Source organism: Rhizobium sp. P2_G9 (assembly GCF_056403475.1).
In genome coordinates this window covers 1-226,903 of record NZ_JBFUFK010000003.1, presented here as the reverse complement: position 1 = coordinate 226,903, position 226,903 = coordinate 1, and the positions used below count along the sequence as shown (strand labels likewise).

209 protein-coding genes and 1 pseudogene (1 of these 210 cut by a window edge) are annotated in these 226,903 nt (G+C 61.6%); 97 read left to right on the top strand and 113 right to left on the bottom strand.

Translation table 11 applies throughout. The features are described from left to right. A protein-coding gene (locus AC1DYF_RS04175) for a sigma-70 family RNA polymerase sigma factor (protein WP_477875412.1) crosses the window boundary here: on the top strand, positions 1 to 922 show its 3' portion. 83 nt of this gene lie to the left of the window's left edge; only the last 922 of its 1,005 coding nucleotides appear in the window; its start codon lies off the left edge, out of view; the stop codon is at positions 920 to 922. A 49-nt stretch (positions 923 to 971) separates the two neighbouring features. Here the strand turns inward: AC1DYF_RS04175 and AC1DYF_RS04170 are convergent, their stop codons facing one another. The 3 genes from AC1DYF_RS04170 to AC1DYF_RS04160 are packed head-to-tail and all read right to left on the bottom strand — an operon-like array spanning position 972 to position 2,319. Next, a complete protein-coding gene (locus AC1DYF_RS04170; protein ID WP_477875411.1) occupies positions 972 to 1,196 on the bottom strand; it encodes a DUF2188 domain-containing protein in 225 nt (74 codons plus the stop codon). Between the two features lies 1 nt (position 1,197). Next, positions 1,198 to 1,401, bottom strand: coding sequence for a hypothetical protein (locus AC1DYF_RS04165; RefSeq protein ID WP_477875410.1), 204 nt, complete (start codon positions 1,399 to 1,401; stop codon positions 1,198 to 1,200). A gap of 48 nt (positions 1,402 to 1,449) precedes the next feature. Beyond that, on the bottom strand, positions 1,450 to 2,319 hold the full coding sequence (locus AC1DYF_RS04160; RefSeq protein WP_477875409.1) for a hypothetical protein: 870 nt from the start codon (positions 2,317 to 2,319) through the stop codon (positions 1,450 to 1,452). A gap of 416 nt (positions 2,320 to 2,735) precedes the next feature. Here AC1DYF_RS04160 and AC1DYF_RS04155 point away from each other — a divergent pair, with 416 nt between their 5' ends. The 8 genes from AC1DYF_RS04155 to AC1DYF_RS04120 all read left to right on the top strand — a co-directional run bounded on the left by AC1DYF_RS04155 (position 2,736) and on the right by AC1DYF_RS04120 (position 11,431). After that, complete coding sequence (locus tag AC1DYF_RS04155) at positions 2,736 to 2,987, top strand: hypothetical protein (protein ID WP_477875408.1); 252 nt, start codon at positions 2,736 to 2,738, stop codon at positions 2,985 to 2,987. 31 nt (positions 2,988 to 3,018) lie between these two features. Beyond that, entirely contained in the window at positions 3,019 to 3,858 is an 840-nt protein-coding gene (locus AC1DYF_RS04150; RefSeq protein ID WP_477875407.1) for a GNAT family N-acetyltransferase, read from the top strand. Between the two features lie 13 nt (positions 3,859 to 3,871). Continuing rightward, a complete protein-coding gene (locus tag AC1DYF_RS04145) occupies positions 3,872 to 5,245 on the top strand; it encodes an aminotransferase class III-fold pyridoxal phosphate-dependent enzyme (protein WP_477875406.1) in 1,374 nt (457 codons plus the stop codon). Positions 5,246 to 5,471: 226 nt separating this feature from the next. Further along, positions 5,472 to 6,212, top strand: a complete 741-nt coding sequence (locus AC1DYF_RS04140) for an HAD-IA family hydrolase (RefSeq protein WP_477875405.1) — start codon at positions 5,472 to 5,474, stop codon at positions 6,210 to 6,212. Between the two features lie 66 nt (positions 6,213 to 6,278). Then, positions 6,279 to 7,889: an ABC transporter substrate-binding protein gene (locus AC1DYF_RS04135; protein ID WP_477875404.1), complete on the top strand. Its 1,611-nt coding sequence runs from the start codon at positions 6,279 to 6,281 to the stop codon at positions 7,887 to 7,889. 85 nt (positions 7,890 to 7,974) lie between these two features. Then, positions 7,975 to 8,925, top strand: coding sequence for an ABC transporter permease (locus AC1DYF_RS04130; RefSeq protein WP_477875403.1), 951 nt, complete (start codon positions 7,975 to 7,977; stop codon positions 8,923 to 8,925). Next, on the top strand, positions 8,922 to 9,773 hold the full coding sequence (locus AC1DYF_RS04125; RefSeq protein WP_477875402.1) for an ABC transporter permease: 852 nt from the start codon (positions 8,922 to 8,924) through the stop codon (positions 9,771 to 9,773). Before AC1DYF_RS04130 ends, AC1DYF_RS04125 begins: the two co-directional genes overlap by 4 nt. A gap of 2 nt (positions 9,774 to 9,775) precedes the next feature. After that, a complete protein-coding gene (locus tag AC1DYF_RS04120; protein ID WP_477875401.1) occupies positions 9,776 to 11,431 on the top strand; it encodes an ABC transporter ATP-binding protein in 1,656 nt (551 codons plus the stop codon). A 27-nt stretch (positions 11,432 to 11,458) separates the two neighbouring features. Here the strand turns inward: AC1DYF_RS04120 and AC1DYF_RS04115 are convergent, their stop codons facing one another. Continuing rightward, entirely contained in the window at positions 11,459 to 11,935 is a 477-nt protein-coding gene (locus AC1DYF_RS04115; protein WP_477875400.1) for an Lrp/AsnC family transcriptional regulator, read from the bottom strand. Between the two features lie 231 nt (positions 11,936 to 12,166). Here AC1DYF_RS04115 and AC1DYF_RS04110 point away from each other — a divergent pair, with 231 nt between their 5' ends. The 3 genes from AC1DYF_RS04110 (at position 12,167) to AC1DYF_RS04100 (ending at position 16,262) form a co-directional block, all read left to right on the top strand. Then, positions 12,167 to 13,492: an NAD(P)/FAD-dependent oxidoreductase gene (locus tag AC1DYF_RS04110; protein ID WP_477875399.1), complete on the top strand. Its 1,326-nt coding sequence runs from the start codon at positions 12,167 to 12,169 to the stop codon at positions 13,490 to 13,492. A gap of 140 nt (positions 13,493 to 13,632) precedes the next feature. After that, positions 13,633 to 14,115 carry a hypothetical protein gene (locus AC1DYF_RS04105; RefSeq protein WP_477875398.1) on the top strand — a complete coding sequence of 161 codons (483 nt, stop codon included), beginning with the start codon at positions 13,633 to 13,635 and terminating at the stop codon, positions 14,113 to 14,115. A gap of 77 nt (positions 14,116 to 14,192) precedes the next feature. After that, positions 14,193 to 16,262: a sigma-54-dependent Fis family transcriptional regulator gene (locus AC1DYF_RS04100; RefSeq protein WP_477875397.1), complete on the top strand. Its 2,070-nt coding sequence runs from the start codon at positions 14,193 to 14,195 to the stop codon at positions 16,260 to 16,262. A gap of 127 nt (positions 16,263 to 16,389) precedes the next feature. On the opposite strand, the gene groEL is transcribed toward AC1DYF_RS04100, so the two are convergent. The 7 genes and pseudogenes from groEL to AC1DYF_RS04065 all read right to left on the bottom strand — a co-directional run bounded on the left by groEL (position 16,390) and on the right by AC1DYF_RS04065 (position 24,430). After that, positions 16,390 to 18,024 (bottom strand): chaperonin GroEL, encoded by a 1,635-nt coding sequence (gene groEL, locus AC1DYF_RS04095; RefSeq protein ID WP_477875396.1) that lies wholly within the window; start codon positions 18,022 to 18,024, stop codon positions 16,390 to 16,392. 65 nt (positions 18,025 to 18,089) lie between these two features. After that, positions 18,090 to 18,899 carry an iron-sulfur cluster assembly protein gene (locus AC1DYF_RS04090; protein ID WP_477875395.1) on the bottom strand — a complete coding sequence of 270 codons (810 nt, stop codon included), beginning with the start codon at positions 18,897 to 18,899 and terminating at the stop codon, positions 18,090 to 18,092. Positions 18,900 to 18,904: 5 nt separating this feature from the next. Continuing rightward, positions 18,905 to 19,927, bottom strand: coding sequence for an amidohydrolase family protein (locus AC1DYF_RS04085; RefSeq protein WP_477875394.1), 1,023 nt, complete (start codon positions 19,925 to 19,927; stop codon positions 18,905 to 18,907). Between the two features lie 69 nt (positions 19,928 to 19,996). Next, a pseudogene (locus AC1DYF_RS04080) lies at positions 19,997 to 20,359 on the bottom strand (MmoB/DmpM family protein). A gap of 17 nt (positions 20,360 to 20,376) precedes the next feature. Further along, complete coding sequence (locus tag AC1DYF_RS04075; protein WP_477875393.1) at positions 20,377 to 21,435, bottom strand: aromatic/alkene monooxygenase hydroxylase subunit beta; 1,059 nt, start codon at positions 21,433 to 21,435, stop codon at positions 20,377 to 20,379. Between the two features lie 139 nt (positions 21,436 to 21,574). Next, positions 21,575 to 22,660, bottom strand: a complete 1,086-nt coding sequence (locus AC1DYF_RS04070; RefSeq protein ID WP_477875392.1) for a 2Fe-2S iron-sulfur cluster-binding protein — start codon at positions 22,658 to 22,660, stop codon at positions 21,575 to 21,577. 96 nt (positions 22,661 to 22,756) lie between these two features. After that, the gene (locus AC1DYF_RS04065) at positions 22,757 to 24,430 is read right to left on the bottom strand and encodes an aromatic/alkene/methane monooxygenase hydroxylase/oxygenase subunit alpha (RefSeq protein WP_477875391.1); all 1,674 of its coding nucleotides are present in this window, start codon (positions 24,428 to 24,430) and stop codon (positions 22,757 to 22,759) included. Positions 24,431 to 24,925: 495 nt separating this feature from the next. On the opposite strand from AC1DYF_RS04065, the gene AC1DYF_RS04060 reads away from it, so the two are divergent. Genes AC1DYF_RS04060 through AC1DYF_RS04045 form a run of 4 tightly spaced genes read left to right on the top strand, consistent with a single transcriptional unit; the run spans position 24,926 to position 27,044 of the window. Continuing rightward, a complete protein-coding gene (locus AC1DYF_RS04060; RefSeq protein WP_477875390.1) occupies positions 24,926 to 25,375 on the top strand; it encodes a hypothetical protein in 450 nt (149 codons plus the stop codon). A 32-nt stretch (positions 25,376 to 25,407) separates the two neighbouring features. Beyond that, on the top strand, positions 25,408 to 25,722 hold the full coding sequence (locus AC1DYF_RS04055; protein WP_477875389.1) for a hypothetical protein: 315 nt from the start codon (positions 25,408 to 25,410) through the stop codon (positions 25,720 to 25,722). A gap of 1 nt (position 25,723) precedes the next feature. After that, on the top strand, positions 25,724 to 26,839 hold the full coding sequence (locus AC1DYF_RS04050; RefSeq protein WP_477875388.1) for a WD40 repeat domain-containing protein: 1,116 nt from the start codon (positions 25,724 to 25,726) through the stop codon (positions 26,837 to 26,839). 28 nt (positions 26,840 to 26,867) lie between these two features. After that, the gene (locus tag AC1DYF_RS04045; protein ID WP_477875387.1) at positions 26,868 to 27,044 is read left to right on the top strand and encodes a hypothetical protein; all 177 of its coding nucleotides are present in this window, start codon (positions 26,868 to 26,870) and stop codon (positions 27,042 to 27,044) included. A 64-nt stretch (positions 27,045 to 27,108) separates the two neighbouring features. Here AC1DYF_RS04045 and AC1DYF_RS04040 read toward each other — a convergent pair whose 3' ends face one another. Together AC1DYF_RS04040 and AC1DYF_RS04035 are read right to left on the bottom strand one after the other, a co-directional pair. Next, positions 27,109 to 27,402, bottom strand: a complete 294-nt coding sequence (locus AC1DYF_RS04040; RefSeq protein WP_477875386.1) for a ribbon-helix-helix domain-containing protein — start codon at positions 27,400 to 27,402, stop codon at positions 27,109 to 27,111. 108 nt (positions 27,403 to 27,510) lie between these two features. Then, complete coding sequence (locus AC1DYF_RS04035; RefSeq protein WP_477875385.1) at positions 27,511 to 28,563, bottom strand: NAD(P)-dependent alcohol dehydrogenase; 1,053 nt, start codon at positions 28,561 to 28,563, stop codon at positions 27,511 to 27,513. A 222-nt stretch (positions 28,564 to 28,785) separates the two neighbouring features. On the opposite strand from AC1DYF_RS04035, the gene AC1DYF_RS04030 reads away from it, so the two are divergent. Further along, on the top strand, positions 28,786 to 30,660 hold the full coding sequence (locus AC1DYF_RS04030; protein ID WP_477875384.1) for a sigma-54-dependent Fis family transcriptional regulator: 1,875 nt from the start codon (positions 28,786 to 28,788) through the stop codon (positions 30,658 to 30,660). A 17-nt stretch (positions 30,661 to 30,677) separates the two neighbouring features. Here the strand turns inward: AC1DYF_RS04030 and AC1DYF_RS04025 are convergent, their stop codons facing one another. From AC1DYF_RS04025 to AC1DYF_RS04000, 6 genes are all read right to left on the bottom strand, one after another. Continuing rightward, the gene (locus AC1DYF_RS04025) at positions 30,678 to 31,073 is read right to left on the bottom strand and encodes a VOC family protein (protein ID WP_477875383.1); all 396 of its coding nucleotides are present in this window, start codon (positions 31,071 to 31,073) and stop codon (positions 30,678 to 30,680) included. Between the two features lie 152 nt (positions 31,074 to 31,225). After that, positions 31,226 to 33,361: a beta-galactosidase gene (locus tag AC1DYF_RS04020; protein ID WP_477875382.1), complete on the bottom strand. Its 2,136-nt coding sequence runs from the start codon at positions 33,359 to 33,361 to the stop codon at positions 31,226 to 31,228. A 15-nt stretch (positions 33,362 to 33,376) separates the two neighbouring features. Then, positions 33,377 to 34,513: an ABC transporter ATP-binding protein gene (locus AC1DYF_RS04015; RefSeq protein ID WP_477875381.1), complete on the bottom strand. Its 1,137-nt coding sequence runs from the start codon at positions 34,511 to 34,513 to the stop codon at positions 33,377 to 33,379. 22 nt (positions 34,514 to 34,535) lie between these two features. Next, on the bottom strand, positions 34,536 to 35,387 hold the full coding sequence (locus AC1DYF_RS04010) for a carbohydrate ABC transporter permease (protein WP_477875380.1): 852 nt from the start codon (positions 35,385 to 35,387) through the stop codon (positions 34,536 to 34,538). Next, positions 35,387 to 36,271 carry a carbohydrate ABC transporter permease gene (locus tag AC1DYF_RS04005; RefSeq protein WP_477875379.1) on the bottom strand — a complete coding sequence of 295 codons (885 nt, stop codon included), beginning with the start codon at positions 36,269 to 36,271 and terminating at the stop codon, positions 35,387 to 35,389. The genes AC1DYF_RS04010 and AC1DYF_RS04005 overlap by 1 nt, the downstream gene beginning before the upstream one ends. A 405-nt stretch (positions 36,272 to 36,676) precedes the next feature. After that, positions 36,677 to 37,951 (bottom strand): ABC transporter substrate-binding protein, encoded by a 1,275-nt coding sequence (locus AC1DYF_RS04000; protein ID WP_477875378.1) that lies wholly within the window; start codon positions 37,949 to 37,951, stop codon positions 36,677 to 36,679. Between AC1DYF_RS04000 and AC1DYF_RS03995 the strand changes: the two genes are divergently transcribed. The 3 genes from AC1DYF_RS03995 (at position 37,926) to AC1DYF_RS03985 (ending at position 40,769) form a co-directional block, all read left to right on the top strand. Beyond that, on the top strand, positions 37,926 to 38,231 hold the full coding sequence (locus AC1DYF_RS03995; RefSeq protein ID WP_477875377.1) for a hypothetical protein: 306 nt from the start codon (positions 37,926 to 37,928) through the stop codon (positions 38,229 to 38,231). The two genes, AC1DYF_RS04000 and AC1DYF_RS03995, sit on opposite strands and share 26 nt — an antisense overlap. Beyond that, positions 38,164 to 39,318, top strand: a complete 1,155-nt coding sequence (locus tag AC1DYF_RS03990; protein WP_477875376.1) for an ROK family protein — start codon at positions 38,164 to 38,166, stop codon at positions 39,316 to 39,318. Before AC1DYF_RS03995 ends, AC1DYF_RS03990 begins: the two co-directional genes overlap by 68 nt. Positions 39,319 to 39,560: 242 nt before the next feature. Further along, entirely contained in the window at positions 39,561 to 40,769 is a 1,209-nt protein-coding gene (locus tag AC1DYF_RS03985; RefSeq protein WP_477875375.1) for an MFS transporter, read from the top strand. A 34-nt stretch (positions 40,770 to 40,803) separates the two neighbouring features. On the opposite strand, the gene AC1DYF_RS03980 is transcribed toward AC1DYF_RS03985, so the two are convergent. The 3 genes from AC1DYF_RS03980 to AC1DYF_RS03970 all read right to left on the bottom strand — a co-directional run bounded on the left by AC1DYF_RS03980 (position 40,804) and on the right by AC1DYF_RS03970 (position 43,377). Continuing rightward, positions 40,804 to 41,160 (bottom strand): RidA family protein, encoded by a 357-nt coding sequence (locus AC1DYF_RS03980; protein ID WP_477875374.1) that lies wholly within the window; start codon positions 41,158 to 41,160, stop codon positions 40,804 to 40,806. Positions 41,161 to 41,286: 126 nt separating this feature from the next. Beyond that, complete coding sequence (locus AC1DYF_RS03975; protein WP_477875373.1) at positions 41,287 to 42,405, bottom strand: NAD(P)/FAD-dependent oxidoreductase; 1,119 nt, start codon at positions 42,403 to 42,405, stop codon at positions 41,287 to 41,289. A 192-nt stretch (positions 42,406 to 42,597) separates the two neighbouring features. Then, positions 42,598 to 43,377, bottom strand: coding sequence for a transporter substrate-binding domain-containing protein (locus AC1DYF_RS03970; protein WP_477875372.1), 780 nt, complete (start codon positions 43,375 to 43,377; stop codon positions 42,598 to 42,600). 362 nt (positions 43,378 to 43,739) lie between these two features. On the opposite strand from AC1DYF_RS03970, the gene AC1DYF_RS03965 reads away from it, so the two are divergent. Further along, the gene (locus AC1DYF_RS03965; protein WP_477875371.1) at positions 43,740 to 44,636 is read left to right on the top strand and encodes a MurR/RpiR family transcriptional regulator; all 897 of its coding nucleotides are present in this window, start codon (positions 43,740 to 43,742) and stop codon (positions 44,634 to 44,636) included. 63 nt (positions 44,637 to 44,699) lie between these two features. Here the strand turns inward: AC1DYF_RS03965 and AC1DYF_RS03960 are convergent, their stop codons facing one another. The 10 genes from AC1DYF_RS03960 to AC1DYF_RS03915 all read right to left on the bottom strand — a co-directional run bounded on the left by AC1DYF_RS03960 (position 44,700) and on the right by AC1DYF_RS03915 (position 54,122). Beyond that, entirely contained in the window at positions 44,700 to 45,611 is a 912-nt protein-coding gene (locus AC1DYF_RS03960; protein ID WP_477875370.1) for a homocysteine S-methyltransferase family protein, read from the bottom strand. A 20-nt stretch (positions 45,612 to 45,631) separates the two neighbouring features. Continuing rightward, positions 45,632 to 46,075: an Lrp/AsnC family transcriptional regulator gene (locus tag AC1DYF_RS03955; protein WP_477875369.1), complete on the bottom strand. Its 444-nt coding sequence runs from the start codon at positions 46,073 to 46,075 to the stop codon at positions 45,632 to 45,634. Then, entirely contained in the window at positions 46,072 to 46,866 is a 795-nt protein-coding gene (locus tag AC1DYF_RS03950; RefSeq protein WP_477875368.1) for a phosphotransferase, read from the bottom strand. Before AC1DYF_RS03950 ends, AC1DYF_RS03955 begins: the two co-directional genes overlap by 4 nt. An 87-nt stretch (positions 46,867 to 46,953) precedes the next feature. Further along, positions 46,954 to 48,240, bottom strand: coding sequence for a trans-sulfuration enzyme family protein (locus tag AC1DYF_RS03945; protein ID WP_477875367.1), 1,287 nt, complete (start codon positions 48,238 to 48,240; stop codon positions 46,954 to 46,956). 158 nt (positions 48,241 to 48,398) lie between these two features. Continuing rightward, positions 48,399 to 49,088, bottom strand: coding sequence for an ABC transporter permease (locus tag AC1DYF_RS03940; protein WP_477875366.1), 690 nt, complete (start codon positions 49,086 to 49,088; stop codon positions 48,399 to 48,401). A gap of 11 nt (positions 49,089 to 49,099) precedes the next feature. Next, positions 49,100 to 49,822 (bottom strand): ABC transporter permease, encoded by a 723-nt coding sequence (locus AC1DYF_RS03935; protein ID WP_477875365.1) that lies wholly within the window; start codon positions 49,820 to 49,822, stop codon positions 49,100 to 49,102. Between the two features lie 105 nt (positions 49,823 to 49,927). Next, positions 49,928 to 50,698 carry a transporter substrate-binding domain-containing protein gene (locus AC1DYF_RS03930; protein WP_477875449.1) on the bottom strand — a complete coding sequence of 257 codons (771 nt, stop codon included), beginning with the start codon at positions 50,696 to 50,698 and terminating at the stop codon, positions 49,928 to 49,930. A 38-nt stretch (positions 50,699 to 50,736) separates the two neighbouring features. Then, positions 50,737 to 51,516, bottom strand: coding sequence for an ABC transporter ATP-binding protein (locus tag AC1DYF_RS03925; protein ID WP_477875364.1), 780 nt, complete (start codon positions 51,514 to 51,516; stop codon positions 50,737 to 50,739). A gap of 135 nt (positions 51,517 to 51,651) precedes the next feature. Then, positions 51,652 to 53,061 (bottom strand): aldehyde dehydrogenase family protein, encoded by a 1,410-nt coding sequence (locus tag AC1DYF_RS03920; RefSeq protein ID WP_477875363.1) that lies wholly within the window; start codon positions 53,059 to 53,061, stop codon positions 51,652 to 51,654. Continuing rightward, complete coding sequence (locus tag AC1DYF_RS03915; protein WP_477875362.1) at positions 53,058 to 54,122, bottom strand: homoserine dehydrogenase; 1,065 nt, start codon at positions 54,120 to 54,122, stop codon at positions 53,058 to 53,060. Before AC1DYF_RS03915 ends, AC1DYF_RS03920 begins: the two co-directional genes overlap by 4 nt. 232 nt (positions 54,123 to 54,354) lie before the next feature. Here AC1DYF_RS03915 and AC1DYF_RS03910 point away from each other — a divergent pair, with 232 nt between their 5' ends. The 7 genes from AC1DYF_RS03910 to AC1DYF_RS03880 all read left to right on the top strand — a co-directional run bounded on the left by AC1DYF_RS03910 (position 54,355) and on the right by AC1DYF_RS03880 (position 61,628). Then, complete coding sequence (locus AC1DYF_RS03910) at positions 54,355 to 54,822, top strand: Lrp/AsnC family transcriptional regulator (RefSeq protein ID WP_477875361.1); 468 nt, start codon at positions 54,355 to 54,357, stop codon at positions 54,820 to 54,822. A 230-nt stretch (positions 54,823 to 55,052) separates the two neighbouring features. Beyond that, positions 55,053 to 56,042 (top strand): LacI family DNA-binding transcriptional regulator, encoded by a 990-nt coding sequence (locus AC1DYF_RS03905; RefSeq protein WP_477875360.1) that lies wholly within the window; start codon positions 55,053 to 55,055, stop codon positions 56,040 to 56,042. Between the two features lie 115 nt (positions 56,043 to 56,157). Continuing rightward, complete coding sequence (locus AC1DYF_RS03900; protein WP_477875359.1) at positions 56,158 to 57,438, top strand: ABC transporter substrate-binding protein; 1,281 nt, start codon at positions 56,158 to 56,160, stop codon at positions 57,436 to 57,438. A gap of 109 nt (positions 57,439 to 57,547) precedes the next feature. Further along, a complete protein-coding gene (locus AC1DYF_RS03895) occupies positions 57,548 to 58,396 on the top strand; it encodes a carbohydrate ABC transporter permease (RefSeq protein ID WP_477875358.1) in 849 nt (282 codons plus the stop codon). Next, on the top strand, positions 58,396 to 59,238 hold the full coding sequence (locus tag AC1DYF_RS03890; RefSeq protein WP_477875357.1) for a carbohydrate ABC transporter permease: 843 nt from the start codon (positions 58,396 to 58,398) through the stop codon (positions 59,236 to 59,238). The genes AC1DYF_RS03895 and AC1DYF_RS03890 overlap by 1 nt, the downstream gene beginning before the upstream one ends. A gap of 3 nt (positions 59,239 to 59,241) precedes the next feature. Beyond that, positions 59,242 to 60,591 (top strand): glycoside hydrolase family 32 protein, encoded by a 1,350-nt coding sequence (locus tag AC1DYF_RS03885; RefSeq protein WP_477875356.1) that lies wholly within the window; start codon positions 59,242 to 59,244, stop codon positions 60,589 to 60,591. A 41-nt stretch (positions 60,592 to 60,632) separates the two neighbouring features. Continuing rightward, positions 60,633 to 61,628, top strand: coding sequence for an ABC transporter ATP-binding protein (locus AC1DYF_RS03880; RefSeq protein ID WP_477875355.1), 996 nt, complete (start codon positions 60,633 to 60,635; stop codon positions 61,626 to 61,628). A 77-nt stretch (positions 61,629 to 61,705) separates the two neighbouring features. Here AC1DYF_RS03880 and AC1DYF_RS03875 read toward each other — a convergent pair whose 3' ends face one another. From AC1DYF_RS03875 to AC1DYF_RS03865, 3 genes are read right to left on the bottom strand one after another with little or no spacing between them, the layout of a single operon-like run. Beyond that, positions 61,706 to 62,857 (bottom strand): NAD(P)/FAD-dependent oxidoreductase, encoded by a 1,152-nt coding sequence (locus AC1DYF_RS03875; protein WP_477875354.1) that lies wholly within the window; start codon positions 62,855 to 62,857, stop codon positions 61,706 to 61,708. A gap of 3 nt (positions 62,858 to 62,860) precedes the next feature. Then, positions 62,861 to 63,181 carry a 2Fe-2S iron-sulfur cluster-binding protein gene (locus tag AC1DYF_RS03870; protein WP_477875353.1) on the bottom strand — a complete coding sequence of 107 codons (321 nt, stop codon included), beginning with the start codon at positions 63,179 to 63,181 and terminating at the stop codon, positions 62,861 to 62,863. A 12-nt stretch (positions 63,182 to 63,193) separates the two neighbouring features. Continuing rightward, on the bottom strand, positions 63,194 to 64,402 hold the full coding sequence (locus AC1DYF_RS03865; protein ID WP_477875352.1) for a cytochrome P450: 1,209 nt from the start codon (positions 64,400 to 64,402) through the stop codon (positions 63,194 to 63,196). A 110-nt stretch (positions 64,403 to 64,512) separates the two neighbouring features. Here AC1DYF_RS03865 and AC1DYF_RS03860 point away from each other — a divergent pair, with 110 nt between their 5' ends. Continuing rightward, positions 64,513 to 65,436, top strand: a complete 924-nt coding sequence (locus AC1DYF_RS03860; RefSeq protein WP_477875351.1) for a LysR family transcriptional regulator — start codon at positions 64,513 to 64,515, stop codon at positions 65,434 to 65,436. A 7-nt stretch (positions 65,437 to 65,443) separates the two neighbouring features. Here the strand turns inward: AC1DYF_RS03860 and AC1DYF_RS03855 are convergent, their stop codons facing one another. The 9 genes from AC1DYF_RS03855 to AC1DYF_RS03815 all read right to left on the bottom strand — a co-directional run bounded on the left by AC1DYF_RS03855 (position 65,444) and on the right by AC1DYF_RS03815 (position 74,369). After that, a complete protein-coding gene (locus tag AC1DYF_RS03855) occupies positions 65,444 to 67,057 on the bottom strand; it encodes a bifunctional 3-(3-hydroxy-phenyl)propionate/3-hydroxycinnamic acid hydroxylase (protein ID WP_477875350.1) in 1,614 nt (537 codons plus the stop codon). Positions 67,058 to 67,088: 31 nt separating this feature from the next. Next, entirely contained in the window at positions 67,089 to 67,799 is a 711-nt protein-coding gene (locus AC1DYF_RS03850) for an ABC transporter ATP-binding protein (protein ID WP_477875349.1), read from the bottom strand. Next, on the bottom strand, positions 67,792 to 68,523 hold the full coding sequence (locus tag AC1DYF_RS03845) for an ABC transporter ATP-binding protein (protein ID WP_477875348.1): 732 nt from the start codon (positions 68,521 to 68,523) through the stop codon (positions 67,792 to 67,794). The genes AC1DYF_RS03850 and AC1DYF_RS03845 overlap by 8 nt, the downstream gene beginning before the upstream one ends. Next, positions 68,507 to 69,472: a branched-chain amino acid ABC transporter permease gene (locus tag AC1DYF_RS03840; protein ID WP_477875347.1), complete on the bottom strand. Its 966-nt coding sequence runs from the start codon at positions 69,470 to 69,472 to the stop codon at positions 68,507 to 68,509. The genes AC1DYF_RS03845 and AC1DYF_RS03840 overlap by 17 nt, the downstream gene beginning before the upstream one ends. 7 nt (positions 69,473 to 69,479) lie before the next feature. After that, positions 69,480 to 70,340, bottom strand: coding sequence for a branched-chain amino acid ABC transporter permease (locus AC1DYF_RS03835; protein ID WP_477875346.1), 861 nt, complete (start codon positions 70,338 to 70,340; stop codon positions 69,480 to 69,482). Between the two features lie 15 nt (positions 70,341 to 70,355). Further along, a complete protein-coding gene (locus tag AC1DYF_RS03830; RefSeq protein WP_477875345.1) occupies positions 70,356 to 71,567 on the bottom strand; it encodes an amino acid ABC transporter substrate-binding protein in 1,212 nt (403 codons plus the stop codon). Between the two features lie 112 nt (positions 71,568 to 71,679). Continuing rightward, on the bottom strand, positions 71,680 to 72,219 hold the full coding sequence (locus AC1DYF_RS03825; protein ID WP_477875344.1) for a cupin domain-containing protein: 540 nt from the start codon (positions 72,217 to 72,219) through the stop codon (positions 71,680 to 71,682). Positions 72,220 to 72,281: 62 nt separating this feature from the next. Further along, entirely contained in the window at positions 72,282 to 73,397 is a 1,116-nt protein-coding gene (locus tag AC1DYF_RS03820; RefSeq protein WP_477875343.1) for an alcohol dehydrogenase catalytic domain-containing protein, read from the bottom strand. Positions 73,398 to 73,637: 240 nt separating this feature from the next. Then, positions 73,638 to 74,369: a GntR family transcriptional regulator gene (locus tag AC1DYF_RS03815; RefSeq protein WP_477875342.1), complete on the bottom strand. Its 732-nt coding sequence runs from the start codon at positions 74,367 to 74,369 to the stop codon at positions 73,638 to 73,640. Positions 74,370 to 74,552: 183 nt separating this feature from the next. On the opposite strand from AC1DYF_RS03815, the gene AC1DYF_RS03810 reads away from it, so the two are divergent. From AC1DYF_RS03810 to AC1DYF_RS03790, 5 genes are all read left to right on the top strand, one after another. After that, on the top strand, positions 74,553 to 75,389 hold the full coding sequence (locus tag AC1DYF_RS03810) for a fumarylacetoacetate hydrolase family protein (protein WP_477875341.1): 837 nt from the start codon (positions 74,553 to 74,555) through the stop codon (positions 75,387 to 75,389). Positions 75,390 to 75,499: 110 nt separating this feature from the next. After that, positions 75,500 to 76,405: a VOC family protein gene (locus AC1DYF_RS03805; RefSeq protein ID WP_477875340.1), complete on the top strand. Its 906-nt coding sequence runs from the start codon at positions 75,500 to 75,502 to the stop codon at positions 76,403 to 76,405. 18 nt (positions 76,406 to 76,423) lie between these two features. Next, a complete protein-coding gene (locus AC1DYF_RS03800) occupies positions 76,424 to 77,311 on the top strand; it encodes an alpha/beta hydrolase (RefSeq protein ID WP_477875339.1) in 888 nt (295 codons plus the stop codon). Beyond that, positions 77,308 to 78,372 (top strand): Ldh family oxidoreductase, encoded by a 1,065-nt coding sequence (locus AC1DYF_RS03795; RefSeq protein WP_477875338.1) that lies wholly within the window; start codon positions 77,308 to 77,310, stop codon positions 78,370 to 78,372. The genes AC1DYF_RS03800 and AC1DYF_RS03795 overlap by 4 nt, the downstream gene beginning before the upstream one ends. Before the next feature lie 215 nt (positions 78,373 to 78,587). Next, positions 78,588 to 79,385, top strand: a complete 798-nt coding sequence (locus AC1DYF_RS03790) for a creatininase family protein (RefSeq protein ID WP_477875337.1) — start codon at positions 78,588 to 78,590, stop codon at positions 79,383 to 79,385. Here the strand turns inward: AC1DYF_RS03790 and AC1DYF_RS03785 are convergent. Beyond that, positions 79,373 to 80,317, bottom strand: a complete 945-nt coding sequence (locus AC1DYF_RS03785; protein WP_477875336.1) for a LysR family transcriptional regulator — start codon at positions 80,315 to 80,317, stop codon at positions 79,373 to 79,375. The genes AC1DYF_RS03790 and AC1DYF_RS03785 overlap by 13 nt on opposite strands. Before the next feature lie 183 nt (positions 80,318 to 80,500). Here AC1DYF_RS03785 and AC1DYF_RS03780 point away from each other — a divergent pair, with 183 nt between their 5' ends. From AC1DYF_RS03780 to AC1DYF_RS03755, 6 genes are all read left to right on the top strand, one after another. After that, positions 80,501 to 81,511: an ABC transporter substrate-binding protein gene (locus AC1DYF_RS03780; RefSeq protein ID WP_477875335.1), complete on the top strand. Its 1,011-nt coding sequence runs from the start codon at positions 80,501 to 80,503 to the stop codon at positions 81,509 to 81,511. A 68-nt stretch (positions 81,512 to 81,579) separates the two neighbouring features. Further along, a complete protein-coding gene (locus AC1DYF_RS03775) occupies positions 81,580 to 82,395 on the top strand; it encodes an ABC transporter ATP-binding protein (protein ID WP_477875334.1) in 816 nt (271 codons plus the stop codon). Then, positions 82,395 to 83,219, top strand: a complete 825-nt coding sequence (locus AC1DYF_RS03770) for an ABC transporter permease (protein WP_477875333.1) — start codon at positions 82,395 to 82,397, stop codon at positions 83,217 to 83,219. Before AC1DYF_RS03775 ends, AC1DYF_RS03770 begins: the two co-directional genes overlap by 1 nt. Next, positions 83,219 to 84,529, top strand: a complete 1,311-nt coding sequence (locus AC1DYF_RS03765; protein WP_477875332.1) for a cytosine deaminase — start codon at positions 83,219 to 83,221, stop codon at positions 84,527 to 84,529. Before AC1DYF_RS03770 ends, AC1DYF_RS03765 begins: the two co-directional genes overlap by 1 nt. A gap of 2 nt (positions 84,530 to 84,531) precedes the next feature. Further along, positions 84,532 to 85,938: an FAD-binding oxidoreductase gene (locus AC1DYF_RS03760; RefSeq protein ID WP_477875331.1), complete on the top strand. Its 1,407-nt coding sequence runs from the start codon at positions 84,532 to 84,534 to the stop codon at positions 85,936 to 85,938. Continuing rightward, a complete protein-coding gene (locus AC1DYF_RS03755) occupies positions 85,938 to 86,519 on the top strand; it encodes an NAD(P)H-dependent oxidoreductase (RefSeq protein ID WP_477875330.1) in 582 nt (193 codons plus the stop codon). Before AC1DYF_RS03760 ends, AC1DYF_RS03755 begins: the two co-directional genes overlap by 1 nt. 109 nt (positions 86,520 to 86,628) lie before the next feature. Here AC1DYF_RS03755 and AC1DYF_RS03750 read toward each other — a convergent pair whose 3' ends face one another. Together AC1DYF_RS03750 and AC1DYF_RS03745 are read right to left on the bottom strand one after the other, a co-directional pair. Then, entirely contained in the window at positions 86,629 to 87,015 is a 387-nt protein-coding gene (locus AC1DYF_RS03750) for a RidA family protein (protein WP_477875329.1), read from the bottom strand. A 136-nt stretch (positions 87,016 to 87,151) separates the two neighbouring features. Then, a complete protein-coding gene (locus tag AC1DYF_RS03745; protein WP_477875328.1) occupies positions 87,152 to 88,078 on the bottom strand; it encodes a LysR family transcriptional regulator in 927 nt (308 codons plus the stop codon). Positions 88,079 to 88,339: 261 nt separating this feature from the next. Here AC1DYF_RS03745 and AC1DYF_RS03740 point away from each other — a divergent pair, with 261 nt between their 5' ends. The 10 genes from AC1DYF_RS03740 (at position 88,340) to AC1DYF_RS03695 (ending at position 98,532) form a co-directional block, all read left to right on the top strand. Continuing rightward, the gene (locus AC1DYF_RS03740) at positions 88,340 to 89,146 is read left to right on the top strand and encodes a 5-oxoprolinase subunit PxpA (RefSeq protein ID WP_477875327.1); all 807 of its coding nucleotides are present in this window, start codon (positions 88,340 to 88,342) and stop codon (positions 89,144 to 89,146) included. Further along, the gene (locus AC1DYF_RS03735) at positions 89,133 to 89,375 is read left to right on the top strand and encodes an acetyl-CoA carboxylase (protein WP_477875326.1); all 243 of its coding nucleotides are present in this window, start codon (positions 89,133 to 89,135) and stop codon (positions 89,373 to 89,375) included. The genes AC1DYF_RS03740 and AC1DYF_RS03735 overlap by 14 nt, the downstream gene beginning before the upstream one ends. Beyond that, the gene (locus tag AC1DYF_RS03730; RefSeq protein ID WP_477875325.1) at positions 89,372 to 90,757 is read left to right on the top strand and encodes an acetyl-CoA carboxylase biotin carboxylase subunit; all 1,386 of its coding nucleotides are present in this window, start codon (positions 89,372 to 89,374) and stop codon (positions 90,755 to 90,757) included. The genes AC1DYF_RS03735 and AC1DYF_RS03730 overlap by 4 nt, the downstream gene beginning before the upstream one ends. After that, positions 90,757 to 91,632, top strand: a complete 876-nt coding sequence (locus AC1DYF_RS03725; RefSeq protein WP_477875324.1) for a 5-oxoprolinase subunit B family protein — start codon at positions 90,757 to 90,759, stop codon at positions 91,630 to 91,632. The genes AC1DYF_RS03730 and AC1DYF_RS03725 overlap by 1 nt, the downstream gene beginning before the upstream one ends. After that, complete coding sequence (locus AC1DYF_RS03720) at positions 91,622 to 92,593, top strand: 5-oxoprolinase subunit C family protein (RefSeq protein ID WP_477875323.1); 972 nt, start codon at positions 91,622 to 91,624, stop codon at positions 92,591 to 92,593. The genes AC1DYF_RS03725 and AC1DYF_RS03720 overlap by 11 nt, the downstream gene beginning before the upstream one ends. Before the next feature lie 29 nt (positions 92,594 to 92,622). Beyond that, positions 92,623 to 93,696, top strand: coding sequence for a TMAO reductase system periplasmic protein TorT (gene torT, locus AC1DYF_RS03715; RefSeq protein ID WP_477875322.1), 1,074 nt, complete (start codon positions 92,623 to 92,625; stop codon positions 93,694 to 93,696). A 53-nt stretch (positions 93,697 to 93,749) separates the two neighbouring features. Continuing rightward, positions 93,750 to 95,261, top strand: a complete 1,512-nt coding sequence (locus AC1DYF_RS03710; RefSeq protein ID WP_477875321.1) for a sugar ABC transporter ATP-binding protein — start codon at positions 93,750 to 93,752, stop codon at positions 95,259 to 95,261. Positions 95,262 to 95,278: 17 nt separating this feature from the next. After that, positions 95,279 to 96,292, top strand: coding sequence for an ABC transporter permease (locus AC1DYF_RS03705; protein WP_477875448.1), 1,014 nt, complete (start codon positions 95,279 to 95,281; stop codon positions 96,290 to 96,292). A 47-nt stretch (positions 96,293 to 96,339) separates the two neighbouring features. Beyond that, entirely contained in the window at positions 96,340 to 96,921 is a 582-nt protein-coding gene (locus tag AC1DYF_RS03700; RefSeq protein WP_477875320.1) for a biotin transporter BioY, read from the top strand. Positions 96,922 to 97,458: 537 nt separating this feature from the next. Further along, positions 97,459 to 98,532, top strand: a complete 1,074-nt coding sequence (locus tag AC1DYF_RS03695) for a Gfo/Idh/MocA family protein (protein WP_477875447.1) — start codon at positions 97,459 to 97,461, stop codon at positions 98,530 to 98,532. Positions 98,533 to 98,636: 104 nt separating this feature from the next. On the opposite strand, the gene AC1DYF_RS03690 is transcribed toward AC1DYF_RS03695, so the two are convergent. The 5 genes from AC1DYF_RS03690 to hglS are packed head-to-tail and all read right to left on the bottom strand — an operon-like array spanning position 98,637 to position 105,546. Continuing rightward, positions 98,637 to 99,908, bottom strand: a complete 1,272-nt coding sequence (locus AC1DYF_RS03690; protein WP_477875319.1) for an NAD(P)/FAD-dependent oxidoreductase — start codon at positions 99,906 to 99,908, stop codon at positions 98,637 to 98,639. Positions 99,909 to 99,920: 12 nt separating this feature from the next. Continuing rightward, complete coding sequence (locus tag AC1DYF_RS03685) at positions 99,921 to 101,153, bottom strand: pyridoxal phosphate-dependent aminotransferase (protein WP_477875318.1); 1,233 nt, start codon at positions 101,151 to 101,153, stop codon at positions 99,921 to 99,923. Between the two features lie 6 nt (positions 101,154 to 101,159). Further along, on the bottom strand, positions 101,160 to 102,695 hold the full coding sequence (gene amaB, locus AC1DYF_RS03680; RefSeq protein ID WP_477875317.1) for an L-piperidine-6-carboxylate dehydrogenase: 1,536 nt from the start codon (positions 102,693 to 102,695) through the stop codon (positions 101,160 to 101,162). A gap of 24 nt (positions 102,696 to 102,719) precedes the next feature. Then, complete coding sequence (locus AC1DYF_RS03675) at positions 102,720 to 104,138, bottom strand: FAD-binding oxidoreductase (RefSeq protein ID WP_477875316.1); 1,419 nt, start codon at positions 104,136 to 104,138, stop codon at positions 102,720 to 102,722. Positions 104,139 to 104,148: 10 nt separating this feature from the next. After that, positions 104,149 to 105,546, bottom strand: coding sequence for a 2-oxoadipate dioxygenase/decarboxylase HglS (hglS, locus tag AC1DYF_RS03670; protein ID WP_477875315.1), 1,398 nt, complete (start codon positions 105,544 to 105,546; stop codon positions 104,149 to 104,151). 355 nt (positions 105,547 to 105,901) lie between these two features. On the opposite strand from hglS, the gene AC1DYF_RS03665 reads away from it, so the two are divergent. The 4 genes from AC1DYF_RS03665 to AC1DYF_RS03650 are packed head-to-tail and all read left to right on the top strand — an operon-like array spanning position 105,902 to position 109,974. After that, entirely contained in the window at positions 105,902 to 106,762 is an 861-nt protein-coding gene (locus AC1DYF_RS03665) for a transporter substrate-binding domain-containing protein (protein ID WP_477875314.1), read from the top strand. 57 nt (positions 106,763 to 106,819) lie between these two features. Next, positions 106,820 to 108,100: an NAD(P)/FAD-dependent oxidoreductase gene (locus tag AC1DYF_RS03660; protein WP_477875313.1), complete on the top strand. Its 1,281-nt coding sequence runs from the start codon at positions 106,820 to 106,822 to the stop codon at positions 108,098 to 108,100. Between the two features lie 25 nt (positions 108,101 to 108,125). Next, a complete protein-coding gene (locus tag AC1DYF_RS03655) occupies positions 108,126 to 109,097 on the top strand; it encodes an amino acid ABC transporter permease (RefSeq protein WP_477875312.1) in 972 nt (323 codons plus the stop codon). Further along, positions 109,087 to 109,974: a DMT family transporter gene (locus AC1DYF_RS03650; RefSeq protein WP_477875311.1), complete on the top strand. Its 888-nt coding sequence runs from the start codon at positions 109,087 to 109,089 to the stop codon at positions 109,972 to 109,974. The genes AC1DYF_RS03655 and AC1DYF_RS03650 overlap by 11 nt, the downstream gene beginning before the upstream one ends. A gap of 30 nt (positions 109,975 to 110,004) precedes the next feature. On the opposite strand, the gene AC1DYF_RS03645 is transcribed toward AC1DYF_RS03650, so the two are convergent. Both AC1DYF_RS03645 and AC1DYF_RS03640 read right to left on the bottom strand, forming a co-directional pair. After that, positions 110,005 to 110,817 carry a PfkB family carbohydrate kinase gene (locus AC1DYF_RS03645; protein WP_477875310.1) on the bottom strand — a complete coding sequence of 271 codons (813 nt, stop codon included), beginning with the start codon at positions 110,815 to 110,817 and terminating at the stop codon, positions 110,005 to 110,007. 36 nt (positions 110,818 to 110,853) lie between these two features. Then, positions 110,854 to 111,867, bottom strand: a complete 1,014-nt coding sequence (locus AC1DYF_RS03640; RefSeq protein WP_477875309.1) for an SIS domain-containing protein — start codon at positions 111,865 to 111,867, stop codon at positions 110,854 to 110,856. A 210-nt stretch (positions 111,868 to 112,077) separates the two neighbouring features. Between AC1DYF_RS03640 and AC1DYF_RS03635 the strand changes: the two genes are divergently transcribed. From AC1DYF_RS03635 to AC1DYF_RS03615, 5 genes are all read left to right on the top strand, one after another. After that, the gene (locus tag AC1DYF_RS03635) at positions 112,078 to 112,809 is read left to right on the top strand and encodes a GntR family transcriptional regulator (protein WP_477875308.1); all 732 of its coding nucleotides are present in this window, start codon (positions 112,078 to 112,080) and stop codon (positions 112,807 to 112,809) included. A 97-nt stretch (positions 112,810 to 112,906) separates the two neighbouring features. After that, a complete protein-coding gene (locus tag AC1DYF_RS03630; protein ID WP_477875307.1) occupies positions 112,907 to 113,809 on the top strand; it encodes a LysR family transcriptional regulator in 903 nt (300 codons plus the stop codon). A 72-nt stretch (positions 113,810 to 113,881) separates the two neighbouring features. Beyond that, complete coding sequence (gene parS / locus AC1DYF_RS03625) at positions 113,882 to 114,367, top strand: type II RES/Xre toxin-antitoxin system antitoxin (RefSeq protein WP_477875306.1); 486 nt, start codon at positions 113,882 to 113,884, stop codon at positions 114,365 to 114,367. Continuing rightward, complete coding sequence (locus AC1DYF_RS03620; RefSeq protein WP_477875305.1) at positions 114,364 to 114,870, top strand: RES family NAD+ phosphorylase; 507 nt, start codon at positions 114,364 to 114,366, stop codon at positions 114,868 to 114,870. Before parS ends, AC1DYF_RS03620 begins: the two co-directional genes overlap by 4 nt. Positions 114,871 to 114,985: 115 nt before the next feature. Continuing rightward, on the top strand, positions 114,986 to 116,182 hold the full coding sequence (locus AC1DYF_RS03615; protein WP_477875304.1) for a hypothetical protein: 1,197 nt from the start codon (positions 114,986 to 114,988) through the stop codon (positions 116,180 to 116,182). Positions 116,183 to 116,217: 35 nt separating this feature from the next. Here AC1DYF_RS03615 and AC1DYF_RS03610 read toward each other — a convergent pair whose 3' ends face one another. Then, positions 116,218 to 117,078, bottom strand: a complete 861-nt coding sequence (locus AC1DYF_RS03610) for a hypothetical protein (protein ID WP_477875303.1) — start codon at positions 117,076 to 117,078, stop codon at positions 116,218 to 116,220. 212 nt (positions 117,079 to 117,290) lie between these two features. Here AC1DYF_RS03610 and AC1DYF_RS03605 point away from each other — a divergent pair, with 212 nt between their 5' ends. The 7 genes from AC1DYF_RS03605 to AC1DYF_RS03575 all read left to right on the top strand — a co-directional run bounded on the left by AC1DYF_RS03605 (position 117,291) and on the right by AC1DYF_RS03575 (position 124,394). Further along, a complete protein-coding gene (locus AC1DYF_RS03605; protein ID WP_477875302.1) occupies positions 117,291 to 118,286 on the top strand; it encodes a substrate-binding domain-containing protein in 996 nt (331 codons plus the stop codon). A 105-nt stretch (positions 118,287 to 118,391) separates the two neighbouring features. Beyond that, a complete protein-coding gene (locus AC1DYF_RS03600) occupies positions 118,392 to 119,942 on the top strand; it encodes a sugar ABC transporter ATP-binding protein (RefSeq protein WP_477875301.1) in 1,551 nt (516 codons plus the stop codon). Then, positions 119,935 to 120,873 carry an ABC transporter permease gene (locus AC1DYF_RS03595; RefSeq protein ID WP_477875300.1) on the top strand — a complete coding sequence of 313 codons (939 nt, stop codon included), beginning with the start codon at positions 119,935 to 119,937 and terminating at the stop codon, positions 120,871 to 120,873. Before AC1DYF_RS03600 ends, AC1DYF_RS03595 begins: the two co-directional genes overlap by 8 nt. Continuing rightward, on the top strand, positions 120,873 to 121,823 hold the full coding sequence (locus AC1DYF_RS03590) for an ABC transporter permease (RefSeq protein WP_477875299.1): 951 nt from the start codon (positions 120,873 to 120,875) through the stop codon (positions 121,821 to 121,823). The genes AC1DYF_RS03595 and AC1DYF_RS03590 overlap by 1 nt, the downstream gene beginning before the upstream one ends. A 2-nt stretch (positions 121,824 to 121,825) precedes the next feature. Then, positions 121,826 to 122,800 carry a phosphotriesterase family protein gene (locus AC1DYF_RS03585; protein ID WP_477875298.1) on the top strand — a complete coding sequence of 325 codons (975 nt, stop codon included), beginning with the start codon at positions 121,826 to 121,828 and terminating at the stop codon, positions 122,798 to 122,800. 9 nt (positions 122,801 to 122,809) lie between these two features. Then, positions 122,810 to 123,565, top strand: a complete 756-nt coding sequence (locus AC1DYF_RS03580; protein ID WP_477875297.1) for a creatininase family protein — start codon at positions 122,810 to 122,812, stop codon at positions 123,563 to 123,565. A gap of 22 nt (positions 123,566 to 123,587) precedes the next feature. Further along, positions 123,588 to 124,394 carry a GntR family transcriptional regulator gene (locus AC1DYF_RS03575; RefSeq protein WP_477875296.1) on the top strand — a complete coding sequence of 269 codons (807 nt, stop codon included), beginning with the start codon at positions 123,588 to 123,590 and terminating at the stop codon, positions 124,392 to 124,394. 261 nt (positions 124,395 to 124,655) lie between these two features. Here AC1DYF_RS03575 and AC1DYF_RS03570 read toward each other — a convergent pair whose 3' ends face one another. The 8 genes from AC1DYF_RS03570 to AC1DYF_RS03535 form a co-directional block, all read right to left on the bottom strand. Continuing rightward, complete coding sequence (locus tag AC1DYF_RS03570) at positions 124,656 to 126,164, bottom strand: FGGY-family carbohydrate kinase (protein ID WP_477875295.1); 1,509 nt, start codon at positions 126,162 to 126,164, stop codon at positions 124,656 to 124,658. 63 nt (positions 126,165 to 126,227) lie between these two features. Further along, complete coding sequence (locus AC1DYF_RS03565) at positions 126,228 to 127,817, bottom strand: N-acyl-D-amino-acid deacylase family protein (protein ID WP_477875294.1); 1,590 nt, start codon at positions 127,815 to 127,817, stop codon at positions 126,228 to 126,230. Between the two features lie 12 nt (positions 127,818 to 127,829). After that, positions 127,830 to 128,174: a RidA family protein gene (locus AC1DYF_RS03560; RefSeq protein ID WP_477875293.1), complete on the bottom strand. Its 345-nt coding sequence runs from the start codon at positions 128,172 to 128,174 to the stop codon at positions 127,830 to 127,832. 32 nt (positions 128,175 to 128,206) lie between these two features. Then, a complete protein-coding gene (locus AC1DYF_RS03555) occupies positions 128,207 to 129,511 on the bottom strand; it encodes an alanine racemase (protein WP_477875292.1) in 1,305 nt (434 codons plus the stop codon). Positions 129,512 to 129,523: 12 nt separating this feature from the next. Beyond that, on the bottom strand, positions 129,524 to 130,468 hold the full coding sequence (locus tag AC1DYF_RS03550; RefSeq protein ID WP_477875291.1) for an ABC transporter permease: 945 nt from the start codon (positions 130,466 to 130,468) through the stop codon (positions 129,524 to 129,526). Then, on the bottom strand, positions 130,465 to 131,421 hold the full coding sequence (locus tag AC1DYF_RS03545; RefSeq protein ID WP_477875290.1) for an ABC transporter permease: 957 nt from the start codon (positions 131,419 to 131,421) through the stop codon (positions 130,465 to 130,467). Before AC1DYF_RS03545 ends, AC1DYF_RS03550 begins: the two co-directional genes overlap by 4 nt. Next, positions 131,418 to 132,923, bottom strand: a complete 1,506-nt coding sequence (locus AC1DYF_RS03540; protein WP_477875446.1) for a sugar ABC transporter ATP-binding protein — start codon at positions 132,921 to 132,923, stop codon at positions 131,418 to 131,420. Before AC1DYF_RS03540 ends, AC1DYF_RS03545 begins: the two co-directional genes overlap by 4 nt. Positions 132,924 to 133,057: 134 nt before the next feature. Beyond that, positions 133,058 to 134,125, bottom strand: coding sequence for a substrate-binding domain-containing protein (locus tag AC1DYF_RS03535; protein WP_477875289.1), 1,068 nt, complete (start codon positions 134,123 to 134,125; stop codon positions 133,058 to 133,060). A gap of 192 nt (positions 134,126 to 134,317) precedes the next feature. On the opposite strand from AC1DYF_RS03535, the gene AC1DYF_RS03530 reads away from it, so the two are divergent. Together AC1DYF_RS03530 and AC1DYF_RS03525 are read left to right on the top strand one after the other, a co-directional pair. Further along, positions 134,318 to 135,097 (top strand): IclR family transcriptional regulator, encoded by a 780-nt coding sequence (locus AC1DYF_RS03530; RefSeq protein ID WP_477875445.1) that lies wholly within the window; start codon positions 134,318 to 134,320, stop codon positions 135,095 to 135,097. Further along, the gene (locus tag AC1DYF_RS03525; protein WP_477875288.1) at positions 135,094 to 135,831 is read left to right on the top strand and encodes an MBL fold metallo-hydrolase; all 738 of its coding nucleotides are present in this window, start codon (positions 135,094 to 135,096) and stop codon (positions 135,829 to 135,831) included. Before AC1DYF_RS03530 ends, AC1DYF_RS03525 begins: the two co-directional genes overlap by 4 nt. Here the strand turns inward: AC1DYF_RS03525 and AC1DYF_RS03520 are convergent. Together AC1DYF_RS03520 and AC1DYF_RS03515 are read right to left on the bottom strand one after the other, a co-directional pair. Further along, positions 135,826 to 136,992: a M20 family metallopeptidase gene (locus AC1DYF_RS03520; RefSeq protein ID WP_477875287.1), complete on the bottom strand. Its 1,167-nt coding sequence runs from the start codon at positions 136,990 to 136,992 to the stop codon at positions 135,826 to 135,828. The genes AC1DYF_RS03525 and AC1DYF_RS03520 overlap by 6 nt on opposite strands. Positions 136,993 to 137,091: 99 nt before the next feature. Next, positions 137,092 to 137,547 (bottom strand): Lrp/AsnC family transcriptional regulator, encoded by a 456-nt coding sequence (locus tag AC1DYF_RS03515; RefSeq protein WP_477875286.1) that lies wholly within the window; start codon positions 137,545 to 137,547, stop codon positions 137,092 to 137,094. Between the two features lie 103 nt (positions 137,548 to 137,650). On the opposite strand from AC1DYF_RS03515, the gene AC1DYF_RS03510 reads away from it, so the two are divergent. Continuing rightward, positions 137,651 to 138,970: a cystathionine gamma-synthase family protein gene (locus AC1DYF_RS03510; protein WP_477875285.1), complete on the top strand. Its 1,320-nt coding sequence runs from the start codon at positions 137,651 to 137,653 to the stop codon at positions 138,968 to 138,970. A gap of 68 nt (positions 138,971 to 139,038) precedes the next feature. Here AC1DYF_RS03510 and AC1DYF_RS03505 read toward each other — a convergent pair whose 3' ends face one another. The 4 genes from AC1DYF_RS03505 to AC1DYF_RS03490 form a co-directional block, all read right to left on the bottom strand. After that, complete coding sequence (locus AC1DYF_RS03505) at positions 139,039 to 139,791, bottom strand: esterase family protein (protein ID WP_477875284.1); 753 nt, start codon at positions 139,789 to 139,791, stop codon at positions 139,039 to 139,041. A gap of 3 nt (positions 139,792 to 139,794) precedes the next feature. Next, on the bottom strand, positions 139,795 to 140,964 hold the full coding sequence (locus AC1DYF_RS03500) for an ATP-grasp domain-containing protein (RefSeq protein ID WP_477875283.1): 1,170 nt from the start codon (positions 140,962 to 140,964) through the stop codon (positions 139,795 to 139,797). 172 nt (positions 140,965 to 141,136) lie between these two features. Then, entirely contained in the window at positions 141,137 to 142,540 is a 1,404-nt protein-coding gene (locus AC1DYF_RS03495; protein WP_477875282.1) for an ATP-binding protein, read from the bottom strand. Next, positions 142,537 to 143,265, bottom strand: coding sequence for a response regulator (locus AC1DYF_RS03490; RefSeq protein ID WP_477875444.1), 729 nt, complete (start codon positions 143,263 to 143,265; stop codon positions 142,537 to 142,539). Before AC1DYF_RS03490 ends, AC1DYF_RS03495 begins: the two co-directional genes overlap by 4 nt. Positions 143,266 to 143,504: 239 nt before the next feature. On the opposite strand from AC1DYF_RS03490, the gene AC1DYF_RS03485 reads away from it, so the two are divergent. Further along, positions 143,505 to 144,716 (top strand): efflux RND transporter periplasmic adaptor subunit, encoded by a 1,212-nt coding sequence (locus tag AC1DYF_RS03485; protein ID WP_477875281.1) that lies wholly within the window; start codon positions 143,505 to 143,507, stop codon positions 144,714 to 144,716. A 1-nt stretch (position 144,717) separates the two neighbouring features. Next, complete coding sequence (locus AC1DYF_RS03480) at positions 144,718 to 147,864, top strand: efflux RND transporter permease subunit (protein ID WP_477875279.1); 3,147 nt, start codon at positions 144,718 to 144,720, stop codon at positions 147,862 to 147,864. A 63-nt stretch (positions 147,865 to 147,927) separates the two neighbouring features. On the opposite strand, the gene kynU is transcribed toward AC1DYF_RS03480, so the two are convergent. The 4 genes from kynU to AC1DYF_RS03460 form a co-directional block, all read right to left on the bottom strand. Then, positions 147,928 to 149,130 (bottom strand): kynureninase, encoded by a 1,203-nt coding sequence (gene kynU, locus AC1DYF_RS03475; RefSeq protein WP_477875277.1) that lies wholly within the window; start codon positions 149,128 to 149,130, stop codon positions 147,928 to 147,930. Further along, complete coding sequence (locus AC1DYF_RS03470) at positions 149,127 to 149,966, bottom strand: tryptophan 2,3-dioxygenase (protein WP_477875275.1); 840 nt, start codon at positions 149,964 to 149,966, stop codon at positions 149,127 to 149,129. The genes kynU and AC1DYF_RS03470 overlap by 4 nt, the downstream gene beginning before the upstream one ends. Beyond that, positions 149,966 to 151,582, bottom strand: a complete 1,617-nt coding sequence (locus AC1DYF_RS03465; protein WP_477875273.1) for an AMP-binding protein — start codon at positions 151,580 to 151,582, stop codon at positions 149,966 to 149,968. Before AC1DYF_RS03465 ends, AC1DYF_RS03470 begins: the two co-directional genes overlap by 1 nt. An 85-nt stretch (positions 151,583 to 151,667) precedes the next feature. Further along, on the bottom strand, positions 151,668 to 152,168 hold the full coding sequence (locus AC1DYF_RS03460; RefSeq protein WP_477875271.1) for a MarR family winged helix-turn-helix transcriptional regulator: 501 nt from the start codon (positions 152,166 to 152,168) through the stop codon (positions 151,668 to 151,670). A gap of 321 nt (positions 152,169 to 152,489) precedes the next feature. Here AC1DYF_RS03460 and AC1DYF_RS03455 point away from each other — a divergent pair, with 321 nt between their 5' ends. Beyond that, positions 152,490 to 153,308: an alpha/beta hydrolase gene (locus AC1DYF_RS03455; RefSeq protein ID WP_477875269.1), complete on the top strand. Its 819-nt coding sequence runs from the start codon at positions 152,490 to 152,492 to the stop codon at positions 153,306 to 153,308. 131 nt (positions 153,309 to 153,439) lie between these two features. Here the strand turns inward: AC1DYF_RS03455 and AC1DYF_RS03450 are convergent, their stop codons facing one another. Then, positions 153,440 to 154,108, bottom strand: a complete 669-nt coding sequence (locus AC1DYF_RS03450) for a TetR/AcrR family transcriptional regulator (protein ID WP_477875267.1) — start codon at positions 154,106 to 154,108, stop codon at positions 153,440 to 153,442. Positions 154,109 to 154,314: 206 nt separating this feature from the next. Here AC1DYF_RS03450 and AC1DYF_RS03445 point away from each other — a divergent pair, with 206 nt between their 5' ends. The 6 genes from AC1DYF_RS03445 to AC1DYF_RS03420 all read left to right on the top strand — a co-directional run bounded on the left by AC1DYF_RS03445 (position 154,315) and on the right by AC1DYF_RS03420 (position 163,584). Continuing rightward, a complete protein-coding gene (locus tag AC1DYF_RS03445; protein ID WP_477875265.1) occupies positions 154,315 to 155,859 on the top strand; it encodes a trimethylamine methyltransferase family protein in 1,545 nt (514 codons plus the stop codon). Between the two features lie 152 nt (positions 155,860 to 156,011). Next, positions 156,012 to 158,426, top strand: a complete 2,415-nt coding sequence (locus AC1DYF_RS03440) for a GcvT family protein (protein WP_477875263.1) — start codon at positions 156,012 to 156,014, stop codon at positions 158,424 to 158,426. A 1-nt stretch (position 158,427) separates the two neighbouring features. After that, on the top strand, positions 158,428 to 159,681 hold the full coding sequence (locus AC1DYF_RS03435) for a sarcosine oxidase subunit beta family protein (protein ID WP_477875261.1): 1,254 nt from the start codon (positions 158,428 to 158,430) through the stop codon (positions 159,679 to 159,681). A 10-nt stretch (positions 159,682 to 159,691) separates the two neighbouring features. Next, positions 159,692 to 159,961, top strand: a complete 270-nt coding sequence (locus AC1DYF_RS03430; protein ID WP_477875259.1) for a sarcosine oxidase subunit delta — start codon at positions 159,692 to 159,694, stop codon at positions 159,959 to 159,961. A 304-nt stretch (positions 159,962 to 160,265) separates the two neighbouring features. Further along, positions 160,266 to 163,097: a 2Fe-2S iron-sulfur cluster-binding protein gene (locus AC1DYF_RS03425; RefSeq protein ID WP_477875257.1), complete on the top strand. Its 2,832-nt coding sequence runs from the start codon at positions 160,266 to 160,268 to the stop codon at positions 163,095 to 163,097. After that, entirely contained in the window at positions 163,090 to 163,584 is a 495-nt protein-coding gene (locus AC1DYF_RS03420; RefSeq protein ID WP_477875255.1) for a hypothetical protein, read from the top strand. The genes AC1DYF_RS03425 and AC1DYF_RS03420 overlap by 8 nt, the downstream gene beginning before the upstream one ends. Before the next feature lie 90 nt (positions 163,585 to 163,674). On the opposite strand, the gene AC1DYF_RS03415 is transcribed toward AC1DYF_RS03420, so the two are convergent. The 6 genes from AC1DYF_RS03415 to AC1DYF_RS03390 form a co-directional block, all read right to left on the bottom strand. After that, positions 163,675 to 164,118: an SRPBCC family protein gene (locus AC1DYF_RS03415; protein WP_477875253.1), complete on the bottom strand. Its 444-nt coding sequence runs from the start codon at positions 164,116 to 164,118 to the stop codon at positions 163,675 to 163,677. Between the two features lie 163 nt (positions 164,119 to 164,281). Next, entirely contained in the window at positions 164,282 to 165,067 is a 786-nt protein-coding gene (locus tag AC1DYF_RS03410; RefSeq protein ID WP_477875251.1) for an alpha/beta fold hydrolase, read from the bottom strand. A 207-nt stretch (positions 165,068 to 165,274) separates the two neighbouring features. Further along, a complete protein-coding gene (locus AC1DYF_RS03405) occupies positions 165,275 to 166,177 on the bottom strand; it encodes an NADP-dependent oxidoreductase (RefSeq protein ID WP_477875249.1) in 903 nt (300 codons plus the stop codon). 89 nt (positions 166,178 to 166,266) lie between these two features. Next, a complete protein-coding gene (locus AC1DYF_RS03400; protein ID WP_477875247.1) occupies positions 166,267 to 166,665 on the bottom strand; it encodes a DoxX family protein in 399 nt (132 codons plus the stop codon). Between the two features lie 28 nt (positions 166,666 to 166,693). Beyond that, positions 166,694 to 167,074 (bottom strand): glutathione S-transferase N-terminal domain-containing protein, encoded by a 381-nt coding sequence (locus tag AC1DYF_RS03395; RefSeq protein ID WP_477875245.1) that lies wholly within the window; start codon positions 167,072 to 167,074, stop codon positions 166,694 to 166,696. Next, positions 167,071 to 167,919: a DODA-type extradiol aromatic ring-opening family dioxygenase gene (locus AC1DYF_RS03390; RefSeq protein WP_477875243.1), complete on the bottom strand. Its 849-nt coding sequence runs from the start codon at positions 167,917 to 167,919 to the stop codon at positions 167,071 to 167,073. The genes AC1DYF_RS03395 and AC1DYF_RS03390 overlap by 4 nt, the downstream gene beginning before the upstream one ends. Before the next feature lie 159 nt (positions 167,920 to 168,078). On the opposite strand from AC1DYF_RS03390, the gene AC1DYF_RS03385 reads away from it, so the two are divergent. Continuing rightward, a complete protein-coding gene (locus AC1DYF_RS03385) occupies positions 168,079 to 168,975 on the top strand; it encodes a LysR family transcriptional regulator (protein ID WP_477875241.1) in 897 nt (298 codons plus the stop codon). A 123-nt stretch (positions 168,976 to 169,098) separates the two neighbouring features. Here AC1DYF_RS03385 and AC1DYF_RS03380 read toward each other — a convergent pair whose 3' ends face one another. The 3 genes from AC1DYF_RS03380 to AC1DYF_RS03370 are packed head-to-tail and all read right to left on the bottom strand — an operon-like array spanning position 169,099 to position 172,557. Next, positions 169,099 to 169,680, bottom strand: a complete 582-nt coding sequence (locus AC1DYF_RS03380) for a UbiX family flavin prenyltransferase (RefSeq protein ID WP_477875239.1) — start codon at positions 169,678 to 169,680, stop codon at positions 169,099 to 169,101. 2 nt (positions 169,681 to 169,682) lie between these two features. Then, complete coding sequence (locus AC1DYF_RS03375) at positions 169,683 to 171,050, bottom strand: UbiD family decarboxylase (RefSeq protein ID WP_477875237.1); 1,368 nt, start codon at positions 171,048 to 171,050, stop codon at positions 169,683 to 169,685. 10 nt (positions 171,051 to 171,060) lie between these two features. Then, positions 171,061 to 172,557 carry an aromatic amino acid lyase gene (locus tag AC1DYF_RS03370; RefSeq protein ID WP_477875235.1) on the bottom strand — a complete coding sequence of 499 codons (1,497 nt, stop codon included), beginning with the start codon at positions 172,555 to 172,557 and terminating at the stop codon, positions 171,061 to 171,063. 105 nt (positions 172,558 to 172,662) lie between these two features. Here AC1DYF_RS03370 and AC1DYF_RS03365 point away from each other — a divergent pair, with 105 nt between their 5' ends. The 3 genes from AC1DYF_RS03365 (at position 172,663) to AC1DYF_RS03355 (ending at position 176,613) form a co-directional block, all read left to right on the top strand. Further along, positions 172,663 to 173,853 carry a LysR family transcriptional regulator gene (locus AC1DYF_RS03365; protein ID WP_477875233.1) on the top strand — a complete coding sequence of 397 codons (1,191 nt, stop codon included), beginning with the start codon at positions 172,663 to 172,665 and terminating at the stop codon, positions 173,851 to 173,853. Positions 173,854 to 173,935: 82 nt separating this feature from the next. After that, positions 173,936 to 175,318, top strand: coding sequence for a dihydroorotase (locus tag AC1DYF_RS03360; RefSeq protein ID WP_477875231.1), 1,383 nt, complete (start codon positions 173,936 to 173,938; stop codon positions 175,316 to 175,318). Next, entirely contained in the window at positions 175,315 to 176,613 is a 1,299-nt protein-coding gene (locus tag AC1DYF_RS03355; protein ID WP_477875229.1) for a Zn-dependent hydrolase, read from the top strand. Before AC1DYF_RS03360 ends, AC1DYF_RS03355 begins: the two co-directional genes overlap by 4 nt. 342 nt (positions 176,614 to 176,955) lie before the next feature. Here AC1DYF_RS03355 and AC1DYF_RS03350 read toward each other — a convergent pair whose 3' ends face one another. Further along, complete coding sequence (locus AC1DYF_RS03350) at positions 176,956 to 178,056, bottom strand: NAD(P)-dependent alcohol dehydrogenase (RefSeq protein ID WP_477875227.1); 1,101 nt, start codon at positions 178,054 to 178,056, stop codon at positions 176,956 to 176,958. 76 nt (positions 178,057 to 178,132) lie between these two features. Next, positions 178,133 to 179,605: a benzaldehyde dehydrogenase gene (locus AC1DYF_RS03345; protein ID WP_477875225.1), complete on the bottom strand. Its 1,473-nt coding sequence runs from the start codon at positions 179,603 to 179,605 to the stop codon at positions 178,133 to 178,135. A gap of 329 nt (positions 179,606 to 179,934) precedes the next feature. Between AC1DYF_RS03345 and AC1DYF_RS03340 the strand changes: the two genes are divergently transcribed. Then, positions 179,935 to 181,716, top strand: a complete 1,782-nt coding sequence (locus AC1DYF_RS03340) for a sigma 54-interacting transcriptional regulator (protein WP_477875223.1) — start codon at positions 179,935 to 179,937, stop codon at positions 181,714 to 181,716. A 69-nt stretch (positions 181,717 to 181,785) separates the two neighbouring features. Here AC1DYF_RS03340 and AC1DYF_RS03335 read toward each other — a convergent pair whose 3' ends face one another. Further along, positions 181,786 to 182,739 (bottom strand): sulfonate ABC transporter substrate-binding protein, encoded by a 954-nt coding sequence (locus AC1DYF_RS03335; RefSeq protein ID WP_477875221.1) that lies wholly within the window; start codon positions 182,737 to 182,739, stop codon positions 181,786 to 181,788. A gap of 332 nt (positions 182,740 to 183,071) precedes the next feature. Here AC1DYF_RS03335 and ssuC point away from each other — a divergent pair, with 332 nt between their 5' ends. After that, complete coding sequence (gene ssuC / locus AC1DYF_RS03330) at positions 183,072 to 183,914, top strand: aliphatic sulfonate ABC transporter permease SsuC (protein WP_477875219.1); 843 nt, start codon at positions 183,072 to 183,074, stop codon at positions 183,912 to 183,914. Between the two features lie 8 nt (positions 183,915 to 183,922). Continuing rightward, a complete protein-coding gene (locus tag AC1DYF_RS03325; RefSeq protein WP_477875217.1) occupies positions 183,923 to 184,729 on the top strand; it encodes an ABC transporter ATP-binding protein in 807 nt (268 codons plus the stop codon). A gap of 6 nt (positions 184,730 to 184,735) precedes the next feature. On the opposite strand, the gene AC1DYF_RS03320 is transcribed toward AC1DYF_RS03325, so the two are convergent. From AC1DYF_RS03320 to AC1DYF_RS03310, 3 genes are read right to left on the bottom strand one after another with little or no spacing between them, the layout of a single operon-like run. Next, positions 184,736 to 185,566 carry an ABC transporter ATP-binding protein gene (locus AC1DYF_RS03320; protein WP_477875215.1) on the bottom strand — a complete coding sequence of 277 codons (831 nt, stop codon included), beginning with the start codon at positions 185,564 to 185,566 and terminating at the stop codon, positions 184,736 to 184,738. Further along, positions 185,563 to 186,342, bottom strand: a complete 780-nt coding sequence (locus tag AC1DYF_RS03315) for an ABC transporter permease (protein ID WP_477875213.1) — start codon at positions 186,340 to 186,342, stop codon at positions 185,563 to 185,565. Before AC1DYF_RS03315 ends, AC1DYF_RS03320 begins: the two co-directional genes overlap by 4 nt. 7 nt (positions 186,343 to 186,349) lie before the next feature. Beyond that, the gene (locus AC1DYF_RS03310; RefSeq protein ID WP_477875211.1) at positions 186,350 to 187,762 is read right to left on the bottom strand and encodes an ABC transporter substrate-binding protein; all 1,413 of its coding nucleotides are present in this window, start codon (positions 187,760 to 187,762) and stop codon (positions 186,350 to 186,352) included. Between the two features lie 346 nt (positions 187,763 to 188,108). Here AC1DYF_RS03310 and AC1DYF_RS03305 point away from each other — a divergent pair, with 346 nt between their 5' ends. Then, entirely contained in the window at positions 188,109 to 188,915 is an 807-nt protein-coding gene (locus AC1DYF_RS03305; RefSeq protein WP_477875209.1) for a Crp/Fnr family transcriptional regulator, read from the top strand. 14 nt (positions 188,916 to 188,929) lie between these two features. On the opposite strand, the gene AC1DYF_RS03300 is transcribed toward AC1DYF_RS03305, so the two are convergent. The 9 genes from AC1DYF_RS03300 to AC1DYF_RS03260 all read right to left on the bottom strand — a co-directional run bounded on the left by AC1DYF_RS03300 (position 188,930) and on the right by AC1DYF_RS03260 (position 198,955). Continuing rightward, positions 188,930 to 189,886 carry a HEAT repeat domain-containing protein gene (locus tag AC1DYF_RS03300; protein ID WP_477875207.1) on the bottom strand — a complete coding sequence of 319 codons (957 nt, stop codon included), beginning with the start codon at positions 189,884 to 189,886 and terminating at the stop codon, positions 188,930 to 188,932. 1 nt (position 189,887) lies between these two features. Further along, a complete protein-coding gene (locus tag AC1DYF_RS03295; protein WP_064253763.1) occupies positions 189,888 to 190,121 on the bottom strand; it encodes a 4Fe-4S dicluster domain-containing protein in 234 nt (77 codons plus the stop codon). An 11-nt stretch (positions 190,122 to 190,132) separates the two neighbouring features. Then, positions 190,133 to 191,869 carry a fumarate reductase/succinate dehydrogenase flavoprotein subunit gene (locus AC1DYF_RS03290; protein WP_477875205.1) on the bottom strand — a complete coding sequence of 579 codons (1,737 nt, stop codon included), beginning with the start codon at positions 191,867 to 191,869 and terminating at the stop codon, positions 190,133 to 190,135. A 70-nt stretch (positions 191,870 to 191,939) separates the two neighbouring features. After that, positions 191,940 to 192,221, bottom strand: a complete 282-nt coding sequence (locus tag AC1DYF_RS03285) for a gamma-butyrobetaine hydroxylase-like domain-containing protein (protein WP_477875203.1) — start codon at positions 192,219 to 192,221, stop codon at positions 191,940 to 191,942. 258 nt (positions 192,222 to 192,479) lie between these two features. Further along, positions 192,480 to 194,123, bottom strand: a complete 1,644-nt coding sequence (locus AC1DYF_RS03280) for an ABC transporter substrate-binding protein (RefSeq protein ID WP_477875201.1) — start codon at positions 194,121 to 194,123, stop codon at positions 192,480 to 192,482. A gap of 25 nt (positions 194,124 to 194,148) precedes the next feature. Next, a complete protein-coding gene (locus AC1DYF_RS03275; RefSeq protein ID WP_477875199.1) occupies positions 194,149 to 194,928 on the bottom strand; it encodes a DUF427 domain-containing protein in 780 nt (259 codons plus the stop codon). Positions 194,929 to 194,939: 11 nt separating this feature from the next. Further along, a complete protein-coding gene (locus tag AC1DYF_RS03270) occupies positions 194,940 to 196,295 on the bottom strand; it encodes an LLM class flavin-dependent oxidoreductase (RefSeq protein ID WP_477875197.1) in 1,356 nt (451 codons plus the stop codon). A 147-nt stretch (positions 196,296 to 196,442) separates the two neighbouring features. Beyond that, positions 196,443 to 197,480, bottom strand: coding sequence for an ABC transporter permease (locus AC1DYF_RS03265; RefSeq protein WP_477875195.1), 1,038 nt, complete (start codon positions 197,478 to 197,480; stop codon positions 196,443 to 196,445). Then, entirely contained in the window at positions 197,477 to 198,955 is a 1,479-nt protein-coding gene (locus tag AC1DYF_RS03260) for a sugar ABC transporter ATP-binding protein (RefSeq protein WP_477875193.1), read from the bottom strand. Before AC1DYF_RS03260 ends, AC1DYF_RS03265 begins: the two co-directional genes overlap by 4 nt. Before the next feature lie 212 nt (positions 198,956 to 199,167). Between AC1DYF_RS03260 and AC1DYF_RS03255 the strand changes: the two genes are divergently transcribed. Both AC1DYF_RS03255 and AC1DYF_RS03250 read left to right on the top strand, forming a co-directional pair. Continuing rightward, entirely contained in the window at positions 199,168 to 200,211 is a 1,044-nt protein-coding gene (locus AC1DYF_RS03255) for a substrate-binding domain-containing protein (protein ID WP_477875191.1), read from the top strand. Positions 200,212 to 200,280: 69 nt separating this feature from the next. Then, entirely contained in the window at positions 200,281 to 201,495 is a 1,215-nt protein-coding gene (locus tag AC1DYF_RS03250; RefSeq protein ID WP_477875189.1) for an acyl-CoA dehydrogenase family protein, read from the top strand. A gap of 50 nt (positions 201,496 to 201,545) precedes the next feature. Here the strand turns inward: AC1DYF_RS03250 and AC1DYF_RS03245 are convergent, their stop codons facing one another. The 8 genes from AC1DYF_RS03245 to AC1DYF_RS03210 form a co-directional block, all read right to left on the bottom strand. Then, complete coding sequence (locus tag AC1DYF_RS03245; protein ID WP_477875187.1) at positions 201,546 to 201,854, bottom strand: type II toxin-antitoxin system RelE/ParE family toxin; 309 nt, start codon at positions 201,852 to 201,854, stop codon at positions 201,546 to 201,548. Next, a complete protein-coding gene (locus AC1DYF_RS03240) occupies positions 201,835 to 202,113 on the bottom strand; it encodes a type II toxin-antitoxin system ParD family antitoxin (RefSeq protein ID WP_477875185.1) in 279 nt (92 codons plus the stop codon). Before AC1DYF_RS03240 ends, AC1DYF_RS03245 begins: the two co-directional genes overlap by 20 nt. Before the next feature lie 92 nt (positions 202,114 to 202,205). Beyond that, positions 202,206 to 203,600 carry an LLM class flavin-dependent oxidoreductase gene (locus tag AC1DYF_RS03235; RefSeq protein ID WP_477875183.1) on the bottom strand — a complete coding sequence of 465 codons (1,395 nt, stop codon included), beginning with the start codon at positions 203,598 to 203,600 and terminating at the stop codon, positions 202,206 to 202,208. Positions 203,601 to 203,618: 18 nt separating this feature from the next. Further along, entirely contained in the window at positions 203,619 to 204,833 is a 1,215-nt protein-coding gene (locus AC1DYF_RS03230) for an SfnB family sulfur acquisition oxidoreductase (RefSeq protein WP_477875181.1), read from the bottom strand. A gap of 20 nt (positions 204,834 to 204,853) precedes the next feature. After that, positions 204,854 to 205,843 (bottom strand): ABC transporter permease, encoded by a 990-nt coding sequence (locus tag AC1DYF_RS03225; RefSeq protein WP_477875179.1) that lies wholly within the window; start codon positions 205,841 to 205,843, stop codon positions 204,854 to 204,856. Continuing rightward, entirely contained in the window at positions 205,843 to 206,871 is a 1,029-nt protein-coding gene (locus AC1DYF_RS03220; RefSeq protein WP_477875177.1) for an ABC transporter permease, read from the bottom strand. The genes AC1DYF_RS03225 and AC1DYF_RS03220 overlap by 1 nt, the downstream gene beginning before the upstream one ends. Continuing rightward, a complete protein-coding gene (locus tag AC1DYF_RS03215) occupies positions 206,861 to 208,411 on the bottom strand; it encodes a sugar ABC transporter ATP-binding protein (RefSeq protein ID WP_477875443.1) in 1,551 nt (516 codons plus the stop codon). The genes AC1DYF_RS03220 and AC1DYF_RS03215 overlap by 11 nt, the downstream gene beginning before the upstream one ends. Positions 208,412 to 208,489: 78 nt before the next feature. Continuing rightward, positions 208,490 to 209,500, bottom strand: coding sequence for a sugar ABC transporter substrate-binding protein (locus tag AC1DYF_RS03210; RefSeq protein WP_477875175.1), 1,011 nt, complete (start codon positions 209,498 to 209,500; stop codon positions 208,490 to 208,492). Between the two features lie 545 nt (positions 209,501 to 210,045). Here AC1DYF_RS03210 and msuE point away from each other — a divergent pair. The 9 genes from msuE to ssuD all read left to right on the top strand — a co-directional run bounded on the left by msuE (position 210,046) and on the right by ssuD (position 220,221). Then, positions 210,046 to 210,624 (top strand): FMN reductase, encoded by a 579-nt coding sequence (gene msuE, locus AC1DYF_RS03205; RefSeq protein ID WP_477875442.1) that lies wholly within the window; start codon positions 210,046 to 210,048, stop codon positions 210,622 to 210,624. 33 nt (positions 210,625 to 210,657) lie between these two features. After that, entirely contained in the window at positions 210,658 to 211,767 is a 1,110-nt protein-coding gene (gene sfnG / locus AC1DYF_RS03200; RefSeq protein ID WP_477875173.1) for a dimethylsulfone monooxygenase SfnG, read from the top strand. A 270-nt stretch (positions 211,768 to 212,037) separates the two neighbouring features. After that, entirely contained in the window at positions 212,038 to 212,958 is a 921-nt protein-coding gene (locus AC1DYF_RS03195) for an ABC transporter ATP-binding protein (protein WP_477875171.1), read from the top strand. After that, the gene (locus tag AC1DYF_RS03190) at positions 212,958 to 213,857 is read left to right on the top strand and encodes a branched-chain amino acid ABC transporter permease (RefSeq protein ID WP_477875169.1); all 900 of its coding nucleotides are present in this window, start codon (positions 212,958 to 212,960) and stop codon (positions 213,855 to 213,857) included. The genes AC1DYF_RS03195 and AC1DYF_RS03190 overlap by 1 nt, the downstream gene beginning before the upstream one ends. A gap of 3 nt (positions 213,858 to 213,860) precedes the next feature. Continuing rightward, positions 213,861 to 214,916: a branched-chain amino acid ABC transporter permease gene (locus AC1DYF_RS03185; protein WP_477875167.1), complete on the top strand. Its 1,056-nt coding sequence runs from the start codon at positions 213,861 to 213,863 to the stop codon at positions 214,914 to 214,916. An 82-nt stretch (positions 214,917 to 214,998) separates the two neighbouring features. Beyond that, positions 214,999 to 216,348 carry an ABC transporter substrate-binding protein gene (locus AC1DYF_RS03180; protein ID WP_477875165.1) on the top strand — a complete coding sequence of 450 codons (1,350 nt, stop codon included), beginning with the start codon at positions 214,999 to 215,001 and terminating at the stop codon, positions 216,346 to 216,348. A gap of 355 nt (positions 216,349 to 216,703) precedes the next feature. Further along, positions 216,704 to 217,483, top strand: a complete 780-nt coding sequence (locus tag AC1DYF_RS03175) for an ABC transporter ATP-binding protein (RefSeq protein ID WP_477875163.1) — start codon at positions 216,704 to 216,706, stop codon at positions 217,481 to 217,483. A 29-nt stretch (positions 217,484 to 217,512) separates the two neighbouring features. Beyond that, entirely contained in the window at positions 217,513 to 218,760 is a 1,248-nt protein-coding gene (locus AC1DYF_RS03170) for an SfnB family sulfur acquisition oxidoreductase (RefSeq protein ID WP_477875161.1), read from the top strand. Between the two features lie 294 nt (positions 218,761 to 219,054). Continuing rightward, entirely contained in the window at positions 219,055 to 220,221 is a 1,167-nt protein-coding gene (ssuD, locus tag AC1DYF_RS03165) for an FMNH2-dependent alkanesulfonate monooxygenase (protein WP_477875159.1), read from the top strand. A 72-nt stretch (positions 220,222 to 220,293) separates the two neighbouring features. Here the strand turns inward: ssuD and scpB are convergent, their stop codons facing one another. The 7 genes from scpB to AC1DYF_RS03130 all read right to left on the bottom strand — a co-directional run. Next, the gene (scpB, locus tag AC1DYF_RS03160) at positions 220,294 to 220,995 is read right to left on the bottom strand and encodes an SMC-Scp complex subunit ScpB (protein ID WP_477875441.1); all 702 of its coding nucleotides are present in this window, start codon (positions 220,993 to 220,995) and stop codon (positions 220,294 to 220,296) included. Beyond that, entirely contained in the window at positions 220,995 to 221,945 is a 951-nt protein-coding gene (locus AC1DYF_RS03155) for a DUF1403 family protein (protein WP_477875157.1), read from the bottom strand. Before AC1DYF_RS03155 ends, scpB begins: the two co-directional genes overlap by 1 nt. A 162-nt stretch (positions 221,946 to 222,107) precedes the next feature. Then, positions 222,108 to 223,133 carry a zinc-dependent alcohol dehydrogenase family protein gene (locus tag AC1DYF_RS03150; protein WP_477875155.1) on the bottom strand — a complete coding sequence of 342 codons (1,026 nt, stop codon included), beginning with the start codon at positions 223,131 to 223,133 and terminating at the stop codon, positions 222,108 to 222,110. Between the two features lie 211 nt (positions 223,134 to 223,344). Then, on the bottom strand, positions 223,345 to 224,199 hold the full coding sequence (locus AC1DYF_RS03145; protein ID WP_477875153.1) for a CheR family methyltransferase: 855 nt from the start codon (positions 224,197 to 224,199) through the stop codon (positions 223,345 to 223,347). Between the two features lie 24 nt (positions 224,200 to 224,223). Next, positions 224,224 to 224,712, bottom strand: coding sequence for a chemotaxis protein CheW (locus AC1DYF_RS03140; RefSeq protein WP_477875151.1), 489 nt, complete (start codon positions 224,710 to 224,712; stop codon positions 224,224 to 224,226). Further along, on the bottom strand, positions 224,709 to 226,493 hold the full coding sequence (locus AC1DYF_RS03135) for a methyl-accepting chemotaxis protein (protein ID WP_477875149.1): 1,785 nt from the start codon (positions 226,491 to 226,493) through the stop codon (positions 224,709 to 224,711). Before AC1DYF_RS03135 ends, AC1DYF_RS03140 begins: the two co-directional genes overlap by 4 nt. A 71-nt stretch (positions 226,494 to 226,564) precedes the next feature. Further along, positions 226,565 to 226,903 (bottom strand): chemotaxis protein CheW (locus tag AC1DYF_RS03130; RefSeq protein ID WP_477875147.1); only part of this gene is annotated, 339 nt, incomplete at its 5' end.

The window sequence follows — 226,903 nt, the reverse complement described above, 5'->3', positions numbered from 1 at the left end:
AGTAGTTGAAATCACAGAATCTCCTTCTATTTTCAGAACTTTTGAACCGATCCGTTCTCTCAACCTTGATGGCTTCAAGGACGCAAGAATTAAAGGTTTAAACCCAAACCTGCAGCGACAGTGGGTGTCGAAACTTGCGCCTGTCGTCACTCTCTCCCTGTCGGACAAGGGCACCTACGACGCTTGTCTTCGGAACTCTACCAGCAGTTATTCGCTCAACCTATTTTGCACCAACCAAAAGCAGGTGTCTGCGGATCAAGAACTAGCCCGCAAAGTCTTCGAACGTTCTGACGCCGTTGAGCAAATAGCCCGAATAACGGCTACTTCAACTGATCGATCGGCCATCACGGAGCTTGCCAATAAGGTGCTCTACCCAGCGCCAGACCGAGCAAAAAACATAATTCAAATCAGTACACTTCGGCAGCTTTGTGATGAAAATGCAGGGGGCACTACACGGGATGATGCGAGCAAGACGCTGAGAAGCTTGTTTATACGAACCCTATCTTCAAAAAATGTTGCAAAGTTCCAGGCCGACGATGTGGCGCAGGAGACCATCCTCAAGGTCCTACTTAAATGTAAGGACATTCTTTCTAAGCCAAATCCTCCCGCATATGTCGGTGCCATGCTGAGAAACAACAGCCAAAATAGGTTTCGTGATAAGCCTACCGCCAGTTTTGAGGACGCGAAGATACAGGAAGAAGTGGCTGCCGTGGCCTCCAGTGTGGATACGGCTTCAGACTATGAGACCAACGATATGGTTCAACGTCTGGAGAAAACCCTTACCGTTAGGGAATGGCAGGTTTTCACTGCGCTTATCCAGGAGCAGGAAACATGTGACATTGCTGCTGGCTTCGACATCAGCAAAGATCGAGTTCGTGATATTCGGGCACAGATCCGCAAGAAGTTTATTAGTCTCCATTAACGAAGGTCCGGGGCAAGGCAGGAGAGATTCCTGCCTTGCGTGACGCCTGTTAACCCCGTGAAGACTCCGGATCATGCCCGTGACTGTCAGAGCGTGCGATCCTGCCATCCCTGTTGTGGATCTGCAGTTCCGTTTCCTGATGCCGGCTGATTACCCGGCCGAGCTTTTCGGCTTCGGCCTTGGTATCGGCAACGTGGCTGGCGCGCTGACCTCCGTCCCGTTTCACCTGCCAGCCATCCTTATGGGGCATGACCCTATGCGTATCTCTTGCCATGTCAGAAACCTCCTGTGCTGATGTTGGACGCCGGCGGCACGTCGGGGTATCTGGCCCCGTTGATGACCTCCGACACCCTGCCCTGGTTCAGCGCCCCGAGACGGGCAGCGATCTGGGCCTGGTTAAGATCTGTATGCTCCCAAAGGGCCTTGATCTGCGAGGCAATCTCGCGGGTCAGCCTTGGGCTTTTACTGCGTTTACGCATGGGTGGTTCCCTTTTGCGCTTGACAATGACCCCAGGCTCCGCGCTTTTCTATTTTGCACCAGAAGGCTCGGTATCGCCGTCAAAAGCGACCTTGCCAGGGGAGTTTGAACCAGTTTCAAACTCCCCTTTCATAGCAAGATTTCCCTTTAATATCAATATTTTATGCGATATTTCGCGAGATTTCGACACCTTTTTCCCGGCCGTTTTCCGGGGCACCGGAGTGATCCGGGCCGTGATGGGCTGAGATTTGGATTTCTTCGCCGGCAAGGCATGTATGCGGATCTCGTCGGCAAGCCAAAGCTGAAATGCTGCCTGCCCGGCTCGTTTCGAGCCATTGTCACAAAGCACGATATCTTTCGTAAAGTTCGAAGCTTTTCCTTCAGCAAGGCCACTTGCCTTAGCGTTGCAGGTCGTCCGCTCCTTCGGCCCAGATCGACGATTGCGGTCTCCGTTAAAGCCCAGATCGTTGTACGTCGTGCCGGCATGTCGAAGGGCATAAAAGAGCTTTCCAATCGGTCCATCGCCGTGCACGGAATTGTGGGAATAGCCCTTTTTGTAGTTCGGCGGCTTCACATGAAATTGCCGCTCCCCCATAGTCTCGGCCAGTCCGCACACCTCGCCTAGTAGGATTTCGAAGGCCTTAACCGTCATACCCTTGGGTTTTTCGAACACACCGTGGAAATGCATGCGCTCCTTACTATGGAGCGCGTTCACCGTTTTATCTGACGATGTCGTGTCGAGAACCAGGAGACGACGGGTCTTCAGCTTTTTGTCGTGGCACCTTCTATTGAGGTAGATGATGGGATCGCCGCTCGCGATGGCCTCCGCCTTGACCTTGTTGCTCAAGAAGCCATCGACCAGAACGGCCCTGTTTCCTAGTTCGGCCACCAGCGCGACGACTGCGAATACCTGTTTCACAACGTCGGTCTGTTTTCCCCATTGCCGCGTTTGCAGTTGGTGGAGATCGACGACCCCGTTGAGGATCCTTCTGATGACGGGAAGGTATTCGCCCTGCAGATGAGTAAACCTTCAATGAGCGTCCTGATACCGCGCTGCCCCTATACTTAAGCAGGAGCGTGTTTGTTCTATACACGGAAGTGCCGGCAATTGCACCGGCTTGCGCCCGTTTTTCATAGGTTTGTGCCGTTCAAAAAACCTCCTCAAAATCGGCGAAGAACAAAGGGGGGATCTAGCAGGTACATTTCAGGACTACCCCGCCCGCGCTATATGCCATTTGGGTATACCTCAGTCGAAGCGCCTGATCGGGCGCAAATACCCATCATTTTGGGATCCAAATGGAAGTACGGGAAAGGCGCCACTTAAACCGAACCGCGATGATGTTCGACAAACGGCCGTTTTCCGAACAAGCCAACGGCCCAAGCTCTCCTACCCGCTTCGAGGGAAAAATGCGCAAGGAAACCATGCCCGGTATTCTATTGTCCGGAAATCGCTTCGCGGACCAAATCGCAAACCAACAGAGAACAGCCTCTGCCCCGCCTCAGCATAAGATGCGGCAGACCGCTCATGCTACGGCGGAAGATATTGCCTGGCAGTATGCCTTCAGACGATCTGCCGCCGGCGATTGATTGAGACTTGGGGCATCGAAAAGGATGCTCCATGCAAACAGATGCGATCGGTCTGGCGGCTTTTGGCCCGCAGCATATTGAGGAAGCGGTAGCGCTTTCGCGTCAGGCGAAATGGCCGCATCGGCCTGAGGATTGGCGTTTCGTTGTCGAACTAAGCTCCGGCGCAGTCGCCTTGGATGGCGATGGCAAGGTCGCCGGCACGATCCTGATGACGCCCTATGGTGCGGATTGTGCAACGATCAACATGGTGATCGTCGATGAGCGCCTGCGCGGCCGCGGCGTGGGTCGCAAACTGATGGAGAAGGCATTCGCCCTCGCCGGCGATCGGCAGTTGCGGCTGATCGCGACCGCGGAGGGGCTGCCGCTTTATGAAAAGCTTGGATTCGTCGCCTGTGGGACGGTCGTTCAGCATCAGGGGGTGGTGCAGGCGATTGCACCTTCCCAAGGCGTAGAACCCGCGGTGAGCGGTGACCTCTCCGCGATCAAGACGCTCGACAGTGCCGCCTTCGGCGCTGATCGCGCTGCACTTATCGACCTTCTGGACCGGAACGGAGAATTCGCTGTGATCCGTCGGGGCGGAGCGGTCGCCGGCTATGCGGCTTGCCGAGCCTTCGGCCGCGGCGAGGTGATCGGCCCTGTCGTTGCGACAAACAAGGAAGATGCAAAGGCGTTGATCACCTTCTTTGCGGCGGCTCGACCCGGCGCCTTCCTGCGCGTCGACACAGACAGAGATATCGGACTGTCGGATTGGCTCGCAGCAAGCGGGCTTGTCGAGGTCGGCGGAGGCATCGCGATGCGCAGACCGCCGGCCGAGAAGTCCGAAGATGCGCCCGTCAAAATCTTTGCTCTTGCCAATCAGGCACTCGGATAATCCGGAGAACCCCATGCTCGCCAATTCGCTGATCGAACTCGACCGCGCCCACCTTATTCATCCCGTCTCATCCTATCGCGGCCACGAAAAGCTCGGCGTCCGCGTGCTGAAGTCCGCCAAGGGCGCGACGGTCACGGACCAGACCGGGCGCCAGTTGCTCGATGGCTTTGCCGGTCTCTGGTGCGTCAATGCCGGCTATGGCCATGAAAGCATCGTCGAGGCAGCCGCGCGCCAGATGCGCGAACTGCCTTACGCGACGGCCTATTTCGATCTCGGTTCGGAACCTGCGATCCGGCTCGCATCGGAACTTGCCGACCGGGCGCCCGGGGATCTGAACCATGTCTTTTTCACCCTTGGCGGGTCCGATGCCGTCGACAGCACGATCCGCTTCATCCGCTATTACTGGCACGCCAGGGGCGAGCCGCAGCGCGACCAGTTCATTTCCATTGAACAGGGCTATCACGGCTCCTCGGTGGTCGGCGCTGGGCTCACCGCGCTCCCCGCTTTCCATGCCGGTTTCGGCATCCCTTATGACTGGCAGCACAAGATCCCCTCGCCCTATCCCTACCGCAATCCGGTCGGCGAAGATCCGGAGGCCATCATCGCCGCATCGCTCGCCGCGCTGGATGCCAAGATCGAAGACATCGGTGCCGACCGGGTTGCGGCATTTTATGCCGAACCGATCCAGGGTTCAGGTGGTGTCATCGTTCCGCCGAAAGGCTGGATCAAGGCTATGCGAGAGCGCTGCAGGCGACATGGCATACTCTTCGTCGCCGATGAGGTGATTACCGGCTTCGGCCGGACCGGTCCGCTGTTTGCCTGCACCGAAGAAGACATCGTTGCGGACTTCATGACCACGGCCAAGGGCCTGACATCCGGCTATGTGCCGATGGGTGCCGTGTTCATGGCAGATCATGTTTATGATGTAATTGCCGACAGCGCTGGGAATTCAGCTGTCGGCCATGGCTACACCTATTCCGCCCATCCGGTCAGCGCCGCCGTCGGGCTCGAAGTGCTGCGCCTTTATGAGAGCGGCATTCTCGAGAACGGCGCCAAGGCAGGAAAGCGGCTGATGGCGGGTCTGGAGGGTCTGCGCGACCATCCGCTGGTGGGTGATGTCCGCGGCCGCGGCATGCTTGCCGCCGTGGAATTGGTAGTGGACAAGGCGAAAAAGACGCCGCTTCCTGCCGCCGCCATGCCGGCGCGACGCGTCTTCGACCGGGCCTGGGAGAACGGCCTGATCATCAGGGCATTTGCACATGGCGTTCTCGGCTATGCGCCACCGCTCTGCTGCACATCCGACGAAATTGACGCCATTGTCGAGCGCACGCGCAAAACCCTCGATCAAACCCTCGATGATCCGGATGTGCGCCGGGCGCTGGCGTGACGGGACGTTTCCTCGCACGGCACGGCGCTTTCGAAATATCGCCCGGGCCGGCAATTTCGCAATTTTGTGCCGCGGTCTCATGCCAATTCGGCGAATCCGGCGCTGCAGAACTGCCAAACTGCTCGCAGAAAACGGCCACGGCGATGGTTTTCAAGGCTTTCGAAGACAAGCACGCGCGGCGGGAGCCAGAATTTTCTGCCGTGAACCGCCTGCGATGCAGCAGGGCATGAAGGAGAGCATGGACTTGGCCAAGGATTTTCCGGCGTTCAAATATTTCACCTTCGATGTCGTCGGCACCCTGATCGACTTCGAAGGCGGTATCAAGGATTGCCTCGCCCGGATTGCCGCCGAGACTGGTGCATCGGTCGACGGCGAAGAGGCGCTTACGCTCTATCGCCAGGCGCGCTACAGCGGCGATGCCGGCCTTTTTCCGGATGATCTCGTGCGCGTCTATATGGTCATCGCGCCGAAACTCGGCCTGCCGGCGAAAGAGGAATACGGAACACGCCTGCGCGACTCCGCGGCGAGTTGGAAGGGTTTTGCCGACAGCGCCGCAGCGCTCGCGGAGCTTTCCAAAACCCACCGGCTGATCGCCATGACCAATGCCCGCCGCTGGGCACTCGAGCATTTCGAAAAGCAATTGGGTTCGCCGTTCTTCGCTACCTTCACTGCCGACGACACCGGCACGGAAAAGCCGGATCCTGCCTTCTTCGAACAGGTCTTCGATTTCGTCGACGCGCAAGGCGACAGCAAGGACGACATCCTGCACGTGGCCCAAAGCCAGTATCACGATATCGGCATCTCCAGAAAGCTCGGCCTGACCAATTGCTGGATAGAACGCCGCCATGCCCAGAAAGGCTATGGCGGGACGATCGAGCCCGGGAATTTCACCAAACCCGATTACCACTTTACCTCAATGGCGGATTTTGCCGCCGCCGTGAAGGAAAGCCTGACAACCAGAGCCTAAACCCAGGCCGGGAAAGCCCGCAGGCAAGATGGGCAGCCCGCCAAACCAACGGAAAAGGGGAATGACATGACTGACAAAATTACCAACTGGACCAAAGCCGACGACGCAATGGTCGAAAATGCCATCCGCCGCGGCGCGACCCGGCGCGATCTCCTCAAGATGATGCTGGCCGGTGGCGTCGCAGCCTCGACCGGCGGCATCGTCCTTGGCCGCGCCTCGCAGGCGGTCGCCGCGACCCCGGTCTCGGGCGGTGCCTTCAAGGCGGCCGGCTGGTCTTCCTCGACCGCCGATACGCTCGATCCCGCCAAGGCATCGCTGTCGACCGACTATGTGCGCTGCTGCTCGCTCTACAATCGCCTGACCTTCCTCGACAAGTCGGGCGCGCCGCAGATGGAACTCGCCGAAAGCATCGAGAGCAAAGACGCCAAGACCTGGACCGTGAAGCTGCGCAAGGGCGTCACCTTCCATGACGGCAAGGCCCTGACCGCCGATGACGTGGTCTACTCGCTCAAGCGCCATCTCGATCCAGCCGTCGGCTCCAAGGTTGCCAAGATCGCTGCGCAGATGACCGGCTTCAAGGCTGTCGACAAGTCGACCGTCGAAATCACCCTGGCCGACCCCAATGCCGACCTGCCGACCATCCTGTCGCTGCACCATTTCATGATCGTCGCCGATGGCACGAAGGACTTTTCCAAGGGCAACGGCACCGGCGCCTTCGCGCTCGAAACGTTCGAGCCAGGCGTTCGCTCCGTGGTGACGAAGAACAAGAACTACTGGAAGTCGGGCATGCCCTATCTCGACTCCTTCGAGTTCATCGCCATCAGTGACGACAATGCCCGTGTGAACGCGCTTCTTTCCGGCGATATCAACCTTGCCGCCTCTATCAATCCGCGTGCCATGAAGCTGGTGGAAAGCCAGTCCGGCTTCGAACTGTCGAAGACCACCTCCGGCAATTACACCAACCTCAACATGCGGCTCGACATGTCGCCCGGCAACAAGAAGGATTTCATCGCCGGAATGAAATACCTGGTCAACCGCGAGCAGATCGTCAAATCCGCTCTTCGCGGCCTCGGCGAGGTCGGCAACGACCAGCCGGTTTCGCCGGCGAATTTCTATCACGATGCTGATCTGAAGCCGAAGGCCTTCGACCCCGACAAGGCGAAGTTCCATTTCAACAAGGCCGGCCTTCTTGGCCAGTCGATTCCGGTCATCGCCTCCGACGCCGCCACCTCCTCGATCGATATGGCAATGATCATCCAGGCCGCCGGCACCGATATCGGCATGAAGCTGGATGTCCAGCGTGTGCCCTCCGATGGCTACTGGGACAATTACTGGCTCAAGGCGCCGATCCATTTCGGCAATATCAACCCGCGCCCGACGCCCGACATCCTGTTCTCGCTGCTCTATGCGTCGAACGCGCCGTGGAACGAAAGCCAGTACAAGTCGGAGAAATTCGACAAGTTGATGATCGAAGCCCGCGGCCTGCTCGATCAGGCCAAGCGCAAGGAGATCTACAACCAGATGCAGGTGATGATCGCCGAAGAAGCCGGCACCATCATTCCGGCCTATATTTCCAACGTCGATGCGATTTCGAGCAAGGTAAAGGGTTTGGATGCAAACCCGCTTGGTGGCATGATGGGTTACGCGCTGGCGGAATACATCTGGCTTGCAGCCTGATGGCGCAAACCGTCCGGGGGCGCAGCGGCGCTCCCGGATCCCATTCTGCCGGCCGCGGACCATTTTCGCAGCGAGGAGCCCCTCGATGAAATCCGAGGTTTCATACCTAATTCTCAATAGGCTTGTTATCGCGGTCATCACGCTTCTGATCGTCTCGTTTGCGGTGTTCTTCGCGACGAACCTGCTGCCAGGCGATACGGCCTCAATCCTGCTGGGACAGGCCGCAACCCCGGAAGCGGTTGCCGGACTGCGCAAGGCCATGCATCTCGATGACCCGGCTTTCTTTCGCTTCCTGCGCTGGCTGCTCGGCCTGGCGCGGGGCGATCTCGGCACGTCCTATGCCAACGACATGCCGGTGGCACGGCTGATTGGCGGGCGCTTCGTCGCCACAATGGAACTTGCCGGCATCACCACGCTGGTTTCGGTGCCGCTGGCGCTTGCGCTTGGCATTACTTCCGCCATGCTGCGCGGATCGCTTTACGACCGGATCGCGACGGTGGTGTCGATCGGCGTCATTTCAGTGCCCGAATTCATGATCGCGACATCGGCGGCCCTGGTCTTCGCCGTCTATCTCAAATGGCTGCCGGCACTGTCCTCCGTCAATGAAGCGCATTCACTGGCCGATCTCCTGAAAATCTATGCCATGCCGGTGATCACGCTGACCTTCGTCATTTCGGCCCAGATGATCCGCATGACCCGCGCCGCGGTGATCGAGACATTGGACACGCCCTATGTCGAAATGGCGCTGCTCAAAGGCGCCTCCCGCAGCCGGATGGTGTTCAAGCATGCGCTGCCGAACGCTCTCGGCCCGATCGTCAATGCGATTGCGCTGTCGCTCTCCTATCTCGTCGGCGGCGTCATCATCGTCGAGACGATCTTCAACTATCCGGGGATCGCCAAGCTGATGGTCGACGCCGTCGCCACCCGCGATCTGCCGTTGATCCAAAGCTGCGCGATGATTTTCTGCCTTGGCTATCTCTTGCTGATCACCGCCGCCGATATCGTCGCCATTCTCTCCAATCCGAGGCTCCGATGAACAGGGCAAGCACCATTCATCCGCGCCTGTCGCTGGCAGGCTACAATATCAATCTGGTCGGGATTGCCGCCTTTCTCGTCATCGTGGCATGGACGCTCGTTGCCTTGTTCGCACCGCTCGTCATTCCCCATCCCGTGGGCGAGATCGTCGACACGGACTATTTCGGCCCGATGAGCAAGATGCTCTGGCTGGGGTCTGACTACCTTGGGCGCGATATGTTCTCCCGGGTGCTGATGGGCGCGCGTTACACGGTCGGCATCTCGCTGGCAGCCGTATCGATCGCCTGTTTCAGCGGCGTCGTCCTCGGCATGATCGCAGCGGTCGCCGGCGGCTGGCTGGATGCGGGACTGAGCCGTTTCCTCGATGCGATGAACTCGATCCCGAACAAGCTTTTCGGGTTGGTCGTCGTGGCCGCGGTCGGCTCGTCCATACCCGTGCTGATCGTGACGCTTGCCGTCATCTACACTCCCGGGGCTTATCGCTTTGCCAGGGCGCTGGCCGTCAATGTCAACACGATGGATTTCATGACGGTCGCCCGTATCCGCGGGGAAAGCATTCCCTATCTGATCGGATCGGAAATTCTGCCGAACATCATTCGGCCGGTGCTCGCAGACCTCGGCCTGCGCTTCGTCTTCATCGTCCTTTTGCTCTCCGGCCTCTCCTTCCTCGGGCTGGGGCTGCAGCCGCCCTATGCCGATTGGGGAGCACTGGTACACGAAAATATCGGCGCCCTGCCATTCGGCGCCCCTGCCGTGATCGTGCCGTCGCTGGCGATCGCCAGCCTGACCATCAGCGTCAATCTCCTGATCGACAACCTGCCCCAGAAGATTAGGGACCGGAGCGCGTGAAGATGGCCAATCTCGTCGAAGTCAGAAATCTAAATGTCGAAGCCAGAACCGACGCCGGACGGGTTGTCGAGATCATCAAGGGCGTCAGCCTGGAGATCGCCGAGGGCGAGATCGTAGCGCTGATCGGCGAGAGTGGCTCCGGCAAGACGACGATTGCATTGTCGCTGATGGGGCACGCACGCCCGGGATGCCGCATTTCGGGCGGCGAAGTCTGGGTCGATGGCAAGGACATGGCGGCCATGTCGGAGCGGGAACGCGCCAAATACCGCGGCACCCAGGTCGCCTATGTGCCACAGAGTGCGGCGGCGGCCTTCAATCCCTCAGCGACGATCATGGAACAGGTGATCGAGGTTACCCGTATTCACAGGCTGATGGTGCCGGAGAAGGCACGCGAGCGCGCTGTCGAACTGTTCAAGGCGCTGTCGCTGCCCAATCCCGACACGATCGGCGATCGCTACCCGCATCAGGTTTCCGGCGGCCAGTTGCAGCGCCTTGCCGCCGCCATGGCGCTGATCGGCGATCCCAAGCTGGTGATCTTCGACGAGCCGACCACCGCACTCGACGTGACGACCCAGATCGACGTCCTGAAAGCATTCAAGAATGTCATGCGGGCCGGCGGCATTGCCGGGGTCTACGTCTCGCATGACCTCGCTGTCGTCGCGCAAATCGCCGATCGCATCGTCGTTCTCAAAGGCGGGCAGGCGCAGGAGACCGGCACGACCTCGCAAATCCTGACTGCGGCCACACATCCCTATACAAGGGAATTGTTGGCCGCCTTCGAGCCGAAACGGCGTTCCGACACCAAGCAGGACCCGGCACAGGCACCGCCCTTGCTGCAAATCAGCGATCTGGTCGCCGGCTACGGGCAGATTCAATCCGACGGGCTGCCAATCGTTCGCGCCGTTCAGTCTGTCAGCCTCAAGGTAGAGAAGGGCCGAAACCTCGGCATTATCGGCGAATCCGGCTGCGGGAAATCGACCCTGGCACGGGCAATTGCCGGCATTCATCCGGCGGCCGCGGGGAAGATCACCTTCAACGGCGCTGTCGCAAGCCCTGCCGCGCGCGGCAGAACACAAGATCAGCTGCGCGAGATGCAGATCGTCTTTCAATATGCGGATACCGCGCTGAACCCGGCCAAGCCGATCGAAGATATTCTCGGCCGGCCGCTTACCTTCTACCACGGCATGGACCGCAAGGCGCGTGACGCGCGCGTCAACGAACTGCTCGACATGGTCCGTCTTCCCCGCACGCTGCGCTATCGCCACCCGGCGGAGCTTTCCGGCGGACAGAAGCAGCGGGTAAATTTCGCCCGCGCGCTTGCCGCGTCGCCGCAACTGATCATCTGTGACGAGATCACCTCGGCGCTCGACACGGTCGTCGCCGCGGCCATCCTCGACCTGCTCAAGGAATTGCAACGCGAACTGCAGCTTTCCTACATCTTCATCAGCCACGACCTGTCGGTGGTGGAAGCGATCTGCGATGAAATCGTGGTCATGTATGGCGGCAAGAAGGTGGATGAGATCACGCCGGAGAACGCCGGGGCGACCCGCCATCCCTATTCCCAACTGCTGTTCGCCTCGGTGCCGAAGCTCGACCCCAAATGGCTCGACAACCTGGTGCTGGATCCCGAGCTCAAGCGGGAATATGGCCACGGTTGACCGTGCGCCGCCCCTGGCGACGTGTCTCTACATCGGAAACAGGCTGGGCAGGGGCATATGCGCCTTGACGATCGGTGACTTCAGCACGACGAAGCTGAAATATTTGTCGATGCCGATGTCCATGTCGGTCAGTCGCTCCATGATCGTCTGGTATTCCCCGATCCCGGCAGTGACGAACTTCATCAGATAGTCGTAGCCGCCGGAGACGAGATGGCATTCGATCACCTGGTCGATCTTTTCGACGACCGACAGGAAGCGTGCGAAGTCGATCTGCCGGTGGTTCTTGAGCGTGATCTCGGTAAACACCGTCAATGTCTGGCCGAGCTTGCCGAGATTGATCTGCGCCGAATAGCCCTCGATGTATCCCTCTGCTTGCAGCCGCTTGACGCGCATCAGGCAGGGACTCGGCGACAGGTTCACCAGTTCGGCGAGTTCCACATTGGTAACGCGACCGTTTCTCTGCAATTCGTAGAGGATTTTGATGTCGATCCGGTCAAGTTTCATCGGGATACGCCGCTCCGGGACTATTGTGAAGTCTTAGCACAAAATGCTGTGCGTTCCAGCGATAAAGCCTATCACAACGCCGCCCCATATCCACTCACGTAGAAATTCTGCAATGGAGCACAATAGTTCGTTGCTTTGGCATCATACAGCATAAAATGCCAGAAGGCCACAATCTCCGGCTCCGCTTCGCCCGCCAATGGGCTAAAATGGAAGCCAGTTTGGAGACCAAAAATGCCTGCACCGCTTCGCAAGATCGAAACGACACCGGAATTGCCGAAATCGGCCGATGTCGTGGTCATTGGCGGCGGCATCGTCGGCGTTTTCACAGCATATTATCTGGCGCGATCTGGGCTGAGCGTCGCCCTGATCGAGAAGGGCCTGATCGGCGCCGAGCAGTCGAGCCGGAACTGGGGCTGGTGCCGGCAGCAGAACCGCGATGCGCGGGAATTGCCGATCGCCACGAAAAGCCTCGATCTCTGGGAGAGTTTTGCCGCCGAAAGCGGCGAGGATGCCGGCTTCCGGCGCTCCGGTCTGTTCTATCTCAGCAACAGCGAGCAGGAGCTCGCCGGCTGGGCGCGCTGGCGCGACTTCGCCAAAACAGTCGGGGTGACCACCCATATGCTCGACAGTACCGCGGCGACCGAGCGCGGCAAGGCGACCGGCCGGACCTGGAAAGGCGGCGTCTTCTCGCCCACCGACGGGATTGCCGACCCGGCCAATGCTGCGCCGGCCGTTGCGCGCGCCATCCTCAAACTGGGCAGCACCGTGCACCAGAATTGCGCCGCGCGCGGTCTCGAAACAGAGGGCGGCCGCGTCAGCGGCGTGGTGACGGAGAGCGGCGTCATTCGCACCAGGATCGCCATTCTCGCCGGTGGCGCCTGGGCGTCATCGTTCTGCAGACAGTTGGGTATCCGCTTTCCGCAGGCATCCGTCCGCTCCTCGATCCTCTCCGTCTCCGCCGAAGCGCAAGGGTTGCCGGACACGCTGCATACAGCCGGCGTCTCGATCACCCGCCGCGGCGATGGCGGCTACACGCTGGCGATCAGCGGCCGGGGACGGATCGACGTCACGCCGCAGCAATTGCGCTTCTCGTCGCAATTCATCCCGATGTTCCTCAAGCGCCGCAAGAGCCTGTCGCCCGGCGGGCTGGAGGGATTCCGCTCGGGCCACGAAACGCTCACGCGCTGGCGCCTTGACCGGCCGACGCCGATGGAGCGCATGCGCATTCTCGACCCACGCCCAGACCAGGCAACCATCGAACTGACCCATGCGCGAGCACTGGAACTGCTGCCGGAATTGCGCAAAACCCATATTACCGCCGCCTGGGCCGGCTATATCGACAGCACGCCGGACGGCGTGCCCGGCATCGGTGAAATATCGACGCTCCCAGGCTTCATTCTCGCCGCCGGTTTTTCCGGCCACGGTTTTGGCATCGGTCCCGGAGCCGGTCGTCTCGTCGCAGATATCGTGACCGGCGCCTCGCCGATCGTCGATCCGGCTCCTTACCACCCTGATCGTTTCAGCTCGTCGGTGTGGGGCAAAGTCGCGGACTTTTAGAATAACCCGCCACGCAGTCGCCGGATACCACCTGCCTCGGATCGGTGTGGGTTACATTCGCTGTCTTGCGCATGTGAAATGTGCTACGCATTTCCAACGGATAGTGCATATTCCGTTCTTGACAGGATCTGGGAGGATTTATGGTCGAGATCTTTTCGAAGCAGGACGGCCCGCGTCGGGAGGACGCGCAAGTCAAGCGGCTGATCGAGCAGAATCGTGGCGTGATCACCAAGCTGGCCGACCAGTTGAGCAGCGGTCGCTATTCAGAATCGAAGAAGCCGAAGCCTGTGCCGCAAGCCGAGGGCCTGATCATCCATATCGGCGGCAGCGCAAAGCCTGCGCCCGAACCGGAACCGAAAATTCGCGTCACGGCCAACGGTCGCGTCATCGCCGTCGATATCGGCACAGGCCGGCAATTGCAGCATTTCGGCGAGATCCGCGAGGCGCGCGGCACAAAAATCTTCCGCCTGTCGACAAAGGCGAACGGTTTCATCGCGCCTCTCGACGACCAGGTGGCCGAGCTGCTCGCCGACATCGACGGTGTGCTCCTGGGTCCCGCTTATGGCGACAAGGATCTGGCGGCCGATATCGGGCTAAGGCTCGACATTCCTCCCGAGACATAACCGTCGCAGGCCCGGCTTCCGCCTGCGAGACTGCGTGCCTGAAGTCCAGTTCCCTCGAATGAGGAATGTGATAGCCGATGAGACACAATTCATCCACGCCGGGAAATTTCGGCCCTGACCGGACGCCCGAAGTCAGCGGGCTGATTGCCAGCGAAATGACCCTGCATCAGGCCTATGACGAATTGACCACGATGAAGGCCTGGGAGACCCTGCTGGAAGGCCGCACGGAGCCGTCGCGCCCTTCGCTGCCGGTCCGCTCGACCATCCACGATTCCTGGTATCGCTGCGCTAGCGGCGGCATCGACGCCCAGCGCAACGAGGCGCCGCTCGAAACCGACCGCGATGCCGTCGAGGCTCTGACACGGGGCAGTTCCGAACTGCTGGAGGCAGCACAGCGGCCATTCTCCGCGATCGGCCGCATGCTGGAAGGAACCGGCGCCATGCTGGTTCTGGCCGACAGCGAGGGCGTGCTGATCGATGCCATCGGCGACAAGCGGACGCTCTATGACGGCATGGACATCCATCTCGGTATCGGCGGCAAATGGACCGAGGACGTTGTCGGCACCAATGGCATCGGCACGGCGCTGTGGACCGGTGAGCCGGTCTTCGTGCATGCGGCCGAACATTTCTGCGCCGGCATCAAGACCTGGACTTGCGCCGGCGCCCCGATCCGCGATCCGTTCGACGGCAAGGTCATCGGCGTGGTCGACCTGTCCGGCCATCCCGACATTTTCCGGCCGCACAATATTGCGCTGGTCGCCGCAGCCGCCCGCGAGATCGAGCGGGCACTGTCAGGCTCCCAGAACGAGCAGCGCATGCGGCTGCTCGAAGCCTTCATCGCCTCGGCGAGCAATTATCGTTCCAGCGACGGCGTGATGATCGTCGACCGGCATGGCCGCGCAATCTACAGCAACAATGTGCCGCTGATGGAGCGCAAGCGCTTCGGCGACAGATTGCGCCAGGGCAGCCGGAGCTGTCGGTTGCCGGAGCTCAGCAATTCCGGCTTTCTCGACAGCGTCGCCACCGCCCTGCCGAAGGATATGCAATCCTGTCATGTCAGCCCGCTTGAGCTGGATGGCGCTGTGCGGGGCGCAGCCCTGGTCTTCCCCAAACAGGAAAGCCGCACCTTCTCCCTGAGCCGGCGCGACTCGCGCAGGCTGGAGGACGAGCGCGCGCTGATTGTCGGCGAGAGCGAAAGCCTCCGTGCGGCCGTCGACATTGCCTACCGTGTTGCCGAGACGGAGGATGTCACGTCGCTCCTGATCGAAGGCGAGACCGGTGTCGGCAAGGAACTGTTCGCCCGGCTGATTCATGCCGGAAACCAGAAGCAGCCCGGCAGCCCCTTCATCGCGCTGAACTGCGGCGCCATCACCAAGGACCTGTTCGGCAGCGAGCTCTTCGGCCATGTCGCCGGCGCTTTTACCGGCGCTTCACGCGAAGGCAAGCCCGGCGTGTTCGAGCTTGCCAATGGCGGCGTGCTCAGCCTTGATGAAATCGGCGAAATGCCGCTCGATATCCAGCCCTTCCTGCTGCGCGTGCTCGAGGATCGGACGGTGCGCCGGCTGGGCGAAAACCGTGCCCGGCCGGTCGACGTCCGGCTGGTCGCCTCCACCAATCGCGACCTGAAGCGCGAGGTCGAAGCAGGCCGCTTCCGCCGCGATCTCTACTACCGAATCAGCACGGTCTCGATCCACGTGCCACCGCTGCGCGACCGCGGCAGCGACAGCCTGCTATTGCTCGCCCATTTCAACGAGAAGATGGCCGCGCGCAAGAACGGCATGCCGCTGCATTTCTCCAGCGAAGCGCTCGACGCGCTGCTCGCCTATCGCTGGCCGGGCAATGTCCGCGAGCTTAGAAACCTGGTCGAGCGGCTGCATATTCTCTCGCGCCACGGCTTTGTCGGCCTGGAGGACCTGCCCACCGAAATCATCGAACGCCACGATCTGATCATAACTGCGGGAGCTGGAGCGAATGCACCGGACAACCCGGCGGTCCTGAGCTTCGAAGATGCGGAGCGGCAGGCGATAAGGAATGCGCTGGCGGCCGAGCACGGCAATCTCAGCAAGGTCGCCCAACGGCTCGGCATATCGCGGCCGACGCTGTATCGGAAGCTGGAGCAGTTTGGGATTCGGCGCGGGTTTGTTTGATATCTGCCACTGAGATAGCCGAGTTGACAACAACGACCGAGCTGCGAATGCCTTCTCCCGGTTTCCACAGGGAGAAGGCTGCGGCAGCCTGCTCATCGGCCGCCATCGATCGAGAATACCAACCCTCTCATGGACGCCCGAGCTTCTCCGCACCGCCCCCCAGGGCCGGGCCTTCGGTCGGATCGGTTTCGTTTTCGGCGAGATCGCCAATCAGCGTTTCAGTCGTCAGGATAAGTTTGGCGACGGATGCGGCATTGCGTAGCGCGGTATAGGTGACGCGCACCGGATCGATGATGCCGGCCTCGATCATGTTCTGGTAGACGCCGGTGGCGGCATTGTAGCCATGGCCGCTATTGACGCGGGTGACCTCCGAAATGATCGCATCCGGATCGCCGCCGGCATTGGTGGCGATCCGCCAGAGTGGCCGGGTCAGCACCGAGCGGACGAGGCGGACGCCTTCCGCCACGTCATGGTCGACACTTTCGAGCACGCTATCGAGCACCGGCGCGATCTGCGCCAGCGCCGAGCCGCCGCCCGCCACGACCCCCTCCTCTGCCGCCGCGCGTACGGCATGCAACGAATCCTCGATCAGCTGGATCGTGCGCTTCTGCTCGACCGGCGTGACGCCGCCGGCATAGAGTACTGCCGTGCCACCGGAGAGTTTGGCCAGCCGCTCGCGCAACTTGTCCTGCTCGATATTGGGCGGCGCCGTTTCATATTGCCGCTGTACCTGCGCACGGCGGGCAACTATGGCCGCCGGGTCGCCGCCGCCGCGCACGATCGTGGTATAGGTGGCGCTGGTGATGACGCGTTCCGCCGAACCCAGATCCTCGAGTGTTACATCTTCGATCTGGCCGCCAAGGTCACGGGCGATCACCCGGCCGCCGGTCAGGATCGCCAGATCCTCCATCATCGCCTTGCGCCAATGGCCGTATTCCGGGGGATGCACGATCAGATATTTGCCGGGACCCTGCTTGCCGAGCAGCATCACCACCACATCGGGCGACACTTCCTCGGCAACGATCAGCAGCGGTCGGCCGGCCTTGGCGGCAATGTTGCGCACCGCCTCGATCGCCTGGGGCTCCCGGATCTTGAGGTCGGTCATCAGGATCAGCGGCCGATCGAGCACGGCCTCCATCTTTTCCTGGTTGGTGACCATGTGATGCGAAAGGTAGCCGCGCTCGAAGGACATGCCTTCGACGACATCGAGCGTGGTCTCGGTCGTGACGCTGAAATCGGTGGTGATGATGCCGTCCTTGCCGACGCGCTCATAGGCTTCCGCCACCAGCGCGCCGAGTCTCGCATCGGTCGCGGCGATATTGGCGACAGCCGCCAGCACGCCATTGCCCTTGGCCGGCTTGGCCTTGGCCTTCAGCGCGTCGACGATCTTGTCCACGGCAAGGTCGATACCCTTGCACAGGTCGACGGATTTAGCGCCGCGTTCATTGGCCTCGATGCCCTTCTGCACCAGCGCGTTGGCGAGCACGATCGCCGTCGTCGTGCCGTCGCCGGCGATCTCGTTGGTCTGCATCGAGACCTCGCGCACCACCTGCGCCCCCATATTCTCGAAGCGGTCATGCAATTCGATCTCCGAGGCGATCGAAACGCCGTCGCGGGTCACCATCGGCGTGCCGAGCGGCCGGTCGATCATCGCATTCATGCCACGCGGGCCGAGTGTCGGCTCGACGGCGGCGGCCAACCGGGCGACGCCGCGGGCAAGCGCCCGGCGTGCATCGGAATTGTGCAACATCAATTTGGGCATGRCTCCTCCTTCCGCCTGACGGGCGGTTTGTTGATTTGGGGCCTTATGCTGGAAGGCCGCTGGTTTCAGTTACTGGCCGACAACGAGTGTGCGTCAGGCGCGGGCACCCGGTTCATGATGAAATCGACCAGCGTCGGTTCGCCGTCGACGACTTCGACTTCCTTGTAGCGCGTATGCTTGAGCCCCCGGCACAGCGCGCCGTTGAACTCCATGTTGATGCGAACGCTGCGAAGATCGGCAAGATGAGCCGGCAAGGCCTCGCGAGTGATCCGCCCACCGTCGTAGTCAACGATGACGGCATCGTTTGCGCTAAGCCCGGCGAAGCGTTGCAGGAGCGCCTGACGATAACGGGCCTGGTGCTTGCCAAACTGCTCGCTGTCGGCGGCGATGGCATCGAACATGCCGAGCGTCACCAGGACAATCTCAGTGCCAGCCATCCCCATTGCCTTGAGATCCAAGATCACTGTCTCCTGCCGCCGCTTGAACGCCTTCAGCCGGAATTTCTCCCTCAGCCCTTCGAGATCGGTGTCTTCCGCAAGTGAACCAAAGATCTCGGCGAAGCTCCTGCCCTCCGAAATGCCCTTGTTCACTTCATCGGCGAACATATGGTCGTGCAACACCACCTGATAGGCCGGCGACCATGAAAGTCCGTCGAGCGCCGCCCTTATATCGTCAAGCATCAGGAAGGCGAAGTTTGGCGAGCACCAATAGGTCGGCAGGCGAAACCCGACTTTGACGCTACCATCGGCGGCGATTTCAGCGCGCTCGACGAAACCCATTTCCGTGATCGGCTCGTCGAGCTCGGGATCGTTGACCGCTTCGAGGCGCCGCCAGAGTTCCCCCTGGCGGCTTTCTGACAGAGCGAGGGAGGTCATGTCGCTCACTCCGCAGCGATGCTGAACGGCGACGAGGCAAGCGCCGCCTTCTTCGCCGCGACGTCGATGTCGTAGAGCCGCGCAGCGTTGAGACCGAGGATCTTTTCCTTGATCTCCGGCGTCAGCTGCACGCCGCGCTCCTTGGCGATGTCCTCGGGCAGTTCGAAAGCCCAGAATTTTTCCACCAGCCAGCGCGGCGTCCAGATCGCATAGTCGGATCCAAACAGGATCTTGTCCGGCCCGCACCAGAAGAGCAGTTCGGAAATCACCTCGGCGAAATAGCGCGGCCGCGAATGGATGAAGGGCAGCGCCACGGCAAGACCGCCATAGACATTGGTCTCCTGCACCGCGATCCAACAGAAATCGTCGAGCCGCGGCAAGCCGCAATGTTCGATGATCCAGTTGAGGTTCTGGAAGTCGGTCGCGGCATAATCGACATCATGGACGTCGAAGGCATCCTTGTTCAGCGGGATGATCGTCGGGCCCTTGTGGACGTGGATGTTCTTGATGCCCAGTTTTTCGCAGAGCTCGAAGCACTTGTAGGCCTCGGGATCGTTGAGCTTCCAGCCTTTCGAAGCCCCGTTCCATTCGGCCGTGTACATCTTCACGCCCTTGATGTCGTAGGTCTCCTTCATGAAGTGGATATATTCGAGCGCCTTTTCGCCGTCGCGCGGATCGAAGGAACCGTTGACGATGAAGCGTTCCGGATAGCGCTTGGCAACCTCGGCATTGCGCTCGATCGTGTTGAAGCCGTTCTTGTAAAAATCCTTGAGATAGGTCGATTGCACGATCGCCACGTCGTCCGGGCCGTCGATGAACAGGTCCCGGTAGAGGTCGTCGGCGCTGTACTTTTYGAACTTGCTCTTTTCCCAGAGCTGTTCCTTTGGGCTAAGCGCGGTGTGATAGGCGTAGAAACACTCGACGAATTGCTTGCCGTGGATGTTGCGCTGGTTTTCCGGGCTGCCGTCCCAGAAATGGGTATGGCCGTCGACGACGAAAATTTCCTTGCCTTCCGGTGTGATATACATGGTTGCCTCCGCTGCAATGATTTGAATGTCCGGCGCGCCACGGATGCGGCGCGCCACCCTGCCGAACGGTCAGATGTATTCGAAGACTTCGTCCATATCGCCGAACAGGATCACCTCGTTGTCATCGATGCGGACCATGCGGCCGTAATGCGTGGATGTGTTGACCTCGAAGATTTCGGCGGTCATCTCGCGGCCGAGATAATCGCTGATCTCGTCCATGCGGAAGATCAGCTTGCCGTTGCCGTCGATGCGGATCATCGCCTAGGTGACGGTGACGCCGGGCTTCTTGCTCATGAACTCTGCGATGGCGCGCGCCTCGACCGAATCGTTCATGGTGACCCCGCACTGGTGCGAGATCGTCTGCTCGAAGGTGATGTCCTTCATCGACTTGAAGATGTTATCGTGCGATGCGTCGCGTGCTACTGTTGACATGTTGAAAGCTCCTTCGATTATCTGTTCAGGCCGAGTTCGCCGAGGATTTTGCTCACCCGTTCGCCGGACTGGGCATAGACGTCGGAGAAGGACACCGGCTTGGAATGGGGCATCGACCAGATCGGCTGCAGGCCGAGGGCGGCCTTGTCGGCCAGCGCGCCATGCTTGGCGATCCAGCCCTGGAAGAGCTTGCGGTTGGCCTCGCCATAGGCGTGATCGTTCGCCAGCGTGTAGATGAGGTCGATCGTGTTGGCGAGATTGCGCTCGTAATCGGCTTCGGCTGCCGAGATCACCGGCGGGGTGATGAAGTCGTGGTTTGCGGCCGCCGCCTGCATCAGGAAGCCCGAGCGGAACAGTTCGCCAACCAGAGGCTCGAACAGGATGTTGATGGCGAAATACTGTTCGAGATAATCCGACGTTCCCATGATCGTCTCGATGGCCTCGCGCGTGCCCTGCCAGACGCCATCCTCGAGCCAGTGCTTCTTGCCGAGCGTGTCGTCCCAGCCGGCGATATCCATGCCGATCTCGGCCAGATAAAGCGTGATGTCCTGGGCGAGGCGCAGCTTGTAGGACGAATTGGTGAGCGTCGCGTTGTTGATCATCTGCGTATAGCCGTAGCGCTGCGCCTGCATCAGCGAGGTGCCGAGGCCGAATTCCGCATGCTTCCACGCCCCGAGATGGGCCTGCAGGATCTTGATCCACACCTTGTCGAACGCCTTCGGTGCGCCGGCGCGGCGGGCATTGCCGATCACGCTCTGCACCATGGTCTCGATCTTGGACTGGCGCTGGTAGTGCGTGCGTTCCCACTCCTGGTCGGGCGCCCGGAAGGCATGCCAGTTGGAGCTTTTGGCGGCGGTGTTGTCCTTGACATAGGCGCCCTTGCCATTGGCGAAAGAGATGATCCAGTTCTGGATCAGATAGCGTTCCGGATCCGGCTGGACGTCGACGGTGACGTCCTCGTAGTGGGTGGCGCGCTGGCCTTTCGGATCGAAATAGCGATACCGCCGGCTTTCGGAATCGGCAAAGATTGCCGCTCCTGCCGCACCCGACCCGACTGAACTCGATATTGCAGGCATAGTTCTCACTCCCTTGTTGCAGTTGCCTTGATGCTGTCCGTTCTTCGTCCAGCTCCGGACTGTCGTGGTTCATGGAAATGCACGACACTCCGACTTCCCGTTTACCGATCGCCTTGTCCGCGCCTTGGCGCGGGGCGATCTAATGACCCGGAGTTCCTCCCCCGGACGAAGTGGTGAATTTGTCGAAGAAAATGCGCTCGGCTTCAAAGCCGTTCATGAACAGCACCGGCTGCAGCGCATCGATCATCGGCGGCGGGCCGCAGGCATAGACATCGCCCTCGCCATCCACCGCCAGCTCCTTCAGCTTGGCGTCGACCGCCTGGTGGACAAAGCCGCGCTCGCCGGTCCAGCCGCCATCCTCCGGAGCGTGCGAAAGCACGGGGATGAAGGTGACGTCCGGATAGCGGCCGACCAGGTCCTCGATCTTGTCGAGATGGAAGAGATCATCCTCTGTCCTGGCGCCATAGAAGAAATAGACGGGCCGCTGCTCGCCGCTGAGAAGGTGGTCATTGAGGATCGACCAGACGGGCGACATCCCCGATCCCGCGCCGACGAGCACTAATGGTCCATGCCGGTCTTCCCGTCGAAAACAGGTTCCGTAGGGTCCGACGACGCTGACCTCGGCTCCGACCCGGATGCCTCCGGAATCGAGTTCGCCGGAGAACTTTCCTTGTGGGTATTTCTTGATGATGAAGGAGAGTTTCTGGGTTTCGCTCGGCGTATTTGCCATGGAGAACGAGCGCGTAATCGTCTCCCCTTCTTCCGTTGTGACCGTGATGTCGACATACTGTCCCGCCCAGAACTTTATCGGGGAGCCGAGTTCGATTTCGATGCCGCGGATGTCATGGGTCAGCTTCTCGATCTGCGAGATGCGGCCCTTGTAAGTCTTGACGGCGATCGCCTTGGCCAGAAGCTCTTCATCATAGTTGAGGAGCTCCACTTCCATGTCGGAATAGGCGATCGAGCGGCACAGCAGGATGTGCCCGCTTTCCTTTTCCATGTCGTTGAGCGCGAATGTCGAATATTTCAGCATATCGACTTCGCCGTCGAGCAATACGCATTTGCAGGCCGAACACTGGCCTTCCTTGCAGCCATGCGGCAGGGCGATGCCTTGGCGAAACGCGGCATTCAGCACCGTCTCACCATGCTCGACCTCGAATTCGACGCCGACCGGCTCGAGCCGCACCTTGTGCGCCTCCTGATGCGCTTTTTGAGCTTCAGCCATCTATGGAATCTCCCAATTCCTGCACGCTCCCCGGAAGGAACGGCCCTCTTCCCTTGAAGTCGCGGAGGCCTGAGCCGGCCTCCGCGGATCGTTGTTTCAGTGGAACGGCGTGATGGTGAAGCCCGCGCGGTATTCGGCGAGGTGCTTTTCGCGATCGGCCGGCGACATGTCGCGCAGGATCTGCAGCGGCGACATCAGGGTGTGGCCGCGCACGTCGTCCAGCGTCCACATGTCCTTGCCGTCGAAGCGCAGATGCGGCTGCGGCACCAGCGTCTTGCCGTCGGAGCGGACGAAGTTCAGGTCCTTGATGGCATCGGCGAGATCCCAGCCGTGATAGACGGTTTCCCACTCGCGCTTGCCGCTGAAGCGGCCCATAGCCGGTGTCGGGCGGCCCTGATATTCGTCCGAGAAGGCCTCGACAGCGGTCCAGCGGTCGAGTTCGTGGGCGAAGGTGTGCAGCTTGCCGTCGATCTCGTCGACGACGATATCCTCGCGGATCAGGCAGGGGACGAGGCAGCTCCAGCAACGGTGCGGATAGACATAGCCGACGTCTTCGTTGAAGGTGATGATCTTCTCGCCGCGATGGCTGAGCTTGTCATACCATTTCCAGAAGTCGCCGAATTGGGCGTACCAGCCCGGATATTTCTGCTCGAACCATTCGAAGTCCGCCTCGCGCTGGGCCTCGATGCGCCAGAAGTTGACCGGCCAGCCGACCGCGAAGAACTGCGCCACCTTGTGGACATAGTGCTTCTTGGTGATGCGGTTCCAGGCTTCATGCACGTCGTCGTGATGGACCTTGATGCCGTATTTTTCCAGCGGCAGCATGTAGGTGCGGTAGTAATCCTCGAAAATCCAGCGGTGCCACATTTCCGCATAGGATTCCTTGTTCTTGTCACGGTTGGTGGTGCCGTATTCGATGAAGGTGCCGATGGCGGCATCGACGATCGCATGGTTCTGCCAGAAGGCGTAGCGCAGGTCGCGCTCGAGCAGCAGATGGTTTTCCGGCTCCTTGAGAGCGGCCATCAGCAGCGAATGGCCGTTGCCGATATGGCGGCTTTCATCCGACTGCACCGACAGGAACACAGTCGGCAGCGCATAGTCGCCATTACGCGCCGCTTCCGACGGCATAGCGACGAACAGCGTGTTGGTGAAAGCGGTTTCGGCAACCACGGTCAGGTACATGCAGGCCGCCGTCATCGTATCGCCAGTGATGAAACCCTCGCCGAACTGGCGACCGATCGTCGTGGCGTAACATTTGCCGAAGGCTTCCTCGGTAATGTCGAAGCCCGCCGGATCGATATAATTCTCCATGTACCATTTCTTCAGGTTCATCTGGATCGTCGAGTGGCGGAACTCGTCGACCATCTGCATGGTGAAACCAGTGCGCAGGTCTTCGCCGGGCGCCAGCCGGGCGACCATAGCCATCGAGCGGGCGGCCGAGATTTCCGGGAAAGGAATGATCGCCAGGAAGAGCTTCATCCACTCGACCCAGCGCGGCTCGACATTGCGGAACATGTCGCCGCGCAAAGCCGCATCCAGCGCGCCATAGACGCGGTTGTCCTTTTCTTCCTGCATGGGGAAATAGGAGCGCAGCACCTGCTTCATCGGATCGCGCGGCGCCTTGCTGATCTTGTAGTCGGTCGGAAACGTCATCGCTTCCTGGACATAGGTCGGATTCCAACCAAGGTCGGAAATCTTCTTGGTTGCCTCGCCGACGGAAATACCGCGCTGCGAGGTGATCTTGTTAAGTGTCAAAGACGACATCGTCATCAGCCTCCACTGTGTTTGAGCCGCGGGCCCCTCTGGCCCCGGCCGGAACGGCGCACCGGGCGCCGCGAGCGAAAGTTGGAACGGCTGGGCCAAAGGGATGCGCCAAGGCGCGACCCAGCGGTCCGGCCATTCAAGTGGATCACGGCAAAGGTCTCTGGGGATGTCCGGCCTCCTCGACCGGATGCGTGCGAACCGCTCCCCCACTCCTTCGTTCTTCTAGCGTCGCTGTGAACGCGATGGCTTGTTATGCGATAGACGATGCAAAGGCCGTGCCAGTTCAGAAATACAGCGCTTTCGGCGTTTAGTATTTTCGGAAATTACATTGAGTGTAACGTTATTTTACAATCGTAATTTACAAACGTAACGTTATCTATATTTTTCTACACGCTCTTATATAATCGTCATATAGAAATAAACATTTATGGACATAATTCTATTCTTTAATTATGATTTCAGCTCCGCCAAACCGGATATTCTTTTGATTTGCGAGGCACTATGAGTGGCAGCAACGGCAATTTCAGGCCTTCGGGCGCGCCCAGCAGCGATGTCACGACCCAGCTTGCCGGGTTGATGCAGCGTGACCTCGTCTTTGTCATGCGGTTCATCGGCGAGAGCCAGCATCTGATGCAGAGCCATTTCCAGCGCTTCATCCTTGATGAGCTGGCCATGACCGGCGTGACGCCGGAGACGCATCCGATGATCCATGCCTTTGCCGAAAAGCATGCGCTGATGCTGCGCGATTTCGTGTTTTCCGGCGTCTCCCTTTCCCGGCAGTTCCGCGTCGAGGAAATGGAGCAACTGACCGGCGACACCCTGATCCGGGTGGATATCTGGGACCAGCTGCGCAGCTATGTCGGCATGGCCGAAAACCAGTTCAGGAGCCAGCTGCCGGAACTGCCCGTGGTGCTGGACGCCTGGAAATCGCCGGAAGGCCGCGAACGGTGATGCCGCCGGAGAACGAAAAGGAGAGCGCCGTCATGGCCACTCGCGACGAGAAAGCCTTCGACCTCATCCGCCGGCGTGCCGGAAGCATCGCCGTCGTCTCGGCGCTGAATGCCAAGGCGCTGAAGCTGACGCAGGCGATTGCCGGCGCCGAAATGGAGGTCTTGCGGATCGAGCTGGAAACCGCCCGCAATCCTGCCGACCGGCAACTGGTGCAGGAATTGCATGAGGTGGAGGAGAGCGCCGAAGCGATGCGACACGCCCTGGTCGATTGCGCCGGGGAGATCGAAGCGGCGGAAGAGGATGTCGCCGCACTCGACCGGGAGATCGAGGCGGCAAAGGGAGGATGAGATGAACCAGCAGACAATGCCGAACCTGACCCTGTTCGATCTCCTGGCGCGCCAATGGCAGCGCCGGGCCTCGGTCAGCCAGCTGTGCTTCAATGCCGATGCGACCTTGCTGGCGATAGCGGCGGCCGACGGCACAGTGGCGCTCGCCCGCCTCGCCGACAACGAGCCGCCGGAGGCACGCATTGCCGTCGACAACGGCCAGACGACGATCCGCCCACGCGAGGGCAAGCCGTCGCCGCTGATCAACACCCGTCTGCAGGAGGCGACACGCCTTTCGGCCGACGCGCAAGGCGGCTTCGTGGCGCTGACCGCCAAAGGCGAATTGCTGCGCCTCAACCGCGGTGGTGAGATTGCCGGCAAGCTGCTTGCCGACCAGAGCCCGATTTCCGCCTTCACCCATTGCCACCGGACGGGGATGACCGCCGCCGTCGTGAGAGATCATCTGCGGCTCCAGCCCGGAGAAACCGGACCGATCACGGAACTGAATCTCGGCGGCCGGACAGTCGACATCCTGTCCATATCCGGGGATGGCGCACTCCTGGCCCTGGCCGGCGACGGCTGGCTGAGCATTCGGTCGGCCACCCAACCAAACGAACCGATCTCAGAACGCACACTCTCCACCCAGCCACTTTCGCTTGAATGGAGCCCCGATGGAACCTGGCTGGCTTGCGGGTTGGAGCAAGGTGGGCTCTGCCTGCTCAACGCCGCAACCGGCGATACCGCGACATTCTCCGATTTTCCCGGGCCGGTCGGCCAGGTCGATTGGAGCAATGCCGCCAACGCACTTCTCGCCAGCGGCGCCTATCGGATCGCCGGATGGACGATGGCGGCAGCGCCGCTTTCCGAAGGAGCACGCGGTGCGCTGGCGACCGGTAAGGCTGGGTTCGTGCTGGTGGCCGCAGTCGCCGCCCATCCGCAGCGAAAAATGGCGGCTGCGGGCTATGTCAACGGCCGGGTCGTGGTCGCGCCGATCGGCTCACCTGCGGAACTGATCATCCGCGAGGGTGGCGGGCCGGTGACCGCGCTAAAATGGTCGGCGGATGGCCGGCACCTGGCAATTGGCGACGCACTCGGCAGTGCGGCGATCGTCACCTTGCCYGATGAAATCTTCAAATAGCATCAATGTGTTGACCATGGAGGAACAGATGCAGACAGAACTCAACGCCGAAGAGAAGAGCAAGGACGCTTTCTTCGAGAAGATCGCCAAGCTCTCCGAAGAGATGGTGGCCGTGCATGGCAAGGAATTCAGCATGGGTGCGCTGGTGCTCGGCGCCCGCTGGATTGCCGAAGGCCGTGCCACCGGCAGCAGGAAGACCAACTGACGACAAAGTATCTGTCGGCGGGCCGGCAACGGCCCTCCGCGCCGCTACCGGGGCCTGTCCGCTTTCAGGCGAGGCGCGGTGCGGCAGCGTGCTGCCCGCGCTCCTCCTGATAGAGCAGACAGACCGTCCGAAGCATGGAAGCGAGATTGGACATACCGCCATGCAATTCCAACGCCTCGGAATAGAGTTTCGATATCAATTTGGAGGTCGAAAGCCCCTCCATTCGTGCGATATCTTCCAGCACCTGCCAGAACGCCGCCTCCAGGCGGACGCTGGTGGAGTGCCCCGATATCCTGACCGAGCGGCTAACCTTGTGGAACCGCTGTGGACTTTGACCCGTCAATACCCTGCACATCATTGCTTCTCCTCCCGCGAAATCTTGCTTGCGAAAAATGCTCCCCGCGAAACGCTGTCACGGGGAGCTCAGCGGCATTGTCGGCCGCGCGGCGCGTGGCCGGGCGACCACTCAGGGGATGAGCACCGCACGGCCATGGATCTTGCCGTTGGCGAGGTCCTTGAGCGCCTGGTTGGCGTCAGCGAGGCGGTATTCCACCGTCGTCAGGTCGACGAGGCCGCGGTCGGCGAGCGCCATCAGTTCGACCAGCTCAGCCCATGTGCCGACGAGGTTGCCGATGATATTTTTCTCGCTGATCACCATGTCGACGGTCGGCACACGAATCTCCTCGCCATAGCCGACGACATAGTAGCTCCCCATCGGCCGCGTCATCGCGAGACCCTTGGTCGTCGTGCCCTTTTCGCCGACGAAATCGATAACGGCCTCGGCCCCCTGGCCGCCGGTCAGTTGCAGCACGGCCTCGACCTCGTTGCCATCGGCCTTGACCAGCTTGTCGGCGCCGATCTTGCCGGCGAGTTCCAACGATGCATCCGACTTGTCGACGACGATCACGTCGGCCGCGCACATGGCCTTCAGGCACTGGATGGCGATGTGGCCCAGGCCGCCGGCGCCGATGACGACGCAGCTCTCGCCTGGCAACAGCTGCCGCGTCGCCTTCTTGACGGCGCGATAGGCGGTCAGCCCGGCATCGGCATAGGGCGCGACCTCCTTGGGCGCCAGCGTCTTTGGCAGCGCCACGATATTGCGCTCGGAGGTGCAGAGATATTCGGAGTAACCGCCATTGCAGTCGAGGCCGGGGAACTTGCCAGGACCGTGCATGTCGAAGCCGCGCCGGCAGGCAAGGCAGGTGCCGCCCGAAATCTTCGGATGGACAATGACGGGATCGCCGACCTTGATGCCCTCGACCTCCTTGCCGATCGCCTCGACCCAGCCGGCATTTTCATGGCCCATGATCAGCGGCAGCAGCGCATTGCCATCCGGGTCCATATGCGGCCGCCAGACGCCTTCGATAATGTGCAGGTCGGTGCGGCAAACCCCTGCGCCGCCGATCCGGACAATGACATCGGTGGATTTGGTGATTCTGGGATCGGCGACCTCCTGCAGCGAGACCCATTGGTCGGCCTTCAGGTTGTCGTCATATTTGGTCAACACTTGCGCTTTCATGTTTGCTCTCCTCCATTGCCGGGATCTGCGCCCGTCGAGAGGAAGGCAGCAAGCGCCATGCCATCTGAAAATACCGAGCATTATCAGAGGCATGATGGATGTTCGCGATCTTGGCGCCGTCCAGTGCCTGAACGAAGTGGACAGCGGCACTGTCCAGTTTCTGTCTATTGCGCCGTCTCCCGCGGCTGCTAGCCTGTTGCAATGGATGCCTGAGGAGGAGACATGCAGCATCTTTCCGGAATGGACCGCGCCCGCACCGCGCTGGAACGGGGCGAGCGGTTTCCCGTCGGCGCCCTGCAGCCGCTCGTCGCCGACAGCTGGCAGCGTTGCCGCGACGCCAATCTCGACCCACGCGGCCGCCCGCGCCACAGCGTCATCGCCTTTGCCGATGTCAAGCGAAGGCGCGAGGCCAATGCGGCGATGCGGCTATTGGCGCTCGCCGAGATGCAGCTGCTCTATTCGCAGATCGCCGGCTCGAATTTCATGATCGCACTTGGCGACGCCGACGGCATCGTGCTCGATACGATCAGCGACCAGCAATTTGCCGACAGCGAGGCCGGCCGGTCGATCATTCCCGGCAGCATGTGGAACGAGAGCGAGCGCGGCACCAATGCGCTGGGCCTGGCTGGCATGATCGGCGCGCCGGTGGCGATCTACGGCCGCGAGCATTATTTCGCCTGCCACGGGCATCTGAGCTGCATGGCGGCGCCGATCTTCAATTCCGCCGGCGAAATCCTCGGCCTGCTCGATGCCTCCTCAGCCCATGAGGCGCGGCAGGAGCACACGCATGCGCTGGTGCGGATGGCCGCCGCCCAGATCGAGAACGGCCTGATCTACCAGGATAGCGCCAAGAGCTTCGTCTTCGCCTTCCATCCGCGCGCCGAATATCTCGATACGCTCTCGGCCGGGCTGATCTCCGTTTCGCTCGAAGGCGAGGTACTTTCGATCAACCGGCCGGGCAAAGCGCTGCTTTCCGGACTGGCCGCGACGCCGGGCCATCCGTTCGACAGCCTGTTCGAGGCAGGCTTCGGCACGGCCATTGACGGGCTCCTGAACGGCGGCGTCATCCGCCTGCGCGACCGGGCGGGCAGCGGCGTCTTCATGGTCTGCCGGCAGATCGGCGCCCGCCAGACGGCGATGGCGAAACGCCCCTCGCCCGCAATGCCGACGCTGCTCCAGCGAGAGGATGCGCCGGACTTCGTCGCCGACGATTCCCAGATCAAGCGCTCGCTTGTCGATCTCGCCGAGGCGGCCGCGCTTTGCATGCCCGTGCATATCTGCGGCGAAACCGGCACCGGCAAGGAGCTGATGGCACGGCATGTCCACCGGCTGAGCGGTCGCAAGGGCGAATTCGTCGCCGTCAATTGCGGCGCCGTGCCGGAAGAACTGTTCATCGCGGAAATCTTCGGCCACGAACGCGGCGCCTTCACCAATGCGCGCGCCGAGGGCTCGCCGGGACTGGCGCGCGCCGCTGATCACGGCACGCTCTTCCTCGACGAGGTCGCCGATATCCCGCTCGCAGCGCAGACCTCGCTTCTCAGGTTCCTCGACAGCATGGAAATCCGTGCTGTCGGCGGACAAAAGGCACAGAAAGTGGACATACAGATCGTCTCCGCCACCAACCGCGACCTCGAAGATATGGTGGCGCAGCGACAGTTCCGCGCCGATCTCTATTATCGCCTCAACAGCTTTCTCATCCGCCTGCCGCCTCTGCGCGCACGCAGCGATTTCGGCAGCGTCGTCCGCCACCTGATGGACAGGATGGCGCCCGGCACGCCGGTGACCGACGCGGCAATCACCGCACTTTCGCGCCGGCCCTGGCCGGGCAATATCCGCGAGCTCAAGACCGTGCTGCAGCGGGCGCTGGTGCGCAGGCGTGCAGACTATATCGACGAAGGCTGTTTCGACGAGGCCGGACCGGTGGCCGATCTTGCGCGCGACTGCTGTGAGGAATGCCGAAGCCGGCCGCTCAGCCGGGCCAAATGCCAGGAGATCCGTGCCGTCTATCGCAAGACCGGCGAGAACATTTCGCGGACCGCCCGCGACCTCGGCCTTTCCCGAACGACGGTCTATAAGCATGTCGAGCCAAGCCGGTAGCGGGACCCTCGCCCGTCCTAAAGATAGCGGCCGCTACGCTTTAACACTTCGATCTTGTAACCATCCGGATCGCTGATGAAGAAGAACCGCGCCAGCTTCTTGCCATCGTGGTTGAAGTCGATGAGCTTGCCGGGATTGAGCCCGAGCGACGCGAGCCGCGCGTGCTCGGCATCGACATCGTCAACGGAGAGGGCAAGATGTCCGTAGCCGTCGCCGAGCGTATAGGGTTCGGTCCGGCCCTTGTTGACCGTCAGCTCAAGCTCGAACGGAGTATTTTGGTTGCTGAGATAGATGAGCGTGAACGTCTCGAAATCCAGCCGATCTGCAACCGCAAGATCGAAGGCCTGGCGGTAAAAATCGACCGATCGCCGCTCGTCGAGCACCCGGATCATCGAATGGATCATCTTTGCCATTGGCTTGCCTCGTCAGTTTGCAGGTTTTGAAGACCTGTAACACTTCCTTCGACAAAGGGGCAGTAAGAGGCTACCGCGCGGAGGTAGAGGCGATCGTCAATCGGCTGCCAGCAGTCTGCAGCAGCCGATCGTGTACGCATAGTGCGCTCGCCTCAGAACCGAATGACCGCGCAACCATGCGGTGCCAGGGTCAAATGAGAACGCACATTATCGCCTGTGAGCATGTCGATCCCCGCAGGCAGCGATGTCACGGTGACTGGCGCTTCATCGGTGTTGAGAACGAACATCAGCTTGCGGTCCGCGGCTTCCCGTACGGTCACTTCCACCGCCTCCGGAAGATCGGCGACCAGCGGTGCAATGCCGGCGCGTCCGAACAATTGATCGGCCAGTCCCTCGACCAGTGATGCCGTCAGATATGTTCCCATGTAGACGGCATGACCCTTGCCGGATTTGCGGCTGGTGACCATCGCCCGGCCGGCGGCGAAGCGGCTGCTCCACTTGCCCAGGGTTTCGACATCGGCATCGATATCGAGGATCTCGTAGAGATGCGCCGCATCATGCTCACGGTTGCCGAGCACGAATTTGTAGCGACGGGCGGCGGAACTGGATAGCAGCTGCGTCGCCGGATTGTGCATGCCGAATTCGGTGCCTTGCAGCCCGAAAAGGCCGCCCGCACCCGGCTCAGTCACGCGGCCGAATTCCTCGACACGCACGCCGCACAGTTTCGACAGCGCGCCAACGGGTGCCTGGACCGTCGGAATGTGGTTGTTGGCGTCCCGCGTCGCGGTCATCGCACCAAACACGACCGTGCCGCCATTGTTGACGAATTCCTCGACCTTGGCATCCCATTCTGGCTTCCACATCACCCAATGGGGCACATAGAGCAGCTTGATCCGGGAAAGATCGTCTTCGGGATGGATGAATCCACAGGCGATGCCGTTCGAATAGCAATAGCGATGCAGGTGCACCGCGTCTTCAAACGGGCTCGGCAACCCGATCGGATAGGTCTTGTAGGCCTCCTGGTTGTCGAAATCGGCGCCGGCGATGGCCACGTCCATGCGTACCGTCGTGCCCAGAAGATCGTTCTTTATCCTGGCAATGTCGGAGGCGAATTCCGCCGCTTCCTTGTACCGGCGGCGCGGCACGTCATCATGGTCGATGATGCCCATCCAATAGATTTCCGCACCGTAATGCGCCGGGCGCCAGCGGAAGAACATCAGCCCGTCGGCACCGCGGGCCACCGAGCTCATCGCCATGCGCCGCATTTCGCCCGGCTCCGGCGTCATCGTCGAGAAACCGGGCTGGCTGCCGAAGCCCGACGCCTGCTCGGGCACGATGAAATTGCCGCTATAGGCGCGGCAGACATCGAGATGCAGTGCCTGCGTCGCAGCATGCCCGCCGGTGCGGCGCATCTCGTCATAGAGCATCGGATAGATGTCGAAACCGAGAAAATCGAGGTCCTGCCCGAACTGACCGCGGAAATCGATGTCTTCGAGCCGGCCCAGATTGTGGAAGATGAACCAATCCGGATTGGCGGCGCGGAGGATTTCGACCTGATCGTGCTGGAAGGCAGCCGTCGCATGCGCCAGGAAACGGTGATAGTCCTGGACATGCCCGGGGGACGGAAAGCCCGGATTGTGTTGCCGCGGCGCGGTGATCTGGTCGAAATCGTCATAGGCGGTCGCCCAGAAATTTCCGCCCCAGGCGAAGTTCAGCGCGGCGATGTCCTTGTATCTGTCGCGCAGGTAGCGGCGGAATTCGCGTTCCGTGGCCTCCGAATAGGAGGTCGAGACGGTCGTGTTGAGTTCGTTGTCGGTCTGCCAGCCGATGACGTCGGGATTACCCCTGTAATGATCGGCCAGCGCCTGGGTGATGCGCCGGCTGTGCATCCGGAAAACCGGGCTGTTGGTGTCGGCATGCTGGCGGGAGCCATGGCTGGCGGTGCGGCCACTCTGGTCAACGCGCAGCACTTCGGGATAGGTCGATGTCAGCCAGCGCGGCGGCGTCGCGGTCGGCGTGCAGAAGATGGTCTTGATGCCATGGGCGCCCAGCACCTCGATCGCCCTGTCGAAAAGCGAGAAGTCGAACGTGCCTTCGCGGGGTTCCATGATATGCCAGGCAAACTCACCGAGGCGGATAGTGTTGAAGCCGGCAGCCGCCATCCGCTCGGCATCGCGCTGCCAATAGCTTTCGTCGACATGTTCGGGGTAATGCGGCGCGCCGATCAGGAAGGTGTCAATATTCAGGGTGCGCCAGACCGATAACGGCGCTGGTGTGGTGCGATTCATTTCACTTGTCCTTGTTCAGGTTTTCGCGGAAGGCTTGGGAGGAGTGACGGTGCGGCCGTCGGCCGCGAAGAGATAGGCGTCGCGCGGATCGAAGCCGACCGTGATTTTGGCGCTCGGCGCGAATGGCCTTATGTCGCCGATCTGCACCGTGAAAGCGCCGGTGCCGCTGTCGGATCCGGTGGTGACGAGATCACCGGCATCGGCATAGACGATCGTCTCGCGGCCGAGATATTCCGTGAGACGGACCTCTGCCGAAAACGACAAGGCCGCCGTTTGGTCATCGATGCGCAGCTTTTCCGGGCGCACGCCGACGGTCACCACATCGCCAACCTTCACGGGCTCCGCCAATGTGTTGAACTCGACCGCCAGGCCGCCGGCGCAATCGATCTTCGCCGATCGGTCGTCTGCCGCGACCACCTTGCCGGCCACGAAATTCATCCGCGGCGCACCGAGAAAGCCGGCGACGAAAAGATTGATCGGATTGCCGTAAAGGTCCAGCGGCGCACCCACTTGCTCGATCCGGCCCTTGTTGAGCACGACGATGCGGCTCGCCATGGTCATCGCCTCGACCTGATCATGAGTGACATAGATCATCGTCGAGCCAAGCTGGGCATGCAACGTCGCCAGTTCGACACGCATCTGGGTGCGGAGCGCCGCGTCGAGGTTCGACAGCGGCTCGTCGAACAGGAAAACATCGGGCGACCGGGTGATCGCGCGGCCGATGGCGACGCGCTGCCGTTGCCCACCCGACATCTGCTTCGGCTTCTTGTCGAGCTGCTCTTCCAGCCGGAGGATACGGGCCGCACGCGCCACGGCAGCATCGATTTCCGCCTTCGGACGCCGGGCCATCCTGAGGCCGAAGCCCATATTCTCGGCCACCGTCATGTGCGGATACAGCGCATAGGACTGGAACACCATGGCAATGCCGCGCTCGCCCGGCTCCAGCTTGGTGACATCCCGGCCTTTGATGAACAATTGGCCGGACGAGACGGTCTCAAGACCCGCAATCGTCTTGAGCAACGTGGACTTGCCGCAGCCCGACGGTCCGACCATGACGACGAACTCGCCTTCGCCGATGCTGAGGTCGATATCCCTCAGCGCATGGAAGCCGCCATAATGTTTCTGCACGCCCTTGATTTCTACGCTGGCCATGGAAGCGATCCTTCGATTGGTGTCAGCCCTTCACCGCACCGACCGTCAGGCCGGCGATGAAGTGGCGTTGCATGAGGAAAAACATGACGACGGGCGGGATCGCGACCATGATCGTGGCCGCGGCCACCAGGTTCCACGAGGATACCCACTCGCCACGGAGATTGCTCAATCCGGCCGTCACCGGCTTGACCGCGTCGCTCTGCGTCAGCACGATCGCCCAGAAATAGTCGTTCCAGACGAAGGTGAAGGTGAGGATGGCGAGCGCCGCCAGGGCCGGACGCACCAACGGCACCACGACGTGGATGAGCGTCTGCCATGGCGATGCTCCTTCCGCCCGCGCCGCCTGGAAGAGCTCGTCGGGAAGCGCTGCAATGAAGTTGCGCATAAACAGCGTCGCGAACCCCGTCTGGAAGGCGACGTGGAAGATGATCAAGGCGTAATAGGTGTCGTAGAGATTGAGCGACACCATGAGATCGCGCACCGGGATCATCATGATCTGGGCCGGAAGGAAATTGCCGCCGACGAAAAGGGCAAAGATCAGATTCGCACCGCGAAACCGGTAGCGGGAGAGCACATAGCCCGTCAGCGTCGAGAGCACCAGCACGCCGATCACCGACGGCGCGGTGATGATCAGGCTGTTGAGGAAATAATGCGCCATGGCAGTCTGCTTGAACACCGCGGTGTAGTTTTCGATGAAGTGAAAACTCTTCGGCCAGCCCCAGTAATTGCCCGCCATCACTTCCTCGAAGGAGCGCATGGAGGTCGCCATGACGGCGATCAGCGGCACCAGCCAGAGGATCAGAACGAGGGCGACAAGGCTGACATAGAGAGTACGCCTGAGCGGCGCGTCTTCGGCAATGGGACGGGGATACATCAGACGCCCTCCTCTTCCGGTTTGAGCAGCGTGCGCAGATACCAGGCGATGAACGCCGCCATGATCACGAAAAGTACCGTCGCGATGGCCGCGCCATAGCCAAAGCGGTATGAGAAGATGGATTGCTCATACATCTGGTAGGCAAGCACCTCGGAGGAGCCGAACGGCCCGCCCGTGGTCATCACCGCCACCATGTCGAACGAACGCAGAGCGCCGATGACGGTGACGGCAAGCGCGATGAAGCTCACCTCGCGCAATTGCGGCAGGATGATGTGCCAGAGCATATGGAAGCCGCGTGCGCCATCGACGCGGCCGGCCCCGATCAGGTCGTCGCTGAGATTGTTCAACCCGGCAAGGAAGAGGACGAGGCAGAAGGCGATCTGTGGCCACAGCGCCGCGATGACGACGGCAAAGGTGACGAGGTGCTCGTCGGACAGCAGCGCGGGCGCCGTGGCTCCGAACTGGACGAAGATCAGCGACAGCAAGCCGAAGGTCGGATCATAGAACCAGGTGAAGACGACGCCGACCGTGACCGACGCCAGGACCAGCGGCACGAAGAACAGCGATTTCAGCACCCGCATGCCGCGGATCGGCTGGTTGAGCAGCAGCGCCAGGGCCAGCCCGATCGGCGGCGCCAGCATGAACATCGCCAGCCAGATGACATTGTTCTTGAGCGACACATAGAACTGGGGATCGCCGAACAGCTCGGCATAGTTGGCGAACCCCACCCATTGCTTGACGCCGACACCGTCCCAATCGAAGAACGACACCCAGATCGTCTGGATGGAGGCGATGATGATCACGACACCGAAAAGCACGGCTCCCGGCATGATGAACAGCGTTGGGGCGATCCAATGCCTGTGGCGTCGCCATAGTCCTGACATGTCAGACACCTCTGAGTTTTTTAAACAGGGACCGGGGTCAAAGCCGGGTTTCGAGGGGTAATCGCATGCGAAAAAAAGACCCTCTCTGGCCTGCCGGCCATCTCCCCCACAAGGGGGGAGAAGACTCGTGGAACCGCCTCGACCCAATTAAGGCCTCCGCGGTAAGGCCGGGTTAGCCCCTCCCCCTTGTGGGGGGAGAGACTTAGCTTGCCGCGCCATCTTCGCGCCAATTGAGGCAGAGAGCGTGCCGCGAGTCTTCTCCCCCCTTGTGGGGGAGATGGCCGGCAGGCCAGAGAGGGTCTTTCCGCTATGCGACTATTCTGGAGCTCCAGGCGGGCACGTGATATCGGACACATGCCCGCCCGAAATGCGGTGCGTTAGGGAGAATCGCGACCGCTGCCGACCTTAGGCCTTGAAGATGCGCTTGCGCGTTCCTTCGAGGCGTTGGAGAATCTGGTCGCGGCGTTCCGGCTTGACCATGAATTCCTGGAAACCCTTCAGACCCTCTTGCGCCATGTCCGGATCGGTGTCGCGGTCGTAATATTGCGCCGAACCCGCGACGGTCTTCAGCGATTCGACCGCAGCGTTGACCAACGGGTCATTGCTCGGCGGGCAGTCGCTGCGCGGCGGCACGCCGCTTTCGGCTTCGACGAAGGCACCGAGATTTTCCGGCTTGTAGAAATAGGCCAGGAAGTCACGGGCGCCCTGCTTGTTCTTCGCATTGGCGGGGACATGGACGGAATTGAGGGCGAAGTCCTCGTAACGGGCCATGCCGGGCACGATTTCGGGGAAAGGCGCAAAGGCGATCTGGTTCACCTGGTCAGGCGGGAAGCCATACTTGATGAAGCCACCGAGATCCATCATCGCCGCCTTCTTCTGGGCGAGCGCGGCCGCGGCCTGTTCCCAGCCCGATGAGGTGTGGTTCGGGCTGAACAGCCCACCCTTGATCATCTCTTCCCATTTGTCGAAGACGGGTTTCAGGGCCGGGTCGGTATAGGCCATCTTGCCGTCCATCAGCTGGATGTGCTTGTCGAGGCCGTTGATCCTGAGATTCATATGGTCGAACCATCCGGCGGCCGGCCACATTTCCTTGGTGCCGATGCTGACCGGCACCATGCCCGCCGACTTCGCCTTCTCGCCAAGTGCGAAGAGTTCATCGACAGTCTTGGGCGCCGTCCAGCCCTTGTCGGCGAACACGTCCTTGCGATAGAACATGCCCCAGAGAAGGCCCGCGAGCGGCAGGCCGTATTGCTTGCCGTCCACCGTGACCGCGCCCGTCGCCGGGCCGAGGACCTTCTTATAGTCTTCCTTGGCGAACAGGTCGGAAATGTCGTCGAACAGGCCGCGCTTGACGAAGGCCTTCATGCGGTTGCCCGAGAACCAGAAGCAGACATCCGGCGCGCCGACGACGAGATAGCTGCGGATCGCCGTCTTGTGCGCCTCGTGATCCATATTGTTGATCGTGACCTTGATGCCGCTCTCCTTGGAGAAGCCGTCGGCGATCTTCTGCAGCACGCCGCGCTGTCCGGCGTCGCCAATATTGGAGATGATCGTTATCTCCTTGGACTGCGCGATCGCAGGCGCGCCAAGCGCGGCGCCCGCGAGCACCGTCCCCGCACCCAGGATGAATTGACGGCGCGACGGCGCCGCCCTCATGAGCAATGTCGTCAAATCATTCATGAAAGTCTCCTCCAGACAAAGCTTCGCCGCCGTCGCACAGGCCTCTCCCGTGCGATCTCCGCCGAAATCCGATGTGATTGTTCGCTACCGCGATGCAGCGATGAAATATCGAGCCGCGGCACACTCCTCAATTGCCAACGAAGCCAACCTAGCTTACTTTCGGCAATTGGACAATATTTATTTTAACAAAAAAAATAAAGGCGCAGACAGCCATGAAGATCAATGCCACCATGTCGCGGGCGCTGAACCGCCGAATGGTCCTCAACCATCTCCGTCGTGACGGACCGATGTCGCGCGCCGACATCACTGCGCTGACCGGCTTGAGTCCGGCGGCTGTCACCTTCGTCGTCGCAGAATTGATGGACGAGGCGCTGGTGCAGGAGGGGGAAGCGATCGCCAATGTCAAGGGGCGGCCATCGACACCGATCGACATCAATTACGGTTCGCGGCTGGCCTTCGGTTTCAAGCTCAACAAGGACAGCATCAACTGCGTCCTGACCGATCTGTCGACCACAGCACTCGCCTCGATCGACGTGGCGATATCGGACACGACGCCGGATGGGATCACCGGGTCGATCGCCAACACGATCCCCGCTTTGCTAGCCATCGCCGGCAGAAACGAATCTGACGTCATGGGTATCGGCGTGTCAATCCCCGGCGAGATAGATCCGGTGACGGGTACGTGCATCCAGAGCCCGAGATTCGGCTGGGAAAGTCTTCCCTTCGCCGAACTCATGGCAGAGCGCGTCAAAGTCCCCGTGTGGATCGACGACGACGTCAACGCCTTCGGCATTGCCCAGAAACTGTTCGGGGCAGGAAGGGATCATCAGAATTTTGCGGCGCTAGCGATCGGCGCAGGCATTGGCTGCTCGCTGGTGATCAAAGGTGAAATATACCATGGCGGCAGAAGTGCTGCCGGAAAACTCGGCCACATCACGTCGGTGGTGGACGGACGGCGATGTGAGTGCGGCCGGCGCGGCTGCCTGATGGCGCACGCGGCCGAGCCTTACATGCTCGACGAATGGGAACGCCTGGCGGGAGCGCCGATCTCACGTGACGGCTTCGTCGAGGCGGCGACCAGTGGATCGGAACTGGCGATCTCCATCCTGCGGGATGCGGGTTCGCGCGTCGGACGGCATCTGGCCGATGTCGTCAACATGCTGGATCCCGATGTGATCATCGTCGGCGGCGAAGCGGTGCAGTTCGGAGAACTCCTGCTTGGCCCTATCCGGGAGACGATGGAGCGGTTCTGCTTCTTCTCGAAGCCCGAATTGATCCCCGACTGGGTGTCGAACTCCTGGGCGCGCGGCGCCGCCGCCTTGGCGACGCAGAACATTTTCGACTTTCAGCGGACACCGAGTGGTTGACGCCAACCCGACACGTCTTCAAAGGCCGGTCGACGTGAGCGCTGCCTAACCCGCAATTGCCTCCGACGCAGTTCCATGCGATCAACCAAGCAGGTTTTGGAATGACACGCATCGATTCAATTGGCTTGTAACTTAAGGTGGAATGCGGATAACTGCCTGCATCCATTCCATGGTGCGGCTGGCTTTGATTCCATCCGTCCTCCAACTGTCCGGATATCCGCTTCATAGACTGCCATACTCCGATGTTTCATTCCCTGCGCCACATCCGCGCCCATCCGCAATTGCTGCTCCTCGCCCTGATGATTTTTGTCCAGGGCTCCGCCTATGGCTCGACCCTGCCCTATCTTTCGATCACGGCGATCCGGGAACTGGGCATGAGCGATCAGGCCTATTCGGTCCTGGTCTTCGTCACATCCGTGTCTGCGGTGACGATCAGCGTCTCCCTTGGCATTCTTTCCGACCTGATCGGTGACCGGCGCAGGATCATGATCGCCATGGCGCTGATGGGGGTGCTCGGCTACGGCGCCATCTGTCTTTTCCCTTCGGTGCCGGTCTTCATTGCGGCGACTGCATTCGTCATCCCGCTCTTCCAGTCCGTCAGTTCGCTGATCTTCGTGAGCGTTCGGGCGGAAACGGCCGACCTTCCTAGCCGGGATGCCGCCCAGATCAACGCCACGGTCCGCGCCTTCATGTCGGCTGCCTGGGTGGTCATGCCGGCGGCGATGGGCCTTGCATTTGCCGGCTCTGCGAGCATGACCGGTGCCTGGGGCGTCGCCGGGATCTGCGCGCTGGCGATCTTTTTCTGCTCCGTGTTCCTGCTGGCAAAGCCGGCGAGCGATGGGAGCCGGCCGAAATCGCAAGCGGGTTTCTTCTCTGCACTCGGTGAACTTGCGACGCCAGTCATGCTGGCGCGGACGGTTTCCATGGCTGCGTTGACCGGCACGATCCGGCTTGCAAGCACGCTCTGGCCATTGATCCTCACCGTCGAACTTGGCGGCAAGACCGCCGATGTCGGTATCATTGCCGGCATGATCGCCCTTCTGGAGATCCCGTTCATGCTGATGTGGGCCAATCTGCTGAAACGACTCGATATTCTCTCGATCCTGGTGATCGCCGGTCTGATCTATGCCGGTTTCATGGCGGCGCTCAGCCTGGCAACCGCACCCTGGCAGATCTACACCCTGACCACCCTCGCAGCCGCCGGCGCTGCGGCATTGCTGTCAATGCCGCTGACCTATTTCCAGGATTTATTTCCGGGCCGGCCAGGCCTTGGCACGTCGTTCAATCCGATCAATACCTTTGTGGGAAGCGGGCTGACAGCACTGACCTTTGCCATCGGCACGCATTATCTGGGCTATTCAGGCACGGCCTGGCTCGGCGTCGCCATGGCGCTTGCCGGCATTCTCGGCCTTGTCCTGCTCGAAAAACACCGGCCGGCCGTGGTCACCTGATCGCGGCAGCAACTGACCGCGATTCTGATTTGGGTCAGGCGCCGGTCGCGGCGATGATACCGATCTCGACGGTGAATTCCGGACCAGCGAGCTTGGATTCGACAGTGGCGCGGCCCGGCGCCTGACCCGCCGGCAGCCAGGCCTCCCAAACCGGGTTCATCTCGTCGAAGGTCGATATGTCGGACAACCAGATAGTGGCCGAGAGAAGCCGCGTCTTGTCGGAGCCGGCGCGGGCGAGCAGCGCATCGATATTGTCGAGGATGTTCTGGGTCTGCTCGGCGACGGAGGCGCCGGGCGCGCCAACGGCGACCTGGCCGGCGAGGAATACAAAGCCGTTGTAGACCACAGCCTGGCTCATGCGGGAACCTGGGTCGAAGCGCTGGATGTTCATGGATTCTCCCTTAAAGGAATTTTCGATCGGCATTACGAATGACTCCCTTTGCTCTCAAAGGTTCGTTCCACGTTGCATATGCTTCATTTGGTTCAAGGCCGCCAGACCGGACCTTTCATCCCGATCTCAGAATCGTGCCGGCGAGAATGCAGCCGGGTCCAGCCCATGCTGCCTAAAACTCTCCGGCGCTTGGCCTTCCGTCAGCAAAGCGGCGGCCAGTGATCCAAGCGCCGGCGAACTGAGGATACCGTAGCCGCCTTGGCCGGCGAGCCAGAAGAAGCGCTGGTGATCCGGCGCCGCGCCCAGCATCGGCAGCCGGTCGGCGGCAAAGGAGCGCATGCCGGCCCAGCTCTTGGCAACGCGCTTGACCGACAGCGTCGTCGCCTGTTCGAGATGATGCGCCGCCCAGGCGATGTCGATCTCCTCGGGTTGCACGTCGGCCGGATCGCAGGGCGTTTCATCGGATGGCGACACGAGCAGCCGGCCGGCATCGGGCTTGAAATAGAAGCTGTCGTCGAGTTCGCTGACTTCCGGCAGTTGGTTGGCATCGATATCGGCAGGCAGATCGACAAGAATTGCGGTTCTTCGATGCGGCACCACGCCTTTCGCACGAACGCCGAAGCAATGCGCCACCGGATCGGCCCAGCCGCCTGCCGCATTGACGACCGTCCTTGCCTGGACAGTGCCATCAGGCGTGTCGATCTGCCAGTGCGTGCCAATGTCCCGCGCATTGAKGATTTCGGCCCGGTTCAGGATATCGACACCTGCATGACGGGCGCCTTTGATATAGCCCTGCAACAGGCTTTCGACCTCGATATCCCAGAAATCCGGATCATGGTAGGCGGCCGCCACATAGGCTGGATTAAGAAACGGCACCATTTCGAGCGCCTCATCCGTCGACAGCATGCGCAACGGGGCATAAGCCACTTCCCGTGCGAAATGGTCACGCAATCGCTCGACCTTGTCGGGCTCGCAGATGATGATGCCGCCACGACGCTTGAGCAGCGGGATATCGGTAAAGCCATCCGGAGGCGCGTCGAAAAAGCTTCGTGAGATCGCCGCGAGCTTGCAGACCTCGTCACTATTGTAGCGCAGCACGAATTCCGCCGCCGAACGTCCGGTCGAGTGATAGCCTAGGCTATCCTCACGCTCCAGCACGACCACCGAGCGCTTGCCGCCGAGGAAGTAGGCGAGCGACAGCCCGGCAATGCCGCCGCCGATGATGGCAATGTCATAGACCTGCATGAATTCCCCCCTCGGTCAAAGCCGAGCCGCCGTTTCGTCCCGCTCAACGCAGATGCTCGTCGCAGGCATTGCGACAGACCCGACCAAAAGCGGAGATTGGCAAGCGCCGGAAGCACTGCCCGGCGGCGCTCGTTTCGACCGAAAATCCAAGAGCGCATGGCGACGTCAGTCGCCATGCGCAACGACAACCTTTCAGTCGCCGTAGATGTTGAAATCGAAATACTTCTTGGAGAAGGCGTCATAGGTGCCGTCGGCGCGGATCGCCTTGATCGCCGCGTTGAACTTGTCTTTGAGCGCCGTATCTTCCTTGCGCAGGCCGATACCCATGCCGGTCCCAAGAACGGCGGGGTCGTCGGCGACGTTGCCCTTGTAGTCGCAGCACTTGCCGGCTTCGGACTTCAGGAAGGCATTGAGTGCGATCGTATCGGCCTGGATCGCGTCGATACGGCCGGCGGCGAGGTCCTGGTTGGCCTCGTCCTGGGTCTGGTATTCCTTGATCTCGGCTGCCTTGCCGGCGAAATGCTTCTTCACATAATCCGCATTGTTGGTGGAGATCTGCACGCCGATCACCTTGCCGGCCAGATCATCCGGAGTGGCGCCGAACTTGTCTTCCTTGTTGCCGACGATGCCGGCCGGCGTATTATAGTATTTGTCGGAGAAGGAAATCGTCTTCAGGCGCTCGGCAGTGATCGACATCGAGCTCATGATCGCATCGATCTTGTGGCTGGTGAGCGCCGGAATGATGCCGTCCCAGGCGATTGGGGTGATGACGCAGTCGAGCTTGGCCTGTTTGCAGACCGCTTGCTCAAATTCGACTTCCCAGCCGACCCATTTGCCCGAAGCGTCAAGCGAGGTGAACGGCGGATAGGGTTCGGCGGAGAAGGCGACCCTGACGGTTTCCGCCTGCGCCGCGACGGCGCCAGTCAGGCCAAGCGCGAAAGCCAGAACTGCGATTTTCGATTTCTGCCTCATTTCATTCCCCTTTTTTGTTTGGTGCTGCTGAAATAGTCCGTCGAAGGCTTACCGTCCCGAGCCATTCAATTGCTCTGACAGTTCGGATCCGCAGAAGCCCTGCTGCGGGGCCTTCGCTCATGTTTTCGACATTGAATGTTTTCTTTCACAATGTCAATATATGAAAGTTTTCATTCAAAAAATATTCGACCCGCTGAACCTGAGAGAGTCGAAACGCCGCCTGCATTTCCATCTGGCCTTCAAGGAGATGCTTGCTGCATCCATAAGTGCCGACACGGCCGATCCATGACCGAAAACTTTCTTATATTGACATCATGATAGAAAACGCCCGAAACTGGAAACCCAGACGACGGAAGCGAGACATGACGGACGGGAATGTAAGGGAGCGCTTGGTCGAGCTATCGCAGGGTGCCAGCAAGGTCGAAAAGGTGCTCGCGACCTATATGCTTGCCAATCTGGAAAGCCTGCCTTTCGAGACTGCGGCGTCGCTCGGCGAAAAGGCCGGGGTCAGCGAGCCCTCCGTCGGACGGTTCTGCCGCGCCTTGGGCTTCCGGCACTTCAAGGAGCTGAAGACATCGCTGAAGGGCGACATCGGAAACAGTCCCTGGCTGATCGGCGACCGCCTGCGAGACTATCGTGAACGCAGCCTTGCCGGTGACGGCGCGCTGGCCGATGGACTACAGATGGAAATCGCCGCCATTGTGCGGAACTACGAAATCGCCCAGACTGAAGAATGGCGGCAGGTCGTCGAGCGCCTGGCGCATGTGCCGCATGTTTTCATCGCGGCATTTCAGACCGAACGCGGCCTGGGGGATTTGCTGGCGCACCAGCTCGAATATCTTCGGCCAGGCGTGCGCCTGCTCGATCTCGCCGGCGGCACCTTCACGGATCTTCTGCTTTCCGAGCCGAAGAATGCGGCCCTGGTGATCATCGAGCTCAGACACTACTCAGTGCTTGCTCAGCGGCTCGCGGCGGAGGCGAAGAAATTGGGCGTGCCGGTGACCCTGATCACTGATTCCTATTGCGATTGGGGCCGGGACGTCGCGAGCGAGATGTTCTCGGTACAAACCGATCTCAACCAATTCTGGGATTCGCCCGCGCCGATCGCCGGCCTGATCTCGCTGCTCCTCAACGGAGTGTTCAACCAGATCGGGCCGTCGGTGGAGGAACGGGTAACCAGGGTATCAGCCCTTTACGGTCGCTTCATCGGCCATACGAGATCGACGACCGGCGCGGCGCAGGACAAATCCAAGGAATGAATGAGAAAGGGCCGTCACAAGCCGGGTTTCGACACCGACAGCGGTGACAGGGCCGGAGAACACCTATTCTCCATTTGCCCTTAATCGGGCTGCGAGGCAACGGATATGCGACGCGCCGATGCCGCAGCAGCCGCCGATCATTGTCGCGCCACTCTCCACCCAGTCGCAGGCGAATCCGGAATAACGGTCGCCCGAAAGGTCGTCGCGGGTCGCGTGCAGCGTCTCATTGGCTGCGCCATCTTCCTCCGAGGTGAAGGCATTGGCATAGACGCCGATCTCGATGGGGCGCCCTTCCCCGGCAATGGCAGCGACCGCCTGCTCGACGGCGCGCTGCATGACTTCCGGGCGGCTGCAGTTGAAGAGCAGCGCCGAAGCGCCCGATCCGGCAATCCAGCGCGCAGCATCGGCAACGCTTTCGCCGGAACGCAGGGCCGCCGGCCGTGTCTCGGCGCCCGGCGCATCATCGAGCGTGAAAGAAATCCACAGGGGTTTGCCGGTGCCCGCCACCGCATGCTGCACGGCCTCGCCCTCCGCCATCAGGCTCAGCGTCTCTCCCAGCCAGATGTCGACGAAGGGCGCGAGTTCCTCGACCAGCACATCGAGATAGTCCTGCACGAGGTCCGGCCTGAAGAGCTGCGGCTCGTAGGAGCCGAAAATCGGGGGCAGCGATCCCGCGACAAGCACCTTGCGGTCTCCCGCCGCATCGGCGGCTTCGCGAGCCAGTTGTCCCGCAAGCGCAATCAGCCTGCGGCCGTCGTCGCGGAACCGTTGCTCGCCGATATGAAACGGCACCAGCGCGTAACTATTGGTGGTGACGACATCGGCGCCGGCGGCGATGAACTCCTCATGCACGCGCCGGACAAGCTCCGGGCTCTCCATCAGGGCGAGCGCGGACCATTCCGGCTGCTTGAGTTCCGCACCGAGGCGGACGAGCTCACGGCTCATGCCGCCGTCGAGGATTCTAATGGATTTCACAGCTTACCCTTCCGTTTAAGTCAGCGTTTTATCATTGAAGACAGTGCGAATGCCGTCAGCGTGTCGCGCACGCCGGGCAGATTTGAAACGTCCTGCCAGATTTCGCGAATGCGGTCCGCAGCACCTGCTTCGACCCGGACGACGAGGTCGAATTCCCCGCTCATGACGTCGCAGGACACGACTTCCGGCAGGCGCTTGAGCGCCTGGATGACGTCGCCGCCACGCATGCGGTCATGACGATAGACGAACATCATTGCGGCAATGGCCGAGGCGCGCGGCGTTCCCTCGCCCGCGACGATCGTATAGCCCTGGATCAGGCCATCGCGCTCCAGCCGCTCTATGCGCTGGCGCACTGCATTGCGCGACAGGTTGATTTTCTCGGCCAGCTCCGCATGCGCGATCCGGGCATTGCGGGTCAGCTCGGCGAGAATGCGCTCGTCGGAGCGGTCGAGAATACGCTTCATGCCCGCATCTCCGCAATGCAGGCGGTGGCCGAGACGAAGGCCCGAAGTGCAGACGCTTCGAGATCGGCAATCCGGTCATTGCGCGCAAGCGAGGTGGCGGCGGCTGCCAAAATGAAGGCTGGCAAGGCCTGCCGTTCCGCCTGATTGAGGGGGCGGATTTCTTCATATCCGGCAAGCAGTGCACCAGCGAGCACCTCGTCGAGTGTACCGTCAGCCTGGGCAGCCCAATGCAGCAGCAGATCGGCAAGCTCCGCGATCAGCAGGTCGTCATGACGGAGGCGGAAATTGATGACGCCGCTGACCGCCTCTCCGAGAAAGAAGACGTTGTCGCGATGGAGTGCACCATGCACGGCGCCCTTCGGCAGGCCTGGCAGCCTGGCCTCCGTGGAAAGCTTCAGCGTCTGGTGAATATGGGCAGCGCAGCTCCCGAGCGCCTGGCATTTTCCGGGCGTGACCTCGTTCGGCGGAGACCCCGGCACGAAGCCGACGACCGCGATCAGCTTACCCGACAGCGTTATGGTCGCCGCACCCGCATCGGTGCGGAAGGTCGCGGGACAGGGTATGCCGCCGGCGGCGAGCGTTTCCATCGTGCGGAAGGCGCGTTCGAGATCGAAGGCATCGGCGCCGCCTTCAAACACCGTGACGATGAACTCGCCTCGCTCGGAGCGGAAAAGGAAAGTGGTTTCGGCATCGCCATCGGCAATGCCGATCACCGAGGTCAGCCGCCCCAGGCGATAAGCTTCGGCGATCCACTCGCAGTCGGTCTCCGAAAGATCCGTGAAAACTGCCATCGCTTCCTTTCCGTCAGTGCTGCTCCGCCTCGCGCAGCTCAATCGCTGCCGCGTTGGCGCCTTGCAGCGTCCTCCCTGCCCAGCCATTCAACCCGAAAGCGCCTGGTCGAGATCGGCGATCAGATCACTCGGTGCCTCCAGTCCCACGGACAGCCGGAACACGCCGTCGCCGGCAAAACGCCGATAGTCTGCGAGCTGGTCGCCGGCGAGCTGGTATGTCGTGTTCATCATCTCCTCGGTATCGAGCAGCACGACGATCGAGCGCTGATGGCCGAGCGAGAAGGCGTAGTGAGCGACCTTGAGACGCTCGGCAAGTTGCTGGGCCATCTTGCCCGGTTCCTTTACCTGGAAGGTCACGATGCCGCCGAATACCTCCATCTGCCGCTTCGCCAGGTCGTGCTGCGGGTGGGAGGCAAGGCCGGGATAGGTCACGGTCGTGACCATGGGATGGCGTTGCAGGAAGGTCGCGACCCGGATCGCCGTCTCCGAGATCGTCCGCAGGCGGGGAAAGAGCGTGTCGATGCCGCGCAGGATGAGCCAGGCGTTCATCGCCGGCATCGAGGCCCCGAGATAGACGCCGGCGCGCGAGCGGATTTTCTCGACGAGCTCTTTGCGCCCACAGACCACGCCACCGAGCGCATCGCCATGGCCATTGATGAATTTCGTCAGCGAATGGATGACGAGGTCCGCGCCCAGCAGAAGCGGTTGCGTGGCAACAGGTGTGGCAAGCGTCGAATCGACCGACATCAGCGCGCCGTGCTGTCGCGCAAGCCCGGCAATGGCGGCAAGATCCGTGAGGCGCAGGATCGGATTGCACGGGCTTTCGCAGTGAACGAGCCTGGTATTGGGCTGGAAAGCGGCCGCAACGTCCTCTGGCCGCGACATGTTCACCGGCGTCACCTCGATGCCGTAATCCGGCAGGATGCGCCGCGCCAGTTCGTTGGCGCCGGCATAACAGACATCGCTGAGAATCAGGTGATCGCCCTTCTTCAGGAAGGTGAGGAATGTAGCTCCGATTGCCGCGACGCCGGTCGCCGTCGCCACCGCATCGTCGGCGCCTTCGAGTGCGGCGAGCCGTTGTTCAAGCTGGCGCACCGTCGGATTGGTCCAGCGCGCGTAGAGAAAGGGCAGTGCGGTCAGGTCATCCACGCCATCGGCCGAAAAAGCGCCGGCGCCCGGCAGCAGCACATTGTTGACGGACATGGAAATGTTCGGCGCGATCGCCTGCGTCGCGGGATCGATGACAAGTCCGGCGCTCAGCGCCAAGGTGTCGCGGCTGAGACCCGCATTCGCGCCAGGCGCCTGCTTGGGAAACTCGGCGCCATAAGCCGGGAGATGTGGGGCCGGAAGATGTGAGAGATTCGTTGCGGTCATCAGGTCCTCCTCGCGATTTCATTCCGTGGAATTTTAGAGCAATGGCATCGTTTTCAGCCGCACAATCGCTCTGTCTGCGGTCCAAACGCGGCCAAGGAGACGCGATTTGCGCGGCAAATGCGCGTGTCAGGCCAAATGCCGGGATAGCCCGATCGATTTCAGCGCCGTATCGGCACTTGCATCTCGACGAAGCGGAAGGCGCGCGTGATGACAAGGGTGAGGCAGACATAGAAGACGGTGACGACGATCAGGGGCTCGTAGACCAGCAGCGTGTCCTGCCTGACCTTGTAGGCCACGGCATAGAGATCCATCACCGTAACGGTGAAGGCAAGCGGCGTTGCTTTCAGCTGCAGCACCACTTCGCCGCCGATGGTCGGCAGCGCGATGCGGATCGCCCGCGGCAGCCAGATGCGGCGCAGCAGCGTCCAGCGGGTCATGCCGAAGGCGCGTCCTGCCTCCAGCTCGCCCTTCGGCACGGCGAGCAGCGCGCCGCGCAGCACCTCAGCCTCATAGGCGGCATAATTGAGCGTGAAGCTCACCGCCGCGAAGAAGAAGCCCTCGCGCACGATCGGCCACAGGAAGCTTGCGCGCAAGCCGGGGATCATCGGCAGGAAAGACCCGACGCCGTAGTAAAGCAGCCACAACTGGATGAGCAGCGGCGTCCCGCGAAAACATGTGCAATAGGCCTTTGCACAGGCGCGCAGCCATAATGGGCCGCCCACCTGCGCCAGCGCCAGGCCGATCGCCAGGATAAAGCCGAACCCGACCGAAATGATGAGCAGCAACAGCGTCTGTTCCGCGCCGGCGACGATCAGCGGCCAATAATTGGAGACCCATGAAAAATCCATCGCTTGTCTCCTCAGACCGGTTTCGGCTGTCCGCGCCGGAAATAGGTTTCAAGACTGGCGAACACGACGTTGGAGAAGAGGGTGATCATCAGGTAGAGGATGGCGGCGGCGAAGAAGAACAGGAAATAGTGCTTGGTATTGCCGGCAGCGAGCCGCGTGGCGAGCGCCAGTTCCTGGTAGCCGACGACGGCGATCAGTGCGCTGTCCTTGGTCACGGACATCCAGAGATTGGCCATGCCGGGCAGCGCATTCGGCATCAGCGCCGGGAGCACGATGCGCCGGAACCGCAGCCAGGGCCGCATGCCGAAAGCGCTGGCCGCCTCGATCTGGCCGACGGGAATGGCGAGGATCGCACCGCGCAGCACTTCCGTCATATAGGCGCCCTGCACGATCCCTAGCACCATGACGGCGGCAAGGAAGCCGTTGATCTCGATCGATGGGAAGCCGAAAGTCGAAAGCAGCCTGTTGATGCCGTCGGTCCCCGCATAGTAGAGGCCGATGATCAGGATCAGCTCCGGAACGGCGCGCATGGCCGTCRTATAGAAATCCAGAAGGACGCGGACGGCGCGGCCGCCCTTGAGTTTGCCTATCGCACCTGCAAGCCCGATCAGCATGCCGACAAGGTAGGCGCCGAGCGAGATCAGGATGGTGGATACCGCGCCCGAGAGCAGCACCCCGCCCCATCCCGGCGGATAGGGAGAAAGCAGTGCCAGAAGGGATGGATTTGTCGACATGGAGACTGTTCCTGGGCAACCGACGAGGTCGCTGCCGCTCAAGCGCTATCGTCTTGAGGAGGATGGACGAGGGCAGGACGCCGCAACGGCGCCCGCCCTTCGGGATCACTCGCCGTAGGGGTCGAAATCGAAATATTTCTTGGAGATTTCAGCGTATTTTCCGCTCGCCCTGACGGCGGCGATGGCGGCGTTCAGCTTGGCGAGGAGTGCGGTATCCTCCTTGCGCAGGCCGCCGCCGATGCCCTGTCCGAGAACCTCCGGATCGTCTTTGACATTGCCCATGTCGGCGCAGCAGCCCTTGCCGAAATCGGAATGGAGGAAGGTCATCAATGGAATGGAATCGCCGAAAACATAATCGACGCGGCCGACGGCGAGGTCCTGGAACGCCTCGTCCAGCGTCGCATAGGTCTTTTCGGATGCCGCGCTCGCATAGTATTTCTTGTAATATTCAGACTGGATCGTCGAAACCTGGATGCCGATCGTCTTGCCCGTCACATCGGCGACATCGGTACCGGCCTTGGCACCCTGCGCGCCGATCAGCTTGCTCGGCGTGTTGTAATATTTGTCGGTGAAGGCGATCGCTTTCTTGCGCTCGTCGGTGATGGACATCGACGACCAGATGACGTCGAACTTCTTGGATTGAAGACCGGGGATCAGACCATCCCAGGACATGTCGACGATGGAGCATTTCTCCTTCATCTCGGCGCAGACGGCATCCATCAGCTCGATTTCCCAACCGACCCATTTTCCGCTGGCGTCCTTGGTAAAGAACGGCGGGTAGGCTTCGTTCATGACGCCGAAGCGCACGTCGGCACTTGCGCCGGCGGCAGAGACAAGGAGCATCGCTCCGGCAGCAAGGTAGATCGCAGTCTTCATCTTCATTCCCCTTCTTTTCGATTGGCGAGCGCGCGGCGTCAGTGACGCGACGCGCTGGTGAATTCCCGGCACCGCGCACTGGCGGGCGCACCGAAGATCTGCTTCGGCGGGCCCTCCTCCTCCACCCGGCCCTGGTGAAGGAACATCACGTGGCTGGAAACGTCGCGGGCAAATTTCATCTCATGCGTGACCAGCAGCATCGTGCGGCCCTCCTCGGCAAGATCGCGGATGACTTTCAGCACTTCCCCGACAAGCTCGGGATCGAGCGCCGATGTCGGCTCGTCGAACAGCATGACCGATGGGTCGACGCAGAGTGCGCGCGCAATGGAAGCGCGCTGCTGCTGGCCGCCTGACAGAAAGGCCGGGTAGACATTGCGCTTCTCATAAAGGCCGACCTTCTGCAGCAGGGCGTCCGCTTTCTCGGTCGCTTCCCTGCGGCTCATGCCGAGGACATACATCGGCGCTTCGATGACATTTTCGAGCACGGTCATGTGAGCCCAGAGGTTGAAACTCTGAAAAACCATGCCGAGGCCAGTGCGAATGCGCTCCACCTGCCGCCAGTTGGCGGGATGGGCGCGGCCATCCCGATCCGCCTTCATCAGCACTTCCTCGCCATTGACGACGAAGCGGCCGCGGTCGGGAATTTCGAGAAAATTGATGCAGCGGAGAAAGGTGCTCTTGCCGGAACCGGAGGAACCGATCAGCGAGATGACAGCGCCCTTTCTTGCGACAAGAGAAATGCCTTTCAGCACTTCATGGGAGCCGTAGCTCTTGTATACGTCGTCCACGCGCAACGCGCAGGAAATGTCGCTCGTCATTCACGTGGTTCCCCAGTTCTGGGTGGATTTGTTTTCACGGAGTTTATCGTCCGCGCGCGCGGCCCGGCTGCGCAATTTGCCACTTTTGAAATTTTTTCCTGCATCATTGTGCGCTTGCTGCGGACTTTCCGCATATTAGCCGCGGTTGATGCAGATCACCTTTGGCTGGGTCATATCTTCATAGGCAAAACGCACGCCTTCGCGTCCCATGCTGCCATGCTTGAAGCCCCCGAAGGGCATGGCGTCGAAGCGGTAGTCCGATGAGTCGTTGATCATCACCCCGCCCGCTTCTATACCGGCCGCCGCTTCCAGCGCATCGGCGAGATTGTTGGTGAAGATGCCGGCATGCAGGCTGTAGTCCGGTTCGTTGGCCATGCGGATCGCGTCGGCAAGCGTCTCGAAACGTTCGAGCGTGACCACCGGCGCGAAGATCTCCTCCCGCCAGAGCCGGCTTGCATGCGAAACATCCTCCAAGACGGTCGGACTGTAGAGTGCGTGCCTGCGCCGATGTCCGCAGAGAAGCCGCGCTCCGGCGCCAATCGCTTCATCGACCGCGGCTTCCGCGCGTTCGGCCGCAGCCGGCGAGATCATCGGCCCGACATCCGTCTCCTCGCGGCAAGGATCACCGGTCCTGAGCCCGGCTGTGCCGGCCACGAACGCCTCACGGAAGTGGTCATAACAGGGGGCTTGAACGAGGATGCGCTGCGTGCCGATGCAGTTCTGACCGGCCGCCCAGAAGGCGCCCGATATGCAGCTTGCCACTGCCTTGCCGATATCGCAGTCCGCCATCACGATAACCGGGGCATTGCCACCGAGATCCATGGCCAGTTTCTTCAGCCCGGCGGACCGGGAGATTGCCTCGCCGGTCGCAAAGCCTCCGGTAAACGACACCATCCGGACGTCCCTGGCCGAAACAATGGCGCGCCCAAGATCCGCACCGCCGATCGCAATAGTGATGATCGTTTCCGGCAAGCTGGCCTCGACCAGCGCCTTGACCAGTTTGACAGCCGAAAATGGCGCAAGTTCCGACGGCTTCAACAGGACCGCATTGCCGCCGGCTATGGCGGGGCCGAGCTTGTGTGCCACGAGGTTCAGCGGGTCGTTGTAAGGCGTGATGGCAGCGACGATGCCGAGTGGCTCGCGTGTGAACCAGCCCTGGCGCGCTTCGGAACCTGCAAAGGCATCGAACGGCACGATCTCTCCGGCATTGCGCCTGGCCTCCTCCGCGGAGAGCCTCAGCGTGTTGACGCAGCGCAACGTCTCCTTGCGCGCCTGGACAATCGTCTTGCCGGCCTCGCTGACGATGGTGCGGGCGAAGTCCTCGCAGCGCTCGTCGACAAGCCTTGCTGCTTTTTCCAGGATGGACGCCCGCTGATGGCGCGGCAGTGCACGCGACAGCGCCGCCCCCTTCCTGGCGCGAGCAAGGAGTGTATCCACATCGTCGTGTCTGCTTACCTCGATGCACCCGACCAGCGAGCCGTCATAGGGGTTGAGAACAGGAAGTTCTTCCACATCCGGAATGCTCCTGGGCTTTGCGGCGGTCATTCTGCGGCTTCCTTCGTCATGCGAGCCGGCGCTGTACGGTGGATGGCGACGATGTCGGAGAGAAGTGCGTAGGCCGTTTCGATCCGCCCGGCTCCAGGGCCGGTGACCGTAACAGCGCCAAGCATGTCGGTGGCGAAGCAAACCGCATTGACGGCGCCACCCACCGCGGCGAGCGGATGGTCGAGGGCCAGGCGCCGCGGTGCGACGCAGGCCTCGATCCGGCCGCTCTCACGGCGGATGGCCGAGCCGATCAGCTTCCAGCGGCAGCCGTCCTTCGCGGCAGCCTCGATGTCCGATACGGTCAGCGACGAGATCCCTTTGCAGGAGACGTCGGCTGGTTTAAGCGCGCCACCCAGGAGTTCGTTCGCCAGGATGACCACCTTGAGCCGCACATCGTGGCCTTCGACATCAGCCGTCGGATCGGCCTCGGCGTAACCGAGTGCCTGTGCCCCGCCCACCGCTTCGGAGAAGCCGAGCCCCGCCTCCATGCGACCCAGGACGAAATTCGAGGTGCCGTTGAGAATGCCTTCGAAGCCGGTAAGCCCGGCACCGGCAAGCGTGGTCTTCGCCATGCGGATGACCGGCGTCCCGCTCATCACCGCGCCTTCATATTCGAAAGACACATGATGACGGCGGGCCAGTGTCTTGAGCTCGTCGGCCGCAAGGGCGACCGGGCCTTTGTTGGTGGTGACCACATGCCTGCCGCTTTCAAGCGCCCAGCGGCAGTGGGACACGGCCGGCTCGCCATTGTCGGGGTTGGTGAAGGTGGCTTCCGCGACGATATCGGCAGGCGCATGCCGGATGACCTTTTCATTGTCCGCCTCCGCCGAGCCGCCGGAAAGCCTGGCAAAGCCGCCTCTTTCGAATTTCGTCCCGACAAGCATGCGCGGATCGATCCCGTTTGCCGAAACGACGGAGCCGAGATTGAGGTCGGTGACCGCAACGATGTTGAGCCGAAAGCCAAGCTCCGCCTGCCAGCGATCGTTGCGCTCGGCCACGAGTTGGGCAAGGGCGCGATTGACCCCACCGAATCCGATAAGCGCGATGTTGTATTGGATCATGTCGGCTCCTCATCCTGAACGATGGCAACAAGATGAGGGTGCAGAGTGTCAGTCGAAAGCTTGCAAAATGGCCAAAGGATTGGACGTTCTGCCAAGCCTCCACAACAAATGCGCAGATTCCACGTAAAAGCGGTGGATTGGGAAGCAGTTAGGCGCCTGTCAGCTGAATTCTGCGGCCATGCCGTGCAATCTGTGCATATTGTGCGCCGAAACGACTGCCGGGAATGAGACCATGGAACCGATTGACGACTTCGACCGCAAGATTCTCGGCATCGTCCAGGTCGACTGCCAGATGAAAGCCGAGGCCATCGGCGACCTCGTCGGTCTCTCCGCTTCGGCTGTCCAGCGTCGCCTGAAGCGAATGCGCGACTCCGGCATCATCACGGCCGAGATCGCGCTTGTCGACCGCAAGGTGGCCGGCAACCCCATGACGTTCATCGCCGGCATGGAGATCGAACGCGAGAACTACGACGCGCTGTCAAAATTCCGGCTCTGGCTGGCCAAGCAGGAGCATATCCAGCAAGTCTATTATGTCACCGGCTCTGTCGACCTGGTCGCGATCATCACCGCGCGTGACGTGGAGCAGTATGACGAGATCACAGCCAACCTGATGTCGGAGAATCCCCAGATCAAGCGTATTCATACCAATGTCGTACTGAAGGACATCAAACTCGGCATGTTCGTGCCGATTGCGGACTGAGCAAAGATTTTTCGCCGTCTATCGACACGTCGCCGACCACCGGCATCGGCTGGCGCTTCTATGACAGATCGGCGCACTTTGCCTGTAAACGTCCCAAATGGAGTTCATCCAAAGACTTTGCGACATGCCCTAAAAAATATATAGACTAGCGAGTGAGTATCGCCGGCGGCCGGCGATCCACCTGCTGCCTCCAAGGCAATATTTCTGGCTGCGTGGGAATCCGCTCGGAAATGGCATCGCAAAAGGAAATCGCGGAACGGGCGAAAACGTCTTTGAAAACGGTTTCGCGCGTCATAAACGGCGATCCGCTCGTCAACGCCAGGACGCGTGCACGCATCGAGGCAATCATCGCCGAAATTGGCTATGAGCCATCGCAAGCCGCGCGCATGATGCGTTCGCAGAAGAGCAATATCATCGGCTTTCTCGCGGCCGGCGTCGCAACCACCTCGTCGTCGATCGAACTCATCCGGGGTGCACAGGATGTCGCTTGGGAACGCGGCAAGCAGATGATGCTGTTCAATATCGAGCGCGACAGTGCCACCGCGTCCCTGGCGCAGAGCCAGCTGGCAGCCTTCCGGGCCGAAGCGGTGATCTATGCCGCCATCTACCATCAGGAAGTGAGGGTTTCGCCGAGCAGCATTCCGCATGTGCTGTTGAACTGCTTCGATGCGGATGGGCGCCTGCCGTCGGTCATACCCGATGACCGCAAGCTTGGCTTCGATCTTGCCACAATAATCTTCGACAAGGGCTACCGCCGCCCGGCCTTTCTCAACCTGGCTGGCCACCTTGTCGCCAGTTCGTTGCGGGCCCAGGGCTTTATCGAGGCGGCGGCGGCCCGCGGGCTGGATGTCAAGCGCTCGATCCAGTCGGCCGCCAAGCCTGGCTACGACGACCAGCCGAGATATATCTCCGACCAGATCCTTCCGCGGCTGTTTTCCGGTCCTGAGCGGCCGGATCTCATCCTCTGCGGACAGGATACCCTCGCAATGGATGTCTATTCGGTGCTGTCCGAGATGGGGCTGAGGGTAGGCCGTGACGTCGCCGTCGCCAGTTTCGACAATCTCGAGCCGATCGCCAGCCTGCTGCGCCCGGGCCTTTCGACCATGGAACTGCCCTATTATGAGATGGGACGGCGCGCGATGATGCATGCCATCGACAGGCCGGGCGATGCCTTGACCCTCCGCCTTGCGGGCCATTTCATCGAGCGCGCATCCATGTAAAGCCGGCTACGTCGCGACAAAACGTCCTTGAAAACACCAATTGACAACGTGAGACAACTCTGACACTCAATTGTCTCACGTTGTCAATGGACGGCGGTCACTGGGGAGGTTCGTGATGAAACGCATTCTTTTTGCGGGCGTGGCTCTTGCCGCCTGCCTTTCGGCTTCGCATGCCTTTGCAGGCAAGATCACCGTCTGGGTGATCGATGGCGATACCGAAAAGCCCTATTTCCAGCAGCTCAAGGATATGTTCAACGCCAAATTCAAGGCTGAGGACGTGAGCGCCGATGTCGTGCCGGTGCCGAATATCAACAACGCGATCCAATCGGCCACGCAATCCGGCGACCTGCCCGACGTGGTCCTGATCGATGGGCCCAACATGGCGAGCATGGCCTGGGCCGGAACGCTTCAGCCAATCGGCTCGCTCATCGATCCCTCAGTGCTCGCCGATCTCCTGCCCTCCGTCAGGGAACAAGGGACCTACGCGCGGACCAACGCGCTCTACAGCATCAGCCCGTATGACTCCTCCGTCATCCTGTGGGGCAACAAGTCGATGCTCGAAAAAGCGGGCGTACGCATTCCCACCACGCCGGACAATGCCTGGAGCCGGGACGAATTCCGTGACGCGCTGGCCAAGCTCGCGACCGTGCCCGGTGTCCGCTGGCCCCTCGATCTGAAGCTCAACTACGGTGCCGGCGAATGGATGACCTATGGCTTCCTTCCGTTTGTGGAGTCCAATGGCGGCGATCTCGTCGACCGCAAGACCTGGGTCGCGGAAGGGACGATCAATTCCAAGGCCAATGTCGATGCTCTTTCCGAAGTCCAATCCTGGGTGAAGAAGGGATGGGTCGTTCCGGCCAGCGCCGGCGACAACACATTCTACGGCGACAAGACCTCGGCGCTCTCCTGGGTCGGCAACTGGATGTGGCCGGCCTATGCCAAGGGACTCGGCAAAGACCTGGTGCTGATTCCGGCGCCGAAATTCGGCCCTGACGGCGTGAAGTCGCCGAATGGCGGCTGGAGCTGGGCTGTTCCAGCCAAGGCGCAGGACCTGAAGGATATCAAGCTTTTCCTCAACTACGCCATGTCGACGGAACAGGTGGCCGCCTATGCCAACATTACCGGCTATGCGCCGTCGCGCACTTCGGCACTGCCCCTGACGGAGAATTTCAAGAAGGGTGCCCCGGGAGAGCTGTTTGCCGAGCAGGGCGCCTGCTGCGCAATGGTCCGACCCGTGCATCCGGCCTATCCGGTGATGACGTCGAGCTGGTCGCAAGCCATTGTCAACATCCTGACCGGCAATGCCGACGTCAAGGCCGAGCTCGACCGCGCCGCCAAGGCGATCGACCAGGATATCGCCGACAACAGTGGCTATCCGCCCTTCGGCAAGCAGTAATTCAGAATAGTCCGACCGGCGAGCGTGGTTCCCGCGCCCGCCGGTCCCGCCGAACGGAACCGAGGTCGTAATGTCTCTCAAATCCCGCAGCCAGCGACAGGAATGGGCAATGCTTCTGCCAGGATTCATCCTGCTGGTGGTCCTGGTGATCGTTCCCTTCCTGCTGTCCTTCTGGTTCTCCTTCACCGATCAACGCATCATGCCGCGACCGATCCCCACCAAATTCGTCGGGCTCGGCAATTATGGGCGCGTGCTGGTCGACCCTCTGTTCTGGCAGGCGATCGGCAATACCGTGCTGTTCGCGCTGCTCGTCGTGCCGCTCCAGCTGGCCATGTCGCTTGGCACCGCGCTGATCCTGAACAGCGCCATTCCGTTTCGCGCCTTTTTCCGCGCCGTGGCGATCCTGCCGCTATTGTTGCCGATGACGGTGATCGCGGCGATCTGGGCCGTGCTCTATCGCATTCCCAACGGCCCGTTCAACACGATCGTTCAATGGTTTGCCGGCGACAGTGTGTTTGTCGATTTCCTCGGCAATTCGATGACTGCCATGGGGGCAATCGTGCTTTTGTCGGCCTGGGCGACCTTTCCGTACCAGATGCTGATCTATCTCGCCGGCCTTCAGGATATACCGGAAGAACAGTATGAGGCCGCCCGCATCGATGGCGCCAATGCCTGGCATCGGTTTCGCTTCGTCACCTGGCCGGGCCTGCGCAACGTCAACATCTTCCTGCTGATCATCACCACGGTAGGCGCACTGAAACTCTTCACCCAGGTGAACATCCTGACCAAAGGCGGTCCGAACGGCGCCACGACGACGATCATCCAATATCTCTATACCCAAGGCTTCGCCCAGCAAAAGGTCGGCTATGCCTCCTCCGTAGCCGTGATGTTCTTCCTCGCCGTGTCGGCGATTGCACTCCTCCAGCGCCGCTTGATCAGGAATGAGGGAGAAGCCTGATGTCCGTCGCCCGCCGTCGTCTCACGATGCCGTTCCTTTTCGCCTGTGCCCTTGCCGTCAGCGTCTTGCTGCCACTGATGATGGCCGTGACTATCAGCCTCAATCCCGACGAGCAGGATATTCTCGTGTCGATGGGCCGGCTCAGATCCTTTATTCCCGAAGTGGTCTCGCTCACCAACTATATCCAGGTCTGGACCGATCCGGTTCATCCCTTCGCCCGCTATCTTGCCAATACGGCGCTGATCGCCTTTTCGACACTGACCCTCTCCATCCTGCTCAACTCGATGGCCGCCTTCGTACTCGCGCAGGGGACCATCCGCCTGCGCCGGCCCCTGATGGTCATCATCCTGGCGACGCTTGCCATTCCGTGGGAAAGCCTGGCTTTGCCGCAGCTGATGATGGCGGGCTGGGCGCATCTGATCGATGGCTACACGGTGCAGATCGTGCCTGGGGTCGCCAATGCCATGTCGATCTTCCTGTTCTACCAGTTCTTCACCCGCTTTCCGAAAGAATTGATCGAGGCGGCGCGGATCGACGGCTTTTCCTTCTTCCAGATCTACCGCTATGTCGCCATGCCGCTTTCCCGGCCGGTCATCTCGGCCATTGCCGTGCTGCAGTTCCTGGAGATCTGGAACTCCTATCTCTGGCCGGTCATGGTGACGCGCGGTCCCGAACATCGGCCGCTATCGGTTGCGATGTCTGCTTATTACGGCACCAACCAGGCCTATTGGGGCAACATCATGGCTTTCGCCGTCTGCATGGCCGTGCCTGTCGTCCTGTTCTTTCTGATCATGCAACGCCAGTTCATCGCCTCGGTCATGGGCTCGGGCGTCAAGGGGTAATCCATGGACATTTCCGAGAAATACCGCCCTCGCCTGCATTTTTCGCCGGCGAGCGGTTGGATGAACGATCCCAATGGGTTGATCGTCGTCGACGGCCGATATCATCTGTTCTATCAGCACGATCCGCACAGCGTCAGCCATGGCCCGATGCATTGGGGGCATGCGTCCAGCGAAAACCTGGTCGATTGGCTGGAACACGCGGTCGCCCTTCGGCCCGACGCAGATGACGCCTGCTGGTCCGGCTCTGCCATCGAGACGGCTGAAAAAGAGGTCAAGCTCTTCTATACCGCGCACCGGCAGATGGCGGACGGACGCGATGTCGAGAGCCAGCGCCTCGTACATGCCGACCGGTCGCTTCAGACCTTCGCCGTCGATCCCGGAAATCCGGTCCTGGCCAATCCCGGCCTCGAGGTTTTCCGTGATCCTAAGGTGATCTGGCATGCCGAGAGCGCGCAATGGGTCATGCTGGTGACCATGGGCGAGACGATCGGTTTCTATGGGTCGACCAACCTGGTTGACTGGGAACCGTTGAGCACTTTCGGCGACCATGACGGCTGCCACGGCGGGGGGCCATGGGAGTGTCCCGACCTGATCAGGCTTGCCGCTCCCGACGGGTCCGAGCATTGGGCGCTGATCGTCGGCATAGGTGGCGGCGCTTATGCCGGAGGTTCCGGCACGCAGTATTTCATCGGCGCCTTCGACGGCAGGACCTTCAGCAACGCCAATCTGCCTTCCACCATTCTCTGGCTCGACCATGGCCGTGACTGCTACGCCGCCCAGACCTTCTTCGATGCCGAGGCGGGGCGGCCTCTCGCGCTCGCCTGGGCGAGCAACTGGCTTTATGCACGGGCGACGCCGACCACGGCATTTCGCGGCGTCATGACGCTACCGCGCGAAATCAGGCTGGTTGGCGACGCGGCACGCCTGCGCCTGGCCATGCACGTGCCGACCACGGTTCACCGCCGCTTTGCCTGTTACCGTCCGGATATCGCGAACGGAACCTACCGCTGGGAGGCGCTTGTCCGCCTCGAACCGGGCGAGGAGCAAGCCATCGCCTTGTTCGGCGAAGCGGCGCCGCATCTCACCCTCATCCGGGATACACATGCGCACGGCCGCATCCGCTCAAGCCGCGACGCGACGCATGCAATACCGGATTTCGCCCACGACTATGAAGTGGAGATCGACTGGCCGGAAGGCGGTCTCGATCTGACGCTCTATGTCGACCAGGGGGTGGTGGAGCTCTGCGCCGATCGGGGACGGGTCTGGATCACCAATCTCTTCTACCCCGAAGAGCCGGCAGGCGCGCTTTCCGTCACCCTTCGCGAGGCGGCCAGGCTCAAGGATGTCGCCTGAACCGCAGCCGCGACGCGGGCGCAAAACAACAGGAGGACAGAATGGCTGATGTCAATTTCAGATCCGTCGCCAAGCGATTTGGCGCTCATACGGTCATCCCGGAGCTCGACCTGACGATAGGCGACGGTTCMTTTACCGTCCTGGTCGGTCCGTCCGGCTGCGGCAAGTCGACATTGCTCCGAATGATTGCCGGGCTGGAGGAGGTGTCCTCCGGCTCGATTTCCATCGGCGGCGAGAACGTCACCGACCGGGATCCCTCCGAACGCGGCATCGCCATGGTTTTCCAGTCCTACGCGCTCTACCCGCATATGAGCGTCGCCGACAATATCGGCTTCGGGCTCAAACTGGCAGGACTGGCGAAAGTCGAGCTCGACGCGCGGGTGACCGAAGCCGCTTCGATCCTGCAACTGACATCGCTTCTCGACCGCAAGCCTCGCCAGCTCTCGGGCGGCCAGCGCCAACGCGTGGCCATCGGCCGTGCCATCGTTCGCAAACCCAAGGTCTTCCTGTTTGATGAGCCGCTGTCCAATCTCGACGCGGCCTTGCGTTCCCAGATGCGGGTCGAACTGGCCGAACTGCATGAGCGCCTGGGGGCGACCATGGTCTATGTCACCCACGACCAAGTGGAAGCGATGACCATGGCGGATCAGATCGTCGTGCTGAACGGCGGCCGGATCGAGCAGGTCGGTCCGCCGATGGATCTCTATTCCTGCCCGGCCACAGCATTCGTCGCCGGCTTCATCGGCTCACCAAAGATGAATTTCATTGAGGGGCCGGAGGCAGAGGTGCTTGGCGCCAAGCTGATCGGCATCCGCCCCGAACACCTGAAGATCGGTGGCGACGGCCGCTGGCACGGCAGTATCCGCCATGTCGAGCATCTAGGGTCGGAAACGCTGCTCTATGTCGAAACGGCCTCGGTCGGGACGCTAACCATCAAAATGGATGGTAATCACGACGTTCGCATCGGAAGCGTGACCGCGATCTGGTTCGACGACGCTAACCTGCATCGCTTCAATGACGAATCTCGCCTGGCATAGGGCTGGGTTGGAAATGGGCGTTTGCAACCCTAAACGTTTCCGCCTGCACAACCGACGTCAGGAGACGAGGCTTTTCGCTAAACAAGTCCAAGTTCGCGCTTGGCGGTCATGAAGCCGCGGGCATCGTTGATGCAGTCGACGGCGATCAGGTTGCCGGCGCGGAAATAGGAGACACGCAGACTATCCTCCGCCGGACCCGTGGCAGCCTCGGTGTGATCGAAGCCGCGGTTGAGGCCGGCGATCTGCAGTTTCGTCGCATATTGATCCGACCAGAACCATGGTCGCGGACGATAAGGACAATTCTCGCCGAGAATGTTGCAGGCGACCTGTTCGGCTTGCGCGATCGCATGCGGAACGGATTCGAGACGAATCCAATCGCCATCATGCAGGAAGCATGCGCAATCCCCTGCAGCCCAGATATGAGGATCCGATGTCCGGCCACTCGCGTCGACCATGACACCATTGCCAATCGTCAGCCCAGCACGCTCGGCGAGACCGCTATTGGGGCGAACACCAATCCCCACCACGACCGCATCGACGGATAGGCGCGTGCCGTCCGTCAACGCGGCCATGATCGCCGGCCCGTCCACGATCAGCGTGTCGAGACCGACCGCCTCGCGAATCGTGACGCCCTGGGAGGCATGAAGTTCGCGCAAATGTCTGGCCGTGGGCTCCGCAGCCACGCGGCCAAGGATGCGATCTGCCATTTCGATGAGCGTCACGGTCGCACCCGCCTGACGCCCGGCCGCAGCCACTTCGAGGCCGACATAGCCGCCACCGACAACGAGAATACGCGCTCCGTCATGCAGCATTGGCCGCAACCGGTCCGCATCGGCCATCGTTCGGAGATGGAACACCTTTGCCACGTCGCCGCGTATCCGAGCCGGGAGTTCGATCGGGCTCGCGCCTGTTGCCAGAACGAGGTGATCGTAAGACAAACGACCCGCCTTGGTCACGACAAGCCGCAATTCCCGGTCGATTGCCAGGACCGGTTCGTTGACGCGGAGGTCGATCGCCACGCTCACGAAAAAATCGGACGCGCGGAAGGCCATGCGTTCCGGCTCGAGCTTGCCGAGCAGATAGGCCTTGCTCAGCGGCGGACGCTGATAGGGCACGACACCCTCATCGCCGAACAGCGTGATTGCTCCCGAAAAACCCTGCTGCCGCAGTTTCGCAGCGCAGGCAAATCCCGCCTGGCCGGCACCAACGATGACGACGCGATCAACCATGGCTCAACCGGCGGCGGGGATGGTGATCAGGCTGCCGTCGAGGCGGCCATCCACCCGGATCTGGCAGCTCAGGCGACTGCCGGCCTGTCGCGGCGCCTCGGTGAAATCGAGCATGTCGTTCTCGTGCTCGCTGATCGGGTCGAGCGCGGCGGCGAGATGATCATCGACGACGACATGGCAGGTGGCACAGGCCGCAGAACCGTTACATTCGGCGATGATGCCGGGAATGGAGTTCTGCAGCGCGACTTCCATCAGGCTCAGGCCTTCTCTGGCCGTGCAGGACTGTTCCTTCCCATTGGGAAGGGCGAATGTAATCATCATCATCGTGATCTCCTCTCAGCAGTCCCAGACGACCGGAAGCGTTGTCGGGCCGCGGAAGACCCAGCCTTGGATGCGCACCGCATCCGGGTTCCGGAGCCGCAGGTTCGGCAGCCTCTCGAACAGTTTCGGCACGACGAGCCGGCCGACCATGTGCCGCGCGACCCAGGTGCCAGCGCAGAAATGCGCACCGGCGCCGAAGGCCAGATGCGACTTCTTCTCGCGGAACACATCGAAGCGGTCGGGCGCGTCGAAACGGTTCGGATCCCGATTGGCGGCGCCGACGCAGAGGCCGACCTGGTCGCCGGCCCGCAATTGCACGCCTGAGAATGCGATGTCGCGGGTCACGCGCCGCGGATACATGCCGATCGGCGAAATCCAGCGCACGGATTCTTCGAAGGCGGTGGGCCAAAGATTGGCATCCGCCATAATGCGCCCAAGCTGGTCAGGATTCTGCAACAGTCCGAGAACCATGGTCAGAATGGAATCGCGCGGCTCGTTCAGCCCGCCGCCGACGGCGACTTTGATATTGGCGTAGATCTGCTCGATCGTATGCGGCTGATCAGCATGAACCATCGACGACAGGACGGATGTGTTGGGATTGTCGCGATAATAGGGCAAAGCGTGATCGACGGCTGCCTCGACCCCTTTCGCGGCCTCAGCCGCCTTGCGGGAAATGTCAGCGTCGCCGGAATAATTACCCGCGCCATCGATCAGGCACTGCGACCAGAGCGCCATGGTCTGCCAGTCGACATCGAGAAAGCCAAGCACTTCGGCCAATGCCCTGCCGGCCATGGGCGCTGCCAGCACATCGAAGAGATCGGCCTCGCCCTCCCTTTCGAACCCGGCCATGATCTCGTCGAAGATCGCCTCGAGCCGTGGCGCCCAGCAGGATTTGACCGCACCCGGCCGCAAAGCGGGCTCGACCGCTTTGCGTTCCACGGCATGGGCCTCGCCGTCCTTGCGCATCATCGTGTGACCCATGACCTTGTTGACAAGAGATTGCGGGTTTTCCGAAGAGAACGTCTCGGGGTCGCGCTCCATTGCCATGATGTCGTCGTAGCGCGTGGCGACCATGATGTTGGCCGCCTCGATCCGGACCACTGCCGCCATGTCCCGGGCACGCTTGAACGTCGGATATGGGTCTTTCAGCAGGTCGGCGAAAGACACGTCCGAGATTACCGGAACGGCGCGCGCGACTTCTGACTGGGTAAAAACCTCTCCCACTGCTTCCTCCAAAGCAAACTTCATGAACGGAGCGTAGTACAGGGCTTCCCTTCTGCCAATTGGATGGATACGATCGAGGTCATCGACTTTTTCGATGACAGGGACTATCGATGCTGCCTGAGGAACTGGGGCAAATTGATCTGCGCACGCTGCATATGCTGGTGACGGTGTCGGATTGCGGCTCGTTTTCCGCCGCATCGGCCATGCTCGATGTCAGCCAGTCGACCGTCAGTTATACGATCGACCGGCTGCGTCGTGCCTTCGGCGATCCGCTGTTCGTCCGCCAGGGCAACCGTGTCGCAGAAACCGAGAAATGCCGCGATCTCGTCTCGCAGGCACGCGAGATCGTCAATCGTATGCACGCAATTGCGGCACCCAGCGATTTCGATCCATCGACCGCGGAAGGCTCGGTGACGCTCTCCTGCAATCATCATGAGCGTTTTCTGCTTGTGCCGCCCTATCTCGCCGCCCTGCGTCCAGTGGCACCACGCGTGGTCCTCAACCTCTTGGAATCAGCGGTCAACGGCAAGCGGCAATTGAAGGACAATAGTGCGGATATCGTCCTTGGCCCGGTGCGAATCCTGGGCGAAGGCTATTTCCGCCGGCATATCGTTTCGGATCATTATTCCTGCGTGATGGACCGTGCCAATCCACTTGCAGAAGGCGAACTGACGCTCGACCGCTATCAAACGGCAGCGCATGTCACAGTGACCTATAACGGCCAATGGCACGCGCTTTATTTCGAGGCGCTGCGCCTCCGCGACATCACGCTCAAGCCGCAGCTGACGCTGCCGGGCCACGACAGCCTAGACCTGATGATCGCCGGCACCGACCTGGTGGCGACCATTCCCAATCGCATGGCGAGCGCCTATCGGGATCGCCTGGCGGTTCGGCCCTTCCCGATCCACATTCCGATCGAGATTGACATGTATTGGACCGAGCGCACGCACCGCTCCGGCCTGCATCGCTGGGCACGGCAGCTTTTGGCGGATATTGCGAGAACGCTGACGCCCGACGCTCAACCGACCGAATGAGCAAATGTCAGACGGCCAGGCGGGCCGATTGACCGGCCGCGTCTATGCTGCTTCGGCCGAACCATGATCCGAGCTGGTCCAACAGGGCTTCCAACCCGCTGTTGTCCTCGGCCAGCCCGAACACCACCCTGTCGGGACGCATTAAGACGGCGCTAGCGCCGTGACCGGCGAGCCAGTTGCGCAGGACGCCGTCTGCTTCCACCGGGCCCATCCCATCACATCCGAATTCAAAGACGGCAATATCGAGCCGGCTCGCCCGCTGACGATTGGTCTCGCTGATATCGAAGCCATCGATCAGAAGTGCGAAACTCTGGCCGATAACATCATCCAGCAAAACTGAACCTTGCTCAACGCCTATTCGAGGCTGAGGGCAGGCCTCACCGGCCCCGGGCATCGGCTCACCCATCGAATGAAGCGCGATCAGACCGTCTGCAATCGGCGGAAACAGGTCCTGCCGCACCTGTATGCCTTTGCCGTCGCGGACAAGCGCCTTCATATTCTCATCGCGGCGCCTCGCCATGTCTTCGTCGGTCTCGCAGATGACCTCGCCCAGTCCCTTGGTGATCGCAATCACCTTGCGCACCAGTGGCCGCCGCTCCTGCTCGTAGCTGTCCAGCAAGCGTGACAGCGCCCCTTTCAGAACGTGCGCCAGCTTCCATCCGAGATTGGCGGCATCCTTGATGCCCTGGACCATGCCCTGCGCCAGGAAGGGCGGTGTCATGTGGCAGGCGTCGCCAGCCAGAAAGACATTGCCGACCCGCCAGCGTTCCGCCACCAGTGCGTGGAAGCGGTAGGTAGCCGAGCGCCAGATCTCCGCCTGCCCCGGCCTGATGAATGGCGAAAGCAGCTCCCAGATGCGCTCCGGCTGATTGATCTCTTCCGGTGTTTCCCCGGGAAGCAACATGAACTCCCAGCGTCTCAGATTGCCCGGTAGCACGACGAATGTATGGGGTCGTGCCGGATGGCAGAACTGCACATTGGTTTCCGGCAAGTCATGTGCTTCATCGCCGAGAATGACGTCGATGACCAGCCAGGGCTGATCGAAGATGAGGTCCTCGAAGCTGATTCCGAGACTGCGCCGGACGAAGCTGGGGCCACCGTCACAGCCGACCACGAAAGGTGCCGCCAGAGCGGCCGTCTCACCCGTGGCGATATCGCGCAGAGACAGATGCGGCTTGTCCGGGTTTTCCAGCGCGACAATCTCGGTGCCGGTCAGCAGCGAGACGGTATCCCACGCCTTTGCTTTTTCATGCAGGATTCGCTCAAGTTCAGGCTGGACGAAGGTCATATAGGCCGGCCAGCCCAGTTTGTGTGGTGGCGGTGGCGAGATGAACCGGCGCAACAGCGAACCGTCTGCGGCACGGTATTCCGAATCCCGATATTCTCCGACGACATCAGCCAGATCATCGGCGACGCCGATAGTCTGGAAGATGCGCATGACTTCATGATCCATGCCGATCGCCCGCGGCAGGGGATAGACATCCTCCCTCGCATCCACGCCCAGGACTTTGACGCCCAGGCTTCCGAGGATATTGCAGAGTGTGATCCCGACCGGCCCCAGACCGACGACCACGACGTCGGGCGACACATCGGACAGATGTGTGAATTCGATCTTTCCCATCAAGCACTTTCCATTCTCATGCCCGGCACCTTTAATGATGACCCAGGAAAGCTTTCTTCACAGCCGGATCGTTGCGGAGATTGTCAGCCGTATTCTCACCCACGATCCGGCCGGCTTCGAGAAGATAGCCGCGGCTTGCGATCGACAGGCTGGCGCGGACGTTCTGCTCGACCACCAGCATTGACATTCCCGTATCCCGAATGCGCTTGAGCGCTTGAAACAGCTCCCCGACCACGATCGGCGCCAGACCGAGGCTGGGCTCGTCCAGCAACAGCAGATCGGGCTTGGACATCAGGGCGCGCGCGACGGCAACCATCTGCTGCTCGCCGCCGGACATGGTGCCGACCCGCTGCGCCCTGCGCTCGGCAAGCCTGGGAAAGAGTTTCAGCACCTCTTCACGGCGGGTTCCCACGCCTTCACGCGCGCGTTTCGGATTGGCGCCGAGCCAGAGGTTTTCGTCCACGGTCATTTCGGTAAAGACTCCCCGCCCCTCCGGAACATGCGCAATGCCGCATTCTACGACCTTGTGGGCAGCGAGACGGGTAATGTCCTTTGCCAGGAACGCCACCTTACCGCCGCCCGAAAGCGGCACCATAGCCGTCAGCCCACGCAGCAACGTCGACTTGCCGGCGCCGTTCGCGCCGAGAATGACCACGCATTCGCCCTTGTCGACCTTCATGGAAACATCGTCCAGAGCCAAATGCTTGCCATAGCGAACCGACAGATTGCGTGCCTCAAGCATAATCGAACTCTCCCAGATAGGCAGCGACGACGTTGGCGTCCGCCAGGACCGTCGCCGTGGGACCATCGGCGATGACGCTGCCGGCGCTCATCACCACGCAGCGTGGGCAGAGCTCGCGCACGGCCTCCATGATATGTTCCACCAACAGGATGGTCATTCCGGTATGACCGAGCGAGCGGATGAGCTCGATCCCGGTTCCAAGCTCGGTGGGATTCAGCCCGGCAAGCCACTCGTCGAGCAGGAGAATATCCGGCGCCGGCCCGATGGCACGGGCGAGTTCGAGCCGCTTCTGGTCGATGTAATTGAGATCATGCACCGAAGCCTGACCTCGGCCCGCCAGCCCCACCATTGCGAGCACCTCATCCGCACGCTCATGGGCCGCGTGACCCCAGAGCGGACGACGGCCGAAGGCGAGCGAAAGCACGACATTGTCCCGGACGCTGAGCGAGGCAGCGAGCCGCACCAGTTGGAACGTGCGGGCGATACCCTGCCGTGCGCGTAAATGAACCGGCATGTGGTGAACCGGCGCGCCGTTGAGCAGGACTTCGCCTCCGGTCGGACTGAGAGCCCCGGAAATCAGGTTCATCACCGTGGTCTTGCCCGATCCGTTCGGGCCGAGAAGGCCGACGACCTCGCCCTTTGTAACGGAGATGCCGACATTGTTGACGGCAACCAGGCCGCCGAACTCCTTCCTGAGGTTTTTGAGTTCAAGCAAGCTGCTCATGCGACACCTCTTGCGAACCGTTCGACTTGCCGCTTCGCGCGCTCAAATATTTCCAAAGCTGCTCCAGCCGGGCTAGCACGCCATCCGGAAACAGGAAGACGATGGCGATAAAGAGCAGGCCGAGAATGATGGAATAATGATCCGGAAAGCGGCCGGAGAGCCATTCGAACAGAAAGAACAACGGCACGGCGCCGCAGGCCGGCCCCCACAGCCGCGATGCACCGCCGAGCAGTGCCATGATCAGCGTCAGGAAGGATATCGTCGGATTGAAGACGATGCTCGGTTCGACATAGGTCCAGCGCGGCGCCTCTATGGCACCGATGAGAGTGATGAGTACGGAGCTGATGGCGAACAGCACGAGCTTGACGCGGGTGACATCGACGCCGGCATGGCGCGCGACGACCTCATCGTCGCCGATGGCCCGTACGGCCAGTCCGAGCCTGCCCCGGTCGATCCACCAGCGGATCGCCAGCGCCACTGCGGATACCGCCAGCAGCAGGTAATAAATGCCTGATGTGTCGACATCGACGAAGATGTAGCGGCCGAGCGTGCCGGTGATGTTGACCTCATACCAGGTCAGCAATTGCCGGACCATTTCGGCGAGACCGAAGCTGAAGACGACGAAATAGACACCGGCCAGCCGCAGCGTCGCCAAGCCGACGACCAGCGATGCAACAAGCCCGATCAGCGCCGCGACGACGAGGATCAGATAGAACGGCAGGTCATCGGCGAGGACGGCGACCGTGTAGGCCCCCGCCCCGAAGAACGCCACGGTGGCTAGTGAGACGTAGCGCGTCRGGCCTGAAAACAAAGCCCAGCTCGAGGTAAGCGCGACATAGCCCATCACGCCAATCGCGAGCCCCAGGCCATAATCCTCGACGAAGAACGGCACGGCGGCTAACCCGGCGAGGAGCAGACAGAGCAAAAAGGGAAAGCCGAACGTCTTCATGTGCGCCTCAACTGAAAAGCCCGTTCGGCCGCCAGAGCAGCACCGCGAGGAAAATGGCATAGGTTGTAGCGAGCGTCAGGCCGGGATCGACCGCCGCCGAGACACCGGCTTCGACCAGGCCCAGGATCAGGCCGGCAGCGATCGCGCCGGCGAGATTGCCGACGCCGCCCATGATCACCACGACCAGCGCCTTCATCGTCAGGAAGACGCCATCGGTGGGCGTGAACGGCTGATACATCGACAGGACCACGCCGCCGGCCGCGGCCAGCGCGCCGCCCAACGCGAAAGCGGCGCGTGCCTGCCGCTGGTTGTCGATACCCACGAGCGGCGCAAAGCCAGGCCGGGAAGCCACAGCGCGCATCGCCATGCCCCAGCGGGTTTTCCGCATCGCCAGATAGAGTGCACCGCCGATCGCCACCGCGAGCAGCGCGCCGACCAGACGGCCCGCCGAGATCTTGGTTCCGAGAATGTCGATGGGGATTTCGAGCCAGTTGTAACCCGTGAAGCCGCTGCCGAAGGACGATACGTAGACGCCCTGCAACAGGAACATCAGCCCGAAGCTCACCAGGATGGAGTCGACTTCCAGCCGCCCGGAGCCGCGCGACCGCTTTTCCAGCGGCCGCATGATAACAGTGTAGATGAGGTAGGATGCCAGATAACCCAGCGGCACGACGATCAGAAAGGCAAGGAACGGGTTCAAGCCGGCGGACGACACCGCAAGATAGGTCAGGAACGCGCCGCCGATCACCAGCTCGCCATAGGCCAGGTTCATGATGCGGGCGACGCCATATTGAATGGTCAGGCCAAGCGCCATGAGCGCGAAGGTTCCGCCGAGAACAAGACCGACGACGAGTGTGGTGATCAGCATCGAAAGTGCCCTCGCCTATGCCCAGGCGGGCTTCGGCACGACGGCCGGCAGCGCGCCCGGCCGGTCGGCCGGCGCTACGCCGACAAACACGCCGCCCTGCCATTGTCCGAGCAGCCAGAGATCCGTCATCCGATTCTCGGACAGCTTGATCGTGCCGATGATCGTGTCGAAGCTGCCGCTGGCGATCTCCTGCGTCACCGCATCGCGGTCGAGGCCGCGTCGCGCGATCGCCTGCTGCAAGATCTCCAGGCTGGAATAAATGACCGAACTCGCCCAATAGTCGGGTGGCGCGCCGATAAGCTTCTTATGCCGCTCGACATAGCCCTGCATTTCCTGCCGTGAAACGTCGATGCCGCCGAGGCTCATGACGCCTTCGACCTTGCCTTCGTTGATGTCGGAGAAAACCGGAAAGCTCGTGCCGACGCCGGTGTAGAAGATCTTCGGATTGTAGGAATTGAGCCGCGCCTGTTTGGTGATCGCGAACGTGTCCGGCGGATAGGACAGCGCCATGAAGATATCGGCGCCGGAACCGGCGGCCTCGTTGAGCAGCGAGGCGAAATCCTGCGTGCCGATCGGATAGGACTTGTCCATCACGATTTGCATGCCGGCTTCCGGAAGCTTGGCGCGCGCCTGCTTGACGAGTTCGATGCCGAAACCGTCGGCAACGGAGATGATGGCGACCTTTTTGTTGGTCGCATCACCGGCCGACAGGGTCACCGCTGCGAGCGCCGAGGCATAGTCGCCGGCAGACCCCAGGAACCAGAAGCTGCGCTTCCACTTGGCGTGGACATCGATCTCATCGGGAATGAGCGACGTTCCGATGAGCTGGGGATAGCCGAAGCGATCCATCAGCGGCGCAACCGCCAGATTGAACGCCGTCCCCCATGGCGACAGGATGAAGTCGACCTTGTCCTGCCGCGCGAGCCGCTCGATGCCGCGCACGACTTCTTCGGTTTGCGACCGATCGTCATAGGCGATGATCTCCAGCGGCAGGCGGCTTCCATCCGGCATCGCCAGGCCACCTGCCGCTTTGACATCCGCCGCCCACAACTCGTAATTCGGAATCGTCGTTGTGCCCGCACCCGGCGCGTTGACGCCGGTCTTGGAGACGATATAGCCGATCCGGACGGATGTCCGGCTCTCGGCGCGCGCCGGCAAACCCGCCGCCAGTGCAACGGCAGCGGAACCGGCCGCCACCAGCACATTTCGTCTTGTCAGTTCAACCATGATCTTCCTCCCTCGATCGCGATGACCATCCGTGGATTGATAGGCAAAATTCTCCTCACGCCGGCCCTGCTTGCCGCAGGGCCAGTCGAAATGCATTGCCGGCGAATGGGGTTTACTTCGCCTGCGCGCCGATCATGACGAAGGCGACCGTCGCCGACGCATTACCGGGATTGCGCCAAGCGTGGCGTGGTCCGTGCTGAACGAAGGTATCGCCGGCATTGAGGGTGACGGTGGCGCCATCATCCAGTTCCAGCACGATCTGTCCGTTTAGCACCACGCCGTAATCCAGCGTAGGCGTGGTGTGCATGCCGGGACTTTCCATCTCGAAGGTCTCGGCAATGCCGGGTGCTGCTGCCGCATGTTCCGGGCCGGCGAGATCGGGGCGAAAATCCGGCGACATCATCACGGCATCGGGCGGAAACGTCACAACCAGGAACGTAGAGCCGCCGGCCGGATGCAGCAGCGTTCCATTGACGGCCATCGGATCGTTGCCGTCATGCGGCAGCGACGGCACGTTTGCAACGGTCCAGATCGGAGCCGCGACGAAGCCCGGCGTATGCTTGAGCGCCATCTCCCGGGGCGAAACCCCATCGCTGACGACCACCGATTTGCCGGCGGCATTCTTAGCAGTCACAACACGTCTGAAAGTCATGATGTCCTCCCACATGACAGAATGTTCGGGCAGCCCGCGCTGGTCACGCGGGGGCAAGCAGATCAAGGATAGATCACGTAATTCGAGAAACCGCCATGCCGCTGGGCAATGCCTGATATCGCCGTGTTGACCTCCGCAAGCGGGTAGCCATGGGTTTCCAATATTGAGAGGTCGGCGACGCCGGATGCGACCATATCGGCCATTTCCTGGCCTTCGAGCGTGGTGAACCATGCCGAACCGTAGAGCCGCTGATTGTGGTCCATCAGCCAGTGCACATCGAGCGCCACCGGGCCGGCAACGGCGCCGACATCGACGCCGATACCGCCGCGGCGCATGCCCCGCAGTCCTTGCAGGAAGGTTTCGTGCTTGGCACCCGGACCCAGGCAATCGATGAAGGCATCCGCGCCTTCGCCGTCGGTATGCGCCAGAGCGAAATCGGTGACGGAGCCGTCATCGATGGAGAAAACCTCGAAACGGTTCGGCGCCAGCGCCTTGATTTCTTCTAGAAGGTTCTTGTCGCGGCCCGTGCCGAGGATTTTGTTGACGCCCATGGCCAGGCCGAAGATCGCAGCGCCGATCCCGAGCGTGCCGCTGATGCCGTTGACGAGGATCGTGTCTCCCGGACCGGCATTGACTTTCTTCAGCGCCGAATAGGCCGTACCGAGATAGCCGAGGCGGGCAGCCTGATCAAAGCTCATATTGTCGGGAACTTTTACGATCGCCGAGGCCGGAGCCACCATATATTCGCTCAGGCCGCCGATCGGATAATCGGCAAAAGTCTGCATCGCATCGGTGCTGAAGCCGAAATAGCCCTGAAAGGCATAGTGCTTGCAGGAAATGCTATCGCCACGGCGGCAATGGCGGCAGGTGCCGCAGCTGCGGCCCGGATTGACATAGACCCGATCGCCGGCTTTCAGGCCATGCACCTGGCGGCCGACCGCCGCGATTTCGCCGGCGGGATCGAGGCCGAAGACGGCGGGCAGAGGCGGCAATGGCATATGCGGGAACCAGGTCGTCCAATTGGCGAGAATATTGCCGAGATTGGGAACGATGCCGCAGGCCTTGACGCGAACCAGCACATCCATATCGCCCGGCTTGGGCGTGGGCAGCGTTTCAATCTTGAGCTCGCCGCCGACCCTGTGCATGCGCGCAGCCGTCATTGTCTCCGGGATAGTCATGAATTCTTCCTCCACTACGAATTTTCCGGCCCTTCGACCGGGCCGATCCTCCATCGTGAAGACTACCTACTCCAAGAATTTCGAAAATTCAAGCGATTTCGTAAAAAATGGATTTCGTCTGATATTTGACATGTTGGGCGCAGCAAGCCGCACACCGAAAAATCGGCATAATTGAAGCCGAGTACCAACAATGATTTCTCTTTGCGGAAGAGTCCGTGGCTGCGGACGATGCGGCGCGCGCTATTCGGCCGCGTCAGCGACCGCGCGCTTTCTGGCCTTGGTTGCGGCCTTGGCATCCTCGAAAAGATGGCCGGCATGCTCGATGACATTTTCGCTGGTTTCGCGAATATGCCTGTCGATCAGGCGCAACGCCTTCTCTTCATCGCGCGCCAGCGCGGCGTCGGCGATCTGCTTGTGCTCGACGTCCTTTTCACGCCATTTCGGCCGGAACTGCGACGACATGCGGCGATAGCGATGAGCCCGTTCGAAAAGCTTAGATCGGATTTCCAGCAGCACCGGGGAGCCGCAGGCCGAGACGAGCGAATAATGGAATTCACCGTGCACGCCGGTCCATTCCTCTGACAGGTAGTATTCCCGCCCGAGCCGCTGCTGCAGCTTGTCCATGCGGTGGAATGTCGAGAGGATATTGGCCTCCCAGCGGTCGTCCCCCTTGCGGATGGACTTCGACAGGGCCTCGCGCTCGATCAGGACCCGCACATCGGTCAAATCGTTGAGATCGGCGATCGAGACGGGCGCCACAATGAATCCGCGCTGGCCCTCCGATATGACCAGATTCTCGGCCGCCAAGCGCGACAATGCCTCGCGCAACGTCGAGAAGCTGACCGCATACTTGGTTTTGAGGCTCTCGAAGCGAAGCTTTTCGCCCGGCCTGAGATCGCAGTTGATGATATCCAGCCGCATCCGCTGGAGGACATCGCCAGCTCTCGTTTCGCTGCCAAGCTTCTGTTCCAAACCTGCCTCCCGGGATAGACGTGCAAACGGGCCGGAACCCACCGGCTTTCAGGTCACTACAAAAATTTTCGAAAAAAATCAACTTTCTGATCTTCTCTACAAATTTTTCCCGCTGTGCGCTTGCCACTCGAGCGGCTCATTGTTTACGATAATATCATAAATTTCGAAATTATGGGAGGTGTCATGCGCTATTTAAGCTATATCCGCCAGGGCATGGCCGGCTACGGCTGCCTTGTCGGCGATGGAATATGCGATCTCGGCAAGCAGAGCGGGTTGCCGGATCTGAAAGCCTATATCGCCCACCATTTCGAGACCCTTGGCGCCGAGCGTGACGCCACGCCTGACTACCCGCTTTCCGATATCAGCTATCTGCCGGTGATTCCCAATCCGGACAAGGTTCTTTGCGTCGCCACCAATTACCGCGAAACCGACGAGGCGACCTCCGACACGGCGGAATATCCTATCGTGTTCACGCGGTTCGGCATATCGCAGACCGGACATGACGAACCGCTTCTGAAGCCCGAACTCTCCGACCGATTCGACTACGAGGGCGAGCTTGCGGTGATCATCGGCAGGCCGGGGCACAGGATTGCCGAAGCGGATGCCTTGCGCCACGTCGCCGGCTACAGCTGCTTCAATGACGGCAGCGTGCGCGACTGGCAGAAACATTCCTCACAGTTCACGCCCGGCAAGAATTTCATCCGCACAGCCGGATTTGGCCCCTGGATGGTTTCCGCCGACACCCTCCCCCTCCCCCTCGCCATCGATCTGTTAACGAGGGTGAACGGCGAAGTACGGCAAAGCACCAATACCAGACGCATGATATTTTCCATCCCCTGGCTCATTTCCTATCTCAGCCAGTTCACCGCGCTGGAGCCGGGAGATGTCATCGTCACAGGCACGCCCAAGGGTTTTGGATCGAGCCTGCAGCCGCCGCGATTCCTCACGGTCGGCGATGTGGTCGAAGTGGAGATCGAAGGGGTCGGATTGCTGCGCAATAGCGTCGGTGCGGCCACCTGAGATAATTTCGATAAAAACAAAATTTTCGAAATATATTGCCACCGTCCGCGATCTGTCGTATCTAAGCTCACCGAATTGCCCAAGCGGCACTCAATTTATGGGAGGAACTGATGACGCACATCGTGCATGCCGTCGGCCATATGAAGGTCAATGTTGTCGATCCGGACGCGGTTATTCGCGACGCGACCGAGATCCTCGGTCTGCAAGTCACCCACCGCGGCGACGGGCAGACCTGGCTGAGCTCCAATGGGCGCGCTGCCGAGCTTGTCCTCGTCCATTCCGAGGAAAATTCTGCCCATACGATCGGGCTGGAAGCACTGACGCCGGATCTGGTGGCGGAAGCCGCCTCGCGCATCGAGGCAGCCGGCTGCAAAATCCTGTCACGCGCGCCGAGCATGGACTGCATTGCCGCCGGCGTCACCTTTGCGACGCCGGAAGGCCTGCGCTTCGAAATTCATTCGCCGATCCGCAACGTCACCTATGGCCGCCGCTATCCGACCAAGGGCGTCGGCCCCAACCGCATCGACCACATCAACCTGATCACGCCCGATCCTGCCGCCACGCGCAGCCAGATGGAAGCGATCGGCGGCATGAAGCTGTCGGAGCGGATGATCAATGACGGTTTGAGCTGGATGTATGGCGGCAATCGCCAGCACCATGTTCTCGGACTGGTCCTCGGCACGGCTCCGGGCCTGCACCATGTGTCGTTCGAATTCCTGGAATTCAATCAGTATCTGCGTCTGGGCGACATTCTCGACACGTTCGACAAGCAGCTGATGTGGGGACCCGGCCGCCATCGTCCCGGCGACAATACCTATGCTTACTATACCGATGCCAGCGGCATGATGATCGAATGCTCCGGTGTCATGGCCCACATCGCCGACGATGCCGATTTCACGCCCCGCGTCATCACCAATCTGGAACGCCCCGGCAATGTCCGCGACATGAATGTCTGGGGCACGCCGGCGCCCGTCGAGTGGCGCGAATATTTCCACCCCTTCACCAAGATCGACTGACAGCGACAGGCGAACGACATGCAGCAGAAACTGACATTCCTTTCCGATGGATTGAAACTCTCCGCCGTCCTGCACGTTCCGGATGGGCGCAAGCCGGGCCAGAAACTGCCGGCCTTCATCGTCTGCCACGGCTTCGTTGGCTCAAAGGATGAAAGCCACGCCCAGATCCAGGCCGAGATGATGGAAGCCTTCGGCTATATTGCCTTGCGCTTCGATTTCCGCTCCTGCGGCGAAAGCGAGGGCGAGCGTGCCCAGGTGCGCTGCTTCGACCAGGTGGCGGATGCCAAGAATGCGCTGACCTTTCTTGCCGGACGCGAGGAAGTCGATCCCAGGCGGATCGGCATTACCGGTCACAGTTTTGGCGCTGCGGTTTCGGTCTATGCGGCCGGTGTCGACGAGCGCTTCGCCTGCTGCCTCTCCTCTTGCGGTTGGGGCAATGGCGAGCGCAAATTCCGCGGCCAGCACCCCACACCGGATGCCTGGGGAAAATTCACCGGCATTCTGGAAAATGGCCGCAAGCACAAGCAGGAAACCGGCGAAAGCCTGTGGATGTCACGCTTCGACGCAGTGCCTATCCCCGAACATCTGCGTAAGAATCTCTCGCCCAAGGCTATCATGGAGATCCCGGTCGAAACTGCCTGGTCGATGTATAATTTCCGTGCCGACGATGTCGTCGCCAATATCGCGCCACGCCCCCTGCTCCTGTTCCACACGGCCAATGACATCATCACCCCCACCGTGGAATCGATCCGCATGTTCGAAAAGGCCGGACAGCCGACCGAACTGATGCTGATCGACACGACCGCGCATTTTCCGCTGGCGCCGGGTGACGCGCCGCGCACCAAGGCCATGCTCAAGGGCTGGCTCGATAAGTTCTTCCCCTCTCCGCTCGGCGCTGCGTCATGAGTGATGGCAGCGGAAAGACGATGATTGCCAAGGACGCGCTGGAAACCTTTGCGGCAGCGCTCCTCGAAGCCGGCGGTTTTCGGCCGGACTACGCCCGACAGACCGCCGAACTCCTGGTCTGGGCCAATCTGCGCGGTGCCGAGTCCCATGGCGTCCTGCGTATTCCCCGTTATGTCGAAATGGTCGAACAGGGGATCGTCAACGGTCGCGCGGAGCCGAAATTCGCCCGGCAATTCGGCGCGATCGCCGTGATCGAGGGCGATCGGGTGCCTGGCGCCTCCGGCATGATCATGACCAGCGACCATGCCGTGGCGCTGGCCGGGCAATTCGGCATCGGTCTTTGCTCGATCATGCATACGAGCCATGCCGGAGCGGTGGGCTATTTCGCCGAACGCGTGACCAGAAGCGGCAAGATCGGCCTGGTCATGTCGGCGTCCAAGCCGCTGATGGTCTATCACGGATCGCGCACGGAGGGCGTCTCCACCAATCCGCTTGCAATCGGCGTACCGGCAGATGATCCGGACCGCCCCATCCTTCTCGACATGTCAACGGCCGCGGTGGCGCTCGGCAAGATCTTGGCTGCCAAGGATGCCGGCAAGCCTATACCCCAAGACTGGGCCGTGGACGCCAACGGCGTGGCCACGACGGACCCGGCCAAGGTCAAGGCCGTACTGCCGATGGCCGGGCCTAAGGGATCGGGCCTGTCATTGATGATCGAGATTCTGGTGAGCGTGTTGGGCGGCAATCCGCTGATTTCCAGGGCGCTGTTGGAAAAGCAGGATGCCGGCTTCAACGGACTCGTCGTGGCGATTGATCCGATGGCCTTTGGCCTGGAAAAGGCGTTTGGCGACGAAGTCGAGCAGCTCGCCCACGCGATCCGGTCGCTGCCGCCAGCAGACGATGCAGAGCAGATTTGGCTGCCGGGGGAACGCGGATATAAGGAGTCCTTGGGACGGCTCGCGAGAGGGATACCAATCGCGCCGGGCACTGTCGACCGCCTCATCAAGGAAGCGGGCAAGCGCCAGGTTCCGGTCCCGGATGAATTCCACGGGCATCACTGATCAGCGGACAGTCCACGTCGAGAGTCCGCAAAAGCCCAACATCTGAGACCAGTTCAATCCGCAGCTGTCCAGGCGATCATGTCTCAGCAGGAGCTAAATGCCGGGGGCTATACCCCGCACGCAAAAAGGCATCGATGCGGGCGGAAATTGATGCTTTTCGCGCGCATGCTTTTTGCCTATCCGAAGCAAGGAGCATCGCAAGTGGAGCATCGGCAATGGGCAAACCTTTCTTCTGGAACGAATTGACCAGCCCCGAATTTGCCTTGCTCGATGCCGACAAGACCATCGCCGTGCTGCCGATCGCCTCGACGGAGCAGCATGGCCCGCATCTGCCGATCTCGACGGATGTCAGCATCGCCAATGGCATGCTTGCCGAGGTCCGCAAGCATCTCCCCGACCATCTCGACATCCTGGTCCTGCCGACACAGGAGATCGGCAAGGCCAACGAGCACATTTATGGGCCGGGCACGCTATCGCTCGGCGCCGACATCCTGATACCGGCCTGGACTGCGATCGGCCAGAAAGTGTCGGAAGCCGGCATCCGCAAGATGGTGATCGTCAATTCGCATGGCGGCAATCTCGACATCATGAGCATTGTCGCCCGCGAACTGCGCGTGCGCTTCAACATGGCGGTCGTGTCGACGCAATGGGCTCGTTTCGGCCATCCCGAGGGCATGATCAGCGCCCACGAATCGGCTTACGGCATCCATGGCGGCGAGGTGGAAACCTCGATGATGCTGTATTTCCGGCCCGACCTGGTCCATATGGACCGCGCCAGGAATTTCCGCTCGAAGGCCGAGTGGATGAAGGAGAACACGACGTTTCTCCAGCCGCTGCCGCCGCACTCGCTGGCATGGATCGCCCATGACCTCAATCCGGACGGCGTGGTCGGCGATGCGGCAAGCGCCACGGTGGAAAAGGGCGAACTGATTGCGGCCCATCAGGCCAGGGGCTTTATCGACCTGATCGAGGATATCAGCAACTATCCCCTCTCCAACCTCTATTCGCGCTGATCTGCCGGGACCGCCGGCCGCCCCTCCACTTCGCGAACAATCTCCACCAGCTCCCCGAGCAGGAATTCGACGAACACACTGGTTGCGGCGTCAAGCGGCGCGCGGGCGCGGGTGAAAAGTTTCATCGGCTGGTGCCGGACATAGGGGTCGGCGAGCGGCCGGTAGACGAGTTCCCCGCGCCGGCATTCACTCAGCACATCCAGCGGATTGAGCAGCGACAGTCCCGTCCCCAGCTTGACCAGTTGCTTGAGCATTTCCGACGAATTGGTCTCCAGGATCGGCTCGATCGGAACCGGCAACGGCGCCAGCGCCAGGTTGATCACCTCGCGCAGACTGGTGCCCGGCTGCGCGAGTACCAAAGGCTCCTCGATTATTTCGGTCAAACTGATGCGGTCCTGCGCCACCAGCCGATGTCCCGGTGGCAGCACGGCGCCAAGCGGCACGTCGAAATTGGCAAGCGTGCGGATGCCCGGCGTCGCCGGTATGTTGAAGCCCAGCCCAATATCCACCTCGCCTGAAACCACCGGCTGGATCGTCGTCGAGCCACCGTCGTTTCTGAGCGCAATGCGGACGCGCGGATGCGCTTCAATGAAACGGGCGAAGATTTCCGGCAGCGGCCCGGCCGCGAGACCCACCGTCGCCACCATCGACACCTTGCCGGCCTGCGGCATTTTCAGTCCGCGGATGCGGCCTTCCAGCCGCTCATAGTTCTTCAGCACGTCACGGATATGCTCGATGCAGAGTTCACCGGCGGCGGTGAGCCGCAACCCTCTTGGCAGGCGCTCGAAGATCGGTGTGCCAAGCTCCTCCTCCAGCGCGAGAATTTGCCGGTTGACGGCGGATGAGGCGACGTTGAGCCGTGCCGACGCCTTGCGGATAGAGCCGCAGCGGGCAATTTCGTTGATGTAGAGGAGCTTGCGTGAGTGCAGCATCCGACTATCCGCTGCCAAATCATTAGGCGTCATGCCCGTTTGGCGGCTTTTTCGCCGACCATTGCCAAAAAGGCATCATTGCGCACGAAATTTGATGCTTTTCAAGGCGCAATACAAGCGCTCAATTGCTCCAGCGGGACGTCGATAGCGGTGTTCCGGCGCTATAGAGGGGAACGACGCAAAATGCGCAACCTGTTGAAATGCAACGCGATGCTGGCACTCTTCGGCCTGGGGCTGGCATTCGGCTCGCATGCCATGGCTGCCGACGAGGTCAAATTCGGCACCAACTGGCTGGCCGAGGCCGAGCATGGCGGCTTCTACCAGGCCGTCGCCGACGGCACTTACGAGAAATATGGCCTGAAGGTCACGATCGTCCAGGGCGGACCGAACGCGGCCAACAGCGCATTGCTGATTGCCGGCAAGATCGACTTCTACATGGGCGGTCCCATGGAAGAAATCTCTGCCGTCGAGGGGGGCATTCCGATCGTCGACGTCGCCGCGATCTTCCAGAAGGATCCGCAGGTGCTGATCGCCCATCCCGACCAGGGAATCGAAAAGTTCGAGGATCTCGCCAAGCTGCCGACGCTGTTTCTCTCCAAGGACGGCTACATCACCTATTTCGAATGGATGAAAGCCAATTTCAAAGGTTTTCGTGACGACCAGTACAAGCCCTACAATTTCAGTCCTGCTCCCTTCCTCGCCGATGCCAAATCGGGCCAGCAGGGCTACCTGACCTCGGAGCCCTATGAAATCGAGAAACAGGCGGGCTGGAAGCCAAAAGTCTTCCTGATCGCCGATGCCGGCTACTCGCCCTATTCGACGATGATCACCACCCAGTCCTCGACCGTCGCCAAGAACCCGGACCTGGTGCAGCGCTTTGTCGATGCCTCGCTTATCGGCTGGTACAATTACCTCTACGGCGACAACAAGGCGGCCAACGATCTGATCAAGAAGGACAATCCGGACATGACCGACGGCCAGATCGCCTATTCCATCGCCAAGATCAAGGAATATGGCATCGTCGACTCCGGCGACACGCTGACGCAGGGCATCGGCTGCATGACCGAGGCGCATTACAAGAAGTTCTTCGACGAAATGGTGGCGATCAAGGTGTTCAAGGCCGACACGGATTTCAAGAAGGCCTTCGATGCCAAGTTCGTCTGCAAGGCCGTCGGCCTGACGTTGAAGAAATGACGATCGCCATCGACATGACGTCCCGCCCAGGCGGGACGGATATCCCCTTGCTCAGGGCTTCGCATAGCATGGATGAACCGCAACAGGCCGAGCCCCAGGCGCGAACCAGCAAACCGCTGGTGACCATGACAGCGGTCTCCAAGACCTTCTCCAGCGGCACGATTGCGTTGAGCGACATGTCGCTGGTGGTGCGCCCCGGCGAATTCGTCAGCCTGCTCGGACCGTCGGGATGTGGCAAGTCGACGGCGCTGAGGATCATTGCTGGCCTTGGTGGAGTCACGTCCGGCCAGATCGATTGGCCGAGCTCGCGCATTTCCAGCAAAGGCCTGCCTGAGGGCGATATCAGCTTCGTCTTCCAGGAGCCGACGCTGCTGCCCTGGCAGACGGTGTTCGGCAATGTTTACCTGCCGCTCCGCCTGCGCGGCATGCCGAAGACCGCGGCGCGACCGATGATCGCCGAGGCGCTGGCGACGGTCGGTCTCTTCGATTTTGCCAATGCCTATCCGCGCGAACTCTCCGGCGGGATGAAGATGCGCGTCTCCATCGCCCGCGCGCTGGTCACCAAGCCGAAACTGCTGCTGATGGACGAGCCCTTTGCGGCACTCGATGAGATCACTCGCCAAAAACTCAACGACGATGTGCTGGCACTGTGGAAAACCACCGGGATCGGCGTGATCTTCGTCACGCACTCAGTGTTCGAATCCGCTTACCTTTCGACCCGCGTCGTGGTGATGAAGGCCAGGCCGGGCCGTGTCCATGCGGATTTCGAGCTTGAACGCGTCGAGGAGAAAACCGCCCATTACCGAACGTCGGAGAGCTATCGCCTGACCTGCGAGCGCGTATCGCGTTCGTTGATGGAAGCGATGGGCGGAGAGGAGCATTGATGGCTGGCCGGCAGACAGCGTCGTTGGAGGATATGCGGCGCAATGAATTGATGCTCAGGATCGTCATCCCGATCCTTGTGGTCGTCGCACTGGTGGCCGTCTGGGCCTTTGCGGTCTGGTTCAGCGACACTCCGGATTATTTCGTGCCGAGCCCCTGGGCCGTCGCCAAGGCGCTGGTCAGCGATTGGGGCATCCTCTTCCCCGCATTCCTGGTCACCGCGCGGATCACTTTCATCGCTCTCCTCCTGGCACTGCTGGGCGGCGTCGCCATGGCAATATTCCTGGTTCAGTCGCGCTGGATCGAGCTTGCCTTCTATCCCATCACGGTCATTTTGCAGGTGACGCCGATCGTGGCGATTTCGCCGCTGATCCTCGTCTATGCGCCGACGACACAGGTGGCCCTGCTGATCTGTGCCTTCCTCGTAGCCTTCTTTCCGATCCTGTCGAATATGGTGACGGGATTGAAAAGCGTCGACCATAACCTCCTCAATCTCTTCGAACTTTATGGCGCAAGCCCGATGCAGACGCTCCTCTATCTGAAGATCCCGGCCGCGCAGCCCTATTTCATGACCGGGCTGAGGATCGGCGGTGGTCTAGCGCTGATTGCTGCCGTGGTCGCCGAATTCGCCGCAGGCTCTGCCGGCGCCGGTTCGGGCCTGGCCTTCCGCCTGATCGAGGCCAATTTCCGCATGAAGATACCGCGCCTGTTTGCGGCGCTGCTGATGCTCTCGGTGCTCGGCGTGCTGATCTTTGCGGCAACGAGTTTCATTTCCTGGCTGGTGCTGCACCGCTGGCATGAGAGCAGCGTCAAGAGGGAAAACTGATGGTTTCGGCATCCACGACGCCATCCGGTGACCGTTATGTCCTGACCAATGCCACCGTCCCATCGGTGCTGCTCGCCGATCCCGTCGGCTCGGGCATTGAAGGCCTGGTGAGCGTCGATATCCTGGTCAGCGACGGCAAGATCGAAACGATCACCGCCGCCGGCGCAGGCCCTTCCGATGCTACCATCTTCGACCTGCGCAACGGCATGGTCTGGCCCTGCTTCACCGATATGCACACGCATATCGACAAGGGCCATATCTGGCCGCGCAAGGCCAATCCGGACGGCACGTTCATAGGTGCGCTCGAAGCCGTCGGCACCGACCGTGAGGCCCGCTGGTCGGCCGAGGACGTGGCGAAACGCATGGATTTCTCGCTCCGTTCGGCCTATGCGCACGGCACGCATCTGCTCCGCACCCATCTCGACAGCATTGCGCCGCAGCACCGCATCTCCTTCGAAGTCTTCGACTCCCTGCGCGAAACCTGGAAAGACAGGATCGCGCTGCAGGCAGTGGCGCTCTTCCCGCTCGATCTGATGGTTGACCAGGCCTATTTCGACGACCTGGTTTCGGTCGTGGCCCGGCATGCAGGGCTGCTGGGCGGCGTACCGAAAATGAACCCCGACCTTGCCAGCCAGCTCGACAGCCTCTTCCGCGCCGCCGCCGACCACGGCCTCAACATCGATCTGCATGTCGACGAAACCGACGACAAGCAGGCCCGCACGCTGGAGGCAATCGCCGAGGCCAAGTTGCGCAACCGCTTCGAAGGCACCGTCACCGTCGGCCATTGCTGCTCGCTCGCGCGGCAGGACGAAGCCGATGCCGGGGAAATCGTCGGAAAGGTGGCTGAGGCGAACCTCTCCGTCGTGTCGCTGCCGATGTGCAACATGTATCTGCAGGACCGCTATCCCGGCCGTACCCCACGCTGGCGCGGCGTGACGCTGTTCAAGGAGCTGGCCGCGGCCGGCGTAGCGACCGCCGTATCCTCCGACAATACCCGCGATCCGTTCTATGCCTATGGCGATCTCGACGCGGTGGAGGTCTTTCGCGAGGCAGTGCGCATCCTGCATCTCGACCACCCGCTGGACGATGCCGCGCGTGTCGTAACCGCAACGCCGGCATCGATCCTCGGCCGGCCGGAGCTCGGCCGCATCGCCGCCGGCCAGCCGGCCGACCTCGTTCTGTTCAGCGCCCGTCGCTGGACCGAATTCCTGTCGCGGCCACAATCCGATAGGATTGTCTTGCGCCGAGGGGCCGCGATCGACCGCGCCCTGCCCGACTATCGCGAACTCGACGACATCATGGGAAGCTGACAATGCCCGACTACCAGAAGATCAAAAGAGAACTTGAAGGCATTGCGATCGAGGATCATCCGGGCCTGGTCAAGCAGAAGAGCCGTGACTTCTACTGGTATTCGCCGGTGCTCAAGGCGCAGCTCGACAATGTTACCGCCGATCTCGTCGTTTCGCCCATAAGCGAAGAGGAGGTGATCCGCACGCTACGGGTCGCCTTCGCCCATGACGTGCCGGTCACGCCGCGCGGCGCCGGCACCGGCAATTACGGCCAAGCCATGCCGCTTTCGGGCGGCATCGTGCTCAACCTCGCCAATATGAACAAGGTGAAGGAGATCGCGCCGGGGCGCGTGGTCTCGGAGCCGGGAGTGATCATCGCCGATCTCGACCGCCAGACTGCGGCACATTCCGGCCAGGAGCTGCGCTTCCATCCCTCGACCGCGCAGACGGCGACGATCGGCGGTTTCATTGCCGGCGGTTCCGGCGGCGTCGGTTCGATCACCTGGGGCGGGCTGCGCGACCTCGGCAATATCCTGCGGCTGCGCGTCGTCACCATGGAGGCCGAGCCGCGCGTGCTCGATCTCACCGGCCGCGACCTGCAGAAGGTCAGCCACGCCTATGGCACGAACGGCATCATCACCGAAGTCGAGATGCCCCTGGCGCCTGCCTATGACTGGGTCGACGTTCTCGTCGGCTTCGACGACTTTATGGACGCCGTGCGCTTCTCCGACGCGCTGGCGCATGAAAACGGCATTCTCACCAAGGAGATCGCGCCGATCGCGGCACCCATTCCGCACCTCTATTTCCCGCGCCACAAACCGTGGATCAGGCAAGGTCAGTCCATCGTGGCGCTGATGATCGCACCCTTTGCCATGGACCCGTTCGAGGCCTTCTGCCGCAGTCACAAGGCGGAGATCACCTTCCGCTCCGACAAGGTCGAGAGCATGAAGGGCATTCCGCACGCCTATGAGCTCGCCTGGAACCATACGACATTGCGCGCCATCAAGGTCGAGCCGAGCTTCACCTATCTCCAGGTCCAATATCCCGGCCCCGACCATGTCGAGCGCGTCCGCAGGATGACGGAGATTTTCGGCGACGAAGTGCCCGGTCATCTCGAATTCATCAAGTTCAACGGTGCGATCCAATGTGCCGGACTGCCTCTGGTGCGCTATACGACGGAGGCCCGGCTGGAGGAGATCATTCGCATCCACGAGGACAATGGCTGCCACATTTTCAATCCTCACCGCTACACGCTCGAAGAAGGCGGCATGAAGCGCACGGACGCGGTGCAGCTCGCCTTCAAACACGAGACCGATCCCAAAGGCCTGCTCAATCCCGGCAAGATGATCGCCTGGGAAAATCCGAATTTCGATTTCAAATCCGGCAAGACCTATCTTTTCCCCGGATTGGAAGAACTGGGGGCGGCCTGATGCGCGTGCTTCTCCTGCACTCCCATCCGGTCGAATCGAGCTACGGCGCCGCTCTTCACAAACTCACGCGCGAAAGCCTGGCAAAGGCCGGCCATGACGTCGACGACTGCAATCTCTATGCTGAAGGTTTTGATCCCGTCATGTCGCGCCACGACAGGATCGTCTACCACGACTATCCGGAGAACACGAAGCTGGTCGGCAGCTATTGTGACCGGCTGAACGCGGCCGAGGCGTTGGTGATCGTCACGCCGGTGTGGAATTTCGGTTTCCCGGCCATGCTCAAGGGTTATTTCGACCGGGTCTGGCTGCCAGGCGTTTCCTTCGAACTGGTCGACGGCAAGGTCCAATCGCGGCTGAGGCATATCCGCAAGCTGGGCGCAGTGCTGACCTATGGCGCGACACCCTTCCGCGCCTGGGTGGCGGGCAATCCGCCCAAGAAGATCATCAAGCGGGTGATCCGTGCCCAGATCAGCCTGACCGCATCGGTCACATTCCTCGCCCATTACAACATGAACCAGGCGACGCAGCAGACGCGCGAACAATTCCTGGAAAAGGTGAAGACTTCTATGGAGCGTTTCTGAACGCTACTAAGCAGACTTTCGTTGGCAAGCCAACGATTCACCCGCTTAGTTCTTTTGTTTTGTCGCAGGTTCCTGTCGGAAAACCGCGGGGCACTTTTCCGGAACCTGCTTAGGCCTTCACCGCCGTCACCTCGACCTCGACCAGAAATTCCGGGCGGGTGAAGCCGCTGACGATGATCAGCGTCGATACCGGCAGCGGCGCTTTCGTGTAGCGGTCCCGTACGGCCATGTAGACCGGGAAATCCTCGCGTTTCGTAACGAACCCGGCAATGCGGATCACGTCTTCGAAGCCCATCTGCGCTTCTTCGAGGATTGCACGGATCGCTTCGAAGCAGAGCACCGCCTGTTGCTCCATGGTTTCCGGCACGGCATCGTCGAGACCGATTCCGAGCTGACCCGATGTGACGAGAAGCCGGCCGCCCCGCGGCACGACAAGACCGTGATTATAGTTGCCGAAGGGGCGACGGACAGCTTTGGGGTTGATCGGCGTTTTCATTTTGATCGCGTGCTCACAGGGACATCGGCCAGCAAGCTACTTGCTGGCGGCAGCGAAATCCAGCGCGGAAGATGCGATCGGGAGGCGCATTTATCAGCAACGGGCTTCCGAAACGCGCCAGGAGCTCTCCACGGACTTACTCGATGTCGATTTTCTTCGACGATGTACTCGGCAGGCCGAAAGCCTGCTGGAAATAGCTGCGGAAGGCCAGCATGGCCGGGGTGAAGACGGAGCCCGCCCGCCAGGCAAGGCCGACATCCATCGGCGGAACCGGATCCTGGATATTGATGGTTTCGATCCGCCGTCCTTCGAGCGACCATGGACGGTGCACCATGTCCGACAGGATCGCGACACCCTGGTTGTTGGCCACCATGGATCGTACGGCTTCCACCGAGGAGGTGCGGAGAATGACATTGGGCTGATAGGTCGTCTTGCTCCAGTATTTCAGCGACGATTGCGCGGCCTCGTCGACGGTGAGCATGATATAAGGCTCCTGCGCCACCTCCCGCAGCCCGACCCCGTCGCGCCGCAGAAGAGGATGGTGGGCCGGCACCCAGAGCCTCCGGACGGAGCTCAGAAGCGTTTCCGTGGTCAGCATCGGGTTGAGGATGTTGGAGGTGAGAAGCACCGACAGGTCGTATCTGTTGGTCAGCAGGCCTTCCTCGATCGACTCGCGATTGACCTCGTAGAGCTGGACCCTGAGCTTGGGGAACAGCCGTCGCATCCGTTCGACATGCATGGGCAGGAAATAGCCGATGACGGTGTAGGTCGCGGCGACGACGAGCTCCCCTTCGACATCGCTATCGATGAAATTGATGTGCAGCGCTTCATCGATCTTCGCCAGGATCTCATAGGCATGGGCGAGAAACTGCCGCCCCGAAGACGTCAGTTCCATGCCGTGCGGCGAGCGATTGAAGAGCGGCACGCCGACGATCTGCTCGAGATCCTTGATCGCAGCGGTGATCGCCGACTGCGAAATATTCTGATTGACCGCCGCAAGCGAAACTTGCGCATATTCCGCCGTCGCAACGAAGTAGCGCAGCTGCCTCACACTGAAACTCATCCGACCTCATCCCTCCCGCCATAAGTTAATCAGAATTATCCTCAGAAAATGTGAAACTGCTTGCCTAAATAGGCGGCGGCCAGCGACTAATTTTTCCACATTCCGAAAATCTCATTGTTTTTGCTAGGTAATCACAAAGGCCGTTTTGAATTTCTGTATCAATTTTTCAGATAATATGACGCAGAATAATCTATTTTTCAAATGCAAAATTCCGCCCTAGCGTAGCCTCACGAGATGCGGACGGACAGGAAGAGGCAGGCCTTGAAGGATACGATCGATATCAATTGCGATATGGGGGAGGCTTTTGGCCGGTGGCGTATCGGCGACACCAGCGACCATCTCCTGATCCCGCATATCAGTTCGGCCAATATTGCCGCGGGCTTTCATGCCGGCGATCCGAACCTGATTGATGAAACGGTCAGGCTAGCAGCTGAACATGGCGTCGCCATCGGCGCACACCCGGGCTTCAAGGACCTGCAAGGTTTTGGCCGCCGCAGGATCTCCGGCAGCAGCAAGGAAATCATCAACGACGTGGTCTACCAGGTGGGCGCGGTGCGCGAATTCTGCCGCCGCCACGGTACCACGGTGGAGCATGTCAAACCGCATGGCGCGCTTTACATGGAACTGGCCGACAATGCCGACCTTTCCAATGTCTTCATCGAATACATGCGGCGGGCGGCGCCGAATGCGCCAGTGTTCTGCATGGGTGGCTCCGCCACGGATATCGCCGCGCGCCAGGCCGGTCATCCGGTAGTGCGCGAATTCTATGCCGACCGCGATTATGGCGACGACGGATGGATCGTCTTTACCCGTGACGCCGGCCGGCCGGACCCCAAGGCGATTGCCAAGAAGGTCCTGCGCGCCTGTGTCGAAGGCAAGGTGCGCACGGTGAGCGGCGCCGACATCCCGATCGAATTCGAGTCGATCTGTTTTCATTCCGATACTTTAGGAGCGCTCGACATCGTCGCCCGGATGCGTGAGGCACTGGTGGCGGAGGGAATTCGCATCAGCCCGGCCTCCCATCCGACCAATGGCAACGAAGCAAGGGGATCCCATGAGCAAGTCTGAAATCAAATCGCCGCTGCCAGGCACGTTCTACCGGTCCTCGTCGCCAGATCGCCCGCCGTTCAAGCAGGATGGTGACGACGTGTCGGCAGAGGAGACGATCGGCATTATCGAGGTGATGAAGACCTTTCACGAGGTCCAGGCCGGCATTGCCGGCAAGCGCATCACCTTCCTGGTCGACAATGAGGAGCCGATCATGGCGGGCCAAGTCATCGCGGAGGTCGAACAGTGACGATCAAGTCCGTCCTCGTCGCCAATCGCGGCGAGATCGCTGTTCGCATTATCCGTGCCGCAAAGGCGCTCGGAATCCGCACGGTTCAGGTCTATAGCGCCGCGGACGCCGATATGCTGGCTGTGCGGCTCGCCGACGAGGCGGTGAATATCGGCCCGCCGGCCGCGAAGAAATCCTATCTCAATATCGAAGCCGTCATCGCCGCAGCCAAGACCGCAGGCGTCGATGCCGTCCACCCCGGCTATGGTTTCCTCTCGGAGAATGGCGATTTTGCCGATGCGGTGGCCGCGACAGGAATGGTCTTCATCGGTCCGAGCGGCAATGCCATCCGATTGCTGGGCGACAAGGTCGCGGCCCGCGACGTAGCGGCACGTGCCGGCGTGCCCACTGTGCCGGGCAGCGGTGGCCGTATCTCGGACCTGTCGCAGGCACATGAGATTGCTGGGCGTACCGGCTTTCCGCTGATGATCAAGGCGGCGGCCGGCGGTGGCGGACGCGGCATCCGTATCGTCCATTCGCTGGCCGAACTGAACCAGCAGTTTCCGCTCGCCTCCGCCGAAGCCGCGGCCGCCTTCGGCGATGGTGGCCTCTATATCGAGAAGGTCATCGGCAATGCGCGCCATATCGAAGTCCAGATCTTTGGCGACGGCCGGAACTTCGTGCATTTCTACGAACGCGAATGCTCCCTGCAACGCCGCCGGCAGAAGGTCTGGGAGGAGGCGCAGGCCTTCCTGCTGCCGAACGACGTGCGTGAAAAGCTCTGCGCAAGCGCCGTAGCGCTGGCTCGCGACGTTGGTTACCGCGGCGCGGGCACCGTCGAATATCTCTACGACGAGCAGAGCCGCGAATTCTACTTCATCGAGGTCAACACCCGCATCCAAGTGGAGCACCCGGTCACCGAGATGATCACCGGCTTCGACCTGGTGAAGGAGATGTTCAACGTGGCCGGCGGCGCGGCCCTCTCCGTCGCGCAGGCCGATATCCGCCCGCGCGGCCATGCCATCGAGTGCCGCATCAATGCCGAGGATCCCTTCAAGGGTTTTGCGCCGGCGCCCGGCCAGATCACGCGGCTCGCTGTGCCGGATGAGGACGGCGTGCGCTTCGACACCATGCTTTACGAGGGATACACGATCCCGCCCTTCTATGACTCGCTTCTCGGCAAGCTGATCGTCTGGGCGGAAGACCGGCCCAAATGCCTGGCGAAGCTCGCCCACGCGCTCGACGGTCTCGTCATCGAAGGCGTGCCGACCACGATCCCGCTCCACAAGGCGCTTGCCGCGGATGCCGCAATTGCCAGGGGCGCATTCCATACCCGTTTTCTCGAGGGCTGGCTCGAAAGCGATTTCGCCGCCGCCCCCATATCCAGCACGGAGGTTGCCTGATGCCGGTGCGATACACATTTGGTGGCGACGAGCATCTCTTCGTCGAATGCAGTGACGAGATGTCGCTGGATGCCTTCTTCAAGAGCCTGTCGATGGCGACCGGCGTGCGCGAGAGCGGCATCAAGGGTGTGACGGAAATCTGCCCGGCCAATGCCTCCTTCCAGGTCAAATTCAACCCGGATGTGATTGCTCCGGACGACATCCTCAAAGAGGTCCGAGCGATCGAAGGCGCGGCCGAGAAGGCCGAGCCGGTGCTGAAGACACGCATTGTCGAAATCCCGGTCTTCTACAATGACCCCTGGACGCGTGAGACGCTGATGCGTTTCCGCGAACGACATCAGGAACCCGGCGGCACCGATCTCGACTATGCTTCGAAGATCAACGGCTACGGCAGCGTCGACGATTTCGTCTCGGCGCATGCCGGTTCGCCATGGTTCGTCTCCATGGTCGGCTTTGTCGCCGGCCTGCCCTTCATGTACCAGATGGTCGAGCGGCAGCGGCAGATCGAGGTGCCGAAATATCTCCGGCCCCGCACCGATACGCCGCGGCTGACGGTCGGCCATGGCGGCTGCTTCGGCTGCATCTATTCAGTGCGCGGCGCCGGCGGCTACCAGATGTTCGGCATCACGCCGATGCCGATCTTCGATGCCAGCCAGACGACGAGCTATCTCCACGATTTCATGGTGTTCTTCCGGCCGGGAGACATCGTCAAGTTCAAGCCTATCGGCCGTGAAGCCTATGACCAGGCTGTCGAGGATGTCGACAAGGGCCGCTTCGTGCCGCCCATCCGCGAAGTCAGCTTCGACCTCAGGGAATTCCAGAAGGACATAGACGGCTACAATTCCAAGCTGGAGGAGGTGCTCCATGGCCATTAAGGTAGTTCACCACGGCATGGCGACGACGGTCCAAGATCTCGGCCGCCCCGGCTATTTCCACCTCGGCATTCCCATGGGTGGGGCCATGGACCGCTATGCGCTGCGCGCCGCCAACCTGCTGGTCGGCAATGACGAGAGCGCGGCCGGGCTTGAAGCCGTTTTCATGGGGCCGAAACTCGAATTCACTGCGGATGCACTGGTTGCCGTTACCGGTGCCGACATGCCGGCGAAAGTCGATGGTGAGCCGGTGTCCAGCTGGACCGCCTTCAGGGTCAAGACCGGCCAGGTGCTGACCTTCGATTTTCTCAAGACCGGCGCCCGCATCTATATCGCAGTGGCCGGCGGAATCGACGTTCCCGCAGCGCTCGGCAGCCGCTCCACCTATCCGATCGGCGCGCTCGGGGGCTTCAAGGGCCGGGCGATCGCAGCGGGCGACGAATTGCCGGTCGGCCAGGGCTCGCTTGCCGGTGAGGGCCGGACGATCGACGAAAGCCTGCGCCGCAAGCCGGGCATACCTGCCGAGCTACGCGTGCTCCCAGGCCTCTACTGGGACCGGCTGACCGACGCCGCCAAGGCGAATTTCTTCGCCGACACCTGGAAAGTGGCGCCCGAGGCGGACCGTATGGGCTATCGCTTCCGCGGCGGTCGCAAGCTCGAATTCGTCGAGCGAAAGCAGCCCTTCGGCGCGGGGTCCGATCCCTCCAACATCGTCGACAGTTGCTATCCCTATGGATCGATCCAGGTGCCCGGAGGTACCGAGCCGATCATCCTGCATCGCGATGCGGTCTCGGGCGGCGGCTATTTCATGGTCGGCACGGTGATTTCAGCCGACATGGACCTGATCGGCCAATTGCAGCCACACACGCCGACACGCTTCGTCGAGGTGACGATGGACCAGGCCCTCGCCGCCCGCCGGGAACGGGCCGACCTGCTCGGGAGGCTGCGCGCATCCTTCCATTGAATTCCAAACCACAAGCAAAGGGGAATGACATGAAAAATATGAGGACTTTGTTGTTAAGCTGCTCGGTCGCGATGCTCGGCCTCGCATCCCCGGTGCTGGCCGGCGACTGGTATCCCTATCCGGCACAGAAGGTCGAACCGCCCTTCGATCCGAACGGCAAATCGGTCGATGTCGAATATTCGCCGCTCGCCAAGGCGGAGAAGCCATGGAAGATCTGCGTCTCCTTCCCGCATATGAAGGACGCCTACTGGCTGGGCGTCGATTATGGCGTGGTCGCCGAGGCCAAGGACCTCGGCATCAAGCTCAACGTGGTCGAGGCCGGCGGCTATACCGAGCTTGCCAAGCAGATTTCGCAGATCGAAGACTGCGTCGCCGGTGGTGCCCAGGCAGTAGTGATCGGGGCGATCTCCTATGATGGCCTCAACAATCTCGTCACTGAAATCACCAAGAAGGGCATTCCGGTCATCGACGTGATCAATGGCATGTCGTCGCCCAATGTCACGGCGAAGTCGCTCGTCTCCTTCTATACGATGGGCTACGAGACCGGCACCTTCCTCGCCAAGAAGCATCCGGCCGGCACCGATCCGGTCAAGGTCGGCTGGTTCCCCGGCCCGGCGGGCGCAGGCTGGGTCGAAGCCGCCAACAAGGGCTTCATGGACGCCGTCAAAGGTTCGTCGCTCAAGGTCCTCGATCCGAAGTTCGGCGACACCGGCAAGGAAGTCCAGCTCAAGCTCGTCGAGGACGTGCTGCAAGCCGAGCCCGACCTGAAATATATCGCCGGCACCGCCGTGACCGCGGAAGCGGCGCAGGGTGTCATCCGCGAGCGCGGTCTCAAGGGACAGGTCGACCTGCTCGCCTTCTACATGACTCCCGGCGTCTATGAAGGCATCAAGCGCGGCTTCATCGCAGCCGCTCCGGCCGACTCCATGGTCATCCAGGGCCGTATCGCCATCGATCAGGCGGTCCGCGCCATAGAGAAGAAGGACCTGATCAAGCATGTCGGTCCGAAGATTTTCGTGCTCGATCCGTCGAACATCAACACGACCGACAAGAGCACGATCCTGCCGCCGGACGGCTTCAAGCCCGAATTCAACGTGAACTGAACGTGGTCGCCCCGGTCTACCGCCGGGGCGTCCCGCTTCGGGAGAAGACGACCATGCAAGCAGAAACGCCGCTCGTCGAGATGATACGCGTCAGCCGCACCTTTCCCGGTGTCACGGCTCTGGACAATGTGAATTTCGAGCTCATGTCCGGTGAGGTCCATGTCCTGTTCGGCGAGAACGGTGCGGGCAAATCGACGCTGATATCCATCCTCTCGGGCGTCTATCCGCAGAGCTCGGGAAGCGTGAGAATCCAAGGCGAGGAGGTTTCGTTCGCCTCGGTCGGCGACGCCAAGAAGCGTGGCATCGCCGCCGTGTTCCAGGAATTCTCCCTGGTGCCGACGCTCAGCGTCGCCAAGAATATCTTTCTCGGCGCTGAGCCGATGATCGGCCCGTTCATCGACCGTGCCCGGATGGATCGCGAGGCACGCAAGCTGTTTGCCGATCTGGGCTTCGATATCGATGTCCGTGCGTCCGTCGGCGCGCTGTCCCGTGCCGAACAGCAGATGACCGAGATCGCCAAGGCAATCCATTTGAACGCCCGTGTGCTGATTCTCGACGAGCCGACGGCATCGCTCACCGAGCGTGAAACCAGGACCCTGTTCCGCATCGTCTCCGAGGCCAAGGCGCGCGGCGTCGGCATCATCTACATTTCGCATCGTATCCAGGAATTCTCTGTCATCGCCGACCGCGTCACGGTGCTGCGCGACGGCAAGCTGATCGGCACGGTGGGTGTCGGCGATACGACGCCGGAGAAACTCGTCGAGATGATGACCGGCCGTGCGATCGGCCAGATCTATCCGGCCATCACCCGCGCCGCCCAGACGCCTGTTGCACTGTCGCTGCGTGGCATCACGGCCCAGGGTGTCAACGGTGTCGATATCGATGTCAGGCGCGGCGAAGTGCTTGGCGTCGCCGGGCTGGTGGGCAGTGGCAAATCCCGCACCTGGCGCGCCGCGATCGGGCTCACCGGCCTGCATTCCGGCAAGGTCACGCTCGATGGCAAGGACATGACCGGCGCACCGACACGCAAGTTACTCGCCCGCGGCGTTTTCTACCTGCCACCGGACCGCAAGAACGAAGGCCTGATGCTGAGCGCCACGGCGCGGCAGAATATCAATCTCGGTCTGCTCTTTCGAGGCGATATCGCAGGAGCAACAGGCGTGTCGTCGCGCAAGATCAATGCGCTGTCGACCAGCATCGGCCAGAAGGTCGAACTCGCCAGCGCCTATATGTCCCGCCCGATCGCCAACCTCTCCGGCGGCAACCAGCAAAAGGTGCTGTTCGGCAAAGGTTTCGGCGATAATTACGATGTCTACATTTTCGATGAGCCGACAGTGGGCGTCGACATGGGGACGCGCGCCGCACTCTACAGGCTGATCAAGGAACTGGCCGAGGCCGGCAAGGCGGTCGTGGTCATCTCGTCGGACCTTCCCGAGGCGATGAACCTCGCCCACCGGCTGGTGGTCTTCGCCAATGGGCGCATCTCCGCCGAGCTCAGTGGCGCCGACATCAACGAAAACAACGTGCTCAAAGCATTCTTCACATCGGAAGGGGAAGCCGCATGAACGGCCGAGCGGAAACCATGAACGAGACCGAAGCGTCCGGCGCCTCGCCGCTGAGATTCGTCAGGCAGGTGTTTCTGCGCGCCGGCGTCCTGCCCTTCTTCCTCATCGCGGCACTCGTGATCTTCACCATCGCCTCGGCACAATTCCTGACGCTGCAGAACCTCACCAATGTGGCGCGGCAATCGGTCTACCTGATCCTCGTTTCTCTCGGCCAGATGCTGGTGCTGATCACCGGCGGTTTCGATCTTTCGGTCGGCACGGCGATCGCACTGACCTCCGTCGTTTCGTCCATGACGATGGTCGCCACGGCGGCGATGTTTCCGGATGCGGTCTGGCTGGCGATCACGCTTGGCCTCGCCGCAGGATTTTGCGCAGCCCTCGTCATCGGCGTGGTCAACGGCATCGGTATCTCGATCTTCGGGGTTTCGCCCTTCATCATGACGCTCGGCGTGCAGTCGATCGGCGCCGGTGCGGCTTTGTTCCTGACCGGCGGCGTGCCGGTGGACAATCTGCCGTTCGAATTCGGCGATTTCTTCGGCTTCGGCATGGTGGCGGGCATACCCGTTCCCGTCCTGGTGGCGATCGTCGCCATCGTGGTCATGTGGTTCGTGATGAACCGTATGCGGCTGGGCACCAAGGTCTATGCCGTGGGAGGCAACATCAAGGCGGCCCACCTTTCCGGCATCCATACGCGCATGACGCTGTTCATCGCCTATCTCATCTGTGCGCTGCTCGCCTCGCTCGCCGGCATCCTGCTGACGGCGCGGGTGGAGAGCGGCGAGACCAATCTGGGCGGCACGATCGCGCTCGAATCCATCGCCGCCTGCGTCATCGCCGGCGTGTCACTACGCGGCGGCATCGGCCGCGTCGAGAATGTGGTGCTCGGCGCCTTCTTCATCGTCCTGGTGCAGAACGGCATGAACATCATGCAGATCGGCTCATACATGCAGATGGTGCTGCTCGGCAGTCTGCTGGTTCTCGCCGTGGTCGTCGACCAGCTGCGCTACCGCATGCTGCTGCAAAAGCGCTGAATGCCTGACGCCGCCAAAATTAACAACCAGATCAAACGGAGAGATCTATGACACGGATGACATTGACAACAGGCTCCGACAGCCTTGAAACCATCGTCGGGCGCCGTACATTGCGTTTGGCGACGGCAGTGCTCCTTGGTAGCCTCTTCCTTGCCAGCATGGCGCAAATCCAGGTGCCGTTCTTTCCCGTACCGATGACGCTGCAGACGTTAGGCGTGATGTTGATCGGCCTGACCTTCGGCTTCCGTTTGGCAACTGCGACCGTCGCGCTCTATTTGGCCGAAGGTGCGCTCGGCCTGCCGGTCTTCGCAGGTTTTTCCGGCGGTCCAGTGATTTTTCTCGGCGGCACGTGCGGTTATCTCATCGGCTTCCTTGCCGCCGCCATGGCCATGGGACTGATGGTCGATCGCGGCATGGCCAAGTCATGGATCGGCCRGGTCCTCACCCTGGCCATGGGGCAGGTGCTGATCTTTGGCCTCGGAATCGCCTATCTGGCATCGCTCTACGGTTTTGCCAAGGCGCTGGACTACGGCCTCTACCCGTTCATCGCCGGTGACTTGCTGAAAACGGCGATTGCAGCAATTTCCGGCACATACCTGCTTCAGGCGATCTCCCGCTTCGGCAAATAGCGACATTGGGTCGATCCGCCGGGCCTGAAAAACAGCGCAGGCGTCACTCCGAGGGTGACGCCATCATCAGCGCTCAGGCGGTGGCAGGATGATTCATCAGAAACGGCTGATTACGAGGAAGGGTCTCCTCAGTCCTGCGAAGCGGAGAGGCCTCCATTGCTTGCAGGCGTGCCCTCAAGCCTTCCAGCAGGATTTTCAACTCCGCAATGCGCCGACGCATCTCCGGCGCCATCGGACTGCATTCGGAAAGCTCCGAGATTTCCCTGGCAACCGACCCAACAATGCATGCCTGTCTGAAACATCGTCGTGCATTGCATCCTCCTACAGAGCGTGGTCGCGTCGGGGTGTTGTCGGGCTTGCAGACGCATCCCCAAGGTCTCTAACCGGGTCAAACCGGCTTCGTTCCGCTTTGATGGCGATCGATGTGGCGACATTCGGTATTTCCGGCGGAACCCGCGGAGACCCTTCGAAGTTGGACATCGCATAAGGTCCGTAGGACCACAATTGCGGGAAGGGATTCCAATGACAGAGCAGCCTATTCGACTCGCCATACTCGGCACGGGCTCGATGGCCCGCCAGCATGCGGAACGGTTCAGCGCCATCGCGGGCGTCAGTGTGGTCGCGGGGATCGACGTCGACGCCGCGCAAGCCGAGGCGTTTTGCCATAAGCATGGCATCGACCGTCCTTTCGGCGATCTTGAAGCGGCGCTCGAGTGGGGAGAGTTCGACGCTGTCGCCAATGTTACGCCGGATAACGCGCATCATGCCACGACGCTCAAGATCGCAACTGCTGGCAAACACATATTTTGCGAGAAACCGCTGGCCGTAAACTATGGCCAGGCAGAGGAGATGACCCAGGCTGCCGAAAGCGCGCACGTGGTTGCGATGGTCAACCTCAGCTACCGCAATGTGCCGGCACTGCAAAAGGCGCGCGAACTTGTTCGGGGAGGCGCTGTCGGTGACGTGATCCATGTCGAAGCCTCCTATCTGCAGAGCTGGCTTTCAAGCCGCCATTGGGGCGACTGGAGAACCGAAAGCCGCCTGCTCTGGCGCCTGTCGAAGGCGCACGGATCCAATGGCGTCCTGGGCGACATCGGCATCCACATCCTGGACTTTGCCTCCTATGGAGTGGCATCGGCGGTCGAAAATGTCACCTGCCGGCTCAAGGCGTTTCCCAAGGCGCCCGGCGATCAGATCGATGATTTCACATTGGACGCCAATGACAGCTTCGTCATGGCGGTCGAATTCGCCAATGGCGCATTGGGAACGATCCATGCCACACGCTGGGCGACCGGCTACAGCGATGATCTGCAACTGAAGATTTTCGGCACCAAGGGCGGCCTCGATGTAAGATATGGCGGCCGTGATGCGAACGGGCTTCGTATTCCAAGCCTGCAAGTCTGCCTGGGAGAGGATATCCAGACGCAGACATGGCGGCACTTTCCCCTGACGCCGGTGGAGACCAATTACGAGCGGTTCATCCGGGCGATCCGCCAGGGTGAAACGCTCGAACCATCATTTGCGCATGCGGCAAACCTGCAACGCATCCTCGACAAGGCGCTGGAGGCGGACATGGCTGCTCCTGGCGAAACCGTAGTCGTCAACACCTGACGCTTCAGGACGCCTCGGGCGCTTCTTGATCGTTGAGCAACATCAGCGTGGCCAAGGACGGAAGGTCCCAGGCATCAACGGTGTGAGCGCCGGACAACAGCGATCTACCTCACGAGCGCATGTGCCAATGCCGCCCCGCCTTCATAATAGGCGGCTTTCGTCGCGGTGAAGCGCTCGGAATAGTGTTCGATCGGGCGGACCGGCAGTTCGTCCGGGGCATCCGTGAGCAGTGCGATCGCGGACTGGGTGCCGAAGACCGTGCCGGGGGCGATGCCGCGGCCGGAATATCCGAAACAGGCGAGCGCATTCGGGCCGAAAGCGACGATCTTGGGCACATGGTCCTTGGTCATGGCGATCCTGCCCCGCCAGGCATGTTCGAACGGCAGATCGCCGATCTCAGGAAACAGGCGACGCAGCTTGCGGCGCGCCCAGGAATAGTGGATGGCGGCCTCAGGTCCGTCCGAATTGCCGACGCCGCCGACGATCATGCGTCCGGCCCGGTCGATGCGGAAGGACGACATGACCAGTGCCGTGTCCCAGCAACCTTCGCCGCCGGCGAGAATTTTCTGCCGCGCATGCTCCGGCATCGGCACTGTGGCGAACTGGCAATAGCTCATCGGCGTGAATTCGGGTTTGAACGGGGTGTCGATCCCTGTCTGATAGGCGTTCGTGGCCATCAGCAGAGATTTGGCCCGCAGGCGGTGGCCATTGGCCTCGATCACCCACATGTCGCTCTGCCGGGAAATCGCGGTCACCGGCGAGTGCTCATGGATCACGGCACCCTTTGCCTGCGCGGCCTCTGCCAGGCCCCGGCAATAGGCGAAGGGCTGGATCGTGCCGGCGCGCGGGTCGAAGAGCGAGCCGTGGTAGACGCGCGTACCGGTGCGACGCGCCGTTTCGGCTGCATCGAGAACGGTGAGAGGTGCGCCATCGCGATTGCCCTGGCGGCGACGTTCCTCGATATCCCTGAAGCCTGCGGCGGAATGGGCAAGATGCAGGGTGCCTTTATGGACAGCCTCGCAATCGATGCCTTCCTCCGCGATCAACGAGAACACGCGTCGCGGACCATCCGCCAGGATATCGATCAGCCGTCGGCCAGTCGCTTCGCCCATCTGGGCGATCACCGTATCCGGTGGCAGCCAGAGGCCGGCATTGACCAGGCCGACATTGCGGCCGGACCCGCCATGACCGATGATCTCGGCTTCCAGCAGGCAGACGGAAGCGCCGCGCCTGGCCGCTTCGAGCGCCGCCGCCGTGCCGGTGAACCCGCCCCCGACGATGACCAGATCGACCGTCAGGTCACGATCGAGCGGCGACGCTCGAAATGGCTGGCGGGCACTGGCACGCCAAAGAATGGAGGAAGGTCTGGTTGCCATGGCTCGATATCCTCACTGCAATGCGTCGCAGGCCTGCTTTATGCGTTTCAACGCCTCTTCCAACTCGAGTTCGGAGGTGGCGTAGGAGATGCGGAAATAGGGAGAGAGACCGAAGGCCGAGCCCGGAACGACGGCAACCAGGGCCTCTTCCAGAAGATAGTTGGCAAAGTCGTCGTCCGACTCGATCAATTGCCCCTTGGGTGTCGTCTTGCCGATAAGACCGCCGCAATCTGCGAAGGTATAAAACGCGCCCTCCGGCACCCGGCAGGCAATGCCGGGAATGGCATTAAGCGCGGTCACGACGAGATCGCGGCGGCGCCTAAAACTCTCGCGACGCTCTGCCAGGAAATCCTGCGAACCGTTCAGGGCCTCGATGGCGGCCGCCTGGCTGACGGAGGACGGGCAGGACGTCGACTGGCTCTGGACGACGGCCATGGCCTTGATCAGCACCTTCGGCCCGCCGGCATAGCCGAGACGCCAGCCGGTCATGGCATAGGCTTTGGACACGCCGTTGACGGTCAGCGCGCGGCCCTTCAATGCCGGTTCGATCGCCACCGGTGTGACGAAGCGGAAACCGTCATAGACGATGTGCTCATACATGTCGTCGACCATCAGCCAGACATGCGGATGGCGCATCAGGACGTTGATGAGCGGGCGATAATCCGCTTCGCCATAGGCTGCACCCGAGGGATTTGACGGCGAATTGAGCAGCAGCCAGCGGGTCTTCGGGGTGATCGCCTTCTCAAGCTGCTCAGCGTTGAGCCGAAAACCGGCTTCGCCATCACAGGGCACGAGCACCGGCACGCCGCCGCAGAGTTCGACGATGTCGGAATAGGTCGTCCAATAGGGCGTCGGGATGATGACCTCGTCACCAGCATCCACGGTCGCCATGAAGGCGTTGAACAGGATCTGCTTGGCGCCGGCGGAGACGGAGATCTCGTCGAGCGCATAATCGACGCCATTCTCGCGGCGAAATTTCTCCGCGATCGCCTTCTTCAGCTCCGGCGTGCCGTCGAGCGCGGTATATTTGGTTTCGCCGCGATCGATCGCCGCTTTTGCCGCCTGCTTGATAGTGTCAGGCGTGTCGAAATCCGGCTCGCCGGCGCCGAGAATGATCACCGGCAAGCCGTCGCGCTTCATCTGATTGGCACGCGCACCGATCTGCAGGATTTTTGACACGCCGATAGAGGCGAGGCGCGAAGCGGGCTTGAAACCCGCCTCCTCGATTTTGGCTACGATGGTCATGGCTATTCACGCGATATCGAAAGAGACGCCCTGGGCGAGCGGCAATGCCTTGGAATAGTTCACTGTGTTGGTGGCGCGGCGCATGTAGGCCTTCCACGCATCGGAGCCCGATTCACGACCGCCGCCGGTTTCCTTTTCACCACCGAAGGCGCCGCCGATTTCCGCGCCGGATGTGCCGATATTGACATTGGCGATGCCGCAGTCCGAACCGTCAGGCGCCAGGAAGCGCTCGGCCTCGCGCATGTCGAGGGTGAAGATCGAGGACGACAGACCGGCCGCGACCGCATTGTGTTCGTCGATCGCCGTGTCGAAATCGGAATATTTCATCACGTAGAGGATCGGCGCGAAGGTCTCTTCGAGCACGGGACCGACTTGGGCAGGCATTTCGACAAGTGCCGGCTTTACATAGTAGGCTGTGTTTTTGCCCGCTTCTTCAACGCGGGCACCGCCGGTGACAACGCCACCCTCGACCGTCGCCGCTTCAAGCGCATTCTGCATGGCGTCGTATGCCTGCCTGTCGACCAGCGGACCGACCAGTGCGGTGGTTTCCAGCGGGTTGCCGACCGAAACACTCTGATAGGCTTTCTTCAGCCGCGGCACGAGCTGGTCGTAGATGCTGTCATGGACGAAGAGACGACGCAGCGTCGTGCAGCGCTGGCCAGCGGTGCCCATGGCGCCGAAGGCGATGGCGCGTAGCGCCATGTCGAGATCGGCCGAGGGGCAGACCACGCCGGCATTGTTGCCGCCCAATTCAAGGATCGAGCGGGCAAAGCGCTTGGCAAGACGCGGGCCGACTTCGCGGCCCATCCGGGTCGAGCCGGTGGCTGAAACCAAGGCGACCTTGGGATGATCGACCAGCGCTTCACCGATGCTGCGATCGCCGATCAGAACCTGCGCCAGATTGGCCGGCGCGTCGCCGAAGCGGGCGATGGCGCGCTCGAGGATGGCTTGCGAGGCAAGCGCGGTCAGCGGCGTCTTTTCCGACGGCTTCCAAACAACCGCATTGCCGCAGACCAGCGCCAGGGCTGCATTCCAGGACCAGACGGCAACCGGGAAATTGAAGGCCGAGATAATGCCGACGACGCCGAGCGGATGCCAGGTCTCCATCATCCGATGACCGGGACGCTCGGTGGCGATTGTCAGGCCGTAGAGCTGGCGGGAAAGGCCGACGGCAAAATCGCAGATGTCGATCATTTCCTGCACTTCGCCGAGACCTTCCGAGGTGATCTTGCCGGCTTCGATGGAAACGAGGCGGCCGAGATTGGTCTTGGCTGCGCGCAATTCCTCGCCCAGCAGGCGGACCAGTTCGCCGCGCTTCGGGGCCGGCACCAGCCGCCACGCACGGAAGGCCTCATCGGCCTTGACGATCGCGTCGGCAGCCTGCACCGCAGAGACGGTCTTCAGCGCGGCGATCTGCTCGCCCGTGACTGGCGAAAAGGACGCCATGTCGCCGCCGACATAGAGCGCTTTGTCAACGCCGAGCTTTTCGAGAAGTGCTGCCGCTTCGGCCGGCACATTGATCTGCTTGACTGCAATATTCATGCGAAAACTCCTGTTCTGAATGGGCTAGAAACGGATGCTGCCGAGCGGGCCGGGCGATGTGATCGCCTTCAGCCCGGCTGCCAGCGTTCTGATCGGTTGCACGGTATAGAGATCGTAATAGGCCTGGTTCTTCCGGCCGATGCCGTGTTCGGCGCTGAAGCTGCCGCCGAATCTCTCGACCGCGATTGAAAACACCCAATCGCGCAGCCGCTTTTCGAAATCCGGATCGGCGGCATCGAGTGAATCCTTGTCGATGACGAGGTTGAAATGCACGCCGCCATCGCCGATATGGCCGAAGTCGCAGACAGTCACTTGAGGAAACGTCTTCGGCACTTCCACCTTCATATGGTCGCAGAAAGCCATAATGTCGCCGCGGCGGAAAGATAGATCGAATGCGATCAATCGTCCGCTATGTTTTACGCCCTCCGACAGGGCGTGCCGCAACAACCACATTTCCGTCGGCGGGCCGATGAAGGCGTCGGCAAGCAGTCCGCTTTCATCCTCAAACATCTCGGCAAGCACGCTTTCCAGCACCGCGTCGAGCGACAGCTCGCCGTCGCGCGGCTGCCAGCTGCGCGTGATTTCGGTGAGGATCACATAATCGGGGATTCGGCCTGCTTGAAACGGATTGCGGAGCGATGGCACATGGGCAAGCGCGGCTGCGATTGCATTGCCGGACATGCCTTCGAAGGCGGAGAGGTAGGCGCCGAGTTGCTCTTCCATTCTCCGGAGCAACGGCATGACCTTCGTACCATCGGCCGGCACGAGATAAGCTGTCGCCGTCTGGGCCGGCAGGCGTTCGAGATTGAGCACGCATTCGGTAACGATACCGAATGCGCCCGACGTGCCGATGAACATCTGCTTCCAGTCGACGCCGGTATTGTTCTTGCGCAGATCCTGCGAGAGGTCGAGCACGGTGCCGGCCTCGTCTGCCAGAACGACCGTAAGGCCGAGCGTATTCTTGCGGACATCGCCATATTTCAGAAAGCGCGCGCCGCCGGTATTGGTTGCCACCATGCCGCCAATGCGCGGGTCGGCGCCCAGATCGATGGGGAAAAACAGGCCATGCGCCTCGAGGCGACGGTTCACCTCGGAAAGGCGGAAGCCGGCATCGACGTGCAGCGAACGGTTGTCGAGATCGAGGTCGAAACGGCGCGTCACCCGGTCGAGGCTCAGCACGATCTCAGTGCCCGACATATCCGGCGTCGAGCCGGAAACCAGGCCGGTATTGCCGGATTGCGGCACCAGCCGGATGCCATTGCCGACGCAATAAGCAACGGCGGCGGAAACCTCCTCGGTCGAAACCGGCCGCAGCACAAGCGCGGCACGACCCTTGTCGTAACGCGCGCCTGTTTCGTAAGCCAGCATGTCCGCAGGGGCATCGACAATGCCTCTGTCGCCAAGCAGGGCCTTCAGCGCCGCGATGTGGTTCGTGTCGATCATCGCCTGCCGCTCACTCCGCAGCCATGATGGTGCCGAGCGCGGCAAGGCAATCGTCGATCGAGCCGCGTTCAATCGCCGCGTAATGGGCGAACTCGTCCAGCACGCTGGCGCCGAGGTCACGCTCGAACATCAGCTGGTTCGGGCTGGCGACGAAAGCCTGCGTCGCTGCGTCGCCGAGATTCGACTGGAAGATGCCAGCCGCGCTGACGGGCAGGAAATCCTCGTAGACGAGCGGATCGAACTGCACGATGCCCTCTGCGATCACTGTATCCAGATCGAGCCTGCCACTGGCGGCCTTCACTGCCTTGCCGGTCAGCGAATAGCTGAAATAGCCAAGGCCGGCCTTGCGGATTTCGTTCCAATCGTCCGGGAAGGCGCGAAAGGCATCGCCAAGCGCCTCTTCATAGACGGCGGCATTGGAGCCGTCCGCTGCGGGCGTCACGCGGGCACGGGCCTCATTGAGCAGTGCGTCGTAAAGCGCCCTGCCCTTCGGCGTCAGCGCAACACCGCGCTGTTCGATCTCGCCGAAGCGGGCCGTATGCGATCCGGCATGCCAGCCGCCGTCATCGCTGCGGAACGACACGGCTTCTTCGAGCGCCTTGAACGAGGTCTGGCGGAGCAGGACCGGGCATTTGCGCGTCGGCGGCCCTTCGATCACCGCCTTGGGCACGATGCCGTGTTTCGGCATCAGCGCCTGCACCGCATCGATGTCGAGGGTGCGCGGCGTCAGGTGATTGATATGCGGCCCCTTGAAGGAGACGACATCGGCGACCAGCCGGTGAGCATCATGAAGACGTTTGTATAGATCGGCGCTGACAATGGCCTTGTCATGCCAGCGGAAGGTTTCCAGCACTTGCTCGACGAAGCGCTTTCCGTCAGCCGCATTCAGACCGCCATCGCGCTCCGCCTTTTCAACCAGATCGATGGCCGCATCGGTGAAAATCCTGCGGCTTGCCAGCACGCTCGCAGCCTCCTGGCGCAACGCCTCGTCTGCAATCAGGTCGAGCCGCAGCAGCGAGGTAAACACACGGAACGGATTACGCTTCAGGCTCGCATCGCCCACCGGGCGGAAGGCGGTGGAATGAACCGGAACGCCGGCGGTCGAAAGATCATAGTAACCGACGGGATGCATGCCCATGACAGCAAACACGCGGCGCATCATCGACAATTCCTCAGCGGTTCCCAGCCGGATCGCGCCGTGGCGCTCATCGGAAATGCGGTCGAGGGAATCCGTTGTATCCAGCCGCGTCCTGAGATGCGGATCTGCCRCAAGCGTTTGCCGGTTGACGGTGGCGACAAGCGACATCAATGTCCCGTAAGCCGGCACCTCGTCGCGATACATGGCCGACATCGCCGCAGAAAAATCCGACCGGATGGCATCGGCGGAAGCAAACTCGGCAGTCTTCATGAAATGTCTCCAACTTGCAAAGCAATCATTCTATTTTCTCATCATAGATCAATCGAACGGCATTTTTATGCGACAGATTTGACTGACTTCATTCCAATTTAGAATGATCTTAGTGAAGCAGCCGTTTGAAGAAACCTGCTCGCCGTGCGGCAACCAAAGGCCCGATCCTCAGCCGCTTTCGTTCCGCTGAGCGGCCCTGCTCGCCGTTGCGACAAGGAATTATCCGGAGCCCCAGAGGCCGTCCGAGGCTGGATATCCAAGGCGCGCAGCAACCCTGGAAATCTGCTCGCACTGGGGAATGGCCGCTTGACACGAGCACTCGTTTCCTTTCATCTGATGTTGTCAGACATCTTACATGACGGGAAAGCTGCTCGAAAAGGAGGATTCGGTGAGGACACTGCTCAAATGGCTGGCGCTGGGCGCCACGTTCGTGACCCTGGCAACCGCTGCGCAAGCAGGGGAGACGCTCAATCGCGTCATGGAGAAGAAAGCGCTGGTGGTCGCCACCAATAGCGGCTGGCCGCCCCAGAGCTTCCTGGACGACAACAACGAACTGGTCGGCTTCGACATCGACGTGTCGCATGAGATCGCCAAGCGCCTCGGTGTTTCCGTCAGCTTCGAGACGCCGGAATGGGCGACGCTGACCGGTGGCCACTGGCAGGGCCGTTACGATCTCGGCGTCGGCTCCGTGACCCCGACCAAGGCGCGTGCCAATGTCATCGATTTCGCCGGCATTTATTACTACAGCCCCTATGTCTATGTCGTGCACAAGGACAGCAAGGCGAAGACGGTCGACGACCTCAACGGCAAGGTCATCGGCGTAGAAACGGCGACGACATCCGAGGATTTCATCAATCGCCAACTCCAGATCGACGCACCCGGCATGCCGCCGATCGTCTACAAGGTAACGCCCGGCGAGGTGAAGACCTATGCCGACTCGATGCTGCCCTTCGATGATCTTCGCCTGGGTGAAGGCGTCCGTGTCGAGGTGGTGATCGCGCCGGAACAGACCGCCCAGAACGCCATCAAGAACGGCTATCCGGTGCGCATCATCGAAGGCGAATATGCTTTTCGCGAGCCGCTGGTGGTGATCGCAGAGAAGAACGATCCGGAATGGACGGCCAAGATCGGCAGACTGATTGCCGACATGAAAAAGGACGGCACGCTCAGCAAGCTGACCACGAAATGGTATGGCAAGGACTACAGTGCCGACTGATGCAATCCGGCGCGCGCGGCACCCATCGCCCGCGCCGCCTCTCGCGGATGATCTTCGATGGCCTATCCTGACACATATTACAAACGCACCATGGCAGACGAAACGGTGCGCCCCATTTTATCGGGCAGCGCCGAATGCGACACCGTCATCATCGGTGGCGGCCTTGCTGGTCTGACAACTGCGCTTCAGCTTTGCCGCGCCGGCCAGACCGTGGTTGTGCTCGAGGCCGAGAGTGTCGGCTTCGGCGCCTCGGGACGCAATGGCGGTTTCGTTGGTCCCGGCTACGCCACGGGCGGCGAGGAGATTGCCCGTATTGCCGGCAAGGACATCGCCCGCAAACTGCATTTGCTGTCGATCGAAGGTGTCGACTTCGTCGGCGACACGATCCGCGATCTCGGTATCGAAAGCGCCGATCCCCACCCCGGCATTCTCAGTGTCATGCGCTATGACGACGGCGCGTCGCTCAAGGCCTATCGCGATCAGGTCGCCAGGGAATATGGCTATGAACTAGAGTATCTGGAGCGCGACGAAGTGCGCGCAGTGCTGAAATCCGAACGCTACTTCCAGGGCCTGCGCAGCCCCTCGGCATTCCATATGCATCCGTTGAACTATCTGCGCGGCATTGCCTCAGAGATCGAGCGGCTGGGCGGAAAAATTTACGAACGGACCGCCGCGACCGGTAAGGATTTCACCGCGTCTGAAAAGCGCGTTCGCACCACAAGCGGCGAGGTAAGAGCCCGCAATGTCGTGTTCACCACCGGCGGCTATACCGGCAATCTGGAACCGCGGCTGAAACGCGCCTTCCTGCCGATCGCCACCTATGTGATGGTGAGCGAGGAAGCGCCGGACCTGATCGCCACGGCCATCGCCACCACCGATGCGATCGGCGACAATCGCCGCGCCGGTGATTACTATCGACTGGTCGATGGCGGCAAGCGCATCCTCTGGGGCGGGCGGATCACGACGCGGGCAGCATCGACCGCCGGCCTCGTGCAGGAACTCCGCGACGAGATGACCACGACCTATCCGCAACTGATCGCGCTGAAGACGGAGCTCGCCTGGTCCGGCCTCATGTCCTATGCCCGCCATCTCATGCCCCAGATCGGGCAGGTCGAACCCGGTGTCTGGCATTGCACGGCGTTCGGCGGCCATGGCCTCAACACGACCGCTGCCGGCGGCAAGGTGGTGGCGGAAGGCATTCTCGGCCAATCGGACCGCTACACGCTGTTCAAGCCCTTCGGCCTGGTCTGGGCAGGTGGCCTGGCGGGCCTCGCCGTCGCACAACTTACCTATTGGAAACTGCAGGCGCAGGACTGGTGGCGCGAGCGCGCCGCCTGAACAAGACTTTGCCGGAAGGAACATCATGATCGGCCGTTTGATTCTGACCTATCCCGATGCGTCGCGTCGTCTCGGCAGCGTCCTCGTCCTGGCCGTCATCGTGCTCGCTCTCTACCTGATGGGCATCAGCTCGAAATGGCTGGGCTATCTGCTGCCGATCAGCAATGGCTGGCTGTCAGACAATCCGGCCGGCGGGCGGCTGGTCTCCTGCGTGCTGATCGCGCTCATCGCGGCGGTGAACTGGAAGCTGCTGCGGTTCCTGCCGCGCTCCTATCAGATCGCCGGCGTCTGGATCGAGCTCTTCGTTCTCCTGATGCTGTTCTTCTATTCGTTCGACCTGTCCTTCTCCTTCATCGCCCGCAAGATCGGCTTCCTGATCACCCAGGGCGTGACGACGACACTCTACATTTCCGCGATCTCGATCGCCGTCGCCACCGCCGTCGCCCTGGTCGGCGCCATCGCCAAGCTGTCGCAAAACGGCGTCGTCTACGGGCTGGCGACGTTCTACACCTCGCTGTTCCGTGGCCTGCCGCTCCTCATGCAGATCTACATCATCTATCTCGGCCTGCCGCAGGTGGGCTATGTGATCGGCGCCGTACCCGCTGGCATCCTGGCGCTGTCGCTTTGCTACGGCGCCTACATGACCGAGATTTTCCGCGCCGGCATCGAGAGCATTTCACGCGGCCAGACGGAGGGTGCGGCCGCTCTCGGACTTAGCCCCAGTCAGACCATGGCGCTCGTCATCCTGCCGCAAGCGATGCGAGTGATCATCCCGCCGACCGGCAATCAATTTATTGCAATGTTAAAGGATTCCTCGCTTGTCTCGGTTGTGGGCGTGTGGGAGATCATGTATCTCGCCCGTACCCAAGGCCAGACGGAATTCCGTCACATTGAAATGCTGATAACCGCCTCCATGATCTACTGGCTTCTCTCCATCGGACTCGAATACGCCCAGGCGCGCATCGAAGAACGGTTCGGCCGCTTCAATGTCCGCTGAAACATCGCTGAACCTGCCCGAAGCCGCGGCTCCCGGCCGGTCCAATATGCGCGCCGCAGGCATTGCGACTATTTCCTTTGCCGTGTTCTCGGGCGCCGACGCCCTGATCAAGCTGCTCGCCATCGACCTGCCGGCGCCGCAGATCACCTTCATGACCACGGTTGTTGGCCTGGTGCTGCTGCTTGCCTATGCGCTGGCCAAAGGCACCCTGCGCAATCTCGTGCCGGTCCATCCGGGGCTTGCCGTGCTGCGCGCCTTGTTGCTGGCGGGCGAAACGCTGCTCATTCACTACGCCTTCAAGCGTCTGCCGCTGTCGGAAGCCTACACGATCGCCTTCCTGACACCGACGCTTGTTGCTGTGCTCAGCTTCTTTCTGCTCGGGGAAAGGCTGTCGCGCTTTGCCTGGCTGGGCGTGGTTCTGGGCTTCGTCGGGGTGACGGTGGCGCTGAGACCGGGCGCCGCAACGCTCAATATCGGCCATGCCGCTGCGTTCGGATCGACATTTCTGTTTTCGCTGTCTCTGCTGCTGCTGAGGCGCGCCAAGACGGCGGAGCGGGACGAAGCGCTGGTCGGCAGCCTGTTGACGGTGATGACCCCGGTGACCTTCCTCACCGTGCTGGGCAGCACCGGATTTTCGGCGATCAGCGGCAACCAGCTCGGCATTACCCTGATCGCCGGCATTCTCGGTCTTGGCGGCCATGCGCTCCTGGTGCGCGCCTTCCGTGTCGGGGAAGCCTCGGTGATCGCGCCGTTCCAATACAGCCAGATCATCTGGGGCTGCCTTTATGGCGCATTGCTGTTCGCATCGCCGGTCGATCCCTATACGATCGCAGGCGCCGTGATCATCATCCTGTCGGGCTGGCTGGTGCTGAAATAGGCCAGCTCCGCTCTATAGTGGCGCAGCCGTTCAAAGCGGCTGCGGTTCCTGTGGAAATCCGCCGACATGGGCGCAGGTGAGCGCCGCCCGCTCTCGCCCGCGTTCGATCGCCTCCTGCAGCGAACCCTCCGCGACGTAAACGGACAGAAAGCCGGCGATGAAACTGTCGCCGGCGCCGGTCGTATCGATGACGTCAACAGGCGTGATGCCGGTTTTCGCCTTGGCGGTTGCCGTGGCTGCATAAGAGCCGTCGGCGCCACAGGTCACCACCGCGACCTTGGCGCCACGTATAAGCAAGTCCACTGCTGTGCGTTCGGCCAGTTCTCCGTCGCCATCGGCGGAACCGAACGCGACGGTCAGCCCATCAATGCCCAGATTGGCGGGATCGGCATTGACGGAGATGTCCTGCGACGCGCTCACTCCGGCAGCCGCAAGCGTGCGACGCAAAGCACCGCCGTCGTCGAGCCAGCCGATATGGACATGGTCCATCGTCTTCAGCACGGCGATATCCGCATTTGACGGCGCATAGCCGGCGCAGACGCCGAAATCCTCGAAGACGAAGACCCGATCGCCGGATGGCAAGGTCTCTATATCGGTATGCGCCGTCTTGCCCGGCCGCTCCACCATATGCGCGACGCCGACGCCATTCGCCATCAACGCTTGCCGCGTGCGAAACCCGTCGGCATCCCGACCGACAGCACCGAAATAGAAGGCGTCGTGGCCCAGCCGGGCAAGTTGCACAGCGACATTGACAGCATTGCCGCCGACCAGCGACAGATTGACGGGTGGCCGGAACTTATCGACGCAATTGTCGCCGACCGCCGCAATGCGAAGCTTTTTCATAGCTCTTCCCCACCGGGTCGCCGACTGAGGTGCAGATCAGTAGGTGACCCGCTTGTAGTAACGGCGCGTGGTTAGCGGATGGTTACGCATGACCTCGAGATGGGCGCTGATGCGTTCGAGCACCGTGGCAAGCAGGACCGGCGAGATCAGGCAACGCACTTCGGTGGAGACCCCGGGGAGATCGAAGCCGGCCGTATCCAGCACCGTAAGCTTGTCGGTATAGTTTGGGGCAAAATTTTCGACCCGCTCCGCCAGCGGCCTGAGCGCATCTTCGCCCTTGAAAAGGATGACGGAGACACCCTTCTCCACCAGTTCAAGCGTACCATGAAAGAAGTCGGACGCATGCACCGGCCGCGTGCGGATCCACTGCATCTCCTCGAGGATGCACATACCGTAGTAGAACGCTTGCGGCCAAACATTCCCCGCGCCGGTGATGATATGATAGTCGGAACCGGCCAGGATGCCGGCAAACGCCGCGGCCTTCGGTTCATAGGCGCGCTTCACATCGAGCAGCAGGCCCGGCAGGGTATCGAGTTGCGTTGCGATTTCCTCGTAGTCGGCGATCTCGCCGCGATGACGCAGGATCGACAGCGCGACGAACAGCGACTGCAGGTAAAAGGACTCGCAGGACGTATCGTCCTCGGCGAAATTGACGAAGACATGATCGCCACCCTTGCCGAGCGCGGTTTCTGCATGACCGACCAGCGTGATCACCGTTGCGCCGGCCTGTTTGGCGGCGGCGAGAAGAGCCACGCTTTCCCTGGTCGTCCCCGATAGTGACGGGATCACGACGATCGACTTCGGTCCGAGATTGACGGAGCCTGCCAGAACAAGTTCGGCCGGGAAGTCGATGAAGGCGGGAAAGCGCGACCGGCGCTGTAGAAGCTGTGCTGCCGGCTGCATCAGGATGGCTGCACCGCCCGTCCCGAGAAAATGAATGTTTTCGGCGCCGGCAGCAAGACACGCGCCGATGACCTGGTCGAGCCGCTGGCGCAATCCAACCGCCCCGGACTGGATGCGGAGGAATCTTTGTTCATCGAAATTGAGCATGCTGCAGCCCCGTGGAAACTGAAATCCGGTTCAAAGTTGTAAGACAACTGACATCTACAGATATGGCTGTCAAGCGCGCTATGGTGATTTTGCACGGACTTTGGACACAGAGTGGCGCGCGTTTAACACCATGGCGACATGGAAATATCTTGACCGGTCACGCATTGTCAGACAAGAAATGGGTGGGCGGATGATAAGAGGACGGCGGCCGTGGATGAGCCTTTGCGTGATGCGCGAACCCTGGCAATCCAGCTGCGCGACCGGATCGCCGACCTGATCCGGGAAGACGGGCTCAAGCCCGGCGACAAGCTTCCGACCGAAGCCCAGTTGACCCAGCGTTTCAAGATCTCCAGGCCCGCCATTCGCGAGGCCCTGAAACTGCTTGAACAGGACGACCTGATCTTTGTCGAGCATGGCCGCGGCCGCTTCGTGTCAGCCATTTCGGCAGTGCAGGTGGATCGTCCGATCACGGTGTTCGAAAGTGTCACCGCCATGACGAAGCACTACGGCTATACAACCGTCAACAAGGTGCTGTCGATCGCCGAGGAGAGCCCCGACAAGCTGGTGATGGAGAAGCTGCAGTTGAAATCCTCGGACCGTGCGATCCGCATCGAACGGCTGAGGCTGCAGAAGGAAGAGCCGATCATGTACTGTGTGGATTACGTTCCGCGCAGCATTATCCCCACACGGCTCTACGACATCGACTGGAGCGGCTCGCTGCTGGCGCTGCTCGATCAATACAGAAACAAGCCGCGCATGTCGGCGGCGACGGTGTCCGCAGTCATGCTGCCCAACGACGTCGTCGAGCGCAACGATCTCCGGGATTTCGGACCGGCCTTGCTGATCACCGAGACCTGTTTCAATGCCGCCGGCATACCGGTGATCTATGCGATCGATTATCACCGCGGCAGCCACTTCTCATTTAGCCTGGCACGAAAGTAGTCCCGCCGCTCGGGTCTCTGCTATTCTCATTTCGCATCAACATTATGTGTAGCCGGCGTTTTGGCGGCAGAGTAAGAGTAGATCGTGCGAAACGGGAATGAACATGCGCCGCAGCCTGCTTCCTGATATTGTCGATCTGCAAGCCTTCGAATGCTCTGCGCGCCACGGCAGCTTCACCCGCGCCGCGGAAGAGCTGAACCTGACCCAAAGTGCGATCAGCCGGCAGATCCGCGACCTCGAACAGAAAACCGGCCTGCTGCTCTTCGAGCGCGTCCGCCAGCGTGTCGTGCTGTCTGCCGCCGGCCAGCGTTTCCTGCCGGAGGTGCGGCGCCTGCTGGCACAGTCCGAGCAATTGATGATCCGCGCGGTTGCCGCCGCTGAAAAAGAGGAATCGCTCAGCATCGCCACCCTGCCTACTTTCGGCTCGCGCTGGCTGATGCCACGGCTTCCGGATTTTCTGGCACACAGGCCATCGGTGGCGCTCAATGTCGAGTCGCGTTCGGAACCCTTCGACTTCGAACGGGAGGGTTTCGATCTGGCGATCCATTACGGACAGCCGACCTGGGCAAAGGCCATTCCCACTTTCCTCTGCAGCGAGATCGTCCTGCCGGTGGCCAGTGCCAGCGTCGCGGCTGGTCTCGCAACCCCGGCCGATCTTGCCGGCGCGCCGCTGATCCACCTGACGACACGGGCGCGGCTCTGGTCGCAATGGTTCGAAGCCAATGGGGTGGCAGCCGAAAACGGTTTCCGCGGCAACCGCTTCGATCAGTTCTCGATGATCATCGCCGCGGTGCTGGCAGGCATGGGCGTGGCGCTGCTGCCGTCCTATCTGATCGAAGAGGAGATCCGCACCGGCGCCCTGGTGCCGGTCTTCGACCTGCCGATGGCAACCGAATTCGGATACTATATCGTGCTGCCGGAAGATCGCCAGCACAACAAGGTCGCCACCGCCTTCCGCGACTGGCTGCTTGGCAAGGTCAGCCGGCCACAAACAGGGTAAGGTACTTGCCTGCCTTGAATTCGGCTGCGACACCTGTCATATATAGTGCGACAACTGACATAGGATGACCTCATGGCTGTGCTGGCAGAGAAAATAGCGCCGGAAACGACGGCTGGCGAACTGCAGAAGGTAGCGGCGTTGCTCGGTGGTTCCCGCGTGCTGTCGCGCAGCCTGACCAGCCCTCTCGATGCACATGAATTGCTGCTGCGCGGCCTGCCGGCTTCGGCGCTGGACCATCTTGTCGGACAGTTGATTGTCATCGGCAAAACGGAGTCGCTTGAAAAAGCAGTTGGCATGAGCCTCAGGACATGGCAACGGCGGAAGGATGCGCCCTCCAAGCCGCTCAGCCAGGAGCAAAGCGGGCGAACCTGGAAATTCGCCGAGATTTTGTCCAAGGCGACGGACGTCTTCGGATCGCAGGCGGAGGCCGAACAATGGCTGGAACGTCCCGCGACCGGGCTCGACCAGCATCGCCCCATAGATCTCCTCGGTACGCCTGCCGGCGTCGAGCTCGTCGAAGCTCACCTCGAACGCCTCGAATACGGCGTCTATGCATGACTCTGCTGCCATTGGCGCTCGGCGGCACCGAGTTGATAGCCTGGCGGCTCGATCAGGCCGGCTATGCGTCGACATGGGACAGCGGTGAAGGCGCCTATCGTGTCGGCGGCCGGTGGAACAGCAAGGGTGTCAGGGCGGTCTATTGTTCGATCGATCCCGCAACGGCCATACTCGAGGTCGCCGTCCACAAGGGTTTTCGTGTCCTCGACACGCTGCCGCACGTGATGACGGCTGCCGTCATTGCCAGTGTCGCCGATATCCACGTCGTCAATCCGGCAGACGTTCCCAATCCGAACTGGCTGCGTCCAGGCATACCAGGCGCCGGGCAGCAGGACTTCGGCAACGACCTGCTTCACCGCCATCGTTTCGTAGCGATCCCCAGTACGGTCTCCCGGCACAGTTGGAACCTCATCTTCCTGGCGGGCAGCGCAGCCGGTGCCTATACGTTGAAACTGCAGGAAGCCTTTGCCCTCGACACGAGATTGCATCCGCCGGCGGCGTGATGGAGCAAAGGCATCGCCGGATAGACAATGACGGCAATCGCGGAGAGATCGCTTCGGTCTTGACTACGTAGGTAGACAAGTTAGCGTGCGCACGAAATGCAAACGAGGACACGCCATGCATCTTTCCATGTGGACCTATCCCTGGGACATTCAGGACCAGGGGATGGAGGGCACTTTCCGTGATCTTCGCGATCGCGCCGGACTCAATACGATCAGCCTCGCCACATCCTATCACGCCGGGCGCTTCCTGCAGCCGCGCAGCCCGGCGCAGAAGGCCTATTTCCCGGAAGACGGCACGGTCTATTTCACGCCCGACGAGCAGCTATGGGCCGACAAACTGATCCGCCCTCTGAGGGCGCAGAATGTCGGCGTGCGCGGCGATATGCTCAAGGCTCTGATCGAGGAGCGTGACCGCGGCGGCATGAACGTGTCCTGCTGGACTGTGTGCCTGCACAATACGCGGCTCGGCATGCTGCATTCCAACCACGTCACCCGCAACGCTTTCGGCAATCCAAATTACTATAATCTCTGCCCGTCCAGCCCGGAGGCGCGCGACTATGTCGTCACTTTGGTGAAGGATGTGACGACAAACTACAGGCCCGATATGCTGGAGCTCGAAAGCCCGAATTTCATGGGTTTCGCCCATGAATACCATCACGAGAAGGATGGCGTCGGGCTGAACGACGAGGACGATTTCCTGCTCTCGCTCTGCTTCTGCGATCATTGCATGCGGCGCGCGTCTGCGGCCGGCGTGCCGATGGAAGAGGCGAAGCGGACCGTGGCCGGCTTCATCGCCGAAATGTGCGAGCGCGAAATTCCGGCAAGGCAATTTGCCGACTTCCCTGGTGCCGGCATCGATGCCTTCAAAGCCTGGCCGGCACTGCATGCCTTCCTGCAATGGCGGACGGAGCCGGTCACCAGCCTGATCAAGGAAATCAAGGACAATGCAGATCCGGCGACGAAGGTCGTGCTGATCGACCTCAAGGACGGGTGGCTCGGCGGCGTCGATCTCGAAGCCGTCGGCAAGATCTGCGACGGCGCCATTCTCTGCTGCTATTTCATGCCGCCGGACCAGACTGCGGCGGTGATGAAGGAAGGCCGCGCCGCACTCGGCCCGGATAAATATCTCGGCGTCGGCTTGCGTGTGTTCTATCCCGAGATGATCTCAGCCGAGGATCTGACCACGCGCGCCAAGGCGGCGATCGAAGCAGGGGCGGACGGCATCAATTTCTACAATTACGGCCTGATTCCAGCCAAGCGGCTGGACTGGGTACGACAGGCGGTGGACGGATTGCCGACAGCATCAGGCTGAGCGCCGCCGCCCGTCGAAAGAAGGCGGAATCGACCCTACTTGGCACATGCCTTGAGTTGCTCTATCCCGCCCCACTTCTTCAGCGCAGCGTCCCCTTTGGACTTGATCTCGTCACGCCATTTCTGCGCATTGACGGTGGGCGCAGTTGTCACGCCGGGAAACACCACCGCCAGCGTGCTGTCATCAAGACCGCGCTTGGCGCGTTTGACGCCACCTTTATCGACCATAGGATCATTGCCTAAATCCTGATGCAGCCGTACCGATGCCTCGCCCAGCTTGCCTCCGTCGCCATAGACCGCCAGTGCAAATTTACCGGTCTTTGGTCGATAGACGACAGCGAGGTCTCCAGGCCTAACCTTGAAATCATTCACGAATTTTGGCGACAACACAATGTACGGAATCTCGTTGGCATCGATCCAGTGGCGCTGTGTTCCGGCAGGGCCATCAGCAACCGAAACACTCGTCGTCGTGATATAGGCTTCATTCGGGAGGGGGTCACCGGCGTCCTGCTTGACCGGCACATTCTTGGCACCGGTCAAGAAGCCGAAAATGCGCAGCTTTGTATAGTCCCCGGTCTGCAGGGCAAGTTTCCAGCCGTCGCGGCACTTCTGCTGCCAATGTTTCGGGTCACTGTCCGGCGTCGAGCCAACGGCTGTGACCCCGTCGCAGGTATAGGACAGCCCATTGCCATCCACACGATAGGAATTCGGAGCCCCGTCGGCGTCGACGGCAAGCTGGCTGCTGACGAAGGAAACGCTATCCGCGGTGGTGCGGACGACCTTGCTGTTGTATTTGACCGACGCCAGCTTGCCGCATTCGGTCGCATCCGCTCCAACGGGCGTTGCAAAAGCCAACAGAGCTGTAAGGCAAGTGGATACGACTTTCTTTGCGTTCATAATGTCACCCCCCAATATTGTTGTCCATACACTATAAAATTGCTTTTGTCTACATAACCATCCCGAAGGTAGCAGATCGGGCGCGACGGGATGCCACCACAGGAAAAACGTTTGCATAAGCGAGCACAGGCATCCGCGTTCCCACTTGACTACATGACCAGTCAAGTTAACATGCTTCACTCATTAAGGCTCTGGCAACGAGGGGAACCACTATGAACCTGAAGAACGCAATGATGGCCGCGGCCATCATACTTGGGCTCGCGGCGCCGGCCGCGGCGGCCGACAAATACAAGATCGGCTACGACATCTATTTCGGCGGCAATTCCTGGTCCGTGCAGCTCTACAAGGAGTTCCAGGCCGAAGCGGAGAAGCACAAGGATACGGTTGACGTCGCCTATACTGAGTCCGAGCTCAAGGCCGACAAGCAGGTCGCCAATATCGAGGACCTGATCACCAAGGGCGTCAATGCCATCATCATCACGCCGATCTCGCCGACAGCCGTCATCCCGGCGGTCAAGAAGGCGCGCGCCAAGGGCATCAAGGTCGTGCTGCTCGCCTCCAAGATCAAGACGCAGGACTATGATGCGCTCGTCACCGTCAATGACGAGGATTTTGGCAAGGCCGGCGCCGAATGGCTGGCCAAGAAGCTGAACGGCAAGGGCAAGATCATCGCGCTCAACGGCATTGCCGGCATTTCCGCCAGCGACGACCGCTGGGCCGGTGCGCAGGACGTATTCAAGAAAAATCCCGATATCCAGATCGTCAGCGTCGTCAATGCGTCCTGGGATTATGCCCAGGCCAAGGTCGCCGTGTCGAATCTGTTGGCGGCCAATCCGGAAATCGACGGCATCTGGTCGCAGGGCGGTGCGATGACGCTCGGTGCCATCGATGCTTTCGACGCCGCCCAGCGCAAGCTGGTGCCGATGACCGGCGAAGACAACAACGGCTACCTTAAGCGCTGGGTGAAGCTTGAGGACAAGGGTTTCAGCTCCGTCGCGCCGTCCAAGCCGACCTGGCTCGGTTCGGAATCGCTGCTGGTGGCGCTGAAGCTGCTCAAGGGCGAAGCGGTTTCGAAGGACACAATCTTCCCGCCGCCGGTGATTGATGACAGCAAGGTCAAGGCGTCTGTCCGCGACGACCTATCCGACAGTTTCTGGGTCAACACTCGCCTCACCGACGATCAGATACGCGCAGCCTTCAAGGACTGATCGAACCTGGCGGGTGAAGAGACAAACGGCACCCGATTAGAGCGAGGGCGGAGCGGCTTCATGCGTCGTGTATCTGAGGCCGCTCCAATTGAATGGATTAAAGACATGGTTTCCGCGAACGCCGATGCCCGCCAAACGCCATTGATGACCGTCTCCGGCATCTGCAAGGCGTTCGGCCGCAACACGGTGCTGAAGAATGTCTCGTTCACGCTGAAGCCCGGCGAAGTACTGGCGCTGGTCGGCGAGAACGGCGCCGGCAAGTCGACGCTGATGAACATCATTTCCGGCAACCTGCCTTATGACAGCGGCGAGATCCGGCTGGCCGGCGAAACCTATCGCCCCGCTCGTCCGTCCGAAGCTATCCGCCGCGGCATCGCCATCGCGCATCAGGAAACGGCGATCATGCCGGATCTGACGGTGGCCGAGAATATCTACTTCCGCAGCGAGCCACGCAATGCATTCGGCTTGATCCGCCAACGGCGGATGCATGATGACGCCGGCCGGCTACTGACGGAACTCGGATTCGGCATCGATCCACGCCAGCTTGGCCGGACGCTCTCCGCCGCTGAGCGGCAGATGGTGGAGATCGCACGCGCCATGGTTCAGGAACCGCGCCTCCTGGTTCTCGACGAGCCGACGGCATCGCTCTCCGCCAAGGCGGCGAACATCGTCCTCAACCTAATGACGACGCTGAAACGCCAGGGCACATCGGTGATCTTCATCTCGCACCGGCTCACGGAAATCATGGATGCCGCCGACCGCGTCGTTGTGCTGAAGGACGGCGAGATGACCTTGGAGGCCCGCCGCGGTGCCTTCGACCGCGATGACCTGATCCAGGCCATGGTCGGCCGCAAACTCTCCAATATCTTCCCGCCGCGGCCGCATCTGGCGGTCGCCGATGTGGTCTTCGCGCTGGAAAATGCCGGCAACGCGGCTCTGCCGCCGATCAATCTTGAGGTTCGATGCGGTGAAATTCTCGGCATTGCCGGCCTGGAAGGCCAGGGGCAGAAGCCGCTCGCGGAGGCGCTGTGCGGCACTAGGCCGTTCACGGCAGGGATAGTCCGCCTAGAAGGCGGTGCCCTTCGGCTGAACTCGACGGCCGCGGCCATCGCCGCCGGCATTGCCAGCATTCCGGACGACCGCAAGCATGAAGGCCTGGCGCTTGGCCTGCCGATCCGCATCAATATGAGCCTGTTTGCGATTTCCGACGAGACCCGCTTCGGCTTCCTGCCGCTGGCACGCGAACGCGCTTTCGGCGAGGCGGCGCGCAAGCGCTTTTCCATCCGTTCCACCGACCTCGAACAGCCCGTCGGACAGCTTTCCGGCGGCAACCAGCAGAAAGTCGTCTTTGCCCGCTGGCTGGCGCATCGACCAAAGCTGCTCGTGCTCTACGAACCGACCAAAGGCATCGACATCCAATCGAAGAGCGAAATCTATCATCTGGTCGACGAACTGACACACCAGGGCGTCTCGGTGATCCTGATCAGCTCCGACCTAATCGAGCTGATCGGCTTGTCGGACCGTATCCTGACACTCTACGAGGGCAGGATCACCGGCGAGATCGGCAGCGCCGAGTTCTCCGAAGAAAAGATCATGCGGCTTGCCGCCGGCATCGGTGAGGACGAGCATGTGTTGAAGGTGGCCGAACATGCTTGAGGGCTCGCTACGCTTCAATCTGCTGCTTGCGCTACCGGCATTGGTGCTTACCATCCTATTGGTGGCGCTGACCGGCACGCTTTCACCAAGTTTTCTCACTGAAGCGAACCTCGCCAATCTCGCGACGCGATTGCTACCGCTCGGCCTGGTGGCGCTGGGCGAAGCCATGGTCCTGTTCGCCGGCCGTATCGACCTTTCAATCGGTTCGATCGTCAGCCTGTCAACGGCGGCGATGGCGCTGACGTCGACGACGCTTGGCTGGGTCTCCATTCCGCTGACGCTTGCCATCGGTGTCGCCTGCGGCGTCTTCACCGCGGCCGGCATCAACCTCTTCCGGATCAATCCTCTGGTCATGGGGTTGGCCACGGCCGCGATCGTAAAGGGTATCACCTTGCTCATCCTGCCCTCCCCGGGCGGTGAAGTCGAATACGACCTCTACGATTTCCTGTTCGGCTCGGAGAGGCTGCTGGCCCTGCCGCTGTTGCTGTCGATCATGGCCTATGCGATCTTCCTGCTGGTCATGGGCTGGACGCGCTTTGGTCGGTCCGTCTATGCCTTCGGCTCCGATCCGCGCGCGGCCTTCGCCAATGGCGTTTCTAGCTGGAAGCTCGACCTTTCGGTCTACGCCCTCTCCGGCTTTTTCGCCGCTGCCGCCGGCGTCGCTATCTCAATCAAGATATTGTCGGGCGATCCGCTGATTGGCGAGGCCTATACGCTGGACGCGGTCTCCGCCGCCATTCTCGGCGGCGTGGCGCTGCAGGGCGGCCGGGGCAGTCTGATCGGCGTGTTCTTCGCCGCCGTCGCACTGGTGCTCGTCAACAATACATTCAACCTGCTCGACCTCRACACCAATTACCAGGACATTGCCAAGGGGCTGATCTTCGTGCTGGCGCTCGTCTTCTTCATGCGCGGCAAGGCGGGAGAAGCATGATGGCGCTTCCGCTCCTTGCCAATGCCAAGCCCGGTGCCGCCACGCTACGTGCCATCGGCCTCCTCGCCGTGCTGCTGATCGTGCTCTTCGTCGCCTCCGGCAAGGTGTCGATGCAGCAGATCATGGACAATGCCCGCCAGGCAGCACCGCTCGGCATTATCGCGCTCGGCCAGGCGCTGATCCTGATGATGGGCAGACTCGACCTTTCGGTCGGCGCCACGGCCGGTCTCGCCAATGTCGTGCTCGCCACCGCCTTTGCCGGCAATATGGCGAACATGCCGATCGCATTGGCCCTGACCATCGGGCTCGGGCTTGTCGTCGGTCTGGTCAATGGCCTGGTGGTCGTGGCGCTGCGTATCCCCGCTTTTCTGGCCACGCTCGCCACCTCGCTGGCGCTGACCGGCGGCATCCTTGTCTATACCGGCGGCAGTCCGCGCGGCTCGATCCCCGCAGATTTTCGGGTGATCAGCGAAGGCTGGCTGATCGGCGTCCTGCCCTGGTCGGTGGTGATCTGGCTTATCGTCGGCCTCGTGCTGATGCTCTTCGTTCACTACACACTTGCCGGCCGCAAGATGCTGCTTGCCGGTGCAAACGCCACTGCGGCGCGGCTGAGCGGCATCGCTGCCGACCGCATCGTGATCCTCTCCTTCGTCATCGCCAGTTTCATGGCAACGCTCGGCGGTATCCTGCTGTCTGCTATCACCGGCATGGCTTCGATCGGCATTGCCGACAGCTACACCGTCGATACGATCGCGGCGGTGGTCATCGGTGGGGCGCTGTTCTCGGGCGGCGTCTTCCTGCCCGCGGGCGCCGCGGCCGGCAGTCTCATTCTCTTCTTCCTGCAAAGCCTGCTCTATGTGCTGTCGCTGCCGCCGGCGGCACGCTTCATCCTGCAGGGCGCGATCATCATCGCAGCTCTTGCGCTCGCCAACCTCAAGAAGGACCGCTGACAATGGAATTCATCCGGACTTTGAACGGCGACATCGCCCCTTCGGAATTGGGCGTCACCTATTCGCATGATCATCTCTTCTGCATTCCACCGCTGTGGAAGGAAAAGAAGATCGACGACTTCATGATCGACGACGTCGAAGCCTCGATCAAGGATGTCGAACTGTTCACCGCGCAGGGCGGCCAGGCCGTCTACGATGCAACCGCCATCGACTACGGCCGCGACCCGACGGCTCTGAAGACGATTTCCGACCGCACGGGCATCAAGATCATCGCCACCGCCGGCTTCAACAAGGCGATCATGTGGCCGGGACAGATGGCCGGCACAGGCGGCACATTCCAGCAATGGATCGATGGCCATAGCCGCGCCGAGATCCGCGACCATGTGGTGCGCGAACTGACCGTCGGCATGGACGGGACCGATCTCAAGGGCGGCGTCGCCAAATTCGGCACCGGCTACAACACGATTTCCGCAGCGGAAGACAAGATGGTCCGCGCCGTGCTCGACGCACACAAGGAGACGGGCTGCCCGCTGCATTCGCATACCGAACTCGGCACGTTGATCCTGGAACAGCTGAAGATCGTCAAAAACGAAGGCGTCGACCCGTCGCGGCTGACCATGGCCCATGTCGACCGCAATCCCGACCACTGGCTGCATCTCAAGGCCGCCGAGACCGGCGTCTTCATGTGCTTCGACGGTATCAGTCGTATCAAGTATCATCCCGAAAGCGTACTGATCGACTGCATCCTCAATCTCGTCCGCCACGGCCACGAGGATCAGCTGGTGGTCGGCGGCGACATTGCCCGGCGCACCATGTATCGCAATTATGGCGAAGGGGGCCTCGGCCTCGGCTATATCCTCGAAAGCTGGGTGCCGCGCTTCCGCGAACAGGCCGATGATGCCGGGTTCGACGGCAAGGCACTGATCGAGAAATTCTTCGTGAAAAATCCGCAGCACGCCTTCGTCTTCAAGCAGTGAGGAGCAATCTTGGCCATTGATAGAACCGACATAAGCCGGCTCAACGACAGCGACATGATCGCCGCCCTGGCGCAAAAGCCGGTGCTGCTCCTGCCGATCGGCGCCGTCGAAAGCCATGGCGACCACCTGCCGGCCGGCACTGACAATATTCTGGCCAGCCGCATGGCCGAGGAACTGGTGCACGTGGTCGATGGCGCCACGCCGCTCTTGCGCCTGCCGCTCCTGCCTTTCGGCCAAGTCTGGTCGCTCGGCGACGCGCCCGGTTCGTTCGGTATTTCCAACGAGACGGTGACGCGCTCGATCGTCGAGATCGCCCAATCGGCGAAGGCCAAAGGCTTATCGGTCATTGCGGTGATCAACGGCCATCTCGGCAATGCCAATGCCATCCGCGACGCGCAGCGCATCATGCGCGAACAGGGCGTCACCATCGCCAATTTCTTCTATCCCGGCTCTGGCGCCGCAATCGCAGCTCTGCGTGAAAAGCCCGAGGCGCATCCAGCGTACATGCATGCCGACGAGATCGAAACCTCCTACATGCTGCATCTTGCGCCCGGTGCCGTCGACATGGCGAAGGCGATCGCCAACTATCCGGTCTTTCCCGAGGATTTCAACACTGTCGCCTATCGCTGGACGGACTTCTCCGAAAGCCCGGTGCTCGGCGATGCCACCGCGGCAACCGCCGAAAAAGGCGAGAAAATTCTGACCGCGGTGCTCGCCAATATGGCCAAACAGGTGTCCGCGCTCTATAAAAGGCAATTCGAATAGCGCTTTTCCGGTGAGGGCCAGGTTGAATACACAGGCAGCGGCGAAGGATCATAGACCGGTCTATATCCAGATCGCCGAAACGCTCCGGGCCCGCATCGTTTCCGGTTACTACGACGACAAGATCGACGGTGAATTGCCGCTGGCCGGCGAATTCAAGGTTAGCCGGCGAACCATCCAGCAGGCGCTCGAAATTCTGGTGCAGGAGGGCCTGCTGGTTCGCCAGCATGGCATGGGCACTTTCATCAATCGAAAGGGCGTCGAGAAACGCTATCGCGCCATCACCTCGATCACCGAGGGCATTATCGGCCAGGGACTGAAGCCGGAATTCACCGTGCTCGCCAGCGCCCCGGCGTCCACTTCCGAAGAGGAACGCGCTTTCTTCCGCATCAATCCTGGTGACCAGGTCTATCGCCACAAGCGCCTCGTGGCCGCCGACGGGCGGGCATTGGCGGTGGTCGAAACCAGCCTGAACCTGAAATTCCTCGAAGGGTTGGAGCTCTCGCATCTGTCGCAATCGCTGTATCAGACGCTACGCCACCAGTTCGGCAGAACTGTCGTGCAGGCCGAGGACCAATATATTCCGGCCGTCGCGGATGCAGAGATCGCACAATTGCTCGGCATTGCCGTCGGCCACCCGATCTTCATTGCTATCCGCCGTGCCACGGACCAGACAGGGGCGCCGATCGAACTTTCCCGGGTTCTGATGCTACCGGTGCCGCTCGACATCTCGATCCGCAATGTCGGCTTTCCGCGCCAGGGGCCGGACGATCTGACGCCGGAATCGCGCGAGTGGACCTATACGGTCGGCTTCGGGGATTTTCATAAGTAACGGAAATCATGGCAAATAAGGGGAGCAGCTCAGCCTGTAGCTTTTCTACACATGCGCTGTGATCATTAGATATACTGACCCAGAAAACACTTGCGAGTTGCAGGCCAATATGGCCTATGGCGGATGGACGCGGGCTCGTTACCCAAATCAATTCCGCGTGGCGTTTGGAGCCCGGTCTGGCGATAATGATCGCCAGACCGTCGCTTCAATAGTTTGGCATTTGCCTGCCGCAGTCTGGCTGCACTGACGCCATAGGCGGCTTCACTCCATCGCGGCCACGTTGCGCAATACATCCAGCGTCGCAGCACTGGCGATCGTGAAGCGCGCAAATCCCTCGTCATAGATTGATTTTGCCTTCGCGTTCGGCGCATGCCGACGCTTCGTACGATAGGTCGCCTCGACGGCCTCACCGAGCGAGCCGAAATCGCCGATCGCCACGGCCGAGCACAGTGCCGCCCCTTTGGCACCGAATTGCGTACCCTCGGGGATTTCCACCCCGTAGCCGGTCACATCGGAAATCATCTGCGCCCAGAACGGGCTGCGCGCGCCGCCTCCCGAAAGCCGGATTCCCTCGCCGGCGCCACCGATCGCTTCGTAGCAATCGCGGATCGCATAGGCCATGCCCTCATAGATCGAGCGCACCAGTTGCGCGCGGCCGTGATGCGGCGCCAGACCATGGAAGCCGGCACGGGCGCGCGGCTCGATCCGCGGTGCGATGACGCCGCTGGCTGAGAGATAGGGTACGAAAATCACGCCTTCGCTGCCCGGTCGGCTCGTCTCGGCCAATGCACCCAGCGTCTCGTATGGTCTTTCGCCACCGGCGATCTCAGGGCAGAGAGCGCTGAGGCACCAATCGAGCACGGTGGTGCCGGCGACATTGACCATGGTCTTCATCCAACGCCGGCCGGGAATAATGAACAGCAGGCCAAGGTCGCGTGGCTCGTACATCGCGTGATCGAAAAGGACTCCATTGAGGCAGGTCGTGCCCAGCACGGTCACCGCCTGGCCGGGCTTGTAAGCTCCGGCGCCAAGGACGCAGGCGCCCGTGTCACCGGTTCCGATCGCCACCGACGTGCCGACGACCAGGCCGGTGAGCGCGGACGCCTCGGCCGTGACCTCGCCCGCCAAGGTCTCACCACGCTCAACGGAAGCCAGCAGATGAGTGAAATCCTCGATCCCGAGAAGCGAGGCCTGATCGGGATGGAAATCGCGGGTATGCGCCGAGCCCGGCGCCATCGCCGCCTCGGATTCATCCGTGGCGATGCGACCCGTCAGACGATAGCGGATATAGTCCTTGGCGCAGAGCACATGGCTGGCGCGGGCGAGTGTCTCCGGCTCATTCTGCTTCAGCCAGGCAATGACCGGCAAAGTGCAGCCGAGCTGCATCATGGAGCCGGAATGGGTGAAAACTTTTGAGAACAGTTGCGGCTCACGCGTGAGCAGCGTGTCGACCAGACCCTGCGCCCGCGCGTCGTTCCAGAGCACCGGTGGTCGCAGAAGCCTGCCTGCAGAATCCATCAGCCAGACGCCGACCATGACGCCGGTGACGCCAATGCCGCGCACATTGTCTGGCCGGCAAGCGGAATTCGCAAACAGCGCGCGGATGACCCTGACCGCGACCTGCCATACGGCATCGCCATCCAGTTCCGACCAGCCGATCGGCGCCGGCAGCAATTGCATGCGCTCTGCCGCCTCCGCGCATTCGCGGCCGGCGGCGTCGAAGAGCGCCGCCTTGATCACCGACGTGCCGATATCCAGACCGAGATACATGATGCCTCAACTTGACGAGAGATGTAGTCAAGTTATGCCGCGCGAGCGGGCATTTCTCAAGTCCTATATGAGCTTGCCGGGACGGTTGCCGGTCTGCGCGCCGTTCTTGATCACTGCACCGCCATTGACCCAGACATGCGAAATGCCTGTAGGAAGTGCGGTGGAATTGGCGAATGTGGCATTGTCGGTGATCGCATCGTCGAACAGCACGAGATCTGCGGCAAGGCCGGGGCGGATGAGGCCACGATCATGCAGTTGGAAACGTTGCGCCGCCACCGAGGTCATGCGCCGCACGGCATCCTCGATGCTGAACCATTTCTTGTCGCGCCGGAGCGGTCCGGCAATGCGCGGAAACGTGCCGAAGGCACGCGGATGCGGCTTCGAGCCCGGGCGCGGCAGGCCGTCCGAGCCCGCCATATAGAGCCTGTTGCAGCAGGCATCGTGGAGATCGGCCTCATCGAGTTGAAAAAGGATAATGCCGGTGTGGCCGGAATCTTCTTCGATGAAGCGCAACATCAGGTCGAAAGGCGTCATGCCAAGTGTAGCAGATGCTTCACGCATGTCGCTGCCTTCGAGATGCTTCAGGTCCACGACGCCAATGGCGGAGAGCCGCACATTCTCCCAACCGATGAGAAACACCTTGCTCTGGCCTGGAAAAGCGGCGCTGCCATTTTCCACCCAGTTGCGAATGTCCGACAGCTGGTTCGGATCGGCGAGCCGCGCCTTGAGCCCTTCGAGCCCCCCATCCATGGCGGCAGGCGGCAGGAGTTGCAGCAGCCAGGTGCTGCCCGCTGGATAGGGATACATGTCGAAGGAAATATCGATGCCTTCGGCGCGCATCGCCTCCAGCCGTTCGATGGCTCCGGGGATCTGGCCCCAATTCGGCTGGCCGGCCGATTGCAGATGCGACAGCAGTCCGGCCGTGCCGGATTTACGCAGCAAGCCGCCGAATTCGTCGATCGCGTCGAACAGGCCGGCCTCGTAGCTGCGCACATGGGCGGCCAGAAGCTTGCCATGCGCCTGGCATGTCCTCGCCAAGGCAACCAATTCATCTTCGTCGGCGAAGGCGCTCGGCGGATAGACGAGGCCGAGCGACAAGCCGCAGGCACCTTGCTGCAACTGTTCCGCCAGCAAGCTGCACATGTGCTCGATCTCGTGGCTGTCGGCGGGGCGGCGGTCATAGCCCATGGCGGCGAATCTGAGCGCCGCATGGCCGACGAGCGAGACGACATTGAGCGCGACGCCGTCGCCTTCGAGCGCCTGCCTGTAGCCGTCGAGATCGGCGAAGATTTCGCTGTCTCTGGTTTCACCGAGCAGGCCGGAAAAATGTTCACGCAGCATGCTGGCGGAAGACGGTATCGAGGGGTAAAGCGAGAAAGAGCAATTGCCGACGACGATGCTGGTGACGCCCTGGAACGCCTTTTCCGGGCGCTCACGCTCACGCAGGAAAATCAGGTCGTCATGGCAATGCGCATCGATGAAGCCCGGCGCCAGATAGCGCTCCGCAGCGTCGACGACTTCAGCATCTGGACCGGCCTGCAAACCATAGCCGATCCGGGAAATCGTGTTGCCGGAGACGACCAGGTCGCCGCGATACCACGGCGCACCGGTGCCGTCGATGATGCGGGCATTGCGGATCAATGTCTCCGGCATGGCGCTCTCCGATCAGACGGCTGCGACCGCGGTCATCTCGACGCGCAGATCCGGGTCGGCGAGCCGGGCTTCGACGCAAGCGCGGACCGGCGGATTATCCTTGTCGATCCAGTTGTCATAGACTGAATTCATCGCCTCGAAATCGGTGATATGGGGCAGGAAGACATTGACCGACAGTAGCTTCGACTTGTCCGTGCCGGTTTCTGTCAGCAGCGCGCCGATCTTCTCCAACACGTCCAGCGTCTGCTCTTCGATGGAACCCTTGCGGTTGTTGGCTACCAAGCCGGCAATATAGACGGTGCCGGCGTGGACGACGGCCTGGCTCATGCGCGGGCCCTTCTGGTGACGGTCGATCATGGTTCTTCCTTTGCTTCCTGGGAGTGCTGAGATCAGCCGAAACGGGTGGGATAGGCCGCCGTGACGCGATGGTCGGCGTCGAGGCCATAAAGAATGGCGTGGCGGTCCAGGCAGGTGCAGGGATGCGAAATGCCGAATTCGATGACATCGCCGATCTCCACGTCCTCGTGCCCACTGAGATCGACGAAAGCGTGCTGGTCGTTGAGCTTGGTCACGGCAATGCCGCTCAGATCGATCTTGCGCGCACCGTCGCGGTAAAGCGCCAGCGGTCGCGGCAAGCCCTGGTCCATGGCGACATCGCGAAGCCCCATGCCGCAGATCGCAAGGCCGGTTTCCGGCCGCGACAGAACCTCGGCCCAGACGCGTAGCGCCGGCTTGAACGTCGTGCCCGCGCTCGCCACGGAGCCATCGGGATCAAAGCCCTTACGGCTGTCGAGCGCGGCAAGCCCCCGTTCATACGTGCCATGGTCATGGAAGAAGATCGCGCCACTGCGCAGGACGATCCTGGCATTGCCGTCGCCGGCAAGCGCCGGCTTCAATGCCCTCACGACGCGATCGAAAAACACCGAGCCGCCGGCGGTGACGATCAGCTTGCGATCCGACCCGACCTTTTGGCGCACGGTCCGATAGAGCTCCACCGTCTTGGTCATCAGGCCATCGATACGCTCCAGCGTCTCTGCAGGGTCGGCTGTCGCCGCAGACCCTTCATAGGCAGCGATCCCTGTCAATCGGAAGTGTTCCGTCTCATGCAGGAGCACGTAATCGACGATGTCCATGGCCGCCTCCACGGTGCGACTGCCGGCGCGGGCTGCCCCGAGTTCCGGCAGAAGACCCAGCATTGGCAAATCGCGCCGACCTTGCCAGGCGGCTTGCAGGGTCTGTGCCAGTGCGATGGAGTCGACAAAAATATGGATTTCCGCATCGGGATATCCAGCGAGCAGCGCTGCCAGGCGTTTCGCCGCAGAGGCGCCACCCACCTCATTGGCGAGGATCAGCCGCTTCTGCCCGGCCTTGAGCATGACTGAGGCCTGGCGGATATCGGCCACTGTCGTGCCCCAGGCGCCGCCCTCGACCAGTTGCTTGGCCAGCGCCGGAACCATCGGCGTCTTTGAATGCGGCGCAATCTCCAGTCCGTGGCTGCGGACATAGCGCATCATCGCGGCGATATTGGCTGCAAAGGCATCACGGTCGAGCGAGATCAGCGGCAACGACATCGCACCATCATAGGGCTGCCAGCCCCGGGCGGCGACATCGTCGATCGAAACCGGCACATGACCGGCCGGAAAGCCACGGACGCGGTCGTCGAGCATGGTGGAGGAGAGGGAGAGATCAGACATATGCAGATACCATCATCTTGAACGGGCCTCGCGGCCGGAAATCAACAGCAGCGCCAGGATCAGCGTGCCGAACATGATGCTGCGCCAGCCGGCCGAGGCATTGACCACGGTGATCAGCGCCGTGGTCGTGACCAGCAGGATCGCGCCGGGTATCGTGCCGGCATAAGTGCCACGCCCGCCGAGGATCGACGTGCCGCCGAGCACGACCGCAGCGATCGAGGTCAGCACATAGGGCTCGCCAATGCCGACATAACCTTGCTGGTTCATACCGAGGATCAGGATCCCGGATATCCCGGCGAAGAAGCCGGACAGCGCATAGACGATCAGCGTGTGCCGGGTGACGCTGATGCCGGAAAGCCGGGCGGCAAGCGGGTTGGCGCCGAGCGCCAGGAAACGGGCGCCGATCGGCATGCGATGGATGAGCACGATGACCGCGACCGAGACGATCGCCCAGAGGATCACGCTCGCCGAAATGCCTGATGGACGCGCCTGCCCGAGCCAGATCACTGCTGAATTGGTGACCGACACAGCACTGCCGCCGGCAACGATCACCAATAGTCCCTGCAGGAAGGTCGCCATGGCGAGCGTCATGATGATCGGCGGCACGCCGAGGAAAGCCGCACCCGCACCGTTGAGGAAGCCGATCAGCGTGGCGACCGCGAGAATGACAGCGATGCCGACAAGGCCGGTGGCATCGAAACCCGGCGACAGCAGCGGCAGCAGGATCGCCGTCACCGTCATGATCGTGCCGGCGGACAGGTCGATGCCGCCCACCAGGATCACCAGCGTTTGCCCGGCGGCGACAATGCCGATGACAGCGGCGAGTTCCATCAGATAGCGCAGATGGCCGAACGAGCCGAAGCCGCGCAGGCTGAAACTGGCGATCACCAGGACCAGCACGACAAGGATGAGCGTCAGCAGCGGCGGATTGCGCATCAGCCTGGACAGGGCGTTCATCGTCTTCTCCACCGTGCTGCGAGATTGGGAATGGCGACAGCCCCGACGATGATCAGGCCCTGCGCGACATATTGCGCCACCGGCGGAAAACCCATGAAGAACATGACGTTGATCATCAGCGACAGGATCAGGCTGCCGCAGATCGCGCCGCGCATCGTTCCCTTGCCGCCGAGGAAGCCAACACCGCCGAGCACCGCGCCGGCAATCGAGTTGAGCGTGAAGGGGCCGCCGATCACCGGATCGCCCGAACCGGTCTGCGCGGCGACGAACACGCCGGCCAGCGCCGTCAACAGGCCAGAAATGGCAAAGGCCGTCAGCTTCACCCGGTCGACCGTCACGCCGGAGCGATAGGCGCCGACCGGATTGTCGCCCGCGGCATAGATGCCGAGACCGGTCGGCGTCAGCAGAAAAATCTTCCAGGCGATCAGCACCAGCACGAGCAGCATGAAGGCGACGGGCGTGTTGCCGGCGAGCAGATCGGAGAACCAGGTGGGGATGAAGCCGCCGGGCCGTGGGAGGATGAGCAGCGCGATGCCGGTGATGATGAACGAGCTCGCAAGAGTGACGATGATCGCCGGCAGCCGAAGATAGGCGACGACAGTCCCCATCAACGCTCCGAGGATCAGCCCGGAAAGGGCCGCGGCGACGATGCCGCCAGGCGTGCCGAGCGGTCCGCCCATGGTCGTCGCAGCGATCACGGCGCCGAGGCTGACCATCGGCCCGATCGCCAGCGAAATGCCGCCATTCAGCATCAACAGCGCCTGCGCCAGGGTCACGAGCGCCAGTGGGAACCAATTCTGGCTGAACTTTGAAAAGCCCTCGACGCTCAGAATGCCCGGCGAGAGGAAGACATAGAGCACGACCAGAGCTGTGACGACGATATAGAGTCCCGGCAGTCCGCGATTGCGGCGCCCCTGGACGGCGAGATAGAGATTGCCCGATACACTGATCATGCTGCTTCGCTCCGGGCGAGGCCCATGGCTGCGCCGACGATTGCTTCCTCGCTGGTGGCGCCGCGTTCCAGGCTACGAACAACTCGTCCCTCACTGAACACCAGCACCCGGTCGCAGAGATGCACCAGCTCCGGCGTGTCCGAACTCAAGAGGATGACCAGCTTGCCCTCGGCTGCAAAACCCTGCAGCATCAGGTAGATTTCCCGCTTCGTCTCGATATCGACGCCGCGGGTCGGATCGTTGAGCAGCAGGATCGATGGCGCTTTGGGCAGCCACTTGGCCAAAGCCACCTTCTGCTGATTGCCGCCCGACAGCGCCTGCACGGCGCGGCTCGTATCCCCCTTGATGCTGAGACGCTGTGCCAGGCTGCCGACCAGACTCTCTTCCGCCGGGCGGTCGCGCAGACCGTTCTTCATGTTCTGCCCCAGCGACGGCAGCAGCAGATTGGAAGCAATGGAATGGGTGAGCACCAGGCCTTCCTTCTTGCGATCGGCCGGCACATAGGCAAGCCCCAGCGCATTGGCCGATCCGACCGAGGTCGCGAGACCCGCACAACCGCTGATCTCGGCCCGCTGGGCGGAGGCGGGAATGGCGCCGTAGAGGCCGAGCAGGAAATCCTCCTGCCCCTGCCCGACAAGGCCGCCGATGCCGACGATCTCGCCGGCGAAGGCGGAAAAATCCACATCGCGAACAATGCCTGCGGCAAAGCCGCTGATCTCGATCCGCCGCTCGCCGCGCTGGCGCGGTTGGTGCGGCGGAAACAGATCGCCTGGGTCGCGCCCGACCATCAACCGCACCAGGCTTTGCCCATCGATGCCGGCGAGGCTTTGGTCTGCCGTCACCACACCGTCCTTCAGGATCGTCACATGCCCGCAGAGCGACCGGACCTCGTCCAGCCGATGAGAGATGTAGAGAATGGCCGTCCCCTTGGCGGCAAGGTCGCGGACAAGGCTGGAAAGCACACCGGCCTCATGCGCCGACAGCGACGAGGTGGGTTCGTCGAGGATCAGCACGCGCGGCTTGCGATAGAGCGCCTTGGCGATCTCTACCATCTGCCGCCGGCCGAGCGCCAGATCGCCGACCGGCATATCCAGCGGCTCGGTCAGACCGACCAATGCGCAGGCCTCGGCGGCGCGATCGCGCAAAACCCTGTAATCGATGAGGCCGAGGCGCCGCGGATAGGCGCCGAGGCCGATATTTTCGGCGATCGACAATTCGGCCGCCAGGCTGAGCTCCTGCTGCACGACGGCGATGCCGGCCGCGCGCGCCGCCTTGGGGTCATAGCGGCCGGCCGGCTTGCCGTCGATCAGCACCTCGCCGCCATCCGGCAGCAAGGCGCCGGAGATGAGATTGATGAGCGTCGATTTGCCCGCGCCGTTCTCGCCCAGCAGAGCATGGATCCTGCCGGGCACAAGGCTGATGCTCACACCCTTGAGCACGGGATTGCCGAAGAAGCCCTTGGACACGGCACGGGCTTCCACCACGGGCAGACGAACGCTCATCATGGTACCTTCATCATTCGGACCGAGCAGGTTCCGGAAAAGTGTTCCACGGTTTTCCGACAAGAACCTGCGACAAAACAAAGGACTAAGCGGATGAATCGTTGGCTTGCCAACGAAAGTCTGCTTGGTCGAACTTACTGCGCCAGCAGCTTGTCGAACAGCGCCTTGTCATAGTCCGAATAGATATAGCCGTCGGCCGGGAACTTGTCGGCGCGGGCGAGGTAGCTGTCGATGTTCGAATTATCGATCACCGGCAGCGGCACTTTCACGAAGGCGGGAACATTCTTGCCCTGCAGCGCCTGAACGGCGGTGTAGACCGAGAGCGCGCCGAGCCAGTTCGGCTGCATCGTCGCCCAGCTCTTGATGCCCTTCTGTTTCCAGAGTTCGAGGAACTGACGGGCATTTTCACCGGTGATCGGCACTTGAGTACGGCCCTGGCGATCGAAAGCCATGATCGAGCCGGCCGAGAGCGCGCCGCCAAGCGACAGCACGCCGTCGATCTCAGGATTGGCGAACAGCAGGTTGGTCATCGCTTCTTGGGCCGGGGCGACATTGTATTCGGTATTGGTCTCGGTGATGATCTGCAGGCCCTTGTTGGCATCAAGTACCGGCTGCGCGCCCTTGCGGCGGTCGTCGCTGACCGAAATGCCGGCCGGGCCGTTCATGATGATGATCTTGCCCTTGCCGTGCAGTTGCTCGACCAGCCACTTGGCCGCCGCAGTGCCCCATTCGTTGGAGTCAGTGTTGATCTTGGCGGTCAGTTCATTGGTGTCGACGAGACTGTCGAAATTGACGACGGCGATGCCCTTGGCGCAGGCGTCGGCGACCACGCGGTTGAGCGCCGTCGACGAACCGGCCTCGATGATGATGGCGTCGAGATTGGCATCGATCATCGATTGGATCTGCTGGATCTGCGTCTGGGCATTGCCCTGCGCATCGGTGATCTTCAAATCCTTGACGAGGCCGGCCTTCTTCAGTTCATCGACTTCGGCGGTGATCGTGCCTTCGGTCTGCTTCATCCAGGTGGGCACGGAATAGATATTGGCCCAGCCGACTGTGTACGGCGCCTTGCGGTCGCCCTTGATGCATTTCGCCGCCGCTGCGGCCTGGTCGGCGACGCCGGTGACGGCGAGCGCCAGCATGCCGACGCCGGCCATAAGGGCGCGGCGGCTCGAAAGAAATTTTCCGATCTCCATTTTCATCGTTTCGTTCCCCATTTTTGATTTCGCCGACTTGATCAGCGCGTTGATTTGCTCTATGTCCAATATATTGGACGTTTGATCACAATATTGGACAAGCGGACTATCATGCAAAATCGAGGCGCTGGCAAGCCTGTTGCCAATATTTTTAAGCTGCGCCAAAACACCGGGAATACCGGCTTGAAGGACGATGAAATGGATGCGGTGAACGATGAGGCGATTTCGAAACGGGCGCGCGGCTTGGACCGGGCTTTCGAAATCCTGGAATTCCTGCGGCTGAGGCAGGGACCGGCCAAGCCGAACGAGATCGCCGCCCAGATCGGCGCGCCGCGCTCCTCGGTCTATGAGCTTGTCAACCTGCTGCTGCGCAACGGCATCGTCGAATATGCCGGCGGCGAGGGCCGCATCTATCTTGGCCGCAAGCTTTATTTTCTAGGTGCTGCCTATGAGAACCATTTCGACTTCATGCGCGAATGCGACCGCATTCTCGAGCATCTCGCCGCCGAGACGCGGGAAACGTCGCAGTTCTGCATGCTTGACGGCAACAAATATGCGGTCATGCGGATGCGCGAGGGTGCGCGTCCCTTCCGCATCTCCGCCGATGTCGGCCGACCGGTGCCGATCCCGTGGACAGCCTCGGGGCGCCTGCTCGTCGGCCATATGAGTGACGCCGAAATCCTCGATTTCATCCCCAAGGACGACTTCCACCTGCCGAACGGCGAATGGCTCGAGCCGGAAAAATTCATCGCCGAGGTACGCGGCGCCACCGAGGCCGGTGAATTCACCTTCAACAGCATCGTCGACAGCTTCACTCACTGCTTCGCCGTGCCGGTCAGGGACATGGATGGCAAGGCAATCGCGACGCTCTGCCTCGTGGCACCCCGCGATGACGGCCTCAAGCACCGGCAATCCTATCTCGACAGTCTCAAGCGGGCTGCAAGCCAGTTGCATTACAATAGCGGTCAGGACGGATGAAGATCACCGAGACGCTGCATCTCGTGCTCAGCGGCGCCAGCGGCTTCGATCTCAGCGATGCGCTCGACTGCAACGTCTTCCTGTTCACAGATGGCCGCGCGCACCACATTTTCGACGCCGGCGCCGGCCGCGACGTCGATGCATTGGCCGAGGCGATGCATGCCGGCGGCCTCGATCCGGCCGGCCTGAAGACCCTGCTCCTCACGCATGGCCATGCCGATCATTCGGGCGGCGCCGCAGCCCTGATCGCCCGTTTCCCCGGCCTGACCGTGGTTTCGGGACAGAGGACCGCAGAGATTCTCGCCGCCGGCGACGAGCGGCTGATCAGCCTCGATCGGGTGCGCGGCAAATTCTATCCGCTCGATTATCAGTGGCGTGCGCCGAAGGTCGACCAGGTGCTGGGCGATGGCGAGACCATGACGCTCGGCCCAATCACTGTTACCCTCTACGAGACGCCCGGGCATAGCGACGACCATTGCTGCTACCTGGTCGAGCAGGGCGGCAAGAGAAGCCTGGTGGCGGGCGATGCCTTGTTTGCCGGCGGCAAGGTGATCTTGCAGGACATCGAAGATTGCAGCGTATCGAAGACGCTTGCGTCGATCCATCGGTTGAGCCAACTGGATTTCGAACAGTTCCTGCCGGGACACGGCCGCTTTTCATTGCGCGATGGCAAGCGGCATGTCGAAGCCGCCCTGCCCTATGTCGAGGCCGGCGCCCCGCCACCACAGCTATAGCCGCTCGGCAAGCGCCACCAGCATTTCGGCCCCACGAGCGACCTCGTCCATATCGACATATTCGCTGATAGCATGCGCCTCCTCGATCCGACCGGGGCCGAAGATCACCGTCGGCGTGCCGGCGCGGGTGAGCTTGCTGGCATCCGAGCCGTAGGGCACGCCGATCACCTTGTCCGAATAACCGGCCTCGCCGACGATCGCGGCGAGTTCGCGCACGATCCGCGTGTCGTGCGGCACCTCCATCGAAACCGAATCGATGAACGACGGATGCATGATGAACCGGGCGCCGTCACTGCGTGCGTCGGAAAATGCCGCGACCACCGCAGCGATCTCGTTCCAGGCATCCTCGCCCGTCTGGTCCGGCAAGGTACGAAAATCGAACGTCAGGTGCGCTTGCGAGGGGACGCTGTTGGCGCCCTCGCCGGCCTGCATCAACGTGCAGGTCAGCGTCCGCCGGCCGAGTAGCGGGTGTTCGCTCTCCGTCGAGGCCATGTATTGCTTGAGGTGGATCACGAGATCGGCGGCTGCGAGGATGGCATTGACGCCTTCTTCCGGCCGCGCCGAATGGGCGTTCTTCCCCTGCACTTCGATGACGAAGCGGATGACGCCCTTGCAGGCGCTGACCACCTGCAAGCTGGTCGGCTCGCCGGCAATGCCGAGATCGTAGCGGCCATTTGTGCGGATGTGATGCTGGACGCCCTTGAACGTCACCTCTTCGTCGATTGCGGCGACGAATGTGAGGTCGCAACGCGAGCCACGACGACGCACTTCGCGCATCGCCAGCATGAACATGGCAAGGCATCCCTTGTCGTCGACCGCGCCGCGGCCATAGAGCTTCTCGCCTTCGATGCGCGGCGTAAACGGTGCCTGCATGCCATCCACCTGCACAGTGTCGAGATGGCCTTCCCAGATCATGCTCGGCGCGCCCGCTTGGCCTCTGATACGCGCAATCACATTAGGCCGCCCGGGCAGCACCTCTTCGAGCGCCCCCTCGATGCCGGCCTTGCGCAGCCATTCGGCGACAAAGGCCGCTATGCGCGCCTCGCCGAACCACTCCGTCGGCAGATCGGGTTTCCGGAATGCCGGATTGATGCTGGGGATGGCGACCATGTCGCCGAGCAGATCTGCGACGTCGTCGCGGCTGATTGTGTCCGGCGCCATGATGCCTTTCCGGTGATGCGAAGCAATTGCCGATGCTTAACGGATCAGGGTCCTCACGCCAAGGCCGTGACAGGGACCTCAGAGAGCAATCACGTCCGGTCAGTACGGCAATGCGATTTCGTCCTTGACCGGTCCGATGACAACACTCGTCTCGATGCCGAAGACGCCGGGCAGTTCAGAGAGGACGGTGCGCAGAAAATTGTTGTAGGTATCCATGTCGGTCATCCGCATTCCCAGCACATAGTCATGGGCTCCGGTGACGAGATTGCAGCTGGTCACCTCCGGCAGCCGGCGAACGCGATCCTCGAAGTCGGCAATGGTCGGACGGTCGCGGCTTTGCAGCTTGATGAAAACATAGAGCTGGAGGCCAAAGCCACAAGCTTTCATGTCCACATCCAGCGTATAGCGGCGGATGACGCCCTCCTCTTCGAGCCGGCGAATGCGCCGCCGCACCGGGGTCGCCGATCTGTTCACCCGCTCCGCCACCCGCTCGACGCTTTGCCGTGAGTCCTGGCTCAACACTTGGAGGATTTTGACGTCTGTTTCGTCTATCATAGTCATTATCCACTAATAGCTTCATCATTTTGGCCAAAACAAGTGGGATTCTTTCAAAGCCGGCGCAGATAATCACCGACAAACCCAAAAGCAGGAGGTTACCGTGGCAAAGAACTTTCGTCGGACACATATCGACGGCCATCCGCTGCATCCGTCCACCCAGATGACCGCGTTCGGCTATGATCCCTCCCTGTCCGAAGGTGCCGTCAAACCGCCGGTCTTCCTGACCTCGACATTCGCCTTTTCCAGCGCCGAGGAAGGCGCGGAATTCTTCGATGTGGTGGCGGGCCGCAAGCCTGCCCCCGAAGGCATGGGCGCCGGAGGGCTCGTCTATTCACGCTTCAACCATCCGAACCTGGAAATCGTCGAAGATCGCCTGGCGATTTATGACCATGCCGAAAAGGCGCTGGTGACATCTTCAGGCATGGCAGCGATCAGCGCCGTCGCCCTGGCTTACCTGAGACCGGGCGACGCACTGGTACATTCAACGCCGCTGTACGGCGGCACGGAGACGCTGTTCCGCAAGGTCTTCACCCAATGGGGGATCAAGCCCATCCCGTTCGTCGACGGCACCGAGGACGAGTCGCTGGTCTACATGCTGGAAAAGGCCGCGCGTCACGGGCCGGTGAAGATGGTCTATCTCGAAACGCCCGCCAATCCGACCAATGCGACGATCGATCTCCAGACGATCCGCCACACGGTGGACGATTGGTCGCGCGCAAGCGGCCAGAAGCCGATCATCGTCTGCGACAACACGATGCTCGGACCAGTCTTCCAGACGCCGCTGGATTTCGGCGTCGATATCTGTGTCTACTCCCTGACCAAATATGTAGGCGGCCATTCCGACCTGGTTGCCGGCGGCATCACCGGTTCACGGCAATTGCTGGCGCCTGTGCGGCAGACTCGGTCAGCCTATGGCTTCCAGCTCGATCCGCATTCATGCTGGATGCTGTCGAGATCGATGGAAACCCTGGCACTCAGAATGGAGCGGGCCGCCGATTCCGCTGGCAAGGTTGCGGCCTGGCTGGCGCAAAACCCCTTTATTCCCGCCAGTGTACTGCACGTCGACCACGACATGTCGGAGGCGGAAAAGTCGGTGCATGGGCGCCAGTGCTCAGGCGCCGGGTCAACCTTCTCCTTCGTCATCCGCGACGACCGTGCACTGGCCTTCCGCATCCTCAACAACCTCACGATCTTCAAGCTGGCCGTCTCGCTCGGCGGATCGGAATCGCTTGCCTGCCACCCGGCGTCGACGACTCATTCCGGCGTTCCGATCGAGGCACGCAGCCAGACGGGCGTGACCGACGGACTGATCCGACTGTCGGTCGGGCTCGAACATCCCGACGATCTGATCCGCGATCTGGAACAGGCTTTCCGGCGCGCGGTGTCGCGGGTGGAGCCGACGGCAGTCAAGGCCGGATAAAGGGATAGGCATCGCCATTCCGGCCTCGTCCTGCTTGCAAGGCCGGCGGGATGGACGGGTTGCCGACGTTATAGGGGGTTCGCCCGGTCATCCTCGAGCCACTTGGCGAAGAAATAGACGATCTGCCGGTGCCACCAGGTCCAATCATGGCTGGCGTCGGCGCCCCAAAAATCCACCCAGGCCGGAATGCGCTTGTCCCGCAGCACGGCCTCGAGGTGACGGGTATCCTCGATCATCTGCTCCTCCCAGGCGCCCTGGCCGCAGCAGAAGAACAGGCGGCGCGATCGAATGCGATCGAGCAGGGCCTCGTCGTTCAGCCCGGCCAGATAATCCACCGGCGAGTTGAAATAGACCTGGCCGTCCAACGTTGCGCCGAAGAAATGCCGCGTGGAATAGACGCCGCTCAGTGCGATGACGCCGGCCACCCGCTCGGGAAATCGAAACTGGAAGTTGCTGGCGTGAAAAGCGCCCATAGAACAGCCCGTAAGGATGGGCCTGCGCCCGCCGAGATCGAGGATTTCCGGCAGCAGCTCTTCGCCTATATAGCGGAAATAGGCCTCATGCCGGCCGATGCGGTCCGGCAGATCGGGGCTCTGGGAGAAGAAGGTCTCGCCATCGATGCCGTCGGCGGTCCAGATCCTGATCTCTCCGGCGTCGATGCGGTCGGCGAGCACGCCGATGCAGCCGGAATCTTCATATTGGAAGAAGCGCCCGTTGGATGTGGGGAAAACCAGCACCGGCCGGCCGGCGTGACCATAGACCTTGAACTCCATCTCGCGGCCGAGGTGGCGGCTGAAGCGCTTATGATAGTCGATTTTCAAAATCTAGCGCTCCACATCCTGGATGAAGCGCACGATGGCTTTCACCTCTTCGAAATCCTCCGAGCGGAACTGGTAGGCGAAATTGCCCATCGCCCGGCTGAACACATCCTCGATCGGCGCGAAATGCACGATCTTGTCGCCATGAACAGCGAGAATGGCCTGGTGGTCGTTGGCATAGCGGATATGGTTCTTGCGGCTGGCATAGCCAGTGTAATAGCGCCCGGTAAAGGGTCCGCCGACCGTGTTGTTGACGATCATCTGCGCCCATTCGCGATAGACGTCCATGTCATAGGAATAGTTGATCGCATCGGTCATCCAGGCGCCGGGCGGGCGCATGTTGATTTCCAGCGCCACGATACGCTTGTCCGCCCGGGTCTGGAAGAATTCGATGTGGAAGAATTTCTCACGCAGGCCGAAAGCTTTCACGGTGGCGCGCCCCGCTTTCTCGACTTCGGGATCGACGAAAGGCAGGCAATAGTAATTGAGATGGGAATTGGTATTCACCACCTCCATGATGCTCTGCTCGAAACGATGGCTGGCGGCGAACACAACCTGGCCGTCGCGGTCGACCAGACCGTCATAGGTCAGGATGATGCCGTCGATGAATTGCTCGGCGACATAGCCCACCCCGGCCCGCTTGGTCTTCTCGAAGGCGTCGAGCCCGTCGCTGCCGGTGATTTTCATTGTGTTGCTGGCGCCCGAGCCCTGGTCCGGCTTGATCACGATCGGATAGTCGACCTCAGCGATGAACGCCTCGACACCGGCCCGATTGACATATTTGCGCTGCCGGATCGTCTCGACGCCGGCCTTGTCGAAGAAACCGCGCATCTTCGACTTATGCTTCAGGTTCTCGACGAAATCACGCTTGATGCCGGTGATGTTGAAATCGGTGCGCGTGCCCGCGTCCAGCTCCAGCCAGTGCTCGTTCAGCGACTCGAAACGATCGATACGGCCCCAGCGATGAATGAAATGGCCCATGGCGCGCAGAACCTGGTCGGCATTCTCCATGTCGGCAATGCGATAGTATTCAGTGAGCACGCCCTCCAGCCTCGGGCCGAGCCGGTCGTAGGGGGCATCGCCGATACCCAGGACAGTGGCGCCCGCCTGCTGGAGGCGGTCGCAGAATTCGGTGCTGTTGGCGGGAAAATGCGGAGAGAAAAACACGAAATTCACGAGGAAACGAACTCCCTGCGGCGTGAGGAGACTGGTTCTTGGTTGCCATTGAAATGGCAAAGGAGCGTATGGTCAAGCACTGCAGTGTGGGTTGCAGTGGATGCCGGAGGAAGATCGCCGGGAAAACAATCGACAGAGGCCCGGTCTCAAGGACCATCACTCGATATGCATTTCAGCTAATCGGCAGCGCAATCGTCGCTTTCAAGCCTGGACTGTTTGCCGCAAGAATGATCTCGCCGCCATGCTGGCGAACGATGGTTCGGGCGATCGACAGGCCCAGGCCTGCGCCGCCGGTTTCGGAATTGCGCGACGCTTCGAGCCGGTAAAACGGCGAGAATACCTTCTCGCGCTCGCCTTCGGGGATTCCCGGCCCGTCGTCCTCGATGACGACGGCGAGGTTGGCAGCGCCCCTCTCAATGCGGACGCTCGTCCTGCCGCCGTAGCGCAGGGCATTCTCGATGAGATTGCGGATTGCCCGCTTCAGGCCGTCGGGGCGGCATCGGTAGGTGGTCTTTGTGCCATCCTCGAAAGCAACGTCGTTGCCGAGTTCTGCCAGATCGTCACAAAGGCTGCCCACCAATGCATTGAGGTCGACGACCCTGGTTGCTTCCGAGGTCGCATCGCCCTTGGCAAAATCCAGCGTCGCCTCGGTCATCTTCTCCATTTCATCGATCGTGCTGATCAGCCGGGTGCGCGCCTCTTCGTCAGGAACGAATTCGGCCCGCAATCTCAGCGTCGTCAGCGGCGTCCTGAGGTCATGGCCGATCGCCGCGAGCATCCGGGTGCGGTCCTCGACGAACCGTGTCAGCCGCTGCTGCATGAGATCGAAGGCTTCGCTCAATTGGCGAATTTCGATCGGCCCCTTCTCGGCGAGGATCGGAATCACCTCGCCCCGGCCCATCGCCTCCGCCGACGAAGCAAGCTGCTTCAGCGGCCGCGCGATCAGGCGGGCAACGAAGAAGGCGATCAGGCACAGGAGAAGCGCGGTCACCGCCGTCGACAGGATCGCCTCCGGCCGCCAGATGCCGGCCTTCAGCGGTTTGAAATTGATGGCGTTCAGCCATGTCCCATCCTTGAGCGGCGTGGTCATGGCCATGCCGTCGGCATCCGCGAACATGAAGAATTGCGCCTTGGCGGGCTCCTCCCAGAGTTCGGAATGCAGCGGCTGCCAGCGGAAATCACTGGTATCCTGCTGGTCGAGGGCCGCCAGGAGGTCCTGATGATGCCCCTCGTCAGCACCGTTTGGGCCGCGCATGCGGGAGAGCGGCCGCCTGAGTTCCGCGAAACCATGCTTGGCCCAGGCCTCCGTGTCCATCGGGCTTTCGGTCGAGGTCCAGAAACGGGTGAACACCGTGCCGCTCGCATTGAGGATTTCCGCCCGGGCGGATGGCAGCGAATGATCCGAAAGCTGGGCGATAGCCGATGTCCGGGTGATGAACTCCGATTGCGCCGCCTCGCGCAGCGCCGCCTTGCGTTCGTTCCAGGAGATCGCAAACGGTACGGTCTGGCCGAGAATGAGCGCAAACAGCAGAAGGAAAATGAACTGCCTGGTCAGGCTGGCGGCAACCCACCTCATCGGACCACCTCGACAATCGTCGTCAGGCTATAGCCGCCGCCCCAATGGGTCTTGATGATCGATGGGCTTTTTGGATCGGGCTCGATCTTCTTGCGCAGGCGGCTCACCTGGTTGTCGATGCTGCGGTCGAAGGGATCGGCATTGCGGCCGATCGTCAGGTCGAGCAGCTTTTCGCGGCTGAGCACGATCATTGGGTTTTCGATCAGCACCTTGAGCAGCCGGAACTCAGCCGTGCTGAGGGGAACGTCGACTCCATCCGGTCCCTGCAGTTCCTGCCGACCCATGTCGAGCTGCCATTGATCGAAACGCACCACCTTGGCGGTAACGACAGGCGGCACTTGCGCCGCCGCAGCAAAGCCGCCACGGCGCAGGACGGCACGGATGCGCGCCAGGAGTTCGCGCGGATTGAAAGGCTTGACGAGATAATCATCCGCACCGAGCTCCAGTCCGATGATGCGATCCGTATCCTCGGTCATCGCGGTCAGAAAGATAACTGGAATGGCGGAAGACTTGCGCAGCTCGCGGCAGATGCTCAATCCATCTTCGCCAGGCATCATGATGTCGAGGACGATGAGGTCGGGCGGGGTTTTCTCGACCAATCGCTTCAAGGCCGGGCCGCCGTCGAGCGCCGTGACACGATAATCGTGCTGGGAGAGATATTGCGCGACCAGATCCCGGATATCCCGGTTGTCGTCGACGATCGCAATATGCTGAGCCACCTGCATGATACCCAATTGAACCTCCCGGTATACTTCTACAGATTGCTGCAGATACAATCACTTGAAAAAATGTATTAAAGTGTAAGCGCAAACGGCCGGCCGACCAGTCTTGCGACACTTTGATACAATTCGCGTCCCCGCTGGCACAATTCTGCGACAGGCCGCCGCTAATGTCCTTGTGCACTGCAACAGCGACGCGCTTCGCTGCGTCGGTGCATGTCCCTATCAGATGACGGACGAGCATTATGAGAGTGAAATTGGCACTGATCGCACTGGCCGTGCTTCTGGCTGGCTGCAACGACAACCAGAAGGCAGCCAGCAATGCCCCGAAAGGGCCGCCGTCGGTCAGCGTCATCTCGCTGGAACGCAAGTCCGTGCCGATTTCTTCCGACCTCGCCGGACGGACGGTCGCGGTCAACACGGCGGAAATCCGGCCGCAGGTCAGCGGCCTGATCAAGGACCGGGTCTATACGGAAGGCACGGATATCAAGAAGGGCGACCTGCTCTACGAAATCGATCCGGCAACCTATGACGCCGCCTATCAGAGTGCGGTTGCGACACTGGCCCGCGCCAAGGCTGCGCAGGAGAATGCCGAGGTCAAGACCGACCGCCTGAAGAAGCTCGCCGACCAGCATGCCGGCAGCATCCAGGATTACGACGACGCACTCCTGGCGCTCGACCAGGCCAATGCCGATATCGCCGCGGCCAATGCCGCCATCCTGACGGCGAAGATCAATCTCGACCGCACGAAGATCACGGCGCCGATCGACGGCCGCATCGACCGCTCCGCCGTCAATATCGGCGCGCTCGTCACCGCCGAGCAGACGACGGCGCTGACCACTATCCGCCAGCTCGACCCGATCTATGTCGAGGTAACCGAGCCGAGCGAAAAGCTCCTGGAGTTCCGCCGCGCGACGAGCAATGGCAGCCTGACGCCGGTCAAGGAACCCGTCGTGGACCTGACGCTCGAAGATGGCTCCGCCTATCCGCATACCGGCAAACTGCAATTCTCCGAGGCGTCGATCAGCGAAACCTCCGGCACTGTCATTGTCCGTGCGGTCTTCCCCAATCCTGAACATCTGCTGCTGCCGGGCATGTATGTGCGCGCCAAAATCGAAGAAGGCACGATCAGGAACAGCTACCTGGTGCCGCAGCGCGCCGTCGACCGCACGGCGGACGGCTCAGCTGTCGCCAAGGTCGTCGCCAGCGACGGCAAGGTGGCGCAGCGGACGCTGACCATCGACCGCAGCAACGGCACCAACTGGGTCGTCACCGACGGCATCAAGGATGGCGACCAGCTGATCGTCGAGGGCGGCGCCCATGCCGATGTCGGCAAGCCGGTGAAGGCCACCGAGGTCGCCATAAACGACAAGACCGGCGAGATCACGCCGATCGAGGCCAAGGCGAACACGAAGTCCTCGACCGCCGAGCAGAAAGTCCAGGTCTCGGAGCGCTGATATGTCCAAGTTCTTCGTCGATCGTCCGGTTTTCGCCTGGGTCATCGCCATCATCATCATGATGGCCGGCCTGCTCGCCATTCGCACGCTGCCGATCTCGCAATATCCACAGGTCGCGCCAACAACGATCAAGATCGTCGCCACCTATCCCGGCGCCGACGCCGCAACGGTCGAAAACTCGGTGACCAAGATCATCGAGGAAGGCCTGACCGGCATCGACTATATGGACTACATGACCTCATCGTCGACCGCCACGGGCCAGGCGACGGTCAACGTCATCTTCACCTCCGACGCCAATCCCGACGTCGCCCAGGTGCAGGTACAGAACAAGGTACAGCTGATCACCAGCCAGCTGCCGCAAGCCGTGCAATCGCAAGGCTTGACGGTGACCAAGGCCGGCACCGGCTTCTTCATGGTCGTCGCCTTCGTCTCGACCGACGACAAACTCAAGCCCGTCGACCTCGCCGATCTCATCGACAGCGACGTCAACGATCCCATCCGCCGCATCGAGGGCGTGGGCGACACGCAGATCTTCGGCTCCAGCTATGCGATGCGCATCTGGGTCGATCCGCAGAAGCTGGAAAAATACCAGCTGATGGTCAGCGACGTCACCAAGGCCGTCACGGCGCAGAACGTGCAGGTCTCCGCCGGCCAGCTCGGTGCTTTGCCGCAGTCGCCAAGCCAGCAGCTCAACGCCACGGTGACGGCACGCAGCCAGCTGCAGACGCCGGAACAGTTCGGCAATATCATCGTCAAGAGCGAGCAGGACGGCTCGATCGTGCGGTTGCGCGACGTGGCGCGGATCGAGGTCGGCGCCGCCAACTACAACACGTCGGGCGTCTATAACGGCCACTATTCCGCCGGCCTCGGCATTCAGCTGGCTGGCAATGCCAATGCGCTGACCACCGCGGCCGATGTCGTCTCGACGCTCGACGCACTGAAGACCAGCTTGCCGCCGAATGTCGAAATCCACTATCCCTTCGACACGACGCCCTTTGTCAGGCTGTCGCTTGAGGATGTGGCGAAGACGCTGATCGAAGCCATTGCGCTGGTCTTCGTCGTCATGTTCGTCTTTCTGCAGAACCTGCGCGTGACCTTGATCCCGACACTGGCCGTGCCTGTGGTGCTGCTCGGCACATTCGGCGTGCTCGCCGTATTCGGCTATACGATCAACACGCTGACCATGTTCGCCATGGTGCTGGCCATCGGCCTGTTGGTCGACGACGCCATCGTCGTGGTCGAGAATGTCGAACGCCTGATGAGCGAGGAAAAACTCAGTCCACGCCAGGCGACGATCAAGTCGATGCAGCAGATCAGCGGCGCGCTGATCGGCATTGCCACCGTGCTGTCGGCGGTGTTCGTGCCGATGGCCTTCTTCCCCGGCTCCGTCGGCATCATCTACCGCCAGTTCTCGGTGACCATCGTTTCGGCCATGCTGCTCTCGGTGCTGGTCGCCCTGACCTTCACGCCAGCGCTCTGCGCCACTCTGCTGAAGAAAGTCCCTCACGGCGAAAAGAAGGGCATCTACGGTATCTTCAACAAGATTATCGGCGGCGCGACCAACGGCTATGGCCGGACGACCGATGTCGTCGTCCATCGCGCCTTCCGCTTCTCGATCCTGTTCGTGCTGGTCGCTGTCGCCGCAGGCTTCCTGTTTGTCCGCCTGCCCACCTCCTTCCTGCCGCAGGAAGACCAGGGCCGCCTGCTCGTCGCCGTCAACCTGCCGGCCGGCGCCACTGCGACGCGCACGACCAAGGCGCTGAACCAGGTGATCAATTACTTCCTGACCAAGGAGAAGAAGAATGTCGACGGCGTCTTCGGCAGCGTCGGCTTCAACTTCACCGGTCAAGGCCAGAATGTCGCCATCGGCTTCATCGCGCTCAAGGATTTTGAACAGCGAACGGCGCCCGGATCGGATGCGCAATCGATCGCCAAGCGCGCCATGGGCAATTTCTTCCGCACCATCAAGGACGGTCAGGTCCTGATCGTCGCGCCGCCGGCGATCCCCGGCTTCGGCACCTCGTCGGGCTTTGAATTCTACCTGCAGGACACGGCCAATCTCGGCCACCTGAAACTGATGGCCGCTCGCAACCAGGTGGTCAAAGAGGCTGGGCAGGATAGCAAGCTTTCCAGCGTGCGGCCGAACGGTCTCGACGATGCGCCGGAATATTCAATTGATATCGACCAGGACAAGGCGAGCTCGATGAATCTCAGCCTCTCCGACATCGATACGACGTTGTCGAGCGCATGGGGTTCGAGCTACATCAACGACTTCAATCACAATGGCCGCATCAAGCCGGTCTATATCCAGGGCGACACGAATTCGCGCATGCAGCCCGAAGACCTGGACAAGTGGTTGGTGCGCAATTCCAATGGTGAAATGGTGCCTTTCTCCGCTTTCGCCACCGGCAAATGGCGCGTCGGCTCACCCAAGCTCGACCGCTATGACGGCTATCCCGCCGTGCAGATCCAGGGTGCTGCCAATGATGTCAGTTCCGGTGAATCGATGACGGAAATCGCCGACATCGTCGGCAAATTGCCGCCGAGCTACCACATTGCCTGGACCGGTCTGTCGAAGCAGGAAGTGGCGTCCGGCGCTTCGTCCGGCCAACTCTATGCACTCTCGGTTCTGGTCGTCTTCCTGGCGCTCGCAGCCCTCTACGAAAGCTGGTCGATCCCGTTCGCCGTGCTTTTGTCTGTTCCGATCGGCGTGCTCGGCGCGCTGACGGCCGCGACCCTGTTCGGGCAGGAAAACGACATCTATTTCAAGGTCGGCCTRCTGACCACGATCGGCCTTGCCGCCAAGAACGCCATCCTGATCATCGAGTTCGCCGTCGAAAAGATTCGTAACGACGAGCCGCTGTTGCAGGCGACCGTCGAAGCGGCCCGCCAGCGCCTGCGGCCGATCCTGATGACCTCGTTTGCCTTCATACTCGGCGTCCTGCCGCTGGCGATCGCCTCCGGCCCCGGTTCCAAAGCGCAGAACTCGATCGGCATCGGCGTCATGGGCGGCACGATCGCCTCGACCCTGCTCGGCATCTTCTTCATCCCGATGCTCTTCGTCATCACCTGGAAGATCTTCAAGCCGAAGATGAAGCATGCGGAGGAGGAAGCGACCGATCATGCCGTCGCAGCGCCGGCTGAATAGACGCTCAATTGACGAGACGCTTGTCAGAGCCAAGCGCCTCGACCGGCACGCGCCATTGCCGGCTCAGGTCACTCTGGACCTGACATTGTATTTCGGCGCACGCCATATCCCGCTGGAGATGACGTCCTCCACGATGGCCGCGGCTTTCCGGACATCGTCCTTGTCGAGATAAAGCGGGGTGAAGCCGAATCTCATGATATCGGGCGCACGGAAATCGCCGATGACGCCGCGATCGATGAGCGCCTGCATTGCCGCGTAGCCATTGTCGAACGAAAACGACACTTGGGAGCCCCGCCGCTCAGGGTCGCGCGGCGAAGCGAGCGTCAATTGCGGGCATCGCGCCTCCACCTCGGCGATGAAGAGCTCGGAGAGCTCGATCGACGCATCGCGGATGTCTCGCATGTCGACACCCTCCCAGACATCCAGCGCAACATCGAGTACGGAAAGCTGGATGATCGGCGGCGTGCCGACCCGGAGCCGTTCCGTCGACATTGCCGGACGATAGCCGAGTTCCATCGCGAACGGCGCTTCATGCCCCATCCAGCCAGCGAGGGCGGGCCGGACGTCGGAAATAACGTCGGGTCGCACATAGATGAAAGCCGGAGCACCAGGACCACCATTCAGATACTTATAGGTGCAGCCGACGGCGAACTCGGCGTTGGAGCCCTGCATGTCGACCGGCAAAGCGCCGGCGCTGTGCGCCAGGTCCCAGATCATCACGGCGCCAGCTTGATGCGCCTTGCGTGTAATTTCCGCCATGTCGTGAACCCGACCGGAACGGTAATCGACCTGGGTGAGGAGGACCACGGCGACCGTCTCGTCGATCGCGTCGGCGACATCTTCCGGCGCTGGCGTCCGGAGCTGGTAGCCTCCGCCGATTGTGTCAATCAATCCCTGGACCATGTAGAGGTCGGACGGAAAGTTTCCGTTGTCCGACAGGATGACTTTTCTATCCAGCCGCATTTTCAGCGCCGCCGCCAGTGCCTGGTAGACCTTGATGGACAGCGTGTCGCCAGTGGCGACCGTGCCTGCGGGCGCTCCGATCAACCGGCCGATCCTGTCGCCGACGCGCTGCGGCAGCGATATCCATCCGGCGGAATTCCACGCCCGGATCAGCTGGGCGCCCCATTCCTGCGTTATCGTCTTGCTGGCACGATCGACCGCGCCGTTCGGCAACGGCCCGAGGGAATTGCCGTCGAGATAAATCACGCCTTCCGGCAGTTCGAAAAGCTCTTTCTTCGGAAGTTGGTTCTTGCTCACGCTCATAGCTCTCCACGCAGTCGCCAAAGTTCGGGAAATAGTTCGACGCTCAACATTTTCTGCAGATATTGAACGCCCGCGGTGCCACCGGTTCCTCGTTTGAAGCCGATGATCCGTTCCACCGTGGTCACATGATTGAACCGCCAGCGACGGAAATAATCCTCGAGATCAACAAGTTTTTCTGCCAGTTCGTAGAGGGGCCAATAGCGCTCGACATTCTCGTAGACGATCTTCCAGCGGGCCTGCACCTCGGCGACAGGCGCATGCGGCGAGCGCAGTTGCGGCGGCGGCGCACCCTTGTCCGAACCTTCGAGTTCCCGGTAGAGATGGGCGATGACTTCGTCGTAAAAACTCGGCCGATCCAGTTCTTCGGACAGTGCCTTGTGGACCTCGGGCACATGCTGGTGCGGTCCCAGCATGTTGGGATTGCGGTTTCCGAGCACGTATTCGATCATCCGGTACTGGTAGGACTGGAAGCCGGACGATGGACCGAGTGCCTCGCGGAATTTCGTATAATCCGCCGGCGTCATGGTTCTGAGCACGTCCCACGCGCTGTTCAACTGCTCGAATATTCTCGAAACCCGCGCCAGCATCTTGAACATCGCCGGAATCTCGCCAGCCTTGAGGGCCTTGCGTGCGCCGCTGAGTTCATGGATGGCAAGCTTCATCCAGAGTTCGCTGGTTTGATGCTGGATGATGAACAGCAGTTCGTCATGCGCAGTGCTCAGCGGATGCTGCTGGCTGAGAATGCCATCGAGATGCAGATAGTCGCCATAGGACATGGCGTCGGCGAATTTCATCTTCGCCCCTTCGGCGGCGGGATTATAGGGTTGGTTGGACATCAGTTGCTCCTGAGCTTGAAGCGCTGAATTTTCCCTGTTTCCGTCTTGGGCAGCGCGTCGACGAAAACCAGCGCTCGGGGATATTTGTAGGGCGCGATCGTCGCCTTGACGTGGTCCTGAATATCCTTGGCGAGCTCCGGGCCGGGCGCGAAGCCGGGCTTCAACACGACATGCGCCTTGACGATATGACCGCGCTCCTCGTCAGGCGCACCGGTCACGGCGCATTCCGCGACGCTCCTGTGCGACAGCAACGCCGCCTCGACTTCCGGTCCTGCGATATTGTAGCCCGCCGAGATGATCATGTCGTCGTTGCGGGCGGCGAAATGGAAATAGCCCTGCTCGTCGCGGATGAATGTGTCGCCGGTGATGTTCCAACCATTCTGGACATATTCGCCCTGCCTTTCTCCCCGCAGATACCGGCAGCCTGTCGGGCCGCGCACGGCGAGGCGGCCGGGCGTGCCGGCAGGCGCTTCCTCGCCATCCGCGCCGAGGACCTTCACCTCGTATCCGCCTACGGGCTTGCCGGTGCATGCGGGCTTATGGTCGTCGAACCGGTTGGTGATGAAGATGTGCAGCAATTCGGTCGAGCCGATGCCGTCGAGCATCGGCTTTCCGGTCTTGGCCATCCATTCGTCATAAATCGGACCCGGAAGCGTTTCGCCGGCCGAGACCGCAGCTCGCAGGGAGGAGAGGTCTGCACCACCATCCATAGCGCGCATCATTGCCCGATAGGCGGTCGGGGCGGTGAAGCAGACAGTGGCGTGATATTTCTGGATGATGTCGACCATGTTCGGCGGCGAAGCAGTTTCGAGAAGAGTCGCCGCGGCGCCGAAACGCAGCGGAAACACGGCCAGACCGCCCAGGCCGAAGGTGAATGCCAGCGGTGGCGAACCGACAAACACATCATCGGAAGTGACACCAAGCACTTCTCGCGCATATCCGTCCGCAATGATGAGCAGATCCCGATGGAAGTGCATGGTGGCCTTCGGGTCGCCGGTGGACCCAGAGGTGAAGCCGATCAGCGCGACATCGTCCTGAGACGTCGGCACAGCGTGGAAGGTGACGGGTTTTTCCAGCGCCAGTCGGTCGAGTTCGGCGTCGTGGTTCCAGGTGCCGTCGAAACCGACCACCGTCTTCAGGTAGGCGCTGGTCTTGGCGCAGGTTTGCAGTTCATCGAGCAGGCGCGTATCGCAGAGCGCATGGCTGATCTCAGCCTTGTCGACATATTTGGCCAGTTCGCCCGCACGCAGCATCGGCATGGTGTTGACGACGACGGCGCCGGCCTTGGTCGCTGCGAGCCAGCAGGCGACCATGGCCGGATTGTTTGCCGAGCGGATCATCACCCTGTTGCCGGGCCTGACGCCGAAATCCTCGACCAGCGCATTCGCCAGGCGGTTGGTCCAGTCCGCCAATTCCTTGTAGGTGCGCCGGCGACCTTGCCCGATCAAGGCGGTGTGGTCGCCAAAACCGCGCGCGACCATGGCATCGGTCAGTTCGACGCCCACATTGAGCCTGTCGGGATAGTCGTAGCCGTCCAGCAGAAGATCCGGCCAGCTCTCTGGCAGCGGCAGGTTTTCCCGGGCAAAGATATCCTCGTGCGCCGATGGTTTTAACATCCCATTACCCTCCTCTTAATTGAACCGAGCCGCCCATGGCGGTGGTCGCAAACCTTGAACACCTCGCCTTATGCGCTGCCGCCGATCAGTCCTCGGTCGCGCCTAAGGCTTCCTCACGCTCCTCGAGCTTGTCGGTCAGATGGTCGAGCCGCAGGATCATGCCATCGACGTCGTCCTCGTTCAGGCGGGCAAAAATCTCGTCTATCCAGGCCTCGTGCGCCGCGGCGTTGCGGACGAACTCCTCCTGGCCCTTGGTCGTCAGGCGGACGATCAGCGCCCGCCGGTCATTGGGCGGCGTGACGCGCAGCACCAGGCCCTCTTCCGCAAGCTTGTCGACGATGCCGGTGACATTGCCGTTGGAGACGCGCAGCATTTTCGAGATTTCGTTCATCCTGAGGCCTTGCGGCGACCGCGCAAGCGCCGACATCACGTCGAATCTGGGCAGCGTCGAAGAAACATCGTTACGCAAGCGCCTCCGAAGTTCGTCCTCGACATAGCGGGTCGCCTTCAGCAGCCGTAGCCACAGCTTCAGCCTCTTCTTGGAGAGGGGTATCGAACTGTGTTCGATCTGCGGTCGGGCTTTCATGGCTTTCCTCCATCGGAACAAAGGCGCGGATCATGCGCCCGGTTTCCAAGGCTCATCGCTCGCTCATGGCGGCACGCGCGAAAACATGGGCGCACGCGGACCGAAGGCGTAGCGGTTGATCTGCGGCCGATAATATTCGAGCGTCGAAACTATTTCAAGCTTGAAATATGTAGGTTTGAAATTTATAGGTTTAAACTATCTGGCGGATGGAGGAGCCTGATGCTTTGCTTGCGGGAAATCAGCTTCGCGCCACGGCACAGCCCTCTTGCCAACGGCGTGATGCCGACGCATCACGACTTGCCCTCGGATTGGAGTGACGAGATGACGGAAATCCACGGAATCGACTGGGAAGACGCTTTTGCCAACGCCGCCTATATCGCGGGCGGCATGGCGTTTCCGGAAAGGTGGACTGCACTGGCTGACACTTTTCGAAAGCAGGCCTCGTGCGAACTGGACATTGCATATGGCGATGGCCCGCGTGAGCGTTTCGATCTCTTTCGCCCTGCCAGTGTCCCCAGAGGCCTGGCCGTGTTCGTGCACGGGGGCTACTGGCTGGATTTCGACAAATCGAGCTGGTCGCATCTGGCGGGCGGCGCGCTCGCACTGGGCTGGGCTGTCGCCATGCCGAGCTATCCGCTTGCGCCAGGCGCGAGGATACACCAGATGACGCGTGCCGTCGGCACGGCGGTGACACGCGCCGCCGAGCTCGTCGACGGGCCGGTTCGCTTGGCGGGGCATTCCGCCGGTGGACATCTGGTCAGCCGCATGATCTGCGACGACAGCCCTTTGCCAAGCTCAATCGCGAACCGGGTGGAACGCGTCGTGAGCATCAGCGGACTGCATGATCTTCGTCCGCTGCAGCTGCATTCGATGAACGAGCAGCTCGGTCTCGACGCGGAGGAAGCCGTTGCCGAAAGCGCCGCCCTCAGAACCCCAAGGCCCATTTCCGAAGTGATTGCCTGGGTCGGCGCCCGCGAGCGCCCCGAATTTCTCAGGCAATCGGCACTGCTCGTCGAAGCCTGGGGTCGGAAGGGCCAGAATGCCCGGCTTGTCGCCGATCCCGGGCGTCATCATTTCGATGTCATAGAAGGTCTTTGCGATCCCGCCCATCCGCTCGCACAGGCATTTGCCGGCGAATGACGAAAGCAGCCGTCCGTCACTCGATCGAGCTGCCGCAGCTGGCTGCATTGCGCACGGATAAATAGACAGAAGTGTATAGAAATCGGGCGATTTTTGACTGCGACGACACGGCAGCCAGTCGGCTGCCGACCTCATTTGCCGTAAAGATGCACGAACTTCTCAAGTCTTTCGATCTCTTCGGCCTCGGGCTCCACGCCTGAGAAACCGCGCAGGTAGGACCTGACATGCGTAAGGCGGATTGCCTGCGTTTCCTGCACTTCGAGCGTATAGTGACCGATCTGGGTGAAATACAGGATTCGCGCGCGGATGAAGGCATCCTCGTCTTCGTATCCATAGCGCTTGAACATCTTGGACAAGGCTTCCACGCGCTGGTCGTCTGCCTGCCCAACGATGGAACGAACCTTGGGGTCACGGCGGCCCCAGAACCTCACCGCGATGTCCAGGTTGGGATCGAAAAGCTTGGGGTCAACCCAGCATTCGAAGACGTTGCAGATCGCCTTCGTGACCGTGGCAGCGGGCCGCATGGTTCGCTCGATGATCGGACCCGTATTGCGCTCAAGCCAATGGGACAGAAGCTGGTCCTGCAGGTCCTGGATACTGTCGAAGAACCAATAGAAACTCGACCGGGAAACACCGAGCTTCTTTGCCATGACCTGCACCTTGACCTGGTCGATTCCCTCGTTCACCAGCGCCTCTATGGCGAGGCTCAGCCAATCCGCCTTGGTTGATTTACCGCCAGCCGCGTTTTCATCGACCTCCTCATTGGCCTGCTTCGTCGTCGGTACCACCGGTGTCACCATGCTGGTCTCTTGTCGCTCGTGTTTTGCCGGATTCGTCCGCCGGACCAATGTCCCGTATCGCAGATCGTTTTGCAACGCGGTTCCCACCGAACGCTGACTGCGGCCGGAATCATGGACGCCTCCCAGCCGCCAGCAGCGAAATTTTCTATAGACATCATTGTACAGAAAATGTTAAGCAGGCGTCAAGTCAATAAGAGGAGGCTCCGATGGACGACAGCGCCAGGACTGCGAGGAGAGACAGACGGAGAGGGGCTTCCAGCTCATCGTCCGCGGAGCGTCATACGAACTACAATAGGCTGAGGAACACCTTTGCTCCTCAAACAATCTTCTCGGACGACGAGATCGCCAATATCCATGAGACCGCGCTCAGGGTGATCGAGAACCTGGGCATCAAGGTGCTCCTGCCGGACGCCCGTGCTCGCTATGCGGCCGCCGGCGCACTCGTCGACGAGAGCACGCAGATGGTTCGCATCGGGCGCGACATTGTCGAAAGCGCCCTCGCCGCGGCCCCGAAGAGCTTCCAGGCCAAGGCTGGCGCGCCGGAAAGAGATCAAATTTTCGAGCTTGGCACGATGATGTTTCTTGCCGGTTGCGGAGCGCCCAATGTCACCGACATCGACAGGGGACGGCGCGCAGGCACATTGGCCGATTTCGAAAATCTGACGAAGATCGTCCAGAGTTTCGATGTGCTGCATGCCCAAGGTCCCTATGTCGAAGCCCAGGACGTCGACGTCCGTTTCAGGCATTACGCTGTCGCCCGTGTCCAGCTGACGAAATCGGACAAGTTTCCGTTCGTCTATGCGCGCGGAACGCGGCAGGTGGAGCAATCGTTCGAGATGTTGAAGCTGGCGCGCGGCGTCGACGACGCCGCGTTCATGGCCACACCCCACAGCTACACCGTCATCAATACCAATTCCCCGCGGCAGCTCGACATCCCGATGGCAAGGGGCATTATCGACTTCGCGCGATTTGGGCAGATCTCGATCATCACGCCTTTCTGCCTAGCGGGCGCGATGGCGCCGATCAGCGTCGCAGGCGCCCTGGCGCTTCAGCATGCCGAAGCGCTCGCGGGCATCACGCTGTCGCAAATCGTCAACCGGGGCGCGCCTGTCGTCTACGGAAGCTTTTCGTCCAATGTCGACATGAAGTCCGGCGCGCCCGCCTTCGGCACACCGGAGCATGTCAAGGCAACGCTCGGTGCAGGACAGCTTGCCCGGCATGTCGGCTTGCCGTGGCGCTCGGGCGGCGGCTCGGCTTCAAACACCAACGACAGCCAGGCGGCGCATGAGACACAGTTTGCACTCTGGGGCTCGGTGCTAGCGGGAGCGACCATCTGCATCCATGCTGCAGGCTGGCTCGAGGGCGGCCTGTCCGTGTCCTACGAGAAGCTGATAACCGACCTGGAGGCCCTGCAGACATTCGCCGAACTCTTCGTGCCCACCTCGGGAAGCATCGACGAGATCGGATATGACGCAATCGCGGATGTCCAGCCGGGAGGCCACTTCTTCTCCACCCAGCACACCATGGACCGCTACAGAACCGCGTTCTACCAGCCCCTGGTCGCCGACCTCTCGAATTTCGGCAACTGGGCCGAGGCCGGCGCCAAGGACGCGACGCGACGCGCCAACGAAATCTGGAAGCGAACGGTCGCCGACCACAAGCCGATAGAGCGTGCCGACGAGATCGACGCCGTCCTGGAGGAATATATCGCGCACGGGACTGCCGCAGGCGGTGCCGAGGCCGAAAGCTAGGGACGACACGGACCGCTCCGACTTTGCCGCGCCGCAGCTTGCCGACGATCCATTTTTCGCACATTTGATGTACTGAAATGTCGCGATTTGCGCTGGCGCCAAACGGATTATGTCTATACAAATAGCCCGCGAAAGGGATGCAGGGGTTTCCGATGAAAAGTCATTATAAGGTCGTGGTCATTGGTGGCGGTGTGGTCGGAGCGGCGACGCTTTATCATCTTGCCAAATTCGGCTGGAACGACACGCTGCTGATCGAGCGCAACGTGCTGACCTCCGGCTCGAGCTGGCACGCGGCCGGCGGCTTCCATGCGCTGAACTCCAACCCGAACGTCGCGACGCTGCACGCCTATACGATCGATCTGCTTTCTGAGGTCGAGAAAGAATCGGGCGTCAATATCGGCATGCACACGACCGGCGGCATTTCCTATGCCTGCAATCCCGACCGCTGGGACGCGCTGAAAGCCTCTTATCGTGTCTTCCAGTCGACCGGCATCGATGACGTGCGTCTAATCGAGCTGGACGAAATCCTCGAGCGCTGCCCGATCGTCAAGCCGGACGGTATCATCGGCGGCCTCTATGCCGAGCGCGAGGGCCATATCGATCCTTCCGCCGTCGTTCACGCCTATGCCAAGGCCGCCCGCATGCGCGGCGCACAAGTCGTCGAGAAGAACCGGGTCATCGATCTCAAGCAGCGGCCGGATCAGTCCTGGGATGTGGTCACCGAGCAGGGCACCGTCAATGCCGAGCATGTCGTCAATGCCGGCGGCCTCTGGGCCAAGCAGGTCGGCCGCATGGCTGGACTGGAACTGCCGGTTTCACCGCTCGAACACATGTATTTCGTCACTGAAGCGATCCCGGAAGTCGGCGCACTCAAGCGCGAGCTGCCGACCATGGTTGACCTCGATGGCTTCTCCTATCTGCGCCAGGAGCAGAAGGGCATCCTGCTCGGCATCTACGAGCTCGAGCATCGCCACTGGAACATGGACGGCGCGCCCTGGGATTACGGCTTCGACCTGATCCAGGAAGACCCGGAACGCATCGAGCATGAGCTGACGCTATCCTACGAGCGCTATCCGGTGCTCGAAACCGCCGGCATCCGTCGCTGGGTCAACGGCGCGTTTACCTTCACGCCGGATGGCAATCCTCTGGTCGGTCCGGTGCGTGGCGTGCCGAACTACTGGGTCGCCTGCGGCGTCATGGCCGGCTTCATGCAGGGCGGCGGCGTCGGCAAGGCCTTGGCCGAATGGATGATCCACGGCGAGCCGGAAGACGACATTTTCGGCATGGACATCGCCCGCTACGGCGCCCACACCGCCAACCGGCAATATATCAAGGAGACCACCGGCCAGTTCTATTCGCGCCGGTTCGTGATGACCTATCCGAACCAGCAGCTCCCGGCCGGGCGGCCGCTGAAGGTTTCACCTTCCTACGATCAGATGACCGAGGCCGGCGCCCGCTGGGGCGTCTCCTGGGGTCTGGAAGTGCCGCTCTATTATGCGCCGAAGGACTATGTCGAGAACCACACGCTGCGCCGCTCGACCGCCTTCGATATCGTCGGCCGCGAAGTGCTGCACACCCGCGAGAAGGCGGGGCTTATCGATATCTCGGGCTATTCCCGCTATGAAGTGAAAGGTCCGAAGGCGTTCGAATGGCTCGATCGCGTCTTTGCCTGCAAGCTGCCAAAGCCCGGCCGCTCTGTGCTCGCGCCGATGCTGGCGCCGAACGGCAAGCTCAAGGGCGACCTCACCATCTTCAACTGGGGTGACGGCACCTGGTGGATCATGGGCTCCTACTATCTGCGCGAATGGCATATGCGCTGGTTCGAGAAGTTCGCGATGGAAGGCGTATCGGTCACCGACCTCTCTGACGCCTGGGTCGGCTTCTCGCTCTGCGGTCCGCGCTCGCGCGACGTGCTGCAGCGGGCGGCGGAAGACGATATCTCCAACGCCAATTTCAAGTTTCTTGCCTGCAAGGAGGTCGATATCGGCCTGGTGCGTGCCAAGGTCGGCCGCATGTCGGTGACCGGCGAGATGGGCTATGAGATCAACATCCCGGCCGCCTATCACCGCACAGTGCGCGAGACGCTGCTCAAGGCCGGCGCCGATCTCGGCCTGAAAGATGTCGGCTTCGGCGCCTCGCTCTCCATGCGTCTCGAAAAGAGCTACGGCATCTGGAACCGAGAATTCACGCAAGGCTATACGCCGCAGATGACGCTGTTCGACCGCTTCATCGATTTCGACAAACCCGATTTCATCGGCAAGCAGGCGGCCGTGGCGGAAAAGGAAACGCAGTCGGCCAAGCAATTGCAGGTGACGATCGAGGTCGACGCTGTCGACGCCGATGCCTCCGGCTACGAACCGATCTGGAAGGACGGCAAGCTGGTCGGGTATGTGACCTCGGGCGGCTATGGCTATACGATCGGCAAGTCGATCGCCATGGCGCTGGTCGACCGCGAATTTGCTGTGCCGGGCATGGAGCTCAAGACGCATATCGTCGGTGACGAACGCGCCTGCCGCATCATCGAGCCGTCGCCCTATGATCCCCAAGGCAAGGTGTTGAGGGCATAGAATGACCCGCCACTACTCCGCCTTCTCCCTTCTCAAGGAAGGCCTCAACAAACAAAAGGGCTGGGAAAAAGCCTGGCGCTCGCCGGAGCCTAAATCCTCCTATGATGCGATCATCATCGGCGGCGGCGGGCACGGCCTGGCGACCGCCTATTATCTCGCCAAGATGCACGGCATCACCAACATCGCCATCATCGAAAAAGGCTGGCTCGRCGGCGGCAATACCGGCCGCAACACCACCACGATCCGGTCGAACTACTTTTATCCCGAGAGCGCCGAACTCTACGAATATTCGATGAAGCTCTACGAGGGCCTGTCGAAGGAACTCAACTATAACATCATGTTCTCACAGCACGGCGTGCTGACCATGGTCCATTCCAAGGGCGAGATGGAAATCGCCGCCCGCCTGGTCAACGCCATGCAGATCAACGGCACCGACGCGTCGCTGGTCGGTGTCGACGAGATCAAAAAGCTGGTGCCGCTTTACGATCTGTCGCCGAGCGCCCGCTTCCAGGTCTGGGGTGGCGTCTGGCAGGGACGCGCGGGTTCGGCCCGGCACGACGCCATTGCCTGGGGTTACGCACGTGCGGCCGATCGCCTGGGCGTCGACATCATCCAGAATTGCGAAGTCCTTGACTTCATCCTCGAGAATGGCCGTTGCAAAGGCGTGGTGACCTCGAAAGGCCAGATCCGCTCCGACCGTGTCGGCCTTGCGGTCGCCGGCCATACGTCGCAGATGGCTGCCAAGGCTGGTTTCCGCCTGCCGATCATTTCCYACACGCTGCAGGCCTGCGTCTCCGAGCCGGTCAAGCCCGCCCTCGGCTGCACGGTGCTGGCACCCGCAACGGGCACATACGTCAATCAATCGGCCAAGGGCGAATTCGTCATCGGTGGCGGCATCGACCGTACGCCGTCCTATGCCCAACGCGGCAACCTTCCGCAGTTGGAGGTCGTTCTCTCGGGTCTCTTGGAAATGTTCCCGTCGCTCGGCCAGCTGAAGCTGATGCGCCAATGGGGCGGCGTCTGCGACGTGACGCCCGATTCCTCGCCAATCTTCGGCGAAAGCCCGCTCAAGGGGCTCTATCTCAGCTGCGGCTGGGGCACGGGCGGCTTCAAGGCCATCCCCGCCGGAGGCGTGATGCTGGCGCATCTGCTGGCCACCGGTAAACACCATGACCTGTCGAAGGCGTTCGACCTCGACCGCTTCCGCACCGGCCGGCTGATCGACGAAGCCGCCGGCTCCGGCATCCCGCACTGAGGAGCAAGAGATGCAACAATTCCCCTGCCCCTTCTGCGGCTTGCGGCCCGAAACCGAATTCCATTTTGCTGGCGATCTCGGCAATCTCCGCCCCGAGGGCTTTATGGATGTGACCGCCGAGACCTGGTCCGGCTATCTCTTCGCCCACAACAATCCCAAGGGCGAGACGAAGGAAGTCTGGAAGCACCTGACCTGCATGGAAGTCTTTTCCATGACGCGCGACACCGTGACCCACAAGGTCGCTTCATCCATGGCGCTACTGCCGGAAGGAGGGGTTTGATGCAGGCTAGTAGCTTGTCAGTCGTTCACGAGCATTCACCCCTCACCAAGCGCATCCAAGCCCTCGACTTCGTCTCGCGCGGACTTGCTATCCTCTCCCGCAAGGGGAGAGGCAGGGTGCCACGATCGCCGGCCTCGCTTAGGGCAAGGCGGTGCCACAGGTTTTTCCTCGCCCCTTGCGGGAGAGGATACGAAGGCCGGGTGAACGCAGTGAACCCTTGGCCGAAGTTGGTGAGGGGTGAAAAGCCTCAACAACGGTACCTCCGCTTTTTGAGAACTAACATTGCTAAAACCGGAGGCACCCCATGACCGCCTATCGCCTCCCGACCGGCGGCAACATCGACCGCTCGAAACCTCTCACCTTCACCTTCGACGGCCAGGCGGTGCAGGGCTTTGCCGGCGACACGGTCGCCTCGGCGCTGCTTGCCAACAATATCAAGCTCGTCGGCCGCAGCTTCAAATATCACCGTCCGCGCGGCCTTTGGGGTTTTGGCTCCGAGGAGCCGAATGCGCTGATCGACATTTCCGGCCCGGTCTCCGGCTCGGCCAACGACCGTGCGACCGTGGTCGACCTCGTCGATGGCTTGAAGATCCGCAGCGCCAACAACGATCCAAGCGCGCGTAGCGATCGCTTCGCCTACTTTGACCGCTTTTCACGCTTCATCCCGGCGGCATTCTACTACAAGACCTTCATGTTCCCCGACTGGAGCCGCTACGAACACCGCATCCGCGAGATGGCAGGGCTCGGCCGGCTGGACGAGAAATGGACGTCGCCGAAACGTGCGGCGCAACGCAACGCGCATGTCGATGTGCTTGTGGTCGGCATGGGTCCGGCCGGGCTATCTGCGGCGCTGGCTGCTGCTCTCAATGGCGAAACGGTCATCGTCGTCGACGAGCATTGGCAGGCCGGCGGCGCGCTCAGGCATCGGGATCAGGATGCGAAGATAAACGGCTTGCCGGCGATCGACTGGGTCGTACAGACCGTTGCGCGCATTCGCGAAACCGGAGCGACTGTTCTCACCGGCACGACGGCATTCGGCATCTATGATCATCTGATGGTCGGCCTCAACCAGCGGCACAGCGACGGAACGCGCGATACGCTCTGGCGGGTGCGGGCAAAGCGCATCGTGCTGGCGACCGGCGCGATTGAGCGGCCGCTCTCCTTCGCCAACAACGACCTGCCGGGCATCATGTCGGCGGATGCAGGCCTCGCCTTCCTGCGTCACCATGCCGTCCTCGTCGGCAAGCAAATCGTCGTCGCCACCAACAATTCCTCCGCAATGGAAGTCGCCGCTGCCATGGCTGCGGCAGGCGCCAAGGTCACCGTGATTGACAATCGCAGGGATGCAGGCGGGGCTGCCGGGAGCGTCACCTTGCTTGCCGGCCGGCGCGTGGTCGAGGCCATTGGTAAGCTTGAAGTGACAGGCGTCGTGCTCGATGACGGCACGCAGCTCCCGGCTGACGCCGTCTTGGTGTCCGGCGGCTGGACGCCCACCGTGCATCTGCACAGCCAGGCCAAGGGCAAGCTCGATTTCAGCGACGCACTGCAGACATTCGTGCCGGGAATGCTGGCGGAGAATGTCTCGGTCGTCGGCGCGGCGAACGGAAAGCTTCCGCTGCCGGACATTCACGCCGACACGACCGGTGCGACAAGCAGCTACACCATTTCCGCCGCCTGGCCAACGCCCGGCCAGAAGGGTCGCGTCTGGATCGACTATCAGAACGACGTCACCGCCAAGGATGTCGAACTCGCCGCCCGTGAAAACTTCACTTCGGTCGAGCATCTCAAGCGCTACACCACGCTCGGCATGGCGACCGATCAGGGCAAGACCTCCAACCTTAACGGTCTGGCGCTGATGGCGACGATCACCGGCCGGTCGATCCCCGAAGTCGGCACGACCACCTATCGTCCGCCCTTCACGCCGGTTCCGATCGCGAGCTTCGCCGGCCGCCGTTCGGGCATTCTCTTCAACCCCATACGGCGCCTGCCCTTGGAAAACGTCCATCGCGACGACGGTGCGACTTTCCAGGAATATGGCGGCTGGCTGCGGCCGGCCTTTTACGGCAAGGGCGGCGTCGACGAGGAAATGGCCCGCGAGGCGCTCGAGGCACGTCAGTCCGTCGCTCTGTTCGACGGCTCGACACTCGGCAAGATCGAGGTTATCGGAGCGCAGGCGGCCGAATTCCTTGATTTCATTTTCTACAACACCGTGTCGACCTTGAAGCCGGGCAAATGCCGCTATTGCTTCATCCTCACCGAAAGCGGCGTCGTCTACGACGACGGCGTGCTGGTGCGGCTGGCGGACGATCATTTCGTCGTGTCGTGCTCGTCCTCGCATGTGGCCGGCGTCTATTCGATGCTGGAAGACTGGCGGCAGGATCGGTTCGACCGCACCAAGGTTTTTGTCCACAATGCGACGACGAATTACGCAACGCTGACCGTCGCCGGCCCAAAATCTCGGGACTTGGTATCATCAGCGGATCTCGGGATTCCGCTGGACGATGCCACGCTGCCGCATATGTCGATCGCGCATGGATCGTTCCGCGACGACCCCGTCCGCGTTGCCCGCGTCAGCTTCACCGGTGACCGCTCCTATGAAATCTCCATCCGGTCGGACAAGGCGGAAGGCCTGTGGCGGCATCTCAGGACTGTGGGCCGCGACTTCAACGCCTCATTGCTCGGATCCGAAGCGCTTCTGCTGCTCAGGGCGGAGAAGGGTTATGTGATCGTCGGCAAGGACACGGACGGATTGACCCGCCCAGCCGATCTCGGCCTCGACGGCCCGCTCAAGAACAAGAAGGTGGAATTCCTCGGCAGGCGTTCGCTGATGATGGACGAAGCGCGGCGGGAAAACCGGCAGCAGTTCGTTGGACTGGAGGTCGCCGATGGCGGACCGATGCTGGTGGCCGGCGCGCACGGCGTGGAGCTTGACGGTGGCAAACACCGCTCGATCGGCTACGTGACCTCCAGTTACGCCAGTCCCAATCTCAAGCGGCCGATTGCGCTGGGCCTGATCGAACGCGGCATCAGCCGCCATGGCGAGGTGATCGACATCCGGCACATGGGCGAAATCCGCAAGGCCAAAATTGTCCAACCCTGTGCCTTCGATCCGGAAGGAGCGCGCCTCAATGCTTGATCTCTCCCAACATTGGCCACGGACGCCGGATTGGAAGCCGTCGATCGAGTTCTCGACCGGGCTTGCTTTGACCAGCGTCCCGGGCCTGCGGCAATATCTCGTCTCCGGCAACCTCGATCCGTTCGGCGAAAGCATCGGGGCATTCGGCATGGCAACGGATGAGCGCGTGGTTCTCCGCTTGGCTCGCGATCGCATTCTCGCGGTGAATCCCGATAGTGAACTGGTTGCCGCCGGGTGGCATCCCCGCGGCTATGCCATGACGGATGTCTCGGCGATGTATCACGCCTTCGAGCTTTCGGGAGACGATCTCGATGACGTGATCAGCGAAGCCGTGCAGATCGATCCGCGCAACGGCGGTCCCAGCGCAGCGACGATGTTCGCCGGCACGCAAGCCTTCGTCTATTGGAGGGCTGCCGGGCGGCTCCGGGTGCATGTGGAACGACCCTTCGCAACCCACATCGTCAGCTGGCTGCAGAGCCGCGATTAGCGGCCGGATAATAAAGTAACCAATCTCAGATTCAGGCGTGGCGCTCTCAGTGTTGCCCGGTCTCGCCACGCTCGCCTCCAAGGTGGAGGGCTATTGATTGATCTCAGGCTCGACAAGCTTCGCCAGGTTCCGGAGCGACTCCTGCCAGCCGAGATAGCAGCTCTCCGCTGGTATGACGTCCGGCACGCCGGCCTGGACGATGTTGAGTTCGGTGCCGCAGGAAACCTTGGTGAGCGTGATCGTGACCTCCATTTCACCCGGAAGGTTGGCGTCATCGAATGTGTCGGTGTAGCGCAGGCGCTCGCCGGGAACCAACTCGAGATAGTTGCCGCCGAAAGAGTGACTGTCGCCGGTGGTGAAATTGCGGAACGACATTCTGTGCGTGCCGCCGACGACAGCTTCCAGATGATGCACGGTGCAGGTAAAGCCGTTGGGCGGCAGCCACTTGGCGAGCGCATCGGCCTCGGTGAAGGCGCGATAGACCTTTTCAGGGCTGGCAGTCAGGACACGGTGCAGGCGTATGGTGCTTGGCATGGTCATAATCCCAGTTGTTGATGGTGTGGACGAACCCAGGACGCTCGGAGCCCGAACAATCCGACATGGGATCATGCATTTTTGCAAGACCCAACACAGCGAAACCCAATTCCCGCGCAACTTCGCCTATCGCTTCCAGTTTTAGTCGCGACTGGAAGCTCTGCTAGCCCAATTGAGAGAGCCAGTTTTGTATTTCCTCAGCAAGCAGATCCGGGCATTCTCGATGAGGGGTGTGCCCGACATTCGGCAGGATTTCACAACGCCCCCGCCCTCGCTCGGCAATTCTCAGAGCATGAGCGACCGAGCCATACTCGTCTCGTTCTCCGTGAATGGCGAAGAGCGGGCATTGAAGCTTTTGCAGCGCTGAATCCAAACTCCAGTCGGCAAAACTCGGAGCCAGCCAGGTTTCGATCCAGGCCCTCAGAACCCATTCGGCCTTGTCGCCATGGTATCGGGCCAGGCGCGCCATGTTGTCGCCGGTGGCGAATTCCTGCCGGGCGATCCTGATGCCATCGCATATTCGCTCGTCGACGAAGGCCTGGGCGGCGATCGTGATGACGCCCTGACACCGCTCCGGAAACGCCGCCCCGATCTCCACGGCCATGCCACCGCCGACGCTGTGACCGCAAACGACAAAGTCCGACACCGACAGGGCTTGGCAGACAAGCGGTAGTGACTGCTCGGCCTCGGCTCGAATGAAATCCTTCTTCAGCGTGTCAGAGCGAACATCAGACCGGCCAAATCCAAGCCGATCATAGGCAATAACGCGACGACCGACAGTATCCGCAAGACGTTTTGGGAAATCCCTCCAGAGGGCGACCGAGCCGAGTGAATCATGAAGCAGGATCAAGGGGCATGTCGACGTCAGATCGCACGGCGTCCATGATTTGGCAAAGAGCCTTCCACCCGAGCTCTCGATCCAATGTTCACGTTCCTCTATGTCCGCCACGCATGGTCTCCGCCGGAAAAGTCCTCCGGATGAGCAAATGGCGCATGAAGTCCGCCGACGCAATCGGGATCGTCACTTCGAGACGGCAAATCCAGCGATCAACCACGTGACCGCGCGATGTCCACCACATCGACAAGCTGAAACGCAACAGCACAAGCCGTACAGAGTGGGCTTGTGCTGTGATATGCGCGAGCCGGAGCCCTGTTGTCAGTGCTTCAGCACGACCTTACCCTGGGCGCCCGCAGCAAGCGCGTTCTGCGCCTTGCCGATCTCCGACAAGGCGAAGGTGCTGGAAATCGGAATGACCAGCTCTCCCTGAGCGGCATCCCTCAGCACAGCGTCCAGCGTGGCGGCGTCGGTGCGATGGTAGAGTTCCTGGATCGTCACGCGGTTGCCGGCATTCGCGCCCTCGGGAACTTGAACGATGCTGGCGATCTTGCCGCCGTCCCGGACATGCCCGATGAGATTGCCCGCCACCGCATTCGCAGCGCTGATCGCGTAATCGAAGTCGGGGCTGGCTGCCGGCACCGTGATATCCAGCGCTTCACCGGCAAGCGTGCGCGCTTCGTCCAGCCGTTCGGGCCGAACGCCCGCCACCGGTTTGGCGCCGATCTGCTTGAGATACTGGATGGCTGCACGGCCCACGGAACCGAGCCCGCCGGAGATCAGCACACGATCACCGGCCTTGACACCGAGAGCGTCGACCGTTTGCCGACCTGTCAGCCCTGCCTTGACCAGGCCCGCCCCCTGCTCGAAGCTCAGAATTTCGGGCAGCTTGGCGACCGATGTGGCCGGGACCACGCCGAATTCGGCGTGAGCGCCTTTGCCGTTCGGCGGGAAATCGGCGACAACCCGGTCACCCACCTTAAAACCGGTTACGCCCTCGCCGAGGAGCGAAATGATGCCGGCGCCATCGCCGCCCAAGACGGCCGGCAGCGGCAGCGGTATGAACTGGGCCATATAGCCTTGGCGGAGAATGAGATCGAATGGATTGACGGCGGATGCCTCAAGCTTGATCAGGACTTCGCCGGGTCCGGGCACCGGCGTCGGAATATCGCCGATTTCGAACTGATCGACATCACCATAGGCTTTGAGAAGTGCGGCTTTCATTGCATGTCTCCAGACTTTTTGATGCCCATCCGCCCCGATCGGGGCGGATGATTGGCAACTGAACCAAAGGATCTGCGGATATTTGGCGCCTACGCTGCCGCGGTGCGGCGTGTGTTATCGAGCGTCCAGGCGCCACCACCGGCAAGCGAGAGATAAAGGAAGATGAAGCAGAACAGGATTGCCGGTTCACCGAAATTCAGCGCCGGCCAGAAGCCCTGCGATGCATGCGCCATGAAATAAGCGGCCGCCATTTCGCCAGACGCGATGAAGGCAGCGACACGGGTATAAAATCCGGCGAGCATCATCAGCGACGTGACGACTTCGATCGCACCGGCAACCAGCATGATGGTCGGCAGCGGATAGGGCACGCCCGGAATCGCGGCCGGGAACTGCAGGAACTTCATCGTTGCATGTTCCAGGAACAGCAGGGCGGTGATAATGCGCAGGACTGCAAGGACGCGCGGCGTCCAGATGGATGTATCGAGCATAGATTTCTCCGATATATGGGATAAGTGGTCAGGCGGCGGAGGCGGCCTGTTTGAGTTCCTGGTTTTCTTTCCAGAGCTTCATCGCCATGGCGAAAGCGCCGTCGACATAGTTTCGATAGACAGGCATGGTCTTCGAATCCCGGCCCGCTTTGCTGGCGAGAAACGCAACAATGTCGTCGGATTCGGTGACATAGCGCCCTGGCTCAAGCTGAGCGGAGGGAAAGCTCACCTTGTCGAGATGCGGCTGAAGTTCTGCGCGGATTGCATCTTCCTGCGCGCTGCCGGGAGTGAAGTCGCGGCTTTCGACCTCCGAAGCCAATCCCGATTCCAGCAGAAACAGGCGCACCTTGAAAGAGAAGGGGCAGTTTTCCTTGAGATAGACGGTAGGCTTGAAAGTTTCGCTGGTCATTTCGGGTCTCCGTTTGATGAGATCGCCGAGGGTGCCAGACCGAAACGGAAGCTCGATGCGGTGAGCCCGCCAGCGAAGTCTTTTTGATGATAGGTGGTGGTACCAGGTTCGTCCTCGGCAGCGCCGACCACGACCATCAGCGGAATGAGATGGTCTTCCTGCGGATGTGCTGCACGGGCGGCGGGCGCCTGCTCCCAGGCGACGAGCCGTTCGGTGCGCTTGTCGGACGGCGAATGAACCAGCGTTTCCTGCAGCCAGGCATCAAAGCGGCGCGAAGGTTCGTGTCCGCTGGTGCCGCGCATGGCCGGCAGATTGTGATAGCTCAGACCGCTGCCGATGATCAGCACGCCTTCGTCGCGCAGAGGCGCGAGCGCCCGGCCGACCTTGAGATGCTGCTCCGGGTCATAGCCCGCATCCAGTGATAGCTGGACGACGGGAATATCCTCTTCGGGATAGAGCGGCTTCATGATGCTGAACGTGCCGTGATCGAAGCCGCGCGTCGGATCGAGCGCTGCTTCGATGCCCTCGGCGCGAAGCAGTTGCTGCACGCGCTGCGCAAGCTCCGGCGAACCGGGCGCATTGTAGGCGATGTGATAGAGGTAGTCCGGAAAGCCGTAATAATCGTAGACCATTCCAGGCTTGGCGCCCGATGAAATGGTGAAGCCCCGCTCTTCCCAATGGCCCGACACGACGAGAATTGCCTTCGGCTTGTCGCGGAGTTCGGCACGCATGTCGACCAGCGATTTTTCCAGCACGTCGTAATTGCGGCGGAACTCGCCCGTCATATAAGGCCAGGGGCCACCGCCATGGCTGATGAAATAGGTTGGAAGCCGAAGATCTGTCATTGGCCCTGTCCTTCGAAATTTGCTCGCGAACGCCGCGACTGGCGGCACCGTCGGGAAGCGAGCATGTTTGGTGCTGACTTGCGGAACAGTTTGATTTTTTCCCAGACATTGATCAATGTGGTCTTTATTGAAGAACCATTTCTCCGATGTTGATGATCGATGGATACACTGACGAGCCTGCGGGTGTTCTGCACCGTCGCCGAACTGAAAAGCTTCACCGCCGCCGCCGAGCGCCTCGGCGTTTCGCCGGCAATGGCAAGCAAGCACGTCATGCAGCTGGAGGACCGGCTCGGCACCCGGCTGCTCAATCGAACGAGCCGCCGCGTCAGCCTGACCGAGTCCGGTGCGCTCTATTTCAATCAGACGAGACAGACGCTGGAAGGTCTTGACGAGGTCGAGGCGGCGATCAGCAATACCACTCTGGCGCCAAGGGGCGTGCTCAAGCTGAGCGCACCGGTCTGGACGGCCAGCGGCTGCTTTGTTGCGCTGCTGGCGGACTATAACCGGCGCTATCCCGACGTCTGCCTGGACATGGACCTCAGCGGCCGTATCGTAAACCTTGTGGACGAGGGTTTCGACCTCGCTCTGCGCGCGACCAGTCCCGACAGGCTCGATCCCGGACTGGTTGCCCGTCCCTTCATGAAGATAGAATTCCGCTTGATGGCTTCGCCGGATTACCTGGAGCGAACCGGCAGACCCCAGAAAATAGCCGAGCTCGATGGGCACGCAATGCTGCGCTTCAGTGGGTTTAACGTCGGCGACACCATGTCCTTGGAAGGGCCGGACGGCAAGCATAAGGTCACGTTCCGAACCGTCATGCTCAGTGAAAACGAGACAATGCTGCATCTGGCGGCTCTGGCGGGGATGGGCCTGGTCTTCCTGCCGAAATGGATGGCAGAGCAGGACATCCAGGCCGGGCGCCTGGAGATGGTGCTGCCTGATGCTGTCGGCTTCACCACCACTCTGTATGCCGTCTATCCAAGCCGGAAATATCTCTCCGCCAAGGTCCGCACCTTCGTGGACTTCCTGACGACGAGCTCACGGAAGATTTTCTAAGCATGCTCCGGAAGAGTGTCCCGCGGCTTGTCGACAAGAGCCTGCGACAAAACAAAAGCTCTTCTCCACGGACGGGAGAACGGAAGTGAAGGCTCCGGCAACGCCTGTGACCCGATCAACATATTACCGCTGCTGTCCATCATCCTTCCAGCGCCCCTCGATCTCGATCTCGATGTCGAAAAGATCGAGGGCGCGGGCGGCCGTGCAGGACACCATTTCCTCGATCGTCTTCGGCTTCGGGTAGAAGGCCGGCACGGGCGGCATGACGATGCCGCCCATTTCAGTCAGGCGCAGCATGTTGTGGCAATGGCCGAGATGCAGCGGCGTTTCGCGGAACAGCACGACCAGACGACGACGCTCCTTGAGCACGACGTCGGCTGCCCGCGCGACCAGCGTGCCGCCGGTGCCCATGGCGATCTCGGCGAGGCTCTTGGCGGAACAAGGGGCAACGATCATGCCCATGGTACGGAAGCTGCCGCTGGCGATGGGTGCCGCGATATCCCGGTTGTCATGACAATGGCCCGCCAGCGCCTTCATCTCGCCGAAGGTCATGTCGGTTTCATGCGCCATGGCGGTGATCGCCGCACGCGAGACGACAAGATGGGTCTCAACCTCGACGGCGCGCAGCATCCTGAGCAGGCAGACCGCATAGTCGAAACCGGATGCGCCGGTGACGCCGACGATAATGCGTTTTGGAGCCGCCATGGTCAATATTCCGCCAGGCGGGCGCGGACCGAGGACAGGATATCCTTCGGCGCCTGGGCGAATTCGGAAAGCGAGCTTCGTTCGCCATCGCCAGGCCGGGTGCAGGCAACAAGGCCGATCTTGGTGATGGTGAGGTTTTCATGCACCGGATCGCAGCGGTCGGCCTTCATGCCCGGCAGCACCACCATATCCTCGTGCCCGCGGAAGCGTGCGGCGAGCGACCACTCGACCTGGTTCGGATCCTCGGGATCGATATCATCCTCCACCACCGTCACCAGTTTGAAGAGATTGATCTGGCCCATGGCGAGGATGACGGCGCGCTTGCCCTCGCCGAGCCGCGGCCGGTGCATGCTGATAATGGCATGGAGGCGCCCCATGCCTCCGTCTGTGACCACCACCCGCCGCACGGCGGGGATCACGCGCTGCAACGCCTGGCAGGTCACAGCTTCGATCGCGAGCGCGCCCAGCAGGCAGTGTTCGGCGGCATAGCCTGGCAGGATCGCCTGATAGATGGCATCGCTGCGATGCGTGACGCAGGTGATTGCGCCGCCCGTGCCAGGTCCATAGCGGACGTAGAAGCCGTGGAATTCCGACACATCGCCTTCCTCGATCAGGTCGGCATTGTCGATATGGCCTTCAAGGATGATCTCGGCGCCGGCGGGAAGTTCGAGCGGCACGGTCCGGCAGCGGACCAGTTCCAGCGGCTCGCCCAACAGCCCGCCGACAATGTCATACTCGTCGTCGCCAAGGCCGAGATACATCTGCGAGCCGAGAAGGACGGCGGGATGATTGCCGATGGCGACGGCGATGGGCAGCTTTTGCCCGAGCTTGCACGCCTTTTCCGCCAGCAGGTTGAGGTGATGGTTCTTGGCAATGCCGACCATGACGCGATTGCCGCCCTCGAGCCGCAGCCGGGCGATCGACACATTCCTGCGGCCCGTCTCGGGATCCCTGGCGACGATCACGCCTGCGGTGATATAGGGACCGGCTTCGTGCTCAAACCAGACCGGCACCGGCAGTATGCGGCTGAGATCGATTTCGCCCTCGTGCACGACCTCCTGCACCGGCGCAGCATCGACGAGTACGGGCTGGATCGGCTTTCCCAGCGCTTGGAGAATAACCTCATGCAGACGCGGTTTTTCGACGCCCAGGAGCCGCGCGACACGCTCGCGAGAATTCATGATATTGCCGATGACGGGCATGTCATGCCCCTTCACATCCGTGAAAAGCTGCGGCGGCTGCCTGTCTCGCAGCGCCAGCACTGCGCCGAGCTCAAAACGGGGATCAACGCTGCGCTCGACCCGATGCAGGTCACCTCCGGCTTCAAGCCGCCTGATTGCGCCGCGAAAGCTCTGGTCCACCGATGCCATCGGTCCCTCCTTACGCCAGCGACTGGGTAACGCCGAATTCGGCCTTCAGGATATCGACGATCAGGCCCAGGTCGAAAATCCTCTGACCTTCGGTGCCAATCGGCAGGACCGGCAGAATGCGCTCCACCACCGGCTTCAGACCATCACCGAGGGTTTTGATGTCGAGGGCGCGACGGTGAATGGCCCACACTGCGCAGGCGGCTTCGATCGCGACAACGGTCCAGGCGGGCTCCAGCATGCGTACCGTTTCGGCCACCGATTGCGGCGCATTGCCGGCGACGTCCTCGACGCCGTCATCGAGCTGGCCGGAATAGTTGAGCATGGCCGGATGAGCCGCCTGCCGCACAGCACCGACAGTGGCGCCAGCGATGTGACCGAAATTGAGGAACTGCACGCCGCCGATCGCACCGGGCTCCGCGGCCAAGCTGGTCGGCAGGCCGGTGAAGCCGGGCCACTGGATCTTGTGGATACGCTGGCCGGAGGCTTCGATCACCTTGGCGATCGCCTGGCGCAGCGTATCCATCGCGAGCGCACAGGCGGTGGTCTCCATGTTTCCGTGCGAGATGAACTCGCCTGTGTCCTTGTCTATGATCGGGTTATCGCAGGCTGCGCCCAATTCCGTCTCGAAGATGGCATAAGCGAAATCGAAGGCCGCCTCGGCCGCGCCATGGATCTGCGGGACGCAACGGAAGCTGAGCGGGTCCTGCAGGAACCGTGCCTCTCCGGGCCGCCAGAGGCTGCTGTTGGCAAGGGCAGCACGTAGCGCCTTGCCCGCCCGGATCTGCCCCGGCTGGCCGCGCGCCAGATCGACCTTTTCGCTCCAGGAGCGGAGGTTGCCGCGCAGGCCTTCCATCGACATGGCGCCGGCGAGCGAGGCGGCGTCGAGCAGCGCACGCAATTCCCGGAGCGCCAGCACCCCCTCGGCAAGCATGAGGCTGTTGGAATTGAGCAAGGACACTGCTTCCTTGGCCGTAAGGCCATCAAGCGGCAAAGGACCATGTCCGCCAGCCTGGGCACCTGTCCGGCCGATCAGTGGCACCGCCATTTGGCTCATCGCAACGATATCGGAGGCGCCGACAGACATGCCGAGCCGTGCGCCGGGCAGGTCGTCGACCTGGAGCCGCGCCAGCAGGCTCTCCACCAATTCGAGCCGAACGCCGGAACGGCCGCGCGCGAAGAGCGAGAGCTGGATGGCGAGGGCTGCGCGCACCACCTGCCGCGGGGCATTGCGGCCCGGCGCGAGCGTGGCATGCGCCGTGATCATCAGGTCGTTGTAACGGGCGATGGCCTCGGGATCGACGGCAAAGTCCTTCTGGCTGCCGACGCCTGTCGTCACGCCATAGGCGGGAATCTTCTCGTCCACGAGCCGGTCGACCACCGCACGCGCCTTGCTGACCGCGTCACGGCCGTCCACCGACAACGCCACGATCGCCCTGCGTTCGGCAATGGCGCCGATATCGGCGATCGTCAGTGGTTTTGTGCCTATGGATATGGTCATCGGCGTCATCGACAGTCCCCTCATCGTCGAGGCAAGATTAGTCAGCTTGCCGGTCCAACAGGATATGCTAAAAACCGGACAATGGATGCGCGATGCGGCATGGAGCGCGGTTGAATGGACACGGCGACGCTGGCAACCGGGCTTGCGGTGATGCAGGAGAGTTCGGTGCGCGGCGCCGCTGCACTGCTCGGCCGTCCGCCATCGAGCGTCGCCGATGCCTTCGAGCGATTCGAGGCCGAACTGGCCCTGAAGCTGGCGGCTCGCCGCGACGGGGGCCTGTCGCTCACGCTGGCGGGCGAAAACCTTGCACGTTCGATCCCTGCTTTCGTAGAAATCCTGTCCGCCATCGCTGCGATCGGGGGCGAGCTGGGGGCCGGATCAGACCACGTCCTGCCTTGGGCTGCGAAGAATGCCATGCCCGTAACTGTGCTCGCCAATTTCAATGCGGTCATCCGCGCCGGGTCGATCCGCCGCGCCGCGCGCGAACTCGGTATCGCTCAGCCGAACCTGTCGCGGCAGATGGCCGAACTCGAACGGACCGTCGGACGGACGCTGCTTTTGCGCCAGATGCATGGCTGCGAACCCACGCCCGAGGGGCTGGAATTCGCAGACGCGGCGCTGGCACTGTCAGCGAAACTCGCCAGCCTGACGGGACCGGCGCGCAAGCGCTTTGCCCGAGAGCTGCGCACTGTCAGGCTCGGCACGATCATTCCGGTCGGCCACGAAAGCCGGCTTGCGGCCCGACTGGCCGCCTTGGTTGCGGCCTGGCGCGCCGACGAAGGCAAGCCCGATCTGTTTGTCAGCAGCACGACGGCAGAGGATCTGGCAGAGGGGCTGCGGGCCGGCCGGTTCGATGTGGCGCTGACCGACATCGCGCTACGCAACAAGCGTTTCGAGAGCCGCGAGATTTTTTCCGGCGAGCTGGTCCTGATCGGCTCGGTCGACGTCGTGGCGGCGGGAGTGGCGATCCGGCCGCTGATCGACCACCATCTGATCGCGGTGCCCAGCCTGCGAAGCGGGTTGCGCCAGTCGATCAGCGAAGCGCTTGAACCCTTCCTCGGCGACGAGGGCCAGGCGGCGGCACGGCTGGTAGAGGTCGATGCACTGTCGATCGTCATCAACCTCGTTCTCGACCACGGCTATCTCACCGTGCTGCCGCTGGAGGCGGTCGCCGCGCTCGACCGTCCGATCGGCATCGTCAGGCTGCCGGATGCACCACGGGTCAGCTTCCATCTCGTCTGGCAACGGACCCAGGCGTCGCGCCGAATCGCCATGCAGATCGCGCAATCGCTCAACGGTGTATAGCCTGTCCAGAAATCGGCATATCCCCTCGTGCGGCGGCTCACCCTAGATTGCGGGCCGTGGCTCTCATTCTTCGGGACTTCCGATGTCCGATTTCGATCTCGTCCTCAAGGGTACGCTGGTCCTGCCCGACCGGGTTGTGCCATCCGGTTTCATCGCTGTCCGTGACGGCTTCATCGCCATGCTGGGACAGGGCGCCATGCCTGCGGCCCGCGAGCAACACGATCTCGGTGCTGCATTGATCATGCCCGGCGCGATCGATGCCCAGGTGCATTCGCTCAGCCAGAAAAACCAGGAGGATTTCATCTGGTCGACGCGAGCTGCGGCCGCCGGCGGCGTCACCACCATCGTCGACATGCCCTATGACGAGGGCAACCTCGTCTGCTCGGCCGAAGCCGTGAGCGCGAAGATCGCCCATGCCGAGGCACAGGCACGCATCGACTTTGCGCTGTACGGCACGATCGATCCCGAGGAAGGCCCGCTCCGCATCGCCGAACAGGCGGAGGCCGGCGTCGCAGCCTTCAAGTTCTCCACATTCGGCACCGACCCGAAGCGCTTTCCGCGCATCCCGCCGGCACTGCTGGCGGAGTGTTTTGCCGAAGTCGCCAAGACCGGTCTGACCGCGGGCGTGCATAACGAGAACGACGAATATGTCCGTGCCGCCATGGCCAAGGTGAAAGCAGGGGGCATCACGGACTACACCGCCCATGGCCTGTCTCGCCCGCCATTGACGGAACTGCTGGCCATGCACGAGATCTACGAGATCGGCGCGCAAACGGGCTGCCCGGCGCATGTCGTGCATTGCTCCCTGTCGCGCGGTTACGAGATCGCCTCGGCCTACCGGGCGCAGGGATATGCCGCGACCGTCGAATGCCTGATCCATTATCTGACGCTGGACGAGGAGACCGATGCGAAGCGGCTCGGCGGGCGGTCCAAATGCAATCCGCCGATCCGGCCGCGTGCCGAAGTGGAAGCACTCTGGCGGCAGCTTGCTGCCGGCAATGTCACGCTTCTTTCCACCGACCATGTCAGCTGGTCGCTCGACCGCAAGACGAATCCCGACATGCTGGCCAATGCCTCGGGTCTGCCGGGCCTGGAATCGCTGATGCCACTCTTCGTCAAGGGCGCATTGGAGCGCGGCGTGCCGCTCAGTTGGGGCGCACGGCTGATGGCACTCAACCCTGCGCGGCATTTCCGCATCGACCATGCAAAGGGGGCGCTCGAGCCAGGTAAACATGCCGACATCGCGGTGCTGACGCCGGAGCCCCATATCTACGACGCTGGCAAGACCGGCAACAATGTTGCCGGATGGTCGCCCTATGACGGCATGACCCTGCCCTATCGGGTCAGCGCCACCTATTGCCGCGGTGAACTTGTCTATGACGGCACGACAGTGCTTGCCGCGCCGGGGGTGGGCCGCTTCATACGACCGCCTGCATCCCTGGCGCTGTCGAGGTCGACCGCATGAACAGCCCCCGCGACAAAAGCAATCTGCCAGTCTCGGCGGCACGCATCGCGGAGGATATCGATGCGCTGGCTGCCATCACCGAACCAGGTCGCCCCTGGACTCGCCGCGCCTTCAGCGCGCTGCATCTGGAGGGCCGCGCCTGGCTTGCCAATCGATTCCAGGCCGCGGGCCTGGAGACTCGCGTCGACGCATCGGGCAACCTGATCGGCCGACGCGCGGGCGGGAAGCCGGGATCGGGGACACTCATGCTCGGCTCGCATTCAGACACCGTCCCCGATGGCGGCAGGTTTGACGGCATTGCCGGTGTGATAACGGCGCTGGAAGTGGCACGATCGCTCGCCGATGCCGGGATCGAGCTCGACCATGACTTGGAGATCGTCGATTTCCTCGCTGAGGAAGTCTCGATCTTCGGTGTCTCCTGTATCGGCAGCCGTGGCATGGCGGGCATAAGGCCGCCGGAATGGCTCGAGCGGCGGGCAGACGGCATCACCCTGGCGCAAGGGCTGGTCGCCGCAGGCGGCAGCGAGGCCGCCGACCCGCCGCGACAGGACATCAAGGCCTTCCTGGAACTGCATATCGAACAAGGGGTCATTCTCGAAACCGAAAACAGCGATATCGGCATCGTGACTGCGATCGCCGGCATTGCTCGCATCGAAATCACGATCGATGGCCGGGCCGATCACGCTGGCACCACACCCATGGGCGCACGCCGCGATGCGCTGGTGGCAGCATCGAAGCTCGTCCTCGGCATCGAACAATTGGCAACTGATCTTTCCCGGCGGCCTCGGCATTTTGCCGCGACCGTCGGCGAATTCTCAATGCTGCCCAATGCCGCCAATGTCGTGCCGTCCCATGTTCGATTGCTGGTCGATATCCGTTCCGAACAACGCGAGGACCTGGATAGATTTGCCGCCGCCCTGGACGACCTCTGCGCTGCCGTGGCCGAGGGTGACGGTCTCGCTATCGCCGAAAGTCGAATATCCGATGCGCCCGCCGTGCCGATGGACGCCGATCTCGGCATCATCCTGGCGGAAGCCGTCGAACGTCTCGGCGGATCGCACCGGCAACTCGCCTCCGGCGCAGGCCATGATGCCGCCTTCCTCGCGCGGATCGCGCGGTCGGCGATGATCTTCATTCCCTGCCTTGCCGGCAGAAGTCATGCGCCGGACGAGTTTGCCGACAATGACGACATAGCCTTCGGGGCCGCCGTGCTCCTCGAAGCCGTGCGGGCATTGGATAAACCAATCCACAATGGCCAAGCCGACGTTATTCGCCATGCCTCGATCACTCTCTGAGGCTCACCCAAAAGGCGGCGATCCCCGCTCGCGTTAGCGCGGCCATCGGCCAAGGGCCGCCGTCGCGCCAAGCGTGGACACTCGCCACCCCACCCGAAATCAAGTCCGTTTCGCAAGGCGACAGGCTGTGACATGCCGGCCACCACCGCTACGGTTCAGGATCGCGCCTTTGCCCGAACCCGCACATGTCGTCAGAACACGACCCGTCTTTCGCGGACAAACCAGAAAAGATCAAATGCTTCCGTCACAACGACAGGTCAGGGTCGGCTTAGTGCGCACGCCCAAGCGCGACCTTGAGCATGAACCACGATGCTGTGGGTCTCTCTTCACCATCGAGCCTGTTCACTGCATGCGAACGATCGGCTTGATGGCCTTGCCGTTCTCGGAATCGCGGATCGCCTGGTTGATCTCGTCGAAATCGTAGAACGTCACCAGCTTGTCGAAGGGGAAGCGGCCCTGGGCGTGGAGTGCCGCCAGCATGGGAATGAACGTGTCCGGATTGGATTCGCCCTCGACGATGCCCATCAGCCGGCGGCCGCCGCTCATGAAATGCACTTCGTCGAGATTGATCTCGCTGCCCATGGCCGAGGCGCCGAGAATGCCGCAGGTTCCCATCGGCGCCAGCGCCAGGACCGCCGCACGGATGACGCTCGAGATCCCGGTCGTGTCGAGCGCGAAATTGAGCCCGTGGCCGGTGATCGCCATGATCTCGGCTGTCGCATCCGCCTTGCCGGGATTGATCACATGCGTGGCGCCGAGTTCGCGTGCCATGGCCAGCCGCTCGTCGTTCATGTCCACCGCAATGATGGTCGTGGCACCAACCACTTTGGCGGCCATCAGGGCAGACAGACCGACCGAACCCGAGCCGAACACGGCGAAGGACTTGCCGGCCGAGACCTTCAGTGCGTTCATTACAGCGCCCGCGCCGGTCTGAATGCCGCAGGCGAGCGGCCCGAGCAGTTCGAGCGGCGCCGTCTCCGGCACTTTCACGACGTTCACTTCATGGCAGATGGCGTGGGTGGCGAAGGAAGACTGGCCGAAGAAGTTGCCATGGACAGGCTCGTCACCAGCTGAAAGTGCGCTGGTGCCATCGCTGCGCGTGGCAAAGAAATTGCGCGGGAAGAATTCGTGGCAATAGCTGACGTGATGGTCCTGGCAGCTCGGGCAATGGCCGCAGGAATTGAAGGTCATCACCACCTTGTCACCGGCTTTGACTTTCGAAACGGCGCGACCGACTTTTTCGACAATGCCGGCGCCTTCATGGCCGAGCACGACGGGCAGCGGCGTCGGCAGCATGCCGTCTCGCACGACGATATCGGTATGGCAGACGCCGGTGGCGACGACTTTCACCAGGATTTCATTGTCTCTGGGTTCCTCGATATCGATGGTTTCGAGGCTGAGGTCGGCGCCCTGTATGCGGGCGATGGCAGCTTTGATCTGCATGGCAGTCTCCGGAATGAAAGGGGAATGAGTGCGGCGGATGCAGGCATCGGTGCCTGCATCCGGCTTCTGGACGTCCTCAGAAGGGATAGGGCGTCGCAACGTCCTTGACGGAAATCCACTTCCAGGTGGTGAATTCCTCGATGTCGGCCGGGCCGCCGATACGGGTGCCGTTGCCGGATTTGCGCGGGCCGCCGAAAGGCGCGAAGGGACCGCCATTCACCGTCTGGTCATTGACATGAACCATACCGACATCGAGTTCATCGGCGATCCGCAGAGCGCGGCCGGTATTGGACGAGATGACGCCGGCTGCGAGACCGTAATCGCTGTTGTTGGTGAGTTCGATCGCTTCTTCTTCGGTCTTGAAGGTGGCGATGCAGGCCACCGGGCCGAAGATTTCCTCATCGAAAGCCCGCATGCCGGGTTTGACGCCGGCAAGCACGGTTGCGGCATAGAAGCGGCCATCATGCGTGCCACCCGCCAGGAGCTTTGCACCCTTGGCCACGGCATCGTCGACGATCGCCTGGATACCGGCCACCTGACCGTCCGAAATGATCGGACCCAGCGCCACCTGATTGGTCGACGGGTCGCCGGCCGGCAAATGGGCAGCTTTGGTGACGAGCCTTTCCGTCAGTGCATCGGCGATCTTTTCGTCGGCCAGAATCAGGCCCGTCGCCATGCAGATCTGCCCCTGATGCAGGAATGCGCCCCAGGCCGAATTCGAAGCGGCGACGTCGAGATCGGCATCGTCAAGCACGATCAGCGAATTCTTGCCGCCGAGTTCCAGCTGCACTTTCTTGAAATGCCTGCCGGCGACCTCGGCCACTTTGGAGCCGCCCCTTGCCGACCCGGTGAAGGAGATCATGGCGATATTCGGATCGGTGCACATGGCCTCGCCGGCATCGGCGCCGCCCGGCACGACCTGCAGCACACCTTTTGGCAGGCCGGCTTCCTCGAAGATGCGGGCGATGATGATGCCGCCCGAGATCGGCGTGCGCGGATCGGGCTTGTGAACCACGGCATTGCCGAAGGCGAGTGCAGCGGCGATCGAGCGGACGGAGAGGACAAGCGGAAAGTTGAAGGGCGAGATGACGCCGACGACGCCATGCGGCACGCGCTTGGCATAGTTCGTCCGGTTGTCCATCGCCGGGATCATCATCCCCATCGGGGCTGTGGCCAGGGATGCGGCATGGCGGATGAACAGCGCACCATGTTCGATTTCGATGCCGGCCTTCGGATAGATCGATCCGGACTCCCGCATGATCCAAGGGATCAGCTCCGCACCGTTCTGCTCGAGCAGGTCCGCGGCCTTGGATAGAATGCGCGCCCTATCGGTCGGCAGGGTCTTGGCCCAGGCCTTTTGCGCGGCACGCGCTTCCGATGCGGCTCGGGCAATATCGACCGCACCGCCGATGCCGACCGAAGCGATCACCGCCCCCGTCGCCGGGTCGGTCACGTCCATGACGCCAGCGGCTGTCTTCTGCCAATCGGCAAAGAAGGCGCGCCCTTGCCAGCGCTCGCTGTCGAGGAAATTCTGGTTCTGGATATTCATCGTCTTCCTCCTCAAAAAGTGTCCGTCCGTTGTCAGGGAGCGCATGCAGAGCTTGGCGTTACGAGATCAGGCCTTTCCCTCCGGATGCCCGACTTGGCTTGCCGCCGCTGTCCTCCTGCCGCCTCCTCAGACGGTCGGAGCTATGGCTGCAAGGGTCGTGCCAGACTGCAAGGGAGAACGACGTCCGCGCTCGAAGGAAAGCACAAGCGCTTGGCAATATTGCGTTTTCCGCGGTGGACAGCGCATTGCCTCGCTGCCTCGACAACGGCCTTGAGATTACGAAAATAATGAAATATCATTCATGAATTCATCAAATTATTAATGCCATCATGACAGACATGCAGCAGCCCGACGGTTTGATCTCTCTCGCCGAAGCCTCCCGCAAAACCGGTAAGCTGATGACGCGTGGTGATTCCAGCGAGCTTGATACCGGCGCCGCCCCCACGCTGACCGATCTCACCGAAGCGCTGCATTTTGCGCTCGGCGACGGCCGGATATGGCTGAACGACCAGCGTATGGTGCTGATCCAGTCGCTGGTGCTGGGCCGGCTCCGGCAGGAAATCATCGACGCCTTTGGCATAGAGACTGCAAAGAGCCTGTTCATGCGGGTGGGCTACATACAAGGCGTGCGCGATGCCGAACTGATCCAGAAGCGGTTTCCGCAGGAGGACCTGACGCATGCGCTTGCAGCAGGACCGCGCGTGCATACGCTGGAAGGCTTCGTCAAGGTGACGACCAAACAGTTCCAGTTCGATCTCCGTAAGGGAACCTATTTCGGCGAGTTCTACTGGGACGATTCCTCGGAGGCCGCCGAGCATATTTCCACTTATGGCATTGCCAGCGAGCCGGTCTGCTGGATGCAGACGGGCTATCCCTCGGGCTATACCAGCACGCTGTTCGGCAGGCCGGTGATCTTCCGCGAGGTCGAATGCGCGGGCATGGGCGCCTCGCGCTGCCTGGTCGTGGGCCAGCACGCCGATGCCTGGGGAAAGGACGCGCCGGAGCGCCACTATCTTGGGCTGGACTGGAAAAGCCGGCGCTATGTGGCCGTGCAATCCACCGCGCCGGCGCCAGCGGCAAGATCAGCCGGTGGCGATGCGCCGGAGACGGGCGAAGACCAGGTGGTCGGCGTCTCTGCCAGCTTCCTCAGGACACGGCTGATGCTGGAAAAAGTGGCCGACACCGACGCCACAGTGCTGTTCATCGGCGAATCCGGCGTCGGCAAAGAGCTGTTCTCCAACGCCTTGCACAAATTGAGCAACCGGGCGCGCGGCCCGTTCGTGCCGATCAATTGCGCGGCCATTCCGGAAAACCTGGTCGAATCCGAGCTCTTCGGGGTCGAAAAGGGTGCCTTTACCGGCGCGCTCCAGTCACGCGCCGGCTATTTCGAACGCGCCAACGGCGGCACCCTGCTTCTCGACGAGATCGCCTCGCTCACCTATTCGGCGCAGGGCAAATTGCTTCGCGCCCTGCAGGAGAAAAAGATCGAGCGGGTCGGCGGCTCCCGGACGATTGGCGTGGATGTGCGCGTGGTCGCGGCCTCGAATGTCGATCTGACGGAAGAGGTTCGCGCCGGCCGGTTCCGCCAGGACCTCTATTTCCGCCTCTGCGTCTTCCCGATCGTCATCCCGCCGCTGCGGGAGCGACGCGACGACATTGCCCTGCTGGCGGCGCATTTCCTGAAACTGTTTCGCGACCGGCATCGCCGCAACGTCGCTGGTTTCACCCGCCGCGCGATGGACGCACTGCTTGCCTATGACTTTCCGGGCAATATCCGCGAATTGCAGAATCTGGTCGAGCGCGGCGTCATCTTCGCCGAGAGCGGTGCGCTGATTGACATACAGCACCTGTTCACCGGTTTCGAGAAATTGCCTTCACTCTCGCTCCGGCTTACTGGCGAAGGCCGCGTCGGCACCGCGCCTAAAGAGGGCGCGCAAACCGCGGAGGAACGGCGGCTGGTGACAGGACCAGAAACCCTCAAACGGGCCGAGGAGGAGCTCTATCGCTCCGCGCTCGAAGCTGCTGGCGGCAATATCTCGGCGGCGGCGCGCCAACTCGGGCTCACCCGCGCCAAGCTGGAATACAGGCTGCGGAAGATCGGGCTTTCGTGAGATAGAATTCAACGGCTCGCTATCGGAGCGAGCCGCTGAATTGGTCGAAGACAGTATTGTTTCTGCGGGTTAGACCTTGCCTTTGCGCACCACGTCGGCGATCGTCAGCTTCTTCGGCACGAGGCCGAGGTCGAAAAACGTGTCGGCAATCGATTGCTGCTGTGCCACGACCTTGTCATCGAGGGCAGTGACCCCGAAGGATTGGCGATCAAGGGCGCGCGCCAGCACATTTTCCGGAATTCCAATCGCGGGCGCCAGTTGCTTGGCAGCGGCGGCGGTATTGGCTTTGGTCCATGTGTCGATTTCACCGACGGCTTCGATCAGCACGTCGACAGCGTCCGAATTGCCTTCGACGAAGGGCTGGGCGCCGAGATAGAACTGGTGGTTCGGCACCAGGCCGTCGCCGTTGCGCAATTCGCGCGCCTCGAGCGCCACTTCCGCCGCAGCCTGGAAAGGATCCCAGATGACCCAGGCGTCGATGGCGCCGCGTTCGAATGCGGCGCGACCATCGGCCGGAGCGAGGTAGGAGGTGGTGATGTCGCCGTATTTCAGCCCGGCTTCTTCCAGGGCCTTGACGAGCAGATAGTGCACGTTCGAACCCTTGTTCAAGGCCACATTCTTGCCCTTGAGATCGGCGACCGTCTTGATCGGGCTGTCCTTCGGCACGAGGATCGCTTCACCACGCGGTGCCGGCGGCTCATGCGCCACATAGACCAGCGCAGCACCCGCGGCCTGGGCGAAGATCGGCGGCGTTTCGCCCGTCGAGCCGAAATCGACGGAACCGACATTCAGGGCTTCGAGCAGCTGTGGGCCGGCGGGGAATTCGGTCCATTCGACACCGTAGCCGATGCTCTCCAGCTTCTTCTCCAGAATGCCCTTACCTTTGAGCAGCACCAATGTGCCGTATTTCTGGTAGCCGATACGCGCCACCTTGTCGGCGGCAAAAGCCGCTCCGCGGCTGACGAACGGCATGGCGAGCGCGCCGGCCATGACAGTGGTGAAAGTACGCCTGGAAAGTTTCATGAGAGTGCTCCCGTCAATTGAACTGGTGTCAGCTAAACCACACCGGCTCAAAATACATAGAGCATATAGAATTACCAGAAAATTTTGCACTGACGGACGATCCGGCCGGCTCGAAAGCCCCAATATCCGTCCGGCCGATTTCAAGCCACCTTCATCTTTTGGAATTGAGTTCCCGAAATCGGCTTCAGGTGAAAAACTGATCCTAGTGAAACGCTCTTTTTAGAACGATATAATATCGATAAAAAATGTAGAATAAATCAAAATGTAGAAACTTGGCGGGGGATGAATCTCCCGCTCATGCTTCCAATCCGTCGAAAGTGTGGAGAGACGCGATGACAGCAGTAGACAGCTTCAGGGACGTGGCGAGTTCCGAAGCGCCCCGCAAAGCGCGTGTGTCAGCCCCCCGCAAACCCGCGCTTAAGACCGGCGATTTCCTGCCTTATGTGCTGCCGCTCGCTATTGTCATCGTTTGGCAGTTTTCCTCCGCCGTCGGCTGGATATCCGGCAGGGTTCTGCCGTCGCCATCGGCCGTGCTGCAAGCCTTCTGGTCGACGACGATATCAGGCGAATTGCCGCACGACATCGCCGTCAGCACCGCCCGCGCCTTTGCCGGCCTCATCGTCGGCGGCTCGATCGGCTTTCTGCTCGGCATTGCCAACGGCGTGTCGCGCTTTTCCGAACGGCTGACCGACACCAGCCTGCAGATGCTGCGCACGATTCCGCATCTGGCGATGATCCCGCTGGTGATCCTCTGGTTCGGCATCGGCGAAGAGTCAAAACTCTTCCTGACATCGCTCGGCGTGCTCTTCCCGATCTATCTCAACACCTATCACGGCGTCCGCAATGTCGATCGCGACCTGATCGAGATGGGCCGCGTCTATGGCATGGGCAGCTGGACCCTGTTTCGCAAGATCATTTTCCCCGGGGCGCTGCCCTCGATTTTCGTCGGCCTGCGCTATGCGCTCGGCATCATGTGGCTGACGCTGATCGTCTCGGAAACCATCGCCGCTTCGTCCGGCATCGGCTACATGGCGATGCAGGCGCGGGAATTCATGATGACCGATGTCGTCGTGCTGGCGCTCATCATCTACGCCATGCTCGGCAAGATAGCCGATGTCGCGGTGCGCCTGCTGGAGCGGCGCGTCCTTGCCTGGAACCCGGTCTACCAAAAGTGAGCAAAGCAATGAATGTGGCACTCAAACAAGACCAGGCGGCCGGAAATCCCTCCCATCGCGAAGAAGCGAGCGTGCGCAAGCCAGCGGCCCTGAGGCTGCGCGGACTTGAGAAGGAATTTGCCGGCAATCGCGTGCTGCGCGGCGTCGATCTCGATATTCCGGCCGGCCAGTTCGTCGCCATCGTCGGCAAGAGCGGCTGCGGCAAGTCCACCCTGCTCCGGATGCTGATGGGTCTGGAACAGAGRAGCGGCGGCACGATCGAATTCCTCGACGTGGATGGCAACGGCACCGAGCCGAATTCGCGCATCGTCTTCCAGGAGGCTCGCCTGCTGCCATGGTCCGACGTCGCCGGCAATGTCGCGGTCGGCCTGGGCGATGGCGTGCCGGCGGATCAGGCGCGCTTGCGGGCGCGCGCAGCGCTCAACGACGTGCAACTGGCGGAAAAATCCGCTGAGTGGCCGTCGCGGCTTTCCGGCGGCCAGCGCCAGCGCGTGGCGCTCGCCCGCGCCCTGGTCTCCAAGCCGGATTTTTTGGCACTCGACGAGCCGCTAGGTGCCCTCGATGCGCTGACCCGCATCAGCATGCAGCAGCTTTTAAGCCGCGTCTGGCGCGAGCAGGGCTTCACCGCCGTGCTGGTGACCCATGATGTCAGCGAAGCGGTCAACCTCGCCGACCGGGTGATCGTGCTTGATCAGGGACGGGTGACCGTCGACCTCGCCGTTCCCCATCCGCATCCGCGCAAGCATGGTACGCCGGGACTCGCCGAGATCGAAGGACAATTGCTGGCGGCGATCCTCGGAACGAACGTAGTCTGATCCTGCTCACCAACCCAATGGCGACAGGCGCGCCAGGCTGTCCTGTCGCCGGTCGCTATGCAGCAGATGCAGGCAATGTTGCTTCAGGCGCATGAATTCGCCCGAGGCGATGATCTCGGTCATGCGCGGCCGCTCGAACGGCACGTTGATCTCCTCATGGATGCGGCCTGGCTGCGCCTGCATGACGATGATGCGGTCCGCCAGCAGCAGGGCCTCATCGATATCGTGGGTGACGAAGACGATCGTCTTGCGGAACTGTTCCCAGATATCGAGCAGCAATTCCTGCATCCTGAGCCGCGTCAAGGCGTCAAGTGCCCCGAACGGCTCGTCCATTAACAGCAATCTCGGTTGGTTGACCAGCACGCGGGCGATCTCGACACGCTGCTGCATGCCGCCCGAGAGTTGACGGGGATAGCGATCGGCAAAGCCGGTCAGGCCGACGAGATCCAGCATCTTCTCCGCTTCGAACCGCCGCGCGTCACGCTTGACGCCGCGCATCTTGAGGCCGAAAGCGACGTTGTCGCGGGCATTCTTCCACGGAAACAGCGTGTGTTGCTGGAAGACGATGCCGCGTTCCGGATGTGGCCCGCCGACCGGCTGGCCGTCGACTGAAAGCGTCCCGGCTGCAGGCTTGATATGCCCTGCCAGCGCGCCGAGCACAGTCGACTTGCCGCAGCCCGACGGCCCCAGCAGACAGACGAATTCGCCCGGGGCGATGTTAAAGCTGACGTCGCGTACGGCCTCGAACGCCTTGGCGCCGCTGCCGAGCCGGATCGAAATATGTTCCGCCTCGATGCGGCCGGTTCCTGCCTGAAAGCTACGCGGATGGGTGTTCATCTCTTGGCTTCCTTGTTGTCCCAGGGAATCAGGGCATTGCCTGCAAACCTGAGCAGGGCGCTGCTGCCCATGCCCAGCAGGCCGATCACGATCATGCCGACGATGATCTCCGGATAATTCTGCAGCGTGTAGGATTCCCAGGTGTAATAGCCGATGCCGAACTGGCCGGAGATCATCTCCGCCGTCACCAGGCAGAACCAGGATGTGCCCATGCCGATGACCAGGCCGGTGACGATATTCGGCGCCGCACCGGGAATGATGACTTCAAGCAGCATGGCCCTGCGCGTACAGCCGAGGCTGCGCGCAGAAGCGATCAGCCGTGGATCGACGCTCTCGACGCCGTGCACCGTGTTGAGCAGGATTGGAAACAAGGCCCCGGTGAAGGTGATGAAGATCATCGACAGTTCCGATGAGGGAAACATCAGCACGGCCAGCGGAATCCAGGCAACAGCCGGGATCGGCCGCAACAGTTCAAGCGGCGTCTGCAGGAAATCGCCCAGCCGGCGCGACCGGCCGATGATCAGGCCGAGCGCTATGCCGACGACCGCGGCGGCACCATAGCCTGCCAGCACCCGTTCCAGGCTGCTCGACACATTGGCAAAGAGCTTCGGCGAGCGCAGGAAATCCAGCCCTGCCGAGAGCACATCCAACGGACCCGGCACGTTCTCGAAGGTCACAATGCCGAGATTGACCTTGAAGGCCGATGCCATCTGCCAAAGGAGCAGGCAGATGGCGATGGAAACGATCCGGCGAAACCAGCGTCCGAAACGGGTCATGACAACCTCAATTGCTCGCCACGATCGACGCCTTGGCGCTCGTGAAATCCAGCACATTGCCGCCATGCGCCTTGGCCCAGGCTTCCGCGTTCTGCTTGAGCAGGAAGGCGCTGATCTCGCCGCCGTCGGCCCGCACGAACCACGCCTGGTTGCCGAGCAGCTTGATGCTGCTTTCGCGATCCTGCGCATAGAACACCCGGATCGACTTGCCCTCGCCTTCCAGCCCCTTCAGCGCCTTGAAGGCATTTTCCGGCGAGGCGTAGTGACGGACGAGCGGCTCGCCCTTCACCCAGATCTCGGCGACGCGTTTTGGGTCCTTGATCGGTTCGCCGGTGGCGGCGTCCTTGGCGTTCAAGGGCAGTTGCGCATAATTCTTCAGCGCGGCGTCATAATCGAGGCCGGAAGCTTTGAACGCCGCCTTGATATAGCGGTCGTCGACAAAACTGTTCACATCCAGCGACCGGTCGGTCTTCTTGAGATATTTGAGCGTGTCGATGGCGGTCGCCACGGCCTGGCGATATTCCGGCTTCCAGGTGAGATCGCGGGTCTGCAAGCCGAGCGGACCATGGAACAGATAGTCCACCTCCGCATCGACGCCGGTCACCTTGGCGATCAACTCGCTATATTTCTCCGGCTCCTTGGCGATCAGCTGGTCCGCCTCGATCGAAGCGCGGAGATAGGCGACGACGATTTCGGGATATTTCTCAGCATAATCGGCATCGACCAGGGCACCGTGGAAAGTGGGGGTCTTGGCCTGCGATCCGTCATAGATCTTGCGGGCAATGCCGCGCCACGGGAAGAGCTCGGCGAAGGGCACGAAATCGGCATGCGCCTCGATCCGGTTGGCCTGAAGCGCGGGACCGGCCACTTCCGGCGCTTGCGTGATGATGTTGACGTCGTTTTGCGCATCCCAGCCCTCAGCCTTGACTGCCCGGAGCAGCATGCCATGCGATGTCGAGGCAAACGGCACCGAAATCGTCTTGCCCTTGAGCTCAGCGATCGACTGGATGGGCGAACTGGTCGGCACGACAATGCCGTTGCCGCTGCCATTGACGCTGCCGGACAGCACGGTGATGAACAGGCTTCTACGTCCCGCCTTGATATGCGCCAGCCCGTTGAACGAACCCGGGAAATCCGCCATCACGCCGAAATCGAGCTTTCCGGCGATCTGCTCATTGGTGATCGGCGCACCGCTGGTGAAATTCTTCCATTCGATGTCATAAGTGACATCCTTGTACTTGCCGTCATGCGGCAGATATTTGTCGAGCAGTTTCAGTTCGCGGATCATCAGCCCGCCCGTGGCGGTGTTGATCGTCGTGTCCTGCGTGCCGATCGCAACGCGGATGGTTTCGGCATCCGCCGTGGAGGCGAATGCAGCCACCGTCAGGGCTAGGGCAGCCAAATGCGCGCGTAAAATCATCTTCCACCTCGAAATTTGGTCGCCCCGTCATCCGGGCGGTTGGTGTCTCGACCCGGCAGGGATTGCCAGGCTGCTGTCCGAAATCTATGAGGCGGCGGCGCTTCGGGCATAGCAATTACTTGCACAGGGTCACGCGCCGATCCGATTTCGGCTGCCGGCGTGATGGCGCCGCCGCGACCATCACCATGAATTTTCCGATTTAATATCAACTATTTAAAAGGCGACTTTCAGTTAGAGCGAACGGCAAAATGTCCATGCCGGGCCTCAAACACGCAAATATTTTCCTTTATTGTCGATAGAATTTATATATTTTTATCGCGTTTTCGCGACTCGAGAGGAGCCGGATATGAGCCTCGAACTGCATTCAACCAATCTCGACGCCAGAAGCCGCGAGCGGGAGATCGACCTTGATCTTCCCGAACAGGTCATTCTTCCCGGAGACCAGGCGCTGTTCCTCAGCGAAAGCGTCGATGGGCTGGATGAAGGCGCGCATTTCCTCGATGCGCTCAAGCCGGAGGAATGGACGAAGCTCAGGACGCATGGCCGGCGGCTGACCTTCTCGGCCGGGCAGRCAATCTTCACCCAGGGCGACCAGCATGGCGGCATATTCATCATCGAGGGCGGCCAGGTCCGCGTCTTCTACACGGCACCGTCCGGCCGCGAAATCACGCTCGCCTACTGGACATCCGGCAATTTCATCGGCGGTCCGGAAATGACCGGCGGCGGCACGCATATCTGGTCTGGGGAAGCGCTGAGCGCCTGCGAAATCCTCTATGTACCGGCCACGGCGCTGAAAAAGCTGGTCGTTGAGATGCCGAATTTCGCCCTCTGTCTGCTGCAGGGGCTGACGGCAAAAGGCAAATGCTATTCGGCCATGGCCCAAATGCTCGGCACGCGTTCGGTGATCGAACGGCTGGCGCAGTTCCTGATGAATCTCGGCGAGCTTCACGGCGTGCGCGACGGCCGGGCAATCATCATCAATGCCAAGGTAACGCATGACCAGATCGCCGCCATGGTCGGCTCCACGCGGCAATGGGTGACGATGATGATGAAGCGCTTCCAGAAGGAAGGGCTGGTGATGGTGACGCCGCGGCATATCCGCATCGAGCGGCCGCATACGCTACAGGAAATGGTGTCGAAGCGCGGCGCTTGACGCCGCGCTGGTTTTCAACCGAGCCGCGTCAGCGCCCAGCGGACGGTCTTGCGCACGTCCGGATCGGCGTCGGAGATATGCTCCATCAGCGCGTCACGAACCGATGGATCGGCGATTTCGCCCAGTGCTGCGGCCGCTTCCTTCCGGAGTGAGGCCATATCGCTGGCAAGCAGCACGGCAATCTGTTCGACGGCGGAATGCGCTTTCAGTTTGCCAAGTGCATTGAGACATTTCTGCCGGACTTGCCAATAGTCGTCGGCGAGGCCCGAAACCAGTCCTTCGACAGCCGAACCCTGGCCGATGCGGCCGAGCGATTCCGCCGCTGCGGCGCGGACCTGCCAGTTCTGGTCGCCCAATGCGGTCACCACCGCGGCGGCCGCAGCCGGCTGGCTGGTGAAGGACAGGGCGTTCACCGCAACGACGCGGACCGCGGCATCCGCATCGCGCGTCGCGGCGATCAGGGACGGCAGTGTTTCCTCGAGCTTGAGATAGGCGACGACGCCAAGCGCCTGCGCCCGCACATCGGCATCCGCGTCCCGCATCGCCGCAAGCGCAGGTCCAAGCGCAGCCCGCGACCGCAAACCTCTCAGGCCGCGAAAGCCTGCAGCCCGCACGAAGGCGCTCGGGTGGTCGAGCAGTGGCAGGATCGGATCGGCTGCGGCGGGCTCCTTGAGCTCGGCAAGGCTGTCGGCTGCCGCTTGCGCGACAGAGATATCCACATCCGTCACCAACCGCACGAGCCCGCCGGCTGCCTCCGCGCTATCGAATTCGGAAAGCGCGATCGCCACCTGCAGCCGCACCGATGCATCGGCATCATCTGCCGCCTTCAACAGATGCGGCAGGATTTCGGCGCTCGCCGTTTCGGCAAGGTCGATGACCGCAAGCCGGCGCACCGCCGCATCGGGGTCACCGAGACGCTCAGCGATTTCTTCGGCATCGCCGAAATCTTCAAAAGGTTCGAAAGCACTCATGTCAGCGCAACAGGTAGGGGATGTTGACGGTGACTGCGCCGGTCGGGCAGTCGGTTTCGCAGGGCATGCAATACCAGCACTCGTCGAATTTCATATAGGCCTTGCCGGTCAAGTCGCTGATGCGCAGCACATCGAGCGGGCAGACATCGACGCAGACGGTGCAACCCTTGTCGGCAATGCATTTGGCGTCGTCGACGACGACGGGGACCGTGGTGGGTGAAAGAGCAAGCGGCATGGCTTTCCTCGTCAGGCTTGATGGGAAACGCGCAGGCGATCATAGGCCGTGCGCTCCTCGGTCTCGATCGGAACGATATAGGGTTGGACGGCACGCTTCTCGGACACCATGCGGCCATCGGCCTTGCTGAGCAGCGTGTGGCAGAACCAGTTGTCGTCATCCTTTTCCGGATGGTCGACGCGGTTGTGGTAGAGGCCCCAGCGGCTTTCGGTGCGGTAGAGCGAGGCATGCGCCGCCATGTCGGCACAGTCGAGGATCGAGGAGACTTCCAGCGAACGCATCAGTTCATGCGCATTGCGCGCCACGAGCGCGGTATCGAGATCCTCGCGGACTTCGGCGAGCCGCGCCTGGCCGATCCGCATCTTGGCGGTCACCTTGGGCGGCTGCAGATAGTCGTTGACTAGGCGCCGGGCCTTGTATTCCAGCTGGTTGGGCGGAATGCCATCCTCGCGCCTGGTCGGCGCCAGAACGCGCTCGCGCTCAAGCCGGACAAAATCGTTGTCGATATCCGGCAGGTCGGTTTCTCCCGCGATCTCGGCGGCATGCTCGCCCGCGACCGCGCCATTGGTGAAGGCCCCGAGCATATAGTTGTGCGGCACGCTCGCCATATCGCCTGCCGCATAGAGGCCCGGTACGGTGGTTCGCGCGAACTCGTCGACAAACACGCCCGAAGCACTGTGGCCCGAACAGAAGCCGATTTCCGATATGTGCATCTCGATCATCTTGTCGCGATAATCGGTGCCGCGCCCCTCATGGAACCGGCCGCGCGACGGGCGCTCCACCCGGTGCAGAATGTCCTCGATCTCGCCGACCGTGTCGGAATGCAGATGGTTGAGCTTGAGGAAGACCGGCCCCTTGCCCGATTGCAGTTCGTTGTAGAATTCCTGCATCATCTGCCCCGACCAATAGTCGCTCTCGATGAAGCGTTTGCCCTCGTTATTGGCTGTATAGGCGCCGAACGGACCGGCGACATAGGCACAGGCCGGGCCGTTATAGTCCTTGATCAGCGGATTGATCTGGTAGCATTCGAGATTGGCGAGCGCCGCACCCGCATGATAGGCCATGGCATAGCCGTCGCCGGAATTGGTCGGATTCTCGTAAGTGCCGAACAGATAGCCGGAATGCGGCAGGCCGAGCCGGCCCGCTGCGCCCATGCAGAGGATCACCGTCTTGGCCCGGAGCACCAGGAACTCGGCCGTGCGCGTGTTGACCGCAATGGCGCCTGCAATCCGGCCGTCTTTGGCGGTCAGCAGCCGCGTGGCCATATAGCGGTTGGAGACGAGGATGCGCTCGCGCTTGATCTGGCGGTAGAGCGCCTTCTTTACCGTTTCGCCATTCGGCATCGGCAGCACATAGGTGCCGAGGTGATGCACCTTCTTCAGGTCGAAATCGCCATTGGCATTCTTCTGGAAGCGGATGCCGAACCGGTCGAGCTCCTGAATGATGTCGTAGCAGCGCGAGGCATATTTATACACCGGCGCCTGGTCGACGATGCCGTCATTGGCGATGGTGATCTCTTTGGTATATTGCTCGGGCGTGGCATAGCCCGGCACGACGGCGTTGTTCAGCCCGTCCATGCCCATGGAAATGGCGCCCGAGCGCTTCACATTGGCCTTTTCCAGCAGAACCACATTCAGCTTCGGGTTCTTCTGCTTGGCCTTCAGCGCCGCCATCGGTCCGGCCGTGCCGCCACCGATCACCAGCACATCGCAGGCGACTTCCGCCAATCCTTCGATAAAATCGTCCATTCTCAATCCTCAGGCCCGCGGCGTGTCGCCCGAAAGTGGCTCCCGGTTTCGGGATGACGACACGCGCAAATTAAAAGTCGGCGATTTCGCGCAGGTAGCTCCAGGGATAGATGCCCCTATCATGACCGTCGGAGAAAACCAGCCGCACCGCATAGGAGCCGATCGCCTCGGCGCTCGTCACGCTGACACCGTCGAATGAACCCGTCTTGCCATCGACATCGGCACGCACCTGCAGTGCCGCCCGGCTGCGGGCTCTGAGCAGCGACGCCGGAATCGTGGAAACATGACCGTCATCCCATGTGACGGTGAGTGCTTTGCGCTCGTCCGTGAATTTGAGTTGCAGAGGTATCATGGCGCCTTCCCTGATCGTTCGCTGCTATTTTAGGGATCGGCGTAACCGCGACACGCAATAAATTGCCCTGAATTGAAATGCGTTCGAAATATCGGCGCGATTTGTTCGAGCGCCAGTCCAGGACGTTGCGACCGTCGGCAGCCGCTCATGCTTATGCTCGAACTACGACAGGGCGAGGCCCAGGCTTGCGGTTGGGACGCGAGCCTGGGCCTCGAGATATCGGCGTGTTGACGTCGGCAAACCCGACGGGTTCGAGCCTTATGACGAGGCAACCGTTACCCGATCCAGGAACAGGTGCGAGATTGCGGTGAAACGCAAGCCCTGAACCTTCGAGCTGGTGATGCGGCTATATTTCGAGAAATAGGAGATGATCAGCGGCGTTTCATCGAGAAGAAGCGCCTGGATCTTGCTGGCGGTCTCGCGCTGGGTCTTGAGATCGCGCGCCTTGCCGTAATCGACCAGCAGTGCGTCATATTGCGGGTTCTTGAAATGAGCGGCGTTCCAGGTTCCGGTGCTCTTCAGCGTGGCATTGAGGAAGATGTCCGGCGTGCCCCGGTGACCATAGTCGGTGAGGCCGAGGTTGGAGTCCAGCCAGTTGGAGCTGCCGAAGGTCGCCGAGCCGTAATAGGCATCCTGTTGAAGAATGTTGAGCTTGATGTCGATGCCGGCCAGCTTAGCGAAATTCTGGATCAGCACGGCATAGTCAGGGATTTCATAGGCCTGCTCGGTGGTCAGCGTCACCTGGAAGCCGTTGGGGACGCCGGCCTCGGCGAGCAGCTTCTTGGCCTGGGCGATATCCTGCTTGCGCTGCGGAATGGCGGGGTCGGAGGAAGGGAAGATCGGCGCGAACGGCGTGTCGTTGCCGACGATGGCACGGCCCTTGAACAGTCCCTTGACGATAACGTCGCGGTCGATCGTCAGCGCCAGTGCCTGGCGCACGCGCTTGTCCTTGAACGGATCCTGGTCGACGCGCATATGCACTTCGTCATGGGTGCTCGCCTGCACGCTCAGCACCTTGTAGGCGGGATTGTTGTCGACGGCGAGCGCGATGCGCGGCGTATAGGGGATGACGTCGAGATCGCCGGCCTGCAGCGCCAGAACTTGCGCCTGCGGGTCGTCGTAGAACTGGATTTCCAGCCGGTCGGGGAGCGCCTTGTCGCCCCAGTAGCCGTCGTTGCGGACGAAGCTCGCGCCTTGTTTCGGTCGGAAGGATTCCAGCTTGAACGGACCGGTGCCGTTGAACGTCTTCTCGAAATCACCCTTGTAGTCGGCGGGAAGAATGATCGAATTGAACACGTCGGAGGAGACGTAGAACGGGAAATTGCTATTCGGGCTGTCGAGCGTGAAGACGACGGTCAGGTCATCCGAAGCCTTGACGGCGCCCTTCGACAGCAAGCCCTTGTAAGCTGACAGTGCCGAGGAGCCATTGGCCGGATCAACGAGCCGCTCGAATGTGGCCGCGACATCCTTGGCGGAGAGCAGGCGGCCGTCCTGGAATTTCACGCCGGAGCGGATCTTGAACGTCCATTGTGTTGCATCGTCATTGCCGGACCATGAAGTGGCCAGCGACGGCAGCAGGCCTTTCTCCGGGTCGTCCACCAACAGATATTCGCCCACCTGACTGATCAGCGCGATGCTGGCCGGATCTGCGATTTTCACCGGGTCGATGACGCCGGCGGGCTGGTCAAGCGCTACCCGCACCGTCCCGCCGCCCTGGCCTGCAGCACGTGCCGTCGAAACGCCAAAGCCTTGCGACGCGGCAAAGCCGGTCAGGCCGATCAAGGCGGCATAGCGGATCAGGTCGCGGCGGTTCAAGAACCCGGCCGCATGCTCGTCGACCGCAACATTCCAGAGATCGCCGGAAAGCGTGCGGAGCTGGTCGATGTGGTTACGTTTGGTCATCGGACTATCCTATTGAGGTTGAAGATCAGGAGACGCGGCGGCCGTCGAGGCGGATTTCGTCGACAGCATCCGGATAGAAGGCGATCAGACCTTTGATCTTGGGAATTTCAGCCAGTGGATCGAGATAGCTCCAGGCGATGTCCTGCCTTGCAGTGCCGTCGGTCGCCGTGGTCGACCAGTAGGAGGCGATGCCCTTGTAGGGGCAGCGCGTGTGGCTCGCCGAATGCGTCAAGCGGTCCATGCGGATGTCTTCCGGCGGAATGTAGAAACGCGTCGGCAGATGGGTTTCGAACAGCAGCACCGCGCGCCGGCTGTCGGCGATCACCTCGCCACCGACCAGGACTTCGACATGGGCGGAACTCGGGATCGTATCGATGCGCGCATAGGGATCGCGCGGATGGACGAAGATTTCCTCGTCTTCCTCGAACCAGTGATCCGCGGCATTCCAGCGAAACGCGACATAGCCCTTGAGCGGCGCGAAGACGGGATCATCGACCTCGACGAAGGACCATGCGGCATTCTCCTCCGTGCGGCCTGCGGCACCGATGTTCCAGTTCCGCGTCTTGCCGCCAAACCGCTCATGGCGACCGTCGCGCGGGGCGAGAAGGACATCCGGCCGGATCGCCACCTCCGGGAAGAAATAGATCGGCAGGAACTGGTTGCTGCGCAGGATCAGCGTTTCTCGGCTGTCGGCGACCGTCTCGCCGGCAAACTCGACGCGCACGCGCTTGGGGCTGTGAAGGACATTGGTGAGCTTGGGCGTAAAAGGCTCGCGTGGCTGCAATCTGATGGTCTCCTTGCTCATGACGGCCTCCCTCACGACGCCGCGCGTCGATCACTGCCTTCGGCGGAGAAGCGGTTTGGCGGCCGCTGCAGTCCCAGCCGGTCGCGAAAGGTGCCAGGCTCGTATTCGCGGCGGAACACGCCACGGCGCTGCAGATCCGGCACGACCTGGCTGGTGAAGTTCAGCCAGTCTTCCGGCAGCAGGGGGAACATCAGGTTGTAGCCATCGGCGGCACCGGCCTTGAACCAGTCTTCGAGCTGGTCGGCCACCTGCGAGGCCGTGCCGGCAATGGTTGGGACCGCACCGGAATTGGCGAGCCGCTTGGCGATCTCGCCAAGCGTGAGATTCTGGCTCGCCCATAGCTTCACGCGATTAAGCGCCGTCCGGCCGCCGTTGAAGGTCGATTCGTCCGGCAGCGGCGGCAGTGGGCCGTCCAGCGGATAGGCGGTGAGATCCGTGCCGCTCCAGCTCGACAGCAGGTCGACACCGACTTGTTCCGGCATCAGGCTTTCGAGATATTGCTGCCGCTCCTCGGCCTCCGAGACGGAAGCCGCAACGACCGGCAGGACGCCAGGCAGGATCTTGAACGAGTCCGGCCGGCGGCCGAATTTCTTCAGCCGGGCATCGATGTCCTCGCGATAACGCAGCCCCTCCTCCTTGTCGCGGATGATGGCGAAGTGCAGATCGGCATGTGCCGCGGCAAAGTCCTTGCCGGAATCAGACGAGCCAGCCTGGACGATGATCGGATGCCCCTGCGGCGGCCGCGGCACATTCAGCGGGCCACGGACGCGGTAATATTTGCCCTTGTGATTGAGGGAGTGAACCTTGGCTGCATTGGCATAATGTCCCGAGCTCCGGTCGAGCAGGATGGCATCGTCTTCCCAGCTGTCCCAGAGCGACTTGACGACATCGAGGAATTCGTCGGCACGTTCGTAGCGGTCGCCATGGATGAGATTGCCGTCATGGCCGAAATTCTGTGCCTCCTCGTCCATGGCCGAGGTCACCACGTTCCACGAGGCGCGGCCCTTGCTGATATGGTCGAGCGAGGCGAACATCCGGGCGATGTTGTAGGGCTCGCTATAGGAGGTCGAGGCCGTGGTGATCAGGCCGATATGCTCCGTCACCGCGGCCAGTGCCGAAAGCAGCGTCAGCGGTTCGAGCCGCGCATTGGCATAATGGGTGACGCCGCTTTTCACCGAATCCCAGATGGCGACGTGATCGGCAACGAACAGCGTATCGAACTTCGCCCGCTCCGCATCCTGCAGGAGCTTCTTATAGAAGTCGAAATCGAACACTTCGCGCCCCGGCGCCCGCGGATGGCGCCAGGACATTCGATGATCACCCTGGGGATTGAAGAAAAATGCGCTTAAAATCAAATGATCAGCCATCGACGTATTTCCTGACAATCATGTCTGTCTCGTCGCCGGGCATCGGCTCAGGCGGACGTCATCGATAGCGCAAAGGCCGATATTAGTCTACTAAAAATATATTTTTAATATTTAACTATGAAGCAACCCATTGTCTGCATAGGAGAATTACGACCGCCGGCCGAGCCCATAGGTCAGCGCCAGCGCGCCGACCAGCACTGCGCCCTTGACGAAGTCCTGCGTGTAGTAGGGCGCGTTCAGCATGGTGAGGCCATTGAGCAGCACGCCGACGAAAACAGCGCCGGCAGCCATGCCGAAAATATTCGGGCGGCGCTGGTCGAGCACGGCGAAGCCGATCAGCGACGCAGCCACGGCATCCATCAATAGCGACCCGCCGGTCGAAATGTCGCCACGGCCGACGCGAGCGGCGATAATGATGCCGCCGAGACCCGCCAGCATGCCCGAAAGGATATAGGCCATGGTCTTCAGTTTCGCCACCGGAGCACCGGCCAGCCGCGCCGCCACGGCATTACCGCCGACCGCAAACAACAGCCGTCCCGCACGCGTATGCTCCATCAACACATGGAAGATGATGGCCGCGACTACCATGATCACCACGGGGATCGGGATGACACCAAAGAGGCTGGCGCGGCCAATCGTGAGGAAAGCTTTGTCGACCACGCCTGCTGCCTTCGACCCATCCGGCAGGATAAGGCCGGAGGAGATCGACCGGCCGGCCGTCGGGATCAGTTGCAGGCCGCTCAGCAAAAACATCATCGCCAATGTCGCCAGCAGGTCCGGCACGCGCAGCTTGACGATGAGGAAAGCATTGACCGCCCCGACGGCAGCGCCGAAGGCCAGCACCAGCGGCACCGTTTCATAGGCGTTGAGCTGCCAGACGATCATGGCGTAAGTCGCAGCCATGACCGATGAGGCGGCGACCGCGCCGATCGACAGGTCGAAACCGCCGACGGCAAGCGTCAGCGTCACGCCGATGCCAAGCACCGCCACCACTGACACGCCTTGCAATATGCTCATCAGGTTGACGATGTTGATGAACACCGGAACAGCAAGAGAGAAGCCGATGATCATCGCTGCGAGCAGCAGGAGCACGGCGCCGGAGCGGAGGGCCGCGGCGGATCTGGCCAGCCATTGACGAGCGTCCGCTTGGGCAAGTGGCGGATTGCGGCTGTCGATCGTGGTCATGGAGTTTGGCCTTCCTGCTCCGGCTTGATATGCTCGGCCGGCATTATCGTATGGTGGTGGATGTGGAGGATGCGGTCGGCGACTTCGAGCGCTTCCTCGGGATCGGATGTGGCGATCAGCGTCGCGCGGCTGCGATTGGCGCGGATCGCGGCAATAATGTCCTGGCGGGCGCCCACATCGACGCCCTGGAACGGCTCGTCGAGCAGCAGCAGCCGGCAGGGCTCAGCCTCCCAGCGGCCGAGGATCACCTTCTGCTGGTTGCCGCCCGACAGAGAACCGAGGCTGGCACGACCCGATTGCGCCTTGATGCCGAGCCGGGTGATGGCGAAATCCGCCTCAGTGAGATCGCGGCGTCCGGTGGTGAAGCCGCTCGGGAACCATTTGCCGAGATGCGGCAGGCTGATCGTGCGGGCCACGGTATCGCCCGGCCAGCCGGCAGGCATCAGCGACGAGCGGTGCCGGTCCTCCGCCGCCATGAACACGCCGGCATCGATCGCCTCTCTTGGATCGCTTGGCCGGAAAGGACGACCCGCGAGCGTCATCGCTCCTTCGGCAAGCGTTGCCGTGCCGAAAATCGCAGAGAGCAACCGGCTCTTGCCAGCGCCGAGCACACCGGTGACGGCGACGACCTCGCCTTCGAGAATATCGAGATCGAAGAGGTTTGAGTGAGGCAGCAGCCGGGCGCCCTGCAGCCGGAACACCGGCGCACCGCCATGCTCCGCCGCCGCAGCCGGCCGAGACGAGGACAACGAGCGGCCGATCATCGCCTCGATGGCCGCATCGAAATCGACCGGCGCCGAAAATTCCCGCACCATCCGGCCGCCACGCATGACGACGACGCGATCCGCCAACGCCTTCAGGTCAGCGACGCGGTGGGAGATATAGAGAATGGCAAAGCCTTTCGCACGCAATCCCCTAAGGATGTCGTAGAGCCGCTCCGCCTCGCGGCCAGAGAGACTGGCGGTGGGCTCGTCGAGGATCAACAGCGACGCCTTGCGATCGATGGCACGGGCGATCGCCAGCAATTGCCGGCCGGCGGCCGGCAGATCAGCGAAATCGGTGTCGAGCGGCAGGTCGAAACCGGCCTGATCGAGCATCTTCTTGGCCCGCCGGTGGACGGCGGCACGGTTGAGAAAGAACGGCGCCGAACCGTCGGCATAGGCATCAAGCAGCAATGTATCCGCCACACTGAGGCCAGGCGCGCCGAGTCGGTCGGTCGATTGGTGTACGGTCACGACGCCATGCCTGGCCGCCTCGGCCGGCGACCGCGGCGCATAGTTCCGGCCATTCAATGTGATGGTACCGGCATCGGCGGAGAAAGCGCCGGAGAGGATATTGACCAGCGTCGATTTGCCGGCGCCGTTAGCGCCCATCAATGCGACGATCTCACCCGCATCGAGCGAAAGCGCGGCACCGGCCAGCGCCCGCGTCGCCGCAAAGGATTTTTCGATGTTCTCGACAGTGAGCAGCGGCATGATCGACCCATAATCATATAATCGATGTATATTATGTGTTGTTCCCAAGCGAAGGGCATGGGGTTTCAACTTCGGTGGCGTGGCGGCAACGCCGTTTCCGAAACCGAGCATAAATTGGTATGATTTTATTGTATAGTATTTTTATGGATTTTATGTTTAGTAGAAGCCATGCCCTTCGAGGCAACAGGCTGGCAACAGCAAGGAGCACTCTCATGAAATCCTATCTCAAGACGGCGGCCACAGCACTTTTCGCGGCGGCAAGCTTTGCCGGCATCGGGCACGCGGCAGACGCCAAGGCACCGGCGCCGTTTGACAAGCCGGGCGTCAAGGTGGCACTGATTTCCTACATTTCCGCCGGCGACTTCTTCCAGGCCTACCAGTCCGGTGCCGAGAAGCAGGCCAAGGCGATCGGCATCGACCTGCGCGTCTTCCCCGGGCGCCAGGATGCCGCCGAGCAGCGCGACCAGATCCAGCAGGCGATCAATCTCGGCGTCAAGGGCATCGTCATCGATCACGGCCAGCCGGAAGCCCTAGGCGACGTGGTGCAGAAGGCGCTCGACGCCGGCATCAAGGTCGTGGCCTTCGACGTCAATCTCAACAATGCGAAAATCCCGCAGGTCGAGCAGAGCGATCATGAGATCGCCAAGCTCGGTCTCGAGCAGGCCTTGAAGGACAATGGCGACAAATTCACCGCCGGCTATGTCTATGTCGCCGGTTTTGCGCCGCTCGACCGCCGCAACGAGATCTGGGAAAAGTTCAAGGCCGACAACAAGGGCGTGGTCGAAAAGGCGCATTTCGGCGTCGTCAACGACACGACGGCGACCAGCACCGCCGACCAGGCCAAAGCGTCGCTGCAGGCCAATCCGGATATCACCGTCGTCTTCGCGCCCTATGACGAATTCGCCCGCGGCGTGAAGCTTGCGGTCAACGATCTCGGCCTCGCAGATAAAATCAAGATCTATTCGGCCGATGTTTCCACCGCTGACATCCAGGAGATTACCGAGGATGGCAGCCCGTGGAAGGCGACAGTGGCTACCAATCCGGCCGTGGTTGGCGCCGTGTCGATCCGTGCCGTGGCGCTCAGCATTGCCGGCGAGGACGTGCCGCATTCGATCCTCGTCAAGCCGGCGCTGCTGACACAGGATTCGCTGCGCAAGGCCGGCGTCAAGACGATCGAGGAACTTGCAGCCAAGGTGCCGTCGTTCAGCGAGAGCGATGCGGTCAACGCGCCGTGGATTCCGGCAAAACTCTACTGATGACCATCGCGGCGGCGGCGTCCTTGGATGCCGCCGCTTCGTGATTCCGATCTTTCCCCGGAGAAACCCATGAGCACCCTTCATCTCGTCAAGAAAACCGAAGATGTCGACGATCGGCGCGACACGCTCTTCGCCCGCGCTGAAGCGATTGCCAGCGATCTCGCCGATCGAGGGGCCAGCCTCGACCGCGACGGCAAGCCGCCCTATACCGAGATCAGCATCCTGAAATCGTCCGGCCTGCTGAACGCACTGCACGCGCCGCAGATCGGCGGCAGCGGCCTGTCATGGGTCGACGGCTTGCGTCTGGTGCGCATCCTGGCACGCGGGGAGGCTTCGATCGGCCAGCTGCTCGGCTATCACTTCGTCAACAGCCAGTATATCTATTGGGCACACCAGGATCCCGACAAGGCGGCCGTACTCGGCCAGGAGACCGTGTCGAAAAACCTCTATTGGGGTGCTGCCGTCAACCCGCGCGATCCGGGCCTGGTGCTGAGCCGTCAGGGCGACCACTATGTGCTCAACGGCCGCAAGACATTCTCGACCGGCGCCCATATTTCCGACCGGATCAATGCCAATGCGGTGTTCGAAGACAAGATCGCCAACTTCGTCATCCCCACCGACCGGCCCGGTTACATCGCCAATGACGACTGGGACAATTTCGGCCAGCGGCTCTCGGACTCCGGCAGCGTCGAATTCCGTGATTTTCCCGTCTATCACAGCGATTTCGTCCTGCCGCTCGCCGATCCCGACCAGGCACCCTCGGTGCTCGCCACGTTCAACACGCCGTTAATCCAGTTGGTCTTCGTCAACTTCTATCTCGGCACCGCCGAGGGGGCGCTCGCGACCGCGCTCGACTATGTGCGCAAGACGACCCGGCCGTGGATCACCTCCGGCGTGGAGAGCGCCAAACAGGATCCGTATATCCTGGAGCGGATCGGTGAGTTCACGGCGCAGCTGAAGGCCTCTGCCGCACTTGCCGACGTCGCTGCCGAAGCCGTACAGTCGGCCCTGCTGCGCGGTCCCGCTGTCACCGCCCGCGAGCGCGGCGAGGTCGCCGCCGAGGCTTATGCCGCCAAGGTCCATTCAACACATGTGTCGCTGGACATCACGTCGCGCATCTTCGAACTCATGGGCGCCCGCGCCACTGCCTCGAAACACAAGTTCGACCGCTACTGGCGCAATGTCCGGACGCACACGCTGCACGATCCGGTGTTCTACAAGGCGCGCGAGGTGGGTGAGTTTGCCCTGAACGGGACGATTCCGGAGGTTAGCCTATATAGCTAACCGCCGTCGATGTTTTGCCGCCCGACCTTTCCGTTTGGTCGGGCGAGTTGCTACACGGTAAACTCGTCTTCGTCGATGTCGCGAAACCGGCTCATGACCCGCACGATGTCGACAACTCCGGGCAAAATTCGGTAAAAGGCCGAGTAGTTGCCGATCGAAAAGCTTCGGATGTCAGGATGCAGTTCCGGCCGAGCTCGCCCGGCAAGCGGCGTTTCAGACAGCATGGCGAAAACCTGCTCGAACCGTCGCAACAGCTTATCCGCGGCCGGCGGATTGTCGTCGGCGATATAGGACCAGATCTCAATGAGGTCGCGTCTTGCCTGTGGCGTTCGCGTGATATTAAGAGCCACGGCCAACACGTTTTCTGTTCGATGCGTGTTGCTGCCGCGCCTCTTCGAGGATCGAATCCATATCAAGTGGTTCGGAAGGGCCACTTTGCATGCCGTCGCGAATAGCTTCGCGCAAGGCCACCAGCTTTGCCTCACGGAGATTTTCGCGCTCTTCAAGCAGGCGAAGCCCATCGCGCATGATCTCGCTTGCGGACGCGTACCGGCCGCTGTCGACGAGACGCCGAACAAACTCCTCGAAATGTTCTCCTAAAGTGTAGCTGGACGGCATAGTAAATCTCCTTTGTAGGGATAATATCATTTTATGATATTTCTCGCCAGTCGAGATTCCATGCTCAGMCAGACCACCTCCTCTGCGGAAGCCTACTCCGCCGCCCTCGCAGCACTCAGCCGCTCAATGTCGCGATAGGCCGCCCCCGGATGCGGCAATTCCAGTCGCGACCCTCTACCGAACAGCTTTTCGCGTAGCGTGCCAGGGCGATACTCGGTCTTGTAGACGCCGCGCTTCTGCAGTTCCGGCACCAGCATGTTGACCGTGTCCTCAAACGTTTCCGGCGTCACGGCATAAGCGAGATTGAAGCCGTCGACGTCCGTATCCTCGATCCATTCCTGCATTAGGTCGGCRACTGTCGAGGGTGAACCGACAAAGACCGGGCCGAAGCCGCCGATACCGACCCAGTCGGCCATTTCCCGCACCGTCCATTCCTTGGTCGGATCGATGGTGGTGAAGGTCTCGACGGCGGATTGCACCGCATTGGTATGGCGGTGGCGCAGCACCTCGTCCGGGGAAAACTGGCCGAAATCGATGCCGGTCCAACCCGAGATCAGCGTCAGGGCGCCTTCGTAGGAGACGTATTTGCGGTATTCGTCGAACTTGCGCTTGGCCTCGGCATCGGTCTCGCCGAGGATCACGGTCTGGAGGTTGAACGACAGGATGTCGCGCGGATTGCGGCCGATCTTCTCCGCCGCCTCGCGCACATTGGCGACGTAACGCTTCAGCACAGCCTTGGACGGAGCAGCGACGAAGATGCATTCGGCATGCGCGCCGGCAAAATCCTTGCCACGGCTCGAAGCGCCCGCCTGGTAGAGCACCGGCGTGCGCTGCGGCGACGGTTCCGACAAGTGAATGCCGGGCACGGTGTAATATTTGCCGGCGTGATTGATCGGATGGACCTTGGAGGGATGGGTGAAGATGCCGCTTTCGCGGTCGCGCACCACCGCGCCGTCTTCCCAGCTGCCTTCCCAGAGCTTGTAGCAGATGTCGAGATATTCCTCGGCGAGATCGTAGCGGTTGTCGTGCTGCGTCTGCCCGGCCTGGCCGATATTGAGCGCGCCGCTGTTGAGATAGGAGGTGACGATGTTCCAGCCGACGCGGCCCTTGGTGAGATGGTCGAGCGTCGAGATGCGCCGGGCAAATGTATAAGGATGCTCGAAGGACAACGACGCCGTCAGCCCGAAACCGAGATGCTCCGTCAAATAAGACATGGTCGGGATCAGCTGTAGCGGGTCGTTGACCGGCACCTGTGCCGAATGCTTGAGGGCAGCATTGGTGTTGCCGTTCAGCACGTCATAGACGCCGAGCACGTCGGCGATGAACAGGCCGTCGAATTTGCCACGTTCCAACGTCTGGGCGAGATTCACCCAATAGTCCATGTCCTTGTATTTCCACGACTGGTCGCGCGGATGCCGCCAGAGGCCGGGTGACTGGTGCCCGACACAATTCATGTCGAAGGCGTTCAGCCGGATTTCGCGGGTCATGTCATGCTCCTGGATTGATCAAAGCGCGCCGTTGCGCGGCGGGGTGACGCCGTTCAGCAGGTAATTGCCCACGACGTGAAATTTCCAGCGCACCGGGTCGTGCAGGGTATGCGTGCGGGCGTTGCGCCAGTGGCGGTCGAAATTGGCGCCCTGGCGGGCCGCCGAGGTGCCAGCCAGTTCGAACAGCGTGTTGGTCGCCTCGATGGCGACTTCGGTGGTCAGCACCTTGGCGCCGGCAACCGCGATGGTCGCGGCGACGACGTTGTCTTCCGTCGGATTGATCTGCGCCGTGTCGACCTTGTGGCCGGACTGTTCGAGCAGCGCCGCAGCCGCGTCGATGCGGATCGCCAGTTGGCCGATGCGGGAAATCGTCAGCGGATCGTCGGAGGCGCGTTCGATGCCGGCATCCATCCATGGCCGTGCCTTGGTCCTGACGAAATCGATCGTGTCCTTGAGCGCAGCGCGCGCAATGCCGAGATCGACGCCCGCATGGATGATCTGTCCAACCGAACCGATCGTGCCCGGCCGCTCAAAACCCTTGTGGTGATGGACGACGCAATCCGACGGCACATAGACATTTTCGATGATCGTCGTGCCGCTGCCGGTGGTCCGCTGGCCGATGCCGTCCCAGTCGTCGACGATCTCGATACCCTCGGTACCTTTCGGCACGAAGGACATGGTGAGATTACCATCCGGGTCATTGGCGAAAACGACGATCCAGTCGGCGAAGATGACACCGGTCGAATAGAATTTCTTGCCGTTGAGGCGGAAGCCGGCACCATCCGGCGTCAGCTTTGTATTGTATTGACCGACCGTCTTGGTGCCGACTTCGGACAAAGCATTGCCGAATTTGTCGCCGGCCAATGCGCGGCCGAAGAAGAATTTCTTCTGTTCCTCGCTGCCATCCAACCTCAGCGCCTCGAGGATATAGAAATGGTTCTGCGGGATCTGGCCGATCGAGCCATCGGCTTCCGACAGGATGGCGGTGACTTCGGCCAGGACCGAATTGGAGACATCGATGCCGCCATAGGCTTCCGGCACCGTGATCGCCAGCAGGCCGGAATGCGCCAGCGTCTCCATTTCCTTGAACGGCAGTTCACGATTGCGGTCGCGATCGGAAGCACCCTTGGCAAATTCGGCGGCGAGCGCCCGGGCGACGGCGAGCGCGTCGGTTTCGGTCTCGATATGGCTCGCGGGCGATACTTCCCTGTGGAATTGTGCGATGTTCGACATCTTTCACCTCCTGCCAGCGGTCAATGACCACTGGCCCTTTTGTTTGCGAAGCTGATGGCAAGCACGGCGAAGATCAGCACGCCGGTCCCGACCTGCTGCCAGTAAAAATTCAGGCCGCTGAGCAGCAGCCCGTTGGCGACGATGGCGAGCAGCAGCACGCCGAGCACCGTGCCCGCGATATYGGGCCGGCCATGCGGATTGAGTGTCGTGCCGATGAAGGTCGCGCCGATGGAATTGAGCAGAAAGGCATTGCCGGAATTGGGAATGTAGACCGTCACCGTCGAAGTCAGGATCAGGCCGGCAACCGCTGCAATCGCTGCAACGAGGATATACGTTACCGCCATATAGGCATTCAGCGAAATGCCGGAATAGCGCACGACCGGGGCCTGTATGCCGGCCGAGAGTATGACGCGCCCGAAACGCGTGCGGGTCAAAACCACCGAGGCTGCAATCCCAATGACCGCGGTGATCAGCAGCGGTGCAGGCAGCCCGGCGATCGTGCCGTGACCAAGAAAGTGGAAGCTCGCGGGGACGCCGGTTGGCGGCAGGTAGACGGGATTGCCGCCATTGGTGAGCAATTGCTGCACGCTACGACCGACGAACAGCGTGCCGAGCGTGGCCAGAAACGGCGTTACCCCAATGCCCGAGATCAGTACAGCGTTGAAGGCGCCGACCAGCACACCGGCGAGAATGCCGGCGATGAGCGCCAACGCCACCGGTAGTCCGCCCAGCACGAGCGAGACAAAGGCGAAACTGGCGAAATCGATCGCCGTGCCCACCGACAGGTCGATACCGCCGGCCGCGACCGCGAAGGTCATGGCGATCGAGACGATGGCGAGCAGGGTGAAGTTGTTGACCAGGATGCTTTCGAGATTGGCCAGGGTGAGAAAACTCGGTGCAGCGTTGGCGAAGATGGCCATGACCACGACGAGCGCTATCACCAAAGCGTAGCGGGCGACAAAGCGCAGGATGCCGGAAGGACGGGCGCGCAGCATCGTCGCGGCCGTCATCAGCGGCTCTCCCGCTTCAGAAGCGTCGTTGTCGAGACGACGAGCAGGATCAGCAGACCCTGTACGCCGCTGACCAGCGTGCTGGAAATATTGAGCAGTTGAAAGCCGTTGAGCAGGACACCGACGAACAGGGCCGACAGCAAGGTACCGGTGATGGTGGGCACCAGACGCCGCGAGAAGACGCTGCCGAGCAGCGCGGTCACGACCACGGGCAACAGCATTTCGCCGGAACCCGTCGTGCTGCCGGACAGATAGGCAGCCGAGAGAATGCCGGCAAAGCCTCCGCAGAGGCCGGAGAGGATGAAGGCAAAGCCGCGATAGGCCTTCACCCGAATGCCCGCCGCGCGCGCCGCTTCCGGAAATTCGCCGACCGCATAGAGCCTGAGCCCGAAGGATGTGCGCTGGATCACGGCGACCATCAGTGCCGTGAAGGCGATGAGAACATAGGCCAGCACCGGAACCCCGAACGGACCGGTCGCCGACAGCGTGGTCAGGAAGTCAGTCGACGCCGGGATAACGGTATTCTGCGTCAGCACGAGCTCCAGCCCGGCGACGACGTTCATCACGGCCAGCGTCGCCAGCAGTGGCACAATGCCGGCAAGCACGACAGCCAGTGCATTGACGACACCGATGGCGAGCCCGGTGCCGAGGGCTGCGAGCACCGCCGTGCTGTCGCTATATCCTGCATGGGCTAGAGTTGCATAGACGGCGGCGGAAAGGCCCATATTGGCCGCCAGTGACAGGTCTATGCCGCCGGTAACGACATTGGAACCACCCGCGATGATGACGATGGTGAGACCAATCGCCAGCACGCCCGCGATTGCCGATTGGCCAAGGATGTTGCCGATGTTGAACAGCGTCAGGAAATAGGGTGCCGTGAGCGAGAAGATCAGCAGGATCAGAGCGAAGGCGATCAGCGCGCCATAGCGAAGCGCCGCGGAAGCGAACTGACGACCCGAAAGCGTGCTGGTCCGGCTTGCCTTCCGGGCGACGATGAAGGTGGAGTCGTAATGGGAATCAACCGACATTGCGCAGAACCTCCGTTGAGCCGGTTGCCTCGGCGAGGATTTCGGCTGGCGTGGTGTTGGATGTGATGAATTCGCGGGCGATCCGGCCGCGGAACATGACCAGGACGCGGTCGGTGATGCCGGCCAGTTCATCGAGGTCCGAGGAGAGCACGATGACACCGGCGCCTCGGCTGGCCAGCTCGCCGATCAGCGCATAGATTTCGACCTTGGCGGCAATGTCGACACCCACGGTCGGTTCATCGAGCAGATAGATCTCCGAATGCTGGCTCAGCCACTTGGCGATCGCAACCTTCTGCTGATTGCCGCCCGACAACGAGCGAACGAGCGAACTGGCACCCGCCGTCTTGATCTGCAGCCGTGCGATAAGGCTATCCGCCTCCCGCGCCTCCTCCCGTCGGTTGAGGAATCCGCGTTTGACGAAGCGGGAGAGGCTGGCAAGCGTGGAATTTTCCGCCACGCTCAGATCAAGCGCCACGCCATGGCCGCGGCGGTCCTCCGGCACCAGCGCCAGCTTGCGGCTGGCGGCCTGCGAGGGGGTGGCGGTCCAGACTGTCTGGCCATTGACCTCGACACGACCCGAAGCGGCTGTTTCCAACCCGAAGAGCGTCCGGACCAGCTCCTTGGCGCCGGAGCCGAGCAGGCCGGTCAGCCCAAGAATTTCGCCCTTGCGTAGCGACAGGCTGATATCACTGTATTTCCCCGGCGCCGTCAGGCCCTGCACCTGCAGCAGCGTGTCGCCGAGTTCGACTTCCCGCTTCGGATAGAGGTCCTTGATGTCGCGGTTGACCATCAGCGCGCCGATCGCTTTAGCCGACGTTTCGGCGAGCGGCAGGGCAGCAACCGTCCTGCCGTTGCGGAGCACGGTGACCGTGTCGCAGAGGTCTTCGATCTCGCTGAGATAGTGCGAGATGTAGATGATGGTAATGCCTTCGTCGCGCAGCCGGCGGATCAGCTTGAACAGGATATCGGCCTCACGCCGGACGAGCGCGGCTGTGGGCTCGTCGAACACCAGCACGTTCGGCTGTTCGAGCAGGGCGCGAGTGATCTGGATGATCTGCTTCTCGGCGGTGGTCAGCTCCGAGATCAGCGCCGTGCTGGGAATCCTGACGCCGAAATAGCGGGCGAGGATCGCCTCCGCCTGCCGCTGCATTTCGCCCCGGTCGACGAAGGGCGTGCCGGCAATGAGCGGCTCGCGGCCGAGGAACAGCGCCTCGCCAACAGTGAATGTCGGCACGAGCAGCCGATCCTGGTGGATGAACTGGATACCGAGCCGTTCGACCAGCCGCGGCGTCAGTCTGTCATAGGCCTCGCCATCGATCTCGATCGTGCCCTTGTCGGGCTGGTGGAGACCAGCAAGCAGCTTGATCAGCGTCGATTTGCCGGCGCCATTCTGCCCGACGAGACCATGCACCGTGCCGCGCTTGACCAGGAGCGAGGCGCCGTCGAGCGCCTTGGCGCCGCCGAAATGCTTGACGATGCCGCCGAGCCAGATGACCACGTCGCGTTCGGCGAGGTGAGGAGGTGCGCTTGACGACATGATCTTGCTCCTGCGTTTGGGAATTGCGGGGCGCGGACCAGCCCGGCAGGACATCCGGGCTGGCCCACAAGCAACGGCGCGTCAGCCGATGCCGAGCTTCTTCGAGACATCGCCGACATTCTGCTTGTTGGCGAGCAGCGCCGGCACATAGGTTTCGCGCGGCAGTTTTTCGCCGGCAAGCAGGCGGGCAGCGTTGCGGACGGCCGTGCGGCCGATCTCGGCCGGCTGCTGCGCGGCATCGGCGCCGGCCGGCGAGTTCGGATCGGCGACGAGCTGCAGCACTTCCGGGCTGCCGTCGACGCCATAGGTCCGGATCTCCGTGCGGCCTGCTGCGGCCAGTGCCTGGGTCGCGCCAAGCTGCGGAATGTCCCAGGCCGACCAGATCGCCTTGATCGACCCCTTGTCCGGATATTTGTTGAGGATAGCCGTGATCTGGGTGAATGCGTCCTGCACAGTGTTCGGGATCACGTCGCGCAATTCCGGCTTCAGGATTTCGATCTTGGGGAAATACTTGGTCACATTGACGAGCTGGTCATAGCGGATAGCGCAGGGCGTCACGCCATAGAAGCCGTTGAAGACCACGATCTTGCCTTCGCCGCCGATGTCGCTGACCAGTTGCAGCGCCAGATCCTTGCCGATGCCCCAGTTGTCGGACGTGGAATTGTTGATCGAATTGGTCGAGCCGACGTCGACAGTCAGCACCGGGATGCCGGCGTCGCGTGCCTTCTTCAGCCATGGGTCGATCACCGAAAGCGTGCCGAGGGTCTGGATGATCGCATCCGGCTTCTGGGCAATCAGCGTCTGCAGCTGAGATACCAGCTTGGCGTCGTTGCGCTGGCCGTCGACGGCGATAGGCTCTCCGCCAAGCGCTTTCACTTCGGCGATCTGCGCGTTGTAAGCCTGAAGATCGAAATAGTGATCCGTGCCGGTAGCGCTGATGCCGATCCGCTTGCCTTTCAAGGACAGCGCACCGGCGGCTCGCGCAGCGGTAGCGCCGAGCAGCGTCGCACCTGCTGTCGCCGCACCGACAGCCGCCGATATCTTCAGCATGTCGCGGCGATTGAGGGTCGAAAATGAAAACCGGTCGCTCATAGAAATCTCCATTCTTATTCAGTGGACGATGATGACCTGGCAGCACCCAGCGGCGGCCGCGGCTCACCTGTTTCCCTGCCGGACCACTCAAACCGTCTCGGCCGTCAGCCACATGCATGGCGCGCTATGCCGAATGAGACGCAGCTACGGATCGGATCGGGGCGCCCGCCGCAGCGTGGCGCGTTTCCAAAAAACTAGCTTTAAAATCTATATTGTCAATCAAAATTATAGAAAATATCGGAGGCTTAGCGGCACGGCATTTTTGCAAGCCGGCGGGCCGACCGCAAATCTCGCAATATGCCGCTGCCATCGCGGACTGGTGATGACATGCAGTGCAGAAAACCCTGCAACTGACGCGTTTGCACCGGGCGTAGCTGAAACCTCGCTGACAATAATTCCGCACTTTTTGCGGAACCATCGCCGTTTCAGGAAAAATATTTCAGTCTTCTCCCTTTCGCGAAAAATTCCTGCTTTACTCTTAGTCTATATAAATTATGGATTAAGTTAGTTTAATGACACGGTGCAGGAACCGGAAAATGCGAGAACTGAAAATTGTGGGCATATCGGGCAATGTCAGGACGCCGTCACGTACGGCTTCGCTCGTCGAGGCGATCCTTGCTTCGATCGAGAGCCGGCTCAGCGTCCAGACCCGCAAGATCGACCTGGTCGATGCCGCCCCGATCCTGTTTCGCGCCCTTCGCTCCGACCAGCTCGATGATGCCGGCCGCGAACTGGTGCAGGCCGTTGAGACCGCCGACGTGCTGGTGGTCGGATCGCCCGTTTACCGCGCTTCGTATTCCGGCGCGCTCAAGCACCTTTTCGATCTCGTGCATTTCGAATCGCTGATCGGCAAGCCAGTCATCCTTGCGGCGACCGGCGGCACGCCGATGCATGGCTTGATGACCGAGCATCAGCTGCGGCCGCTGTTTGGCTTCTTCAAGGCTCTGACGCTGCCAACCGCCGTCTATGCGCTGGAAAGCGATTTCGACGCCTATTCAGTCCGCAATCCCGAAATCACCAAACGCATCGATGCTGCCGTGCGCGAACTCGGCGCGCTCTTTCCTGCCGTTTCCGAACTTGCATTGCAGACCGATGCGGCCGAGCGGCCGCGCCTTCGTGCCTGACCAAAACCTCTCATAGTGTGGATGGAGAAACCAATGTCCCAGCTCAAAAAAGACCCTTTGAAATTCGCCTACTGGGTGCCGAACGTCTCCGGCGGCCTGGTGATCAGCTCGATCGAGCAGCGGACCAGCTGGGATATCGACTATAACCGCAAGCTCGCGCAGATCGCCGAACACTCCGGCTTCGATTACGCGCTGAGCCAGATTCGCTTTACTGCCGGCTATGGCGCCGACAACCAGCATGAATCGGTATCGTTCAGCCATGCGCTGCTCGCTGCCACTGAACGCCTGCGGGTGATCGCCGCCGTCCTGCCGGGTCCGTGGAACCCCGCTTTGCTCGCCAAGCAGATCGCCACGATCAGCCATCTCACCAATGGCCGCGTCGACATCAACGTCGTTTCCGGCTGGTTCCGCGGCGAATTTGCCGCGATCGGCGAACCCTGGCTTGATCATGACGAACGCTATCGCCGTTCGGAGGAATTCATCCGTGCTGCGCGCGGCATCTGGACCGAGGACAGCTACAATCTGCGCGGCGATTTCTATCGCTTCACGGACTATTCGATGAAGCCGAAGCCGCTTGGCGGCATCCCGCAGGTGTTCCAGGGCGGCTCGTCCCGCGCCGCCCGCGACATGGCGGCCCGCGTCTCCGATTGGTACTTCACCAATGGCAATACGCCCGAGGGCCTGACCGCACAGGTGGACGACATCCGCGCCAAGGAAAAGCAGTTCGGCAAGAGCTGGCGCACGAAGATCGGCATCAACGCTTTCGGCATCGTTCGCTCGACCGAGAAGGAAGCCCAGGAAATACTGAAGGAAATCATCGACAAGGCGATCCCCGACGCGGTCAAGGGTTTCCACCACGAAGTCCAGAACGCCGGCAATTCCTCGCCGGAGCGCGAGGGCAACTGGGCCAAATCGACCTTCCAGGACCTGGTGCAGTACAATGACGGCTTCCGCTCCAACCTGATCGGCACGCCCGAACAGGTGGCGGAACGCGTCATCGGCCTGAAGCGCGCCGGCGCCGACCTGATCCTGCTCGGCTTCCTGCATTTCCAGGAAGAGGTCGAATATTTCGGCAAGCATGTGCTGCCGATCGTGCGCGAGCTCGAGGCGATCGAGGATCGGGCGCTGGAAGCCGCCGAGTAAGGCTGCGCTGCGGCCTGGGGCACCCCCCTCTGCCCTGCCGGGCATCTCCCCCTCAAGGGGGGAGATTGGATGGGGCACCAGCTCGCGCCTCTCTGCCGTCGCATCCCCTGCAACGCCTGTTTGGGGCGATGAGAGCGCCACGAGTCAATCTCCCCCCTTGAGGGGGAGATGTCCGGCAGGACAGAGGGGGGTAGCCCCGAGCACCCACGACAAAGGACGGCACCCACAGCGCCGCCCGCCAAACGAACGACAGCATGAACGGAGACCAGCATGCTGGATGCCCATTACACATTTTCCGCGCTCGACGGCACGGCGTCGCTCAGGGAATATCCTTCCCTGCCATTCCTGAACTCTTCCACCAAGGCGGAAGCCGGCAAGGTTCGAGAGGGCGTGCTCGCGGACCAGCCGGTGCTGGCGCTGGAAAATATCACCATTTCCTTCGGCGGCGTCACCGCCGTGTCAGGCGTGGACCTCGCCGTGCAACGGGGTGAAATCCGCGCCATCATCGGCCCGAACGGTGCCGGCAAGAGTTCGCTGATCAACATCATCAGCGGCATTTACCGCCCAGACAGCGGCCGTGTCTGGCTCAACGGCAGGAGCTATGCCCAGGTGCCGGCCCAGAAGGCCGCGCGGCTCGGCATTGCCCGCACCTTCCAAAATCTTGCTCTGTTCAAAGGCCTGACCGTTGTCGAAAACATCATGACCGGGCTTGCCTTCGCCCGCCGCTCAACCTTTATCGGCCAGGCGCTCGGCTCGCCGCGTGCCCGCCGTGAAGAGCGCGAAGCTCGCGATCGCGCCCGCAGTGTCGTCGAGTTCCTGCATCTGGAGCATGTCGCTGACCGACTGGCCGGATCGTTGCCCTATGGCCTGCAGAAGCGCGTCGAACTCGCCCGCGCGCTTGCCCCCAATCCCGAGATCTTGCTGCTCGACGAGCCGATGGCCGGCATGACCGCCACCGAGAAACAGGAAATGGCTGCTTACGTCCGCGCCGCCCAAGAGAGCTATGGCACGACGGTCATCCTCATCGAGCATGACATCGGCGTGGTTATGGGTCTCTCCGATCGCATAGCCGTGCTCGACTATGGCCGCAAGATCGCCGACGGCACTCCTGCCGAAGTGCGCGCCGACCGGGCGGTCATCGATGCCTATCTCGGTATTGTCAGCGAAAACGACGAAGGAGCTGGCATCTAATGGACGGCGGCTTCGACTATCTCTTCTTCCTCGAAGTGCTGACCGGCGGCCTGCTCTCTGGCGTGATGTATTCGCTCGTCGCCATCGGCTTCGTGCTGATCTACAAGACATCAGGCGTGCTGAATTTCGCCCAGGGCGCGCTGCTGCTGTTCGCTGCATTGACCTTCGTGTCGTTGGTCGAACGCGGCCTGCCCTTCTGGCTGGCGCTGGTCATCACTTTCCTCGTCATGGTGCTGATCGGCATCGCCATCGAGCGCACCGTGCTCAGGCCGCTGGTCAATAAGCCGCCGATCACCTTGTTCATGGCCACGCTCGGCCTCTCCTACGTGATCGAGGGTGCGGCTCAGCTTGTCTGGGGCACGCAGGTGCATGGACTCGATCTCGGCATCGAGGACGTCCCCTTCGAATTCCACGGCATCATGATCTCGACCTTCGACCTGTTCGCTGCCGGTGTTGCTGCGGTGATGGTCGCGGCTCTCACACTGTTCTTCCGCTATACCCGCGTCGGCTTGAGTTTTCGCGCCGTTGCCGACGATCAGTTCGCCGCCCTGGCCGTTGGTCTCAGATTGCCGCGCATCTGGGCCACGGTCTGGGCGACGTCCGGGCTGGTGGCGCTGGTCGCCGGCCTGCTCTGGGGCGCGCGGCTGGGCGTGCAGTTCTCGCTGTCGCTGGTCGTGCTCAAGGCGCTTCCAGTGCTGGTGCTGGGCGGCTTCGACTCGATTGCCGGCGCCATTGTCGGCGGGCTGCTGATCGGCGCCTCCGAAAAGCTCGCCGAAGTCTATATCGGCGATTATTTCGGTGGCGGCATCGAGGGCTGGTTCGCTTATGTCGTGGCGCTCGTCTTCCTGCTCATCCGCCCCTCCGGCCTGTTCGGCCAGAAGCTCGTGGAAAGGGTCTGACCGATGGCTGTCCTCACCGCATCGCAACCCTTGCAGGCTCAAGCCGCTAAGCTGCCGGGCTGGCTGCTGCCAGCCGTGGCCTTGGTCATCGCCTTCGCCGTCGTGCCGCTCGTCGGCCAGGGCTATCTGATCGAAGCGATTCTTCTGCCCTTCCTGGCGCTGTCGCTGGCGGGCGTCGGCCTGAACCTGCTCACCGGCTATGCCGGACAGGTATCGCTCGGCAGCGCTGCCTTCATGGCGGTGGGCGCCTTTGCCGCCTTCAACTTCAACCTCCGGATCGATGGCCTGCCAATCCTCGTCAGCATCGTGCTCGCCGGTGTCGTGGCGGCCGGAGTCGGCATCGTCTTCGGCCTGCCGAGTCTCCGGCTGCGCGGCTTCTATCTGGCCGTCTCGACCCTGGCCGCACAGTTCTTCGTGCAATGGGCACTGACCAAGTTCAACTGGTTTTCCAACAACAATCCGTCCGGCGTTATCGATGCGCCGAACCTCACCATTGCCGGCATCAATTTCGACAGCTCGACCGGCCGCTATTACTTCGCGCTCTCCATCGTCACGACGTTGACCTTCCTCGCCTGGCGCGTCGCCACCTCGCAGACCGGCCGCAATTTCATCGCCATCCGCGACAATGAGACGGCTGCTAAGATCATCGGCGTGCCGGTGCTCAGGACCAAGCTGCTCGCCTTTGCGCTGTCGTCCTTCATCATCGGCGTCGCCGGCGTCATCTGGGCGTTTACCTATCTGCGCACCGTCGAACCCGACGGCTTCGACCTCGACCGCTCGTTCCAGATCCTTTTCATCATCATTATCGGCGGGCTCGCCACCATCCGCGGCGCCTTCTTCGGCGCGGCGCTGATCGTGGTCTTCCCTGTGGTGATGTCGCGGGTCGGGCAATTCTTCCTCGGCGACCTCTTCGACTCCGGCGTGCTCGACATGAGCCAGCGGGTCGTGCTCGGCGCGCTGATCATCGTCTTCCTGATCCTCGAACCCGACGGCCTTGCCGCGCTGGGCAACCGGGTCCTCAGAGGGTTCCGTATCCGCAGACCGGAACAGCAAAGCTAAGCGGCAGGCATAAGCCGCTGGAGAATTCACCAATCCCAATCACAAGGCCGGCCAAAACCGGTCAACAGAAGGAGCATACCCAATGACAAGACTGACCAACACGCTGCGCGCAGCCGCAGCAGCCCTGACACTCACCTTCGCGGCCGGACTGACCACCGCCCACGCCGATGAGCAATATTTCCCGCTGCAGAGCTATCGCGTCGGCCCCTATGCCGCCGGCGGTACCGGCTTCTTCGGTGGCTTCATCGACTATATGAACTTGATCAACATCCGCGACGGCGGCGTCAACGGCGTCAAGCTGACCTGGGACGAGTGCGAGACCCAGTATGAAGTCGAGCGCGGCGTCGAATGCTACGAGCGCCAGAAGAGCCATCCGAATGCGGCGGCCTGGAACCCGCTCTCGGTCGGCATCGCCTATGCCATGATCGACCGCATCACCGCCGACAAGGTGCCGCTGATCACCGTCAACCATGGCCGCACCGACTCCACCGACGGCCGCGTCTTCCCCTACGTCTTCCCGCTGCTGCTGAACCCCTATTCGGAAACGTCGGGCATCATCAACTACCTCGCCACCAAGGAAGGCGGCCTCGACAAGCTCAAGGGCAAGAAGATCGTCGTGCTCTATCACGGCTCGCCCTACGGCAAGGAAACCATTCCGATCTATGAACTTCTCTCCAAGAAGTATGGCTTCAGCGTGCAACAGATCGAAGTGCCGCATCCCGGCAACGAGCAGCAGTCGCAATGGCTGACCATCCGCCGCGCTCGTCCGGATTGGGTCGTGCTGCGCGGCTGGGGCGTGATGAACCCGGTGGCGCTGAAGACCGCCCAGAAGGTCGGCTTCCCGGCAACCAAGATCGTCGGCAATGTCTGGTCGAATTCCGAGGAAGACGTGATCCCGGCCGGTCCGGCGGCCAAGGGCTATACCGCCATCACCACCCAGGCTTCGGGCGAACAGTACCCGATCGTCCAGGAGATCGTGAAGACGCTCTATGACAACGGCAAGGGCAACCTCGAGGACAAGAAGCGCATCGGCTCGGTCTACCACAACCTCGGCATCGTCAACGGCATCCTCAACGTCGAGGCCATCCGCACCGCCCAGGCTAAATTCGGCCATCGCACGCTGACCGGCGACGAAGTCCGCTGGGGCTTTGAACATCTCAAGCTCGACGATGCCAAGGTTGCCGCCCTCGGCGCCAAGGACCTGTTCCACTCGATCGACGTCACCTGGGACAATCATGAAGGCGACGGCTACGTGACCTTCCAGCAATGGGACGGCAAGAAGTGGAACGTCGTCTCGCCCTGGATCGCGCCGGACTGGAAGCTGCTGCGCCCGATCATCGAAAAGTCGGCCGAAGCCTATGCCAAGGAAAAGGGCATCAAGCTGCGCACCGCCGAGGATGCGGAGAAGACGACGGCTACGACGACGAACTGAGGATCTGGTCGACACCCCTCACCAAGCGCGCCCAAGCACTCGACCTTTGGTCTCGCGCGGGCTTGCTATCCTCTCCCGCAAGGGGAGAGGCAAGGTGCCACAATTGTCGGCCTCGCTTGGGGCAGGACGATGCCGCGACTTTTCCTCGCCCCTTGCGGGAGAGGATACGAAGGCCGGGTGAGCACTTGCGAACCCTCGGCCGAAGTTGGTGAGGGGTGAAAACCCCCGACTTCCTGAAACTGGGTGCCGGAATATCCGGCATCCTCACTCCATGGCCGCAAGGCCTAGGCATGCGGGGTCCCGTCACCCACACACTCGCGCCTCCGCATGCCACTTATTCTTCACGAGGTACTTGATGGGCGAAGAACAGATCATCCTCGAAGTCCGCAATGTCCATGCCACCTATGCGCAGACGATCCAGGCGCTCAGCGGCGTGAGCCTGACGCTCCGCAAAGGCGGGATCCTGGCTTTGCTCGGCTCGAACGGCGCCGGCAAGACCACGACGTTGAAAGCGGTCTCCAACCTGCTGCCCGCCGAGCGCGGCCAGGTGACGACGGGCGAAATCCTGTTCGAGGGGCAAAATGTGCTGTCGCAAAGCCCCGCCCGGCTGGTCCGCTCCGGCCTCGTCCAGGTGCTCGAGGGCCGGCACTGCTTCAAGGGCCTGACCGTCGAGGAAAATCTCATCTCCGGCGGCCTCGGCCGCGGCTCATCCCGGCGCGAGATCGCCGAGGACCTCGAACGCATCTATGTCACATTCCCCCGTCTCAAAGAGAAGCGCCGGACATCCTCCGGCCTCACCTCCGGCGGTGAGCAGCAGATGACGGCGATCGGCCGGGCGCTGATGTCGCGGCCGCGGCTGCTCGTGCTCGACGAACCGTCGATGGGGCTGGCGCCGCTGATCATCGAGAGTATTTTTCAATCGCTGAAGGCGCTCAACCGCGAGGCCGGGCTTTCGATCCTGGTCGCCGAGCAGAATTCGACCGTAGCGCTCAAATATGCCGACGAGGCCGTGGTGATCGAAAACGGCATTTCTGTCCTCTCCGGCACCGCGGCGGAACTGCGCGGCCGCGACGACATCAAGGCTTTCTATCTCGGCGAAGGTGCCACCTTCACCGCCGACAGGCCGGCTGCCTGACACCATCAGTTCATCAAGGGAGAAACCACATGAACGTGATCGCAAAGACGGACGAGACCAAACTGGTCGGCGTGCCCGCCGTGGCGCGGCCCGCAGAGCCAGCACACATCATCAAGGACGACGCCGAGGCGATCGCCGTGGCCCACAAGCTCGCCGCCGAATTCGTCAAGGGTTCGGCCGAGCGCGACCGCGAGCGCATCTGGCCGGTCGCCGAACTCGACGCTTTCTCGCAGAGCGGCCTCTGGTCGATCAACGTGCCGAAGGAATTCGGCGGACCGGAAGTCTCCTATGCGACGCTTGCCAAGGTGGTCGAGATCATTTCCGAGGCCGATTCCTCGATCGGCCAGATCTCGCAGAACCATCTCGGCGTGGTGGCGGCAATCCGCACCGTGTCCGACAAGGCACAGCAGAAGCTGCTGTTCGGCGAAATCCTCAAGGGCACCCGCTTCGGCAATGCCTTCTCCGAATTCGGCTCCAAGCGCGCCGTCGATTTCGAGACCAAGTTCACCGATCACGGCGACCATGTCGTTGTCAAAGGCCGGAAATTCTACTCCTCCGGCGCGCTTTTGGCGCACAAGGTGCCGATCGTGGCGCTCGATGACGAAGGTCGCGCCTGGTATGCGATCGCCGACCGCAATGCGCCGGGCCTGACCGTCATCGACGACTGGTCGAGCTTCGGCCAACGCACCACGCTCTCCGGCACGGTCATCCTCGACGACGTCAAGGTCGACAAGGCCTGGGTCGTCCCCGGCTACAAGGGCTATGACAAGCCGACGGCCGATGGCGCCATCTTCCAGATCATCCAGGTGGCCGTCGACACCGGCATCGCCTCGGCCGCCATCAAGGAGACGATCAATTTCGTCCGCACCAAGTCGCGCGCCTGGGTCGACAGCGGCGTCGACAATGCCTGGGACGATCCCTACACGATCCAGGCTGTCGGCACGCTGAGCCTCAGGCTGCATGCGGCGCAGGCTTTGTTGGAAAAAGCAGGCTACGCGATCGACCGGGCTGTCGCCAATCCGACCGCCGAGACCGTTGCCGAAGCGCAGATCATCACGGCGGAATCGAAGATCCTGTCGACCGAGATCGCCATCGAAGCCACCAACAAGCTGTTCGAACTGGCCGGCACCCGTTCGACGCTGGCCGAGCACAATCTCGACCGGCACTGGCGCAATGCCCGGACGCATACGCTGCATGATCCTGTGCGTTGGAAATATTCGATCCTCGGCAAATATTACCTCAACGGCGAGAAGCCGCCATTGCACGCCTGGAGCTGACCGGAGCTTCGGCTTCGAGGCATTCTCGTTGAAGACGGGAATGCCTCCTGTCATATTTGTTGTTCCAACCATGAGACGGTTCGCAGAGCTGGTTTTTGCTGAGATGTGCCCGTTTTAAATCCGCCTGCGTCTTTTGGAACCAGGTTCCTGAAATCGCCCTTCGCTGAAAAATTGATCCGCAAAACGCTCGATTTTTGTGACGATATAATATCGATAAAAATACTAGAATATATCAATATAGTCTGAAAGAGTGCCCGAAGGCTCGACCGCCCAGTGAAAGTAAAGGATCACGCCATGTCATCGCATAAGCCCCTCGATTTCCTCTGGTTCATCCCAACCTCCGGCGACGGTGCCTATCTGGGCTCCAACGAACTGGCGCGGCCGACCGATCCGGCTTACCTGAAAGAGATCGCGGTCGCTGCCGATCGGCTTGGATATTCGGGCGTGCTGATCCCCACCGGCGTCGCCTGCGAAGAATCCTTCATCGTCGCCGCAGCACTGGCGCCGGTGACGGAAAAGCTGAAATTCCTGGTGGCGGTGCGGCCCGGCGTGGCGTCCCCCGCTTATTACGCAAGGCTCGCCTCGTCGCTGGACCGGTTCTCGCATGGCCGGCTGTTGCTCAATGTCGTCGTCGGCGGCAGCGCTCAGGAACTCGCCGGCGACGGCATCTTCCTGCCGCATGACGAGCGCTATGCGCATGCGGAAGAATTCTTCAAGGTCTTCAACGAACTCCTGGCGCAGGGACATTCGACGCTCGACGGCAAGTATATCAAGGCGACGAATGCGCAACTCGGCCTGCCGCCGGTGCAGGCGCCGCGGCCGCCCCTCTATTTCGGCGGCTCTTCCGACTCGGCCATCGATTTCGCCGCCGAGCACATGGACAAATATCTGACCTGGGGCGAGACCCCGGCCCAGGTCGGCGAAAAGATCGAAACCGTGCGCAAAGCCGCTGCCAAGCGGGGCCGGAAAGTCTCCTTCGGCATCCGTCTGCATTTCATCGTGCGCGAGACCGACGATGAAGCGTGGGAAGCCGCGGAGCGCCTGATCTCCAAGCTCTCCGAGGATACGATCGAGGCCGCGCGTGAACGCTTCACCAAGCAGAACGATTCCGTCGGCCAGACGCGGATGTGGGAACTGCATGGCGGCCGTCGCGACAAGCTCGAAGTCTCTCCCAACCTCTGGGCCGGCATCGGCCTGGTGCGCTCGGGCGCCGGAACCGCGCTGGTCGGTTCGGCAAAGACGGTCGCCGCACGGCTGCGCGAATATCAGGACCTGGGCATCGAAACCGTGATCGCCTCGGGCTATCCGCATCTCGAAGAAGCCTATCGCGTCGCCGAACTGCTCTTCCCCGAGATCGGCCTCGGCGTGCCGCACCACCGGCTGCCAACATCGTTCGGCCAGTCACAGGTTTTTGGCGGCGGCGGCCATGGCGGCAATCTGCGCGTCGTTTCGGGCTCGTAACCGGCATAAGCCGGCCCAACTGCGGAGAGCCATCGGGACATAGGCACGATGTCTCTTCCAGACTCCTTTGTTTCACTCCTTCGCGTGGTCGTCTTCCGTTTCGGCGAATATGTCCGGAACGCCATCGGCCACCGCATCTTCCCGACTGACCAATCCGGCATCTTCCAGCCTCTCGACATCAGGCAGATCGCTCAGGGTTTCCAGGCCGAATGCCGTGAGAAACCGCTTTGTCGTCACATAGCTGTAAGGCGCACCGGGTGTGGGGCTGCGCGGTCCCGAAGCAATCAAGCCGGCATCGCGCAGGCCGGCAACGGTGTCGCGGCTGATCTCGCGTCCGAACAGTTTTGACAATTCGCTGCGGGTGATCGGTTGCCAATAGGCGATCGCCGCCAGAATTGCGGCTTCGGTTTCGGACAGCGACGGAGCGGCGCCGCGCATCGGCGCCAGCGCAGCACGGATTGCCGGGGCATAGGCACTGCGGCTGCGATGCTGCCAGCCGCCGGCGACCACGACGATATCGTAGGGACGGGAACGAAGCTCCTCGCGCAGGTCGTCGATCAACAGATCGATGCTGCAATCCTTGCCGACCACCCGCGCCAGCGTCTCGCGGCTGACCGGCTCGCTCGCCGCAAAAATCACTGCCTCGGCCCGCAGCATCCATTCGCGCCAGCGCAGTTGCGGCGGCAGGTCTGCCAGCTCCCTGTCGAACAACACGTCATGCCGTGGCGCTCTCGCCGTCTGCTGCCTCCTTGCTGTGCCCGATCCGGTCGCCATCATAACCCAAAAATCCGGAATGACGTGCGGCCGGATAGCTCCCGCACCGCGCCAAAGCTCTCCAGCCGCTCGAACAGCCGGGTGGCAGCCCAGCGCGACAGATTGCCGCCAGGCGCCGAGGCCGGCAAGGCGTCCGCGTCGAGCAGTCTGCGGACGACCGCTTCAGCGCCCCTGCTGCGTAGCTTGGGTGCCGCTGCCTGCAGCTTTGCGGCGCGGCGATCGATCTCCCCGGCGCGCCGAAGTGCGTGAGCGGCGGCATCGGCCAGAGCCAGGCATATCGCCCGGCCGAACGCCGCCTGCCCCGGCTGCAGGCGCCCTCGCCCGCCGGTCGTCCGAAACGCCGCCCCATAACGTTCGGACATCAGCAGCGGTAGGCCACAATCCCAGCCCAGTTTTTCGGCCAGCAGCCGGTCGGCCAGCCACCAGGCCAAAATTTCGGCATCAGGCCGTATGGCGCAGACATTTGCGACCAAATCGGCGACCGCAAACGGAATGATGCGGCGCGTTTGCAGGGCAGCGTCAAGACAGTCCGCAATTTCGTCCAGCCTCTCGCCGCCCAAGCCCATCAGGCCGGCCAGATCTTGCAGAACCTTGCTGCCGACCGCGCGCCGCTTCTCGCCCAGCTTTTGGAACGCCCAGACCATGCGTCCGGCCGGGCCTGGATCGTCACCTTGTGCCGTCAGCAGCACGGCGTCGCGCACGCTGCCTTCGTCCATTGCGCGGCCATTGAGCCGCACCGCGGCAATCGCGCATCCAAGCCCCTGCCGGGCTCGCCAGCAGCCACCCCATAGCGGGCCACTCCGGACAAGATCGTCCAGCGTTTTCAGGGCAATGCCGGCGGCGAAGGCTGCGTCCGCCTCGCTTGCTTCATGACCGCGCGCTGCCGCCCAGCCCGGCAGGCGGGGCGGCTCGCTCGGCGTCGACAAGGGCGCGGTGACAAGCGTGTCCATGCCGCAAACGTAAACCGGATGTGCAGTTTACACCAGTTGAAACTGAGAAAACCGCACGCCTCCGATATCAATCAATGCGACTTTCTGCGGCTTGGCAAGCGCCCGATCAGGCTTGATCTTCTGCCTGACACCGCAGTGCAGACTCTGCTTGCCACCCGGATATCAAAGGTTCGGAACGACCAATGCCCGAATTTCGCCGCTGGCTGCCGGACCGGAGATTGCCTTGATCGCGTCATCAAACCCGATCGTACGGCTGATGAGCGGTTCGACGACGATCGTTCCGGATGCGATCAGCGCGGCAGCGCGTCCATGTGTGAACGGATTCACGAATGACGTCACAATCGCGACTTCGCGAAACAGCAGATCGAAAGGTTCGATCTCGACTTTCATACCACCCGGCAGAACGCCCAGAATGACAACCGTGCCGCCGCGGCCCGCCAGACGCGGCGCCTGCTCGACTGTTTCCTTGAGCCCGGCGCATTCGAAGACGACATCCGCGCCACCCGGCAGAATTCCGTGATCGCCGGTGATCCGGTCGATGACGTTGCCGGTCGAAGGATCGATCGTGGCTGTCGCGCCCAAAGTTTCAGCCAGCCTTCGCTTGGACTCGCTGCGCGTGACGAGAATGACGCTGGTGGCACCTGCCAGCCGTGCCAGTTGGACCACAAGCAGTCCGATCACGCCGCCGCCAATGACGATCGCCGACGATCCGGCCTTGATATTGGCGAGATCGACGCCGTGCAGGCAGCAGGCGAGAGGCTCGCAAAACGCCCCGTGCAGCGGTTCAAGCGTCAAGGGCAGCGCGAAGGCCTGCTTTTCCGGAAGAATGACATATTCGGCGAACCCGCCATTGCGATGGATGCCGATCGCCTGGAGGTTGTGACAAAGGTTGACGCGGCCATGATGGCATGCCGGACAGCGCCCGCAGGCAATGTTCGGATCGCCCGTGACACGCATGCCGGCTTTGAAGGCGGTGACGCTACTGCCGACCGCCTCGACGATACCCGCAAACTCGTGGCCGATCGTCACCGGCGGCCTTGAAGGAAACTCGCCGAGAAAGAGATGCCGGTCGGTGCCGCAAATGCCGCATGCCTCGACACGAACCAGAAGTTCGTCCGCCCGCGGCACCGGCTTCTCCACCTCGCGCACAGCGAGCTTCCCGATTGCTTCCAAGAACAACGCCTTCATGCACAACCTCCCTCGATCCGTTCGACTGGCTCTCTCAAACCGTGACCCGCACTGCTTAAGGCTGGCCAACAGCGGAGCGCTCATGCCCAGGAACTTCAAGCCCGACGTTATCGGCTGGCCGCTTACATCGCAATGCTGCTAATCCGGCGCCATTCTCTCATGCGCAGGTTTGGGACGGAGGCCTTGCTTGTCGGAAAGGGTTCGATACCGTTCAGAGCTTTTGAAAGACGGTATTGGCCACCGGCTTTAGCGGCAGATCGAGCCCACCGGCCGTTTCGGAATGGCCGATGAACAGGTAACCGCCAGGAGCCAGGCATTTGCAGAGGCGCGTCAGAACCTCTGCCTGTGCCTCCTTGTCGAAATAGATAAGCACATTGCGGCAGAAGATGAGATGCATGGGTTCGCCGATCTCATAGCGCTCGTTCATGAGATTGAAGCGGGCGAAAGCGACCTTTGACCTGAGATCAGGGACGATGCGCACCTCCCGCCTGCGCTTGTCGACAGACCGCATCACATAGCGTTGACGAAGGCCTGCCGGGACCGGATCGACCATCTCGGCCGGATAGACACCCCGCCATGCGGTCCGCAGGACTTCGGTGCTGAGATCGGTCGCGAAGACCAGATAGTTGATACCGGAATGCCGCGCTGTAAATTCCTCCAGCACCATCGCCATCGTATAGGGCTCGGCGCCGGTGGAACAGGCCGCACTCCACGCGCGGATATTGCGCTGATCGCGACGCGCGAGATCGGGCAGAGCCTGATCTTTCATGAACGCGAAGTGGTTGGGCTCGCGGAAAAAATCCGTCTTGTTGGTGGTGACGGAGTCGATCAGATAGATCGCCTCCTTCTCCAGTCCGTCTTGTTTGAAAAGATAGTCGCAGTAGGAATCGAAGGTTTTGTGGCCGGTGACGCGCAGCCGCTTGCGCAGCCGGCCTTCGAGCATGGTCAGCTTGCTATGTGGCATCTTGATGCCGCTATAGTCGTAGATGAAACCGGCAAGACGATCGAAGTTCTTCCTGCTGATGCCGTCGTCCACGACGGAGAGGCTACGTGCGATGGCTGGCATAGTCGATGTCCTGAAATGCTTCGATCAAGCTGCGTCTTGGGAAATGGTGAGAGCGGCCTCGTCCTTGGTCAGTAGCCTGGCAAGGTCGATAATCAACACGAAGCTGGTTTCGCGACGGACGACGCCGGAAATATAGTCGGAATGCCATTTGACGCCGATATCCGGTGCGGCCTCGATCTGATCCTTGCTGAACGGCGTAACCTCGAACACCCGGTCCGCGACCAATCCGAGCGTCAAAATGCGTGCCTCGAGCGGAATATCGAGCACCAGGACCCGCGTATGGGGCGTTGGCACGGTGCGCTCGAGGCCAAGCTTGAGCCTCAGATCGATCATCGGCACTCCCTGCCCCCTCACATCGCGGAGGCCGAGAAAATAATCGGGGCCATTCGGGATCTTGAACGCCTCTTCATGATCGAGGATTTCACGCACGACCTCGACGGGAACAGCAAAGACTTCCTCGCCAAGGCTGAAAGTAACGAATTGCGCTGTGTGCGAGGAGGTTGCCATGGTCATGCGCTTTCCCTGAAATCGACGTCACCGTCATCCGGGCCGCCACGCTTGAAATCGAGAGCAAAGCCCTTCACCCGCGCCTGCTGTTGGGCGACGGCGTTGTGACCGGCAGGGGCACGAGCGGCAGTCGGGCGGGCCGGTTGTCCGCTCGCCTTAGCCGGCGTTGTAGTGGACGTTGTGTCGACCTTGAAGAAGGCGATCGAGGTCTGCAGTTCTTCCGACTGGGCGGCGAGCTCTTCCGAGGTGGCCGCCATCTCTTCGGAGGCCGAGGAGTTCTGCTGCGTCACCTTGTCGAGCTGCTGGATCGCCTCGTTGATCTGGCTGGCGCCGATATCCTGCTCGCGGCAGGCGGCAGTGATTTCCGAGACCAGTTCTGCCGTCTTGCGGATATCCGGCACCAGCCGCGAGAGCATCTCGCCGGCTTCCTGTGCGGCCTGGACCGTGTCGCCCGACATGGCGCTGATTTCCGCCGCGGCCGACTGGCTGCGCTCGGCAAGCTTGCGCACTTCCGACGCCACGACGGCAAAGCCCTTGCCATGCTCGCCGGCGCGGGCGGCTTCGACGGCAGCATTCAGTGCGAGCAGATCGGTCTGGCGGGCGATTTCCTGGACGATGGAAATCTTCTCCGCGATCGTGCGCATGGCGGCGACGGCGCGATTGACGGCCTGGCCGGAAATTTCGGCATCCTTGGCGGACTGGCGGGCGATCTTTTCCGTCTGGGCAGCGTTGTCGGCATTCTGCTTGATGTTGGCGGCCATCTGCTCCATCGAAGCCGAAGCTTCTTCAGCGGCGGCTGCCTGTTCGGTGGCGCCCTGCGACACCTGCTCGGAGGAGGCTGACAATTCCTGGCTGCCGGAAGAGACGTTGTGCGAGGCCGAGAGCGCATCAGCGACCACGCCGCGCAGGCGTTCGACCATGCTTTCCAGCGACTGCCCGAGCACGTCCTTTTCGGATAGCGCCTTCGGCGAGACCGTCAGGTCACCATTGGCGATCTTGTCGGCAATCTGCGCAGTGTTGCGGAGATTGCCCGTCATCACGTTGATCGTGTTGACCAGATCCTTGATCTCGTCATTGGTCTTGATCTCAACGTTCTGATTGAGATCGCCGATTGCCACTGCATTGGCCACGCTCATAAGCTTGCGCAAGCCACTATTGATTCCGAGTGCGATCCAGACAGCAGCAATGACAGCAATAAGAGTGGCACCGATCACGACGCCGATCAGCGTGTTGCTGGTCGTCGCGTAAAGATCGTCGGTATCTTTGTCGGCTTTCGCCATAGCGGCGGTGTTGACTTCGACAAGCGTTTCGACCGATTTTTCCATCTCCGACATTATGGCGCGGATTTCGCCAGTGGAGAGGGCCACGGCACCCTGATGGTCGCCGCCCTGGATCAATTTCAGCAGATCCTGAGATTTATTATCGAAATCCGTCGTGCTTTTTACCAGCGCTTCCCAGGACGGCCTTCCCTTCTCTGTGGACATCGCCAGGCCTCGATGACCATAGTCGATCAGCACCTGCATCTTCTGTTCGGCTGTATTCATGGCATCGAGCGCCGTTTTCTGGTCGGTCGCCAGAAGCGCGTTCTTCTGGTAGCGAATGACCTCAAGCCGCGCGGCGTTGACCCGCAACGCATATTCCATGCGTTTGGCCGACCCTGAAATGACGTCGGAAACGGCGTTGTTCAACGTATTCAGTCCGCTGATGCCGTAAACAGCGCTTCCGATGAGGAGAAGGATAACAATGCCAAAAGCTATGGCGAGTTTTAACTTGATCGTGATGCGCATGATGAGGTCCTTCCTGAATCTTCCAACAGCAGCGGCGGCCGGCTGTTCCTTGATGAAATGTGGATGCTTGGTTAGGGTCTTGAGGACAGGTTGTGGCGTTGTGCGAAGATTGCATCCATGTTCGGTACGATGATGAAGTCGTTGCCGCGCTTGACGAGGCAATCGATGTAATCAGCCCGCCAGCGCATGCCGACGCTTGGCGGCGGCTCGCTTGCGGTCTTGGTCAGCGTAGTGACCTCGTTGACCTTGTCGGTGCGTACCCCGATCAGCACCGGTTCGCCCTCGAGTTTGAGCCCGATGACGATGATGCGGCTGTCATGAGTGATCTTGGTCGCCTCCATGCCGAAGGCGAGGCGGATATCGGCGAGCGGGATCACCCGGCCGCGGAAATTGAGCACGCTGCCGACGAA

What these genes read in the sequence shown, in the direction of transcription:
- AC1DYF_RS03355 (WP_477875229.1), top strand. Translation starts at nt 175,315, where the DNA reads ATGAACAGCCCCCGCGACAAAAGCAATCTGCCAGTCTCGGCGGCACGC.
- AC1DYF_RS04115 (WP_477875400.1), bottom strand. Translation starts at nt 11,935, where the DNA reads ATGAAACTTGACCGGATCGACATCAAAATCCTCTACGAATTGCAGAGA.
- kynU (WP_477875277.1), bottom strand. Translation starts at nt 149,130, where the DNA reads ATGAGCGTGAGCAAGAACCAACTTCCGAAGAAAGAGCTTTTCGAACTG.
- AC1DYF_RS03350 (WP_477875227.1), bottom strand. Translation starts at nt 178,056, where the DNA reads ATGCAGATCAAAGCTGCCATCGCCCGCATACAGGGCGCCGACCTCAGC.
- AC1DYF_RS03460 (WP_477875271.1), bottom strand. Translation starts at nt 152,168, where the DNA reads ATGAAAGCCCGACCGCAGATCGAACACAGTTCGATACCCCTCTCCAAG.
- AC1DYF_RS03150 (WP_477875155.1), bottom strand. Translation starts at nt 223,133, where the DNA reads ATGAAGGCGTTGTTCTTGGAAGCAATCGGGAAGCTCGCTGTGCGCGAG.
- AC1DYF_RS03925 (WP_477875364.1), bottom strand. Translation starts at nt 51,516, where the DNA reads ATGACGAGCGACATTTCCTGCGCGTTGCGCGTGGACGACGTATACAAG.
- AC1DYF_RS03855 (WP_477875350.1), bottom strand. Translation starts at nt 67,057, where the DNA reads ATGGGAAAGATCGAATTCACACATCTGTCCGATGTGTCGCCCGACGTC.
- AC1DYF_RS03830 (WP_477875345.1), bottom strand. Translation starts at nt 71,567, where the DNA reads ATGGTTGAACTGACAAGACGAAATGTGCTGGTGGCGGCCGGTTCCGCT.
- AC1DYF_RS04045 (WP_477875387.1), top strand. Translation starts at nt 26,868, where the DNA reads ATGCAGACAGAACTCAACGCCGAAGAGAAGAGCAAGGACGCTTTCTTC.
- AC1DYF_RS03250 (WP_477875189.1), top strand. Translation starts at nt 200,281, where the DNA reads ATGAGCACCCTTCATCTCGTCAAGAAAACCGAAGATGTCGACGATCGG.
- AC1DYF_RS03765 (WP_477875332.1), top strand. Translation starts at nt 83,219, where the DNA reads ATGGTTTCGGCATCCACGACGCCATCCGGTGACCGTTATGTCCTGACC.
- AC1DYF_RS03415 (WP_477875253.1), bottom strand. Translation starts at nt 164,118, where the DNA reads ATGCCAAGCACCATACGCCTGCACCGTGTCCTGACTGCCAGCCCTGAA.
- AC1DYF_RS03390 (WP_477875243.1), bottom strand. Translation starts at nt 167,919, where the DNA reads ATGACAGATCTTCGGCTTCCAACCTATTTCATCAGCCATGGCGGTGGC.
- AC1DYF_RS03845 (WP_477875348.1), bottom strand. Translation starts at nt 68,523, where the DNA reads ATGAGCAGCTTGCTTGAACTCAAAAACCTCAGGAAGGAGTTCGGCGGC.
- AC1DYF_RS03795 (WP_477875338.1), top strand. Translation starts at nt 77,308, where the DNA reads ATGAGTGATGGCAGCGGAAAGACGATGATTGCCAAGGACGCGCTGGAA.
- AC1DYF_RS03300 (WP_477875207.1), bottom strand. Translation starts at nt 189,886, where the DNA reads ATGAGTGCTTTCGAACCTTTTGAAGATTTCGGCGATGCCGAAGAAATC.
- AC1DYF_RS03555 (WP_477875292.1), bottom strand. Translation starts at nt 129,511, where the DNA reads ATGTCTGATCTCTCCCTCTCCTCCACCATGCTCGACGACCGCGTCCGT.
- AC1DYF_RS03590 (WP_477875299.1), top strand. Translation starts at nt 120,873, where the DNA reads ATGGCGCTTCCGCTCCTTGCCAATGCCAAGCCCGGTGCCGCCACGCTA.
- AC1DYF_RS04155 (WP_477875408.1), top strand. Translation starts at nt 2,736, where the DNA reads ATGATGTTCGACAAACGGCCGTTTTCCGAACAAGCCAACGGCCCAAGC.
- AC1DYF_RS03755 (WP_477875330.1), top strand. Translation starts at nt 85,938, where the DNA reads ATGCGCGTGCTTCTCCTGCACTCCCATCCGGTCGAATCGAGCTACGGC.
- AC1DYF_RS03530 (WP_477875445.1), top strand. Translation starts at nt 134,318, where the DNA reads ATGGATGCGGTGAACGATGAGGCGATTTCGAAACGGGCGCGCGGCTTG.
- AC1DYF_RS03345 (WP_477875225.1), bottom strand. Translation starts at nt 179,605, where the DNA reads ATGAATATCCAGAACCAGAATTTCCTCGACAGCGAGCGCTGGCAAGGG.
- AC1DYF_RS03310 (WP_477875211.1), bottom strand. Translation starts at nt 187,762, where the DNA reads ATGATTTTACGCGCGCATTTGGCTGCCCTAGCCCTGACGGTGGCTGCA.
- AC1DYF_RS03805 (WP_477875340.1), top strand. Translation starts at nt 75,500, where the DNA reads ATGACGCACATCGTGCATGCCGTCGGCCATATGAAGGTCAATGTTGTC.
- AC1DYF_RS03320 (WP_477875215.1), bottom strand. Translation starts at nt 185,566, where the DNA reads ATGAACACCCATCCGCGTAGCTTTCAGGCAGGAACCGGCCGCATCGAG.
- AC1DYF_RS04000 (WP_477875378.1), bottom strand. Translation starts at nt 37,951, where the DNA reads ATGAATGATTTGACGACATTGCTCATGAGGGCGGCGCCGTCGCGCCGT.
- AC1DYF_RS03425 (WP_477875257.1), top strand. Translation starts at nt 160,266, where the DNA reads ATGACCGCCTATCGCCTCCCGACCGGCGGCAACATCGACCGCTCGAAA.
- AC1DYF_RS03170 (WP_477875161.1), top strand. Translation starts at nt 217,513, where the DNA reads ATGAACGTGATCGCAAAGACGGACGAGACCAAACTGGTCGGCGTGCCC.
- AC1DYF_RS03640 (WP_477875309.1), bottom strand. Translation starts at nt 111,867, where the DNA reads ATGCTCAATTTCGATGAACAAAGATTCCTCCGCATCCAGTCCGGGGCG.
- AC1DYF_RS03615 (WP_477875304.1), top strand. Translation starts at nt 114,986, where the DNA reads ATGCATCTTTCCATGTGGACCTATCCCTGGGACATTCAGGACCAGGGG.
- AC1DYF_RS03370 (WP_477875235.1), bottom strand. Translation starts at nt 172,557, where the DNA reads ATGACGCCGATGACCATATCCATAGGCACAAAACCACTGACGATCGCC.
- AC1DYF_RS03965 (WP_477875371.1), top strand. Translation starts at nt 43,740, where the DNA reads ATGACGGACGGGAATGTAAGGGAGCGCTTGGTCGAGCTATCGCAGGGT.
- AC1DYF_RS03775 (WP_477875334.1), top strand. Translation starts at nt 81,580, where the DNA reads ATGGATGAACCGCAACAGGCCGAGCCCCAGGCGCGAACCAGCAAACCG.
- AC1DYF_RS03155 (WP_477875157.1), bottom strand. Translation starts at nt 221,945, where the DNA reads ATGGACACGCTTGTCACCGCGCCCTTGTCGACGCCGAGCGAGCCGCCC.
- AC1DYF_RS03185 (WP_477875167.1), top strand. Translation starts at nt 213,861, where the DNA reads ATGGCTGTCCTCACCGCATCGCAACCCTTGCAGGCTCAAGCCGCTAAG.
- AC1DYF_RS03275 (WP_477875199.1), bottom strand. Translation starts at nt 194,928, where the DNA reads ATGAGCAAGGAGACCATCAGATTGCAGCCACGCGAGCCTTTTACGCCC.
- AC1DYF_RS03375 (WP_477875237.1), bottom strand. Translation starts at nt 171,050, where the DNA reads ATGGCATCGGTGGACCAGAGCTTTCGCGGCGCAATCAGGCGGCTTGAA.
- AC1DYF_RS03445 (WP_477875265.1), top strand. Translation starts at nt 154,315, where the DNA reads ATGGACGACAGCGCCAGGACTGCGAGGAGAGACAGACGGAGAGGGGCT.
- AC1DYF_RS03440 (WP_477875263.1), top strand. Translation starts at nt 156,012, where the DNA reads ATGAAAAGTCATTATAAGGTCGTGGTCATTGGTGGCGGTGTGGTCGGA.
- AC1DYF_RS03545 (WP_477875290.1), bottom strand. Translation starts at nt 131,421, where the DNA reads ATGATCAGTGTATCGGGCAATCTCTATCTCGCCGTCCAGGGGCGCCGC.
- AC1DYF_RS03835 (WP_477875346.1), bottom strand. Translation starts at nt 70,340, where the DNA reads ATGCTGATCACCACACTCGTCGTCGGTCTTGTTCTCGGCGGAACCTTC.
- AC1DYF_RS04035 (WP_477875385.1), bottom strand. Translation starts at nt 28,563, where the DNA reads ATGAAAGCGCAAGTGTTGACCAAATATGACGACAACCTGAAGGCCGAC.
- AC1DYF_RS04100 (WP_477875397.1), top strand. Translation starts at nt 14,193, where the DNA reads ATGAGACACAATTCATCCACGCCGGGAAATTTCGGCCCTGACCGGACG.
- AC1DYF_RS03770 (WP_477875333.1), top strand. Translation starts at nt 82,395, where the DNA reads ATGGCTGGCCGGCAGACAGCGTCGTTGGAGGATATGCGGCGCAATGAA.
- AC1DYF_RS03645 (WP_477875310.1), bottom strand. Translation starts at nt 110,817, where the DNA reads ATGAAAAAGCTTCGCATTGCGGCGGTCGGCGACAATTGCGTCGATAAG.
- scpB (WP_477875441.1), bottom strand. Translation starts at nt 220,995, where the DNA reads ATGGCGACCGGATCGGGCACAGCAAGGAGGCAGCAGACGGCGAGAGCG.
- torT (WP_477875322.1), top strand. Translation starts at nt 92,623, where the DNA reads ATGAAAAATATGAGGACTTTGTTGTTAAGCTGCTCGGTCGCGATGCTC.
- AC1DYF_RS04070 (WP_477875392.1), bottom strand. Translation starts at nt 22,660, where the DNA reads ATGGCTGAAGCTCAAAAAGCGCATCAGGAGGCGCACAAGGTGCGGCTC.
- AC1DYF_RS03420 (WP_477875255.1), top strand. Translation starts at nt 163,090, where the DNA reads ATGCTTGATCTCTCCCAACATTGGCCACGGACGCCGGATTGGAAGCCG.
- AC1DYF_RS04105 (WP_477875398.1), top strand. Translation starts at nt 13,633, where the DNA reads ATGGTCGAGATCTTTTCGAAGCAGGACGGCCCGCGTCGGGAGGACGCG.
- AC1DYF_RS03705 (WP_477875448.1), top strand. Translation starts at nt 95,279, where the DNA reads ATGAACGAGACCGAAGCGTCCGGCGCCTCGCCGCTGAGATTCGTCAGG.
- AC1DYF_RS03315 (WP_477875213.1), bottom strand. Translation starts at nt 186,342, where the DNA reads ATGACCCGTTTCGGACGCTGGTTTCGCCGGATCGTTTCCATCGCCATC.
- AC1DYF_RS03990 (WP_477875376.1), top strand. Translation starts at nt 38,164, where the DNA reads ATGAAGATCAATGCCACCATGTCGCGGGCGCTGAACCGCCGAATGGTC.
- AC1DYF_RS03400 (WP_477875247.1), bottom strand. Translation starts at nt 166,665, where the DNA reads ATGCTCGATACATCCATCTGGACGCCGCGCGTCCTTGCAGTCCTGCGC.
- AC1DYF_RS04040 (WP_477875386.1), bottom strand. Translation starts at nt 27,402, where the DNA reads ATGATGTGCAGGGTATTGACGGGTCAAAGTCCACAGCGGTTCCACAAG.
- AC1DYF_RS03720 (WP_477875323.1), top strand. Translation starts at nt 91,622, where the DNA reads ATGGCCATTAAGGTAGTTCACCACGGCATGGCGACGACGGTCCAAGAT.
- AC1DYF_RS03470 (WP_477875275.1), bottom strand. Translation starts at nt 149,966, where the DNA reads ATGTCCAACCAACCCTATAATCCCGCCGCCGAAGGGGCGAAGATGAAA.
- AC1DYF_RS03520 (WP_477875287.1), bottom strand. Translation starts at nt 136,992, where the DNA reads ATGGCGCCGGACACAATCAGCCGCGACGACGTCGCAGATCTGCTCGGC.
- AC1DYF_RS03915 (WP_477875362.1), bottom strand. Translation starts at nt 54,122, where the DNA reads ATGATCCAATACAACATCGCGCTTATCGGATTCGGTGGGGTCAATCGC.
- AC1DYF_RS03550 (WP_477875291.1), bottom strand. Translation starts at nt 130,468, where the DNA reads ATGAACGCCCTGTCCAGGCTGATGCGCAATCCGCCGCTGCTGACGCTC.
- AC1DYF_RS03950 (WP_477875368.1), bottom strand. Translation starts at nt 46,866, where the DNA reads ATGGCAGTTTTCACGGATCTTTCGGAGACCGACTGCGAGTGGATCGCC.
- AC1DYF_RS03140 (WP_477875151.1), bottom strand. Translation starts at nt 224,712, where the DNA reads ATGACCATGGCAACCTCCTCGCACACAGCGCAATTCGTTACTTTCAGC.
- AC1DYF_RS04015 (WP_477875381.1), bottom strand. Translation starts at nt 34,513, where the DNA reads ATGGCCAGCGTAGAAATCAAGGGCGTGCAGAAACATTATGGCGGCTTC.
- AC1DYF_RS03600 (WP_477875301.1), top strand. Translation starts at nt 118,392, where the DNA reads ATGGTTTCCGCGAACGCCGATGCCCGCCAAACGCCATTGATGACCGTC.
- AC1DYF_RS03725 (WP_477875324.1), top strand. Translation starts at nt 90,757, where the DNA reads ATGCCGGTGCGATACACATTTGGTGGCGACGAGCATCTCTTCGTCGAA.
- AC1DYF_RS03710 (WP_477875321.1), top strand. Translation starts at nt 93,750, where the DNA reads ATGCAAGCAGAAACGCCGCTCGTCGAGATGATACGCGTCAGCCGCACC.
- groEL (WP_477875396.1), bottom strand. Translation starts at nt 18,024, where the DNA reads ATGCCCAAATTGATGTTGCACAATTCCGATGCACGCCGGGCGCTTGCC.
- AC1DYF_RS03340 (WP_477875223.1), top strand. Translation starts at nt 179,935, where the DNA reads ATGACAGACATGCAGCAGCCCGACGGTTTGATCTCTCTCGCCGAAGCC.
- AC1DYF_RS03405 (WP_477875249.1), bottom strand. Translation starts at nt 166,177, where the DNA reads ATGAAAGCCGCACTTCTCAAAGCCTATGGTGATGTCGATCAGTTCGAA.
- AC1DYF_RS04110 (WP_477875399.1), top strand. Translation starts at nt 12,167, where the DNA reads ATGCCTGCACCGCTTCGCAAGATCGAAACGACACCGGAATTGCCGAAA.
- AC1DYF_RS03825 (WP_477875344.1), bottom strand. Translation starts at nt 72,219, where the DNA reads ATGACTTTCAGACGTGTTGTGACTGCTAAGAATGCCGCCGGCAAATCG.
- AC1DYF_RS03620 (WP_477875305.1), top strand. Translation starts at nt 114,364, where the DNA reads ATGACTCTGCTGCCATTGGCGCTCGGCGGCACCGAGTTGATAGCCTGG.
- AC1DYF_RS03780 (WP_477875335.1), top strand. Translation starts at nt 80,501, where the DNA reads ATGCGCAACCTGTTGAAATGCAACGCGATGCTGGCACTCTTCGGCCTG.
- AC1DYF_RS03385 (WP_477875241.1), top strand. Translation starts at nt 168,079, where the DNA reads ATGGATACACTGACGAGCCTGCGGGTGTTCTGCACCGTCGCCGAACTG.
- AC1DYF_RS03800 (WP_477875339.1), top strand. Translation starts at nt 76,424, where the DNA reads ATGCAGCAGAAACTGACATTCCTTTCCGATGGATTGAAACTCTCCGCC.
- AC1DYF_RS03560 (WP_477875293.1), bottom strand. Translation starts at nt 128,174, where the DNA reads ATGATCGACCGTCACCAGAAGGGCCCGCGCATGAGCCAGGCCGTCGTC.
- AC1DYF_RS03940 (WP_477875366.1), bottom strand. Translation starts at nt 49,088, where the DNA reads ATGGATTTTTCATGGGTCTCCAATTATTGGCCGCTGATCGTCGCCGGC.
- AC1DYF_RS03655 (WP_477875312.1), top strand. Translation starts at nt 108,126, where the DNA reads ATGATCGGCCGTTTGATTCTGACCTATCCCGATGCGTCGCGTCGTCTC.
- AC1DYF_RS03515 (WP_477875286.1), bottom strand. Translation starts at nt 137,547, where the DNA reads ATGATAGACGAAACAGACGTCAAAATCCTCCAAGTGTTGAGCCAGGAC.
- AC1DYF_RS04020 (WP_477875382.1), bottom strand. Translation starts at nt 33,361, where the DNA reads ATGAATCGCACCACACCAGCGCCGTTATCGGTCTGGCGCACCCTGAAT.
- AC1DYF_RS03565 (WP_477875294.1), bottom strand. Translation starts at nt 127,817, where the DNA reads ATGCCGGAGACATTGATCCGCAATGCCCGCATCATCGACGGCACCGGT.
- AC1DYF_RS03870 (WP_477875353.1), bottom strand. Translation starts at nt 63,181, where the DNA reads ATGATGATGATTACATTCGCCCTTCCCAATGGGAAGGAACAGTCCTGC.
- AC1DYF_RS03495 (WP_477875282.1), bottom strand. Translation starts at nt 142,540, where the DNA reads ATGAGGTGGGTTGCCGCCAGCCTGACCAGGCAGTTCATTTTCCTTCTG.
- AC1DYF_RS03525 (WP_477875288.1), top strand. Translation starts at nt 135,094, where the DNA reads ATGAAGATCACCGAGACGCTGCATCTCGTGCTCAGCGGCGCCAGCGGC.
- ssuC (WP_477875219.1), top strand. Translation starts at nt 183,072, where the DNA reads ATGACAGCAGTAGACAGCTTCAGGGACGTGGCGAGTTCCGAAGCGCCC.
- AC1DYF_RS03900 (WP_477875359.1), top strand. Translation starts at nt 56,158, where the DNA reads ATGAAACGCATTCTTTTTGCGGGCGTGGCTCTTGCCGCCTGCCTTTCG.
- AC1DYF_RS03465 (WP_477875273.1), bottom strand. Translation starts at nt 151,582, where the DNA reads ATGTTAAAACCATCGGCGCACGAGGATATCTTTGCCCGGGAAAACCTG.
- AC1DYF_RS03290 (WP_477875205.1), bottom strand. Translation starts at nt 191,869, where the DNA reads ATGGACGATTTTATCGAAGGATTGGCGGAAGTCGCCTGCGATGTGCTG.
- AC1DYF_RS04145 (WP_477875406.1), top strand. Translation starts at nt 3,872, where the DNA reads ATGCTCGCCAATTCGCTGATCGAACTCGACCGCGCCCACCTTATTCAT.
- AC1DYF_RS03535 (WP_477875289.1), bottom strand. Translation starts at nt 134,125, where the DNA reads ATGAAAATGGAGATCGGAAAATTTCTTTCGAGCCGCCGCGCCCTTATG.
- AC1DYF_RS03380 (WP_477875239.1), bottom strand. Translation starts at nt 169,680, where the DNA reads ATGGCGGCTCCAAAACGCATTATCGTCGGCGTCACCGGCGCATCCGGT.
- AC1DYF_RS03180 (WP_477875165.1), top strand. Translation starts at nt 214,999, where the DNA reads ATGACAAGACTGACCAACACGCTGCGCGCAGCCGCAGCAGCCCTGACA.
- AC1DYF_RS04170 (WP_477875411.1), bottom strand. Translation starts at nt 1,196, where the DNA reads ATGGCAAGAGATACGCATAGGGTCATGCCCCATAAGGATGGCTGGCAG.
- AC1DYF_RS03395 (WP_477875245.1), bottom strand. Translation starts at nt 167,074, where the DNA reads ATGACCAGCGAAACTTTCAAGCCTACCGTCTATCTCAAGGAAAACTGC.
- AC1DYF_RS03255 (WP_477875191.1), top strand. Translation starts at nt 199,168, where the DNA reads ATGAAATCCTATCTCAAGACGGCGGCCACAGCACTTTTCGCGGCGGCA.
- amaB (WP_477875317.1), bottom strand. Translation starts at nt 102,695, where the DNA reads ATGAATATTGCAGTCAAGCAGATCAATGTGCCGGCCGAAGCGGCAGCA.
- AC1DYF_RS03745 (WP_477875328.1), bottom strand. Translation starts at nt 88,078, where the DNA reads ATGAGTTTCAGTGTGAGGCAGCTGCGCTACTTCGTTGCGACGGCGGAA.
- AC1DYF_RS03135 (WP_477875149.1), bottom strand. Translation starts at nt 226,493, where the DNA reads ATGCGCATCACGATCAAGTTAAAACTCGCCATAGCTTTTGGCATTGTT.
- AC1DYF_RS03820 (WP_477875343.1), bottom strand. Translation starts at nt 73,397, where the DNA reads ATGACTATCCCGGAGACAATGACGGCTGCGCGCATGCACAGGGTCGGC.
- AC1DYF_RS03490 (WP_477875444.1), bottom strand. Translation starts at nt 143,265, where the DNA reads ATGCAGGTGGCTCAGCATATTGCGATCGTCGACGACAACCGGGATATC.
- AC1DYF_RS03790 (WP_477875337.1), top strand. Translation starts at nt 78,588, where the DNA reads ATGGGCAAACCTTTCTTCTGGAACGAATTGACCAGCCCCGAATTTGCC.
- AC1DYF_RS03985 (WP_477875375.1), top strand. Translation starts at nt 39,561, where the DNA reads ATGTTTCATTCCCTGCGCCACATCCGCGCCCATCCGCAATTGCTGCTC.
- AC1DYF_RS04005 (WP_477875379.1), bottom strand. Translation starts at nt 36,271, where the DNA reads ATGTCAGGACTATGGCGACGCCACAGGCATTGGATCGCCCCAACGCTG.
- AC1DYF_RS03430 (WP_477875259.1), top strand. Translation starts at nt 159,692, where the DNA reads ATGCAACAATTCCCCTGCCCCTTCTGCGGCTTGCGGCCCGAAACCGAA.
- AC1DYF_RS03735 (WP_477875326.1), top strand. Translation starts at nt 89,133, where the DNA reads ATGAGCAAGTCTGAAATCAAATCGCCGCTGCCAGGCACGTTCTACCGG.
- AC1DYF_RS04135 (WP_477875404.1), top strand. Translation starts at nt 6,279, where the DNA reads ATGACTGACAAAATTACCAACTGGACCAAAGCCGACGACGCAATGGTC.
- AC1DYF_RS04130 (WP_477875403.1), top strand. Translation starts at nt 7,975, where the DNA reads ATGAAATCCGAGGTTTCATACCTAATTCTCAATAGGCTTGTTATCGCG.
- AC1DYF_RS03750 (WP_477875329.1), bottom strand. Translation starts at nt 87,015, where the DNA reads ATGAAAACGCCGATCAACCCCAAAGCTGTCCGTCGCCCCTTCGGCAAC.
- AC1DYF_RS03995 (WP_477875377.1), top strand. Translation starts at nt 37,926, where the DNA reads ATGAGCAATGTCGTCAAATCATTCATGAAAGTCTCCTCCAGACAAAGC.
- AC1DYF_RS03190 (WP_477875169.1), top strand. Translation starts at nt 212,958, where the DNA reads ATGGACGGCGGCTTCGACTATCTCTTCTTCCTCGAAGTGCTGACCGGC.
- AC1DYF_RS03810 (WP_477875341.1), top strand. Translation starts at nt 74,553, where the DNA reads ATGCGCTATTTAAGCTATATCCGCCAGGGCATGGCCGGCTACGGCTGC.
- AC1DYF_RS03875 (WP_477875354.1), bottom strand. Translation starts at nt 62,857, where the DNA reads ATGGTTGATCGCGTCGTCATCGTTGGTGCCGGCCAGGCGGGATTTGCC.
- AC1DYF_RS04150 (WP_477875407.1), top strand. Translation starts at nt 3,019, where the DNA reads ATGCAAACAGATGCGATCGGTCTGGCGGCTTTTGGCCCGCAGCATATT.
- AC1DYF_RS03175 (WP_477875163.1), top strand. Translation starts at nt 216,704, where the DNA reads ATGGGCGAAGAACAGATCATCCTCGAAGTCCGCAATGTCCATGCCACC.
- AC1DYF_RS03360 (WP_477875231.1), top strand. Translation starts at nt 173,936, where the DNA reads ATGTCCGATTTCGATCTCGTCCTCAAGGGTACGCTGGTCCTGCCCGAC.
- AC1DYF_RS04060 (WP_477875390.1), top strand. Translation starts at nt 24,926, where the DNA reads ATGAGTGGCAGCAACGGCAATTTCAGGCCTTCGGGCGCGCCCAGCAGC.
- AC1DYF_RS03210 (WP_477875175.1), bottom strand. Translation starts at nt 209,500, where the DNA reads ATGAGCGACCGGTTTTCATTTTCGACCCTCAATCGCCGCGACATGCTG.
- AC1DYF_RS03450 (WP_477875267.1), bottom strand. Translation starts at nt 154,108, where the DNA reads ATGGTGACACCGGTGGTACCGACGACGAAGCAGGCCAATGAGGAGGTC.
- parS (WP_477875306.1), top strand. Translation starts at nt 113,882, where the DNA reads ATGGCTGTGCTGGCAGAGAAAATAGCGCCGGAAACGACGGCTGGCGAA.
- AC1DYF_RS04125 (WP_477875402.1), top strand. Translation starts at nt 8,922, where the DNA reads ATGAACAGGGCAAGCACCATTCATCCGCGCCTGTCGCTGGCAGGCTAC.
- AC1DYF_RS03760 (WP_477875331.1), top strand. Translation starts at nt 84,532, where the DNA reads ATGCCCGACTACCAGAAGATCAAAAGAGAACTTGAAGGCATTGCGATC.
- AC1DYF_RS03195 (WP_477875171.1), top strand. Translation starts at nt 212,038, where the DNA reads ATGCTGGATGCCCATTACACATTTTCCGCGCTCGACGGCACGGCGTCG.
- AC1DYF_RS03955 (WP_477875369.1), bottom strand. Translation starts at nt 46,075, where the DNA reads ATGAAGCGTATTCTCGACCGCTCCGACGAGCGCATTCTCGCCGAGCTG.
- AC1DYF_RS03610 (WP_477875303.1), bottom strand. Translation starts at nt 117,078, where the DNA reads ATGAACGCAAAGAAAGTCGTATCCACTTGCCTTACAGCTCTGTTGGCT.
- AC1DYF_RS04010 (WP_477875380.1), bottom strand. Translation starts at nt 35,387, where the DNA reads ATGTATCCCCGTCCCATTGCCGAAGACGCGCCGCTCAGGCGTACTCTC.
- AC1DYF_RS03945 (WP_477875367.1), bottom strand. Translation starts at nt 48,240, where the DNA reads ATGACCGCAACGAATCTCTCACATCTTCCGGCCCCACATCTCCCGGCT.
- AC1DYF_RS04090 (WP_477875395.1), bottom strand. Translation starts at nt 18,899, where the DNA reads ATGACCTCCCTCGCTCTGTCAGAAAGCCGCCAGGGGGAACTCTGGCGG.
- AC1DYF_RS04025 (WP_477875383.1), bottom strand. Translation starts at nt 31,073, where the DNA reads ATGGCAAAGATGATCCATTCGATGATCCGGGTGCTCGACGAGCGGCGA.
- AC1DYF_RS03485 (WP_477875281.1), top strand. Translation starts at nt 143,505, where the DNA reads ATGAGAGTGAAATTGGCACTGATCGCACTGGCCGTGCTTCTGGCTGGC.
- AC1DYF_RS03665 (WP_477875314.1), top strand. Translation starts at nt 105,902, where the DNA reads ATGACGGGAAAGCTGCTCGAAAAGGAGGATTCGGTGAGGACACTGCTC.
- AC1DYF_RS03540 (WP_477875446.1), bottom strand. Translation starts at nt 132,923, where the DNA reads ATGAGCGTTCGTCTGCCCGTGGTGGAAGCCCGTGCCGTGTCCAAGGGC.
- AC1DYF_RS03970 (WP_477875372.1), bottom strand. Translation starts at nt 43,377, where the DNA reads ATGAGGCAGAAATCGAAAATCGCAGTTCTGGCTTTCGCGCTTGGCCTG.
- AC1DYF_RS04120 (WP_477875401.1), top strand. Translation starts at nt 9,776, where the DNA reads ATGGCCAATCTCGTCGAAGTCAGAAATCTAAATGTCGAAGCCAGAACC.
- AC1DYF_RS03605 (WP_477875302.1), top strand. Translation starts at nt 117,291, where the DNA reads ATGAACCTGAAGAACGCAATGATGGCCGCGGCCATCATACTTGGGCTC.
- AC1DYF_RS03570 (WP_477875295.1), bottom strand. Translation starts at nt 126,164, where the DNA reads ATGTATCTCGGTCTGGATATCGGCACGTCGGTGATCAAGGCGGCGCTC.
- AC1DYF_RS04075 (WP_477875393.1), bottom strand. Translation starts at nt 21,435, where the DNA reads ATGCCTGCAATATCGAGTTCAGTCGGGTCGGGTGCGGCAGGAGCGGCA.
- sfnG (WP_477875173.1), top strand. Translation starts at nt 210,658, where the DNA reads ATGTCCCAGCTCAAAAAAGACCCTTTGAAATTCGCCTACTGGGTGCCG.
- AC1DYF_RS03145 (WP_477875153.1), bottom strand. Translation starts at nt 224,199, where the DNA reads ATGCCAGCCATCGCACGTAGCCTCTCCGTCGTGGACGACGGCATCAGC.
- AC1DYF_RS03785 (WP_477875336.1), bottom strand. Translation starts at nt 80,317, where the DNA reads ATGCTGCACTCACGCAAGCTCCTCTACATCAACGAAATTGCCCGCTGC.
- AC1DYF_RS03905 (WP_477875360.1), top strand. Translation starts at nt 55,053, where the DNA reads ATGGCATCGCAAAAGGAAATCGCGGAACGGGCGAAAACGTCTTTGAAA.
- AC1DYF_RS04055 (WP_477875389.1), top strand. Translation starts at nt 25,408, where the DNA reads ATGGCCACTCGCGACGAGAAAGCCTTCGACCTCATCCGCCGGCGTGCC.
- AC1DYF_RS04030 (WP_477875384.1), top strand. Translation starts at nt 28,786, where the DNA reads ATGCAGCATCTTTCCGGAATGGACCGCGCCCGCACCGCGCTGGAACGG.
- AC1DYF_RS03860 (WP_477875351.1), top strand. Translation starts at nt 64,513, where the DNA reads ATGCTGCCTGAGGAACTGGGGCAAATTGATCTGCGCACGCTGCATATG.
- AC1DYF_RS03690 (WP_477875319.1), bottom strand. Translation starts at nt 99,908, where the DNA reads ATGGCAACCAGACCTTCCTCCATTCTTTGGCGTGCCAGTGCCCGCCAG.
- AC1DYF_RS03930 (WP_477875449.1), bottom strand. Translation starts at nt 50,698, where the DNA reads ATGAAGACTGCGATCTACCTTGCTGCCGGAGCGATGCTCCTTGTCTCT.
- AC1DYF_RS03295 (WP_064253763.1), bottom strand. Translation starts at nt 190,121, where the DNA reads ATGCCGCTTGCTCTTTCACCCACCACGGTCCCCGTCGTCGTCGACGAC.
- AC1DYF_RS03260 (WP_477875193.1), bottom strand. Translation starts at nt 198,955, where the DNA reads ATGCCGCTGCTCACTGTCGAGAACATCGAAAAATCCTTTGCGGCGACG.
- AC1DYF_RS03230 (WP_477875181.1), bottom strand. Translation starts at nt 204,833, where the DNA reads ATGTCGAACATCGCACAATTCCACAGGGAAGTATCGCCCGCGAGCCAT.
- AC1DYF_RS03585 (WP_477875298.1), top strand. Translation starts at nt 121,826, where the DNA reads ATGGAATTCATCCGGACTTTGAACGGCGACATCGCCCCTTCGGAATTG.
- AC1DYF_RS03890 (WP_477875357.1), top strand. Translation starts at nt 58,396, where the DNA reads ATGTCCGTCGCCCGCCGTCGTCTCACGATGCCGTTCCTTTTCGCCTGT.
- AC1DYF_RS03280 (WP_477875201.1), bottom strand. Translation starts at nt 194,123, where the DNA reads ATGACCAAACGTAACCACATCGACCAGCTCCGCACGCTTTCCGGCGAT.
- AC1DYF_RS03850 (WP_477875349.1), bottom strand. Translation starts at nt 67,799, where the DNA reads ATGCTTGAGGCACGCAATCTGTCGGTTCGCTATGGCAAGCATTTGGCT.
- AC1DYF_RS03335 (WP_477875221.1), bottom strand. Translation starts at nt 182,739, where the DNA reads ATGAAACTTTCCAGGCGTACTTTCACCACTGTCATGGCCGGCGCGCTC.
- AC1DYF_RS03660 (WP_477875313.1), top strand. Translation starts at nt 106,820, where the DNA reads ATGGCCTATCCTGACACATATTACAAACGCACCATGGCAGACGAAACG.
- AC1DYF_RS03920 (WP_477875363.1), bottom strand. Translation starts at nt 53,061, where the DNA reads ATGACCGCCGCAAAGCCCAGGAGCATTCCGGATGTGGAAGAACTTCCT.
- AC1DYF_RS03270 (WP_477875197.1), bottom strand. Translation starts at nt 196,295, where the DNA reads ATGGCTGATCATTTGATTTTAAGCGCATTTTTCTTCAATCCCCAGGGT.
- AC1DYF_RS03265 (WP_477875195.1), bottom strand. Translation starts at nt 197,480, where the DNA reads ATGACCACGATCGACAGCCGCAATCCGCCACTTGCCCAAGCGGACGCT.
- AC1DYF_RS03910 (WP_477875361.1), top strand. Translation starts at nt 54,355, where the DNA reads ATGGAACCGATTGACGACTTCGACCGCAAGATTCTCGGCATCGTCCAG.
- AC1DYF_RS03980 (WP_477875374.1), bottom strand. Translation starts at nt 41,160, where the DNA reads ATGAACATCCAGCGCTTCGACCCAGGTTCCCGCATGAGCCAGGCTGTG.
- AC1DYF_RS03675 (WP_477875316.1), bottom strand. Translation starts at nt 104,138, where the DNA reads ATGATCGACACGAACCACATCGCGGCGCTGAAGGCCCTGCTTGGCGAC.
- AC1DYF_RS03885 (WP_477875356.1), top strand. Translation starts at nt 59,242, where the DNA reads ATGGACATTTCCGAGAAATACCGCCCTCGCCTGCATTTTTCGCCGGCG.
- AC1DYF_RS04140 (WP_477875405.1), top strand. Translation starts at nt 5,472, where the DNA reads ATGAAGGAGAGCATGGACTTGGCCAAGGATTTTCCGGCGTTCAAATAT.
- AC1DYF_RS03285 (WP_477875203.1), bottom strand. Translation starts at nt 192,221, where the DNA reads ATGATACCTCTGCAACTCAAATTCACGGACGAGCGCAAAGCACTCACC.
- AC1DYF_RS03630 (WP_477875307.1), top strand. Translation starts at nt 112,907, where the DNA reads ATGAACATGCGCCGCAGCCTGCTTCCTGATATTGTCGATCTGCAAGCC.
- AC1DYF_RS03365 (WP_477875233.1), top strand. Translation starts at nt 172,663, where the DNA reads ATGGACACGGCGACGCTGGCAACCGGGCTTGCGGTGATGCAGGAGAGT.
- AC1DYF_RS03220 (WP_477875177.1), bottom strand. Translation starts at nt 206,871, where the DNA reads ATGTCGGTTGATTCCCATTACGACTCCACCTTCATCGTCGCCCGGAAG.
- ssuD (WP_477875159.1), top strand. Translation starts at nt 219,055, where the DNA reads ATGTCATCGCATAAGCCCCTCGATTTCCTCTGGTTCATCCCAACCTCC.
- AC1DYF_RS03650 (WP_477875311.1), top strand. Translation starts at nt 109,087, where the DNA reads ATGTCCGCTGAAACATCGCTGAACCTGCCCGAAGCCGCGGCTCCCGGC.
- AC1DYF_RS03685 (WP_477875318.1), bottom strand. Translation starts at nt 101,153, where the DNA reads ATGACCATCGTAGCCAAAATCGAGGAGGCGGGTTTCAAGCCCGCTTCG.
- AC1DYF_RS03455 (WP_477875269.1), top strand. Translation starts at nt 152,490, where the DNA reads ATGACGGAAATCCACGGAATCGACTGGGAAGACGCTTTTGCCAACGCC.
- AC1DYF_RS04165 (WP_477875410.1), bottom strand. Translation starts at nt 1,401, where the DNA reads ATGCGTAAACGCAGTAAAAGCCCAAGGCTGACCCGCGAGATTGCCTCG.
- AC1DYF_RS03895 (WP_477875358.1), top strand. Translation starts at nt 57,548, where the DNA reads ATGCTTCTGCCAGGATTCATCCTGCTGGTGGTCCTGGTGATCGTTCCC.
- AC1DYF_RS03240 (WP_477875185.1), bottom strand. Translation starts at nt 202,113, where the DNA reads ATGCCGTCCAGCTACACTTTAGGAGAACATTTCGAGGAGTTTGTTCGG.
- AC1DYF_RS04065 (WP_477875391.1), bottom strand. Translation starts at nt 24,430, where the DNA reads ATGACGATGTCGTCTTTGACACTTAACAAGATCACCTCGCAGCGCGGT.